The sequence below is a fragment of the Micromonospora sp. NPDC005205 genome (assembly GCF_040608275.1).
Classification (GTDB): domain Bacteria; phylum Actinomycetota; class Actinomycetes; order Mycobacteriales; family Micromonosporaceae; genus Micromonospora.
In genome coordinates, this window is sequence record NZ_JBEXHV010000006.1 from 56452 (window position 1) to 283454 (window position 227003).

Here is a 227003-nt window from a genome sequence, read left to right on the forward strand (position 1 = left end):
GCCGTACGCCCGGTGAAGGGTTGCCCGAGCACGGCCGGATCCACCCGCCACTCCCCCACGACGCCCTCGATCACCGCCGGCTCCCCCGCGTCACCGACCTCGGCGGGCTCTCCGGGAACGATGACCGCCTTCCGCCGGGCGATGCCCAGAGCCCGCAGCCGCCGCTCGTTGCGAAGCCGGCGCGCCTGCTCCAGCTCGATGACGGGCACCCCGGACGGGTAGACCCGCTCCGCGACGTCCCAGAGCCGCTGCCGCCCCTGGCGGCCCGCGATCGCGACCTCGCCGCGCAGGACCAGAAACTCCAGCATCTGGGTGATGTTGCGGTTGTTCGTCCAACCGGAGGACGGCCAGGGCACGACGCAGGTGTCCGGGATGTCACGGGAGAGCAGTGGGCCACGGCGGCCGAGCAGGTCGAGCACGTCGCGCCGGAACGAGTCGTTGGCGCGCAGCCACTCGCGGTGGCGCTCATGACCGGGCGAGGCCGTCATCTCGGCGAGGAAGAGCCCCAGGTCGTCCATCGGTCGCACCATCGCGTGGTGCTCGAAGAGCGTCCGGTCCTGTTCGAGGGCCTCGCGCATGTGCGCTGGCTGGTACGACGAGCCGAGCCGGCTCCAGCAGACGAGGTCGGCGCTGGGCGCGACAGCTGCGGTCGGGTCGATCTGCACCAGCGTCAACTGGCGGACCACGGTCAGCAGGTCGGCCGGACGCGGAGCGGCCAGCAGCTGGGCCCGGATGGCGATCTGCCGCGCCTGGGCCCGATCGAGTCGGTGCACATCCACGCTGGTGAGCCTAACGACGACCACCGACACCGATCGGGCCCGGAGAGTCGAACCCCGCGTCCGTTCGGGCTCAGCCGGCCAACCGTCGGTACCGGGCCACCGAGAGCGGCAGGAAGACCGCGACCAGAACGAGCGGCCAGAGCACCGCCAGCACCGGGTAGTGCTGCGCCGCCCAGGAGTCGCCGCCCCAACCGGGGTTGCCGAACAGCTCACGGGTGGCACCGACGGTCGCCGACAGCGGGTTCCACGCGGCCACCGCACCGAGCCAGGCGGGCATTGTGGACGGTGCGACGAACGCGTTGGAGAGGAAGCCGAGCGGAAACTCCAGGGTCTGTACGGCCACCACGGCCGTCTGCCCGCGGGTGACCAACCCGAGGAAGATGCCGACCCAGATCAGGGCGAAGCGCAGCAGCAGGATCAACCCCACCGCCGCCAGCGTGGCACCGACCCCACCGTGTGCCCGCCACCCGATCGCGAGACCGGTCAGCAGCAGGACCCCGAGGGTGACCAGCGCGAACAGCATGTCGGCCACGGCCCGGGCCGCCAGCGGCGCCAGCGGTGAGACGGGCATCGACCGGAGCCGGTCGGTCACCCCGCGCTCCAGGTCCTCGGCAACGGCGATCGTGGTGAGACTGATGCCGAAGACCATGGTCATCACGAACATGCCCGGCATCAGGAACTCTCGGTAGCTCCCACCGCCGGGCACCTGCAACGCGCCACCGAACAGGTAGGCGAACATCAGCACGATCAGGATGTTGAAGCCGAGCGAGGCGACCAGCGGGCCGGGATCGCGTCGCCACCGGGCCAGGGCGCGCCAGATCAGCGTGCCGCTGTCGGCCAGGAGGGTGGGCCGGCCGGGCGTCAGATCCACCGGCCGGGCCGGCATGCTCACCGCGCTCATGCCGCCACCTCCGCGGTCGCCGCCCGGTGGCCGGTGAGGTGCAGGAACACATCGTCCAGGGTTGGGCGGCGCAGCGCGACGTCCGCCACCGGGACGTTCACGGCGTCGAGTGCCCGCAACACGTCGACGAGCGCACCGGCCTGGTGGCCGACCCGGACGCTCACCATCCGTCGGTCCACGTCGACAGTCGGTTCGTCGTCGGCCGCCCGGCGTATCTGGGCGACGGCGGCGGGAAGGTCGGTCAGCGCCGCGACGACCACCTCGATGCGATCGCCGCCGAGCCGGGTCTTGAGGTCGTCCGGAGTTCCCTCGGCGATCACCCGGCCGGCCTCGACCACCGAGATCCGGTCAGCGAGTTGGTCGGCCTCGTCCAGTTGCTGGGTGGTCAGCAGCACTGTGGTGCCGGCACGCACCAACTCCCGGACCGACTCCCACACCTCGTTGCGGCCACGCGGGTCCAGCCCGGTGGTGGGCTCGTCGAGGAAGAGGACCGCGGGGGCCAGGATCATGCCGGCCGCCAGGTCGAGCCGTCGGCGCATGCCGCCGGAGTACGTGCTGACCGGCTGCTCGGCGGCGTCGGCGAGATCGAAGCGTTCCAGCAGCTCGATCGCCCGTTGGCGGGCGCGGCGGCGGCCCAGGTGGAACAGCCGGCCGAAGAGCACCAGATTCTGCTGGCCGCTCAGCGCCTCGTCGAGCGCGGGATGCTGTCCTACCAGCCCGATGCGGTAGCGCACCTGATCGGCTTGGTTGGTCACGTCGAAGCCGGCCACCTCGGCACGACCCTCGTCGAGTCGGAGCAGGGTGGTGAGGATCCGTACCGAGGTGGTCTTCCCGGCCCCGTTCGGGCCGAGCAGGCCGCACACGGTTCCCCGCGGCACCCGCAGGTCGAACCCGTCCAGCGCGTACCGGTCCCGATACCGCTTGCGCAGCCCGTGCGCCACTATCGCGTCGGCTCCTGTCATCAGAGCGCTCCCCTCCTGAGACTGTGTCCCCGTTACCGTACAACGTACGATAGCGCGTACGGGAACGCCCATGAAGGCCCGAACGAGTGGGGGGCAGAACGGTGCCGGCGGAGAGCGTCGCGGCAGACGTTGGATCACACGCCGGTGGGAAGTCGCGGCTACTCGGGGTCGGCAGTCCCGACCTGGCCCGCGACACCGACGTTCAACGGGTCGGCCAGGAGTTTGTCGAACGCCAACTCGGCGGCGCCGATCAGAACGGCGTCGCGGCCGAGCGCCGCCGCGCGCAACCGCAGGTGCTCGCGGGAGGCGGGCAGTGGCATGGTGTCGAGCCGGTCCCGGACCACGTCCGCACCGGCGGTGAAGATGTCGCGCAGCGAGCCACCGAACACCACGGCGTCCGGGTTGACCACGTTGACCAGGTTCGCCACGCCGAAGCCGAGCCAGTCCGCCACCTGCTCGACCGCCGCGCGGGCGGTCGGGTCGCCGGCAGCCGCGGCGCGCAGGACCTCGGCCACCGCCGCGCGGTCGCTCGGATCACGGCCGGCGTGCCGCAACAGCGCGGCTTCGGAGATCTCGGTCTCCCAGCAGCCGCGTGAACCGCAGCCGCACGGCAGTCCGTTGGGGTTGACGACCATGTGGCCGACCTTGCCGCTGTGGCCCCGGTGGCCGATCACCAGTCGGCCGCCGACGATGATGCCGGCGCTGATGCCCAGGTCTCCGTGCAGGTAGATGACGTCGTCGATGCCGACCGCGACGCCCCTGGCGTGCTCGGCCAGGCCGGCGATGTCCGCCAGGTCCCCGGCGACGAAACCAGGCCCGGTGCTGAACTCCGCCTGCAGCGCGACGCCGAGCGTTTCGTCGATGCTGGCGATCCGGAGCCTGCCGTCCGGGTCGCGGGTGGTGTCGGTGACCGCCGCGGCACCGCCGACCAGGAGGCCATCGCCGGCCACGGAGCGTTCCATGTCACGGACCAGGTCGCCGAGGGGTCCGACGGCGTCGATCGCCGACATGCCGCTGGGGCGAGGGATCTCCCGCAGATCGAGGATCTGCCCGCCCAGGCCGACCCGGGCGGCACGCAGCCGGTCCGCGTCGATGCTCAACGCGTGTGCGTAGACCCGGTCGGAACGAGGGCTGACCACGAGTGAGGGTCGGCCGGCGCGGCGGGTGGTGGCCGGCACCTCCTCGGTGACCAGGCCGCTGGTGACCAGGTCGGCCGCGAGTGCGCCGATGGTGCTTCGGTTGAGGCCGAGCCGGCTGGTCAGCTCGGCGCGGGACGTCGGTCCGTGCAGGTGGACGTAGCGCAGCACAGCGCCGAGGTTCTGCCGCCGGATCTCCTCCTGGCTGGCGCCGGGGAGCGCCGGCAGCGGGGTTTCCGCGTTGCGGCCGACGCCGGCTGGCCTGGCCCGTACTGGTGTCGCCACGGTCAGACCTCCTTCCGGGTCGAGGCCGGTTGGTGCGGGGGTGCAGGGACGACGATGGGTCCCGGTAGAGGAGACCCGGGACCCATCGGCGTTGCTACCTACCGTGCGGTGATTACTTGGTGAGCGGCGCGAGCTTCGGGTCGTTGGCGTACGCCTCAGCCGCGTTCGCCTTGGTGACGGCGACCGGCGGGAGCAGGTACGTGTCGACGACCTTGCTGCCGTTGTTGTAGGACTTGGTGTCGTTCACCTGCGGCTGGTCGCCGGCCTGGAGAGCCTTGACCATGTTGATGGTCTCCTTCACCAGGTTGCGGGTGTCCTTGTTGATCGTCATGTACTGCTCGCCCTTGACGATCGACTTGACCGACTCGACCTCGGAGTCCTGGCCGGTGACGATCGGGGTCGGCTTGCCAGCACCCTTGACCGAGGTCAGGATGGCGCGGGCCAGCGTGTCGTTCGGGGAGAGGACGCCGTCCAGCTCCTTGTTGCCGTAGGTCGAGGTCAGCAGCTGGTCCATGCGGGCCTGCGCACCCTCGGCCTTCCAGCCCTGGATGGCGGTCTGCTTGACGTCCTTCTGACCCGAGGCGACGACGACGTTGCCCTTGTCGATCTCCGGCTTGAGCACGTCCATCGCGCCGTTGAAGAAGACACCGGCGTTGTTGTCGTCCGGCGAGCCGGAGAACAGCTCGATGTTGTACGGGCCGTTCGGCTTCTTGGCCTTCATGCCGTCCAGCAGGGCCTGGCCCTGGAGCTGGCCGACCTTGAAGTTGTCGAAGGCGACGTAGTAGTCGAGGTCCGGGGTGTTCGTGATGAGCCGGTCGTAGGCGATGACCTTCACACCGGCCGTGTGGGCCGCCGCGACCTGGGTCGACAGCTGCGCGGCGTCGGTCGCGCCGATGACGATGACCTTGGCGCCCTTGGTGACCATGGCGGTGATCTGAGCCTGCTGGTCGGCGACAGTGGTCGACGCGCCGGCGTACTGCACGTCACCCTGGAAGCCGGCCTCCTTGAGACCGTTGCTGAACAGGTCACCGGCGAGGACCCAGTTCTCCGAGGTCTTGGCCGGCAGGGCCACGCCGATCAGCGAGTTCGCCGCGAAGCCCTTGGCGGCCTCGCCGCCGGAGCCGCTGTCGCCGTCGCGGCCGGAACCGCAGCCGGCGAGGGCCAGCATGGCGGCGGCGCTGATGGCCACCACCGAAGTGCCGAAGAATTTACGCATGGTGAGGACTTGCCTTTCTAGATGGTGAGGCGGGTAGAGAGGTCGGTGGCCGTCAGCCGGACACCGCTGCCTTGGCGGGCTCGCGCTCCGCGTCCGGCGGTGAGGCGGGTGGGGCGGAGTCCTCGCGGCGGAACGGCCGCGTCAGGCTCCCGATGATGGAGAAGCGCCCCTGGCTCTTGTTGTAGACGTCGATCGCGACGGCCAGCAGCAGGACCAGACCCTTGATGATCTGGACGCGGTCGGTGCCGACACCCATGAGCTGGAGGCCGTTGTTGAGCACGGCCATGACGAGACCACCGACGATGGAGCCGCTGATGGTGCCGATACCGCCGGCGACGGCCGCGCCACCGATGAAGACGGCGGCGATCGCGTCCAGTTCCCAGCCGTTGCCGTCCTGCGGTCCGGAGGCCGCCGAACGGGCCACGAAGATCATGCCGGCCAGGGCAGCCAGGACGGACATGTTCATCATGACGAAGAAGTTGACCCGCTTGAGCTTCACACCGGACAGCTCGGCCGCCCGGGAGTTGCCGCCCACCGCGTAGATGTGCCGGCCACCGGCCGTGTTGCGGGTGTAGAAGGAGTACGCGATGACCAGGACCAGCAGGATGATGCCGGAGATCGGGAAGCTGGTGCCGACGCGACCGCTGGCGAAGCGCAGCGCCGCGAAGGCGATCACGCCGACCATGATGGCCATCCGCAGGATCGAGATCCACATGGGTGCCGGGTCGGCGTCCATCGCCCGTCGGGTCTTGCGGGCCTGGATCTCGCGCCACACCACCGCCAACGCCGCGGCCAGGCCGAGGAGCAGCGTGGCGTTGTTGTAGCCGGTGTTCGGGCCGAACTCGGGCAGGAAGCCGGAGCCGATCTCCCGGAAGCCCTCCGGCACCGGGACGGTGCTGGCGTTACCGATGAACTGGTTGCCGCCCCGGAAGAGCAGCATGCCGGCCAGGGTGACGATGAACGCCGGCACCCCGATGTAGGCCACCCAGAAGCCCTGCCAGGCGCCGATCGCCGCGCCGATGGCGAGGCCGAACACGATGGCAGCAGGCCAGGGAAGGTCCCACTCGGTCATCGACTTGGCGACCAGGATGCCGGCGAAGGCCGCGACGGAGCCGACCGAGAGGTCGATGTGCCCGGCCACGATCACCATGAGCATGCCGATGGCCAGAATCAGAATGTACGAGTTCTGCTGGAACAGCGCGATCAGGTTGTCCGACCGCAGGGTGAGGCCGTCCGTCAGGATCTGGAACAGGACGACGATCGCCACCAGGGTGAAGATCATTCCGAACTGGCGAGCGTTGGAGGTGGTGCCTCCGAACAGGTTCTTCTGAAGGTCCTTCAATCGGCTCATCGTGTGGCCATCTTCTTCGTAGAGGTCATCTGCTTCATGAGGGTTTCCGGGGTGGCGTCGGCCCGGGCGATCTCGCCCGTGATGGCGCCTTCGAACACGGTGTAGATGCGGTCGCACAGCCCGATCAGCTCAGGCAGCTCCGAGGAGATGACGATGACGCCCTTCCCCTGGTCGGCGAGCCGCTGGATGATGCCGTAGATCTCGTACTTGGCGCCCACGTCGATGCCGCGCGTCGGCTCGTCGAGGATCAGCAGGTCCGGGTCGGTGAACATCCACTTGGCCAGGACGACCTTCTGCTGGTTGCCGCCGGAGAGCTTGGAGACGCTCTCGTCGACCGTCGGGGCCTTGGTCCGCAACTCCTTGCGGTACGACTCAGCCGCCTGGTATTCCTCGACCTCGTTCAGGACGCCGTGGTGCGTGATCTTGGACAGCTTGGCGGCCACCGTCGACGTCTTGATGTCGTCGAGCAGGTTGAGGCCGATCGCCTTGCGGTCCTCGCTGACGTAGGCGAGGCCGTTGTCGATGGCATCCGCCACCGACTTCAGCACGATCTCCTTGCCGTCCTTGATGATCGTGCCCGACTCGAACACCCCGTAGGAGCGGCCGAAGACACTCATCGCGAGTTCCGTGCGGCCCGCGCCCATGAGACCGGCGAAGCCGACGATCTCGCCGCGGCGCACCACGAAGCTCTCGTTCTTGCAGACCTGCCGCTCGGCGGAGATCGGGTGCCGGACGTTCCAGTCGCGGACCTCGAAGAAGACGTCGCCGATCTTCGGGGTGTGGTCCGGGAACCGGCTGCTCAGCTCGCGGCCGACCATGCCCCGCACGATCCGGTCCTCGTCGACCCCGTCCGCCTTGACGTCGAGGGTCTCCACGGTCCGGCCGTCGCGCAGGATGGTGATCTGGTCGGCGATCGCCTCGATCTCGTTCAGCTTGTGCGAGATCATGATCGAGGTGATGCCGCGGGAGCGGAACCCGCGCAGCAGGTCCAGCAGGTGCTTGGAGTCGGCCTCGTTGAGCGCCGCAGTGGGCTCGTCGAGGATGAGCAGCTTCACGTCCTTGGCGAACGCCTTGGCGATCTCGACGAGCTGCTGCTTGCCGACCCCGATGTCCTTGATCAGGGTGTCCGGGTTCTCTTCCAGACCGACCCGGGCCATCAGGTCCAGCGCCATCCGGTTCGCGGCCTTCCAGTCGATCGCGCCCCGCTTGCGCGGTTCGTTGCCGAGGAAGATGTTCTCGGCGATCGACATCCCTGGAATGAGCGCGAGCTCCTGGTGGATGATCACGATGCCGGCGTTCTCACTGGCCCGGATGTCGGAGAACTTGCTCTCCGACCCCTGGTAGATGATCTTGCCGTCGTAGGTGCCGTGTGGGTACACCCCGCTGAGGACCTTCATCAGGGTGGACTTGCCCGCACCGTTCTCGCCGCAGATGGCATGGATCTCGCCGGCGCGAACCACCAGGTTGACGTCGGAGAGGGCCTTGACTCCGGGGAACTCCTTGGTGATGGAGCGCATCTCAAGGAGGGTGGGCACGTTGCTCATTGCTCGTACCACCTCGCCAACGTCATCGGTTGCCTCCGGAAGGTTGAACCTTCACTTGGTTTTGTTGTTGACGGCAACGTATTGCGGCCGGAGGGCCATCCGCAAGGCGAGGGACTGTTGAAAAAGTAACAATCCGGCAATATAGACGTAGCAAAGTATTCGCCTGTCACTGCTACCTCAGGAGCCCCTTCGGGCACCTTGGCCTGCCGGTGGCAACGTTGTCAAATGTAGCGCGACGGCGCGATCGGCTCGGATCATCCTCGGCAGGCCCGCCACCAGGCACGATCCACTACCGGCCGATGCGCGGGCGGCGGGCGGGTGGTCTCGTCGTCATCGAGTGATCGTGATTCGACCAGGACGCCGACGTCGCACCCACGACGCGACGACGACCGATGGCCGACGGTGTGACCCACGCCTCGGCCCTGAGGCCCGATCGACGGTGATCGTCTCGTCAGGTGCGCGACCAGGAGTGGGATGTGCGACTTAACGTCCCTTAAGTGCGGATCGCACTCAGTTCCTACTATCTACGTCTCCACGGCGGAGCCGCCCAGCAGGCCACTTGCGATGCCACACCACCATGCTGTCCGACCCCAGGGGTACCGCCACAAAACCGGACATGGGATACGGTCGATGATATGGCGACGACCCTTCATCCGGATCCGCGTCCGTCCGCCTCGCGCCTGTCGGCACGACCGTGGTTACTGGTCGCCGTCGCCGGCTTGACCGGCGCCGCACTCGGGACCGTCGCCTGTTACTCCCTGTTGACGCCCCGCTGGGGGGTACCGCACGCGGTCACGGGCACCGTCGTAGCGGTCAACGCCGACGCCAACGCGTTCGTGGTCCGGCCCGATGGGCGGCAACCGTCGACGAACAAGGCCGACGACGGCGGCCATGACTATCAACTGGGCCCGGTGGAGTGGGTGGACTCCGCCGGTCAGACCCACCACGAAGGAACACCCGTCTGCCTGGCTCCGCTCTCCGAAGGGGCCAAGGTCGAGCTGATGGTGGTGGATGTGCGCGGAGGCACCGGTGAGCCGGACGCGCTGATCACCCGGGTCCGGTGCCTAAGCGCCCGGTGATCGACCGACCGCTGACGCGGAGACCCGGTGCTCGCGGGGCGCCTGGTGTCGCTGGGCGAGATGCCTACCAAACGCCACTCCTCAGGACGGACGCAGCACCGCCTTGATCACCCCGTCCTCCCGGCGGTCGAAGCGACGGTACAACTCGGGGGCGTCGGCCAGAGTGCCGTGGTGGGTGACGATCACGCTGGGCCGTGCCCGACCCGCGACGACCAGGTCCCGCAGCAGGACCGTGTACCGGCGGTCGTGGGTGCGACCGAAGCGGACCGCGACCCCCTTGCTGAACAGCGCACCCCACGGCGCGACCAGGTTCTCGTGACCGTCCGCGCCGGGACCGGGGTGCGGATCCCGGTCCGGATAGACGCCCGCGACCGCGATCGCGCCGGCGGGGTTGACCAGCCGGGCCGCGTCGCCGATCACCTGGTTCGGGCGTTCCCGGTCGGGATGCTCCCGGTCGCGGGCCTGGAACCCGACCGCGTCGATGACCTTGTCGACCCCGCCCAGTTTCTCCTCGCCGAGCGGCAGCCCGGTCCGGGCCCGGTCGGCGCGGATCTGCTCGACCGGGTCGCCCCGGCGGAAGTCGATCGGCACGGCACCGATCTCGCCGGCCTTGTCGAGTCGGGCGTCGATTCCGTCGACGGAGTACACGACCCGGGCGCCTCGAAGCAGCGCCGAGTAGGCGCCGAGCAGACCGATGGTGCCCGCGCCGAACACCGCCACGGTGTCACCGGGCTCGACCTCGGCGAGGGAGGCGGCGGCATGCCACCCGGTGACGAACGCGTCGGCGAGCAGCACGAAGTCGTCCTCGTACGCGTCCCCCGGCTCGCCCGGGAGGGCCACGCAGTTGGCGTCGGCCCACGGCACGCGCAGCAGGTCGGCCTGCGCGCCCCGGTACGGACCCATCCCCGCGTACCCGTACGCCGCGCCCGGCCCCTCGGCCCGGGCCCGTAGACAGGCCGCCGAGAGCCCGCGGGCACACATCACACACGTCCCGCAGAACAGGTGCGTGGGGATCACCACCCGGGCGCCCGGCCGGACGGTCTGCACCGCGGCGCCCACCTCCTGCACCACGCCGAGTGGTTCGTGACCGAGCACCAGGCCGGGCTCGGCGCTGGTCCGTCCGTCGTACATGTGCAGGTCTGTACCGCACAGTGCGGTGGAGGTGATCCGGACGAGCGCGTCGGTCTCCGCCTCCAGCGTCGCGTCGGGCACCTCCCGCACCGCGACCGTCCGGACGTCCGTATAGACGACGGCTCTCATCCCGGCTCTCCTGTTCGGCGGTGGAACGGCCGGTCTTCCCCCGACTGGGCCGTTCATTCCTGCCCGACCCAGCAGCCGACCGCGGTGCTATCTTAGGGGCCCTAAGTTATTTCCTAGCGAAGCAAAGGTCCGGTATGCCACGGCAGGGTCTGACCAACGCGCGCGTCTCAGCCGCCGCTGCCGAGCTGGCGGATTCGGTCGGCCTGTCCCGGTTGACCGTCGCCGCCGTCGCCCGGCACTTCGGGGTCTCGGACGCGGCCCTGTACGTGCACGTCCGCAGCCGGGACGCGTTGATCGAGCACGTCGCGGTCCGGGCGGCGGCCACCTTCGCCGACGCGCTGGCGATCGCGGTGGCGGGGCGGGCCGGCCGCCAGGCCCTGGTCGGATTCGCCGACGCCTGGCGCGCGTTCGCCGTCACCCATCCGGGGCAGTACGCGGCGACCCAGCTCCAACTGCCGCCGGAGGTCGGCACCCGGTCGGCCGGGCACCTACGCCTGATCGAGCTGAGTTACGCGATGCTGCGCGGTTACGGGCTCGACGAGCCGGCCCTGACCGACGCCATCCGATTCGTCCGCAGCACCTTCCACGGCTTCGTGAGCCTCGAAACGGTCGACGGTTTCGGGCATCCCCGCGCTGTCGACGCGTCGTGGCAGTCGATCCTCGACGCGGTGCACACCACGTTGAGCAACTGGCCGACCCAGAAACAGGAGCAGCAGTGAGCAGCCACGATCAGTCGGTCGAGTCGGCCGACGGAACTCGCCTGGTGGTACGACGACTGGGCGTCGGAGACCCCGTCGTCCTGGTGCACGGCTCGGGTGGCGGGCTGCACTCCTGGGCCACCGTCGCGCAGCACCTGACCCAGGACCACGAGGTGTGGCTGCCGGCCCGGCGCGGATACGGTCCCAGCGACGTCCCGGCCGGCACCAAGTCCTTCCGGGACGAGACCGCCGACCTGCTCGCCGTCATCGAGGCCGCCCGGCGATCCTCGGGCCGACCGGTCCATCTCGTCGGCGCCTCCTACGGAGCGACAGCGGCGTTGCACACCACCTTGGTCGATCCGCGAGACGTACGCTCCCTGGCGATCTTCGAGCCGCCGCTCTTCGCGGCCGGAGCGCAGGTCGCGCCGCTGCTCGACCGGTACCGTGCCGCCTTCGAGCGCGACGACGCCGCCGCGATGGCAGCGGCCCTGAACGATGTGACGCGGGTTCCGGCCGAGATCGTCGCCGCGATGGCCGCCGGCGCGGGACATCGGGTGCCCGACCCGGTCGAGGCGCGCCGCTCGGCGGTCGGCTGGCTGCACGATCTGGAGGCGCTCGCGCAGGACAGCACCGACATCACCCGGTGGTCCTCGATCGCCGTGCCGACTCTCCTGCTGGCCGGCGCGGACACCTGGGAGCCGATGCCCACCACGATGAACGCCCTCGCGCGGGCGATTCCAGCGGCCCGTTACGTCGTCTGGCCAGGTCAGTCGCACTTCGTGACCATGACGGCACCCACCCTGGTCGCCGACGCGCTGCGGCAGTTCTTCGCCGCGGTACCCGCCGCCTAGCCGAGCCGGCCGCCGTCGGGCAGGATCCGCACCGGCGGCGCGGATCCTGCCCCACACATTGGTGGGCGGCCTGCTCGGTGTGGCGGGATCAGTGACCGGCGTTCTGCCCGCCGTCGACGTGCAGGATCTCGCCGGTGACGAACGGTGCGGACTCGAGGTAGACCACGGCGTCGACGACGTCGCTCGTCTCGCCCATCCGGCCCACCGGGTGCAGACCCGCGAGCGTCTGGTGCGTCTCGACCGGGTGCATCGGGGTCTTGATGACGCCGGGTGCGACGGCGTTGACCCGGACACCGCGACCCGCGTACTCGATGGCCAGCGACTTGGTCGCCGAGCTGAGGCCGCCCTTGGTCAACGACGCGAGCACCGACGGGACGTTCGAGTTGGGCTGGTCGACGAAGCTCGTCGTGATGCTGACGACGTGACCGGCCCCGCTGGCCAGCAGGTGCGGCATCACGCGCTGGGTGAGGTGGAAGAACCCGGCGAGGTTGATCCCGGTGACCTGGTCGAAGTCCTCGTCGGTGTAGTCGGTGAACGGCTTGGCGACGAAGACGCCGGCGTTGTTCACCAGGGTGTCGATCCGCCCGAACCGGTCCAGAGCGGCACGCACCACCCGCTCGGCGGTGTCGGCCTCGGCGATGTCACCCCGGACCGTGACGATCTCCGGGTCGTCGGACGCGCCGATCGACCGAGAGGTTGCCACGACGCCGTACCCGAGCTTGCGGTAGGCGTCCACGAGGCCGGCGCCGATGCCCTGGGAAGCGCCGGTGATCACGACGACCTTCTGACCCTGACTGCTGTTCATGAGGGAACCACCTTCACTAGACGACTGGTCTACTAAAAGCTAGCCGACCGGTCGTGTATCGTCGAGGCATGGGTCGAACCAGTGACGCGAAGAACAAGATCCTCGACGCGGCCGCCACGCTCATCGAGCAGCGCGGCTACACGGCGCTCGGGGTCGCCGAGATCTGCGCGGCGGCGGGCGTGCCGAAGGGCAGCTTCTATTACTTCTTCGAGTCCAAGCAGGCGCTCGCCCGCACCGTCATCGACGAGCACTGGGTCACCCAGCGCCGCCAGTGGGAGCAGCTGCTCGGCAGCGAGCGCGACCCGCTACAGCGACTCCGGGACCTGTTCGAGGCCACCGAGGAGGTCCAGCGCGTCGGCCAGCAGAAAGCCGGGGTGGTCGCGGGCTGCCTGTTCGGCAACCTCGCCCTCGAACTCAGCAACCAGGCCGAGGAGATCCGCGGTCGACTCCAGGAGATCTTCGAGGAGCAGATCGGCCTCATCGAGCAGGTCGTCGCCGAGGCCAAGGAGCGCGGCCTGGCGGGCCCGTCGGTCGACAGCCGGGAGGCCGCCCGATCGATAGTCGCGCAGATCGAGGGACGGGTCCTGCTCGCGAAGTTGCTCAACGATCCGACCCAGCTGGAGACGTTGTGGCGCAACTGCCTCGACCTCCTCCAGGTGCCGGCACAGGCACGGACCACCACCGGCTGAACGGACGACTGTCGCTGACCGTCCACTCCGGGCGCACTGCGCGGCCGCTCAGTAACATCGGCGAGGCACGATATTCAGGCGGACCACTCCCGACCGGATCGAGCACTCGACATGACGACCGAGCAGACCACGTCTCCCCCACGTGCCGGTGTCGGCATCGCCGCTCAGGGGCTGGGTCAGAGCGTCCGGAGCGGTCGCCAGATCCTGACCGACGTCTCGGTGAGCATCGCGCCGGGCGAGCTGGTCGCGATCATCGGTGCCAGCGGCGCCGGCAAGACCACCCTGCTGGAGATCCTCTCCGGGGTACAGCGCCCGGTGGCGGGCACCGTCACGTACGACGGCAACACCACGGCCGGCACCATCGGTGTCGTTCCCCAGGACGACATCATCCACCGCGAGCTGCCCCTGGCCCGCACCCTGCGGTACGCGGCCCGACTGCGCCTGCCCTCCACCGCCGGGCCGGCCGAGATCAGTGACCGGGTCGCGGAGGTGCTCGCCGAGCTGCGACTCACCGACCGGGCCACCACGCCGGTCGGCCTGCTCAGCGGCGGTGAACGCAAGCGCGCCAGCATCGCCGTCGAGCTGCTCACCCGACCCGGCGTGTTCTTCCTGGACGAGCCCACCTCCGGATTGGACCCGGCGATCGCCGTGGAGCTGCTCCGGGTGCTCCGCGCGCTCGCCGACACGGGCACCACCGTCGTGCTGACCACTCATCAGGTCACCGACGTGGACCACTGCGACAGGGTCGTCGTGCTGACCCGTCAGGGCCGGTTGGCGTTCACCGGCACCCCGACCGCCGCCCGGGAGTTCTTCGGCCTGCGGTCCCTGGCCGAGGTGCACCTCCGGCTCGACGAAGCGACGCAGCCGGCCGAGTGGCCCGATCGCTTCGCCGAGCAGCGCGCGGCCGAACAGCCGCCCCGTACTCCCGACGAGGGTGACGGCGCCGCGACGCCGTCCCGGCGCGTCGGCCGGCTGCGCCAGTGGGCGGTGCTCACCGCGCGCAACACGGAGATCGTCGTCCGCAACCGACTGACGTTGGCGATCCTGCTCGGCTCGCCGCTGATGGTGCTCGGCATGTTCGCGCTGCTGTTCCGCCCGGGGGCGTTCGAGCCGACCAGACCCAGCCCGACGGTCACCGTGATGATCCTGTTCTGGATCGCGTTCGGCGGCTTCTTCTTCGGGCTGACCTACGGGCTCCTCCAGATCTGCACCGAGCTGCCGATCCTGCGCCGGGAGCGGCTGGCCGGGGTCCGGCTGGTCCCGTACCTGTTGGCGAAGGTGGCGGTGCTGCTGCCGCTGCTGGCCGTGGTGGACCTGGCCCTGCTCGGGGTGCTGCGCGGAATGGACCGGCTGCCGCCGGTCGGCGGCGCCGACTTCGCCGCCCTGTACGCGACACTGCTGCTCTCTTCGGCGGCGGCGCTCGCCCTCGGTCTGCTCTGCTCGGCGGCGGTGTCCGACGCGGCCCAGGCGACGCTCATGCTGCCGATGCTCTGCTTCCCACAGGTGCTGTTCGTCGGCGCGATCCTGCCGGTGCCGGCGATGGCGGTCGGAGGTCAGTGGCTCAGCTACGCGATGTCGAACCGGTGGGCGTTCGAGGGCCTGGGGCACACCGCCGGGGTGGAGCGGCTCTGGCGCGACGGCGGCTCCCCGCTCGGCCCGCCGCTGCTGGCCACGTACGGCGACAGCTTCTCCCGGCCGGTGTGGGTCGACTGGCTGGTGCTCGGCGCTTTCGTGCTGCTCTTCCTGGGCGCGGCCTGGGCGGTCCTGCTCCGACGGGATCCTCGTCGTGGGTCCTGACCCGACGCCGCCCGCCTCCCCCACGGCGCTGCCGGGATACGCCGCCACGGGCCGGATCGACGAGCTGCGCGCCACCGAGTACCGACACCTGGACACCGACGGGCAGGTGTACCTCGACTACGCCGGAGCCGGGGTGGCCGCCCAGGCGCAGGTTCGCGCCCACCACGACCGGTTGCTCGCCGGCCTCTACAGCAACCCCCACTCGGAGAACCCCACGAGCGTGGCGGCGGGCTCGCTCGTGGAGTCGGCGCGACGCGCGGTGCTCGACTTCTTCCGCGCCGACCCGGACGAGTACGCGGTCGTCTTCACCCCGAACGCCAGCGGCGCCTGCCGGCTGGTCGGCGAGGCGTACGACTTCGGCCGGGCCGCGCCGCTGGTGCTCACCTGGGACAACCACAACTCGGTCAACGGCATCCGCGAGTACGCCCGGGCGGCTCGCGCGTCCGTACGCTACCTGCCGCTGGACGGGCCGGAACTGCGGATCGCCGAGTCAGACCTGGTCGCGGCGCTCGACGCCGGCCGGGGTGGCCTGACCCGCCGGTGGGGCCGGCGCGGTCGTCGCGGGCTGTTCGCCTACCCGGCGCAGAGCAACTTCTCCGGGGTGCAGCACCCGCTGGGCTGGGTGGAGCTGGCCCAGCAGCGGGGCTACGACGTGCTGCTCGACGCGGCCGCCTTCGCGCCGACGAACCGGCTGGACCTCAGCGACGTCCGACCGGACTTCGTCTGTCTGAGCTGGTACAAGCTCTTCGGCTACCCCACCGGGGTCGGCGCGCTGCTGGCCCGCCGTTCGGCGCTGGCCCGGTTGCGCCGGCCGTGGTTCGCCGGCGGCACGATCCGCGCGGTGAGCGTGCAGGGCGACTGGCACCGGCCGATGGACGACGAGTCGGCGTTCGAGGACGGCACGCTCAACTTCCTGAGCATCCCGGACGTGGAGTTCGGGTTGCGCTGGCTCGACTCGATCGGCGTGGACCTCGTCCACGCCCGGGTCGGTCTGCTCACCGAGTGGCTGCTGGAGCGGTTGGCCACCCTGCGGCACGACACCGGCGGGCCGCTGGTACAGGTGTACGGGCCGATGACGGGTGCGGGGCGCGGTGGCACCGTGACCGTCAACCTCCGTCACCCGGACGGCACGCTGGTCGACGAACGGCTCGTGGCGCGGGAGGCGGCGGCGGCGGGCCTGGCCCTGCGTACCGGCTGTTTCTGCAATCCGGGCGCGGCCGAGGGCGCGTTCGGAATGAGCGGGACGTCGATGCGGCAGCGGCTGTTGGCGGGGGTCGACACGATCGACCAGTACCTCACCGCGCTGGGGCTGCCGACGGGCGGCGCGGTCCGCGTCTCGTTCGGACTGGCCTCGACCGCGACCGACGCGGAGCGCCTCGTCGACTTCGTCCAGTCGACCTACCTCAACCGGAGTGCCGGTACGGAGTCACCACTGCCACCTCGGCTGCGCTGCTGACCTGCCCGGCCCGGCCGGCTAGCTGACCTGGGCCACCGGCGCGGGGCGGTGCTTGATCTCCTCCATGAACGGGAACCGGGCGGTCAGCTCGGCGAACGTCAGGCCGGCCCGCCAGGCCGCGGCCACCTGGGCGACCTGCACCAGGTCCATGACGTCGCCGCGGGCGAGAACCTCTCCCGAGACGCGCAGGTCAATCATGAAGTACCGGGCCTGCGATCCCAGCCCCACGCAGACCACGCCCTCGTCGGAGTGCAGCTCGGCGCAGGTGAACCGGGCCCGCCCCTGCTCCGGCGCGGTCACCCGGCCGACGTCGAGCCCGTGGCGGGCAGCAGTTTCGATCAGCGCGGGGGCCAGGCCACCCCGCTCGACCAGATCCGGGTAGAGGCGCACACCCAGCGCCGTCGACGCCTCGCTCATGACTGACTCCCACTTCCTTGTGACAGAGACCAGCAGCGCGCAGGTTACGGGAAAGTTTCCGGCACGCCTCGTCATCCTGTCCCGCGTGGACGCCCCACGGCAATAGGAAGGGTCGATTCGACCGCTATCGAGTAGCCCTCGGCCGCGCCGAACTCCTTCGATGGGTCGACATCGTCCATCTCGAAGGCATCGAAGGATGTCACTGCGACGACCGCGTCTGCGCTTCGCCGCTCACTGGTCAGCATCGGGCGGTAACGGACGGTCGTGATATTGGAAACAGTCTTGACAGAAGGGCATCATATCGACATGCTTCGCTTAGAGAGCGCTCTCTATCCTGGTAAACCGCCTCCATCACCCCCACGCTGAGGAGCCTCCCGTGTTCACAGCCCGGCCCAGCCTCCGCTTCCGCCCGCTCGTACTCCTGGCGGCCACCCTCGTCGCGACCGCGACGGCGCTCGTCGTCCCGGCGCACCCCGACCGGGCCGAGGCCGCCATCGGTCCCATCAGCTGGCAGGACGAGTTCAACTCCCCCGCCGGCACGCCCGTCGACCAGAACAAGTGGCGGTTCGACACCGGCGGTGGCGGCTGGGGCAACAACGAGCGGCAGTACTACACGAACAGCACCAGCAACGCGGTCCACGACGGCCAGGGCAACCTGGTCATCACCGCCCGCCGGGACAATCCCGCCAACTACCAGTGCCACTACGGGCGCTGCGAGTACACGTCGGCGCGGTTGCTGACGGCGGCCACCTTCACCCAGACGTACGGGCGGTTCGAGGCCCGGATCAAGATCCCGCGTGGTCAGGGCACCTGGCCGGCCTTCTGGATGCTCGGCACCGGCGGCGGGTGGCCCGACGCCGGCGAGATCGACGTCATGGAGAACATCGGCCGGGAGCCCAACACCGTCTACGGCACCGTGCACGGGCCCGGCTACTCCGGAGCCGGCGGCATCACTGGCAGCCGCACCCTCGGCGCACCGCTCGCCGACACTTTCCACACCTACCGGGTGGACTGGGAGCCGAACGTCATCACCTGGTACGTCGACGGGGTGCAGTACCACCGGGTCGATCCCGCTCGGCTCGGCGGCAGCCGCTGGGTGTTCGACCACCCCTTCTTCATGATCCTCAACGTTGCGGTCGGCGGTAACTGGCCCGGCTACCCCGACGGCTCGACCCAGTTCCCGCAGCAGATGCTCGTCGACTACGTCCGGGTGTCCAGCTACACCTCGGGTGGCGGGGGCGACCCCACTCCCGGCACCAACCGGATCAGGGGTGCGCAGAGCGGTCGCTGCATCGACATCCCCGGCGCCGACCCGGTCGAGGGCGCAAAGCTCCAGATCTGGGACTGCAACACCACGGCGGCCCAGAGCTGGACCTTCGCGTCCGACGGGACCGTCCGCGCGATGGGCAAGTGCATGGACCCGGCCTGGGCCGGCACCGCCAACGGCACCGAGGTCAACCTGGTCAGTTGCAACGGCAACACCGCGCAACGCTTCACCCTCAACGGCGCCGGCGACCTGGTCAACCTCAACGCCAACAAGTGCGTTGACGTACGGGAGGCCAACCCCAACAACGGTGGCAAGCTGCACCTGTGGGACTGCCTCGGCGCCGCCAACCAGAAGTGGTCCCGCATCTGATCACCAAAGCACCAAGGCGGGGGCCGTCCGAGGAGTCACTCGGGCGGCCCATCGCCGTAGCGACCTTCGCCCACCTCCTCGAACCGGATTGACTCGATGGGCGGGGAGGCCAGGCTCATGACCACTATGTTCGGATTAGTCCTGAATCCGGCAGTCCCGGGAGTGAGCTCATGTCGCACCATCTCGATACACCCCTGGCCGCTCAGGGCGGCCAGTTGTACATCGACGACCTGTACGTCTTCAACGGTGACCGCGCCACCGTGTTCGTCATGGACGTCAACAGCTCGGTGACCAAGGCCGACATCAAGCGCGGCTTCCACGCCGAGGCGCGTTACGAGATCAAGATTCACATCAACGGCACCGAGGCGGAGGACCTGACCTACCGGTTCGCCTTCGGCGAGCCGGACGGCGACGCCCGGCAGACGCTCCAGTTGTACGAGCTCACCGGCGCGGACGCCCGCGACGACGCCGCGATGGGCACCCCCATCGCCGAGGGGCGAACCGGCGAGGTGACGACCGGCGGCAACGTCCGGATCTGGGCCGGCCGGATCGCCGACCCCTTCTTCGTCGACCTCGACGAACTCGCCACCATCAACGGCGCGGTCAAGAACGGTTCGCGGGTGGACCGCTCGGCGTGGCAAGTCGACCAGGCCAAGAACAGCTTCGCCGGCACCACTGTCGAGTCGATCGTCCTCGAGGTCTCCCACGACGAGCCGCTGCTGCGCGACGGCACCGAGATCGGCGTGTGGTGCCGCACCATGCTGGCCACCGACGCGGGCGGGTGGCGCCAGATCAACCGCGCCGGCCACCCCATGATGTGGCCGATCTTCTGGCCCCACGACACCGACTTCTCCGACCCCGCCAACTTCCGGCACCCCGGCAACGACCTCGCCGAGGGCGGGGAGGAGATCGCGAACGCGGTCGCCGGGGTGGTCAAGGCGAACGGCACCGCACCGGATCCGCAGGCGTACGGCTGGAGCGTCGCCCGGCAGCTCTACCCCGACCTGCTGTCGTACAAGGTCGGCACGGCAGCGAACTTCGGCTTCGCGGTCCGCAACGGACGAACCCTCGCCGACAACGCGCCCGAGGTGATGTTCTCCCTGGTCCTCAACACCGGCACCACTGCCGGCCTCACCTCTGAGGTCACCAAGGCCGCGCGGTCCGCCACGTTCCCGTACGTGGTCGCGGCCTGAATCCGCTCGTAGGGCTCGGCGGCCGGTACGGCGCCGAGCCCTTGCCGTGCGCGCCCGCCGTGAGGGTCCAGCACGCGCAACGGGCCATCCATGCTGGTGCTCGAACCAGGGAGGAGATCTCCTCCGGCACGACCATCGAACGCCCACCGGGTGATGCTCGAGCTATTCCAGCCTGTATGGGCGTTTTGCGTAGATAGTCTTCTAAGTGCTTCCCAGCGCTCTTTAGGACAAAGGAGACTCGATGCGTAGAAAGATTCTCGCGGGCTTGGCCGGCGTCGCCGCCGTCGTCGCGCTCGCCGGACCGGCCGCCGCGGACACCACGGGCGACACGATTGTGACCCTCACGGTCGACGCCGCCGGTGGCCTGTCGATCACCGTGCCGGCGACGGCCAACATCGGTCACGGCATAGAGGGCTCGACCGTCACCGGTCTGCTCGGCCCGGTCACCGTGCTGGACCAGCGCGGATCACTCACCCCCAACTGGACCGCCAGCGTCATCTCCACCGACTTCACCACCGGTGGCGGCTCCTCCGGAGAGACGATCCCGAACATCAACGTTCAGTACTGGTCCGGCCCCGCCACGGCGACCGCCGGCACCGGCACCTTCACGCCGGGGCAACCCACCGCGGCCCAGCAGGTGATCATCAACGTCCCCCGGACGGCGATGACCCACACCGGCGGCACCGGCAACAACTTCGCCACCTGGAACCCCACCCTGGTGGTGAACATCCCCGTCGGCACCGTCCAGGGTGTCTACACCGGGACGGTGACACATTCGGTGTTCTGAGCCGCTCGGCCGGCTGGTGCTGCTGGCCTCGGTCGCCCTCGTGGCGCTCGGGGTTTCGGCGGCACCAGCCGTTGCCGTGCGGGAGCAGCGACAGGACCCGGCCGAGGAAGCCGCGATCAGCATCCGGGTGCTGGACATCCCGGCCAGTCGGGTACAGGACCCGAGGGCCCAGGTCTACATCGTGGATCACCTGAAACCCGGCACGACGATCAACCGCCGGGTCGAGGTGCAGAACACCTCCGCCGAGGTGCAGAAGATCGAGTTCTATTCCGGAGCCGCTTCGGTCGAGAACAACGCCTTCACCGTGCCCGAGGGGCGTACGGGTAACGAACTGAGCGGGTGGATACGGCTGAAGACCGCCACGATGCGGCTGGACCCGGGCGAGCGCCGACCGGTCGAGGTCGAGGTCGCCGTGCCGAAAAAGGCGTCGAAGGGCGAGCGGTACGCCGCGATCTGGGCGCAGGTCACCAGCACGAAGGAGCGCACCGGCAACGTCACCCAGATCCACCGGGTGGGCATCCGGGTCTACCTCGACATCGGTCCCGGTGGTGAGCCGCCAACGGACTTCCGGATCGAAGGGTTGGCCGCCGAGCCGGGCACCGGTGAGTTCCCCGTGGTCACCGCGAAGGTCACCAATACCGGCGAACGTGCGCTGGACATGACCGGCACCCTGTCGCTGACCAAGGCGGCGGTCCAGGCCGGTCCGTTCAAGGTGACCAACGGCGTGACGATCCTGCCCGGCCAGAGCGGTCAGGTCCGGATCGAGGTCAATCAGGCCCTGCCCGCCGGAACCTGGGACGTGCACGCGAAGCTCGCCAGCGGCACCGTGGAACGCACCGCGACCGGGAAGATCGTCCTACCCGTCGCGGCGCCGATGACTGTCGCGACGTCCAGCGGGCCGAGTTGGCTGGTCTACACGGTCGGCGGCATCGCCCTGCTGGTGCTGGTCACCCTTGGTGGCTGGTACCTCGTCCGCCGACGCCAGGCCCAGTGGGCCTGACCACCCACCCACCGTCCCACCCCATCTGCCCGGCCGTTCCCCCGGAACGGCCGGGCAGCATCGTTCCGCGAGTCGATCATGGACTTGTGGTGCCCGACTTGAGAGCGACAAGACCGATTCGCCACCCGCCACAACTCCATGATCGACGGGGCTGGGGCTGGGGCGCGGGGCGCGGGCGGGGGCTAGATGACGGAGTGCGTCACGACCGACACGTAGTTGCCGACCACCACCCCGGACGGGAGGGTCACGAACAGCGTGGGGTTCCAGGTGGCGGAGTTCGGGCCTCCCGCCTGGCCGGACCATCCCGCGGCCACCCGCGGGGTGTTCAGCACCGCCCCGGGCTGCGGGACGAACGATCCGACCCCGGTGCTGGCGAGGGCGGGCCCCGAGGCGTACGTGATGTTGCTGTTGGGGATCGTCTCGCCCCCCGAGCCGGAGCCGGTGGTGAAGCTCGTGCTGGAGACGACGCTGACCCAGTTGCCGGAGAACGGGCCACGGTCGTCGGTGACGGTCACCGGGCCGAGGTGGCCCGAGACGCCGGTGGTACCCGAGGTGACGGTGCCGAGCGCCGTGATCGCCGGGACGCTGATGGAGAGTCCACCGAGCGGGGTGATGACCAGGTCGACCGGTCGGGTCGCGGACTGGTCGTACGAGTCGGTCACCCGGACGGTGAACGGGAACGTCCCGGACACTGTGGGCGTGCCGGAGAGCAGGCCCGTGACCGGGTCGAGGGTCAGCCCGGCGGGCAGGTTCCCGGCGCTGACCGACCAGGTGAACGGGCCGGTGCCGCCGGTCACCGTGAGCTGGTACTGGTACGGCTCGTAGGCCTTGCCGGGTGGGGGCGGTGGGAAGGTCAGCGTCGGTGGCGCGTTGACCGTCACCGGCCCGGAGGGGGCCGACTGCGGGCCGGTCCCGCCAGCGTTCGTCGCGGCCACCCGGAAGGTGTACGTGGCACCGGCGGTCAGCCCCGTGACGATCTGGGTCGTGGCGGTTCCGCTGAAGACCCGGGGTGTCTGCGCCACCCCGTTGAGGTACGGCGTCACCGTGTAACCGGTGATCGGCGACCCCCCGTTGGCCGGGGCCGTCCAGCTCACCCTGGCGGCGTTGGTGCCGGCGGTGGCCGAGGTGTTCGTCGGCGCTCCCGGCAGTGTGTACGGGACCACGGCTGCCGAGGGTGGGCTGGCCGCCCCGGTGCCGAACGCGTTGACCGCCGCCACGCGGAAGGCGTACGACGAGCCTGCGGTGAGCCCGGTCAGGGTGCGGCTGGTGGTGGAGGCGTCGAAGGTCACTGTCGGTTGGGTGACGCCGTCGCGGATCGGGGTGATCAGGTAGCTGGTGATCGGGCTGCCGTTGTTGTCCGGCGCGGTCCAGCTCACTGTGGCGCTGGTGACGCCCGCGACCGCAGTGGGGGTGGTGGGCGTGCCCGGCGTGGAGGCGTAGACGAAGTTCGCCGACCCGGCCGAGCCTCGGGTGACGACGCTGACCGTGACCGTCGTCGGGCCGGACCGGGCGGGCATGGAGGAGATGGCGAGGGTGCCGTTGGGGTTCACTGTGAAGCAGCCGGCGGCCGGGCCGGAGGTGCACGGCACCAGCAGCACCGACGTGCCGGCCTGCTGTTCGGCGGCCGTACCGATGGTGATCGCGGTGGCGCCGGTGAGGTTGCTGCCGCCCACGGTGACCGGGACGCCCCCGGAGACCGAGCTCTGGGCCGGGGTGACGGTGATGCCGCTGGGCGCGGTGGCCGGCGCGACAGGTGTGGTGCCGGTGGCGAGACCGGGGTTGGCGTCGATCGACGACGAGGTGGCGACTGTAGTGGTCTGGATCTGCGCCGGTGTAACACCGGTGCCGGTGACTGTCGCGACGACGGTGATGGGCGGCAGGGAGGTGCCGCCGGCGAACGGGCCGTTGCTGTTGGTGCAGGTGACGGTCTGGCCGGACGGTGCGGCGCAGACCCAGCCGGAGCCGTACGCGGCGCGGGGGACGACACCGGCGGGGACGGTCTGGGTGACCGAGATCGGCGAGGTCTCGGTGGCGCCGGCGTCGACCCCGGCGGTGATCGAGTAGGTGACCGGGTCACCGGGCTGCGGGGAGGCGCCGACGGAGCTGGTCTGTGACACGTTCAGGTCGGGCACCGGGTTGAAGCTGACCGCTTGGGCGTTGTCGACCTCGTGGAAGTCGGTGACCGAGCCGGTCGAGCCCACCCAGCCGAAGGCGAGTTGCCGTGGGTAGCCGCTGGCGTTCAGCCAGGTCGGTGACGGGTACAGGCTGGGCGCCACGACCGGAAGCGCGCCTGACAGGGTCCGGGCGGCCCCGCCGACCGGGGTGAACCTGACCCGGTACTCCCCGGCCGGAACGGTGATGCCGGTGTCGGTGGTGAACGGCGACGAGGTGGTGTTGGCGACTACCTCGACCGGCACCACCGAGGCGGCACGGGTGGCGGCACGCAATGCCAGTGCCGGCGACGAGGTGTTGGTGGCGGTGCTGTTGATCGCGCAGTAGCCGACCGCGTTGCGGCCTGGCCCGCGGATCACGACCTGGCCCGGCACCCGACCGTTGGTGGTCGAGATGTACGGCGGGTTGGTGCAGCCGGTGCCCTGGTAGGTGCTGTTGCTGAAGTTGCCGAAGACGTCCAGCCCAATGCCGAGGTAGCCGTTGGAGAGGCCTGCCGACACTCCGTTGAACGCCGCCGAGTAGCCCAGCGAGCCGCCCGGCTGGCCGAGGGTGGCGGGGGGTCTCGGGTTGGCCGGGTCGACGGCGGCCAGGACGAAGGCGAGGCCGTCCGCCCCTGGGTTGTTGCCGCCGTACTGGTAGGTGTTGAAGGTGAGGTGCAGGCCCTGCGAGGTGGGCACGCTCACCGCGCCGAACACCCCGCCCTGCCGGTTGATGGTGGCGGGGGTGAGGCGAAGTTTGCCGGCGCCCTGCGGGTCGGTGGAGGTGGTGCAACTGAGCAGCGGGCCGATTGTGGAGTTGCCGGCCGCGCTCAGGCAGGCGGCGTTCGTGGCGAGGAGGCCGGGCACCGCGGGTACCGCCACAGCGCCGATGCCGTTCGGTGTGTTGTTGTGGAAGGGTTGGTCGAACAGGACGGAACCGGCCGCCCACGCCGGGAGGGGCGCGACCGCGAGAACTCCCACGGTCACGGCTACCGCCAGCGTTGCGATGCTGCTCGGACGACGCCGGCCCCGAAACGACATGCCCACTCCCAGCTTTCACTCCAGTCCCGAGCTGGACTATATCCCCCCAAAAACACCCATATTTCTCGTACGGGGATAAAGCCGGCCTGGGACTCGGCCCCCAGAAGCGCACCGACCTCCTCGGCATGGCCGAGGAGGTCGGTGCGCCGGGGCTGGGAGCTGTCAGCCCTCGATGTCGCGGGGGTCACGGCTGCGGGGGTAGGTGTTCTTCTCCCCGATCGTGCCGTCCTGCTTCTTGATCACGTGCTCGACGCCGCGGTCGGCCGCCATCTCGCGGCCCTGGGCCTGCGCGTCGGCCTTCACGTCATGCGTGCTGGTGGCCCGCTCGTGGCCCTCCGGCTTGTTCTTCCACTGCCCGTCCTCGTGGTACGTGTCGACGTCACCCTTGGCCATGGCCGGCTCCTCCCTGCGTCGGAACTGTCTGGAGAATCAGTGCCCCGAGCCGTGCGGGGCAAACCGGATTCCTCAGGAGACGGCCGGGCAGTTGTTGCTCACCCGCCGGAGGATCTGTTCGCGTTCGTCTGTGGTGATGCCCGACGGCGCGCCGTCGAAGTGGGTCTCGACCTTGTCCCAGCCCTTGCGCTGCTCGTAGTGCAGGTGCGGCGCGCCGGAGTTGCCGGTGCTGCCGAGCCGTCCGATCTGGTCACCCTGGGCCACCTTCTGGCCGACGGTGACCAGTGGTGGTTCGAGCATGTGCAGGTACTGCGTCTCCCACTTGCCGCCGTGGTCGATCTTCACCCAGTAACCGCCGCCACGCCCGCGCGGGCCCTCGGGGTTCTCCGGGTTGCGGCCGCCCAGCGAGCCGTTGATGCCGGCAACTGTGACAGTGCCGGCGTACGACGCGAGCACCGGCCGCCCCCACGTCTCGCCCTCGACCGGGAAGAAGTCGACGTCGTAGTCGTCGTGACCGGGGTAGGTGCTGAGCTGCCACGTCTCGCCGCAGCTCACCGGCATCTGGAAGAGCGGGCGCGGACCGGCCGGTCGCAGCATCGGCACCGCGACCACCGCGACACCCACGAGGGCCGCCACCGCGACGAGCGCGAGCAGGATGCGGATGACACGGCTTCGAGGGCGGCGGTGGGAGCGGGATCTGGTGGGGCGACCGGTCGTCACCGGGCCGAGCATGGCAGATCCGGGCAACCTCCCGGCTCCGAGGTGGCACCCCCACAGCCTTGACATTGCACTCGAATCGCAAACGAGATACCGTCAGATGCAATGCAGTTGTATTGCAACGAGAGTGGGCTCCCATGCACGTGATCGCATTGTCCGAGGTGACCGCTGCCATGACCGCCCTGGTCGGCGGCAAGGCGGCCGGGCTGGGCGAGCTGATCCGGCACGGCGAGCAGGTCCCCGACGGCTTCTGCGTCACCACCGAGGCACACCGGCTCGGCGTCGTCCCCACCGCCGAGGTCGTCGCCGCGTACCAGCGGCTCGGCGCGGGCCCGGTGGCGGTGCGCTCCAGCGCGACCGCCGAGGACCTCCCGGACGCGAGCTTCGCCGGGCAGCAGGACACCGTCCTCGACGTCACCGGCACCGACGAGCTGATCGCCGCCATCGAGAAATGCTGGGCTTCGCTGCACGGCGACCGGGCGACCGCCTACCGCGACGCCCGCGGCATCGATTCCCAGACAGTGCGGATGGCCGTCGTCGTGCAGCGCATGGTCACACCCACTGTGGCGGGAGTGCTGTTCACCGCGAACCCGCTGACCGGGCGCCGCGACGAGATGGCCGTCGACGCCGCTGCCGGCCTCGGCACCACGGTGGTGGACGGCGCAGCCGCCGTCGACCACTACGTTCTCGACGACGTCACGCGCACCGAGGGCGGATGCCTGACGTCCCCGCAACTGGCCCGCCTCCGCGCCACCGGCGAGCGGTTGCAGGGCCACTTCGGCTGCCCACAGGATGTCGAGTGGGCGATCGACGCGGAGGACGTGCTGTGGCTCCTCCAGTCCCGGCCGATCACCAGCCTGTTCCCCGCCCCACCGTCCAGCGAGAAGCCCCTCCCCCGCGTCTACCTGGAGTTCGGGCACGTCCAGGGCATGTTGCAACCGGTCACCCCGATGGGCATGTCGACACTGCGCAGGCAGATCGCCGCGATGCTCGCCGCGCTCGGGGTACGTGTCGAGATCGTCGACATCGGCGGTCGCCTCTACGGCGACCTGACCGACCTCGCCCGCGACCGGTCGTCCCGCAAGCGCCTGGTGAAGCTCCTGGCTGTCGACTTCGGGCCGCGCGCCCAGGCGGTGATGCAGCACGTGCTGGCGGATCCCCGGTTCGCCCCGACCAGCGGCGGCGACCGGCGCGGTGGGGCATCGGGAGCCGCGTCGCTGCGGACGGCCCGTCGCGCGGTGGCGGGGATCCTGCGGGCGCTGGCCCGTCCCGAGGCCGCGCGGACCCGGATGTTCGAGGCGGTCGAGCAGCTGAGGGTGAGCTCAGCCGCCCCCGCCGACCTGCGCACCACCGGTGACCGGCTGCGCTTCGTGCAGGCGCAGGACGCCGACGCCGATGACACCGCCGACGCGATCATGTGGCCGATCGTCGCCGGGATGCTCGCCGCCGCCCTGCCGACCGCGCTGCTCAAGGGCGTCGCCGGCCCGGACGAGATCCACACCGTGCTGGGCGGCATGCCGCACAACGTCACCATCGAGATGGACCTGGCCCTGTGGCGGCTCGCCCAGGGCGTGGGCGACCACCGCCAGCTTCTCCTCGACACCCCGCCGGCCGAGTTGGCGGCACGCCACCTGCACGGCACGCTGCCCGACATCGGCATGGCGGCCTTCCTGGACGTCTACGGACACCGGGGCGTCGCCGAAGTCGACCTCGGGGTGCCGCGTTGGGCGGAGGACCCCACGCCGGTCTTCGCCGCGGTCGCCAACTACCTGCGGGTGACCGATCCGCAACAGGGCCCCGACCAGCGCTTCCAGCGGGCCGCCTCAGCGGCGGAGACAGCGCTGGAGGAGTTGGCCGCCCGAGCTCGCCGTCGACGGCCGGTGCGGGGCCGGCTCGCCGGTTTCCTGTTGCGCCGCGCGCGGTCGTTGGCCGGCCTGCGCGAGGCCGGCAAGTTCGCCGGGCTGTACCCACTGCGCGAGACCCGTCGTCAACTGCTGCTCATCGGCGCCGACCTGCACGCCCACGGGTTGCTGGACCAGCCCGACGACATCATGTTCCTGAACCTCGACGAGGTGCACACCGCCGTACACCAGGGTGTTGATCTGCGCGGCACCGTCACCGCCCGGCGGGCGGTGCACCGCCGGGAGCTGCGGCGTCGGACCGTGCCGGTGGCACTGCTCTCCGACGGTACGGATGTCGAGACCGTCCTGCCGGCGGCATCGACCGGCGACGGGACGCTCGCCGGAGTGGGCGCGTCGGCGGGCCGGGTGACCGGCCCCGCCCGGGTCGTGCACGATCCGGGCACCGCCCACGTCGAGCCCGGCGAGGTCCTGGTGGCCGCGACCACGGACCCCGGCTGGACCCCGCTGTTCCTCACCGCGGCGGCGCTGGTCACCGAGACCGGCGCGATCATGGCGCACGGCCCGACAGTGGCCCGTGAGTACGGCATTCCCGCCGTCATCTGCGTGCCGGACGCCACCCGGACCATCACCACCGGGCAGCTCGTCACAGTGGACGGCGGCGCCGGAACCGTCACGCCGCACTGACCCGTCGACCCCCGAGCGAGTAGGACGACCATGACCGACACGAGGACACCGACCAGGGCGCGGGTGGGCCCGCTGCTGCGTCGGGCGGCCGAGGCCGAGGCCGCGACGTGGCGCAGCCTGTACGTGTGGGCGCGACGTCGTCCACTGGCGCTGGGGCCCGGCGACGAGCCGTTCGGCTACCTCGGCGTGGTCAAGCCGATCCTGGGCATCTTCATCGGCCTGTCGGTCGTGGAGATCCCGATCTTCGACGTGGTGGTCACCCACGTGGTGCCGTGGCGGCCCGCCCGCTGGATCGTGCTGGGCCTCGGCATCTGGGGTCTGCTCTGGATGATCGGCCTGTTCGCCAGCATGACGATCCACCCCCACGTCGTGGGCGACCGGGGCCTGCGGGTGCGGCTCAGCTCGGGCATCGACATCTGGATCCCGTGGACGGACGTCGAGGCGCTGCGCAAGCGCTACCGAACGCTACCGTCGAGCAAATCCGTGCAGGTCGAGCAGGAGGGCGACCGGCGGGTGGTGTCCATCTCGGTCGGCAGCCAGACCAGCATCGACGTTCTGCTGCGCCGGCCGCTGACCTTCGACCTGCCGAAGGCCGGGTCCACGCCGGTGAACGAGCTGCGACTGTACGCCGACGACCCGGACGGCCTGCTGCGCAGCGCGCGGGGCACTCCGGTGAGCCACACCGTCAGCCGGTGACCACCGCGCTGGCGGAGTCTCCGGGCCACCCACTGTGAAACGATCGAGGCCATGCCCAAGAAGGTCGATCACCAGGAGCGACGCACCCTCATCGCGAACGCGCTGATGCGGGTCGCCGCGGATCAGGGCCTGGAGGCTGTCAGCCTTCGACACGTGGCCGCCGAGGCCGGGGTCTCGGCGGGGATGGTCCAGCACTACTTCCGGACCAAGGACGAGATGATGGCCTTCGCGTTGAGTGTGGTGCGGGAGCGCAGCCAGAGCCGGGTCACCGAGGCGGTGGCACAGCTGGGCGAGACCCCGTCGCCTCGACTGCTGCTGCGGACAATGCTCGCCGCGCTGCTGCCGCTCGACGAAGGCACCCGCGACAACGGGCGGGTGGCGCTCGCGTTCCTCGCCTACACGGCGGTGCGACCGTCGGCCGCGCCCAGCCTGCACGAGGACACCGCGCAGTTCACCGGGTTCATCGCCAGCGTCCTGCCCGACCGGCACGGCGTCGCCGCCGCGGCCGGCCTGCTGGCGCTGATGGAAGGGCTCGGTGTCTACCTGCTGGGCGGGCAGTACACCGCCGAACAGGCGCTGGGGGCACTGGACGCCCACCTCGACCTGCTCTTCGCCTGATCCCGTCGGAGCTGGCCGTTGGCCCACGGACCAGGGGCGGCGCGTACCAGGATGAGCGGATGAGCCGCGTCCACCGGGCCCGGCCGGTGCTGGTCGAGGAGGCGCACCGGGCCACCACCTTCGAGATCTTCTTCGACCTGGTCCTGGTCTTCGCGCTGACCCGGCTCATCGGTTTCATGGCGGGGTCGCTGGGGCCGCTCACCCTCTACCAGGGGCTGCTGCTCCTGCTCTGGTTCTGGTACGCGTGGACCTGCTACACCTGGCTGGGCAATCAGGTCCGCGCGGACAACGGCCCCGTGCTGGCCGGGATGCTCGCGGCGATGGCCGCCATCTTCGTGGCCGCGCTGGTGATCCCCGAGGCGTGGCAGCGCCACGACGGCGCACTGAGCCCGCCGCTCACCCTGGCCGGCGCTTACATCGTGGTCCGCGGGCTGCACCTCGCCCTTGAGGCCTACTCCACGTCCAGCAACCCGCGATACCGCCGGCAGACGCTGCGCTTCGCCGCGTCCACCACACTCGCCTGGGTCCCGCTCCTGGTGGGCGCCATCCTCGGCGGGAACGCGCAGACCGTGCTGTGGACCGTGGCGTTCCTCGTCGACTACGGAGGCGGCCGGATCGCCACCGCCGCCAGCTTCGGGGAGGTCCGCAGCGGCGCCCACTTCGCCGAACGCCACGGCCTGGTGCTGATCATCGTGCTCGGTGAGTCCCTGCTGTCGGCCGGAGCCGGCGCGGGCCTGGCCATGATCGCCTGGCCGGTGCTGCTGGCCGCGATCTTCGGCTTCGCCGCGACAGTGTGCCTCTGGTGGCTCTACTTCGTGAACGCCGCCCCCGCCGCCGCCAAGGTTCTGACCTCGGCCTCGCCGCACACCCGCCGTCGTCAGCAGATGGCGTCGGACGCGTACACGCTGGCGCACCTACCGCTGGTCGCCGGAGTCGTCTACTTCGCCCTGGGCATCCACCTGATCCTCGCGAGCCTGACGGATCAATCTCGGCACCCGGCCGGCGAGCCGATGGGGTGGACGGCGATGGCCGTGCTCTACGGCGGGACCGCGCTCTACCTCGCCGGCCGTCTGCTGTTCCTCCGGCTGACCGTCGGCGGCTCGCCGGGTCAGCTCGTCGCGATCGGCGTCGTCCTCCTGCTACTGCCGGTGGCCCGGATCCTGCCCGCGCTGGCCGCCCTGGGCCTGTTGGCGGCCTACCTCGCCGCCCTGGTGCTCTACGAGCGGCTGACCCGGGCCAACTGAACCCGTATCGAGCGGCGTAATCGACTCGGTTTTGCCGAAGTCGCGGTGTCCCGCTGCCGGGGACACCGCGACTTTGCCGAACCCGAGTGGATCACGCTCGGCTCAGCGGGTCGGGGTGCCCCGCGCCTTCAGACGGCGCAGCTCGTCGGCGGACATCAGCCAGGTGGAGTTCGTCGTACCCAGGCCGAGGAGCACCTGGTCGAAGGTGTTGCCGTCGTTGTCGTCGGTGTAGCAGACGCTCACCTCGCCCCACGGGGACGCGGCGACGGCGAAGTGCTCCTGGCGACCCGTCGTGGTCTGGCTCAACGCCTGGGCCGCCAGCCGGCCGGTGGACGTGCCGTCCGGGTTGAGGCCACGTGCCCAGACGTCCGGGTTGGCGCCGGACACCGTCCAGCCCACCACGACGTTGTCCTGGTCGTCGATGCCGACCCCCGCAGCGATGGCACCGGTTCCGGTGGAGACCGGAACCTCGTCGTGCCGGGCCGTGCCCGCGGCGGTGAACGATCGGGCCCAGACACCCCGGGTGCCGGTGTGGTCGGATTCCCACCCGACCGTGAAGTCACCGGCGAAGTTCGCCGCCACCGAGGCCCGCTGCTGCTGCCCGCCGCTCTGCGCGTTGGCCGTCCGCCGCGACAGCGCCACGGCACCGTTGGACCGGGCCAGCCGGGTCAGCCCGATGTTGTACGAGCCGTTGGCGTCGGCGTCCTCGTCCCAGACCACCAGCGCCTCGCCGGAGGCGGACACCGCAACGTCGGGACGGTGGTGCGTGCCCGTCGTCTGCGAGGCGGTCACCTCGTACGCCTTGGTGGTGGCGGCGGTGAAGCCGGCGGCCTTGACGGTGGCGGGTGCGGTGCCCTGCACGTCCTCCCAGACCACTGTGAAGCCGACGGCGGCGGCGTTGGTGGGCGCGCCGTCCGGGTCGACCGCGACCTTCGGCCAGATCTGCTGCCCGGCGTCGCTGGCGTTGACCTGCCCCGAGCCGAGCACCGCGCCGGCTGGCGACACCACCCGGTACTGGATGTTGTAGACGCCGTTGCCGTCGCCGTCGGCGGCCCAGACCACCACGGCGTTGCCCCGGTCGTCGAGCCCGACGTCGGGGCTGAGGTGCCGCCAGGCGGCCCCGCTGGTTCCCCCGGTCGAGAGCTTCAGCTCGTACGCCGGTGTGCCGTCGCGGAACAGCCGCAGGTAGATCTCGCTGTGGGTGTCGTCCTCCGGTGCGGTGCCGTCCCGGTCGTCCTCCCAGACCACGGCGACGTGGCCGTTGCGGTTCATGGCGATGGACGGCAGGTCCTGGTCGCCGGTGGCGACGCTGTTCGCGGTGGTCCAGGTGACCGCCTCGGCGGTCATGGCGGTCGGGCCCTGAACCACGTTCGGGATCAGCAGGGACGCGGTGAGCAGTGCGGTGATCGCGGTCATGGTGGCTCTCTCCCTTACCCGGCCTGCAGGCCGGGCTGGCCGTCGAGGATGACGAACGAGCGCACCGTGGACGCCGCCGCGCCGTGCTCGGTCACCGTGTTCACCGCGCGGAAGTCCGCGCGGACCTGGCTGCGGGTGATGGTGGTACGGACGTAGCCGCGCCGGTCCGAGTAGAACTTCAGGTGCGGGTTGGCCGCCGCGTTCGGGACCGTGGTGCTGCCGCTTCCGTTGCCGGTCGAGCTGATCGAGGTGCAGACCAGCTCGGTGCCGACCGTCGCCGAGGAGGGGTTGGCGTAGTCGGCCTTGAGATCGTTGGCCCACGAGCGGTGCACGTCGCCGGTGAGCACCAGGGGGTTGCGCACCCCACGCTGCTGCCACCCGCCCTGGATGCGGCTGCGGGAGGCTCGGTAGCCGTCCCACGCGTCCATGCTCGCCGCCCCGTTCGCGTCGAGCTGCTGGGCGAAGAAGACCTGCTGGCCGAGGATGTCCCAGGTGCCGTAGCGCTGGGCCAGCCCGTCGAGCAGCCACGCCTCCTGGGTGGCGCCGGTCAGCGACCGGGAGGCCAGGTCGGCGTCGGCGCAGACCTTCCAGCCGTCGCCGCAGGCCTGATCGTCGCGGAACTGCCGGGTGTCGAGCATGTGGAAGGTGGCGAGTTGCCCCCACCGGACCCGCCGGTACAGCGGGATGCTGTTGCCGTTGGCGGCGGACGCCGGCCGCAGCGGCATGTTCTCGTAGTAGGCGCGGTACGCGGCGGTGCGCCGGGCGGTCCACTGGGCTGCGGTCAGCGTGGGGCTGCTGTCGTTGCGGACCATGTTGGCGTAGTTGTTCTCCACCTCGTGGTCGTCCGGCACCACAAGCCAGGGCGCCGCCGCGTGGGCCGCCTGCAGGTCCGGGTCGGACTTGTACAGCGCGTACCGACGGCGGTGGTCGGCCAGCGACACGATCTCGGTGCCGACGTGCTGCCGCACGGTGGAGCTGCCGACGCCCCCCTCGTAGATGTAGTCGCCGAGGTGCAGGATCAGACCGGGGTTGTCCTCGGCCATCCGCCGGTACGCGGTGTAGTAACCGGCCTCGTAGTGGGCGCAGGAGGCGAAGGCCATCACCAGGTCACGGCCGAAGGAGCTGGGCGCCGGGGCGGTCCGGGTCCGCCCGACCGGCGAGATCTGCCCCTGGGCCCGGAACCGGTAGTAGTAGTCGGAGTCGGCGGCGAGCCCACCCGCGATGGCGTGCACGGAGTGCGCGTCGGCGTACCGGGCGACCACGGAGCCGGAGGCGACCAGCGAGGTGAACCGGTCGGTGGTGGACACCTGCCACTCCACCGTCACGTCGGCGTTGGCCATGCCTCCCTGCCCGTCGGCGTTGAGCGGGGAGGGTGCCAGCCGGGTCCAGAGGACCACGCTGTCCGGTGCCGGGTCACCGGACGCCACACCGAGTTTGAAGGGGTACGGCACCGCTGCGCTGGCACCCTGGAGGGGTGTCACAGCGACTCCGGCGGTCACCAGTCCACCGAGGACGAATATGCGACGGCTCAGCCTTGTCATGGTCAACAGCCTCGGGAACGTCGATGAACGGCGATGGCTGCGCGGAGGAATCCGACATGACGGAATGCTGTCCGCGCCAAGGCGTTCGGGTGTCCGGACCGCCGGGGCCGCGGACGGGACCGTCAGGTGAGCGGGGACGGCGACTCCGCGCCGGGAATGACGAGCGTCGGCGTGCCGGACCCGTCCGCCGGAACGCTCCAGACGTCGGGCTGGCCGTCGTCGCGGCGCAGCGTGTAGGCCAGCTTGCCGTTGTCCAGCCACGCCGCCTGGTCATCGACGCTGCGGACCTCGGCGGTCGCGGTGACCCGCATGCTCGACAGGTCCAGGACCGACAGCCGCCAGCCCTTCGCCGGGTCGGCGTCGACCGCCTCCTTGAACGCGAGCCGGGTGCCGTCCGGTGACAGCGACGGGCATTCGACGTTCTCCTTCAGCGTCTCGACGGTACGAGCCGCGAGGTCACCCCGGACGAGGTATCTCCTGCCTCCGGTCGCCATCGTCGCGTAGAAGCGGTTGTCGTCGGCGGTGAAGGTGACGCCCCAGTAGTTGACGTCCGCGTTGCGGTAGCCCCGGCCGTCCCGGGTGATCGCGAACTCTTCGAGCGAGGCCACAGTGGTGCCGGTGCGGGCGTCGAGGATCCCGGTGCGGGTGGAGAAGCCACTGGAGGTGTACGAGTCGCCACCGACGAACGTCGTCCAGGAGACCATCCGGCCGGACGCCGAGACCCGGGCCCGGTTCGGCAGCCCCGGCACACTGACCGCCCTCGTCTGGCGCAGCGTCGCGTCGAGGACGACGACCTGGTACGACCACGCGGTCTCCGGCTTCAGGCAGACCCCGGTGCCGGCCGCCGCGTACACCCGGAGGCATTCCAGGCCGGCGACGGTGCGCGGCCCGGCGGGGTCGGTCGCGGCGACTGTGGAGACGTGCCGGTCGGTGATCGCCAGCAGGCGCGGCCCGGACGTCAAGGTGACCGCCTGCTCGGCGTCGGCGGGTGGCGGCGTCCGGGGAGCCTGCCCTGCCCTGGCGGCGTAGCCGGCCGCCACCGTGCCCAGCAGCACGGCCGAGGCGACCACCACACCGAGCTTCGCTCGGGTCGACATCGCGGTCATCGGGGCACCTTCCGGGTGGTGAGTCGGGACGGGGAGGCCAGCAGGAGCAGCGTGCCGACCAGGACGCCAGCGACGGCCACGGCCGCCGCGCGGATCGCGATCTCCGGCCCCCATGCCTGCCAGGCCAGACCGAACAGCACGGAGGAGACGAGGTACGCGAGGGCCTGCCCGGTCTGCACCAACGCGATTCCGGTGGTCCGCAGACGCGCCGGCAGCACCGGACCGGCGAGCGCGATGAGGACCCCGTCGGTGGCCGCGTAGAAGGCGCCGTACAGGGTCAGCGCCACGGCGATCAGGGGCCAACCGTCGACCGGGCCGGCCAGCAGCAGGTACGTCGCGCCGAGGGCGGTGTAGCCGCCGATCACCACGGGCAGGCGACCGATCCGGTCGGCGAGTACGCCGAGCGGAGCGGCGAGCAGCAGGTACGCCAGGCTGGTTCCCACCGCGAGCAGCGGAAACCAGCGCAGGCCGAGGTCCATTCGGCGTTGCAGCAGCAGGTACACGAAGCCGTCGCCGATGGTGGCCAACCCGAGCATCGCGGCGGCCAGCACCAGCCGCCGGGCCGGTCCTGTGCGCAGCAGCCCGAACGCCTCGCGGACGGAGACCTTCGCCTCGTTGGTCTCGTCCGCCGCCCCGCCGTCCACCCCCTCGCCGGACGGCTGCTCCCTGACGAAGAGCACGAGCACCACCACGGCGAGGGCTGCGATGCAGAAGCTGGTGACGAACACCGCGTCGTACGACTGCCCGACGACCAGCAGGACCGCGAACGCGGCGAGTGGCCCGAGGAACGCGCCGACGCTGTCCATCGCCCGGTGCACCCCGAACGCCCGACCCAGCGCCTCCGGTGGCGTGGAGAGCGTGATCAACGCGTCACGCGGCGCGCTCCGCACCCCCTTGCCGATCCGGTCGACGGCGATGACGGCGCCGATCGCCGGGATCGACCGACCGGCGAGCAGCAGGCCGAGCTTCGCGACCGCCGAGAGCGCGTACCCGATGCCGGCGATCAGCTTGCGCCGCCGGAACCGGTCGGCGGCGAAACCACCGACGACCCGCAGCAGCGCTGTGGCGCCGGTGTGGACGCCGTCCAGCACGCCGAAGGCCACCGGGCTGAGGTGCAGGCCCAGCACCAGATAGAGCGGCAGGACCGCGGCCACCATCTCGGCCGACACGTCGGTGATCAGACTGACCGTGCCGAGCGCGACGACGTTGCCGCTGACCATCGTGAACCGACGGCGGCGAGGCCCCGACCCGGGTTCATCGGCGACCGGTCGGGAGACGGTCGACAGGTACACGAGCATCTCCTCTGATCGACGGGCAGCCATCGTCCGTACTCAGTGGAGGAGGCACAACGCACCGCGGGTGGCATCCGGGCGAGGGGCTGTTGAACAGGCTCCCAACAGCGAGGTGTTCGCCTGTCGGGACGCACTGTTCATCCGCCCGTCGCCCGCCGGCTCATCGACCTTTCTACATTCCTTGCGCTCTTCCCACGAGGTAAGGAGTCCTGGATGGACATTCGATTCCCCCGTCCGTCGGTGACGCTGGGGGTGGCCACGGTGATCGTCGCCGCGACCGCCGCCGTCGTCGTGACCGGCGCCGGCGCGGCGTCCGCGGCGAGCGTGACCTTCACGCCCGTCGCCGACACCTACGTCCAGAGCGACACGGCGGCCACCAACTACGGCACGTCCACGCAGGTCGTGGTCGACAACTCGCCCGTGCGGCGCTCGTTCCTGCGCTTCACGGTGAGCGGTGTCAGCGGCACGGTGACCGGCGCCAGGCTGCGACTGCGCACGATCAGCGGCAACAGCGGCAGCGACGCCGGTGGCACGTTCCGCCGGATGTCCAACACGACCTGGTCGGAGACCGGCACCACCTGGAACAACCAGCCGACCATCGACGGGGCCACGCTCGGCACGATCGGCGCGGTCAGCGGCAACACCTGGTACGAGGTCGACGTCACTGCCGCTGTCACCGGCAACGGCACGTACAGCTTCGGTGCCACCTCCACCAGCGGTGACGGCGCCTACTACGACACCCGCGAGAGCGGCGCTGACGCTCCGCAACTGGTGGTCACCACCGGCAGCACCACGCCGCCCCCGTCGGGCGACCCGGTCTTCGTCGGCGCCGGCGACATCGCCGATTCGGGCTCCGGCGACAGCGCCACAGCGACGCTGCTCGACAGCATCCCGGGAACGGTCTTCACCACCGGCGACAACGTCTACGACAGCGGGACGGCGTCGCAGTTCAACAGCTACTACGAGCCCACCTGGGGTCGGCACAAGTCCCGCACCCGCCCGTCGCCGGGCAACCACGACTACAACACGTCCGGCGCGAGCGGCTACTACAACTACTTCGGTACGTCGGCCGGCCCGAGCGGTCGCGGGTACTACTCGTTCGACCTGGGCAACTGGCACGTCGTGTCGCTGAACTCGAACATCAGCATGTCGGCCGGCTCGACGCAGGAGCAGTGGCTGCGCGCGGACCTGGCCGCCAGCAGCAAGCCGTGCACCATCGCGTACTGGCACCACCCGCTGTTCACGTCCAGCTCCAACCACGCGCCGTCGACGTCGACGCGCCCGCTGTACCAGGCTCTCTACGACTACAACGCCGACGTCGTGGTCTGGGGGCACAACCACGTGTACGAGCGGTTCGCCCCGATGAACCCGGCCGGTGGCGCCGACTCCAGCCGGGGTCTGCGCAGCTTCGTCGCCGGGATGGGCGGCGCCGGCCACTACGACTTCGGCACCATCCAGCCCAACAGCGAGGCGCGCAACAGCTCGGCGTGGGGGCTACTGAAGTTCACCCTCCACTCCAACAGCTACGACTGGCAGTTCGTACCGGTGGCCGGCCAGACCTACACCGACACCGGCACCACCACCTGCCACTAACTCGCCCCACCCCCACCCCACCGCCCCGTCGATCTTGCACTTTCTGTCCCGACTTCTGCTACATAAGCCGCAGATCGTCGACACCAAGTGCAAGATCGCGGAGTCGGTTGGAACGCAGATGACCCCTGACCGCGTCGCGGTCAGGGGCCATCCCGGCTTCGTGCAGACGTCAGCGGGCGGTGCCGGCGCGACGCTTGTTGTAGACGTCGAAGGCGACCGCGACGAGCAGGACGAGACCCTTGACCACCGACTGAGTCGACTGGTCGATGCCCATCAGCTGCATGCCGTTGCTCATCACCGCCATGATCAGACCACCGACCATCGCGCCCACCACGGTGCCCACGCCGCCGGTGACCGCCGCACCGCCGATGAAGGCAGCGGCGATCGCGTCCAGCTCGAACATGTTGCCGGCGGCGGGCTGGGCGCCGTTGGACCGCGACGAGTAGATGACGCCGGCCACCGCCGCCAGGAAGCCCATGTTGACGAACATCCAGAAGTTGACGGTGCGGACCTTCACCCCGGAGAGCGCCGCCGCCGACAGGTTGCCGCCGATCGCGTAGACCTGCCGACCGAAGACGGTACGCCGGGTGAGCAGGCCGTAGACCAGCACCAGGACCGCCAGGATGATCAGCACGATCGGCAGCCCTCGGGCGTGCGCCAGCTGCCAGGCGAAGTACATGAGGACCGCGCCGACAAGCACGACCCGGGCGACGAAGAGCGGGAACGACTCGACGGGCTGCTGGTAGCGGATACGCGCCACGCGGGTGCGGAAGCCGCTGACCGCGTAGCCGGCCACGGCGATGGCGCCGATCAGCAACGTGAAGGCGTCGAAGCCCTGCCCACCGAGCAGGCCGTTGAGGAAGCCCGCCGCGACCTGCTGGTACTCGGACGGGAACGGCGACAGCGAGATGTTGTCGAGCACCCGCAGGGTCAGACCCCGGAACAGCAGCATGCCGGCCAGGGTCACGATGAAGGCCGGAATGCCGGCGTACGCCACCCAGAAGCCGTGCCACGCGCCGACCGCGACGCCGACGACCAGCGCGGCCACGACGCCGATCCACCAGGGGTGACCCTGCTGGATCACCAGGACGGCGGAGACCGCTCCGGTGAGCGCGACGACCGACCCGACCGACAGGTCGATGTGCCCACCGATGATCAGGATGACCATCCCGATCGCGAGGACCAGGATGTACGAGTACTGGAGGACGATGTTGGTGATGTTGCCGGGGCTCAGCAACACCCCGTCGGTGAGGACCGCGAAGAGCGCGACGATGACGACCAGGGCGACGTAGATCCCGCTCTGCCGCAGGTTGTTCAACACCAGCGCCCGCAGGTCGCTCGTCCCGCTGTGCAGGGCGGCGCCGGGCGCGCTGTCCGGGGGCGTGGGGCGCTCCGTCGAAGGGGTCTTGATGCTGGTCATCCGACGAGCTCCTTGTCCTTGGTCATCAGCTCCATGAGGCTCTCCTGAGTCGCCTCGGCCACCGGCATCTCGCCGGTGATCCGGCCGGCGGCGAGGGTGTAGATGCGGTCGCACATTCCGAGCAGCTCCGGCAGCTCGGAGGAGATGACGATCACTGCCTTACCGGCGGCCACCAGCCGGTTGATGATTGTGTAGATCTCGTACTTGGCGCCGACGTCGATCCCGCGGGTGGGCTCGTCGAGGATCAGCACGTCCGGGTCGGTGAACAGCCACTTCGACAGCACGACCTTCTGCTGGTTGCCGCCGGAGAGCTTGCCGACCACCGCCATGACGCTCGGCGTGCGGATGTTCATCTCCTTGCGGCTCGTCTCGGCAACCTTGATCTCCTCGTTGCCGTTCACCCAGCCCAGGCGGGACAGCCGGTCCAGCGCGGCGGCGGACACGTTGCGCCGCACGTCGTCGATGAGGTTGAGCCCGTAGCGCTTGCGGTCCTCGGTGACGTAGGCGATGCCGTTGTCGATCGCCTCGGCGACGCTGCGCGCCTGCACCTCCCGCCCGTGGACGAAGAGTCGGCCCCGGATGTCGCGCCCGTAGGACCGACCGAACACGCTCATGGCCAGCTCGGTCCGACCGGCGCCCATGAGGCCCGCGATGCCGACGACCTCGCCGGCGCGTACGGACAGCCCGACGCCCTCGACGACCATCCGGTCCTGGACCGGGTGCCGCACAGTCCAGTCCTCGATGCGCAGGACCTCGTCACCGGGTGACGACTCGCGGTCGGGGTAGAAGCTGTCCAGGTCGCGCCCGACCATGCCGCGGATGATCCGCTGCTGGGTCACCTCGTCCGACCTCATGTCGAGGGTCTCCACGGCGCGCCCGTCACGGATGACGGTGGTCGAGTCGGCGATGGCGGTGATCTCGTTGAGCTTGTGCGAGATCATGATGCAGGTGATGCCCTGCTCCTTGAGCGCCCGCAGCAGGTCGAGCAGGTGCGCCGAGTCGATGTCGTTGAGCGCGGCCGTCGGCTCGTCCAGGATGAGCAGGCGCACCTTCTTCGACAGCGCCTTGGCGATCTCCACCAGCTGCTGCTTGCCGACACCGAGCTGAATGACCGGGGTGACGGGGTTCTCGTGCAGCCCGACGGACGCCAGCAGCTTCGCCGCTTCGGCGTTGGCGAAGTTCCAGTCGATGAGCCCGCTGCGGCCGCGCCGCTCGTTGCCGAGGAAGATGTTCTCCGCGATCGACAGGTACGGCACCAGAGCGAGCTCCTGGTGGATGATGACGATGCCGTTGGCCTCGCTGTCGCGAATGCCGCGGAACTGCATCGGCTTGCCGTCGAAGCGGATCTCGCCGTCGTACGAGCCGGTCGGGTAGACGCCGGACAGCACCTTCATCAGGGTGGACTTGCCGGCGCCGTTCTCACCACAGATGGCGTGGATCTCCCCGCGGCGCACTGCGAGGGTGACGTCCTCCAGCGCGGTCACGCCAGGGAAGGTCTTGGTGATGCGACGCATCTCGAGGATGGTGTCGTCCATTGTCACTGTCCTCCGTCAGGTCTGGACGCGGTACACGCCCAGGCGTCGGGCCCGGCGGGTGTGACCGCCGGGCCCGACGAGTGGCTTACTTCTTGGCCTGACCGGCGGCGACCTCTTCCGCCGTCCAGTAGCCGGAGTCGATCAGCGTCGCCTTGATGTCGTCCTTGTAGACGGTCGCGATCGGCAGCAGGTACGCCGGGACGACCTTGACACCGTTGTTGTACGTCTTGGTGTCGTTGGCCTGCGGCTCCTTCTTCTGCAGGAAGGCCTCGGCCGCGTTCACGGCCTGCTCGGCCAGCAGCCGGGTGTCCTTGAAGACCGTGGAGCTCTGCACGCCGTCGTTGATCAGCTTGATCGAGGCGATCTCCGCGTCCTGGCCGGTCACCACGGGGAGCTTCTTCGCGCCCTTGCCGTAGCCGGCGTTCTGCAGGGCGGTGATGATGCCGCGGGAGATGCCGTCGTACGGGGAGAGCACCCCGTCGACCTTCGAGCCGTCGTTGTAGCTGGAGGTCAGCAGGTTCTCCATCCGCTTCTGCGCGGTCTCCTGCTGCCACCGCAGGATGGCTACCTGCTCGGGGGTGGTCTGCTTGGACTTGACGACCAGCGTCCCGTCCTCGATGAACGGCTTCAGCGTGTCCATCGCGCCGCCGAAGAAGTACTGGGTGTTGTTGTCATCCAGCGACCCGGCGAAGAGCTCGACGTTCAGCGGCCCCTTGGCGGTGCCCTTCGAGCCGTCCTTGTTCAGCAGGCCGAGACCGACGAGCAGCGCGGTGCCCTGGGCGACGCCAACCTTGTAGTTGTCGAAGCTGACGTAGAAGTCCACGTCCTTGCTGCCACGAATCAACCGGTCGTAGGAGATGACCGGGATCTTCGCGGCCGCGGCGGCCTGCAGCTGGCTGCTGAGGGCGGTGCCGTCGATCGCCGCGAGGATGAGGACATCCGCACCCTGGGTGATCATCTGGTCGACCTGCTGCGACTGCGTGGGGATGTCGTCGCCGGCGTACTGGAGGTCGACCTTGTAGCCCTTGGCCTCCAGCTTCGACTTCACCGCGTTGCCGTCGGCGATCCACCGCTCCGACGTCTGGGTCGGCATCGACACACCGATGGTCAGGTCGCTCGGCTTCTCGTCGCCGGACTTCTCACCGCTGCCCGCACCCCCGCCGCTGCACGCCGCCAAACTCAGCGCGAGTGCCGCGCCGCCGAGAGCAACCAGGAATTTCCTGCCCACGGGCTTCTCCTCTCTGGACTCCCCCGCCGACTGCCGGGGCCCACTGTCATCTTTCGGGTAGTGTTAGCGCTCACATAGATTGCGTCAACACCAGATCCGAAATACCGGTGTCACGGTCTCGTAACGGAGCATCCAGGCGATCGTAGCCATGTGGCCGATCCGCCGGAGGGGCAGGACGCGGCAACTCAGCGTGGTCGTCCGCAGCACTCTACAGACGGATGCCCGCGGACGACATCTGTCGTCCGCGGGCACCAGCACCACCGTCGGATCAGGTGGGCCGCCTCGACCTCGGCGGTCGGCGACCCCGGTCGGCTATCGCTGCGACCACCGCTGGTTCGCCGCCGCGGTGCAGGTCCAGAGGATCACCGTGGTGCCGTTGGCCGTCGCGTTGTTGTTGACGTCCAGGCAGAGCCCGGTCTGCGCGTTGCTGATCGTGCCGTTGGCGTTGACCGCCCATTGCTGGTTGGTCCCGCCGTTGCAGTCCCAGATCTGCACCTTGGCGCCAGCCGCGGCGTTCGACGGCGCGTCCAGGCACTTGCCCAGGGCCTGCAGGGTCTGGCCGCTCCTGGTCCAGCGCTGGTTGGCGGCGCCGTTGCAGTCCCAGATGACCGGCTGCGTGCCGTTCGTCGTGTTGCTGTTCGGCACGTCGAGGCAGCGGCCGGAGGAGGCGCTGGCATACGCGCTCGACGTGGTCGGCGGCGGCGTCGTCGGAGGAGTCGTTCCGCCACCGCTGACCCGGTACACCACGGTCCCGTGCGCGGGGACGCTGGCGCTGATGGTCCCGCTGCTGGTGCTGGTGCCGCCGGTCCACGCGTCGACCAGGGTGAACGACGAGCCGGACTTGCCGATGGCCGCGGCAGTGGTCGAGATCGTCGTCGTCGAGCCGCCCTGGTTGAGAAGGGCGACGGCGACGTCACCGTTGGCGAGCCGCTTGGCCAACACCCGACGCGTGCCGTCGAACGACACCTGCGCCCCCTGCAACCCGAGCGAGTCCTGGTTGATCGCGATCAGGTTGGCGTTCTTGAGGATGGTCTGCGTGGCGGCGTTCATGTTCCGCACGTCGTTGCCGGCGATCAGCGGAGACGCCATGATCGCCCACATTGCGAAGTGGCTGCGCATCTCCGTGTCGTTCATGCCACCGCGACCGATCTCCATCATGTCGGGGTCGTTGAACCCACCCGGGCGCGCGTAGGACGCCAGCGGAACGGTCACGTTGATGATGTTCTGGATGCCCATCGGGTACCCGTTGCTCTGGCCGGTGTCCCACGCGTTGGTGATGTCCTCGGTGGTTCGCCACATGTTCGCCACGTCGCCCCAGTTGCGCTGCGGGCCGGTCTTGGCGTGGATGCTGTTGGAGTTGATGCTGTAGACGATCGGTCGGCCGGTGGCGGCCAGCGCGTCACGCATCTTGGCGAAGGTGGTCACCTGGTCGTTGATGCTGCCCTCGGGCGAGCACCAGTCGTACTTGAGGAAGTCGACACCCCAGGCGGCGAACTGGCGCGCGTCCTGCACCTCGTGGCCGCGGCTGCCGGTCGCGCCGGGGTAGGCGCCGAAGTACTGGGCGCAGGTCTTGTCGACCGGCACCTGGTAGAGGCCGAACTTCAGGTTCCGGGCGTGCAGGTAGTCGCCGAGCGCCTTCATTCCGCTGGGGAACCGGGTGGGGTCGCCCTGGATGTTGCCGGAGCTGTCCCGGTTGGGGTTGAACCAGCAGTCGTCGACCACGACGTAGTTGTAGCCCAGGTCGCGCATGCCGCTGCTGACGATCGCATCAGCCGTCTGCCGGATCAGCGCCTCGTTGATGTTGCAGCCGAACGAGTTCCATGAATTCCAACCCATGGGGGGCGTACGCGCCACGCCGTTGTCGAGTGCCTGCGCCGCCGGGGCGCGGAGGCCGACGAGGGTTCCGGCGAGCAGTATTCCGGCCGCCAGTACGCTCCCCCAGCGACGACCTCGGGCATTGCGGTTCATCGAGCCTCCTGTTGGTGACGCCCGCCCGTGATTACGATCTCTGGTCGGTACGCCGATAGTTGGGTGCCAATTTTTGTTAGCGTTAACAGAGACGCCCATCATGTTACGGCGACATTTCACGAGGTTCAATACCTCCACCGCTCTGCATCGCTAGACATCGATTGGTCACACTCTGCAACCCATCGAGTCACGTCTTATCAGACGAGGAAGGCGGAAATTCGCGCACGCTGGCGTGGACCCATACGCGCTGCGGTGGGACTGCTCCCCGCACCACGCGGGGCGACCTGCGCCTGCTCCGACGGTCAGTGACGAGGTGGAGCGACGCTCTCGCGGGCGACCAGAGCGGGGGCGATGGTCTGCCGCAGCGCCCCGCTGGTGCCCGACTCGATCTGCGACAGCAGCATCTGCAGGCTCGCTCGCGCCACCGCGTCGAAGTCCGGTCGGACGGTGGTCAGCGGCGGAATGAAGTACGCCGCCTCCGGCACATCGTCGAAGCCGACCACGCTGATCTCGTGCGGCACCTGTCGGCCGAACTCGTGCAGCGCCCGCAGCACGCCCAGCGCGAGATGGTCGTTGGCGGTGAAGACGGCGGTGACCTCCGGCATCCGCGCCAACATCTGCCCGCACCGGTAACCCGAGGCCGCGGACCAGTCCCCCGGCATCGGCGGCGGCGGATCCAGCCCGGCGGCCAGCAACGCCTGCCTCCAACCGTCGATCCGACCCACGCTGTCGAACCAGTCGGTCGGCCCGGAGACGTGCCAGACGGTGCGGTGCCCGGCGTCGAGCAGATGTTGCGTCGCCGCCCGGGCGCCCGCCACCTGGTCGACGGTCACCAACGGCACCGGCCGACTCGGGTCACCGTCGACCGTGACCAGCGGGACATCCTTGGGCAGGCGCTCCAGCGCCTCACCGGCCGACTCGACCGGGGCGATGACCACGATGCCGGCGACCCGGTGCGACAGGTGCCGCTCCACGGCTGCCGAGATGGAGCGGTGGTCCAGGTTCCGCACGCTGCCGACGCTGACCGCGAAGCCCTCTTCGGCGGCGGTCTGCTCCAGCGCGGCCAACAGCGAGGCCGGACCGTAGAGCGTCGTGTTCTGCGCGACCACACCGATGACCTGCGATCGACCGGTCACCAGGGCGCGTGCCGCGCCGTTGGGGCGGTAGCCGAGTTCGGCGATCGCCGCGCGTACCCGAAGCCGGGTCTGCTCACGGACGTTGGGGTGCCCGTTGAGCACCCGCGACACCGTCTGATGGGAGACACCGGCGAGACGAGCAACGTCCGTCATCGCGGGACCGTGGACGGCCATTTCGCTCCCCCCGCTACATCTCCGGCCCGCGGCCCGTCGACGTCGACTGGAGCGGTCCGGCCCGATCCCCCTCGCTCAGTCACCACGCCGGTGCTGAATCCCAGGTGACCAGCGCTGGATCGCCGCCAGTCTACGCCAGCAACGACCCCGGACACGGCATGGCTGTGCGGGGACCGCCCGACGCGCCGAAGCCGTACAACGCGGTGCCGTCGGAATCCCGCACCAACCGGTACGGGACATGGCCCTTGTGTGGTGCGCCGGCCTGTTCCTCGCTCCTGGACAGAGCGCGGAACAGGCCGGCGAGGACCTGACGCGGTGGCGCGGGCAACACATGCCGCCAGGCCTGCGTCGCAGCGCCACCGGTCAGAGCGATCGTCGTGTGATCGGTGTCACGGGGTGGTCAGGTCGAACCGCCGCACGGTGACCGCGCCACCGAGCGCCTGCGTCGCGTGGTTGAACATGGCAAACCGGTAGCCCATGAAGAACTGCCAGTTGTTCGCCAGTGTCAGGGCGCTGCCGAACGAGGTGAAGTTCACCCCGTCGGTGCTGTACGAGAAGCGTGCCTGTCGGCCGGAACCTGGTCTGATGTCGGCGTTGGCGCGCAACCAGATCCGGCCACCGGAGACGGCGGTACTCGCCACCTCGCTGCCGGTACTTGTGGTGTTCCAGCTGCCGTCCATCGTCAGACCGTTCTGCATGACCAGCCGGGTGGAGCCGTTGTCGCGTCGGATTCCGATCCAGGCCGACGAGTTGCGCAGCACCGCCAGGCCGGTGCGGTCACCGTCGCGCATGGTGGAGTAGTCCAACTCGATGGTCGCGGTCGAGGTGGGACCCTGGATGCGGTGGGTCAGCGTGTTGCGCGCCTTGTACAGGTCACCGGTGACGGTGGCGGTCTGCAGGTTCAGGCCGTTGTTGACCGACCACTTGCTGTTGTCCGGGTTGTGGTTCCACTCCCACTGCGGGCCGAGCGTGGTGCCGGCGAACGTGTCGGTGCCGGTGAGCGGCTTGACCGCCCGGGGCGGGGCGGGCAGATTCGGCTTCGGGTACGAACTGCCCCACGCGCCGTTGACCGTCTGCAGCACGGGCCAGCCGTCGCCGGTCCAGGTGATCGGGGCCAGGGCCGGCATCCGACCACCGGGGTACGCGTCGACGAAGGACATGTAGTACCAGTCCCCGTTCTGGGTCTGCACCAGCCCACCCTGGTGCGGCACACCGCCACCGGAGATCGGGCCGGGCAGGTTGAGCAGCACCTGACGCTGCTCGTACGGGCCGAACGGGCCGTTCGTCGACTTCAGCACGTACTGGCCGTTGGCCGGGCGGGTGAGCCAGATGTAGTACGCGCCGTTGCGCTTGTAGAAGCGGGCGCCTTCCAGCGTCCCGATGCTCGACGGCGTCTGGTACACCTGCTGGGCACGAACCTGGGACTTCCCGTCCGCGGAGAGCTGCGCCACGCTGATGGTGCCGTTGCCGTACGCGACGTACGGGGTGTCGTTGTCGTCGAACAGCAGGCCGGCGTCGTAGTAGCAGTTGGGGATTGTGGCGTGCTTGCTCCACGTGCTGTCGACGGCGGACGCGGTGTAGATGTGGGTCTGCGCGAAGTCGATGCACCCGGCCCAGTAGTACTGCCTGTTGCTCGGCCGGTAGTTGAGCGTCGACGCCCAGATCCCGTCGACGTACGCGTTACCGCCGCTCATGTCGTACTTCGAGCCGAAGTCGAGCCGGGGCACGGCGTGACCCGCGAACTCCCAGTTCACCAGGTCGTACGAGCGCAGGACCGGCGCGCCGGGCGAGTAGTGCATGGTGGACGACGTCAGGTAGTAGACGTTGTCGACCCGGATGATGTCGACATCGGCGAAGTCCTGCCAGATGGCCGGGTTCGAGAACGTACCGTTCGACGGGGGCGGCGTGGTGGGGGGCGGCGTCGTGGGGTCGGTCCCGCCGTCGACCCGGACGAACTGCCACTGCTGGTTGGTGCCGTTCCAGTCGTCGTACTGCACGATGTTGCCGCCGTCGGCGGTCGAGGCGCCCTGCACCTCCATCACCTTGTTGCTGTTCCGGTTGATCAACCGGACGTAGCCACCGTCGGAGTCGGCAAGCCGGAACTGCTGGTTGGTGCCGTTGAGGTCACTCCACTGAACGATGCTGCCACCGTTGGCGGTCGAGAAGCCCGAGACGTCCAGCACCTTGCCGGAGAGCCGCGACTTCACCCGGTAGTAGCCACCACCGGAGTCGACGAACTGCCACTGCTGCTGGTTGCCGCTGTTGCGGGTCCACTGGGTGATCCGCGCGCCGTCATTCGTCGCCAGGTTGTAGACGTCCAGGGCCTTGCCGCTGTTGCGGTTCACCAACACGTACCACGCATTGGTGTCGACCGTCGCCGCTGACGCGGGCGACGAGGCGACGGCTGAGGCCGCGCCACCGACCACCAGCGCCATCGCGGCGACAGCAAGTCTCGACAGCCACCCGCGCCGACGGGGCGCACCCCGGGGAACCCGACCGATGGAAAGCATGATCCTCCTCTGCTGACGCGAACCGAGCGATCTGGGTCGGCGTCCGCGGCACCGGGCGGGGCGCCGATCTGACCGAGCCCGACCATGTGATCGCTAACACCGCCAGCCCGACAGTGACGGCGACGAGATGCCGAAACCGGGAGAGGTGGGGAGCGCGCGTGGCCGGACAGGCAAAGACATCGACCATCTTGGCTATAGACTGTGAGCGATAACATGCTGTTAGTCAAGCCGTAACACAGCCGCCTCGCGTCGCTGCCAGGACCACACGCGAACGGGTGGTCCACCCAGCCCGCAGGCAGGGATGGACCACCCGTGTCGAGGGGGGCCGTCAGGCCGCGCTGATCAGAAGCCGCGAGCCAGCCGGTGGTAGGCCTGGTTCCAGCGCAGCTCGTCGGCGAAGCGGCGAGGCTCCGTGGCGGCGTCGATGACGACCAGCTCGGTGCGGCTCATCTCCGCCAGGTCGTGCAGCTCCTCCACGCCCACCGCCTGCGACAGGACGGTGTGGTGCGGGGCGCCCGCGGTGATCCACGACTCGGCCGAGACCGGCAGGTCGGGGCGCGGACGCCAGACGGCACGGGCAACCGGCAGCCGGCGCAGTGGTTGCGGCGGGGCCACCACGTCGATCTCGTTGGCCACGAGCCGGAAGCGCTCCCCCATGTCGGCCAGCCCGAGCACCACGGCCGGACCGGCCGCGGCGTCGAACACCAACCGGACCGGGTCCTCCCGGCCACCGATGCTCAGCGGATGGATCTCCACGTTGGGCACGTCGGAGGCGATGGTCGGGCAGACCTCCAGCATGTGGGCGCCCAGCACCAACTCGTTGCCCGGGGTGAGGTCGTAGGTGTAATCCTCCATGAACGACGTGCCGCCGCTCACGCCCACCGACATCGCCTTGAGGGTGCGGACCAGGACCGAGGTCTTCCAGTCGCCCTCACCGCCGAAGCCGTAGCCGTCCGCCATCAGCCGCTGCACGGCGATGCCCGGAAGCTGACGCAGCCCACCGAGATCCTCGAAGTTCGTCGTGAAGGCCCGGAAACCACCGGCGTCCAGGAAGGCGCGCATGCCCAGCTCCAGGCGCGCGGCGTACCGCAGGGAGTCGTGCTGCTCGCCGCCGGGCAGCAGCGCGCCGACGATGCGGTAGGTGTCCTCGTACTCCTTGACCAGGTCGTCCACCTGCGCGTCGGTGACCTCGCCGACCACCTCGACCAGGTCGTTGACCCCGTAGGTGTTGACCGAGACCCCGAACCGCAGCTCGGCCTCGACCTTGTCGCCCTCGGTCACCGCGACGTCGCGCATGTTGTCACCGAAGCGGGCCAGGCGCAGCGACCGCATCGCCGACCAGCCCAGCGCGGCGCGGGCCCACGCCCCGACCCGGCTGGTCACCCGCGGGTCACTGACGTGCCCGGCCACCGTCTTGCGGGCCACGCCGAGACGCGTCTGGATGTACCCGAACTCGCGGTCGCCGTGGGCGGCCTGGTTCAGGTTCATGAAGTCCATGTCGATGTCGTTCCACGGCAGCAGAACGTTGGCCTGGGTGTGCAGGTGCAGCAGCGGTGTCTGCAACGCGTCCAGACCGGAGATCCACATCTTGGCCGGCGAGAACGTGTGCATCCAGGCGATGACCCCGACGGCACCCTGAGCGGCGGCGTCCCGGCAGACCTGCAGAATCTCACCGCTGTTGGTCAGGACGGGCTTCCAGACCACGCGGGCGGGAATCTGCGGCGAGTCGTCGAGCGCGGCCGCGATCTGGCGAGACTGCTCGGCCACCTGGCGGAGCGTCTCCTCGCCGTACATGCCTTGGCTGCCGGTGAGGAACCAGATCTCGGGTTCGGTGTGTGGTGCCATGGAGTTGCCTTCCGCGAGAGGGGCGGTCACTTGTAACGGATTCCGATGAGGCGCTGAAGCAGGATGAACGCGAAGAGCAGACCGCCAATCACGATCTTGGTCCACCAGGAGTTGAGGCTCCCGTCGAAGGTGATGAGAGTCTGGATCACGCCGAGGACCAGCACGCCGAGCACCGTGCCGAAGACGTAACCCGCGCCGCCGGTGAGCACAGTGCCACCGATGACGACGGCGGCAATGACGTCCAGCTCCATCCCCACGGCGATCAGCGGCGCGCCGGAGAGGGTGTAGAAGGACAGCAGGATCCCGCCGATGGCCGAGCACAGACCACTGATCGTGTAGACGGCGATCCGGGTCCGCCCGACCGGCAGGCCCATCAGCAGCGCCGACTGCGGGTTGCCGCCGATGGCGTACACGTTGCGTCCCAGCCGGGTGTAGGCCAGCACGTACGCGGCGATGACGACCACCACGAAGGCGATCAGCACGCTGATCGACACGAAGTTGCCCCGCGGGTCCCCGATCCGCTCCTGCGACATCGAGGTCCAGAACCCGTCGGTGATCGGGATCGACGCGCCGGAGATGAAGGTGCACATGCCCCGGGCGAAGAACATCCCGGCGAGCGTCACGATGAACGGCTGGATCTCGAAGAAGTGGATGACGCAGCCCATCAACAGGCCGAGCGTCGGACCGATGAGCAGGGCGATGACCAGCACCAGCGCCGCCGGCATGCCGTCCTGCAGCAGCGCGGCCGACACCATCGCCGTCATCGCGACCACCGAACCGACCGACAGGTCGATGCCCCCGGTGAGGATCACGAAGGTCATGCCCACCGCGACGACGAGCAGGAAGCCGTTGTCGATGAAGACGTTGAAGATGACCTGGACGTTGGAGAACGCCGTGTACTGCGAGACGCCGATGCCGTACATCACCAGCAGCAGGGCGAGCGTCGCCAGGACCGGTATCTGCTTCCTCGGCAGCCGGAACCGGGTACGACCGGCGGTAAGCGTTCCAGTGGTCATGCCGGCACCTGCTCCTTCGGCTTGTCGGCGATGGTGGCGGGCGGCGGGACGTTGCGCCTACGTCGGCTGAACCGGGCCCGGAAGGCCGGCGCCTGGATGAGGCAGACGGCGATGACGACGACCGCCTTGAACAGCAGCGAGGTCTGCGGCGAGATGTCCATGGCGTACACCGTGGTGGTCAGGGTCTGGATGATCAGCGCGCCGATGATCGTGCCACTCAGGAAGAACCGGCCGCCCGCGAGGGACGTACCGCCGATGACGACAGCGAGGATCGCGTCCAGCTCGACCCAGAGGCCGGCGGCGTTGCCGTCGGCGCTGGAGACGTTCGCCGTCATCATGAAACCGGCGACCGCGGCACACGCGGCGCTGATCACGTACGCCAGGAAGATGACCCGGCCGGACCGGATGCCGGCGAGCCGGCTGGCCATGGCGTTGCCGCCCACCGACTCGATGATCATGCCGAGTGCGGTGCGACGGGTGAACGCGGCGACGAGCAGGGCCGCGGCGAGCGCGATGAAGATGGCCAGCGGCAGCGTCAACGCGTGGCCCAGGCCGATCGCCCGGTACGGCTCGGAGTTGATGGTGATGATCTGACCCTCGGTGATCAGCTGGGCGAGACCTCGGCCGGCGACCATCAGGATCAGGGTGGCGATGATCGGTTGGATCCCGATCACGGCCACCAGCACCCCGTTCCAGGCGCCGAGCACGAGCGCGACGCCCATCGCCATCGCGAGGGCGGTCACCACCACGCCAAGGCTGTTCTGGTCGGGCTGCTTGCTGATGTACATGCAGGCGATCGCGCCGCTGATCGCGCAGAGCGAGCCCACCGACAGGTCGATGCCGCCGGTGGAGATGACCAGGGTCATGCCCAGCGCGACGAGGATCAGCGGTGCGCTCAGCCGAAGGATGTCGACCGGCGTGCCGTACAGGTGCCCGTCCTTGAGCTCGACGGACAGGAACCCGGGCCGGTAGATCGTGTTCGCGGCGAGCATGACGAACAGCACGGCGGCGGGCCAGAACAGCCGGTGACCCATCATCGTCCGATAGCGGCTCATGGTGTCGTTCATCGGTCTGCCTCCTCCCGGTGGGATCCGCTGGCGATGGTCTGCATGACGCGGTCGGCGTCCAGGCTCTCGTCGTTGGCGAGCTGCGCGACCATCTGCCGGTCCCGCATGACGGCCACCTTGTGGCTGAGGCGCAGCACCTCCTCCAGCTCGGCGGAGATGAACAGCACCGCCATGCCCCCGTCGGACAGCTGCGTCACGAGCTTCTGGATCTCGGTCTTCGCGCCGATGTCGATGCCCCGGGTCGGCTCGTCGAGGATCAGCAGTCGCGGCTCGGTGATCAGCCACCGGGCCAGCAGCACCTTCTGCTGGTTGCCGCCGGAGAGGTTGCGGACCGGCACCTCCGGGTCGGCGGGCCGGATGTTGAGGGCCTTGACGTACTTGTCGACCAGCTCGTCCTGGCGGCGACGCGGAATGGGCCGCAGCCAGCCACGGGCCGCCTGCATCGCGAGGATCATGTTCTCGCGGACCGAGAGGTCCGCGACGATCCCCTCGGCCCGGCGGTTCTCCGAACAGAAGCCCACGCCGTGGTCGATGGCCTGCGCGGGGGTGCGCAGGCTGCTCGCCGTGCCGTCGATCGCCACCTGGCCGCCGTCGCTCCGGTCGGCGCCGAACAACAACCGCGCGACCTCGGTACGCCCCGAGCCCAGCAGGCCGGCCAGGCCCACCACCTCGCCAGCGTGGATGGTGAGGCTGAACGGCTCGACCGCTCCCGCCCGACCGAAGTTCGACACCGCCACCAGGGGGGTGCCCTCCTCCAGCGCGGCCAGGTCCCGCCGGGAGTGTTCCTCGATGCCCTCCAGGACGTCGAGCTCCTTGCCGATCATCTTCTCGACCAGGGAGAGCTGGGGCAGCTCGGTGGTGAGGTACTCGCCGACGAGCCCGCCGTTGCGCAGCACGGTGATCCGGTCGGCGATCTCGTAGACCTGGTCGAGGAAGTGGGTCACGAACAGGATGGCGATGCCCTCGTCGCGCAGTTGCCGCATGATGCGGAACAGCTGCGCCACCTCGCTGGCGTCGAGGCTGGACGTCGGTTCGTCCAGGATCAGCACCCGGGCCTTGATGTCGATGGCGCGGGCGATGGCGACCATCTGCTGGATCGCGAGCGAGTACGAGCCGAGTGGCGCGCTGACGTCGAGGTCGAGGTCGAGGCGGGAGAGCAGGTCTCGGGCCCGGCGGCGAACCTCACCCCAGCGGACGGCACCGAAGACCCGGGGCTCCCGGCCGATGAAGATGTTCTCCGCCACCGAGAGGTTGGTGCAGAGGTTGACTTCCTGGAAAACGGTGCTCACACCGGCCGCGGTCGCCTGCATCGGACCGGTGAACGACACGGCCTCGCCGTCGAGGGTGATCGCGCCCTCGTCGGTGTCGTAGACGCCGGTGAGCACCTTGATGAGGGTGGACTTGCCGGCGCCGTTCTCGCCCATCAGGGCGTGCACCTCGCCGGGGAAGAGCCGGAAGTTGACGTCGTGGAGTGCGCGCACCCCGGGGAAGGATTTGCTGATCCCGGTCATCGTCAGGACCGGACGGCTATCCGTCATCCCATCAGACCTCTTCTGGGTTCTCGACACGGAAGGGCCGCTACGCTCCCGCCACGCCCGCCCGGTCGTCCGTGGGGGACGCTCGGGCGGGCGTGGTACGGGGGTCGTCGCGGGCCAAGCCCGGTCCGTTTCGGGTAGGGAAGCGACGCGGCGGGGCCGCCACGCGAACGCGGCGACCCCGTCGTCGATCAGTACTTGCGGTTGGGCAGAGCTTCCTTGGCCTGCTCGGTCGTGAAGGTGGTCTCCTCGGTCTCGATCCGAGCAGGCACCGTCTCGCCGGCCTTGACCTTCTTGGCCAGGTCCATCAGCTGCGGGCCGAGCAGCGGGCTGCACTCCGCGATGAAGTTGAACTTCCCGTCGGCGAGAGCCTGCATGCCGTCCTTGACAGCGTCGATCGTGATGATGGTGATGTCCTTGCCCGGCACCTTGCCAGCGGCGGTGATCGCCTCGAGCGCGCCCAGGCCCATGTCGTCGTTGTGCGCGAACAACACGTCGATCTGCTTGTTGGCCTTGAGGAACTGCTCCATGACCTGCTTGCCGCCGGCGCGGGTGAAGTCACCCGTCTGAGAGGCGATGACCTTCAGGTTCGGGTTGGCGGCGATCGCCTCACCGAAGCCCTTCTTGCGGTCGTTCGCCGGTGCCGCGCCGGTGCTGCCCTGCAGCTCGACAATGTTCACCGGACCCGAGGCGGTCTTCTTCTGCTCGACCAGCCACTCGCCCGCGAGCCGGCCCTCCTTCACGAAGTCCGAGCCGAGGAAGGTCTTGTACAGCGACTTGTCGGCCGAGTCCACCGAGCGGTCGGTCAGGATGACCGGGATGCCGGCGTCCTTGGCCTCCTTGAGCACGGTGTCCCACCCGGACTCCACCACCGGCGAGAAGGCGATCACGTCGACCTTCTGCTGGATGTAGTTGCGGATCGCCTTGATCTGGTTTTCCTGCTTCTGCTGCGCGTCGTCGAACTTCAGCTCGATGCCGGCCGCCGTGGCGGCCTCCTTGATCGAGATGGTGTTGGCGGTACGCCATCCGCTCTCCGCACCGACCTGGGAGAAGCCCATCGTGATCTTGCCGTCGTCCTTGGTGCCACCGCCACCGCCGGTGTCACTGTTGCCACAGGCCGCCACGCCGCCGACCAGCAGCACGCTGGCGAGGACCGCGGCAGCGCGCCACCGAACGGACTGCGTTCGCATCTTTCCCATCGAATCTCCTTGGCTGGATGTGGTGGGTAACCGCGCCGACCGCAGAGGTGCGAGAAGCGGCGTACGCGGGTGGTGCGTGCTGGTGCGTCGTGGTGCAGACCGACGGGTCCCGGGTCTTCGGTGCAGGGTCAGGAACCCGTCGGTGCGACTGGTTGTTGGCCGTAGACGTTCTGGTAGCGGTCGTAGAGCGAGTCGATGTCGGCCTGCGCCATCGGGACCGGCTGCCCGAGGGTGTGGGCCAGGTGCGCGGTACGCGCCACGTCCTCGCACATGACCGCTGCCTTGACCGCCGCGCGGGCGTCACGGCCGATGGTGAACACGCCGTGGTTGCGCATCAGCACCGCCGGCGAGCGGTGCCCGGCGAGCGTGGCGACGATGCCCTTGCCGATGTCGTCACCGCCGATCAGCGCGAACGGGCCGATCGGGATCTCCCCACCGAACTCGTCGGCCTGGGCGGTGAGGTGGCAGGGGATCGACTCCCCACACGCGGCCCAGGCGGTCGCGTACGAGCTGTGCGTGTGCACGACCCCACCGACCTCGGGCATGGCCCGGTAGACGTAGGCGTGGGCGGCGGTGTCGCTGGACGGGGCGAAGTCGCCCTCGACGAGAACGCCGTCGAGGTCGCACACCACCATCGTGGCCGCGGTGAGGTCGTCGTAGCTCACTCCACTCGGCTTGATCACCATCAGGTCCTGGCCGGGGACCCGCGCGGAGACGTTGCCGGACGTCCAGGCGACCAGGTTGTACCGGGTCAGCTCGGCGTGCAGGCGGGCCACGGTCTCGCGCAGCTCGGTGATCTGTCGGGTCACCTCGGCGTTCACGCCACCACCTCCAACGGGGCATCGTGGGTGGTCGCGGCGGTCTCGACCGCCGCGTTGCGGATCGCCCGCAGGCGGAGCATGACGTCGTTGCCGCCACGACCGAAGTGGTCGTGCAGCGTCCGGTACTCGGCGTAGAGGGCGTCGTAGGCGCGGGCCCGCTCGGGGTCCGGACGGTAGACGGCCTCGTGCACCCGACCCATGGCCTGCGACGCCTCGTGGATCGAGGGGAACTCGCCGGCGGCGACGGCGGCGTGGATCGCCGAGCCCAGCGCCGGCCCCTGCGCCGAGGCGATGATGTTCAGCGGTCGCCTGGTCACGTCGGCGTAGATCTGCATCAGCAGCGCGTTGTTGGTCAGACCACCGGCGATCACCAGGTCGTTCACCGGGACTCCGGCGTCGACGAACGCCTCGATGATCATCCGGGTGCCGTACGCGGTGGACTCCAGCAGGGCCCGGTAGATGTCCGCCGGCCGGGTGGCCAGGGTCATGCCGACGATCATTCCGCTGAGGTCGTGGTTGACCAGCAGGGAACGGTTGCCGTTCCACCAGTCCAACGCGATCAGGCCGTGCGCGCCGACGGGCTGACTCGCGGCCAGCTCGGTGAGGCGTTCGTGCGAATCGACGCCAGCCGGGGCGGCGTGCTCGACGAACCAGCCGAAGATGTCACCGACACCGCTCTGCCCGGCCTCGTAACCCCACGCGCCGGGGCTGATGCCCCCATCAACCACACCGCACATGCCGGCCACCTCGGCGACCTCGGCGCCGTTGACGACGTGACAGGTCGAGGTGCCCATGATGGCGACCAGCCGACCGGGTTGCACCGCCTGCGCGGACGCCGCGGTGACGTGCGCGTCGACGTTGCCGACGGCCACCGCGATCCCCTCCGGCAGGCCGGTCCAGGCGGCGGCCTGGGCGGTGAGCGCGCCGGCCCGGGCCCCGAGGGGCAGCAACGGGCCGTCCAGCTTGGCCACGAAGTCGCCGAAGTTGGGGTTGAGAGCGGTCAGGAAGCCCTCGGAGGGGTAGTGACCGTCCTGCAGGATGCCCTTGTAGCCGGCCGTGCAGACGTTGCGGGTCTCGGTGCCGCAGAGCTGCCAGACGATCCAGTCGGCGGCCTCGATGAAGCGCTCGGCCCGGTCGTAGACCTCCGGGTCCTCCTCCAGGAGCTGCAGGCCCTTGGCGTACTGCCACTCGGCGGAGATCTTGCCGCCGTACCGGCCGATCCACGGCTCGGCCCGCTCGTGGGCGAGCGCGTTGATCCGGTCGGCGTGCGGCTGCGCGGCGTGGTGCTTCCACAGCTTCACCCAGGCGTGCGGTCGCTCGCGCAGCTCGGGCGTCTCGCACAGCGGGGTGCCGTCGGCGAGCGTCGGCAGCACGGTGCAGGCGGTGAAGTCGATGCCGATGCCGACCACCGCCGCCGGGTCCACCCCCGCGGCGGACAGTGCCGCCGGGACGGCGTACCTCAGCACGTCGCGGTAGTCCTGCGGGTTCTGCAGGGCCCAGTCCGGGGGCAGCGTTCGGCCTCCCGGGAGAGCCGTACTGATCACGCCATCGCCGTACTCGTGCACCGCGGTCCCCAACTCGGCACCATCGCCGACACGGACCACCAGAGCTCGCCCGGACAGGGTGCCATAGTCGACACCGACGACGTAGCGGTCGTCAGCTCCGTCCACACGGTTCATGTTCACCTCCACCGTTAACGGGGATAGTGTTAACGCTCACATCCAGCCTCGTCAAGACATCTACCCGCAACAGCTCCGTAACGGAACGCCAAAGGCGGACCGACTCGGGAGGGTAGATAACGAACCGGCGCATAACCACCATTTCGCCCTCAACTGCGGCAGCCATCTGACGATTGAGGCCCGCGCCGGGTACGAACGCCGCCCGGAGAGCCGCCAACAGGGCGACGTGACAGGTCTGGTCCGCCGCACATTGCGACATCGCCGTCCGATAGCGGCCACTTCTCCCCCGGAGATGATGGCAGCGATAACATTCCCGAGGCGTCACGGTCGCGTGCTCGGGTCCGCCCGACAGCCATCGACGACCATGCTGGCTCTTGGCTGAGCGCCCCCGGAGGGCGACCCACCCGACGCGAAGCCGGGCCACCGTCCGGTGTTATCGATAACATTCAACGTATTGGTGTGCCCGCGCCGCCCGGTCGCCCCGCGCGCCCGACGGCGCGTCGGGCGACCCGGAGGCAAAGCTCCACTCGGGCTCTCTTTCACGTCGCGGGGTCGCGGCAGAGTGATCGGCCGCGTTCGAACCGGCCACCGCGGCCTGGTCGACCTCGGCCAACTCGGCCCACGCGGCCCACGCGGCCAACGCGGCCCACGCGGCCAACGCGGCCCACGCGGCCCACGCGGCCCACGCGGCCCACGCGGCCAACTGACGTTGGCTCAGGTCGCGCAGCTGGCGTTGATGCCGCGCGGCAGCACCAAGCAGGGTGACAAGGCGAGTCGATGACATCCCGGCATCGTGGACCACGGGCGAGATGCCCGCGATCCCGCTGCGGCAGGTCGGCGACTTGCGGCGCGATCCGCGCGCCCCAGAATCGCCGAGCGCGTGACCTGGGGGGCCTCACTCCGATGAGCGTGATGTCTGTGAGTCATCACGATGACTTACAGACATCAGGCTCATTAGCGGATGTGGTTCCAGCGCTCGTCCCTGGCTAGCCGTTGGGCCTGACGGCCAACGGCGGCGGGGCAGTCCGCGGGCGGGGCAGTCCGCGGCGGGGTGGCAGGGGCGGCGCGGGGTGGCAGGGGCGGCGCGGGGTGGCAGGGGCGGCGCGGGGTGGCAGGGGCGGCGCGGGGTGGCAGGGGCGAGGCGAGGCGGGGTGGGGCGCGAGGCGGCGTGCTTCCGAACGCCGGGTCGAGCACGCACTCGCGCCGCTGACCCGACGACCCGCCGACCCGCCGGCCCGCCGCCCAACCTCACACTCGCGCCGCCGGTCGCGCGACGCCACGAGCCGGCGGCCCGACCCCTGTGGGCCGAGCCGCCGGCTCTCCGCTGCGGTGGTACCGGGACGCGCCGGTCGGATCAGGCCGTCCGGTTGCGGTTGTACAGGGCCTTGGCCCACAGGAAGCCACCCACTGTGATGACGGCGCACCAGACGACCGCGATGATCCCGTTGGCGCCGATCCCGGTGCCCAGGAGCAGGCCGCGAAGGGTCTCCATGACGGGCGTGAAGGGCTGGTAGTCCGCGAACAGCCGCACGGCGGTCGGCATGGAGTCGGTGGGGACGAACCCGCTGCCGAGGAACGGCAGGAGGATCAGCGGCATGGGCAGGTTGCTCGCCGTCTCGACACTGTCACTGACCAGGCCGAGGGCGACGGACAGCCAGGTCAGCGCAAAGGTGATCATGGCGAGTACGCCGACCGCCGCGAGCCACTCGACCGCGTTCGCGTTGGGCCGGAACCCGACCAGCAGCGCCACGACGGTGACGGCCGCGAGGCTGAGCATGGTCTGCACCAGGCTGCCCAGTACGTGACCCGTCAGGACTGACGGTCGGAAGATCGACATCGTGCGGAACCGGGCGATGATCCCCTCGGTCATGTCCATCGCGACCGAGATGGCGGTGCCCTGCGCTGCGCTGACCACTGTGATGAGCAGGATGCCGGGGGTGACGTAGTTGGCGTACTGGGAGCGGCCGCCGGACGGGCCGAGACCGGCGCCGAGCGTGCCGCCGAAGACGTAGACGAAGAGCAGCAGGATGACGATCGGGATGCCCATGAGCAGGAACGTCATCGACGGGTACCGCCGCATGTGCAGCAGGTTTCGCCGCAGCATGGTGCTCGAGTCGCGGACGGCGAGGGAGAGGGTGCTCATCGCGCGGGAGCCCTTTCGTTGTCGGGTCGGCTGGCCCGGGTGTCGGGCTGCCCGGTGAGGGTGAGGAAGACGTCGTCGAGGTCGGGGGTGTGCACGGAGAGCCCCGCCACGCTGATCGAGGCGTCGTCGAGCTGGTCGAGCAGGGATCGCAGCGACCCGACCCCTCCGTCACTCGGCACCTGGAGGGTGAGCGCCGCGTCGTCGCGGGTGGCGGCCTCGAACGTCCGGGCCGCCGAGTCGAGCCCCTCCTGGTCGGCGAACTGCAACACGACGTGGCCGCCCGGGATGAGCCGCTTGAGCTCGCGGGGCGTGCCCTCAGCGATCAGCCGGCCGTGGTCGAGGAACGCCACCCGGTCGGCGAGCTGGTCGGCCTCCTCCAGGTACTGCGTGGTGAGCAGGATGGTCACGCCCTCGGCGGCGAGTGCGCGGATGATGTGCCACATGGCCCGGCGGCTGCGCGGGTCGAGGCCGGTGGTCGGCTCGTCGAGGAAGATGACGCGGGGCTCGCCGACCAGGGTCATCGCGAGGTCGAGCCGGCGGCGCATGCCGCCGGAGTACGTGGACGCAGGCTTGCCCGCCGCCTCGGTCAGGTCGAACTGGTCGAGCAGGTCGGCGATCCGCCGCCGACCGGCGGCCCTGTCCAGGTGGCACAGGTCGGCCATCAGGGTCAGGTTCTCCCGACCGGTGAGCAGGTTGTCGACGGCGGAGAACTGGCCGGTGACGCCGATCAGCGCGCGTACCGCGTCGGGTTCCCGGGTCAGGTCGTGGCCGAAGACACGGGCGTTACCGCCGTCGGCGTCGATCAGGGTGGAGAGGATCTGCACGGTGGTGGTCTTGCCGGCGCCGTTCGGACCGAGCAACGCGAAGATGGTGCCCTCGGTGATCATCAGGTCGATGCCGTTCAGCACGACCTTGTCGCCGTAGGACTTACGCAGGTCGGTGGCGACGATCGCGGGGTTCATGGAACTGGTCATGGTCTCCTCATCTGTGGTCGGCGGGTCGGTGGGTCAGGCGCGGCGGATCATGATGTCGCCGAAGGAGGTGTTCGCCCGGACCTCGACCGTCTCGTCGGTCTGCGCCGGGCTGTCGGTCGACTCCAGCGCGTTGTGCACACGGCCGTGCTTGGAACTGACGTCCAGCCACGCGGCCGTCCCGCGACGGATGCCGACCTCGATGGCGCCGTAGGAGGTCTGCAACTCGACAACCCCCCGGACGACCTCGCCCAGCCGGAGGTTGCCGTAGGCGGTACGGGCCGTCACCGAGGCCAGTGCGCTGTCCACCGTGACGTCGCCGTAGGCCGTGTTGATCCGGACGGCGCCGCCACCGCTACCGATCCAGCAGTCACCGGAGGAGTTCTTGATCTCGGCGCTGCCGTCGACGACCCCGAGACGCACCTTGCCGGACGACACCTTCACCCGGGCTGAGCCGAGGACGCGCTCGGCCGCGACCTCGCCGTGACTGGAGTCGATGTCCAGCTGCCCGGTCTCGTCGAGCCGGATGTTGCCACCGGTCTTGATGCGGCACTCGCCGAGCCGACCCTCGCAGCGGAACGCCGCCCACGACGACTCGGCCTGTACGCCCGATCCGGTCGGCAGCTCGATCAGGACGTCGACCGACGGTCCGGCACCGAACCCGTAGCGACGCCAGCTCTTCGGCACCCTGACCACCAGCTGTCCGGCGGCGTACTCGACAGTGGTCTGCTCCGCGGCACTCAGGTCGGCCTTGCTCGACGGGTCGCGGGGCCGCACGGTCACCACCGTGTCGGTGCGGTCGCTGGCCGCGATCCACACGTCCCCGACCGGGATCTCGATCCGGGCGAGAATCGCTTCTGGCGTGTCGAAAACAGGCATGGTGGTCTCCCGAAAGGTGGTCGGCGAAGGTCGCCGCTGGTCAGCGGCGTGATGAGGTGGGGTAAGTGGGGGGTTAGCGGGCCCAGCCGGTGAAGTGCTGGCCGGAGCGTGGCTCCGGACGGCGGGGCGGACGACGCTCCGCCTCGCCCCCACCGATGGCACCGGCGACGGCGCGCACCAACCAGGCGTTGACGGAGAGCCCGGCGCGCCCGGCGGCCTCCTCGACGCTGGCCTTCAGGTGGTCGGGCAGCCGCAGGTTGATCCGTGAGGTGCCGCCCTCGTCACCCTCGGGCGCGGACACCGGCACCGACAGCGGCGGCGGGCCGCTCGCCTCGCTCGCCGCCTCGACCGGCAGGTTGGCGGGTGCCACCACGAAGTCGGGCTCGCGCCCGCGCAGCCGAACGTGCACCGAGCCCGGTGCGAGGTCGCGGGTGATCTCGTCGGCCGCGTCGGACAGCGCTTCGAGCAGCGTGAGACGGGTGGCCGCCTCCAACTGCGCGAAGAGTCGTTCGGCCAACGCCCGGGCCTCCGGGTCCACGCCCTCCGCGGCCACGGCGAACTCGTTACGCAGGTTCTCGACGTATGACCTCAGCTCCATGGCACCATCATGGCACCATTTTGGCTCAGAGCGCAACAGTCATGGCTCAGCAAGATGCCACCAACTGGCCCCGCCGGGGGTCAGCTAAGTCTCAGAGGTCGCCGAAAAGCCTCCGGACCAGGTGATTCGCGTCCTCCTGGCGCAACCCGGAGGCGACCAGGAGGTCACTGACGGTCGTCCGGACCTGTGCCACCACCACCGCGCCGGAGAAGCCGACACCGTCCCGGTAGGCGTGCCCGGCCGTCCGGACCGCCCGCAGCGCCTGCTCGCGGGCCCGGTTCGGCTCGGTGCCGGCGGCGAACTGCCGCTTCAGCAGGCGGACCGCCTCGGCGAGGTCCGCCACCGCCGTCGGCAACGACTCCGGTACCGGTTCGCCGTCCTCGATGAGCGTCACCGACCGTCGGATCAGGGTGCCGCTGTTGCGCATCGCCCGGTCGATCGGCTCCGCGGCCTGCGCGTAGCGGCCCACCGGTCCGCGCCGTTGATGCCAGTACACCGGCGACAGGGTGCTCGCCTCCCGGGCCCCCTGGGTCGCCTCGACGAACGCCTTCAACCGGCCCGCGCTCTGCCGCAGCTCACCCCGGGCGGTACGGGCCCGAGCGGCATCCCGCTCGGTCAGCGCCTCGGCGGTGGCGTCGAGCTGGGTCGCGAGGAGGTCCAACGCCGGCCGCGCGGCCCGGTTGAGCACCCGCAGCGGGTTCAACGGCAGCAACACGGCGGTGACCAGCAGCGCCACCCCTCCCCCGACGAGCGCGTCCACGAACCGGGGGATCTCCAGATCCCGGACGGCCGGGCTGAGCGTGGCGATGAGCACCGCCGTCGCCCCCGCCTGGATCACCACCGCCGCGCTACCCGCGAGGAAGAGCGCGACGACGATCGCGAGCACGACGATCAGGGCGAGCTGCCACCAACCGGTGCCGATCACCACAAGGAGCAGGTCGCCGATCAGCACGCCGACGGTGACCCCGATGATCAGCTCGACGGTGCGACGCAGCCGCTGGCCGACCGATGCGGCGAGCGTCGAGACGGCGGAGATCGGCGCGAAGACCGGCTGCGACACCTGCAGCAGCGAGTGCGCCACGAACCAGGACAGCCCAGCGGCCAGGCCGGCCTGCAGGGCGAGGCCGCCGATGGTCCGTACCCGGCGGACCCGCTCGCGTAAGGCGGCCCCCACGCGGTCCAGGAGCCGGACGACGATCGAGGGGCCCGCGTCCGCTCCGCGCCGACCGGCAGCGACCATGGCGGCACCTACCCCGCCACGACCGGCTCAATCCTCGGCCGGCACGGCCCGGCCGTCCTCAGCGCGAGGTGAGCGTCGTCTCGGCGTACGCCCAGAGCCGGTCGGCCGCGGCCGGGTCCAACGCGTGGGCGGCGACTCCGCCGGTGGCGTCGGGCCCACCGGGAACGACCTCGGCCTCCTGGTTGTCGTCGAAGTACCGACCGCCGACCCCGTCGAGCAGGGGTGAGCCGGCGAGCAGCACTGTGGTCGACGCGCCCTGGTCGGGCTTCTTGTAGTACTCCGCCTCGATGAGGTTGCCCGCCTCGTCCATCGCGCCCATCGCCCGCATCGTGTCGTCGTCGATGTGGCGCTGGAGGTTGGTGAAGATGTACCCGGGGTTGAGGGCGTTCGCGGTGATCCCTTCCCTCGCCCACTGGCGGGTGATTCCCACCGCGAGCAGGACCTCCGCGGTCTTCGACTGACCGTAGGCCGACCACGGGTCGTACGGGCGCTGCTCGAACTGCGGGTCGTCGAAGTCGAACGGCGCGGCAAGGTGCGCACCGGAGCTGACCATCACGACCCGGGCCGCCTCGGCGGCCCGCAGATTGTCGTGCAGGCCCCGGGCCAGCGCGAAGTGGCCGAGGTGGTTCGTCGCGAGCTGGAGTTCCCAGCCCACGGCGGTCAGCTGGCGGGTCGGGAGCGCCATGATTCCGGCATTGGCCACCAGCACGTCGAGCGGGCCCTGCCAGGCCGCGACGAAGGCGTCGACCGAGGCCAGGTCGGAGAGGTCGAGGGCGGACGACCGGACCGTGCCCACCGTGGCATCGGTGGCGAACTCCTCGGCGAGCCGGTCGGCCGCCCGAGGATTCCGGGTCGCGATGGTGACCTCGGCGCCGGCCCCGGCCAACGCGCGCACCGTCTCCACACCGATGCCGGACGCGCCCCCGGTGACGATCATCCGGCGTCCGGCGAGGTCGACACCGTGGAGGACCTCGGCGGCCGTGGTGCGGGCGTTGAACGGGGTGGTGAGGCGTGGGTTCGCTGTCATGAAACCCAGGCTACGAACGCCCGGGTCGGACTGCCTATAGCCTGGAGTCCGTCATACTTTCGTGAGCGTCCAGAAGAGGTGGGGATGGATCCGCTGGAGGACGTCCTGGCCCTGCTCGGCGCGACGAGCCACGTCTCCGCCGGTCTGGTCGGAGGCGGACGCTGGGCCGTCGGTTTCGACCCCCCGGCCGGGGTCAAGTTCAACGCCGTCCGGCGGGGCCGATGTTCGCTGCGGGTCGACGGCCACGCCGAGCCGATCGACCTCGGTACGGGCGATTGTTTTCTGCTGACCCGACCGGCGGCCTACACCCTCTTCAGCGACCCTGAGGTGCCGGTCCAGCCCGCGCATCCCATTTTCGCCGCCGCCACCGACGGTGTGGCGCACGCCGGCGACGGTGACGACGTGTTCCTCATCGGCGGCGCTTTCACCCTTGGCGGGCGGGCACGCAGCCTTCTGCTGGACAACCTTCCACCGGTCATCCACGTGCCCGCCGACACCCCGGAGGCCGGGACCGTCCAGTGGGCCCTCGGCGAGATCGACGGGGAACTGCGATCCACGCGACTCGGCTCCCACCTCGTCGCCGAGCATCTGGCGCTCGTCCTGCTGATCCGGATCCTTCGGCTGCACCTGGCCCGTGACGAGCGGCCCGGCTCCGGGTGGCTGGCCGGTCTCACCGACCCGGTGGTCGCTCCCGCGCTACGCGCGATGCACGAGCGACCGGCGCACCCGTGGACGGTGGACGAGGTCGCCCGGGCGGCGACCGTCTCCCGGTCGACGCTGGCGGCCCGCTTCAAGAAGATCGTCGGGGTGGGCCCGCTGGAGTACCTGACCGGGTGGCGGATAGAGCTCGCGGCCGACCGCATCCGGCGCAGCTCCGACACCGTCGCCACCATCGCCCAGGCCGTCGGGTACGGCTCGGAGAGCGCGCTGAGCGTGGCCTTCAAGCGCACCACCGGCCTATCGCCGCGCGCCTACCGCACCGAGTTGGCGAACACCGGCCGGACCGACGTACCCGAACCGACGGTGACCGCCGGTCGGGCCCTGCCGGGGCGGTAGCACCCCACCGGCGGAGATTGGGGGCGTCCGGATCGGGTAGACGCGGCTCTGCCGTCACCGGCGACCCGGCGCGTGGCGTCGACGCCGGATCACGGACAAGGGCTGCGAGACGCCTCGGGGGGACGCCGGATGGATCAACGCGGTTGAGTGGGATGGACGACTCCGGTGACGTCGTGGAGCTGCGGGTCCACGGAGTCTCCGGCGCGAGCGCCGCGCAGGTGCTGGACCTGCAACAGACCGCGCAGGTCGCCGGTGACCGCAGTGGCGGGTTCTACCGGCCTCGTCCCCGGTACTCGGAGAGCACCGGCGCGCACGGGGTGATGCTCGAGGCGTACCGCTGGGGTGACCTGCCCTCCGGGACCGTGGCCCGCACCCTGGCGGTGGTCTTCCTCCTCCCCTTCATGCTGGTCAACGTCGCGATCTGGATGCGCCCGGCGAACCCCGGTTCCGAGGCGGTGGTCAAGTCCCTCTGCCGGGTGCTGGCGCTCACGCTCACCGTGCTGTACGTGCTCGCCATCGCCGGCGTCGCCCTGGACCTCGTCGGCTGGAAGTGCCTGGCCTCGCCGGACTGCCGGGCCGGACGGAGCTGGTTGTCCTGGTTGGGTGGACGCCCGGTCGGACTGCAACTGGCGGTGCTCGCGCTGGTCCCGGTTGCCGCGATCGGCCTGATCTGGCGGGTGAGCTGCCGTCCGGGGCGGACCTTCGAGGCGTTTCGAGCACCGGATCAGGGCAGCTCCGCGTCTCGGCTCGGCACCGTCGGCCAGTGGGACGCCGAGCCGTTGGTGGGCCGGCTGCGGGCCATCCACGTCGCCGCGGCCTTCGCGACGCTGGACCTCGTCCTGCTGCTGGCCCGAGGCGCCGGTGACACCTCGCCGGCCACTATCGCGCTGACGGCGGTCACGGGCGTGCTCCTGACGGCCTGCGTGGGGCTGCTCTGCACACCCCCGCTGATGGACAGGGCCCCCGGCGACCAGCGGCTGGACCGGGTCACCCGGACCCTCCGGACCGCTGCCATCGTCCTGACCGTGGTCGTGGTGGCACACGTGCCGACCAGCTCGCAGCCGTGGCCGCAGGAGCGCGGGCTCCCCGGCTACGACCCGACCATGGCCGGTCTGTTCGTGGCGCAGACGACGCTGTTGGTCGCCCTGGGCGTGGTGCTGCTCTGGCACCGGCGCGGGGAGCACGGCGCCACCCCGCTGTTCGGGCTGGGCGCTCTCGTGGTCGCCGCCACCGGGATCAGCATGGCGGTCGCGTACTCCGCCGAACTGGTCGGCCGGGTGGCGGACTTCCTGGACCGCGACGTACCGACCGGGGAGGGCATCGCCTCCGGCCCACCCCGCGCCTACACCTGGGCGATCTACGGCTTCTTCCGGTCGGTGCTGGTCACCGCGATCGTCGCCGTCCTCGTCATCCTGATCTCCCGCCGGAGTCGTCGCCGGGCCGCGGCGGCGATAGTCGCGCGCGATTTCCCGGACCCGCCGGCCGAGGCAGGACCCCGGCTGCGGCAGGTCCGGGACGCGATAGCCCGGGCTCGCTTCACCGAGAAGCTGGTGCCACTGGCAGTGCTCTACGGGTGCCTCGCCGGACTCGGTACGGCCACCACCACCATCGGCCTGCTCGGGCAGGTCCCGAGCGACGTCATCGAGCGGAACATCGGGTTGCCGGCGGGGGCGATCACGTTCGCCATCGCATTCGGTGGCTGGGTGATCGCGGCGATCATTCTCGGGCTGATCATCGGCGGCATCTTCGCGTACCGGACCGAGCCGTACCGCCGGCACATCGGCGTCCTCTGGGACCTCGGTACCTTCTGGCCGCGGGCCGCCCACCCGTTCGCACCGCCCTGCTACTCCGAACGGGCGGTGCCGGAGCTGGCCCGCCGGATCACCTTCCTCGTCGAGCGCGGCGACGCGGTGCTGCTCACCGGGCACAGCCACGGCTCGGTCCTGCTGGCCGCCACGGTGCTCCAACTGCCGCCGCAGATCGGCGACCGGGTCGCCCTGCTCACCCACGGATCCCCGCTGCGCCGCCTCTACGCGCGGCTGTTCCCCGCGTACGTCGACGACGCGGCACTGCACGAGATCGGCCGCCGGGTGGGGTGGCGCTGGGTGAACCTGTGGCGCGACACCGACCCGATCGGCGGCTGGATCTTCTCCCCGAATACCTCACCCGCGCCGGCCACCACCGACGACCCGGCTACCAGGGTGGATCGCCGACAGCGTGATCCCCTCGACGTGGTGGCGCCCCCCGGAGACAGCGTCGCCCCACCCATCCACGGGCACTGGCCGGACGAGTCCGACGAGCCGTTCACCCAGGCGGTCCAGGAGTTGGTGCGGCGCCTCGATCGGCGGGGCGACCCGCCCGGGCCGTCGAGGTAGCGGGCCGGCTCAGTTTCCCCGGCCCGCCCGGGTACGCCAGTCGTCCAGAGCGGTGCCGGCGAGGCGGGTGCCGTCGGCCGGGACGAGCGAGCGCTCGCCCAGCTTGGCGCCGAAGTACCGGGCGTCGGGGTCGGCCACCACCGAACGACGGTCCTGCTGGTCGGCGAGGAGGGTTCGGCCCAGCTCGTCGAGGCGGAACTGCTCCGGGCCGGCGACCTCGACCACGGAGTTCGTCGGCGCACCGAGCGCGACCTCGGCGACTGCGGCAGCGACGTCGTCCGCGGCCATCGGCTGAATGAGCACCGGCGCGAGGTGCACGGTGTCGCCGTCCGTGGCGGTGTCGATGATGCCCTTGAGGAACTCGAAGAACTGGGTGGCGTGCACCACCGAGTACGGGAGGCCGGACGCGACGATGAGCTTCTCCTGGGCAACCTTCGCGCGCATGTACCCGCTGTCCGGGATCCGGTCGCACCCCACGATGGAGAGCGCCACGTAGTGGTTCACCCCGGCGTCGGACGCGGCGGCGAGGAGCGTCCGGGTCGAGGTCTCGAAGAATTCCAGTACGGCGGCGTTCTCGAACGACGGCGAGTTCGACACGTCGACGACGGCCTCGGCGCCTGTGAGCGCGTCGGCCACCCCTTCGCCGGTCAGGGTGTTGACGCCCGTCTTCGGCGATGCTGGCACCGCCTCGTGGCCCTGGGCGCCGAGGCGCTCCACGAGCTTGGAACCGATGAGGCCGCTGCCCCCGATGACGACGATCTTCATGGTCGTACCACGTCCTGTCTGCACTGGGTTGGATCGTGCTGCCAACCAGTAAGACGGAAAGCGTGCGCGGATGCAGGACAATCGCCGGAGAACAGTTCGACGGAGATCAGGAGGTCGACGTGGCCACGGTGTCCCACCCGGTGTTCGCCCGGGTGTACGAGCGACTCAGCGTCGCCATGGACCGCGCCGGCACTGCGGCGTTCCGGCGGGAGCTGGTCGCCGGCCTGTCCGGTCGGGTGATCGAGATCGGTGCGGGCAACGGGCTGATGTTCGCCCACTACCCGCCGGGGGTGACCCAGGTCTACGCGGTCGAACCGGAGCGGCGTCTGCGTGCCGCCGCCGAGCGCGCCGCGTCGGCCGCGCCGGTTCCGGTCACTGTCGTCGACGGTCTGGCCGAGGCGCTGCCCGCCGGGGACGGCGAGTTCGACGCGGCGGTGGTCGCGTTGGTGTTGTGCACCGTGCCCGATCAGGCGAGCGCGTTGGCCGAGATCAGCCGGGTGCTGCGCCCCGGAGGCGAGGTGCGGTTCTTCGAGCACGTCGCCGCCGAAGGGGCCAGTGGTCTGCACCGGGCCCAACGACTCCTCGATGCCACGCTGTGGCCGAAGCTGTTCGCCGGCTGCCACACCAACCGCGACACCGTCGCCGCCATCGGCGCGGCCGGCTTCGAGGTGCAGCAGCTGCGCAGGTTCCGCTTCCCGGCCACCAGCAACAGCCCCTCCTCCCCCTGCGTCCTCGGCCGCGCGCTCAGGCCGGCCTGACACCGCCGCCGACCGCGCCGCTCAACGGCGGGGCAGCCCGGCCAGCCAGACCTCCAGCTCCGCCGGGGAGCGCAGCAACACCACGGGTGGCGCGGACGGGTCGGCCTGCCAGGCCCGCATCCGCCGTCGGGCCCGGCCGAACGCGGTGACGTGCCACACCAGGATCGAGTCCGGGGACAGCACACTGCTCAGCGACTCGCGGTTGCCGTTGCAGATCACCTCGCCGGTGACCACCCGGCGGACGGTGCGGCGGAGCAACCGCCCGAACGACAGCCACCGTGGATAGTCGAGGCCGACGACCAGATCGGCGCGGGCCATCGGGACGTCCCGCCAACCGTGGTACGCCCCGTCGATGATCCAGCGGTCCCGTCGGCAGATCTCCTCGATCCGGCTGCGTTGCTGGGCGACCGGCACCTCGACCCAGCCCGGTTGCCAGAGCAGGTCGTCCACCGGATACCAGTGCAGTCCGAGGTGTTCGGCCAATCGCGCCGCGAGGGTGGACTTGCCGGAGCCGTACACCCCGTAGACCAGGATGCGACGCGGTGCGCTCATCGCGGCAGCGTACGTCGTGAAGAAAAATCAGTTGTCGTGCCTGGCGCGCCTCGACCAGAGTGACGTCCATGACGTACTGACGGACTCCACCCCCCTGCTCCGCGCCACCGGTGATGCCTCCCGGGGGCCGTGACGCCGTCCGCCTTTCACGGCTCCCGGGGGCCGTGACGCCGTCCGCCTTTCACGTTGGCAGCCAGAGATGAGCCTCCTTGTCCCAGCACCACCTCCCTCGGGAGCCCCTGCCCCCGTCCGCCCCGGCCACCGTCACGGTGTTCGCCTCTCCCGCGAGCTGGATCGAGTCCGATGCGCTCGCACAGTGCCAGCAGGTCGCCGCCCTGGACGGCATGCGGCACGTCGCCGCGATGCCGGACCTGCACCCCGGCAAGGGTGCCCCCATCGGCGCGGCCATGGCGTCGACAGTGCTCTACCCGTTCCTGGTCGGCTCCGACATCGGCTGCGGCATCGCCGTGTTTCCGATCAAGCTCAAGCGGGCCGTACCGGAACGGCTCGCCGCCCGGTTCCCCGACCTCGACCAGGCGCTCGACCCGGTACGCGACGCCGACGACCCCGCCTGGGCCGCCGTCGACTGTGACGTTCCAGCCGGCCATTTCGACGGCCTCGGGACGGTGGGCCGGGGCAACCACTTTGTGGAGTTGGCCCGCGTCGACACCGTCCTCGACGTGCGGCACGCGGGCCGGCTCGGGCTCGACGCCGGCGATCTCGTGCTGATCGTGCACAGCGGGTCCCGTGGTCTGGGCGAGCGGATCCTGCGGGCGCACACCGAGGTCCACGGCGCCGGGGCGGCCCCCGACCCCGCCGCCTACCTGGGCAGGCACGACGACGCCGTGCGCTGGGGTTCGCTCAACCGCCGGGTGCTGGCCGCCCGGGTGGCGCACGCGTTGGGGGCCGAGCCCACCGCGCCGATCGTCGATGAGTGCCACAACCTGGTCGAGGTCCGGGACGGGGTCTACCTGCACCGCAAGGGCGCGGCACCGGGTGACGGTCGCGACGTCCTGATCGCCGGTACCCGGGGAACGGCGTCCTATCTGGTGGCCGCGCACGCCGGGCCGGAGGCCAACCATTCGGTGGCCCACGGCGCCGGCCGCAAGATGTCGCGCGCCGACGCCCTGCGGCGGGGCCGGGCCAAGCACACGGTCGAGGAGCTACGCCGTACCCCGGTAGGTTCGCTGGTGGTGTGCGGTGACCGGCAACTGCTCTTCGAGGAGGCGCCCACGGCGTACAAGCGCATCGAGCAGGTGATCGCCGACCTGGTCGAACACCGGCTGGCCACCCCGGTGGTCAGCACGACGCCAGTGGTCACCTACAAGACGCCCGACCTCGGGTCCGCCGCACGCCCGCAGCGGCGGGGCCACCGCGGCCGGCGAGGCCGCTCATGACCGCGTTCCTGCTGTTGTCGGCCGGACGTGGGCCGCAGGAGTGCGCCTGGGCACTGAGTCAACTGCTGCACCGGCTGCGCGACGAGGGCGTCCGCCGAGGTCTGACGATCCAGCAGGTCGAGGCGGTGCCCGGTGACCGCGCCGGCACCCACCGGTCGGTGCTGATCCGGATCTCCGGCGTGGACGCCGAGGCGTTCGCGGCCTCGTGGACCGGGACACTGTGCTGGCAGGCCCCCAGCCCGTACCGCTCGGGCGTCGGCCGGAAGAACTGGTACGTCACCGCCCAGCCGCCCGAACGCGACGCTCGGCCGACGACGTTTCGCGAGGCGGACGTCGACATCGTCGCCTGCCGCACCGGCGGGCCGGGGGGTCAGCACCGGAACAAGGCCAGCACGGCGGTACGCGCGACGCACCGCCCCTCGGGCCTGGTGGTCGTCGTGGACGAGGAGCGGCAGTTCAGCCTCAACCGTCGGATCGCCCTGGACCTGCTGCGCCAACGCATCGAGCAGGGCGACGAGGCGGCACGGCGTGCCGTCACCACCGCCCGGTGGCGCGTCCACGACAGGCTGGTTCGCGGCGACCCGGTCCGGGTGGAACGTCCGACGCGCTAGGGCGTGTGTCAGAGCCTCGGTCGAGCCGAGGCCGAGTCCAGTCGGCGGTCCGGCAAGGCGGAGATTGGGCCCGCCGCAGGCCGGCCAGGGGCTTTGACACACGCCCTAGCGGCTCAGACCTCCAGCACGGCGTCAGCGAATGCCTGCGGCGCCTCCTGCGGCAGGTTGTGCCCGACACCGCCGCCGACGGTCCGGTGCTCGTACTGACCGGTGAACTGCTTGGCGTAGACGGTGGGCTCGACGTGGGGCGCGCCGTTGGCGTCGCCTTCCATGGAAATACTGGGCACGGTGATCTTTGGTTGCGTGGCCAGGCGCTTCTCGATGTCGTCGTACTGTGCCTCGCCGTCGGCGAGGGCCATCCGCCACCGATAGTTGTGAATCACGATGTCGACGTGGTCGGGGTTGTCGAACGACGCCGCGCTGCGGTCGTACGTCGCGTCGTCGAACGTCCACTGGGGGGACGCGGTGTGCCAGATCAGCTTGTTGAAGGCGCGCCGGTTCTTGTCGTAACCCTCCCGCCCTCGCTCGGTGGCGAAGTAGTACTGGTACCACCACGCCAACTCCGCCTTCGGCGGCAGCGGCGCCTTACCGGACTCCTGGCTGGCGATCAGGTAGCCACTGACCGAGACCAGCCCCCGGCAGCGTTCGGGCCACAGCGCGGCGACGACATCGGCGGTCCGCGCGCCCCAGTCGAACCCGGCGAGCTTCGCGGTGTCGATGTTCAGGGCGTCCATCAGGGCGATGAGGTCCTGCCCCATGGCCGCCGGTTCGCCGTTTCGCATCGTGTCGTCGGAGAGGAACCGGGTCGTGCCGTAGCCCCGCAGGTAGGGGACGACGACCCGCTTGCCGGCCGCGGTGAGCAGCGGCACGACGTCGGCGAAGCTGTGGATGTCGTAGGGCCAGCCGTGCAGGAGGATCACCGCGTCCCCGTCGGGCGGACCGGCGTCCACGTATCCGACGTTCAGGACTCCGGCCTCGATCTGTCGCAGGTCGGTAAACCCGCCAGCGGCCTTTGCCATCGACTTCTCCCCGCGTCCGGACCTGCTCGGATGTGCCGATCACGCCCGAATCTAGCGACCTGCCCGGAGCCTGAACGCCGTTCACACAAGGACCGCTCGACGGCTGCCGGACTGGGTACGATGCCCGCTCCGGTGAGCCGAGTGGCGGCGGAAGGTGGTCGGATGGCACAGACCGAGGAGCGCCCCGCGGTCGCGCTGGCCCCGTTCTCGCGCTACGGCATGGTCAACTTTGCCCGATCCAACAGCCAGGCGGGGCAACAGCTCTACCTCGCCGCGAGCATCGGAAACGATCCGACCGGTTGGGCCGCCGTCAACGACGGGCAGGCGGCGCTCCGGTCCCGCAGGGGCATGCACGCCGTCCGCGACCCGTCCATCGTCCGCTCCCCGGAGGGGGACAGGTTCTACCTCGTCGCCACCGATCTGAACGTCGACGGTCGGGCGTACGGGTGGCAGGGCTGGGACTGGGCGCAGAGCGGCGCCAGCCGGCACATCGAGGTGTGGGAGTCCACCGACCTGCGGACCTGGTCCGAGCAGCGACACGTGCTGGTGGCCCCGGAGGAGGCAGGCATGGCGTTCGCCCCGGAGGCCATCTGGGACGAGTCGATCGGCGCCTACGTCGTCTACTGGACCTCGTCGATGTACGCCCCCGGCACGTACTACACACCGGATCGCACCGACCCGCGTGGCCGCTTCCCGCTCACCCGGAACCAGATCCTCTACAGCACCACGCGGGATTTCGTGACGTTCACCCCGGCGCAGGTGATGTGCGGCCGGCCCCACCACGGCGCGCTGGACGCGGTGGTCATCCGGGACGACACGGACGGGTCCTACCACCGCTTCGTCTGCGACCGGACGGCCACCGGCGTCGGGGTCACACCGTACGTCCCGTCGTGCGGCTCGCAGGACATCTACCAGGAGCGGTCGACCGCCATTCTCGCTGCGCCGGACGACTGGGAACTGGTGGCGAGCTGCATCACCCACCGGACGATGAACACCACCTACGCCGAAGCGCCGATGGTGGTCAGGGCGAACCCGGGTGACGTACGCGGGCCGGGCTACTACCTCTGGGCCGACCAGATCTGGTCCGGATCGCCCTCCGGTGAGCCCCTGGAGGAGCAGTTGCACCCGTACTGGAGCGCGGACCTCGCGTCGGGCGACTGGACGCCGGTCGACTGGAGTCGGAAGCCCGCATACGACCTGGCGGACGGCGTGCTGCGCCACGGGAGCGTCTTCGCCCTCACCCAGGCGGAACATGCCGCGCTGCGGGGCGCCGACCCGACGAGCGTCGCGGTACGGACGCCACCGACCAGGATCACGTACGCCGTCGGCGAGCCCCTCGACCACACGGGTCTCGTGGTCACGGCCGATTACACCGACGGGGTGCGGGACGAGGTGCTGGCGCACGGGCGCGGCGGGTACACGGTCTCGGGGTACGACCACAGCACCGCGGGTGCGCAGACCGTCATCGTGTCGTACTCGGTGGTCGGTGTGACGAGGACCGCCTCGTTCCGAGTGGAGGTCGTGGGGCCGTAGCCGGATGACCGTAGGGTGATGGCATGGCTGAGCGACCTCTGACCCTGATGGCGGTGCACGCCCACCCCGACGACGAGGCGACGAGCACCGGCGGCGTCCTTGCCCGCTATGCCGCCGAAGGGGTCACGACGGTGCTCGTGACCTGCACCGACGGGCGATGTGGAGACGGCCCGGGTGGAGTCAAGCCGGGCGAGGAGGGGCACGACCCGGCCGCCGTGGTGGCGATGCGCCAGGCCGAGCTGGAGGCCAGCTGCGCGACGTTGAACGTCACCCATCTGGAAACCCTCGGCTACGCCGACTCGGGGATGATGGGTTGGCCGACGAACGACCAGCCCGGCGCGTTCTGGATCACGCCGGTGGCGGAGGCGGCGGCCCGGCTCGCGGAGCTGATTCGGCAGTATCGACCGGACGTGATCGTCACGTACGACGAGAACGGTTTCTACGGCCACCCGGACCACATCCAGGCGCATCGGATCACCATGGCCGCTGTCGAGCAGACGGACGTTCCGGCGAAGGTCTACTGGACAACTGTGCCGCGGACGGCGTTCGCGGAGTTCGGTCGGATCATGAAGGAGCTCGGCGTCGAGTGGGCCGAGCCGGACGCGGAGTCGGAGCCGGGGCCGCAGCTCGGTCTGCCCGACGACGAGATCACCACCTGGGTCGACACCAGCAAGTACGGCGCGCAGAAGTTCGCCGCGCTGGCCACGCACGCCAGTCAGACCGAGAACATCTTCTTCCTGCAACTGGGCCAGGAGCGGTTCACCGAGCTGATGGGCGTGGAGACCTTCCTGCGGGTGCGGGACCGGACGGACGCGCCGATTCCCGAGGACGACCTCTTCGCCGGTCTGCGCTGATCACTCTTCGGTAGCGCCACCGGACATCGTCGGCCACCGGGTCGACGGTGTCCGGTGGCGTGCGCCGCGATTGACCTCGCCACCCGAACCGGTCGCCGACCTCCGGCCTCCGGTCGCCGAAAGTTTCGCCGGCCGGCCACTCACCGCCGGGCAGGTCATGTGATGAATTTCCGGAAGTTTTCAGCGTTGACGCCCAGACATAGATCGGCTTAACGTTTCGAGCAAGTTTCCGGTTCCCGGCCGGAACTACCGGACTCACCCAGCCATCTCGCGTCTCCACCCGAGCAGGACCGGACCCTCACCTCCTAGATCGACATCTATCTATTGATCGTCTGGAAGGGCAGGCACATGAAGTTGAGACAGTGGTCGACCGTCGGCCTGGTCGCCGTCGCGACCATCGCCACGCTGAACACGGTGCCGGCGACCGCGAGTCGACCGTACGACCCCACGACGCAGAGCCTCGGCACCCTCGGCCTGCGCCACGGTCTGCACGTCGGCACCGCGGTGAGCATGGATGCACTCAACGACGCCGGCGACCCGCAGTACCGCAGACTGGCCTCCTCCGAGTTCACCTCGGTCACCGCCGAGAACGTGATGAAGTGGGAGAGCCTGGAGCCGACCCGAGGCACCTACAACTGGGGGCCGGCCGACCAGTTCGTCGACTTCGCCAAGCGCAACAGGCAGAGCGTGCGCGGTCACGTGCTGGTCTGGCACAACCAGCTGCCCGCCTGGTTGACCAGCGGCGTCGCCGACGGCTCCATCAGCAAGCAGGAGTTGCGCGATCTGCTGCGCAAGCACATCACCACAGTCGTAAACCGCTACAAGGGCAAGATCTGGCAGTGGGACGTGGTCAACGAGGCCGTCAGCGACCCGTGGGACACCCCGTCGACCCTGCACTACAAGGGCTTCTGGGCGCAGAACCTCGGGCCCGGCTACATCGCCGACGCGTTCCGCTGGGCGCGGGCCGCCGACCCCAAGGCCCTGCTGTTCTACAACGACTACAACATCGAGGCGTTCGGCTCGGGCAACCCGGCCGACGACAAGACCCAGTTCGTCTACGACCTGACCAAGAGCCTGCGCGCCCAGGGCGTCCCGATCGACGGTGTCGGCGCCCAGGGCCACCTGGGCACCCAGTACGGCAACTTCGACACCCTCCAGGTGACCGCCGCGCTGAAGAAGTTCAGCGGGCTCGGCGTCGCGACCGCGTTCACCGAGGTCGACGTCCGCAGCCAGCTGACCGAGGGCGTCCAGGCCGGCAACTCCGAGGAGATCAACCCCCGGCTACAGGCGTCGGCGGCCAACTTCAGCGTGCTGATGAAGGCGTGCCTCGCCGTCCGGAGCTGCCTGTCGTACACGGTCTGGGGTTTCAGTGACAACCATTCGTGGGTGCCGGGCACGTTCAACGACCCGCCGGAGGGCCTGGCCACCATCTATGACGAGAACTACCAGCCCAAGCGGGCGTACCAGGAGTTGAAGTCCGACTTGATCTTCGCAGGGCCGCCGTACGTCCTGCCCCGCATCGCACCCAAACCCCGCCGCTGACGCCCAGGGCCGTGTGGAGCTTCCCGAAGCTCCACACGGCCCGCGTGCCGCCACGGACGTCGCCGTTCGACTCACGTTCGGTGGTTCCGTCGCGCCATCCGGACGCCATCCGAGGGCTGGTGCCGGATCTGCCGGTTTATTGATGGTGTTGGTGTCACTATTGCAGGCGTGGGAACTGCGAAAACTGCCATGCCTGCGATCTCGCCGCTCACCGGCGATCCCATCAAGCGGGCCGATGCCGAGCGGCTAGCGGGGGTGCTGAAGGCCTTCGCCGATCCGGCGCGACTCCGGTTGCTCAGCCTGATCCAGTCCGCGCCCGAAGGTGAGGCGTCAGTGAGTGACCTCACCGCGGCGCTGAATCTCTCCCAGCCGACGGTGAGTCATCACCTTCGGATCCTCACCGAGGCCGGCCTCCTCGAACGCGACAAGCGCGGGGTCTGGGCGTACTACCGCCTGGTGCCCTCCGCGATCGCGCAGATCGCCGACCTGTTGACGCCGCCCCGGAAACGGGCGACGAAGCGGGCCCGCTGACCGGGCCCGCGGGCCGGCGCGTCACATCCGCTCCACAGTGCGGATGCCCAGCAGGTGCAGCCCCTGCCGCAGGATCCGGGCGGTCAACTCGGCCAGCAGCAGCCGGCTCTCCCGCAGCTCATCCGTGGCCCGCAACACCGGGCAGCGCTCATAGAACGCGTTGAACGCTGTCGCGAGTCGGTGCAGGTAACCGGCGAGTTGATGAAACTCGAGACTCCGCTCCAGCTCGCCGACCACAGCGGCGAAGCCGAGCAGCTCGACCGCGAGCGCCCGCTCCGCCGGCTGAGCCACCACGATGGGCGCGTCCGGCCGCACGGCGGTCCCGGCCCGCCGCAGCACGGACCGGATCCGGGCGTACGCGTACTGAAGGTAGGGAGCGGTGTTGCCGTCCATCGCCAACATCCGTTCCCAGTCCAGGACGTAGTCCTTGGTCCGGTCGACGGACAGGTCGGCGTACTTGATGGCGCCGATGCCCACCGCGCGGCCGATCTCGGCGGCGGTCCCGGCGTCCAGATCCGGGTTCCTGCTCCGGGCCAGCTCGGTGGCGCGAGCGACCGCCTCCTCCAACAGCCCGACCAGCTTCACCGACTCACCGGCCCGGCTGCGCAGCATCCGCCCGTCGGCGCCGAGGATGGACCCGAAGCCGAGGTGCTCGGCCCAGGCCGGCGGGCAGAGCCAGCCGGCCGCCTCGGCGACGGCGAACACCATCGCGAAGTGCTGCCGCTGCGGTAGGCCGACGACGTACAGCAGCCGGGTGGCGCCCAGTTCGCCGACGCGCTGCCGCAGCGCGGCCAGGTCGGTGGCCGGATAGCCGTACCCACCGTCGCTTTTACGCACGATCAGCGGCAGCGGCTCGCCGTCCCGGCCGGTGAACCCCGGCGGAAAGACGCACTCGGCCCCACCGCTGGGCAGCAGCAGCCCCAACCGGTCCAGGTCGTCGACGACGCCCGCGAGCAGATCGTTGTAGGCGCTCTCGCCCCGGAAGTCGGCAGCGGACAACGTCACGTCGAGCAGGTCGTACACGGTCAGGAAGTACCGCTCCGACTGCGTTACCAGCAGCCGCCACAACCGGCGGGTCCGCTCGTCACCGCGCTGCAACGCGACCACCCGCAGCCGCGACCGTTCCTGGAACGCCTCGTCGGCGTCGAACTTCACCCGGGCCGCCCGGTAGAAGGTGTCCAGGTCTCCCATCGACAGGTTCTGCGCGGCTTCGGCCTCGCCGAGGTCGATCAGGTGCTCGATCAGCATGCCGAACGGTGTCCCCCAGTCACCCAGGTGGTTGACCCGCACCACCCGGTGCCCGAGCCAGTCGAGCAACCGCACCGCCGCGTCGCCGATGACCGTGGAGCGGAGATGCCCGACGTGCATCTCCTTCGCCACGTTGGGGGCCGAGTAGTCGACCACCACTGTCTGCGGCGTCGCCGTCGACGGCACGCCGAGCCGGGCGTCACCGGCCAGACCGGCGACCAGGTCGGCCAGGGCCCGGTCGGCAACCGTCAGGTTGAGAAAGCCCGGGCCGGAGACCTCCGCCGACACCCCGACGTCGTCGAGCACCGCGTGCGCCAGCACCGCCGCGGCGATGTCGCGCGGCGGGCGACCGAGCCGCCGGGCCAGCGCCAGCGCCGCGTCGGACTGGAAGTCCGCACGCGGAGACCGCCGCACGAGCGGATCGACCGGGCCGCCGGCCACCGCCGCGAACGCCGGTGCCAGCCGGTCGGACAACAACTTTTCAAGATCCATGAGTACGCCGATCTCGCTCGGACCCGCGCTGCCACGCGAGCCGTTGACGGGGAGATACGGGCGGACCGAGGACGACCAGCGAACGACCGGCGGCTCGATCCGCCGGTCGCAGGTAACAGGTCAGCGCGGGCGGGCGACGGATCGCCGGCGTCGCCCCGCACCGGCCTGGACGTCACACGACAGTCCGGTGCACTGAGCGATCACGCTGGTCATGCGGGGCAGCCTAGCGGCCCGGCCGACGCGACGACACCTCGATTCCAGTGGTCCGGTCGGTGCCCGGGGCGTGGTCGTTTCGTTGTACACCGGGCAGGGAACTGCCCAGGGACAGACGAGGGGTGACGATGAGCCAGTACACACCACTGCCGGTGACCCGTACGCGACGCGCGCTCGCGCTGCTCGGCGCTGTCACGCTCGCCGCTGCCTGCACCGCCACCGAGGATCCGCCCGGCTCTGCCCCGGCGACCACGGCACCGGCCACCACGTCGACGTCAGTGCCCCGGACAGATCCGCCATCGCCGAGCGCGAGCACCCAGGTGACGATCCCGACCTCGGCCTTCGTCGAGTTGCCCGCCGAACTGCGGAAGTCCCCGCGACGGACGACGCCCGTCGCGGAGGCGTTGCCGAAGCTGTGCGGCAACGAGTTCGGCACCGGCGGCCGGCAGGTCACCGCGAGCGCCGCGATGACGGTCACCTACCAGAAGGCCGGCGAGCCCTCCAGCAACGTGCCGCAGGGGATGATCCACCAGACCATCTTCACCTTCGACGGCGACGGCGCCCCGGGTTACCTGAGCCGGCTCCGCACCGCCGTGCAGGCGTGCCCCTCGTACGACCAGTCCGGAAACCGCGTCACCGTCAAGAGTAAGGCGCTGCCCGGGGTCGGCGACGAGGCGTTGCTGCTGACCCGGACGTGGCCGGAGACGAGCATGAACGGCGAACGTACCGGCGACACCGCGTCCAGCCAGATCGCGGTGGCCCGCGTCGACAGCGCGGTGACGGTCTTCGACGACCAGGGGTGGGAGGGCACCAGCGGTAACCCCGCCATCCTGGACCGCGTCGTCCGCGACGGCGTACGCGCCATCGACGCCTGGCAGCGGTAACCCGCCCGCCCCGACGCGGGGCTTCCACCGATCGGTTCGATCCTCGGTCGAATCATGGACACCCCGACGCGAGTCGCGCTCGCGCCGGAAGACTTGAGGATCCCGGTCCACAGTGGCGGTCGCGACAGTGTGAAGCAGCCACCCGGGCCATCAGCGTTGGTCGGTGGAGGAGGTCGTCATGTCGGACGGTCAGGAGACGAAGAAGCCGTGGCTTCCGCCGCGGTGGTTCATCCGGCTGGCCTGGTCGGTGCACCGGGGCCTGTACCGGGTCAGCGGCAGCCGGGTCGGGCTGTGGCGACCGCGCGAGCACCGGTGGGGCACGTTGCGCCTGACCACGACCGGTCGCCGCACCGGCCAGCAGCGCAGCGTCATTCTCGCGTACTTCGAGGACGGCCCGAACCTGGTCGGCGTGGCGATGAACGGGTGGGGCGAGGGTGCCCCCGCCTGGTGGCTCAACCTCCAGGCCCATCCGGACGCGTCAGTCGACCTGGCCGACGGGCGCCGGCTGGTGCGCGGTCGCGTCGCCACCGACGACGAACGGTCGCGCCTGTGGCCACTGTGGCGCGCGGCCGACAAGAACTTCGACGCCCACGCGGCACGGCGATCGTCGGAGACGACAGTGGTGGTGCTGGAGCCCAGAGCGGAGGGCGACTCCCCAACGTCGTGATGCGCTGCCAGGCCGGGAGACAACTGCGGCGGTACGAGGTGCCGGACGCGTACATCCCGGGTGGTAGGCCCATCGGCAACTCCGGCATGACGACTCAGCAGCTGGTTGCTTCCTAGGCTGCCACCTGTATTCGCCATGCGACCGAGGGGATCCACCATGTCCGTCCGTCACCTGTTCGCCGCCGCCGTAACCGCCCCGCTCGCCGCGATCGAGCTGGCCGTGCCGGCAGCCGCGCACGTGTCCGCCCAGACAACCGCAGCCGCTGCTCTTTCCATGAGTTCCGGGCGTTTCGGGGCCAGTGTGGCCGCCCTGCTGGGGCTGGCCGGCACGATCATCGGAGGACTGGCAGTGGCCCGCCCCGCCAGTCGGCTCGGCACCGGCTCGGGGAGCCTCGGAGCCGTCCTGGCCCTGGCGACGGGGCTGATCGGTATGGCGCTCGGCGGGCTGGTGGCGGCCACCGCCGACAGTGGCATCGGCACGGGCAACGGGCTGGGCGGGGCCTATGTGGCGCTCGCGGTCGGACTGGCCGCGGTGGTGCTCGGCGGGCTGGCCCTGGTTCGCGCGCGCCGCACCGGCCGCCTGGCGGGCTGACTCAGGAGCGAGCGAGCCAACCCGGCACGGTCAGACCGGACTCGTAGGCGAGGATCACCAACTGGGCTCGGTCCCGGGCATGGGCCTTGGTCATGATTCGGCTGACATGTGTCTTGGCGGTCGCCGGGCTCAGCACCAACCGTGCCGCGATCTCGTCGTTGGAGAGGCCGGCGGCGACCAGCGTCAGCACTTCACGCTCCCGCTCGGTGAGCACGCTCAGTCGCGGCCCGGGGTCGGGATGTCTGGCCCGGGCCGCGAACTCGGCGATCAACCGCCGGGTGATCGACGGAGCGATCAACGCGTCACCCCGGGCCACCACCCGCACTCCGTGGATCAACTCCGCTGGCTCGGTGTCCTTGACCAGGAAACCGCTGGCACCGGCACGCAGCGCGCCGTAGACGTAATCGTCCAGGTCGAACGTGGTCAGGATGATGACGCGGGCATCGGAGTGCGCGACGATCTCACCGGTGGCGGCCAGGCCGTCGAGCCCGGGCATCCGGATGTCCATGAGGACGACATCGGGCCGCAGGTGCTTGGCCAGCCGCACCGCCTCGAATCCATCGGCGGCCTCGCCGACCACCTGGAGACCGTCCTCACCGTCGAGGATGGACCGGAAGCCGGCGCGTACGAGGGTCTGGTCGTCGACCAGGAGCAGCCGGATCACATCTGCTCCCCCACCGGCGCCGGGTCCTGTCGCATCGGCAGCCGCGCGCGGACCCGGAAGCCCCCGTCCGGCTGGGCGCCAGTGGTCAACGAACCGCCGAGTGCCAGGGCCCGCTCCCGCATTCCGAGGATCCCGCTGCCCGGTGAACCCGGCGGACCGGTGCCGTCGTCCTCGACCTCCACGAGCACGTCGTCGTGATCGGGCCGGACCCGGACCACGGCGGTGGTGGCGCGTGCGTGACGCGCCACGTTGGTGAGCGCCTCCTGAACGATCCGATACACCGCCAGATCGACCTCCGGCGGTAGCGACCGCGTCTCGGCCAGCTCGGTGCGGATCTCCAACTCCGGCCGAGCGGCCGTCCTGATCAGATCACCGAGGCGGTTCAGACCGGGTGCGGGCATGACCGCCGGGGCCTGCCGCAGTGCGCCCAGCGTCGCGCGCAACTCACTCAACGTCTCCTTGCTGGTTTGCTTGATCGCGGTGAGGGCCTGCTCGGACCGCACCGGATCGGGTCGGTGCAACGCGGCGCTGGCCTGCACGTTGATCAACGACAGGTGGTGGCCGAGCACGTCGTGCAGCTCCCGGGCGATGCGCAGCCGCTCCTCGGTGGCCCGTCGCCGGGCCTCCTCCTCCATCCGCTGCTCGGCGACGACCGCCCGGGCCTGCGCCTCGGCGAGGTAGGCGCGGCGGTTACGGGTCACGCCGGCGATGACCGCGACGAGCCAACCGGCGTGCAGCAGCGTCGCCCCGTTCATGGTGTTCGGGGCGCGGTTGTAGCTGTCCGCCACGGCGAAGGCGATCACCGAGGCGAGACCGAGCCCGATGGCGACCGCGAGATGTCCCTCGTCGACGACGGTGTAGAGCGCGACGACGAACACCAGCATGATCGGACCGGGCCGGTGCAGCAACGCCCCGTACGCGCCGATGGCGGCCAGCGCCACGACGCCCACCGGCACCGGGTGACGTCGACGGACGTACAGCGCGCCGGTGGAGAGCAGCACCGCCAGCAGCGCCGCCCACTCGGCGACGGTGGCGATGCCGCGCGACTGCACCATCAGGCCCACGACGGCGACCAGACCCACGGCGGGCACCAGGAGCACGTCCGCCGTCCGGCCCCGCCACCCTGACATGGGCCGAAGCCTAGCCTCCCGCGAATGAGCGGGAGAAGGTCCGACTGGACGGTTCACGTGTGCTGGTTGCCCTCGGCCAGGTTCGCGTCGTAACCGGCGGCCTGGAGGGCGAACAGTTCGGCGTACCGGCCGCCGGTGGCGACGAGGTCGGCGTGTGTGCCGTCCTCGACGAGCCGGCCGTGGTGCAGGACGAAGATCCGGTCGGCGTGCCGGACGTTGGCGAGCCGGTGCGTGATGAGGATCGTGGTGGCCCGACCTCTGCGGTCCCGGATGGTCTGGAACAGGGCGTCCTCGGCGCGGGGGTCGAGCGCGGAGGACGGCTCATCCATGATCAGCAGTTCGGCGTCGCGCAGGAACCCGCGAGCCGCGGTGATGCGCTGCCACTGCCCGCCGGAGAGGTCCTGGCCTCGCGCGAAGGTCCGGTCGAGCAGTGTCTCGTACCCGTGCGGAAGTTCGTTGATCATGTCGTGGGCGACTGCGCGGCTGGCGGCGGCCTCGATGCGATCCTGCCGGGCGTCGCTGTCGACGTCACCGAGGGCGATGTTCGTGGCCGCGGTGAACGGCCACTTGTGGTATTCCTGCGTCACCACCGCGATCTGGGCGCGCAGCCCGGCGACGTCCCAGTCCGACAGTGGGCGGCCGTTCCACTCGATACTGCCCTCGGTGGGGGCGCGGAGGCCGGCGATCATCGCGGCGAGGGTCGTCTTGCCCGAGCCGTTCTCCCCGACGAACGCGACAGTCTGGCCCGCGGTGATCGTCAACGTGACGCCGTCGACGGCGGGGTCGTCCCGATCGGGGTAGCGCAGGCTCACGTCGTTGACTGTCAACTCCCGCAGCCGATCAGGCTTGGCTGCGGCAACGGGTCCGGTGCTGGTCGGTAGGTAGACGTCGGCGCGGGTCATGAACCCTGTGTAGTCGCCGAAGTGCTGCCCCTGGGTGTAGACGTGGTCGACCTGGAAGGTGGCGATGGCCAGGGACCGCTGCGCGGACTGCACCGCGATGACGCAGGTCGCCGCGGCGGCGAGTGGGATCTGCCCGTCGAGGAGCAGCAACCCGAGCAGGGCGTAGACGGTCGCGGTAGCGAGGCCGCCGACGACGGCTCCGACAGTGGTGGTCGTGGTGACCCGCCGGGCGAGGGCGAGTTGGATGTCGGTCTCCACCTGCATCACCCGGTCGTACTGGTCCAGCAGGAACCGGCGTAGCCCGTAGGAGCGCAGCTCCGGGGCCGAGGCCCGTTCGGCCATCAACTTGTGCAGCAGCCACAGTCGACGCCGGCGTACCGATCCGGCGTTGTACGTCTGGTAGCGCAGATGCCCGGCCCGCAACGACGCCCAGGCGTTGGGCACCGTGGCGACCAGCAGCGCCAGCACCAGCAGCGGGTGGATGACGATCACGGCGGCCGTCACGGCGAGCAGCCCGGCCAGCCCGGCGAGCAGGTTCATCGACGCCTGCACCAGCCCGATCGTCGACTCGGTGCCTCGTGAGGCGCGTTCCATGTCATCGGCGAAGGCGTCGGCGTCGAACGCCTCCAACCGGACCGCCGTGGACACCTCGAACAGGCCCCGCTCCACCTCACGGCTCACCCGAGGCGTCAAGCCGTTCTGCGCGTACCCGGTGGCGATGCCCATCGCGGCGCGGAGCGCGACCGTCGCCGCCAGCACGGCCAGCGCGGGCAGCGCGGCCCGCACCTTGTCCGCGGTCGGTCCGCCGGCGAACAGTTCCACCAGGACCCGCTGCGTCGCCAGCAGGCCGAACGCGGCCATCACCCCCGCTCCGACCGTGGCCGCGGCCACCACACCGGTACGGAGCCGGTCCGCGCGCCAACTGATACAGATGGCTGTCCAGACGAGCCTGGGCAGCTCCGCGAACACGGCGAGGACGCCGGCCTCCGCGCGCGCCCGGACCCCCGTCTCCCACCACATCTCCCGCAGCTCCGGCAGCACCGACTCCGTACGCCCGGGGCCGGGTTGGCCCGGTCGAACGCGGCGGGCCTCTGCGGTGGCGGCCTCGCTCATGGACATACCTCCCAGGCGGCGGAGCAGGCTTTCTGGAGGATTGGACCACCCGGGCGTAGCTCTCGGCAATCGTTTGGGCACTCGCGGTTATCGATGTGCGGTGATCAGCCCCTGCCCAGGGCGTCGAGCCGCGCTCGCAGCGCCGTGGCGATCTCACCGGCCGCGACGATCTGCTCCGGCGTGAGGGCGTCGACGAAGAACTCCCGGATGGCGCGCAGGTGGGGAAAGGTGGCTCCCCTGAACGCCTCGCCGCCGGCCTTCGTGAGCAGCACCTCCGCCCCACGGGGAACCGTGGCGCACTCCTGGCGGCGGATGAGGCCGCGCCGCTCCATCCGCCCGAGGTGGTGGGAGAGTCGGCTCCGCTCCCACCCGATGTGCGAGGCGAGTTCGGACGACCGCATCGCCTCACCCTCAGCCTCACTGAGAGCGAGCAGCACTGCGTAGTCCCCGGTCGAGAGCGAGGAGTCGCCCTGTAGGCGGGACTCGAGCCGGGAGCCGAGCGCTGCCGTCGTCTCGATGAAGTCCCGCCAGATTCGTAGCTCGTCGGCGGTCGGAAGTTGGCGTCCGCCCCGCCCGCCGGGTGTGGCCTCCGTCATCTCACTCTCCCGGGAATTGACGTGTCAATCGCCAAGTTAGCATCATTGACACGTCAACCGGTAGGCCCGCTCCCGCAGGTCGCCGGCGGAATGCACCGAGGAGGAGACGATGGCAGCTGCAGACTTCGAGCTGGGGCTCAACTCGTTCGGGGAGGTGGCCACCGACGGCGACCGGGTCCTGAGCGACGCCGAGACCGTACGGCTACTCGTGGACGAGGCACGGCTCGCCGAGTCAGCCGGACTCGACGTGTTCAGCGTCGGTGAGCACTACCGCGCGGGCCACAACGACTCGGCGACACCGGTGCTGCTGGCCGCGGTCGCGACGGCGACCGAGCGAATTCGCCTCGGCACCTCGGTCACCGTGCTCAGCACCAACGACCCGGTACGGCTCTACCACGAGTTCTCCACGCTGGACGCCGTCTCCGACGGCCGCGCCCAGATCGTCCTTGGGCGGGCATCCGCAACCGAGTCGTTTCCGCTGTTCGGGTACGACCTGGCTGACTACGAGCGGTTGTTCGAGGAGAAGCTGGACCTCTTCCTGCGGCTTCAACAGGACGAACCGGTCACCTGGTCCGGCACGGTACGAAGCCCACTGGCCGCACAGCGGCTGCACCCACGGATGCAGCCGGGCGGCATCCCGACCTGGATCGGTGTCGGGGGAAGCCCGAACTCGGTGATCCGCGCCGCCCGGCACGGACTACCGCTCATGCTCGCAATCATCGGCGGGCGGCCCCAACGCTTCGCCGGTCACGTCGACCTCTACACCAGAGCGCTCGAACAATTCGGGCATACCCTGCAGCCAATCGGGCAGCACTCACTCGGCCTTGTCGCAGACACCGACGAGGAGGCGGTGGAGACGTGGTGGCGGTACTGGCAGCCGGTGGTGGCGGCCCTGGCCGCCGAACGCGGCTTCTACAAACCGGACCGCGCGCGCTACGAGGCGGAAATCGACCACGGGGCGCTCTTCGTCGGTTCGCCAGAGACGGTGGCGCAGAAGATCGCCACTGTCGCTCGCGACCTGCGACTGAGCCGCTTCGACCTGAAGTACGACATCATGCACCTGCCCCGCGAGGCACGGGCGCGCACCATCCAACTGCTGGGCAGTGAGGTCGCGCCGCGGGTCCGGGAGCTGCTGGCTAAGGAGCCCAACCATGTCTGATCTGCTGTTCGGCCTGGACACGTTCGGCGACGTACCGGAGGACGACAACGGCAAACTCGTCTCCCACGCGGCGGCGATCCGGCAGGTCGTCGACGAGGCCGTGCTCGCCGACCAGCTCGGGGTCGACGTCATCGCCCTGGGCGAGCACCACCGGCCCGAGTACTCGGTCTCCACACCGGAGACGGTGCTGGCCGGAATCGCCACCCGCACCTCGCGGATCCGGTTGGCCTCCGGCGTGACAGTGCTGAGTTCCGACGACCCGGTACGGGTGTTCCAGCGCTTCGCCACAGTGGACGCGCTGTCGAACGGCCGAGCCGAGGTCATCCTCGGTCGCGGCTCGTTCACCGAGTCGTTCCCGCTCTTCGGCTACGACCTCCGCGACTACGACACGCTGTTCGAGGAGAAGATCGAACTGTTCGTCAAGTTGCTCGACGAGAAGCCGGTCACCTGGAGCGGCACCCTGCGTGCCCCGCTTGAGAACGCCGACGTGTTCCCGAAGACCGAGTCGGGTCACCTGGACACCTGGGTCGGTGTGGGTGGCTCGCCGCAGTCGGTCGTCCGCACCGCCCAGTACGGGCTGCCGCTCATGCTCGCCATCATCGGCGGCGCCCCCGAGCGCTTCGCGCCCTACATCGACCTGTACCGCCGGGCCGCCGATCAGCTCGGCACCACAGCGCACCCGGTCGGCATGCACTCGCCGGGCTTCATCGCCGACACCGACGAGCAGGCCAAGGAGATCTACTGGCCGCACTACCGGATCATGCGGGACCGGATCGGCAAACTGCGGGGCTGGCCCCCGATCCGCCGTCAGGAGTTCGACTCCGAGGTGGAGAACGGCTCCCTCTACATCGGCTCACCGGAGACGGTGGCCCGCCGGATGGCCCGTGCCATCCGCAGCCTCGGCGTCGGGCGGTTCGACCTCATCTACTCGGCCGGCGCGCAACCGGCCAGCGCCCGGATGCGCGCGGTGGAACTCTACGGCTCGAAGGTGATCCCCATGGTCCGCGAACTGCTGGCCTGATCAGCACTTCCCAAGCGAGAGGACGACCATGTTCGACAACGACCGGAGCCGGCCCACGACCCTCGGCATCCTCGGGGCCGGCAAGGTGGGCACTGTGCTCGCCCGGCTCGCCGTCGCCGCCGGCTACCGGGTACGGGTGGCCGGCTCCGGCGACCCGGCGAAGATCGCCCTCACCGTCGAGGTCCTCGCCCCGGGGGCCGAGGCCACCACGGCGGTCGACGCGGCGGCCGACGCCGACGTCGTCATCCTCGCCCTGCCCCTGGGCAAGTACCGCAGCGTCCCCGCCGAGGCGTTACGCGGCAAGCTCGTCGTCGATGCCATGAACTACTGGTGGGAGATCGACGGCATCCGAGACGACCTCACCAACCCGCAGACCTCGTCGAGCGAGACCGTCCAGGCGTTCCTGTCCGGCTCACGCGTCGTCAAGGCGTTCAACCACATGGGCTATCACGACCTGGAGGACGAGGCCCGGCCGGCGGGGGCGACCGGCCGCAAGGCCATCGCGATCGCTGGCGACGAGGACGCCGACCTCACCGACGTCGCGGCCCTGGTGGACGCGCTCGGCTTCGACCCGGTCGTCGCCGGCCCGCTGGCCGAGGGGGTACGACTCGAACCGGGCAGCGAGCTGTTCGGCGCCAACGTGAGCGCCGACGAGGTACGCGCCATGCTCGACCGCTTCGGCGAGTCGGAGCGGGGACGGATCATCACCGCTGCCCGAGCCTCGACCGCACCCGAGGCCGCCTAGGCGCCGAAGGCCGCCCTCGGCTCCTGGTGGCGGCCCACGGCGTACTCCCGGTCGAAGTTGGCCGTGCCCAGCGCCTCGGTGGCGGCGGCGCGCATCCTGGCGAGGTCCGCGGCGTCGTCCGGGTCCGGCACCTGGCCGAGTGCCGCGAACGCGGCATCGGCGACACCGATCATCCTGGCCGTGCGGGAGTGGTCCCCCTCGGCGGTCGCGAGCGCGGCGCCCGCAACGCAGACGTACGGCACGAAGTCGGCCCAGCCGTTGTGGAACACCCGCTCGCGGTTCTCGGCGAACAGCGTCCGGGCCACGTCCAGGTTGCCCAACCCCAGCTCGCAGAACGCGAGGTTGTGGAATTCGGAGTTGACAGTCCTGGGTCGGCCGAGCGCCTCGTTGAGCGCGATGCTCTCCCGGTACAGGTCCCGAGCGCGGAGCAGGTCGCCGGACATCCTCGCGACGGCGGCCAGCACGTGCCTCGGTCGTTCCTCCAGCGCCCGGTCGCCGGAGCGCAGCGCCACCGTGAGGGCCTCCCGGGCCCGTGCCTCGCCACCGGGCAGGTCACCGCCGCGAATGGCGACCCGGGCGAGGCTGTAGCGGGCCTCCACCTCGCCCGCCAGGTCGCCGGCCGCCTGGGCCCGCTCGATCTCGGCCTCGCTCATCCGCACCACGGCGTCGGTCTCGCCGCGCCGGAAAGCCGAGCGGACGTTCTCGCTGAAGGTCACCGGTCTTCCTCCTTCTGGCTTCTGGCTTCTGGCCGATCGCGTCGGTCAGGCTGCCTGGAACACGGTCCAGGTCTCGACGAGCGCGAAGCCCATCGCCTCGTAGAGCGGTCGACCCATCGGGCTGGTGTGCAGGTACGCGGCGTCCGCGCCGGCGGCGACACCGTCGCGCAGCGCCGCCTCGGTGAGCGCCCGGCCCAGGCCGCGGCCCCGGGCGGACGGCACGACGGCGACGTTGAACACCCCGATCACGCCGGATGTGCGCATGCCGAGCCCGGTGCCGACAGGGCTGCCAGACTCCTCGGCCAGATACCCGGTGATGGCGTCGCTATCGAGCACCGCGCCGCCCATCAGCGGGCCGAAGACACCGTCGGGCGCCTCGAAGCTCCGGGTGAGGGCGTCGGTGTACCTGTCGCTCTCGGCGGATCCGACCCGGCGGACCAGCGCCTGCTGGGTCGAGCCGGCCCGGAACACGATGTCGTCGGTGGCGCAGGCCATCAGGGGGAGGTCGCTGCGTCCGCGCAGCCCGTGCCGGGCCGCCAGTTCGGCGACCTCGTCGCTCGCCGCACCGCGAATGATGATCGACCAGTGCGGAGTCTGCCGGCTGACCTCGGTCGCCAACCCGTCGATGGCCGCGAGATCCGGCTCAGTGGCCGTCTCGAGGACCCCGTTGAGCGCCGGAACGCTGGCGTGGGTGAGCCCCGCGCGAGCGGTGCCCCGCTCGGCGTACCAGCCCTTCGGCGTCACCCGGCAGAGGAGTTCGATCGCGTCGAAGTACGCCGTCGCCATCTGGTCGGCGGTGGTGCTCATGTCTGGTTCCCCCCGGAACGCTCGCTCGCCCTCGCCCAGCAACCTAGCCACCGGTCGGGTTGGTGAGCACCTTCGAGAGGCCCAGGTCACCCCGCAGCGGCACCGCACCGGCAGGAGGGCGTCGTCGAACGATCAGGAATCGAGAAGCTCGCGAGCGCCACCCGGCCTAGCCTTTCCCCAGGCAGTCGGCAGCGCGCCGGGCCAGACGACGAGAGGAAGCCCGAGAATGTCCGCGAAGACCACCACGACCGGGTCCGACGGCTTCAGCGCCGAGGAGCGCGCCGCGATGAAGGATCGCGCCGACGAGCTGCGCGCCGAGGGCAGGAAGGGTGCCAAGAAGGCGGACGGGCTGCAGGCGGTCCTCGACCGGATCGCGCAGATGGAGCCGGAGGACCGCGCGCTCGCCGAGCGGGTGCACGTGACGGTGACCGCCGCCGCCCCGGGTCTGACGCCGAAGACCTGGTACGGGATGCCCGCCTACGCGAACGAGGACGGCAAGATCGTCGTCTTCTTCCAGGACTCCGGCAAGTTCAACTACCGGTACTCGACAGTGGGCTTCCAGGACCCGGCCAACCTCGACGACGGGGATTTCTGGCCGGTGGCGTACGCGTTGCAGCAGTGGAGCCCGACCGTGGAGAAGAAGCTCACCGAGCTGGTGCGGACAGCGGTCTCTTGACCGACGCCTGCCCTCTCGTCGGCTCGCTCACGGTGCGATGATCGAGGGCCGGAGCCGACGGAGACAGGTGGTGCGGACGATGCGGTGTGGGCCGGCGGCGGTACGACGAGTCCCCCGATGACCGGCCGGGCCGGCGAGGTGTTCGACACGGGTCGGACGGTGTCCGACATCGACTCGCTGCTCGCCGCGGACCTGCCCACGGGCGGCGTGCCGGTCAGCGAGGGGGAGCCGGTCACCGGCGAGTGGACCGGCACCCGGGGCGAGGGTTTTCGGATCGCCCCGCTCTGGGAGAGCGACGCCCTGACGGGTGTGTACGGCGCCGAATGGAACCAGGCAGAGGAGGCCGCCGAGGCGAACCTGGCCCTCGTCGTAGCGGAGTTGACCCAGAGGTGGGGCGCGCACCGCACTGTCTCCATGCGGGTGCCGCTGTTTCGGGACCAGGCCGGTGAACCCATGCCGGTGCTGTTCCAGTCGCTCTGTGACCTGGACTGCTACGGCGACCTGACCGTGTGGGGGCCGACGGTGACCGAGGGGCGGTGGGTCGCGGTCTCGGTCAACCAGTGTGACGGCGACGCTCCCATGATCATGACAGCGGTCGTCAGTCAACTACCAATCATCGAACTGTCGGACTGACCTGCCCGGTGACCCACGGCCCGAGCGCGGGGCTGTCATGTGACATTGCACTCGGCTCCTATGGTTCGGGCATGTCGATCACAGACCAGGCGCTGGCCATCGAGGCGGCCGAAGCTGGAGCCGCAGTCGTGGGCTCCCGGTACGGCTCAGAACTGACGCGCGTCATGAAGACCGCCGGCGACTTCGCCACCGCCGCCGACGTCGAGGCCGAGCACGCCATCATCGACGTCCTGCGCGCGGCGCGTCCGGACGACGCCGTGGTGGCCGAGGAGAGCGGGCGCACGGGTGCCGGCGACAACGGGCGCACCTGGCTGGTCGACCCGCTGTGCGGGACGTTGAACTTCGCCGCGCGGACCATGCTGGCCTCGGTCAACATCGCCCTGCGGGTCGGGCCGGACGTCACAGTGGCGGCGTCGGTGGACCCGTTCGCTGATGAGGTGTTCTGGACCGACGGCACCGCCGCGTACGTCCGGGGCGCGGGGACGGACGAGCGACTCGTCCCGTCGGCCGAGTCGACGCTTGTCGACCTGAACCTCGACCCGCCCTTTCCCAGTCGGGGCGTCTTCCTGGCCGCCCGCCTGCTCGCCGACGAGGGCTTCGTCGAACAGTTCCGGCCCCGGGTGGTCTCCACCAGCCTGGCCGTGGCCTGGGTCGCCGCCGGCCGCCGCGCCGCGTATGTGACGGACCGCCACGACCTGCGCAACAGCGTCCACTTCGCGGCCGGGATCGCGCTCTGCGAGGCGGCTGGCTGCGTGGTCACCGGGCTCGACGGCCAGCCCCTGCACGCCGGTGGGAACGGTCTCGTGGTGGCCGCGGACGAGCGGACGCACGCCGCCCTGCTGACGCTCATCCGGAAACAGGGCCCGCCATCGACCCGGTCTTGACATGAAGTGCGGTTGAGGTTCTAGCGTCCCTGGATGATCACGTCCGGGCCGCCGCGCCCGCACGTGCGTCGGCCGAACGCCACCGTCGAAGGGAAACCGATGTTCCTGTCCCGCCTTCTCCGCCCACGCACCGTCGCGAGCGCGCACTGCGACCTCCCCTGCGGCGTCTACGACCCGGCGCAGGCCCGCATCGAGGCCGAGTCCATCAAGGCGATCTCCGAGAAGTACCAGGCCAGCGACGACCCGGAGTTTCGCACCCGCGCGCTGCTCATCAAGGAGCAGCGCGCCGAGCTGGTGAAGCACCACCTCTGGGTGTTGTGGACCGACTACTTCAAGCAGCCGCACTTCGAGAGGTACCCCCAGCTGCATGGCCTCTTCAACGAGGCGACGAAGCTGGCAGGTGCCGGCGGCGCGAAGGGCGCCGCGGACCCGGCGGTCGCCGAGCAGCTCCTCGGCAGGATCGAGGAGATCGCAAAGATCTTCTGGGAGACCAAGCAGAGCTGATCAGCCGGCACCGGGTGGCACCGGCCACCCGGTGCGGCGTACCGCGTTCGGGAGGAACCGCATGACGTCGCGCACCGACCTCGTCGAAGATCTGATGAGCCGTTTTCCACACGTGCCGCGGGAGGCGGTCCTCAAGGAGGACCTGCTGCGGGGCGGGCTCGCCTTCGACGACGCGGCACTGACCGACAACGAGCACGGCGACGTGAAGCCGAAGTCGTACTTCATCTTCTCCTTCGATCACCGGACGTTGCCCGAGTTGGGGACGGCGGCGCTGCGCCGGCCACCGGAGGAGATCGTGCTCACCGGGGGTCCGTACGAGCTGCGTCGCACCGTCGTCTCGGTCCGCACCAACCCCAGCTCGCCGTACCGCGTCGGCACCGACAGCGACGGTCGACTGCGCCTGTTCCTGGACGGGCGGCCGATCGCCGATGTCGGGCTGCCCCCCATGCCGGCGTACTACCGTCACACGCTCGCCAACGGCAAGTCGGTGATGGAGGTCGCCCCGACGATCCAGTGGGGCTATCTCATCTACCTGACCGCGTTCCGGGTCTGCCAGTACTTCGGCGCCAAGGAGGAGTGCCAGTACTGCGACATCAACCACAACTGGCGGCAGCACAAGCAGGCCGGCCGGCCCTACACCGGGGTCAAGCCCGTCGACGAGGTCCTTGAAGCCCTGGAGATCATCAACCGACACGACGTCGATCGCGCGTCGCAGGCGTACACGCTGACCGGTGGCAGCATCACCTCGCAGGTCAACGGGCTGGCCGAGGCCGACTTCTACGGCCAGTACGCGCAGGCGATCGAGGAGCGGTTTCCGGGACGGTGGATCGGCAAGGTGGTGGCCCAGGCGCTCCCCCGAGCCGATGTGCAGCGGTTCCACGACTACGGGATCCGCATCTACCACCCCAACTACGAGGTGTGGGACAAGCGGCTGTTCGAGTTGTACTGCCCGGGCAAGGAGCGGTACGTCGGTCGGGAGGAGTGGCACCGGCGCATTCTCGACTCGGCCGAGGTGTTCGGCCCGCGCAACGTGATCCCGAACTTCGTGGCGGGCGTCGAGATGGCCGCCCCGCACGGCTTCACCAGCGTCGACGAGGCGATCGCCTCCACCACCGAGGGGCTCGACTACTTCATGTCCCGGGGGATCACGCCCCGTTTCACCACCTGGTGCCCGGAGCCCACCACACCGCTGGGCCGGACGAACCCGCAGGGCGCCCCGCTCGAATACCACGTCCGCCTGCTGGAGGCCTACCGGGCGACGATGGACGCCCACGGCCTGTCCAGTCCGCCCGGGTACGGCCCCGCCGGGCCCGGGCGAGCGGTCTTCTCGGTCAGCTCCTTCATGGACACTCTGCCGTCCACGGATTCGTGACGGCGCGCTCGGCCGCCTCGCCCACGGCGATCCGCCGAGGAGCGGTATACCTCAGAGGCAGATTCACACCCCTGAGGTATACCGCTCAGCACCGCATCCGCCCCCGGCGAAGGTGACCGACGGCGACCGCCGTGTTGAAACAGGTTCTAGCTGGCGTACGTCTCGAACTCACCGACCCGTGGCGTACCGCTGGAACTGTTGATCTTGAAGTTGACCTTGCTCATCGCGGTGGCCGGGAAGGTGATCGACCCCGCCCCACTGCCGGAGGCCAGGACGGCTCCGTTGTCGTTGTTGATCAGCTGCCAGGACCCGATGGAGCCCTGGGTACCGGACGGCTCGCGGATCACCACCCGGGACACCTGGGTCGCGGAGCCCCACTTGATCGAGATCGTGCCGGTCGAGCCGGCCGGCGACCACCAGGTGCTCAGGTTGCCGTCACGCACATTGCCGTAGCTGGTTCCGCTGGCCTTGCTGGAGCCGTCGGCGCCGGCGCCCAGGCTGAGGTTGGTCCCGCCGGTGGGCGGTGGCGTGGTGGGTGGGGGCGTGGTGGGCGGCGGCGTCGTGGGCGGGGGCGTGGTCGGCGGCGGGGTGGTCGGCGGCGGGGTCTGCGGCGTGCAACTGCCGTCGGACACCTTCAGGCCCGTGTTGGCACCGACCGTCTGACGAACGACGTCCGGCACACAGCTCGCCCCGTCGAGACGGTACGAATACGGGATGCTGACAGTGGTGTTGGAGGTCGGGTTCGGTCCGGCGGGGTAGTTCTCGCTGCCCGGGCTGGACCAGGTCACGTTGTTGAAGACGTTGCCGGCGACCTGCCAGTAGCCGCGCTCGTTGGTGTAGAAGGTGCCCAGGACGTCCTTGGAGTCGCGGAAGTAGTTGTTCTCCACCTTGGCCCTGGCCCCCGCCCGGGAGTTGATCCCCGACTCGTGCAGGCTCACGTAGTGGTTGTTGTAGATGTGGGCGACCCCGCCACGCAGCAGCGGCGTGCGGGAGTCGATGTTCTCGTAGAGGTTGTGGTGGTACGTGATGAAGCCGTTCGAGAGGTCGCTCTCGCTGGACCCTACGAGGCCGCCCCGACCGGAGTTGCGCAGGACGCTGTACGACAGCGTCACGTACTGGGTGTTGTCCTTCATGTCGAAGAGGCCGTCGTACCCCTCGGACTCCCCGCCCGAGGCCTCCAGGGTGACGTGATCGACCCAGACGTTGCGGACCGTGCTCTCCATGCCGATGGCGTCCCCACCGTTGGAGGTGGGCGAGCCCGACTTCTTGACGTTCCGCACCGTCACGTTCTGGATGATGATGTTGCTGGAGTCGCGGATGTGGATGCCGAGCTGGTCGAAGACGGCGCTGCCGACCCCGATGATGGTGACGTTGCTGATCTGCTTGAGCTCGATCACGCCCGCCGCGGTGTTGCAGCTCGACCCCGACACCTTGCTGGTGTTGCCGTGATTGATGGTCCCGCTCACCTCGATGGTGATCGGGGTGCTGCTGCTGGGCCGACCGCACAGAGCAGCGTGGATCGCCGTGCCCGTGGTGGCCCGCACCGTCTGCCCGCCCGCGCCGCCGGTGGTCCCGCCGTTCTGGGTGGCGTAGCCGGTGGCGCTGCCGACCGCCGCCGAAGCCTGCGGGGTCGGTAGGGCCACCCCGACCGCGATCACCACGGCCACCGCGGCCAGCACCGCCTGACGTCGCAACACGACTGGTCGTCTCATGTCGCCTCACCTTCGCATTCGTCTCGTTCCAGGTTTCGACTCGACGGACATCGCGACCACACCTGCCGACGGACAACATTCCAGATTGATGGCACTCAATCGCACAGATTTCATCGAGATCGCTCGCGCCCTGGTAGAAGCAGGGTTGTGCCGTGCGAGCGGAGTGCGCCCGGTGCCATCGCTCACACGACCGAAATGGAACATCGATGTAACGCAATCGTAGGAAAGCGGTTTCCGGAAAGGCAATAGCTGACGCTTGCAGGTTTGTTGCAGTGCTCGCGGGAGGGGTCGACCGCGCGGTCAGAGCGGTCCGGGCCGCCGGCGGGCGCGGGTTCCCGGCTCGTTGCGCGTTCGGTATTGACACCGCCGGGTCCGCAATCGATGCTCTGCTAAATCAGTTTAGCGACCGACTCGCTCCGACCCGTCCCACTCCCGGTCCCCCGGCGGGATCGCTGACTGAGCGCACCACCCCCGAGAAAGGACCCCCATGAGACTGCGAAAAGGACTGATCCCGCTCGCCGCCACCCTCGTCCTGGCCGGCGCCTCCGGCACGGCATACGGCAGCGCGGGCGGCGGCCCGGGCAGCACTGACGGAATCCGCAGCATCACCCCGATCACCACCGTCTACACCTACGGCCAGAAGGTCTCGGCGGTGGCGATCGAGTACGCCGCCACTGTCAACCCGCGCACCCTCGACACCGGCACGTTCTCGGTCACCGACACCATCTACAACTTCCGCTTCAACCCGATCGAGGACCTGCCGAAGCTCGCCGACCGGACCGTCACCCACACCTACACCAACGGAACACCCGGCACCCGCGCCGACCACCGATCGGCGCCGGGCCGGTACGTGATCGTCGAACTGAACCCCGTCGACACCGGCGGCTCGACGGTCATCGTCTCCAAGTGCCCGACCTTCCTCTGCACCGTGAAGGTCAATCCCGAGCTGCCGACCCGGGTCGTGCAACGCAAGGACGTGCACGGCCAGCCCGGCCGCGGGGCCGGCAAGGGGCCGGTGCTCGCCCGGGCCACCCCGCGCGCATCCCGTCCCGTCACCGAGAAGCCGGTCAACCAACTGGTCGACGAGTTCACCTACGGCTCGTTCCTGAGCGGCGGAATGGTGTTGCCGTACCACTACCACCTGCCGAAGAACTACCAGCCGGGCCGCAAGTACCCACTGATGGTCGTCCTGCCCGGCCACGGCATGGGCTGGGACGGCGACAACCTCGGCGTCCAACTCGCCGCCGACATCCCGGCGACCGCGTGGCTCCAACCGCAGTGGACCGGCACCGCCGAGGACGTCATCGTCCTGGCGCCCCAGCACCAGCGGGTCGGTGGAGTCGCCGAGGCGGACCTGCTGGTCAAGCTGCTCGACCAGTTCGTCGGCCAGTTCGCGGTGGACACCCGTCGGGTGTACGCGACCACTGTGTCGTACGGCTCGCAGTTGCTCTGGGAGGCGTTCGCCAAGCGTCCCGACCTGTTCGCCGGCGGGTTGGTGACCGGCGGTTTCCCGGTCAACGCCACCCAGGCGACCGCCATCGCGGCGGCCGAGGTGCCGGTGTGGGTCACGCACGGCGAGCACGACCACCTACTCAACGTCTCGGGCGCGCGCAACTCCACGGCCCTGCTGCGGCAGGCGTACGCCGCCCGGGGCAAGACGCCCGAGCAGACCGCCGATCTGGTGCGCTACACCGAGTACGCCGACGCCGCGTTCTCGGTACCGGACTACCACGCGGCGTTCGGGCCGACCTACGAGGACGCCAGCATCCTGCGCTGGCTGCTAGGCCAGTCCAAGCCCTGAGGCCGGGGCCGGGGCCGGGCGATGCCCTCGCCGCGATCCGGCTGCCCCACCCCGGTGATCATGAAGTTGTTGCCACCGTCCACGGCGTGGACGGTGGCAACAACTTCATGATCGACCGAGGCGACGCCCAGGGGGCGGAACCCGGGGAGGGTCAGTCCTGGAGACAGGTTCGGAGGGCGGCGGTGAGCAGATTGGCGCGCTCGTCGCCCATCCCGCGCATCTGGTTGACCACGTAGCCGAAGCCCACCTGATGCTCGGCGTCGGCGAAGGCCAGGTTGCCGCCCGCGCCGTCGTGGCCGAAGCTGAGCTCACCCAGCAGGGGCCGGGCCGGTGGCGAGTGCAGCAGGAAGCCGGTGCCCCAGCGCTGCCCGGTGTCCGGCGGGCCGTGCCGCTGCTGACCACGCGAGCGAACCACCACCGCGTCGTCCACCGACGCCGCCGTGAGCAGCGGCCCACCCTGGAGTTCCGACACACAGGCGGCGTAGAGGCGCGCGAGGCCCTCGGCGGTGCTCACCGCGCCCGCGCCGGGAACACCGGCGGCCCGGATGGCGTCGTCGTTGAAGCTGACCAGGCCGTCCGCGTCGGCGGGAAAGGCGAAAGCGCCACCCATGGTGATGCCCCGTTCGGCGACCGGGTCCACGAACGGGTCCGGGTCCGGAGGCGGTGCCACGCCCCAGGCGACGGTGTCACTCTCGGCGGCCGGGAGCCCCAGCCAGGTACGCAGGCCGAGCGGGCCCGCGACGGTGTCGGCGAAGAACGCGCCGGGTAGTTGGCCGGTGATGCGGTGGATCACCTCTCCGACCAGCCAGCCGTAGGTCATCGAGTGGTACCCGTGCGCCGTGCCCGGCTCCCACAGCGGGGCCTGCGCCTCGATCGCCTTGATGACCGGATCCCACGCCAGCACCTCGTCGAGGGTCAGCGGTCGGTCCACCGCGGGCAGACCTGCCTGGTGCGTGAGCAGCCAGCGCACCGGGATGTCCGCCTTGCCGTGCTGTCCGAACTCCGGCCAGTAGCGCGTCACGGGAGCGTCGAGGTCGAGCCGGCCCTGCTGGGCCAGCAGGTAGGCGCAGATCGCCAGGATCCCCTTGGTGCAGGAGAAGACGACGACCGGCGTGTGCGCGTCCCAGGGCCGCCCGGTACGGGTGTCGGCCACCCCGCCGTACAGGTCGACGACCTTGCGGCCCCGCACGTAGACGGTGACCGCGGCGCCGACCTCTCCCCGGGAGGTGAAGTTGTCGCGGAAGACGTCGGCGACGCGTCCGAAGCGATCGTCGACGTCGCCGTGGATCTGCGGCTCTGTGACCACTGCCTACCCCTTCACTGACCCTTGGATCAGGGCCTTGATGAACTGTCGCTGGAAGATCAGGAACACGATGAGGGTCGGGGTGAGGATCAGCAGCGACCCGGCGCACAGCAGCACCAGATCGGTGCCCCACTGGCCCTGGAACGCTCCGAGCGCCCCGGCCATGGTGCGTTTGGTCGCGTCGTCCACGAGGACGATGGCGAGCAGGAACTGGTTCCACGTCCAGAGGAACATCAGGATGGTCAGCGAGGCGATCGCCGGCCGGGCGAGCGGCACCTGGACCCGCCAGAACAACTGCCACGTGCTGCTGCCGTCCACCCGGGCCGCCTCGGACAACTCGACCGGCACGTTGGTGAAGTGTGCCCGCATCCAGAACACCGCGAACGGCATGTAGAGCCCGATCAGCGGCAGGATGATGGCCCAGCGGGTGTTGAGCAGGCCGAGGTCCTGCATCTGGTAGTAGAGCGGCGTGACCACGGCCTCGAACGGCAGGGTCAGACCCAGCAGGAAGAGACCGAAGACGAGCCGACCACCGGGGACGCGCAGCTGACCGAGCCCGAAGCCGGCCATGGTCGCGATGAGCACCGACACCGGTACGACACCGGCCACGATGAGCAGGCTGGAGCGGAGCAGGGCGCCCATGTTCGCGGCGGTGAAGGCGTCGGCGAAGTTGCCCCACTGCGGGTCGGACGGCCACTCGAGCCCGCTGGGCACTGTGCCCCGGGGCTGCAACGCCGCCGAGAGCATGCTCACGAACGGCAGCAGGGTGACGACGATCAGGGCGATCAGGAAGACCCGGCCGGTCAACTGTTCGCGACGGCTCAAGTTCACTGCTTGTCCCCTCGGCTCAGGCGCTGGATCGGCAGCACACACACCAGCACGAGCAGCATGAGTACGACGGCGAGCGCCGAGGCGAGCCCCACCTGCCGCTGCGAGAAGGCCAGCCGGTAGATCTCCAGGCCCGGCACCGTGGTCTGGAGACCGGGGCCGCCGCTGGTGGAGATGTAGACGATGTCGAAGCTCGCCAGCGCCGCGATGATCGTCACGGTGAGGCAGACGCCGATCTCCTGACGCAGGCTGGGCAGGGTCACGGCGAGGAACTCACGGACCGGACCGGCACCGTCGAGGCGGGCCGCCTCGTACAGCGCCGGGTCGATCTTGCTCATGCCGGTGACCAGCAGGATCGTGCAGAGGCCGAGCAGGACCCAGGCCCCGATGACGCCGACGGCTGGCAGCGCCGTGTCGAAGTCGCCGAGCCAGGCGCGGGCGACGCCACCCAGTCCGACCGCACGCAGCGCCTGGTTGACCAGACCGTTCGACGAGAGCAGCCAGCTCCACGCGATGCCCGCCGCCACCAGGGGGATGACCTGCGGCAGGAACAGGATGGTCCGGACGACGGTGCCGAACACGCCGGTGGTGATCCGGCGGACCATGCTCGCCACCAACAGCCCCAGCGCGACGGGGATGAAGCTGAAGAAGACGATCAGGACGATCGCGTTGCCGATGATTTTGAGCAGGTCGCTGTCGGTGAACACGGTGAGGTAGTTGTCCAGGCCCACCCAGCGGGCCACCCCGATGCCGTTCCAGTCGTAGAGCGAGTACTGGAGCGTCAGGACGAGCGGGCGCAGGACGAACACCGCGTACATCACCAGGGCGGGCAGGACGTACAACCAGCCGGTCCCGGCCGCGCGGGCCCACCGGAATCGGTGGGCCCGCGCGGGGGTGGGGCGGGCGCGACGATCGTCGCGCCCGGTTGGTGCGCTGCCGAGGGCAGACGTCATCGGGACAGTTCCTTCTGGTACTCGGCCTGGACCGCCTTCACGTACCCCTCGGGCGTCTGCTGACCGGCGATCAGCTTCTGCATCTCCGGCGTGATCGCGGCGGCGAAGATGCCGCCGGTCGCGTTCGCGGTGAAGTCCACAGCGCCGTTCTCCGCGCCGAGCTGCTGTGACGCCTTCAGGGTCTCGGCCAGCACGGTGTTCGGGGCGGCGCTCGGCACCGGCAGGTCACTCGGGCCGCCGGGGCTGGAACCGCCGACGGTCACCGAGATCTCGCGGGCCTTGGCGTTGGTGTGCACCCAGTTCAGGAAGTACGCGGCGGCGTCCGGGTTCTTGGCCTTGGCGGAGACACCGAAGGTGTTGGGGGCGGACATCGCCACGTGCTTTCCACCGGCGGACTCGGTGGGGAAGAGGAAGAAGCCCACGTTGCCGGGCATCGACTTGTCGAGGTTGGCCGACTCCCAGTCGCCGTTGAACATGAACAGGCCGTTGCCCTTCTGGAACTCCCCCACCATGCCGGCATAGTCCAGGGCGTTGGCGTCCTTGGTGAAGTAGCCGGCCTGGGCCCACTTCTGAATGGTCTGGGTGGCCTTCAGGGCGGCCGGGGTGTCGAACGTGGCCCCCGGCTTCTGGAAGATCCAGTCGGCGACCTGGGTCGGGTCGCCGAACTGGTTCTGCAGCGCCTGGTGCGGGAAGTTGATGCCCGCGGTGTTCTTGTTGAACTGCATGATCGGCTGGACCCCGCCGGTCTTCGCCTTGGCCAGCAGTTCCTCGAACTCCGCGACGGTGGCCGGCGGCTGGGTCATGCCGATCTGAGTGGCCAGCTTCTTGTTGTAGAAGACGCCGGTGACGCTGTAGCCGAGTCCCATCCCGTACAGCGAGCCGGTGCCCCGGGTGTTCTCGCCGACGCGCAGCTGCATGAGCTGCGAGGCGGGGAACTTGTCCCAGCCGTACGCGGTGAAGTACGGGTCGAGGTTCTTGAGCAGGTCGTCCTTGACCAGGTCGACCATGGTCGGGAGCCGGATGATGTCGGGCGAGTTGTCCGACGCCATCACCCGCGGCGCGTTCTCCACGATCACAGTGAACTGGTCCTCGCGGACGTTGAACTTGACGTTCGAGTGCTGCTTGGAGAACTCGTCGGCCAACGCCTTGGCCAGCGGGAAGCCGGTCTCCGCGTACATCTCCAGGGTGATCGGGTCGGCGCCCAGCTCCGTCTTGACGGCGGCGTCGGACTTCTGGGTCGACGACCGGTCCTCGCCCGGCGCGCTGCAGGCCGTCGCGGTCATCCCGACGGCCAGCAGCGAGGCGAGGAGCACAGTTCTCCGTCGCGAAAACTTTGTCAGCAATTCTGCCATTTCATGACTCCTCGACATCTCCACGCGTCGCGCGACCCATGGCCACGCGACGGCTCCACCGGGACCACCGCGACCCGGCGGAGGCCACGACACGTACGTCGTGACCTGTCGCGCGGGCGCGGCACCCGTACCGTCAGCACAAAAGGAACCGGCACGGCCACCGAAGGCGCCTCTGGATGCACCAGAAGTGGTCGCTAAACTGATTTAGCAGAGCATGCGCGCGGCACGGGAAGCTGTCAAGGACAACTTGGCAACGGTGCGGAAACGTCGGGTTCACACCACACCCGACGTGACCGGCGCTCGATTCCGGACGGCGACGCAGCATGATGGGCAGGAGCGGCGCCCGTGGCACCGCGCCTGATTCGGAGGACTGATGGGCCGCAACAGAGCAACACTCGCCGACGTCGCGCGGATGGCCGGGCTGTCCAAGACCGCCGCGTCGATGGTGCTCAACGGCAGGGAGGGCACCCGACTCTCGGCCGAGGCGCACCAGCGGGTGTTCGCCGCCGCCGAGGAACTCGGCTACCGACCCAACCTGGCCGCGCGCAGCCTGCGCACCCGCAAGACGGCCACCATCGCGTTCGTCTCCGACATCGTGGCGACCACCCGGTTCGCCGGCGACCTCATCCGCGGCGCCCTCGACGCGGCCCGCGAACGGGACCACGTCCTGCTCATCACCGAGACGCAGGGCGACGCCACCTTCGAGCAGTACGCCATCGAGGCCGTCCTGGACCGGCAGGTCGACGGGGTTATCTACGCGGCGATGGCGACCAGACGGCTGACGGTGCCCGCCGCCATCCTCGGCGGTCCGGTGGTGCTGCTCAACGCCACCAGCCCCGACGGCCTGCCCAGCGTTGTCCCCGACGACGAGGGGGCCGGGCGCTCCGTCGCCACCGCCCTGCTGGAGCTCGGCCACCGCGACGCGATCGCGCTGATCGGCCGCAACCGGCTCAAGGAGGACGACCCCGAGGTCTCGCTCGCCGCCCGCGCCCGCCTGCACGGCATCCGGCAGACGCTGGACGAGGCGAAGGTCGGCCTCCTGGCCGAGTGTTTCTGCACCGAGTGGTTGCCCGAGCACGGGTACGCGGCCACGCGTAGCCTGCTCAGCAAGCCGGAGCGACCCAGCGCGATCATCTGCATGAACGACCGGCTGGCCTTCGGCGCGTACCAGGCACTCGGCGAGGCGGGGCTGACCGTCCCGGAGGACATCTCGGTCATCTCGTTCGACGACGACCCGATCGCCGCCTGGTTGCGTCCGAGCCTGGCCACCACTGCGCTGCCGCACGAACAGATGGGACGTCGAGCGGTCGAACTGCTCCTGGACGGGGGTGCCGTCGAGCCCTCACTGGTGCCGATGCCCCTGCGTCGACGCCGGTCCCTCGCGCCTCCGGCCGGCTGAGCAACGGCCCTCCGATCCGTACCAACGAGCTGGCCCTGGCCGACGCTAAAACGGTTTAGTGCTAGGTTTCCGACCATGCTTCGTCTACCCGACCACTGGGTGTGGGACAGCTGGTACGCGCGGGACGACAACGGCCTCTGGCACGTGTTCTTCCTGCGCGCGTCCCGCGCCCTGCACGACCCGCACCGCCGCCACCGCCGGGCCACCATCGGCCACGCCGTCTCGGCGGACCTGCGCTCGTGGCGCCTGGTCGCCGACGCCGTGGTCCCCTCCGACGCACCCGGCTGGGACGACCTGGCGACCTGGACGGGCTGCACGGTCCGCGGGCCGGACGGACGGTGGTACCTGTTCTACACCGGCGTCGGTCGCGCCGAGGACGGGCTCGTCCAACGCATCGGACTGGCCGTCTCCGAGGACCTCATGACGTGGCACCGGCACGGCACCGAGCCGATCGTCCAGGCCGACCCCACCTGGTACGAGCTGCTGGACAAGGAGCTGTGGTACGAGCAGGCGTGGCGTGACCCCTGGGTCTTCCCCGACCCCGACGGCGAGGGTTGGCACATGCTGATCACCGCCCGCGCCAACACCGGTCCGGCGAACACCCGTGGCGTCGTCGGCCACGCCACCTCCACCGACCTCGTCACCTGGACCGTCGCGCCGCCGCTGTCGACTCCGGCCGGCTTCGGTCACCTGGAGGTGCCCCAGGTCGCGGTGCTCGACGGGCAGCCGCTGCTGCTCTTCTCCACCGACGCCACCGGCAGCGCCCGGCGCGACGACCACCGGATCTGGGTGGCACCCGGCGAGACCACCCTCGGGCCGTGGGACATCGCGTCCGCCCAGCCGTTCACCCACCCGCACCTGTACGCACCACGGCTGGTCCCCGGACCCGCCGACGACTGGTCCCTCATCGGTTTCCTCGACCACGTCGACGGAACATTCGTCGGGGAACTCACCGATCCCATCCCGGTCCGCTACGGCTCCTCCACCGGGCTGACCGTTGTAGAAGAGCGGTAACCGGACAGATCCGGGCCGAGGCGTCTCGCCCCGGCCCGGACCTGTCGGTGTCGTGCTACTGGATCAGCTGCGCAGCTGCCACTGCTGGTTGGTGCCGCCGGAGCAGGCCCAGAGGATCAGCTTCGTGCCGTTCGCCGTCGCGGCTGCGTTGGCGTCCAGGCAGAGACCCGACTGGACTCCCGTGATCGTGCCGTTGGCGTTGACGTTCCACTGCTGGTTGACACCACCGTTGCAGTCCCAGATCACCACCTTCGTGCCGTTGACGGTGCCCTGGCCGGAGGCGTCCAGGCACTTGGTGCCGTAGACCATGAGCTGCCGGCTGGCGGTATGCGTCCACCGCTGGTTGGCGACGTTACTGATGCAGTCCCAGATCTGAGCCTGCGTGCCGTTGGTCGTGCTGGAGTTGCCGATCTCGGCACAGCGGCCCGACTGGGCGCCCACGATCTGCACGTTCGTCGGGTTGGTGCTGCCACCGCTCTGCACGCCGGCCGTGTTGATCACGGTCTGCGCGCCCGACGGCCAGTTGCCGTTGCTGACCGTGACGTTGCCGTTGACGACGTTGCCGCGGTCACCGTTCGTCACGTTCGTGCCGCTGCTGGTCGACCAGTTGTTGGTGACCGTGAAGTTGCCCATGTTCTCGGCGTAGTAGTAGTTGGCGGTCGCCCAGGTGCCGGTGGAGGAGAACACGTTGTTACGGGCGGTGTAGTAGCGCGAGCCCTCGTCGAAGTAGAGCCCGAACCAGCCGTTGGTCCGCAGGCAGTAGTTCTCGGCGATCAATCCGCCCGGGTTCGCCGACAGCGAGTAGATGCACCCGCCGTCGGTCATCTGCTGCATGACGTCGTGCACGTAGTTGCCGATGACCTGGTTGTTGGCAGCGGTGGTCGCCGTGGAGTACCGCGGCTGGTAGTTGTACAGGCCCCGGTTCGCGTAGTGCTGGCTGCCGCCGGCGTCGTTGGCGCCCCAGCCGTAGCCGACCGACAGGCCGGTGTACGGCATGTTGTACACCTCGTTGTGCGAGACCAGCGAGGTGTTCACGTAGGTCGTCAGGATCGAGACGACGCCCCGGTACTCCAGACCGAGATCGTGCACCTTGTTGTTGCTGATGGTGACGTTGCGGTTGACCATCCGCTGGTCACTGGGGTGGTGGGCGTCGGCGCGTACGCCGCCGACCACGACGCCACCGGCGGAGTTGCGGGCGATCTCGGAGCGGGTGACGGTGATGTTGTTGGCCCCCAGGCCGACGCCGCTGGCGTGGGCGTTGGCGTCGTTGCCGATGCCGATGGCCGTCTGCCCGAGGTTGACGAACTGGGAGTCACTGAAGCTGATGGTGTTGGCGGCGGAGACCTGCACCGCGGCCGGCATCTGCGCCCAGCTCGGGCGGGTGGCCTCGAACAGCTGGCAACCCTCCTGGCAGGAGGTCAGCGCGTCCGACGGGCGGGCCCAGGAACCGACGATGTGCGCGCCGGTCTGCTGGTCGGCGAAGCCGTTGCTGCTGCTCGGGCCGAGCCAGCTGGTGCCGGTGAAGGTGATCCCGCTGAACGAGATGTGGTGCGCGGGCGCGTCGTAGGTGCCGCCGACGTTCACCAGGGACTGCAACTGCGGCAGCTCCACGCTGACCGAGCTCATGTTCTGTCCGCTGAGCGGGATGTAGTTGAGCTGGCCGTTACTCGGGTTGAGATACCACTCCCCCGCCGAGTCCAGGAACTCGTACGCGTTGGCCAGGTAGAACGGGCCTGCCCGGTGGGGACGGGACAGCGTGTCGAACCCGAAGGTGTTGTTGTTCCACGCCGGCTGCTGCATCGTCAGGAAGTTTCCGCTGATGCTCTGCACCGGCGAGTACCGGTCGGTGAACGAGCCGACGCTCTCCACCTCGACCCGGTTCTGGTTGCCGAGGTTGTTCAGGTAGTTCAGCGCACTGTTGGTGAACCGCATGCCGGACGTGGTGAAGGTGAAGTCGGAGCGGTTCACGGCGGTGCGTGCCCGGGTGGCGACGGCCCCGTTGACGTAGAGCTGACGGGAGTCGAGCCCGGCGCCGACGTTGGCCCGCCAGATGTTCTTTCCCGAGTCGACGAGCGACCAGCCGGTGACCGCCCGGGCACCGGTGATCGTCGGACGCGCGCCGGAGGCCGCCCGCCAGATCACCTGATAGCCGTTGTTGCCCGAGTCGGCCGCGGTGAACCGCAGCGGCGACGAGAGCCGGTACGCGCCGTTGGCCAACTCCACGACGATGTCACCGGACATCGCGCTGTTGATCGCCCGTACCGCGGTCTGGGCGGCGGTCAGCGAACACGGTTGGCTGGCGGAACACGCGGTGCCGGTGCCGGAGGGCGACGCGTAGAGGGTGGTGGTGGCCGCGGAGGCCGGGGACGCCGAGGCGGTTACCGCGACCAGCGCGGTCACCGCTGTCGCGGCGGCGCCGGCCAGCAGTCGGCGCAGCGACGAAGGGGACGAGGACATGAGACGGTGCTCCTGACATGAGAACGGGGTGGGGTGGCGGAGCGGCCTCGACCAGCGCGGGGGTGACGGGTCGGGCAGTTATCCGAGGATCTCCCGGAGATAGCGCAGGCCGTCCGTGGCGAGACGGTCCTGCGAGGGGGCCAACGGACGCCAGATCGCCGCGGCGGTGGCGATGGTTTCGTTCTCCGCGGTGAACGACTCGATGCAGATCGAGCCCTGGTAACCGGTGTCCCGCAGGACGGTGAAGAACCGGGGCCAGTCGAAGTGGTCGGCACCCGGAGCGCCCCGGTTGGTGCCGCTGACCTGGACGTGCTTGATGTGCCGGCCGGCGACGGCGAGGGCCGCGTAGGGGTCGGCCTCCTCGATGTTCATGTGGTAGGTATCGATCATGATGCCGACGTTCGGCGGTAGCCCGTCGATCAATTCGATCGTCTGCTCGATCGTGTTGACGACGCTCGTCTCGTAGCGGTTCAACGCCTCGACACCGATGCTCACGCCCCACTCACCGGCCTGCTCGGCCACCGGTGCCAGGGCCCGCCGGAAATCCGCGTAGCAGGCCGCGCGGGCCGTTGGCGACATCCGCCAGGTGCGGCCGACCGAGGCGTACACGGGGCCGCCGACGCATCCAGCGCCGACGGCCGCCGCGTTCTCCACACAATTCATCAGGTACGCCACCGTCGACTCGACGACCGCTGGCGCGGCGTCCACCAGGTCCCGTCCGGGCGGGGTGACCGCGCAGACGCCGGCGGCGACGAGACCGTGCTCGGCCAGCAGGTCCCGGGTGCGGACCGGATCCCAGTCACCGGGCTGCTCGATCGGCAACTCGACCGCGTCGAAGCCGAACGACGCGATCCGCGGGATCAGCTCGGCCAGGGCCTTGTCGTCGACCGGCGAGGCCCACACCCAGGGGTTGACGCCGATGGCGTACATCGGTTCCTACTTCCAGCGCTGCGGGTAGCCGGGCAGGTCGGTGCAGCCGCACATCGCGTAGTGCAGCGGCGGCATGCTCGGGTCGAGGTACTTGTCGAGGTTGTCCTGCGTGACGGTCGGCTGTGGCAGCTTCCACGGGCTGGACACCTGCTTGCCGTCGAGGATCTGCAGCACCGCCAGGATCGGCGTCCGCCACTGGTAGGTCGGGTAGGTCGGTGCGATCGCGGCGAGGTTCTTGTCCTTCCAGATCTTCAGGAAGTCGAGCTGGTCCTCGCCGTTCATCGGCGGAACGGGCTTGCCCGCGTCCTGGAACGCCTCGACCGCCGCGACGGCCGTCGCTCCGGCGTCCATCCAGACACCGTCGATCGTGCCGTACCGCTGGATGTAGTCGTCGACGATCTTCTTGGTCTTGGCCGGGTCACCGTCGGTGAACTCGACGCCCACGACGTCGACCTTCGCCTTGTCGAACGCCACCTTCGCCGCCGACCAGCGGGTCTCCAGGACGTCCACGCCCGGCAGGATCCGCAGGGCGAGGACCTTGCCACCGGGCTTCATCTTCTGGCTGACGAACTCGGCGCCGACGTGGCCGAACCCGTAGCCGCCGATGGGGTTGATGAACGTCACCGGGCACTTCGTGTTGACACCGCGGTCGAAGACGACGACCGGCAGCCCCGCCTTGCAGGCGGCCTCGACGGCCGGGGTGAGCGTGGCGGTGGTGTTCGGCGAGACGATGAGCGCGTCGCAGCCCTTGCCGAGCAGATCGTTGATGTCAGCGATCTGCTTCTGGTCCTTGCCCTCGGCGTCGACGTGCACGAACTCCTTGATGCGACTCTTCTGCGCCTCGACCTCGGCCTGCATGGTCTTGAACCCGACCTGCCGCCAGGGGTTGTTCAGCGCCGCGTTCGAGAAGCAGATCTTGTGCGGGCCGTTCTTCTTGAACTTGGCGGTGTCGACCATCGTGGGGTTGAGCACCTGCTCCCACGGCTTGTCGGCCGGGCCCGTCGGCGCCGCGTCGAGCAGCGCCAACTCGGCGTCGTAGTCGGCCTGCACGAAGAACTTCGACTGGTCTCCGGTGCCGGAACCAGTGGCGGCGGACGCGCTTCCCGACGGGCTCGCGGCCGGCTCGTCGGTGGCACAGGCGGCAAGGGACAGCAGGGTGACAGCGGCAATGGCCGCCATGGAACGTCGCACTATGGTTTCCCCTTTATCTCGACGAAGAACGGGTTGCCGAGACCGCCACGGCGAGCAGAATGATCGCGCCCTGGACGGTCGACCTGAGGGCGCCGGAGACGCCGTAGAAATTCATGAGGGCGAACAGCAGTTCGAGGGTCAGCGCGCCGAGCATCGCCCCGACGACCGCGCCGCGACCTCCGCCGAGCGCCACTCCACCAAGGACGACAGCGGTGATCGCACCGAACTCCAGGCCCGCGCCGGCCTGGAACGACACGCCGCTGTAGCCGCCTAGGAGGATGGCCGCCACCGCCGCCGCGAGCCCGCTGAGGATGAAGGCGAAGGTCCGGGTACGCCAGACGCGTACGCCGCTGAGCTCGGCGGTGCGCGGGTTGTCGCCGACGGCGACCAGCGTCCGGCCGAAGTCCGAGCGCATCAGCAGCACGGCCGCCACCGCCAGGACCACCAGGACCAACAGCGCGTACGGCACGCGGCCCAGCACCGGCACGTCCTCGAAGGCCCGCCGGCCGAACCGTCGGAACTCCTCGGAGAGCCCACCCTTCGGTGCGCCGTCGGACCACAGGTAGACAGCGCCGACGAGGATCAGGAACATGCCGAGTGTGGTGATGAACGACGGCACCCGCAGCCGTGTCGTGATCAGGCCGTTGACCAGCCCGACCAGTGCGCCGAAGGCGAGCAGGAGCAGCACCACCGGCCAGGTACGCGCCGGGTCGCTGTCGATCAGCCGGGCGGCCACCACCACCTGGGCGGTGACCAGGGAACCGACCGACAGGTCGAATTCGCCGGACACGATCACGAAGTACTGGCCGGCGGCGAGCAGGATGATCGGGGCCGAACGGCCGAGGAAGGACATCAGCGACTGCGGGGCCAGGAAGTCGGGCTGACGAATGCCGACGAGCACCAACAGCACCGCGAGGATCGCGAGGATCGGCAGGACGCCACCGGGACGCATCCGCGGCAGACGCAGTGGCAGGGAACGGGGCTGGACGGTCTGCATGGCTAGGCCGCCTTTCGCATGGCCCGGCGGGCGTAGACGGCGACCGCGGCGATGATGATGACGCCCCGGATCACCTGCTTGAAGAAGGCGTCGACCTCGAGCTGGTTGAAGATGGCGTCGATGCTGGCCAGCAGCAGCACCCCGCCGACCGTGCCGATGACGCCGCCGCGCCCACCGGCGAGGGCGGTTCCGCCGATCACCACCGCGGCGATCGACTCCAGGTCGTAGAGGCCCTCGGTGCCGACCCGGGGGGCGCCCGAGCCGAGCCGACTGGCGAGGTAGATGCCGGCCAGCCCCGCGCACATCGAACACAGGACGTGGGCGGTGACGAGAACCCGGTCGTTGCGGACGCCGGAGAGTCGTGCCACCTCCGGGTCCCCGCCGACGGCGACCAGGTGGTGACCGAAGCGGGTCCGCGACAGCGCGAACCAGGCCGCCGCGGTGACCGCTATCAACAGCAGGAACGACACCGGCACCGGCCCGACCCGCTGATAGCCGAGCGCCTGCACGAGCGAGGGTGCGGTGGTGCCGGCCGGGCCGTCGTAGCCGTTGTCGAGATAACCCTTGAGCAGCAACCCGACGCCCAGGGTCGCGATGAACGCGTTGACCCGGAACCTGGTGACGAGGAGCCCGTTGAGCAACCCGACACCGGCGCTGACGACGAGCACCAGGCCGATCGCCGGCAGCACCGCGCCGTCGCTGCCGTTCATCGTCTCGGCCGCGACGAGGGTGCTGAGACTGATCACGTACGCCACCGAGAGGTCGAGCGAGCCCCCCAGGATGACAAGGGTCTGGCCCACCGCGACCAGCCCGAGGCCGGCCGCGACATGCAGCAGACTCACTGTCGTGGACTGGTTGAAGAGCTGACCACCGTCGAGCAGGACGACCAGCCAGCCGATCGTCAGGGTCAGGGTCAGGGCCACGAACACGCCCGGTACGGAACGCCGGGCCGGCAGCAGCGACAGAGCGCTCATGCGGCAACCTCACGTGTCGTGCCGACCGCCAGCGCGACGACCTCCTCCTCGGTCGCGCCGGCGGGCAGTTCACCCGCGACGTGGCCGTCCCGCATGACGACGATCCGGTCACTCATTCCCAGCAGCTCCGGTAGATCGGACGAGATCATCAGCACGGCCGCGCCATCCCGGGCGAGGCGGCGGACGAGATCGTGGATGGCTGATTTCGCGCCCACGTCGATGCCCCGGGTCGGCTCGTCGAAGAGCAGGATCCGCGGGTTGAGCGCGAGCCACCGGGCCAGCACGACCTTCTGCTGGTTGCCCCCGGACAGGAAACGGATCTCCTGGTCGTCGCCGGCGCCACGGATCTCCACGGCGGCCAGCAACTCGCGTACCCGGGCGGTCCTCGCCGCCCGGCCGGACCGGGCGGCGAAGACGGCCCGGCTGGCGAGCAGCGCGTTGTCCAGCACCGACTGCCGGGGGACGATCCCCTCGCCCTTGCGGTCCTCGGTGACGTAGGCGATGCCGGCCCGCATGGCGGTCCGGGGTGAGCGCAGTCGGACCGGCCGGTCGTCGAGTGTGATGTCGCCGGTCGTGAACGGCGACACCCCGAAGAGCGCGCGGGCCAGCGCCGAGCGCCCGGAACCCTGGAGGCCGCCGATGCCGAGCACCTCGCCGGCGCGCAACTGGAGGTTGATGTCCCGCAGCTTCCGGTTGCCCGCGTCGCGAAGGTTGAGCCGCACCGGGCCCCGGTCCTCGGGGGCGGCCCGGTCCGGGTAGTAGCTGGACAGTTCCCGGCCGACCATGTGCCGTACCAACTCGTCGGCGGTGGTGGCAGCGGTGTCCACTGTGGTTACCCGACGGCCGTCCTTGAGCACTGTGATCCGCCCGGACAGGTCGAAGACCTCGGCGAGCCGGTGCGAGACGTACAGCAGCCCGATGCCCCGCTCCTGGAGTCGGCGCACCAGCCCGTAGAGCAGCTCGACCTCGTGGTCGGCCAGCGCGGCGGTCGGTTCGTCCATGATGAGCAGCCGCGCGTCCAGGGCGAGCGCCTTGGCGATCTCGACGACCTGCTGCTGCGCGACGCCCAGCTGCCCCACCCGGGCGTCGGCCGGCAATGTGGTCTCACCGATCGAGGCGAGCAGCCGCGTGGTGCGGTCGATCATCCCCCGACGGTCGACGAGCCCGCGTCGGACCGGCTCGTGCCCCAGGTAGACGTTCTCCGCGACGGTGCGCTCCGGGAGCAGGTTGAATTCCTGGTGGATGATGCCGATGCCGGCCCGCTGCGCGTCGCGCGGGCCACGGAACGTACGCGTCGCACCGGCGAACTCGACAGTGCCCCCGTCCGGGGCGTGCCCGCCCGAGACGATCTTCATGAGGGTCGACTTCCCGGCACCGTTCTCACCGACCACGGCGTGCACCTCGCCCGGCGCGACATCGAGGTCGACACCGTCGAGAACGCGGACTCCGAGGAAGGACTTGCCGATGCCCCGGAGGGTGAGAAGCGGCGCCGGCGGCGGATCTGACATCCCGAAAGCCCTCACAGACAGTAGTCATAGACACGTTTAGATGCCACACTACGGCGGCTTTGAGGCACTGAACAACAAGCTTTCGTGGCCACAACCACGACTTACGTTCTTGCGGTGCAAACATTCCCTTGACATCGACGAAACATCACACGTATGAAGATAGATGTTTGGATGCGGGTCCGCAATCCTCGATCAAGACTGACTGCCAGGTCGGGCCAGGATCGACAGGCGGCACCGCAGCGAGGAAGCCGGGCACGGACGCCGTCCACCGGGCAGGACGTCGGACGTTACCTTGTGGATTGACAGTCATCGATCTCTAGCTCATCCTGACCTCGTGGACCCCGGGACGAGAACCACAGCCACGATCACGCTGTGTGACGTCTCGCAGGTCTGACTGCCGTTGCGGCGAACGGCATGAGGCAGACAAGCGCGCCCGCGTCCCCTCCCGTGTCCAGGGTCAACCTGACGCGTCGGAGGGCCCGTGGTCGCAATCCCTACGCCCGCCCAACCTAGGAGACGGCATGCGTCGTAACACATTGCTCATCTCGGTGATCGCCGGCTTGTTACTGGCGCTCGGACTCGCTCCACCCGCGTCGGCGGCCCCGGCCTTCCGCGCCCTGGTGTTCAGCAAGACCACCGGCTACCGCCACGACTCGATTCCCGCTGGGATCAGCATGATCCAGCAGCAGGCGGCGGCGAACAACTTCGAGGTGGTGGCCACTGAGGACTCAAGCGTCTTCACCGCCAGCAACCTGGCCACCTTCGACGTGATCGTCATGCTCCAGACCTCCGGCATGGTCTGGACCTCGGCGGCGCAGCGCCAGGCGGTGGAGGGCTACCTCGCCAGCGGCAAGGGCATCGTGGGCATCCACAACGCCCTCGACATGGGCATCGAGAGCGAATACCCGTGGTGGGACCAGACCATCAACGGTGGCGCCCACATGCCCGAGCACTCCCCCGGCGTGCTCCAGGGCACCGCCATCGTCGCCGACAAGAAGCACCCGTCGACGGCCAGCCTGCCGGATCGGTGGACCCGCAGCGAAGAGTGGTACAACTTCGACGCCAACCCGCGCGGCAACGTGCACGTGCTGGTGACCGCCGACGAGCGCACGTACAACCCGGGATCCCGGGCAATGGGCCCGGACCATCCGATCTCCTGGTGCCGCAACACCAATGGCGGGCGAGTGTGGGCCACCGCGATGGGCCACGCGATCGGCTCCTACAGCGAGGCGAACTTCCAGAATCACGTGCTCGGTGGCATCAAGTGGGCGGCCGGTAACGCCGCCGGTGACTGCGGCGGCACCGTCTGGGGCAACTTCGAGAAGCGCACCCTCGACGACAACACCGTCGACCCGATGGCGCTGGGTGTGGCACCGGACGGCCGGGTCTTCTACGTCCAGCGCGGCGGCCAGGTGAAGATCTTCAAGCCCTCCACCAACAGCACCGTCACCGCTGGCACCCTCAGCGTCTACACCGGCGGTGAGGACGGCCTGACCGGCATGGCGCTGGACCCCAACTTCGCCACCAACGGCTACATCTACCTCTACCACTCGCCGGCCAGCAGCAGCACCGACGTCAACCGGGTCTCCCGCTACACGGTCAGCGGTGACACACTGAACACGTCGAGCGGTGTGACGATCATCGACATCCCGGCGTACCGGGACCGCACGTTCCCCGAGCCCGGCCACACCGGCGGGTACATCAAGTTCGGACCGGACGGCAACCTCTTCATCGGCACCGGCGACGACACACCGCCGAATCTGGACCCGAACTGGCAGGGCTACGCCCCGCTGGACTGGCGGTCGGGCAAGTCCAACCTGGACGCCGCCCGCAGCGCCGGCAACACCAACGACCTGCGCGGCAAGCTGCTGCGCATCCGGCCCTCGGCCAGCGGTGGCTACACCATCCCGTCGGGCAACCTCTACCCCCAGGGCACCGCGCAGACCAAGCCCGAGGTCTACGCGATGGGCTTCCGCAACCCGTTCCGCTTCTCCATCGACCCGGCCAACGGCTGGGTCTACCTGGCCGACTACGGCCCGGACCGGAACCCGCCCACCACCAACCGCGGGCCCGAGGGCCTGGTCGAGCTGAACGTCATCAAGCAGGCCGGCAACTACGGCTGGCCGTTCTGCCACGGCGACAACCAGCCCTACGCGCCGTTCAACCCGGACACCGGCGTCGTCGGCTCCAAGTTCAACTGCAGCTCGCCGGTCAACAACTCGCCTAACAACACCGGTCTGACCAGCCTGAAGCCGGTCGTCGCACCCAATATCTGGTACGGCTACGGCACCTCGCCGACCTTCACAGAGTTGGGCTCCGGCGGCTCGGCGCCGATGGGTGGACCGATCTACCGGTACGACGCGTCGAACCCCTCCGCGACGAAGTTCCCGCCCTACTACGACGGTGTGCACTTCTTCTACGAGTGGGCGCGCAACTACGTCAAGGAGGTGCACTTCGACTCCTCCTCGGCGGTCACCCGCACCAACCCGTTCCTGCCCAACGTGCGGTTCAACAAGCCGATGGACATGGAGTTCGGCAAGGACGGCTCGCTCTACATGCTGGAGTGGGGCACCAACTTCGGCGGCGGCAACAGCGACTCCGGGCTCTACCGGATCGACTACAACCAGGGCGGCCGGTCACCGATCGTCAAGGCCACCGGCACGCCCACCAGCGGCAGCGCGCCGCTGACCGTCCAGTTCAGCAGCGCCGGCACGTCCGACCCGGACGGCAACGCGCTGAGCTACCTGTGGACGTTCGGCGACGGCACCACCTCGACGGCGGCCAACCCGTCGAAGGTGTACACCTCCAACGGCAACTACACCGCCCAGTTGAAGGTCACCAACAGCGCCGGCAAGACCGGCTTCGCCAACGTTCCGATTACCGTCGGCAACAGCGCCCCGGTGGTCACCATCACCACACCGGGCAACGGCGGCATGCTGACCTTCGGTGACAAGGTGTCGTACCAGATCACAGTGACCGATCCGGACGGGGGAACCGTCGACTGCTCGAAGGTGTTCCTCAACCCGGCGCTGGGTCACGACGACCACGCCCACGAGACCACCGAGTACCCGGGCTGCTCGGGCACCATCTCCACCGACCTGCTCGGTGGGCACCCCGACGGCGCCAACCTGTTCTACGTGCTGAACGCGCGGTACACCGACAACGGCGGCTCGGGCGGCGGGTCCCCGCTCACCGGCACCGCACAGGCGATCCTGCAACCGAAGCACAAGCAGTCCGAGTACTTCAGCAGCCAGTCCGGCATCCGGGTGGTCGACCAGGCGGCCGCGGAGAGCACCAAGCGCGTCGGTGACATCTCCAGCAACGACTGGATCGCGTTCAACCCGATGAACCTGTCGGGGATCTCGACGGTCAGCTACCGGCTGTCGTCGCCGTCCGGCGGCGGCTCGATCGAGCTGCGGGCCGACTCGCCGACCGGCACGCTGCTGGCCACCACCACGGTGCCCAGCACGGGTGGCTGGGACAACTACCAGTCCACGACACCGGTGAGCGTCGCCGCCCTCGGCGGCACGCACACGCTCTACATGGTGTTCAAGAACAGCAACAACTCGTTCGATCTGGACGCGCACACCTTCGGCGGCAACGGCGTCGGGACACCCGGCACCGGCACCGGCACCGGCCTGGCCGGCAAGACCTACACGGTCACGGCGCAGCACAGCAACAAGCTGTTGGACGTCAGCGGTGTCTCCACCGCCGACGGCGCCCAGATCACCCAGTGGGCGTCCACCGGTGGCAACAACCAGAAGTGGCAGGCCGTCGACGCCGGTAACGGCGCGCTCTACCTCAAGGCGGTGCACAGCGGCAAGTGCGTCGAGGTCGTCGGCAGCTCGACCACGGCGGGTGCCTTCCTCCAGCAGGCCACCTGCAACAACGGCAACCAGCAGAAGTTCACCGCCACCGCGACGGGCACCTCCGGCGTGTACACGGTGAAGAGTGTGCTGAGCGGGCTCTGCCTGGACGTCAACGGCGCTTCCACGGCCGACGGCGCCCGGGTGTTGCAGTGGACCTGCAGCAACGCGGCGAACCAGCAGTGGCGGTTCACCGCGCTCTGACCCTGCGGCTGTCGCGGTAACAGATGACGTCCCGGTCGGGACCGGTATCCGAGTAACGGAGCCGGTCCCGGCCGGGACGTCGTCGTCGATCAGGCAGGCAGACCGGGCGTCACGGCGAGCAGCCCGGCCGCCGCCAGGGCGCCCCACAGCTCCTCGGGTACGACGACATCGGAGCGTCGTACCGTCTCGGTCACCTGCGCCTCGGTGCGGACGCCGACCACCGTCGACACCACGGCCGGGTGCTGGCGGACGAAGGCGAGCGCCGCCTGCGGCAGTGTCACCCCGTACGTCTCGCAGACGGTGGCGATCCGCCGCGCCCGCTCGATCAACTCCGCCGGGGCCTGCTCGTAGTTGTAGACGGCGTCGGCCGGCGGCCGGTCGCGCGACAGCAGCCCCGAGTTGTAGACGCCGGCGATGACGACGCCCACCCCCCGGCTCTCGGCGGCCGGCAGCAGGTCGGCGGCGGCGCCCTGTTCGAGCAGGGTGTACCGCCCGGCGCACATCATCACGTCGACGTCGGTCTCCCGGACGAACCGGGCCAGCATCGCCGACTGGTTCATTCCGGCGCCGATCGCGCCCACGACGCCCTGGTCGCGCAGGTCGATCAGGGCGGGTACGGCCTCGTGCGCTGCCTGCTCCCAGTGGTCGTCCGGGTCGTGCAGGTAGACGACGTCGATCCGGTCCAGCCCGGTCCGCTCCAGGCTGGCCTCGATGGAGCGCAGCACGCCGTCGCGGCTGAAGTCCCACACCCGCCGGTGGGTGGCGGGCACGTCGAACCCGTCGGAGTCCCGCAGGTGCGCGTCCTCAGGCGACGGCACCAGAAGTCGCCCGACCTTCGTCGACACCACGTACTCGTCGCGCGGCCGTTGGCGCAACGCGACGCCGAGGCGGCGTTCGGACAGCCCGAGACCGTAGTGCGGCGCGGTGTCGAAGTACCGGACGCCCGCCTCCCAAGCGGCGTCGACCGCCGAGGCGAACTCCTCGTCTGTTGTCGTCCGGTACAGGTTGCCCCCCTGGGCCGCGCCGAAGCCCAGCTCGGTGAGCCGTAGCTGCGGGCGGCGCGGCAGTGAACGCGCGATCATGAGGGCTCCAACCCGTAGACGCGGCGTGCCGTCCCACCCCAGACCGACGCCTGGTCGGCCCCGTTCCGGCCCTCCAGCAACTCGGCCAGGGTGTCGACCCACCGCTGGTACGAACTGGCGAGCAGGCAGACCGGCCAGTCCGAGCCGAACATCAGTCGCTCCGGCCCGAACGCGTCGAGGGCGTCCTCGACGGCGGGTCGAAGGTCAGCCGGCGTCCAGTGCGAGTGTGGCACCTCGGTCACCAGCCCGGAGAGCTTCGCCGTCGTGTTGGGCGAGGCCGCCAACGACCGCAGGTCCCGGCTCCACTCGACCATCTCTGGACTGCCGAGCGCGGGCTTGCCGAGGTGGTCGAGGACGAAGCTGACCTCGGGCAGGTCGCGCGTGAGACGCGCGGCCATGGGGAGTTGGTGTTGGCGTACCAGCAGGTCGAAGACGAGGCCGGCGGCGCCCACCGCCGCGATCCCCCGACGGACGTCGGGACGGTCCAGGTAGGCCGGGTCGGTCTCGGACTGCACGAGGTGGCGGATGCCGACGAGGCGTTCCCCGCCTCGGGCTGCCCGCAGACCGTCGAGGTGCTCCGCGACGTCGGCCGCGGTCAGGTCCACCCAGCCGACGACCCCACGGACCAGGGTGTCCTCGGCGGCCACTCCCAGCAGGTCGACCGTCTCCGTGTCGGAGGCGATGGACTGCACCACCACTGTCGCTGTGACCCCGGCCGCCCGGGCCGGCGGCGCGAGATCGGCGGGTTCGAAGTCGGCGTCGATGGCCGCCATGGTCACCGGGTCGATCCACGGCTGCGGGTGCCGCGCCCGGACCCAGAGGTGGTGGTGTGCGTCGACGATCCCGGCCTGCCCGGGCTCCTGCGCGCCCGTCATCGGCCCAACCAGCCGCCGTCGACGGGCAGCACCACGCCGTTGACGTAGTCCGACGCTGTCGACGCCAGGAACACGGTGGCACCGCCGAGATCGTCGGCCCGGCCCCACCGCCCGGCCGGAATCCGGCCGAGGATCGCCTGGTTGCGGTCGGCGTCGTCGCGCAGCGCCTGGGTGTTGTCGGTGGCGATGTAGCCGGGCGCGATGGCGTTGACGTTCACCCCGTGGGCCGCCCACTCGTTCGCCAGCGCCTTGGTGAGGCCGGCCACGCCCGACTTCGAGGCGGCGTAACCGGGGACGGTGATGCCGCCCTGGAAACTCAACAGCGACGCGGTGAAGATGATCTTTCCTCGGCCGCGCTCGACCATCGTCCGGCCGATCTCCCGGCTGAGGATGAACTGGCTGCTGAGGTTGACCTCGATCACGTGGTCCCACATCTCGTCCGGGTGCTCGGCGGCCGGGGTCCGGGCGATCGTGCCACCGTTGTTCACCAGGATGTCGACCGGCCCGAGAGCGGTGATGTCGCTCGCCAAGCGGTGCACCGCCGCCCGGTCGCCGAGGTCCGCCCGCAGCCCCGTGAACCGGCGGCCGGTCGCGCGCACCCGGCGTTCGACCTCGCTGCCCTCCGCTTCGAGCTGGGCGGAGACCCCCACGATGTCGGCGCCGGCCAGGGCCAGGGCCTCGGCCATGGCGAGGCCGATACCGCGCCGCGCCCCGGTCACGACGGCGGTCTGGCCGGACAGGTCGAACAACGCCGTCACTGGTTTCCCTCCCGCACATCGAGCAGCACCTTCATGACGCCGCCACCCTCCAGCGCCTCGAAGGCCGCGCTGGCCGCCTCGACCGGCTCGACCCGGGAGATCAGCCGCTGCGCCGGGATGGCACCCGAGGCGACCAATCGGATCGCCTCCACCATGTCGTCGCGCTGATACAGCCGGGCACCCAGGAGTTCCAGCTCACGCCAGAAGAACCGGTGCAGGTTGACCTCGCGGGGCTGAGGATGGATCGCCACCATGACCAGCCGCCCACGGGTGGTCAGGACGTCGACAGCAGTGGTGACGCCGGCCGGTGCGCCGGACACCTCGAAGGCGATGTCGGCGCCCGCGCCATCGGTACGGTCGTTGACCAGCGCCACGACGTCGGTCGCTCGCGGGTCGACGGCCTCGGTTCCGACCCCCTCCGCCACCTCGCGTCGGAACGGGTCCGGCTCGACGAGGAGCACCCGCGCGCCACGGCCCCGGGCGACGGTGGCGATGAGGACGCCGACCGGCCCACCACCGACCACGACGACCTGGTCGTCGGCGGTCACGTTCCCCCGGCGTACGTCGTGCACGGCGACCGCCACCGGCTCGACGAGCGCCGCGTGGTCGAGGGGCAACTCGTCGGGAAGCGGCAGGACCAGTTCCACCGGCACCGTCCAGGAGGACTGCATGGCACCCGGTGAGTCGATGCCGAGGAAGTTCATCGCGTGGCAGACGTGTGAGTTGCCCCGCTGGCAGGCGGCGCAGCGCCCGCAGGGCCGGGTCGGCATCACGGTGACGGCCTGACCGATGTTCCAGCCGTTCACGCCGTCACCGACGGCCGCGATCCGCCCGGACATCTCGTGCCCGATGATCGCGGAGTCACCAACCCGGGCGTCCATGTCCCCGTGGTAGATGTGCAGATCCGTACCGCAGATGCCGGTGTAGGCCACCTCGATCCGTACCTGGCCGGGGCCCGGTGGCTCCGGGTCGCGGTTCTCGATTCCGAGGTGTCGCGCTCCCCGGTAGACGACTGCCTTCATCGTTCCTCCGTCTCGACGGTCGGTACGTCGGTCGTGCCGACCGGGCATGGGCGTGGGTGCATCGCCGTCGCGATGCACCCACGCCCTTCCTTCTCTGGTGCTCAGCTCAGTGCCGTACGGTCGGCGACACCTCGTTGCGGGAGTTCAGCGACACGACAGGCACCTGGCGGGTGGGGATCACCCCGTCGACTCCGGCCAGCAGCCGTCGTCCGGCCCGCTCCGGCCGGACGTTGGGGCTGTCGGCCGTCTGCGCCTGCGGGCGGCGGTTGACCGCCCGGATCCGCTCCTCGTCCACCCGGACACCGAGACCGGGTGCGTCGCCGAGGATGAAGGCGCCATCCTCGACGTGCAGGTCGATGGAGACACCAACGGGTGTGTGCAGGTCCTGCAACTCGCTGGTCAGGTGGTTCGGCACCGAGGTCGCGGCGTGCAGCAGCCCGACGGGGCTGTTGCCGATCGGGCTGACCGGCAGGTCGTGGGCATGGGCCAGGGCGGACGCCCGCAGGAAGTGGGTGACCCCCCAGACGGCCGCCATCTGGACGATGTCGACAGCACCTGCGGCGATCAGCGGACGGTACTGTTCGAGCCCGGTCAGGTTCTCACCGGTGGCGACCGACGCGGACACGCCTCGGCTGACCGCGGCGAGACCCTCGGCGTCCCAGCGCCGGACCGGCTCCTCGATCCAGATGAGGTCCAGGGTGCGTTCCAGCTCGCAGACGTGTCGGACGGCCTGCTTGCGGGTCCACGCCTCGTTGACGTCGAGCATCAGGCCGGGCCGCCGGCCGTGCCCAGCCTCGGTCAGAACCTCTCTGACCAGGCTGAGGCGGTGTCGATCGCGCTCGATGTCGAGGCCGCCCTTGAGCTTTGCCGCCCGAAGGCCGTGGCTCGCGTAGACCTCGTACTCGGCCACGAGCTCGTCGTCGGTGAGCCCGATGTCCAGGCCGGAGGCGTAGGCGGTGACCCGCCGGTCCCGTCCGCCCAGCAGTCGCCACAGCGGCTCGCCGGCGGCCTGCGCCTTGATGTCCCACAGCGCGGTGTCCAGAGCGCCGATGGTGCCGAACACCGGGCCGGCGTGGCCGGCCTTGAAGGTGTGCCGCAACATGCGGTCGTACAGGGACGTCACGGCACGGGGGTCTTCGCCCTCGATGGCTGGGAAGATCCGCTCGATCTCGACGTGCGGCCCGAGGCCGACGCCCGTGATGCCCTCGTCGGTGTCGACGAGGACGATCGAGACCGGGACCACCCCGTCGGAAAACACGCCGTTGGCGTCGCCGACGGGGCGCCCCCATTCCTGGACCGTGGTGAGCGTCCGATATCCCGTGATCCGCATGTCAACCCTTCGTGGAACCGGCGGCGACGCCGTCGGCAATTTGGCGCTGGAGGAACAGGTAGACCAATAGGACGGGTATGGCGGCGATCAGCACCCCGGACGCGAAGGTGGGGATGTTGTCGCTGTACTGCCCTCGCAACGAGGTCACCCCGATCATGAGCGTCCGGTTCTCGGCCGAAGGCATCATCACCAACGCCATGAGGACGTCGTTCCAGCAGAACAGGGCGTTGAGGATGCCGACCGACAGCAGCGCCGGGGTGCCCAGTGGCAGCATGATCCGGCGATAAACGCCGTACACGGTGTTGCCGTCGATCCGGGCGGCGTCGACGATCTCCGGTGGGATGCCCTTGTAGTAGCTCGTCATCAGGAAGACGGTGAAGGGCAGGAACTGGGCCACGTAGACGAGGATCAGACCCGGGTACGTGTCGATCAGCGCGGTGTCGGCCATGATCCGGGCAAGCGGCACCATGATCACCTGGAACGGGATGAAGAGCCCCGCGAGGCAGCCCAGGAACAACGCCGACGAGCCACGGAACCGCAACTGGCTCAGCGCGAAGCCGGCCATCGACCCGAGCAGGAGCAGCAGCAGCACCGACGACGTCACCACGACCAGCGAGTTGACGAAGTAGCGGCCCATTCCGACGCTGGTCCACGCCGTGCTGATGTTCTCCCATTGCAGGGTGCTGGTCAGGCCGAACCGGTCCAGGATGTAGTCCCGGCGGGTCTTCAACGCGACGTTCGCGGTGAAGAGCAGGGGGTAGATCGTCGCCACCGCGAGCAGTGACATCGGGATGGCGATCATCCACCGTCCCAGTCGGACGCGGGACATCAGTCCACCTTTCCCGATCGTTCGAGCAGTTTGATCTGCAACATTCCCACCACGAGCATGATCGCGAAGAGGATCGTGGACGCGGCGGACGCGAGAGCCGGGCGGTTCATCTGGCCCTGCTGGATCCAGATGTAGTACTCCGGCAGGTATGTCGAGCCCTCCGGGCCGCCGCTGGTCATCACGAAGAGCAGCCCGAACATCGAGGTCAGCATCCCGATCATCGTGGTCACGAAGACGAACTGGATGGTCCGGGCGAGGCTCGGGATGATCACGTGCCAGACGACCTGGCGCAGCGAGGCGCCGTCCACCCGGGCGGCGTCGAGCAGCGCGGCGTCCAGCGTGGCGAAGCCGGCGAGGAACACCACCAGCGCCATCCCGAAGGTGGCCCAGATGTGCACGCCCACCACCATGAACATCGCGACGTCCGGGTTGCCGAGCCAGTCCACCGGACCGACACCGATCGACCCGAGCACGGCGTTCAGGGGGCCGTCGAAGGCGAGCAGCAGGTTGAAGATCGCCCCGACGATGACCGGCGAGAGCACCGCCGGAAAGAAGTAGACGCTGCGGTAGAAGCGGTGGCCCGGCACTCGGAGGAAGATGAACGTGGCGAGGAGACCGGGGATCGCCACCGCCACCGGAAGCAGCAACACCAGCAGGCCGACGTTGCCCAGCGCGGTGCGGAACAACGGATCAGCGAACAGTTCCTGGTAGTTGCCGAACCCGACCGCTTCTCCGTTGCGGTCACCGTCGCCGGTGAAGGAGAAGTTGACCCCGAGGATCAGCGGGTAGAGCCGCATCGCCACGATGATCAGGACGGCCGGAGCGACCAGGATGTAGGGGGCGTAGCGCTCGGCCCCCAGGCCGCCACGGGTGCGACGGGGACGGGTGCCACCGCGGTGCGCGGGGGAGATGGCCGCCGGGCCGCCGGCCCGCCCGGCCGAAGCCAGGCGGACCGACGGTTGCGTGTTTCCGATCGGCACGAGGTCAGCCCGCCTGGTCGGAAGCGGCCAACTGCTTCACCACCTCGTCGACGGTGATCGAACCGCTGAGCAGCTGCTGGGAGAGGCGCCCCATCAGGTCGATCGTCTTCGAGTCGAGCGCGACGTGCAGAGCCGGCTTGCCGGTCTTCAGCTCGGCGACGATCGTGGAGGCAGCCGGGCCGGCCTGCGAGACGTCGATCGTGATGTCGGCGGCGATCGCGCCGGCGTCAGCGTAGAACGCCTTCAACGCGTCGGCCGAGGTCAGGGAGCGCACCAGGTCGGCGGCCACCTTCGGGTCCTTCGTCCACTTGGCCACGGCGTAGCCGATGCCACCGTCGTACGGCAGGCTCGGGGTGGTGCCGGCGGTGACGACCGGGGCCTTCATGACGCCGAGCTTCTCCGCGGTGAGGAACTCGTTGAAGGACTTCCAGTGCCCGACGTCGGACATGAGGCCCATGACGTGGGCGGCCTTGCCGGACTGGAAGGCTGCGAAGGAGTCGTTGAACATCGCGGTCGAGTTGGCCCCGTCCGTGTTCATCTTCTTGACTCCGGTCTCCTTCCAGAGCTCGAAGATCCGCTTCACGTTGGGCGAGGTCCAGTCGCGCTTGCCGGTGATCCAGGCGTCGTACTCCGCGGCGGTGAGGGTCACCGACCCCATGCTGGAGAGCCAGAACTGGATGCCGACGCCTTCCTTGTTGCCGAGGGCGAAGCACTTGGAGCCGGCCTTGGCGATGGCGGCGCAGTCCGCGACGAACTTGTCCCAGGTGGCGGCCGGGCTGGCCGGGTCGAGGCCGGCCTTCCGGTAGATCTCCTTGTTGTAGTAGATCGGGTAGCCCTGCAGCGTCACCGGGCTGCCGTAGACCTTGCCGTCCTTGGTGAACGCGTCCCATCCGGCCAGCCGCTGCTTGTCCTCGGCGACGTAGTCGGTGATCGGCACCAACGCGTCCACCCGGTCGCGGATCTGGCCACCGCCGTTGAACATCATGACGTCGGGGCCCTTGCCGGACTGGATCGCCGCGCCGAGCAGGGTGTAGTACTGGTCGAACGGCTGCGCGACGAACTCGACCTCGACGTCGGCGTGCTTCTTCTTGAAGTCGGCCTTCGCCTTGTCCAGATAGGATTTGGCGAACGGTTCGCCGGATTTCCAGTCCCACACGACCAACTTGCCATCGGAGCTGGTCGATTTGCCCGAATCGCTAGCACTTCCACAACCGGCCAGGGCCAGGCCCACAACGAGGACGGCCGACCATATTGCGCGCTGTCTCATCAGTTGTCACCTCTATATGGGGGGTGGCCGGCGGGTGCCCCGCTAGCCAAATGTTGACCGGAAGGTAACTCGTATGACGTGTTACGTCAACGGTCGGCCGTACACTGATCCGGACGTCGTGCCACGGCGAGCCATCGGAGGGGGACATGACGCCACCGCAGGAAACGGCCCTGAACAGCCCGGGGACCCCGGCATGGGTGCGTCGGCCGACCAACCTCGCCAGGGCGGTCACCGCCGAACTGGTGGAGCGCATTGTCCTCGGCGTACACCCGTCCGGGTCGTCCCTACCCCCCGAGCCGATCCTCTGCGAGACCTTCGGCGTGAGCCGGACCGTCGTCCGGGAAGCAGTGAAGATCCTTCAGGAGAAGGGGCTGGTGCAGGTTCGCCAGGGCGCCGGCACCATGGTGACCCCACCGGCACACTGGGACATGCTCGACGAGCTGGTCCTCGCGGCGACCATCGCGGTGGACGACAGCCTCGCCATCCTTGATGACCTGGTCGTCACCCGGCGGGTGCTGGAGTCCGACATGGCGAACGTCGCCGCCCGCCACGCCGACGCCGAGACCGTCGATCGACTGCGGGCCCTGGTGGACCGGATGGACGAACTCGTCGACGACCACGTCACCTACCACGACCACGACCGGGCCTTCCACGACACGATCATGCAGGCATCCGGCAACCGCATCGCTCGGGGCGTCGTACGCGCGCTGGAGAGCCAGGTCATCAACACCGCCCGCTACATGGGCCGGACCGAGCGGGCGCTGTGCGTGGCGTCCAACCAGGGTCACCGACGCATCTACGAGCGCATCGCCGCCCACGACTCCAACGGCGCCGCCGAGGCGATGTTCACCCACATCACCGAGGCCTGGCTGGTCCGCCGCAGTGGCTCGGGGAGCCCCGACCGCCTCGAACGCTGATCGTCACGGGCAACGGACGGCGCCCGCCCCCGAGGAACGGGAGCAGGCGCCGCCAGCTGAGGCCGACAAGAGTCACGAGAACTGGGCGAAGAACCTCCAGATCTCACCCTTGGTCCAGGTCGTGATGCCACTCTCGGCGTAGGTGCCGTCCACCGGGCCGGGCATGTGGCCGTTGTCGTACGCGGCCCACTGCACCGGGTACCCGGACCTGCAGCCGGAGTAGACGGTGGTGATGTGGGTGCGGCTGCCGCCGGCCGGCTCGCGCGGGCTCTGCGCGGTGCAACCGTTGTTACGAACGAAGGTGTCGCGCAGCGCCCTGCCCTGGGAGATGTTCAGGACGTTGTCAGTGATGCCGTGCAGCCCGAAGTACGCGATCGGCTGCGTACCGCCGCTGCACCCGCTGATCTGCGCGCCGGAGATGACCGCGACTGCCCGGAAGACGTTGGCTCGGGCGCAGGCGACGGCGTAGCTCATGCCGCCACCCCAACTGAAGCCGAGCGCGAACCGCTGCCTCGGGTTGACGCAGAGGCTGCTCTCGATCCGGCTGATCATGTCGTCGACGAAGGTGATGTCCTCACCGCCGGAGTTGCCCCAGCCGTTGCCGAACCCCTGGGGCGCCACCAGGATGGCGCTGTTGTTCGACTGCTCCTGCTGCCCGTAGTAGGACCAGGCGGTCCCGCTGGTGCCGCCGGAGGAGATCTCCTGCATGGTGCCGCCCCGCCAGTGGAAGGCGAAGATCAGCCGATAGGGGTTGCTGTTGTTGTAGTTGGCGGGCACCCGGAGGATGAAGGTCCGGCTCTTGCCGTTGCTCTGGATCGTGTGCGTGCCGCTGGCCAGCGTCGGTGCCTTGCCGCACCCGCTACCACCCGTGGGTGGAGGGGTGGTGCCACCGCCGACGGCGACGAGTTGCCACTGCTGGTTGGTGCCGCCCCAGTCGGCGTACTGGACGATGTTTCCGCCGTCGGCGGTGGAAGAGCCCTGCACCTCGACCGCCTTGTTGCTGTTGCGGTTGATCAGCCGAACGTAGCCGCCGTCCGAGTCGGCCAGCCGGAACTGCTGGTTCGTCCCGTTGAGGTCGGACCACTGCACGATCGCGCCGCCGTCAGCGGTGGAGAAACCACTGACGTCGAGCACCTTGCCCGAGAGCCGCGACTTGATCCGGTAGTAGCCACCCCCGGAGTCCACGAACTGCCACTGCTGGTTGAGGCCGTTGTTGCGCGTCCACTGGCTGATCCGCGCCCCGTCGTTGGTGGCCGAGGCGTAAAGGTCCAGCGCCTTGCCGCTGTTGCGGTTCACCAGCACGTAGGAGGCGTTGGTGTCCACTGTGGCTGCCGCCGCGGGCGCCGCGTTGACCGCGACGAGTGCGCTGGCTGCCATGGCCGCGGCCGCCGCCGCGGCCAACCCTGAACGCCAGCGAGATCTGTGCCGAGAGGCGGGACGAGCCTCTACGAGGGCTTTCATGGTCCACTCCTTCGATCGGGGTCACCCACGAGCGGGAGCGCCCGCGCGTGCCGTGGCGTGCGTACCGGCGTCCTGGTGGTGGCGTCAGCACGTCTGGGGTGTTGTGTGCGGGGAACCCGCGGGCAACGGCGCACGTCGATGGCGATGCCACGATCCGGGCTTCGTGGCAGGCCGCGCCGAACTGCGCGGTACGACGTCCTGGCTCCCGGTGGCCGGGTGACCCGCGGGGTGAAAATTAGCGGGTGATACGTCATACGTCAAACGATTGCCATCGATCTGCGCGATCATGCCAAGCGGCGACCTGACGGTTACGGCGGCCCGCCCCCGGATGGGGCGGGCCGCCACTCGTCACACCTCGCCGGGGGCGGGCGCCGGCCGGATCCCGAGCAGCCGGCAGCTCCCGCTCCCCCGGTCGATGGCGCCGGTCGTCAGCCGATCCGGACCAGTTGCCACTGCTGGTTGTTGCCGCCCCAGTCGGCGTACTGGACGATGTTTCCGCCGTCGGCGGTGGAAGAACCCTGCACCTCGACCGCCTTGTTGCTGTTGCGGTTGATCAGACGTACGTAGCCGTCGGCCGAGTTCGCGAGTCGGAACTGCTGGTTCGTCCCGTTGAGGTCGGACCACTGCACGATCGCGCCGCCGTCAGCGGTGGAGAAGCCGCTGACGTCGAGCACCTTGCTGGAGTTGCGGGACTTCACCCGGTAGTAGCCACTGCCCGAGTCGACGAACTGCCACTGCTGGTTGACGCCGTTGTTGCGCGTCCACTGGCTGATCCGCGCCCCGTCGTTGGTGGCCGAGGCGTACACGTCCAGCGCCTTGCCGCTGTTGCGGTTCAACAACACGTACCAGGCGCTGGTGTCCACGCCGGAGCCCGGCGGGGGCGTGGTGGGCGGGGTCGAGCCGCCGTTGAGGGCGTCCAGGACGGCGGTGTACGCGGCCTTCTTGTTGCCGTTGCAGTCGAACAGCAGCGCGTTGTCCGAGCCACGCCACGAGTCACAGTCCCGTACACCCCAGGTGGTGATGCCGGTGCAGCGCGAGACGGCCAGGCAGGCGCGCGTGACAGCGCCGTAGATGTTGGCCTGGTTGCCGCCGGTCATCACGTCCAGCTCGGTGATCTGGACGTCCACGCCGAGGTCGGCGAACCGCTGGAGGTTGGCCTGGTAGTCACCGGCCAGCGAGGTGCCCAGGTGCGACTGGAAACCCACGCAGTCGATCGGCACGCCACGGGACTTGAAGTCCCGCACCATGTTGTAGATGCCGGTCGACTTCGCGTTGACCCCGTCGGTGTTGTAGTCGTTGTAACACAACTTCGCACCCGGATCCGCCGCCCGCGCCGCCCGGAAGGCCGCCTCGATCCAGTCGTTGCCGGTGCGCTGCATGTTGGAGTCACGCCGCCCACCCGAACCACCGTCGGCGAACGCCTCGTTCACCACGTCCCAGGCGTAGATCTTCCCCCGGTAGTGCGTGGCGACCTGGGTGACGTGGTTGATCATCGCGTTGCGCAACGCGCTGCCCGACATGCCCTGCGCCCAGCCCGGCTGCTGCGCGTGCCACAACAGGGTGTGACCCCGCACGCTCATGCCGTTGGCCTGCGCGTGACTGACCAGGCGGTCACCACTGGAGTAGGTGAAGGTGCCCTGCTGCGGCTCGGTGGAGCTCCACTTCATCTCGTTCTCGGCCACGACACTGTTGAACTCACGGTTCAAAATCGTCGTGTATGCGCTGGTCGACAGCTTGCCGACGGCGACAGCCGCGCCGAAGTAGCGGCCCTTCTCGGCGGCGGCCGCCTTCAGGGTCGTGCCGGCACCGGATGCGGGGGTCAGCGCCACCGTCATACCGGTGGTGAGGGCGACGGCCATGGTCGCCGCCGCCAGCATCGTTCTCATGGGTTTCATGGCGTTCCTTTTCAGTGGTTGCATCGGTGGTGGTGATGTGCCACTTCGCTCGGAACAGCTGATCGGGGCGGTCCTCCTGGCCGCCCGGCATCAGCACGCACAGTCCGAGAGGGCTGTCGCCGGCGCCTGCCGGGTCCCGAGGTGACGTCCGCATGCCCTTGCGGACGTCGTGATCGGTGGGCCGATCGGTACGGCTCGCCCGGTGAGCCGAGACAGCGATCGTCCTCTATATCGAGAGTGAGCGATAACATGCCGTTCGTCAAGACGTAACGGGCCGTTCACGCCGATCTCCCGGAACGCCGCGTTTCGCCCGGTACCAAACGCCCTGGGTGACAGTGCTCAACCGCCGCGCGACCAGCGGACGAGTCTCACCACCGAGCCAAGGAGACCGCTTCAGAGGGCAATCCTGTTATCGCTCACAGTCGTCACCCGACAGCAACTGCCCAACGGCTCACGAACACCCGGTGGCCGTGGCACTCGCAGACGGCTGCGCCGGGTCGGCATCGGCGCGTATGCCGGCGACGAGGTCGGCGGTGGTGTGCGCCTCGATGCCGGGCTGCGCGGCGTCGGCGAACCGCTCGACGACCGCCCGGACGTGTCGTTCGGCGGGTGCGGCGAGGCCGTCGTAGACGGCCTCGAACAGCTCCCGCGCCGGCTGCCTGAGCCACTCCCGTGGAAGGAGTTCCACCGGCAGCTGCGGGTCGAGGACGGGGAAACGTCGGAAGGTGTCCATGACCTCGGTCCGGGCCCGCACCGCCGCGGCACCGTCGACCTGCCCGGACGCCACGGCGGGCAACAGTGGCGTCCAACGACGCAGGAACGCGTCGTAGCTCCGGCTGATCGCCTCGATGTCCCAGGCCTCGATCGGCGCACGGTGAATGGTCGAGGCGAGCGCGGTCTGCCGCCCACGAAACACCGTTACCGCGCCGAGGGTGAGCTGGTCGAGCTGGGCCCGAGCCGCGGGGGTCAGCTTCTGCGGCGAGATCCACAGCCCGTCGTACAGCGGCGCGTAACCGAGCCACCGAAGTTGCGCCCGCAGCGCCCGGCGCTGCGTACTGCGGTCCTGCGGCAGCGAGAAGGCGACGATCGTCCAGCTACCGTCCCACCGGCCCGTCGAGGTGGTGGAGGCGAGAATCCAGTGCCCTCCGGCGGAGAGATTGGCGGCGGCTGCGCGGCTGAGCCGGTAGGAGCTGCGTCGCCCCAGTCGACTGCCCTCCAACACGCCACGGCGGGCCAACCGGCTGATCGCGGTCCGCGCTCCGGCCGTCGTCACGCCGGTCTCGGCGAGCAACGCGACGATGGCGGCGGACGGCAGGGCGACCCGGGTCCGCAGCGTGTAGTCGGCCAACAGGGTCACCGCGACGCCCTGCGGTGAGTTGCCGACCTGCCGGCGGGGCAGCCGGAGTGGGCGGTCGCCGTCGTCCGGATAGATCTCGTCGATGTCGAAGAGGCTTGCCACAGGCGCTCCGTGCTCCTCGGGGACGGTATGACGACTGTAGACGGACGGGCGTGACCCACCACAAATCGAGATTTCTCGATTGACACTTGTTGGTCCGGGGGGAACACTAATTGCCACGCGACGCCATCCGAAGCCGGGCTGGGCGAACCACAGGTAGCGGGCAACGTGCGATCACCGCGGGAGTCGGGCAGACCCGCAACCGGATCGCACGACCAATCCAGCCTGCACAGGCAATCGAAGGAGTCGTGCGGTGAAAATCAGAAGGAAACTGCTACTCACGCTGGCCGCGTCACTGGTCGCGGCCGGCCTGGTGGCCCCCACGGTCGGGCCCGCGTACGCGGCGTCACTGACCGAGGTGACCAGCTTCGGCGACAACCCGGGCCGGATGCGCATGCACGTCTACGTGCCGGACAACCGCCCCGCCCGGCCGGCGGTCGTGGTGGCGATGCACGGCTGCGGCGGGTCCGGCCCCGGGTTCTACTCCGGAAGCGAGTTCGCCAGCCAGGCCGACCGGTACGGATACATCGTGATCTACCCGTCCGCGACCCAGCAGGCCGGCTTCGGCAACTGCTTCGACACCTGGTCGGACGCCGCCAAGCGGCGTGGTGGGGGCAGCGACCCGGTGTCGATCATCAGCATGATCCGGTACGTGCAACAGCAGTACTCGGCCGACCCGGAGCGGGTCTACGCCACCGGCAGCTCATCCGGCGGCATGATGACGAACCACATGCTGGCCCTCTATCCCGACGTGTTCAAGGCCGGCGCCGCGTTCATGGGCGTGCCGTACAACTGCTTCGCCAACGCGGCGGACTACCCGCCCGGCAGCAGCCAGTGCACCGGCGGGAACATGAACCGGACTCCCCAGCAGTGGGGTGACGCGGTGCGCCAGGCATACCCCGGCTACTCGGGGCCACGGCCGCGGGTGCAGCTGTGGCACGGCACCAGCGACACGCTCGTGCCGTACTCGCTGTTGCAGGAGACGATCGAGCAGTGGACCAACGTGTTCGGGCTGAGCCAGACACCCACCTCCACCGACACGCCCCAGGCCAACTGGAACCGGCGCCGGTACGCCGACAGCAGCGGCACCGTCCAGGTCGAGGCGTACAGCATCCAGGGTGCCGGGCACAGCCTGCCCTCCGGAGGGATGGCCGCGTCCGCCATCGCGTTCTTCGGACTGACAAACACCACGACCCCGCCCCCGACCACCCCGCCCCCGACCACCCCGCCGCCCACCACCCCGCCCCCGACCACGCCGCCGCCGGCCTCCGGCGCCTGCCGGGTGACGGTCGCCATCAACGCCTGGAACACCGGTCTGACCGAGAACATCACCGTCACGAACACCAGCACCAGCGCCGTCAACGGCTGGTCCGTGGTCTTCACCCTGCCCAGCGGTCAGACCATCACCTCAGGCTGGAACGCCACCTACTCGCCCAACTCGGGGCAGGTGACAGCCCGCAACGTCGCCTACAACGGCGGCATCCCCGCCAACGGCTCGGTGAGCTTCGGCTTCCAGGCCAACCACAGCGGTAACAACGCCCGACCGTCCTCGTTCACCCTCAACGGCGCGGCCTGCACCGTCGCCTGAGACCAGGTCGACGTCCACGCGACCGTGCGCCGGTCACCACGAGGTGGTGACCGGCGCACGACTCGTACCGCGTGGTCAGGATCAGCGGTAACCGGCGGTCACCACGCTGGCCTGCACGGCGTTCTCGACCGCGTCGGACGGATAGCCGGCGACCATCGCCCCCTCGTAGAAGGTGCCGGCGCTCAGGTTGGCACCGCCGTCGGGCTTGCAGCAGTCACCACCGCTGCCCAGGATGATCGCGCCCTGCTTCTTCATCGGGCTGTATCCGGGCGGGAGCGAGCCGTCGTACAGCGTGTAGAGGCTGCCGGCCTGCGCGTCGCTGCCCTTGATGGCGAAGCGGGTGGTGCCGTTGTTCTTCAGCGTCGCGGTGACGAACTTGCTGGCGAACGAGCGTTGGTTCGGGTTCCAGGAGCTGCTGCCGCCCGGGAAGAGACCCCACTCCAGGTCCGCCTGCACCCACGGGCCACTGCCCGAGCAGCCGCCGAACCAGCACTGCTTGCTGAAGTTGATGGCGTCCATCGCCCCGGCGGCGTCGGCCTTGCGGGTGGTCTCACTGTTGCCGTAGTCGAAGCAGCATCCGCTGTTGACGTGGGTGCCGCTGGTGACCATGTACATGCCCTCGGGCGCCGCGCCGGTCGGCACTCCGGTGAGGTGCCCGTCGCGCCAGTAGCTGTTGCCCGGGTTGATGTAGAGCGAGTACGCCTTCGCGCCACCCACGGTCAGCGACTCCGAGGTGGCGATCGCCGGCTTGCTCTGCGGGGAGCCCGGAACGACGCTCGACCCCTGGTACCAGAGGTCGTTGCCGCGCCCGGACTGGTCGAAGACCACTGTGATCACGCAGGTCGTGCCGGTGCAGAACGAGTCCTGCGTCGCCGCGTTGGCGGTGCCGCCGGTGCCCGTGAGCCCGATGTTGCGGGTCGTGTTGTCCGACGAGCGTCGGACCTGGTAGAGGTTGCCGGCGTACGCCTCGTAGAGCGCCCGCGTGGTGCTGTGCGCCGCGATGCACGGGGTGCCGCCGGAGGCGTAGATGTCGCACGGGCGCGCGCCGGTCGGTGGGTTGGTCGGCGGCGGGGTCGTGGTGGTCGGCGAGGCCCACTGCTGGTTGGCGCCGCCGTTGCAGGCCCAGAGGATGATCTTGGTGCCGTTGGCGGTGCCGGCGGCGTTGGCGTCGAGGCACAGCCCGGACTGCACGCCGGTGATGGTGCCGTTGCTGTTGACGTTCCACTGCTGGTTGTTCTGACCGTTGCAGTCCCAGATGATCGCCTGGGTGCCGTTGGTGGTGCCTCGGCCGGAGGCGTCCAGGCACTTGTTGCCGTACACCTGGATCTGCTTGCTCGACGTCCACGTCCAGGTCTGGCCGGCGGCGCCGTTGCAGTCCCAGAGTTGTGTCTGGGTGCCGTTCGTGGTGCTGGAGTTGGGCACTTCGAGGCAGCGGCCGGACGGCGTGCCGACGATGGGGGTGCTCTGCCCGGGCGGGATGGTGGCCGCCGCGGCGGCCCTGGCGGCGAAGGGCGAACTGGCGGGGGTGGCGCCGACGCCGATGCCGACGACGACGAGCACCCCGGCCAGCGCACCGGCCAGGAGGGTCAGACGTCGGACGCGTTGGCGTTTCGGGATGAGGTCGCGGGCTGTTCCTGACCCACTGCGGGACGGGGTTCGCACGAGGTGGCTCCTCGGAGTCGTGGAAGCGCGGGAGATCGTCGACGCGCCACGGGTGGGTGGTGGCGATGGCGAATCGCTGCGAATGGTAGGACCTTTGTTTAATTCATGTCAATGAATGTGATGTCCGGTGACGCGCTGACTGCCAGGGCCGACAGCCAGCGCGTCACCTGCCCCCGGGACGACTACCGCCCCAGGAGCCGCCAGGTCTGGTTCAACGGGCTGCCCTGGTTCACCGCCCTGCAGGTCCACTGGTGGACCAGCGCGCCGGCCGCCGTGGAGACCGCGTTGACATCGACGCACTTGCCACTGTGCCGGGCGACGAGTTGGTAGTCGTGCGAGTCGTTACCCGAGTAGGTCACCTTGCGCAGAGCAAACTGCTGGTTGGAACTGTTGAGGCAGGTCCACTGGTGCACCGCCGCGCCGTCGGCGGTGGACACACCGCTGACGTCGAGGCACTTGCCACTCTGCTGGTTGACCACGGTGTAGGTGTTGGCCACGCCAGCGACCGGGACGAAGTTCCAGAGCTGCTGGTCACCGCCGTCGCAGTAGTTCTGCTGTTGGACGTTGCCGTCGGCGGTGCTCAGCCCGGCGTTGTTCAAACACTGCTGCGAGTGCTGGGCCACCGCCACTGACTGGAAGCCACCGTCCGAGGGGGGCAGCAGCGTGACGGTGTACGTGTCGGTCTGGTTGGTGTACGGCACGGTCACCGTGGCGTTGTTGTTGGACACCCCGACCACGCTGTTCGAGACAGTGACCGGACCCGCCACGGCACCGCCACCGTTGTGCGGGATGCGTTGGGTGACGACCCGGACCTGGTTGTTCTGCACGATGCCGCTGGTGGTGTCCAGGCGTTGCAGGTTGACGGTCAGGTTCCCGGTGGTACGACCAGCGCCGACCAGCACCTTCGCCACTCCGGCCGTCTTCGTGGCGTACGCGTCGTACGACTGGCTGGGGGTCACCGCGACGATCTCCCCGACCTGGGAGGCGTAGTAGCGGTAGTTCCACCACTCCCCCTTGGGCTGGTGCTGCCCGGCCGAGTTACGGATCAGCAGGTTGCCGAGGTCGTTGTGCAGGCTGCCGCCGCTGGCCCAGTTCGCCCGCAGGCCGTCGGCCCGGGCCCGTTCCAGGCGCGCGATGTACCAGGCGCCGTCGGCCGGGTTCTGCTCGTCGGGCGCGCCGTACTCGTTGATCTGGTACGGGCGGGGGTGGGCGATGCCGCGCGGGTCGAGGGTGGCGTTGGCGGCGGCGACGTTGGCGACCGGGTCACCGGGCAGCGAGTGCCAGCTGATGATGTCCGGCACCGTGTTCGTCGAGCGGACGAAGTCGAGGTACTGGTTCCAGAAGGTGTGGTTGGTCGACGGTACGCAGGCGCAGCTCGGCCCGACGATGAGCTGGCTGGGGAACTCCGCCCGGATGCGCTGGTAGGTGCGCCGCCACAGCTCCAGGTACTGGGAGATTGGCCGGTTCCAGAAGATGGTGATGTTCGGTTCGTTCCAGATGTCCCACTGCACCGACAGCCCGGACGCCCGGACGTCGCTGATCAGGCGGGTCAGGAAGTTGTCGTAGTCGGTCCAGTTGCCGTTGTCACCGGGGAAGCGGGAGATCCCGGCGCCGTCGGCACCCCAGAGGTCGTGCGGCAGGATGATGAACTTCCCGCCGAGGGCTGTGGTGCGACGTGCCTGGGCGAGCGTGGAGTTCCAGCGACGGTCGTAGGTGCCGCCGACCCAACCACTGCCCGGCAACTGCGCGCCACCGGCGCGCATGTACTGGAACTTGACGTCCCGGTAGAAGTGGTCGGCCGGACCGCTGGCGTTCTCGGTCATGCCGTAGATCCAGCCGGAGGCGCGGTAGGTCGGCGCACCGTTCGTGGTGGCGAAGTTGACGCTGATCGACTCGTCGGCGGCCTGGGCGGGGGACGGGACGACGGTGACGGCGGCAGCGGCGGCGAGCAGGCCGACGACGAGTCGGGCCACGGACACGCGGGCTCGTCGTGACCGGCCGGGGGACGGGGTTTTCACGGGCGGCTCCTTGGTGGGGCGCGGGGGACGCTCTCCGGAGGGCAGCGCTTGCGAATCGATTCGCACGGATCGTAGGACCGGGGACTGAACGATGTCAATGAAGTGACGCCCCGGTGAAGACCATGTTTCTCAGCGATCTCTCTGACGCGCCCAACTGACCCTTGACCCCCGGGCATGGCCAGACCTATCTTCGGGCGAACCGATTCGTCGAATCGGTTCGCCTCATGGTTGGGCTGCTCCAACCCGCGACGATCAACCGACAAACCCCACCTGACGATCGATTGAAGTGAGGCACCACATGACCGGATTCAGTCGTCGGCGGCGCCTGGCCGCCGTCGCCGTGATAGCTCTCGCCGCAGTGACGGGCAGCGCCTGCTCGTCGTCCGCCGACGGCCCCGCGGACAGCGGCGGCGCCTACCTCGTCTGGGACCCGTATCCACAGTTCACCGACGACTCCGAGTGGGTGGCGCTGCTCAAGAAGTGCGGCACCGACGCGGGGGTGACGGTCGAGCGGACCGGATACGACACCACCGACCTGACCAACAAGGCGCTGCTCGCCGCCCAGCAGGGAAACTCACCGGACGCCCTGATCGTCGACAACCCGGTCATCTCCACCCTGGCCGAAGCCGGTGCGCTCACCACCACCGACGACAACAAGCTCGACGTCTCGGCCATGGAGAAGAATCTGCTCGGCGCCGGCCAGAGCGACGGCAAGACCTACGGGGTGCCGATCGGGGCGAACACCCTCGCCCTCTACTACAACAAGGATCTGCTCACCGCCGCCGGCGTCGATCCGGCCGCCATCAAGGACTGGGCCTCACTGACCGCGGCACTGACCAAGGTGAAGGCCAAGGGGAAGAAGGGCATCACCTTCTCCGCGATCGGCACCGAGGAGGGCAGCTTCCAGTTCCTGCCCTGGTTCTGGGGCTCGGGCGCCCAACTGACGAGTCTGGATTCACCGCAGGCGGTTTCCGCGCTGACGCTCTGGACCGACTGGCTCAAGCAGGGCCACGCCCCGAACTCCATCATCAACAACACCCAGACCACGAGTTGGCAGGAGTTCGCCACCGGCGACTACGCGTTCGCCGAGAACGGCACCTGGCAGCTGGCCAACGCGGAGAAGCTCGGCTTCTCGTACGGCACGATCCCGATCCCGGCCAGCGCGGGCGGCCCGGCCCCGGCGCCCACCGGCGGTGAGTTCGTCTCCATTCCGGTGCAGAAGAAGACCGGCCGGTACGCGACGTCGCAGAAGCTCGTGACCTGCCTGACCAACGCCGACAACCTCCTCACCACGGACACCACGCTCTCCTACGTCGCACCCGTCGCCGCTGTGCAGGAACGACAGGCCACAGCGGACCCCAAGCTCAAGGTCTGGGTGGAGGCGGTCCGGGCAGCCAAGGGCCGCACGGGTGACAACCTCGGCACCAAGTACCCGAAGATCTCCGAGGCGCTGTGGACCGCTGTGCAGTCGGCCCTCAGCGGCGGGAAGTCGCCACAGGAGGCCCTGGCCGCCGCACAGACCGCCGCCACCTCCAGGTAAGTGATCCGAACCGACACCATGCCCTCCACGACCGAGACCACTGCCGTACGAGACCAGGATGGGGCGGCGACCGCCGCCCCATCCGGGCCTCCCCCGTCCCGTGCCCGTCGGCCCAACCGATGGATGGCGTGGGGCTTCCTGGCACCCGTGACGATCTACCTGGCGGCCTTCTACGCCTACCCGCTCTACCGCAATGTCGAGTTGAGCCTGCGCGAGTACACAGTCCGCTCGTTCGTGCAGGGCGGGGCGCCCTTCGCCGGCCTCGACAACTACCGGACGGTCCTGACCGACCCGGCCTTCGGGCCGACGCTGACCCACACGGTGGTCTTCACGGCGGCCTCGCTCGCCTTCCAGTTCACCATCGGCATGGCCCTGGCCCTCTTCTTCCACCAGCACTTCCCGCTGTCGCGCACGCTGCGGGCGCTGATCCTCGTACCGTGGCTGCTGCCACTGATCGTCTCGGCGTCGACCTGGTCGTGGCTGCTCAACAGCGACTCGGGGCTGGTCAACGCGGCGCTCGGCGTCGTCGGGATCGACCCGGTCAACTGGCTCACCTCGCCGGGCTGGTCACTCACCTCGGTGATCATCGCAAACGTCTGGATCGGCATCCCGTTCAACCTGGTGGTGCTCTACAGCGGCCTGCAGGCGATCCCGACCGAGATGTACGAGGCGTCCGCGCTCGACGGCGCGACGGGGTGGCAGCGTTTCTGGGGGATCACCTTCCCGCTGCTGCGTCCCGTCTCCCTGATCACGCTGCTGCTGGGGCTGATCTACACGCTGAAGGTCTTCGACATCATCTGGATCATGACGAAGGGCGGTCCGACCGGCTCCTCGGCAACGCTGGCCACCTGGTCGTACCGGCTCGGCTTCGGCAACCTGCTGCCCGATTTCGGCCCGGGCGCGGCCATCGGGAACCTGCTCATCGTGCTGGCTCTGATCGCCGGCCTGGTCTACATCCGGATCGAGCGGAGGCAGCAGCTGCGATGACCACCTCGACGCCTCGGGCCTGGTGGAAGACCGGCGTCGGCCTGGTGCTGACCGGGCTGATGCTCTTCCCCGTCTACTGGATGATCAATGTGTCCTTCACCCGGGACCAGGACATGCGGGCCAGTCCCCCGCACCTGTTCCCCGTCAACGGCACCCTGGACGGCTACCGGGCGGTGCTCGACCAGCAACTGCCGTACCTCGGCATCAGCTTTCTGGTCGGTCTCGGCACTGTGGTGCTGACCGTGGCGCTGGCGGCCCCCGCCGGCTACGCGCTGGCGAAGCTTCGGCCACCCGGCGGCCCGGCGCTGAGTTTCCTGCTGCTGATCGCGCAGATGATCCCGGGGATCATCATGGCGATGGGTTTCTACGCCATCTACCTCACCCTCGGCGTCCTCAACACGCTGCCCGGCCTGATCCTGGCCGACACGACGCTCGCGGTGCCGTTCGCTGTCCTGATCTTCACGGCCTTCATGTCCGGCATCCCCGACGAGCTGCTCCAGGCCGCCGTGGTCGACGGCGCCGGACGGCTACGGACCTTCTGGTCGGTCGTGCTGCCGGTCAGCCGCAACTCGATCGTCACTGTGTCGCTCTTCGCGTTCCTGTGGTCCTGGTCGGACTTCATCTTCGCCTCGACCCTGGCCGGAGGCGGCGACTACCAGCCGATCACCCTCGGCATCTACCACTACATCGGCAACAACAACCAGCAGTGGAACGCCATCATGGCCACCGCCGTCGTCGCCTCGATCCCCGCCGCCGTCCTGCTGATCCTGGCCCAGCGGTACGTCTCGATGGGCGTGACCGCCGGCGCCGTCAAGGACTGACCAACCGCCGCGGTCCAGGACAGACCACCCGCACCACAGAAAGGCACCCGCCACCCATGACCGTCGCCCCGTCCGGTCCGGAGTTCGGAATCCAGGACATCCCGTTCAGCTACCGCGGATCCTGGTTCAACATCTCCCCGGTGGTAGCCGAGAAGACGTACGCCGACGACCTGCACCTGGTCTCCCACCAGACCGGGATGCACCCCGTGCTGCGACTCACCCCCACTGTCGCCGGCGCCACTGTCGTCGCCACGCCCGCACTGCTGACCTGGCGCAACGGGGCCGACCGGATCGAGGCCGTCTACGACGGGCCGGACACCCTGCGGATCCGGGGCCACCGGCTCGGCCTGCGGGTGGCCGCCGCCGCGCACACCCTCACCCCCTTCAGCGGCACCTACCTGTACGCCGACCCGGTCGACGGATCACATGTGTTCACCTCGTACGAGACCGGTCGCCGCTACCGGGTCACGGTGCTCTCCGGCGCTCCGCTGCGGACCCGGGGTGCGCAGGCGCTCGGCACGGCCGACCGCTCCCTTGACCTTTCCGGCGACCAGCCGTGGGAGATCGCGATCGAGGAGTACGCCACCGCCCGCCGCCCGTACGCCGGATCCGTCGCCTTCGAGCAGTTGCGCCGCGACCGGTTCGCGGAGTTCACCGCGTTCGTCGACGCGATCGCGCCCTGGCGCGGCCCGGAGACCCCGGCCGCCGAGCTGGCCGCGTACGTCCTGTGGTCGGCCACTGTCGCCCCGGCCGGCTTCGTCACCCGGCCGGCCGTCCTGATGTCCAAGCACTGGATGGACAAGGTGTGGAGCTGGGACCACTGCTTCAACGCGATCGCCCTGGCGGCCGGCGAGCCGGAGCTGGCCTGGCACCAGTTCCAGTTGCCCTTCGACCACCAGGACGAGACCGGCGCGCTCCCCGACTCGGTCACCCATTCCGAGGTCCTGCACAACTACGTGAAGCCCCCCATCCACGGCTGGGCCCTCCGTCACCTGCGCCGACGCCTTCCCCAGCCGCCGAGTCGGCTGGCGCTGGCGCAGACGTACGACCGGCTCGCCCGCTGGACCGAGTTCTGGCTGGACGCGCGGCGGGCTCCCGGCCACGACCTGCCGCACTATCAGCACGGCAACGACAGCGGTTGGGACAACGCCACCACCTTCGACGAGAACCGGGTCCTGGAGACGGCCGACCTCGCCGCGTTCCTGGTCTCGCAGCTTCGCTGCCTCGCCGACCTCGCCACCGAGCTGGGTGAGCCCGCCGACCGCTGGTGGCAGGAGGCCGACCGGATCCACGGGGCCATGCTGCGCGACCTGTGGGACGGCGAACGCTTCCACGCCCGGGACCCTCACACCGGGCACCGGCGAGCCAGCCGGAGCCTGCTCGACCTGATGCCCGTCGCGCTCGGGGCCGACCTCCCGGCCCCGGTCGCCGCCGCACTGGCGCGCGGCGTCGAGACCCACCTGACCACGCACGGTCTGGCCACCGAGCCGACGGACTCGGCCCACTACCTCGCCGACGGCTACTGGCGGGGCCCGATCTGGGCGCCCTCCACCGTCCTCGTCGAGGACGGCCTGCGCCGGGCCGGGCAGACCAGGATCGCCGACGACATCAGTCGGCGGTTCCTCGCGCTGTGTGAGAAGTCCGGCTTCGCGGAGAACTTCGACGCCGAGACCGGCACCGGGCTGCGGGACCGCGCCTACACCTGGACCGCCAGCAGCTATCTCATCCTCGCCGCCGCCCAGGAGGAGCGGCGGGTCAGGGGCGGGTAACCGGTCGGATCAGCGGCCCCGGACCGGGCCGGTGCTGGAACGCAACGAGATGGGCGGGCTGTACAGGCGGTGTCGTGGCACGGCACCGGGAGCCGCGATGATCTCCAGAAGCAGCGACACCGCCTCGGCGCCCATCTCGACCATCGGCACGTCGGCGGCGGTCAGCGGCGGGCGGAAATCCTCCGCCCAGTGCTGCGCGGCGACTCCGGTGACGGAGAAGTCGCGTGGCACGGACAGCCCGGCGCCGGTCAACGCCCGCTGCATTCCGGGCAGTGCGGCCTCGTTGATGGTGGCCACCGCCGTGACCTCCGGGTGCGTCGCGAGCAGTTGCTCCATACACGCCTCGCCGGAGGCGGTGTCGTCGCCGCTGCAGACCTCCACGCCGGTCAACCCCCGCTCGGCCGCCGCAGTACGGAAGCCGGTCAGCGCGCGATGACTGGGGCCGTACCCGGCGGCCACCAACTCGGCGGACCGGTTCACTAGTGCCACGTGCCGGTGCCCCAGGTCGGCCAGGTGCTGCACGCACCGGGCGATCAGCCCGGCGTAGTCGATGTCGATCCAGCTCATCCCGTGCGGCTCGGCGGTCCGCCCGATGGTGACGAACGGCAGCCCGGCCTTGGTCAGCCGGGTCACCCGGTCATCCGCCAACCGGATCTCCATGAGGACCACGCCGTCCACCCGGCGCCCGGTGACGATCCGCTCGAACGACCGGTCATGGTCGCCACCGGAGGGGGACAGCAGCACGTCGAGGTCGTGGCGGGCGGCGGCTTCGACGACGCTGGCGACGAAGCCGAGCTGCATGTCGGTCAACCGCTGGCTCGCCGGCGGGATGACCAGCCCGAGGGTGCGGGTGCGCCCCTCCTTGAGAGCGCGGGCGCTGGCGTTCGGCCGGTAGTCCAACTCGTCGATGACCGACTGGATCCGTTGCCGGGTCGCCGCCGACACGCTGCGTTTTCCGCTGAGCACGTAGGAAACGGTGCTGCGGGACACCCCCGCCCGGCGAGCGATCTCCCCGATGTTCATCAATCGCCCTCGAATCGACTTTTGCCCCGACACGGGGACGCACCTTGCTCCGCTGACCAGCATATCCGTCCTCAGGCTCATCGATCGATGACCAACGTGTGCCAACTAGCGTCAATAGATGGACGACCATTAATGTCACAGGTATGACGTGTGACGTCAATTCCATCGCCGCACCCCACCCCACCACGCACCCCGAAAGGATCCGATGAACGTGCAGAGAAAGCTGGGTCGCCTGATGGCCGCCGCCGGGACCCTGTTCGTCCTCGTCCTCGTCGTCGGCGCCGGCGCCTACGTGGTCTCGGACGCCCCTGGCGTCGCCCACGCCGCCGGCACCGGTCCATGTGACATCTACGCCTCCGGCGGCACGCCGTGCGTGGCCGCGCACAGCACCACCCGCGCGCTGTACGGCGCGTACAACGGCCCGCTCTACCAGGTCCGACGATCGTCGGACAACACCACCCGCGACGTCGGCGTGCTCAGCGAGGGCGGCTACGCCAACGCCGCCACCCAGGACACGTTCTGCGCCAACACCAACTGCGTCATCACGATCATCTACGACCAGTCCGGCCGCAACAACCGCCTCACCCAGGCGCCCCCCGGCGGCTTCGCCGGCCCCGCCCCCGGCGGTTGGGACAACCTCGCCGACGCGAAGGCGGCCCCGGTCACCGTCGGCGGGCAGAAGGCGTACGGCGTCTACATCGCCCCCGGCACCGGCTACCGCAACAACAACACCAACGGTGTCGCGACCGGCGACCAGCCCGAGGGCATCTACGCGGTCGTCGACGGCACGCACTACAACCAGTGGTGCTGCTTCGACTACGGCAACGCGCAGACCAACAGCCTCGCCGACGAACGCGCCATCATGGAGACCGTCTACTTCGGCGCCAACAAGCAGTGGGGCTACGGGGCCGGGGCCGGCCCCTGGATCATGGCCGACCTGGAGTGGGGGCTGTTCTCCGGCATCAACGCGGGCTACAACAACATCGCGTCGATCAACCACCGTTTCGTCACCGCCATGGTCAAGGGCGAGCCGAACCACTGGGCGATCCGGGGCGGCAACGCCCAGTCGGGCAGCCTGACGACCTACTTCGACGGGCCACGCCCCAACGGCTACCACCCGATGAAGAAGGAGGGCGCCATCCTGCTCGGCATCGGTGGTGACAACAGCATCACCGGTCGCGGCACCTTCTTCGAGGGCGTACTGACCTCCGGCTACCCGACGGCGGCCACCGAGAACGCCGTCCAGGCCAACATCAACGCCGCCGCCTACGCGCCGACCGGCGGCGGCAACCCGCAACAGAACGTCCAGGTCGTGGGCGGGCAGTCCAGCCGCTGCATCGACGTGCCGAACGCCAGCACCACGAACGGCACCCAGGTCCAGCTCTGGGACTGCATCAGCAACAGCACCGCGCAGCGCTGGACCTACACCGCTGGCAAACAACTCCAGGTGTACGGCAACAAGTGCCTGGACGCCTCCGGCCGAGGCACCACCAACGGCACCCAGGCGATCATCTGGGACTGCAACGGCCAGAACAACCAGCAGTGGAACGTCAACAGCAACGGCACCATCACCAGTGTGCTGTCCGGGCTGTGCCTCGACGCCAACGCCGCCGGCACCGCCAACGGCACCAAGATCATCCTCTGGGCCTGCAACGGCGGCACCAACCAGCAGTGGTCCACCCGTAGCTGACCCACCGCACGATTGATCGGCAGTGCCGCCTCCGCACCACCGCCGGGGGCGGCACTACCGACGACCTAGTCGCGCCGGATCACCCCCGTCACCTCGTCCAGGGCCGCGATCTCCCGCCGGACGCCCGCGCCCCAGGTGGCGTAACTCGGGTCGGTCTCGTCGGGCACCCGCGGGTAGCGGACCTCGTACGCGTCCCCGAGGTCCCGGCTCAGGCTGTCGACCAGCTTGTCGTCCCACTCGTCATCCGTGTGCTGGTGGCGCGACACCTGCACCAGCCCTGCGGGTTCGTGCGCGGCGAACCACCAACAGAGCTGACAGCCGATCAGGTGGACGGCTCTGCCAGCCGCTCCAGCCGCGCCAGACCATCCCAGCCACGCTCGCGCATCAGATCCAGCAGTCGCTGCACCCGCGGGTCCGCCTCGACGGCCAGCGCGTCCAGAAGGTCGAACGGTAGATCGTCCTGCGCCACCTCACCGAGGTCGATCTCGCCGGAGCGGTAGGCCTGCTCGGCGAGGCTCGCCAGGATGTCGGCGGCCTCCACCAGAGACGCGTCGTCGCTGGTGTCGCTGTCGAAGATCTCCGACAGGATCCGATAGAGCCGAATGAGTTGCGGGTCGTCGAGCTGCGCGATCTTGCTGGGCATCCATTCGCGGACCCGATCGGGCCAGCGGGCCGACATCAGGATCCAGCTGTCCCGCTCACCCGACACCACCCGCTCGGAGACGCCGATGTCCCGGAGCCGGTCGAGGTAGGCGGTCACCTCCGGCGCGAGCGCCAGACGATCCCCGGCGGCGAGTTGCGCGATCTGCCTCCGGCTGGTCTCCAGTCGTGCGATCTCGTCGCCCAGTTGCCTGTCGATCTCCTCGACCGCGGCCGCGAAGGTCGACGCGTCGGCCTCCAGCATCTGACCGATCTGGGACAGCGGCACGCCGGCGTTGGCGAGAATCCGGATCCTGATGAGGGACACCACCGCCCCTGCGCTGTACCGCCGGTAGCCCGAGGCGTCCCGCTCGGGCTCCGGCAGCAGGCCGATCTGGTGGTAGTGCCGTACCGCCCGCACCGTGACGCCGGCGTACGCCGCGAGTTGACTGATCGTCAGCATGTCCTGATCCTGCCCCTCGAGTCGCTCGGCCCCCCTCGAATCGCGCTCAGGAGATCTTGCGACGGTAGGTCAGGTTGGCGAAGAGGTAGGCCACCACGAGGATGCCGACGCACCAGGCGAGGGCGGTCCAGATGCCCGATCCGACCGGCTTCTGCGCGAAGAGGTCGCGGATCGCGTTGACAATGGCGGTCACCGGCTGGTGCTCCGCGAAGGCGCGCACCGGGCCGGGCATCGACGCGGTGGGCACGAAGGCCGAGCTGACGAACGGCAGGAAGACCAGGGGGTACGAGAAGGCGCTCGCGCCGTCCACCGACTGGGCGGTCAGGCCGGGAATGATGGCGATCCAGGTCAGCGCCAGGGTGAACAGCACCAGGATGCCGGCCACGGCGAGCCACCCCAGCACGCTCGTCCCGGTGCGGAAGCCCATGAGCAGGGCGACGAGGACGACGACGACCAACGAGATCAGGTTGGCGACCAGTGAGGTCAGCACGTGCGCCCAGAGCACCGAGGATCGTGCGATCGGCATGGACTGGAACCGTTCGAAGATGCCGCCCTGCATGTCCAGGAAGAGCCGGAAGGCGGTGTACGAGATGCCCGAGGCGATCGTGATGAGCAGGATGCCGGGGAGCAGATAGTTCACGTACGAGTCGGAGCCGGTCTCGATCGCGCCGCCGAAGACGTAGACGAACAGCAGCATGAAGGCGATCGGCATGACGGCGGTCGTGATGATGGTGTCCGGGCTGCGGGCGATGTGGCGCAGTGAGCGTCCCAGCAGGACTGTGGTGTCGCCGAGGAAGTGCCTGTTCATCGTTGTTCCTTCTCAGTCTTGGCGCCAACGAGGGTGAGGAAGACGTCCTCGAGGGTCGGTTGCTTCTCGACGTACTCGATCTCGGCGGGTGGCAGGAGCTGCTTGAGCTCGTCGAGGGTGCCGTTCACGATGATTCGTCCCTCGTGGAGGATCGCGATCCGGTCGGCGAGTTGTTCGGCCTCGTCCAGGTACTGGGTGGTGAGCAGCACCGTCGTGCCGCCACGGGCGAGTTCCTTGATCGCCTGCCACACCTCGATACGCGCCTCCGGGTCCAGCCCCGTCGTCGGCTCGTCGAGGAAGATGACCGGCGGGTTCCCGATCAGGCTCATCGCGATGTCGAGACGGCGACGCATGCCGCCGGAGTACGTCCGCACCCTCCGGGCGCCCGCTTCGGTCAGCGAGAAGCGCCTCAGCAGGTCGTCCGCTATCGCACCGGGCTCCTTGAGGTGCCGCAGCCGGGCGACCAGGATCAGGTTCTCCCGCCCGGTGAGGATCTCGTCGACCGCCGCGAACTGCCCGGTGAGACTGATCGACTGCCGTACCTCGGCGGCCTGGGTCGTCACGTCGAAGCCGGCGACCCGGGCTGTCCCGCCGTCGGCCCGCAGGAGCGTGGCCAGGATCCTCACGACTGTGGTCTTGCCGGCACCGTTCGAGCCGAGCAGGGCGAAGATGCTGCCCCGCGCGACGTCGATGTCGACGCCACGCAGCACATTGAGCTGCTTGAACGACTTCTCCAGACCAAGCACGTGGATCGCGGCCTGCTCGGTCTGAGCTGTTGTGTGCGAATTGCTCATGGCGGCAGCATGGAGGGTTGACGCAGCGTCAAGGTCAAGCCCGATGGCCCGGCGACGCGCGGGCGACCCTGACTCTTAACTCCGATGTCACCACCCGATCCCACTGGTGACGTGTCGCTGTCCACCCGAAGGAGTTGGCTGCCAGTCGTCGCACTTGCCTGGACCAGGAGTTGATCCACGTGCCTTCGTCTCGTCGTACCTTCCTCGCCAGCGGCGCCGCCGCCGGTGTCGGCCTTGCGGTCGCGGGCGGCCTGCCGTCCCTGGCCCAGGCCAGCCCGGCCCGGCCGCACCCGCCGGTGAAGCCCGGTAACGTGCCCTTCCCGCCGCTCGTGGACGACCCCAAGGGAATCCTGGCCCTGCCCAAGGGCTTCAGCTACACCATCGTCACCCGGACCGGTGTGACCCGGCTCGACCGCGGCCAGGGCCCCACCCCGTCGGACCACGACGGCATGGCCGTCTACGACGCCGGCCACGGTCGGTACACCCTGATCCAGAACCACGAGATCGACCCGGGCGCCGAGTTCGGCGTACCGCATGTCAAGGGAACGGTCTACGACGCGGGTGCCGTCGACGCCGGCGGTTGCACCGTGATCAGGACCGACCTAGCGGGCCGCAACCTGGGTGAGTTTGTGGCGCTCTCCGGCACCATCTCCAACTGCGCCGGCGGGCCGACCCCCTGGGGCACCTGGCTCACCTGTGAGGAGACCGAGGACCGGGCCGGTGACAAGTGGGAAGAGGGCGGCCGGTCCGGCGTCTACCAGAAGGACCACGGCTACGTCTTCGAGGTGTGGGCCGACGGCAGCGCGGACCCGCGGCCGATCAAGTGTCTGGGCCGCTACTCCCACGAGGCGCTGGCCGTCGACAAGGACCGCACTCGGATCTACCTCTCCGAGGACGCCGACGAGCCCAACGGCCTCTTCTACCGCTGGACGGCGCCACACGGCGTCAAGGTCGGTCCGGGCGTGCTCACCCGCCTCGCACCGAACGCGGGTGTCCTCGCCGCGATGCAGATCATCATGGATGACGGTTCGGTGCTGCCGGACGTCGCGTACCTGACCTCCGCGCAGTTGGGCCGCCCCTTCCCGGTCCGGTGGATCGAGGTGCCGGACCGCGACGCGCGCACCAGGTCGGTACGCGAGCAGTTCGCCGACGGCCAGGTCACCCGCGGACGCAAGTTCGAGGGCGTGTGGGCCACCGACGAGGGCGTGTACGTGGTCAACTCCTACGCCTGGGACGAGGGTGACCTGCCGGCCGACGCGGCACCGCACGACGGAATGGTCTGGTTCTACAACTACCAGAACCAGACCATCCAGCTGGTGACGTACTTCCCGCACCAGACCGCCTCCGAGGAGGGTGCGCCGGTCAAGTACACCGACCTCACCTTCGACGGCCCGGACAACGTGACCGTCACCCCGTGGGGAAGCCTCGTGCTCGCCGAGGACGGCACGGGCGCCTCACACGTGCTCAGCACGATCCCGGGTGGGCCCACCTACCCGATCGCCCGTAACCAGCTCAACGACTCGGAGTTCTGCGGGCCGACCTTCAGCGCGGACGGCAAGGTGCTCTTCGTCAACATGCAGGACCCGGGCCTCACCCTGGCCATCACCGGTCCGTGGGAGAAGTACCTGGGCTGACCGAGCTCGAACGCGGGGGCCGGGCGACCCGCCCGGCCCCCAGCAGGCTCGGCCGCGCTCAGGAGACGCGCGGCGGGCGGCACTAGTCGAGGCAGAACTCGTTGCCCTCGACGTCCTGCATGTTGAGGCACGACTCGTTCTCGCCGTCGGCGAGCAACAACTGCCCGCGTACCGCGCCGAGCGGGATCAGCCGCGCGCATTCGGCCTCGATGGCGGCCAGGCGCTCCTCGCCCACCAGCCCGGTGCCGACCCGCACGTCGAGGTGCACCCGGTTCTTGACGACCTTGCCCTCGGGCACCCGCTGGAAGTACAGGCGCGGGCCCACACCCGACGGGTCACTGCACGCGAACCAGGAACCCTGCTCGGAATTGACATCCTCCCAGGTGGCGAACCCTTCCGGGGCCGGCGGCGGGACGTACCCCAGCACCTCACACCAGAAGAGGCCGACGCGCACCGGCTCGGCGCAGTCGAATGTCACTTGTACCTGCTTGACCGACATCCGTTCACCTTATGAGTCGCGCTGCCGCCGCTGTCCGCTCACCCCAGTCGCCAGGGGGCGCATCACACCCGGGGCGCCGACGACGTCATACGCGCGACGACCACGGCGCCACGAACCCCGCAGACGTCAGTGCGTGGTGTGCGTTCTCGGTGTCGCCGCCGCGCCCGAGCGCTTGACCAGGACCGCTCCGCCAGCGACGAAGATGACGCCGAGGATCACCCCGACGAGGTTGCTCTGGGCCAGGCTGGAGACGACCGCCAGCACGCCCACGACGATCGCCAGTACGCCGAGGATCCGCATGGGGTACCGACCGACAGACTTCACTTGTTCACTCGTCATGGTTGCGTTGTGCCCAGCGCGCCGATCGCGCAAACGGCGGTGATCGATGACCGGCCGTAGGTGCTCACTCCACCTTGGTGAGAAGTGGTTTCCCCTTCTCGACGACGTACGTGGCCAGTTCGACAGCGATACCGTCGCCAACGTTACGGGCCTGGTGGTGCACACCGTACGGGACCGTGAGCGCGTCGCCCGGATTGCACACCATGGGCGGCTGCCCGTCCAGCCGGTACTCGAGCGTTCCCTGTAGAACGCAGATGATTTCCTCGCCGGGGTGGAAATGCTTGAACGGAGGCGAATCCGGAGTGAACTCGACCCGAGTCTGAATGACCTCCCGCCCCGGGATGCTGAGGTCGTGCCGTTGCAGATCGATCCGCCACAGCCCTGGTGCTGACTCCACCGCTGTGGGGCTGATCCCCGCAGGTCGATCCTTGGTGCTCATGACGGCCTCCTGTGAGCCGTCGGGCCGACGGCCATTACTCGGACTGGTGCATCCCAGTCGAGAATAGGTAGCCGCGGGCGATCAGGGGCGGGGATGCCGACACGGGGCGGCAGCCGAGTTCACCGACGGGGCAGCAGCCCTCGTTCGGACATGTGCGCGCGCAACGTCTCGGCATCCTCGGGGGACATCAGCCAGCGGGGGATCACGGTCGCCGGCATTCGGCCGACGTACACGACCCAGAAATCTCCGGCCTCGCGCACCTGGGCAACCCCGTCCCAGGCGATGCCGCCGGACTCCGAGCCGCTGCGCATCATGATGTTGTCTTCGGTGATGTCGTAGGCGCCCTCGACGGCGTAGTTACCGGAACGGCGTCGGGCGCGGGCCAGCACCCACGGCCGGTACAGCATCGACAGCACGCCGCCCACTACCAGCGCGGTCCACAGCGGGGAACTCCGCTCGCCCCACCCGAGCCCTCGCGAGACGACGAGACCGATGACCCCGACCGCCGTCAGGACCGCCCCGATGTAGCCGAATCTGCGTAGCCGGACGTTGCCGAGCGCCGCGGCCACCCGGCTCGGGTAGGCGGGATCGGCGGGGACGTCGAAACGGATGTGCACGCCAGAACGATAGTGCCTCCGCCCGCCCGGGAAAGCGCCTTGCCCCGCCTCACCTGACAAGCCTCGGCGATCCGGGTGCGGCAGTCTGATCAGAGTCAACCAGAAATTGACACCTTTCACTGCGACAGTGATAGTGACTGCATACAGCTCCCATCGGAGCGCCTGTAGGGACCGCGGCCGGGCGGTCGCCGGCGCTGAATGAGCGGGCAGTGGCGACCGGGGGCACGGCCGCCACGCGGGCCGCGACGCGCACACGTCGACCAGACCCGTGGCCAGCGCTGACCACCTCTCGTCGGGGCGCGAGTGACACACCCGCCGCCGCAGGGAGCGCCACCGTGACTGTTCCTGGAGGATTCAATGAGAAGGCGAGCAAAGATCTACGCGGGACTGGCGGCCGCCGTCGTCCCGGTCACCTCGGTGATCATGGCGCTCAGTGGGGCACCGGCGTCCGCCGCCATCGGCGGTTCCGGCCCCTACCCGGCCGACTACGAAACCTCGGCGACCCTGGCCAACCACACCATCTTCCGGCCGCAGACCCTCCCCTCCGAACGCCTGCCCATCGTCGTGTGGGGCAACGGCGGCTGCTCGGCCAACGGGCTCTCCCAGGGCAACTTCCTCCGCGAGATCGCCTCCCACGGCTTCCTCGCCATCGCCAACGGCGCCCCGAACGGATCCGGCTCCACCAACTCCCAGATGCTCACCCAGTCCATCGACTGGGCGGTCGCGGAGAACTCCCGGCAGGGCAGCAAGTACTACAACAAGATCGACACGAGCAAGGTCGCTGTCGCGGGCTTCTCCTGCGGAGGCCTGGAGGCGTACGCCGTCTCGAACGACCCGCGCGTCACCACGACCGGCATCTTCAGCAGTGGTCTGCTCAACGACGCCGACGACTACCAGCTCAGGAGGCTGACCAAGCCGATCGCCTACTTCGTCGGCGGGCCCAGCGACATCGCCTACCCGAACGCCATGGACGACTGGGGCAAGCTGCCCGCCGGCCTGCCCGCCTTCATGGGCAACCTGAACGTCGGGCACGGCGGCACCTACGACCAGGCCAACGGCGGCGAGTTCGGCCGGGTGGCGACCCTCTACTTCAAGTGGCGCCTGAAGGGCGACACCACCGCCGGCCGCACCTTCGTCGGCACCGACTGCGGTCTGTGCCGCACTCAGTGGACCGTCCAGCAGAAGAACCTGACGCTCGACGACGGCACGCCACCCACCACGCCCCCGCCCACCACGCCACCCACCACGCCCCCGCCCACCACGCCGCCGCCCACGACGCCGCCGCCGACCGGCACGCCTGGCTGCACCGCTGTCTTCGCTGTCCAGGACCAGTGGAACGGCGGCTTCGTCGCCAACGTCAGCGTCACCGCGGGGAACGCCCCACTGACCGGCTGGCGGGTCACCCTCACCCTGCCGAGCGGCGCGTCGGTCAGCTCGCTCTGGAACGGGGTCAGCAGCGGCACCAGCGGGACCATCACGGTCGCCAACCAGAGCTACAACGGGCGACTGGCCGCAGGTCAGGCCGCCAGTTTCGGCTTCCAGGGCACCGGCAGCGGCAGCGGAACCACAGCGAGTTGCGCCGGAAGCTGACGCCCCGGCCACGTCGAGTCGTTCGGCGGGCCGGTGCCCCGGCACCGGCCCGCCGAGCCCCGGCGGATAGGGAAGACTGGCGCGCATGGCTGATCTGAGCGATGCGAAGGCCGCGCTGCACCACTACCTCCGGGGCAACCGCGAAGACCTCATCTGGAAGCTCGACGGGCTCAGCGAACGGGAGGTCAGGCTGCCCCGCACGGCGACCGGAAACAACCTGCTGGGCGTGGCCAAGCACTGCCTCAACGTCGAGGCCGGCTACTTCGGGCCCACCTTCGGCCGCGAGTTCCCGACGCCCGACGAGCTGGTCCCGCTGGCGGCGTTCGACGAGGACCCGCAGGCCGACTGGTACGCCCGTGAGGACGAGACGAAGGACGGGCTGATCGACCTGTACCGCCGGGTCGGGGCGTTCGCCGACCAGACGATCGAGCAGCTGCCGCTCGACGCGCCGGGGCAGGTGCCGTGGTGGCAGCCAGGTCGGCAGGACGTGACGCTACAGCGGATCATCATCCACGTGACCTGCGACCTCGCCCGCCACGCCGGGCACGCCGACATCATGCGCGAACAGCACGACACGGTGGTCGGCCTCGGGCGGAACAACAGCAACATCCCCGACGACTACGACTGGCCGGCGTATGTCAGCAAGCTGACGAAGCTTGCCGACCAGTTCGGGTGATCGGCAAAGCTGTCGGCGTGCGAGACGACCTCGACCAGATCGAAGCGGCCTTCCGGGGCACACCCCTGGCCGGCCTGCCGATCGGGCACGGCCCGTCGGGCGCCATCCTCGTCGCCGACGTCGACCCCGACCGTCTGCACGAGGTCTGGCAGGCTGCTGAGGCGCTGGTCCCGGTCATCGGACGCCGGCCCGTCATGGTCACCGACGACTTCGACGACGCGCTGACGATCCGGTCCGAGCCCGAGCAGGGTCCGTCGGAGTCGCAGCTGCGCACGTTCGTCGAGGCGGCGGCGTCTTCCGAACCCTGGCTGACCTACCGCCACTACAGCGAGGACCAACACGTCGACGAGGACGAGATCGGGTTCTACGCGCGTGGCACGACCGGCGTCGACCTGACCGACCTGGTGCCGGACGTGGTGCTGCCGACACCAGTCTCGGTGCTGGAGCGGGCGCTGTACGACCGGCTGCTCGCCGACGTCGACCTGCACGCCGAGGTGCTTGACAACGTGCGGCTCGTGACGCAGACCGAGTACTGGTACACGCCGGACAGCGTCCTGCTCATGTTGCTGCCCACCAGCGACGTCCGCGGCTCGGCGTACTGGGTGGACTTCTACGGTGCGCTCACCCAGGAGGATCAGCAGCAACTCGCCGAGGTGCTGGCGCAGTGGCGGCACCGGTGGAACGCCCGCCTGGTCGCATCGTGGGGCACCATGCTCCAGTTTCACGTGGGTCGTCGCCCGACGCCGGGCGACGAGGCGTGGGCTGCCGCCGGTCAACTCAAGGCGCTCGCTCCGAACCTCGAACTGAGCCGATGGGAGGTCGCCGTCGCCCTGCCGGCCGGTGACGCCTGGTTCGTCCACAACCGACCCTGACCGACACGGTCCCCACGCAGTTCAGCCCTCGGCGACCTGCGCAACCGTGACGGTACGAGAGACTTCCCGGATCAGATCGAGCGGTTCCTCGGTCCAGTGGGAGGCGAGGACGAGCTCCCGGGCCGGGTCGACCCACAGCAGGTGTCGTCCGCCATTGCCCCGGGCACTGCGGCCGGTCGACGGGGCTCCCGGCCAGGGCACCTGCTCATCGTTGAGCCACCACAGATAGCCGTACTCCCGTTTCACCGGGCACGGGTCCCAGGACTGGTCGACCCATTCGGCGCTGAGCAGCCGGGTCCCCGCATGGGTCCCGCGGTCCAGGAAGAGCTGCCCGATCAGGGCCAGGTCCCGGGCCGGGACGATCAGTCCCCCGCCCCAGTGCGCGCCGCCGGAGACCACCTCGACCCGGCGACCGTCGAGATCGACGACACTCGTCCGGTACCCGTGCCACGACCACCGGTCCGAGGCGCCCACCGGGTCCATGACCCGCTCCCGCAGCACCTCCGGCAGCGCCCTGCGCAACAGCAGCGTCAGCGCGTACGCGAGCAGGTTCATCCGTACGTCGTTGTACGCCCACCCCTGGCCCGGGGGTGTGCCGTGCACCTCGGTCCGCTCGCGGAAGCTCTGCGCGTCGACGCTCGTCGGCTTACCCCACAGCTCGCCCTCCCACTGGCTCGACTGCTGCAGCAGATGACGCCAGGTGATCTGCTCGTTGTGCGGCCCCCGGAACTCGGGAACGTCGACGACCTGGTGCACCGGTTGGTCCGGCACCAGCAGCCCGTCGTCGAAGGCCAGGCCGGCCACCACCGACACGACCGACTTGGTGACGCTGAACGCCATCTCCGGGACGTCCGGGTCGCCCCAGGCCGCGACCTCCCGACCGCCGACCCGGACGACACCACTGGCCCCACTGGCGGCACGCAGCGGGCCGACGACCTCACGGTGGCTCGCGTCGGCGACCTGTGCGGCCAGGTAGGTCTCGATGTCGGCGGCGTCTCTGGTCCACCGGGCACCGAACTCCTGGAGGGTCCGCTCCAGCCGTTGCTGATCCACCGCCACATCACCCATGCCCAGCAGTGTCCAACACCCCCGCCGCCGGCCGGGCGAGCCGTGACCAGCCACATAGGATCGGGCGACCTCGTACGCCGGAGATGAGGAGCGTCCCCGTGACCCTGCTGGAACGTCTGCACCTGGCCGGTATGCGCGAGGTCGTCGCTGTACGGCCGGTGACCGGCGGGCTCGCGGCTCTCGCGGGCATCGCCACCCGCCGGGATGCCCCGCCGGTGTTCGTCAAGGCGTTCGCCGACCCGCCGGCCGACGACGTCTTCATCGCCGAGGCCGAAGGGCTGGCCGCACTGCGCGACCTGGGCGGCGTGGCGACACCCGAGGTGATCCTGGCGGATCGGGACGTACTGGTGTTGTCGGTGTTGAGCGAGAGGCCACGCAGCGAGGCCTTCTGGGAGCAGTTCGCACACCTGCTCGCCCGCCTGCACCTGAGCACGACCCATCCCCGTTTCGGCTGGCACCGCGACAACTGGCTGGGCCGTCGCCGTCAGGTCAACACGTGGAACGACGACGGCTTCGCCTTCTTCGCCGAGCACCGGCTGCTGCGTTGGCTCGACGAGCCCCGCGTCGAGGCCGCGCTCGACGCGGAGGACCGGTCGGCGCTGGAACGGCTCTGCGACCGGCTGCCGGACCTGCTGCCGGAGCGTCCGGCGTGCCTGACGCACGGCGACCTGTGGACACAGAACGTGCTGGCCCTTACGGACGGAGAGCCTGCGCTGATCGACCCGGCCGTGTCGTACCTGTGGGCCGAGGTCGACCTCGCGCACGTGTGGTCCACCTCACCTCCGCCCGAGGCACGACGGATGTTCGACGTCTACGCGGAGCTGACCTCGCTCGACGCCGACTGGGAGGCCCGGATGCCGGTCATCCAGCTGCGACAACACCTCGCCGTGCTGGCCCAGTTCGACGACGACTGGGGCGCGGCCGACCAGATCCGCGCCGTCCTGGCCCCGTTCCGGACGCGATCCTGACCCGGAGGGCCGGCCGCCGAGCGCGGCGGATGGCCCGGCCAGGTGATCCGTTCCACGGCCGCCGAGACCCGCGAGCGGAGCGGGGCCGGGCCCTCGATTACGGTGACCCCCTGGAACGGGAGGTGGATCATGGCACCGGAGGTGTCGCCGCGAAGGGCCAGGGCTGTGCTGGTCACGCTCTCCCTCGCCGCGTTCGCGTTCATCACGACCGAGCTGCTGCCCGTCGGTCTGATGACCCGCATGGCACCCGATCTGGACCGGTCCCGCTCACAGGTGGGTCTGCTGGTCAGTGGGTACGCCGTGGTGGTGGTGCTGGCGTCCGTGCCGCTGACCCGACTGACTCAGCGCGTCCCCCGGCGGCACCTGCTCGGCGTCACGATGCTCCTGTTCGCCGTCGCGAACGCCGCCGCCGCGCTCGCGCCGACGTACGCCGTGCTGGCCGGCTCCCGCCTGGTCACCGCCCTCGCCCAGGCGCTGTTCTGGTCCGTCGCCACGGCGACCGTGATCGGGCCGTTCCCGGTCGCGGTGCGCGGTCGGGCGGTGGCGCTGTTCGCGACCGGAGCGACGCTCGCCCCGGTGCTCGGCGTACCCTTCGGCACCTGGATCGGGCAGCAAGCCGGCTGGCGCGCGGCGTTCGCGGTGCTGGCCGGGATCGGTGTGGCGATCGCCGCCGCGGTGCTGCTCCTTCTCCCCTCCTATCCCCCGGCCGCCGGCGGCGCCGCCCGGGGCAGCGCACCGGACGGGCGGCGCTTCGCCGTCCTGCTGATCGCCACCGCCCTCGGCATCGGCGGCTTCATGACCCTGCAGACCTACGTGACACCGTTCCTGCTCGACGTCAGCGGCTTCGCCGACGCGGTGCTGGCACCGTTGCTGTTCGTCTCCGGCGCGGCCGGCGTCGTCGGCACCCTGGTCGCGGCCCGGACCCTGGACACCCGACCGGTCGCTTCGCTGCTGACGCCGCTGGCCATCGGCACGGCCTCGCTGCTCGGGCTCTACGGGCTCGGCGAGCTCAAGCCGGGCGTGGTCGCGCTGCTCGCCGGGATCGGTCTCGCGTACGCGGCCTTCGGCTCCGCCGTGCAGAACCGGATGCTGCAACTGGCCCCGGGCAGCACCGACATCGCGTCGGCCGGGGTCAGCACCGCCTTCAACGCCGGCATCGCTGGCGGATCACTGCTCGGCGGTGCCCTCCTGCCCACCTCGGGGGCACTACCGCTGGCGCTCGCCGGCGGGCTGCTGACGCTGGCCGCCCTCACGTTGCTCGCCGCGGACGCGCGTCGCCACCACACCGCACCCGCCAGCCGCGGCTCCGACCTCAATGGACAGAATACCTAGAGCGCTGGCCGACCTGCGGTGGTCCCCGGCATCGCCCGGCGACGTTGTCGCGCGGGTGATCGGCGGGAGAGCAGGTATCCGGTCCCCGCTGCGGCGAGGCCGGCAAGCCCGGCCACCACGAAACCGCCCGCCGGCACGGTGAGGTCGATCGCCACGCCGACGAGCGGGGATCCGAGCGCGAAACCGGCGCTCTGCGCCGAGGACTGCAGACCCGTCACCTCGCCGCGCACACCGGGCGGCGCCAGGCGGCTCACCGCGTCGGCCACCGAGCCGAGGGTCGGCGCGGTGAGGAGGCCGCTTCCCACGACGGCCACGCACAGCCAGGGCCAGTCGTGGGCCAGTCCGGCGGGAATCGTCACGAGCCCGAGCAGGGCGAGCAGCAGCCAGGTGGGCAGCGGCCGGGTCAGCGCGCCGTAGACCAGCCCGCCGATGACCGACGACACGCCGAACACCACGACGACCACGGCGGCCCAGGACACCTGACCCGCCTCCCGCAGCGTGGCGACGATGGCGAGATCGATGCCGCTGAGCAGCGTCGTCGTCCCGAACGCCATCGTCAGCGCGGCGATCATCCTCGCGCTCAGCCACTGCCGCCGTGGGGGTCGTTCCGCGGCGGCGGCCTCCGCCTCGTCCCGGGCGTGCATCGGTGGGTTGAGCACGGCGATGCCGACGCCGCCGGCCAGGATCGCGGCGCCGACCCCCCAGGCCACCACGTCGGGGGACACCGTCGCCGCTCCCAGGATCACCACCGCCGGCCCCACGATGTACGACAGTTCGCCCTGCACGGCTTCCAGCGCGAACGCGGCCCGGCGCTGCTCCGACGTCGTCATCGCGGCGATCGCCTGCCTGCTCACGGCCTGGGCCGGCACCATCAGCAGGCCCGCCACGAAGCTGGCGACCAGCAGGAACCCGTACGGCAGGACCGGCACGCCCAGCCAGAACACGACCTGCGCGCCGGCGGTCACCAGTAGGACGGGACGCAGGCCCCGCGAATCGATCATGCGGCCGAGCAGCGGCCCACCCAGTGCCACTCCGCCGGTCAGCGCCGCCGCGACCCCACCCGCTGCCGCGTAGCTCAGCTCCAGGCCGAGGACGACGAAAAGGGTCAGCGCCATCACGTCGGCGGTTATCGCGGTACGGGCGAGCAGTGAGACGCCCAGCAGCGGTGCCATCCCTGGCACGGCGAGCACCTGCCGGTAACCGGTCACCCGTCTGACGCTAGCCCCGCCCACACGCCATAAGAAGACGTCATCTTGTTGAGGCTGGCATAATGAATCCTTATGGCAAGGGACCTGGAGACCGCGTTGCTGCGGTCGTTCGTCGCCGCCGTACGGGAAGGCAGCATCAGCCGTGCCGCGACCGCGCTCGGGCAGACCCAGCCCGGCCTCAGCCAACAGCTGCGCAAGCTGGAAACCGTCGTCGGTCGACCGCTGCTGCACCGGTCGTCGTCCGGTGTCTCACCGACCCGTGCGGGCGAAGAGATCCTGCCGTACGCCGAACGCATCCTCGCGCTCTCCGCACAGGCACTCGCCGAGACCGGCCGGGCGCTCACCGGCCACTGTGGCGTCGGGTTGCTCGAAGACCTCGCCGCGTCCCACCTTCCGCAGGCCCTCGCCGACCTCGCCCGGCTGCATCCCGGCGCGACGCTGGAGGTGCTCAGCTGCTCCAACGCCGCCATGCGGGAGGCGTACGACGCGGGACGCGTCCAACTCGTGCTCGACGCGGTACCGGACATTCCCGGACCGCCCCGCTGGACGGTGCGCGCCCCGCTGGTCTGGGCGACCGGGCAGGGTGTGGACGTGGCCGCCGACCCGCTGCCGGTGGTGCTCTTCTCCAACCCGTGCTCCTGGCGTACGTCAGTGCTGGACGCCCTGGAGCGTGCCGATCGGCGTTGGCGGGTGGCCTTCGAGAGCAACAGCCTGGTCGGGGTGCTCGCCGCGGTACGGGCCGGGCTGGGCGTGGCGGCGCTCATGCCCGCGAACCTCGAACCGGCCATGATCTGCCGGGACACCGATGCCCTGCCCGTCCTGCCGGACGTCGAGTTCGGTCTCGCCCGGCACCCCCGCACCGATGGTGATCCGCTGATCGACGCCGTGGAGACCGTGCTCCGTCGCCTCGTCTGAGCACGCGTCTGGGGGGTCACCCACTCGCCCCGCTGACGACCGCCATCATGATCAGGGTGCGTCGCCGACGCTGACTCGTCAGCGCGAAACAGGCGGTGAGCACCACCAGCTCCAGCTCGGCCCACTCACCGGTGACGTCGACGCGGATCGGCCCGCCGCGTCGACCGGGGAGGCGTACCGCGAGGCGGTGCCCGTCGCGTACCAGTTCACCGCCGCAGCGACCGGGCACCCAGTGGGCCACCCCGCCGGGCCCTGGCACGTGCGACCGGCGCGGGTCGAGCCGCACCGGCACGCCGTGCTCGCCCTGGGCGGTGAACCCGATGCGTCGGCGGTCGGTCGGTGCGACAGTCCAGCGGCCCGTGCCGGTGCGGATCTCGCCGCACCGCCAGGTCCAGCCGGTACGCAGCGAAGCGCGCGCCCCGGAGTCGAGGACGAAGGCCCCGCCCTGTTTGCGTACGGTCAGCGTGGTCATCGGCTCGCCCTGTCCGGGCGCGACCGGGGCAGGCCGAGGATGAGGATGACGCCGACGCTCACGTGCAGCAGCGCGAGGGTCGCCTTCGCTCCCCCGCCGACGCCACTCGGCGGCCCGAGCACGAGTGACAGCAGCAGGACGGCGACCGCGATCGAGGTCCACCAGACGCGGGAGCGGTTGGTGCGGCGTTCCAGCACCGCGAGCAGCGCCCAGCCGACCAGTGCCGCGACGGCGGTGGCCACGATGACCGCTGCCACCGTGATCTGTCGGGTCGAGTTCGCCGACCTGACCGCCAGGTCGACGCCGGCCGTCGAGCGCAGGAGCGCGAACTCGACCACCGCCACCACGATCGCGCCGGCCGTCACCGCGGCCCGTCCCAGGAGAAGGTTGTTCGTCATGGCCTGAGTCTGTGGACCGGGCCGGGCCGGACGCGTCGGTCCAGACGCCGCGGCGGGTACGTCCACTGGCGGCCCGGCGTACTACCAAAGGAGGTGGTCCTGCCTGCCGCGAGCCCAGTAGCGTGCGCCATGTGGATGCGGCGACGTGCGAGGTCAGGCCGCCGCGGACGTGGCGTTCCGTCCCGGTGGTCGTGACGACCGTGGCGATCGGCGTCCTCGTCGCGACCATGCTGTGGTCCGCCACCCGCTCCAGCTCCGCCGGCCTGGTCGGCCTCGACGTCGCGCTGGCGGTGGCCTCCCTGGCCCTCGTCCCCGTGGTCGTCCGCCGCCCGCAGGTCGGTGGCGTGCTGGCCGGCCTGCTCGTCGCGCTGTCTCCGGTGGCCACGCCGGTGGCCAGCTTCGCGGTGCTGTTCATCGCGCGCAACCGGCCGTTTCGGCAAGCGGCGGCGGTGGCGGCGGTCGGCGTGGCGGGCGAGGCGGTGCAGGCGCTCTGGCGGCCGGTGCCCAGCCTTCCGTACGGGTGGCGGCTGGTGCTGATGACGATCGCCTACGCGGCCCTGCTCGGCTGGGGCACCTGGGCGCAGGCCCGCAACGCCCTGCTGGCAGCGCTGCGCGACCGGGCCCGACGGGCCGAGCGGGAGCAGGAACGACGGGTCGACGAGGCGCGGGCGGCGGAGCGCAACCGGATCGCGCGGGAGATGCACGACGTGCTGGCCCACCGGCTGTCCCTGCTGGCGGCGGCCGCCGGCGCGATGGAGTACCGGCCGGACGCGCCGCCGGAGCGGCTCAGCGCCGCCGCCGGGGTGATCAGGGCCAGCGCACACCACGCCCTCGACGAGCTGCGCGAGGTCATCACCCTGCTGCGCAGCGACGACACCGAGTCGCCGACCGACGCGCCACCCGGGCAGACCCTCGCCGACCTGCCGCGCCTGGTCGACGAGGCGCGGGCGGCCGGGCAACAGATCGAGGTCGACGACCCGTTCGGCCCGCCGGTCGAGATCCCCCCGACTGTTGGCCGCACCGCGTACCGCATCGCGCAGGAGGCACTGACGAACGCCCGCAAACACGCCGCCGGTCAGCCGGTCCGGCTGGTGCTCGGCGGCGCGCCCGGCTCCGGGCTGAGCATCGCGGTGAGCAACCCGACCACGCCCGACAACGGTGCCGCCGGTAGCGCCGGTACCGGCCTGATCGGCCTCGCCGAGCGGGCTGCGCTCGCCGGCGGTCGGGTCGCCCACCACGTCGACGCCGGAGGTCGGTTCCACCTCACCGCGTGGCTGCCGTGGCCGAGGTGACGGCTCCGATCCGGGTCGTCATCGTCGACGACGATCCTCTCGTACGGGGAATGCTCACGCTGATGCTCGACGGCGCCGACGGGATCGTCGTGGTGGGCGAGGCCGCCGACGGCGCGACGGCGATCACGGCGGTGGATCGGCACCTGCCCGACGTGGTGCTGATGGACATCAGGATGCCCGGCGTCAACGGCATCACCGCCACCGAGCGCCTGCGCCGCCGCCACCGGCCACCCGAGATCATCGTGCTCACCACGTTCGACACCGACGAGCACGTGCTGCGGGCGCTCCGAGCCGGAGCGAGCGGCTTCCTGCTCAAGGACACCCCGCCCGAGCAGATCAGCCAGGCGGTTCGCTCGGTGGCGGCCGGCAACCCGATGCTGTCGCCGGGCGTGACGCGCCGCCTCATGCAGCGGGTCGCGTCGGGGGCCGAGTCCTACGAGCAGGCGCACGAGCGGTTGGCCCTGCTCACGCCCCGGGAACGCGACGTCGTGCTGGCCATCGCGCAGGGGCGCTCCAACGCCGAGATCGCCAGCGAGCTGCTGATGAGTGTGACGACCGTGAAGGCGCACGTCTCGCACATCCTGACCAAGCTGGACCTCGACAACCGCACCCAGATCGCCCTGCTCGCCCACGACGGTCGGCTCCTCTGACGGGGAGCCGGGGTCAGGCCAGCACCGCTGGCAGCACGAGCAATGCGAAACGGATCACCCGCCCGGAGAGGCAGGCGACGGCGAACTCCCAGCGTCGAAGGCCCGCGGTGCCGGCGGCGAGGCTGACGACGGCCAGCGGTGGAACTCCGACCGCGGCGGAGGCCAGCACGGTCGGCAGGGCCGTGCGGCGGCGGGAGAGCCAGCGTCGGATCGGCTCGGTCCACCGCGCGGCCCGAGTCGCCGCGCGACCTGACTTCGCCCGCTTCGCGATCTTCAGGGCCAGCCGCCCCGACCCACGACGCGCCGACTCGAACAGCAGCAGCTTGCCGGCGGTCTGCCCGAGTGCCAGGGCGAGCACGGCGACGAGAGCGTGGCCGCCCCGCTGCCCGGCGACCACGGCGTAGGCCTCGGCGTTGACGATCGGGACGAGCGCCGACGCGACACCGTAGCCGAGCGCCACCACGGCCTCGACGAGGCTGCTCATGCCCGGCCGTCCCGTTCGAGCAGCCGGACCACCGCGGCGACCGACCACAGCTTGACCGCCACGACGGCGACGGCCACGCCCAGCGCGAGCAGGTACTGCCCGAACGCGATGGCGCCGATGACGCCGGCGGTATTGGCGACCTTGGCCAGCGGCGACCAGTTCAACGCCCACACCCGCCGGTCGACCAGGTGGAAGTAGTTGGGACTGCGCACCGGCCAGCACAGGAACGCCAGCGACAGCATGGTGTCCAGCACCAGGAACGAGAGCAGGAAGACCACTGCCACGACCGCGATGTCCGGCACGAGGGACACCAGGCCGACGCAGAGTACGGCGGTGCACGCCCGGTCGCTCACGATGTCGAAGACGGCCCCCGCCCGGGTCTCCTGGCCGAGTCGGCGGGCAGCCCAGCCGTCGAGGACGTCACCGAGCCAGTAGATACCGTACGATACCGCCATCAATGCCACCGACCCGGAGACGAGGGCCACGATCCCGACGGTGACAGCGGCGACCGTGCGAACGGCGGTGATGTAGTTGGGAACCGTGCGAAGCGGGCCGACGGTCATGGCAGCGCGGGAGTCGACGAGAGTCACCTCCGCAGAGTCGTCCGGCGAGCGTTCTCGCGGAACGTTCCGCAGTGCCGTTCTGGTTCCGAGGGCGGTACCGAAGTGCCGGCCGATCCGGTACCCGGGTACTGGCCGGTCCTCCGGCCCGTCACGGAGACTGTGCTGGTGCTGACTGGAATCCGCGAACGGCTGCGCGACCCCGGGCGGGTGCGCCGGCTCGCGTACGCTGCGGCGGCTTTGATCATCGCGGCCGTGGTCACCACCGTCGAGGACGGCGTGTCCGTGCCGGCGGGCTGGGCGTGGCTGGTGCTGCCGGTCGGCCTCGGGGCCACCGCGCTGCGCCCCCGCTACCGCACCCTGGTCTTCGCGGTCTGCGCGGGTTTCGTGGCGATCGTGAGCACCGGAGAGTCGGTGCAGCTGGGCCTCGCGGCAGCCGGCCTGGTGTTCGTCTCGGTCTGCGAGGACCCGGCCCGACACCCATGGCTGGGGTGGGTGGTTGGCCTGATCGGCGCGGCCGGCGCCCTCACCATCGCGCTGCTCAACGAGCGAGGGGTGTACGAGCAGCCGCTCTTCTTCGTGACGGCCGGCTACCTCCTGGCCGTCCTGTTCCGATCGTGGTCACGTGGCTTCGTCCTGACTCAGGAGACAGGCGAGCTACGCGAGGAGGCGGCCTGGCGCGAGCAGCGTGCCAACCTGGCCCGCGAGCTGCATGACGTGGTCGGCCACCACGTCACCGCGATGGTGGTGCAGGCCGAGGCGGGCCAGCTCAGTGACGATCCGGGGGCGGCGTTGCGGGCGATCGCGGGTAGTGGCCGCACCGCACTGAGCGAGCTCGACACGCTCGTCGTGCACCTGCGCGATCCCACCGCATCGATAGCGGTGAGCGCGCCGCCGCGCCTGTCCGACATCGACGAGCTCCTCGCCCAGCCGCTGCGCCAACAGGGCGTGACGGTGCGGGTCGAGCTGGACCCCGACCCGGGCCTCGACGAGATCGGTGTGTTGACGGCCTACCGCATCGCCCAGGAGGCCCTCACCAACATCTCCCGGCACGCGAGAGCCACGGCGGCCTGGGTCGAGCTGATCCGGGTCGGCGACCATGTTCGCCTGCGGGTCAGCGACGACGGCATCGGCCCACCCCGCGCAGCCACGAAAGGCTCGGGTCTGCTCGGCATCTCCGAACGCGTCTCCGCGCGCGGCGGGAGCTGGGAGCTGAGCCAGCGCCCCGGCGGAGGCACAGTGGTGCAGGCCAATCTGCCGGTGGTGAACCCGTGATCCGCGTCGCGGTCGCCGACGACCAGGAACTGGTCCGGGACGGCTTCAGCCTGATCCTGCGATCTCAAGCCGACATCCAGGTCGCGGCCGAGGCGGCCGACGGCCGGCAGCTCCTCGACGCGGTGCGGCGCGACTCCCGCATCGACGTCGCCCTCGTCGACATCCGCATGCCGGTACTCGACGGCCTGCAAGCCACCCGCGAGCTGGCCAGAATCCCACACTCGCCGGCCGTCATCGTCGTCACCACCTTCGACGACGACGCCTACGTCCTGGACGCCATCGCCGCCGGCGCACGCGGATTCCTGCTCAAGCGGTCCAGCGCGCGCGACCTCATCGCCGCGGTGCGCACCGTCGCGGCCGGCGAGGCGGTCCTCTCCGCCGAGGTCACCGGCGCCGTACTCGACCGGGTCCGCGCCACCGGGCCGGCCACCCAGGTGGAGTTGGCGGCCTACCAGCTGACCGCTCGGGAGACCGACGTGCTCGCCCTGATCGGCGCCGGGCTCAACAACAACGAGATCGCCGAACGCCTCTACCTGTCCATGAGTACCGTGAAGACCCACGTGACAAACGTGCTGGCCAAGACCGGCAGCCGCGATCGTGTAGGAGCCGCCATCCTGGCGATCCAGGCCGGCCTCACACCGTGACTCAGGAGCCGGCGGGTGCCAGCCGGCTTCCCGGGCTGGCCTGCCAACCTCCGAAGAGCGTTCGCGCCACGAATGCGATGAAGAGGGCCGACGCGATGGTCAACACCACGGCCACCGGAGCGACGTGCTCCGCCTGCCACTCGACATCACCAGCGGTGATGGTCGCCTGATCGATGCCGACGATGTCGATCCCCGGCAGCAGCGACGCCGGGTACCACAACGGCGCGTAGGAATACGGCAGGCCGGCACCAGCGTCGAGCGTCCAGTAACCGGCCCCGTCGTAGATCAACGCACTGTCGACGACGACCGCCACGTCGCAGGCGACCAGGGCCGCGACGCACAGCAGCACGGTGGCGCTCCTGACGCGCCCTGACCTCGCCAGCCTGCTCGACAGGAATGCGCCCGTGCCGAGCAGCGCCGCCCACACGATGCCGGTGAGCGCCTCGATCGGCAGGTACTCGACACGCAGGCCGTGCGCGAACAGCACAAGGAGGAGCACCGTCAGGATCCACAGCGAACCGATCCGCACGGTCACCGACCAGATCGAACCCATGTCGCGAACCTACCGTGAACCGGCTCGGCTCATGGCCCCACAAACCCTGCCCGGCCACACCGCGGCCAGCCGTCGGGATCAGCCTTGGCGGCGTTACCCGAAGCGGTCACCGGCTGAGGGTCGTAGGGTTCCGGTATGGCACAACGACTCGTGAGCGTATGGCAACCGTTCTTCCTTGCTAGCGAGAGTCAGGGCGCGGCCATCGACGCCGCGACGGAGTTGGAGAGCCTCGGCTACTCCCGAATCTGGTTCTCCGGTGGGTTCGGCGAGAACGTCGCCCCCCGCTTCCGGGAGATCCTGGACGGGACCACGCGCATCGGGGTCGCGACCGGGATCCTCAGCATCTGGCACTCGTCGCCAGCCGAGGCGGCGGCGTTCGCCAAGGACGCGGAGCAGGCGCACCCCGGCCGGTTCCTGCTCGGTCTCGGCGCCAGCCACGCGGTGGTGGTGGAAAGTGGCGGCACCGACTATCGCAAGCCGTACTCACGAATGGTCGATTACCTCGACGGCCTCGACGCGGCCGGGCTTACGCCCGAGCGGCGCATCCTGGCGGCACTGGGCCCGCGGATGCTCGAACTCTCCCGCGACCGCTCGATCGGGGCGCACCCGTACTTCGTCCCTGTCGAGCACACCGCCGAAGCCCGGGCGGCGATCGGGCCCGACCGGCTGCTCGCTCCCGAGGTCGCCGTGGTCCTCGACGCGGACGCCACCACCGCGCGTGCCACCGCCCGCCAGTACACGAGCGGATACCTCGCGCTGCCGAACTACACCAACAACCTGCGGCGGTTCGGCTGGACCGACGAGGACTTCGCCGACGGCGGCAGTGACCGCCTCGTCGACGCCCTGATCCCGTGGGGCACCGTCGAAGAGGTGGTGGCCGGGTTGGAGAAGCACTACCAGGCCGGCGCGGACGAGGTGGCGATCCAGGTGCTCAACGGAGGCGACGACAAGGCGTTCCCCGCCGACGCGTTCCGCGCCCTCGGCGCGGCCCTGATCTGACCTCCGCAACCCCGGCGGCACGATCGGGGCATGCCTGTGGTGGAGGCGCCGCGACACCACTCAGGCTCACCCGACGAGGTCGAGGCCGGTCAGGTCGGCCGACAGCGCCCAGAGCCGGGCCGCTTCGCCGCTGTCGGTAGGGCTGCCATCGGTGGTGCGACAGTCCACGCAGTAGTCGCCGCCCTTCGCGTCGAGATGGGGTGACGTGGCGGCCCACACCTGGGTCGCCGCGCCCTGCTCGACCGTCTTGAACAGGCCGGGCGCGGGAGTACCCTCCGCGTCCATCCAGCCGGCGGCGACCATTTCCTCGACCGCGAGGTGTCGTTGCAGAGGGGTGAGGATCCAGCCGGGGTTCACAGAGAAGGCGCGGACGCCGTGCGTCGCGCCGAGCATGTCGAGGTGGCGGGCGAACAGGATGTTCGCGAGCTTGGACTGGGTGTACGCCTCCCACTTGTCGTAGCCGCGTGCGAACTGCACGTCGTCCCACCGGATCCGCCACGCCGGGTCGCGCCCGGAGGCCACCGAGACGACACGAGCCGCCCTGGCGGTGGTGAGTGCGGGCCACAGCAGGTTCACCAGCGCGTAGTGGCCTAGGTGGTTGATCGCGAAATGCGCCTCCCAGCCGGGCCCCACCCGCGTCTCGGGACAGGCCATGACTCCGGCATCCGCGATCAGGATGTCCAGAGCGGGGTGATCACGCAGGAACCGTTCGGCGAACGCGTGGACGGAAGCGAGGTCGGCCAGATCGAGCTGGTCGACCTCGACCCCGGCAACATCGGCGAGTGCCCGCCGCGCCGCGTCGGGCCGGCGAGCGGGGACGACGACCCGAGCCCCGGCCTGGGTGAGCGCGCGGGTCGTGGCGAGACCGAGGCCGGAGTAACCACCCGTGACGAGGGCGGTCCTGCCGGTGAGGTGGATTCCGGTGAGGACGTCAGCAGTAGTGCTGTGGGCACCGAACATGGTGGAGGTCATGCCGCGGACGCTAGGTGCTAGACCGAGGTCTAGGTCAATGGCTACGGTCGAGGCCATGGCGGACGGCGGCCTCAGCATCGGGCAGGTGGCCCAGCGCACCGGGTTGACTGTGCACACTCTGCGGCTCTACGAGCGTGCGGGCCTGTTGGCCAGCGACGTGCGCCGTGACGGGTCAGGCAGGCGCGTCTACAGCGCCTGGGACGTCGAGTGGCTGACGAACTGTGTGAAGTTCCGGGCCTCCGGGATGCCGCTCACGACGATCGGCCGCCTGGCCCAACTCGTCCGCGAGGGCAGCGGCAACGAGACCGAACGGCTCGAGCTGCTCCGCGAACACCAGCGCCACGTCACCGAGCAGCTCACCCAACTGCAGGACTGCCTCGACCTCATCGACGCCAAGGTGGCCGGCTACGAACGGCACCTCACCGCCGGCGCCTCAGGTGATCCGTGGCACGAGCAGCCCCATCCCGCGACGGGAGGATGAATGCGTGATCGGTGACCGGTGGGGCGTGACCCGGAACGAGACGACGCGGTCCTATCCCTGCGACGACTTCGTCGTCTCACCCGCTCTCCAGGCATGGCGGGGAGTGTCGGTATCGGCGCCCCCCGCAGCGGTGTGGCCGTGGGTGGCCCAAGTGAGGCTTGCCCCGTACTCGTATGACTGGCTCGACAACCTGGGCCGCCGCTCACCTCGCGAGTTGCAGGGCCTACCCGAGCCTCACGTCGGAGAGGCGTTCACCACTGCGGGTGGACGGAAGCTGGGGAGGATCGTCTCGGTCGACCCCGGCAGGCAGCTCACGAGCACCATCATGGGCGCCTTCATGTCCTACGTCCTGGTGCCCTGGGAGCGGAACACCACGCGTCTGCTCCTCAAAGTCGTCATGCAGACGCCCCGCTGGGCCGCACCCGGGCTGTCCGTCGGCGACCTGATCATGGCGCGGCGGCAGTTACTGAACCTGAAGCAACTCGCCGAGCGCAGCCGGCACCGGTGAACGCCGGACCAGATCAGGCCGTCGGTCGGGCGTCAGGTTGCGGTGTCTGGTCGGTGGGTAACACCTGAATGTCGGGCACATGGGTACGCTGCACCAGCGGTGGCCTCAGCCAACCCCTTCCGGGCAGTGGTGGCCACCCGCACCGACCGGTGACACGTCCCCGTATTCGCAGACGAGAGGCGAACCCCCCACCATGACCGCGGTACCAGGCCAACGGTCTACTGCCGCTGCGCGTCCGGCCGCTGCCGAGCAAGCAGCGGAGGAGGACCTGCGGACGCTGTTCGGGCAGTCCATCGCCGTCTTCGCCTCGCTGGCCGGGCCAGAGCACCTGCTGGAGACGGCGAACCCGGCGTTCCTCGCCACCATCGGCGAAGAGCGGGCCCGGATCGGGGTCGCGCTCGCCGAACTGATGCCTGAACTGGCCGGTCAGGGATTCATCGCGCTCCTGGACCAGGTCCTCCGCACGGGCGAGCCGTACACCGGCCGTGACGTCCGGGTGGTGCTGGGCAGCGGCCCGCAGGCGCGGGAGGCGTTCTTCGACTTCACCTACGAGCCGCGCCGGGGCGCCGACGGCACCGTGACCGGCATCCGTGTGCTGGGCGTGGAAACCACGCAGGTCAAGCATGCCCAACGGCTGATGGCCGAACACCGCGCCCTGTTGGAGCAGATCGCCCGCCAGGCGCCCCTGACCGAGGTGCTCGACGGGATGGCCCGCTGCATCGAGAACCTCGCACCGCAGGAGGTGCTCGTCTCCGTGCTGCTCGCCGATCCCGACGCCCGACACCTGCGCCACGGCGCCGCGCCGAGCCTGCCGGACTTCTACAACCAGGCCATCGACGGCATCGCGACCGGCGAAGGTGTCGGTTCGTGCGGCACCGCCGCCCACCGGCGGGAACCGGTGATCGTCACCGACATCGCCACCGACCCGTTCTGGGACGACTTCCGGGGGCTGGCCGACCAGGCCGGGTTGGCGGCCTGCTGGTCCACGCCGATCCTGGCCCGCGACGGCGGCCTGCTGGGCACCTTCGCGATGTATCACCGCACCCCACGCGTCCCGCAGGACACCGACATCGCCCTCACCCGGCTCTTCGCCGGCACGGCAGCCCTGGCCATCGAACGCCACCACATCGAGCAGGCGAAACTCGCCGCCGAGGCACGCGCCAAGTCCGCCAGTGACGAGCTGGCCAAGGTGCTGCGCGTGGAGCGGGAACTGCGCGCCGAGGCTGAGCAGCGCGCCGCCGTAGCGGCTGAACTCGCCACCCAGATGCGCGCCGCCGCGGCCGCGCAGGCTGCCGCGCCGCACCCCGAGCACTGCCAGCTCGGCGGCGCCGCCGGGTGCACGGCGCCAGCCGAGGTCAAGGTCGCCGATTCGTGGGGTGACGCGGCGTGGGGCTGCCCCGCCCACGTCGAGGAGGCCATCCTCAACGTGCGGTCGGTGTTCATCGCCAGCGAGGAACTCGGCGGCCTGACCGCCTACCTCAACCGCTGATGGTTCCCGACGCCGCGATCGGGTTCGGCTACAAGCTTGAGTGGCTCGCCGTCCGTGACCGGGACGCCGATACCGTCGCTGCCGCGCTGAACCTCAGCCGTCCCACTCCCGCCACCTGGCGTGGTGCGGTCACCGCTGCGTATGACGACCACGGCCAGTGGCTGCTCACGCCGCCGCTTGACCGGTGGACGCTCGCCGTTTCGAGAGACGTTTGTGCCCCCGAAGACGACCGATTCGCCGTTTGGCTGGCGGCGCTGAGCCGGCTGCTCGGTGAGGTGCAGTACTTCGGCACTCATCGCGTCGTTGAATATCACGGGTGGGGGCGCGCCCGGGGTGGCGTGGTGGAGCGAGCATTCGCCTACCTCGGCGAGCGCGGCGAGGCACTGTTCGACGTCGGCGAACGCACGCTGGAGGAGCAGGCGCTCGGAGTCGGGTTAGCCCCTGACGAGGACGAACCGTGGGACGACGACGATGACGAGACTTCGCCGTGGCCGGATGAGGAAACAGTGCTCACACTCGCTGGTCAGTGGAGCATCGACCCACGGACACTGGACAGCGCTGTTGTTCCCGGGCATCCGTGGATCGCGTCAGCTCGATCGAGATAGCCGGAGAGCGACGAACCAACCCGAGGCAGACCCTCCGTTCCGACCGGCTTTCGCGCGTACCCCTTGTCACCCAGCAGGAGACGCAGCTCGCGCGTCTCGACCTGCCTCACCAGGGGTGGCCCGCCGAACAGCTAGGGCCGCCACTCCTTGCGGTAGTCGGGATGCTCGTTGTACGACTGGCCAGGCTGTCGACCAGGTCGAGCATCGGCAGGTGGCTGTCGAGGAGCGCTTCGCGATCGTGGCGGTGGCCAGGAGCCGTGGCCGCACGTCCGACGGGGTCAGGGCGTCCACCGTACGCCCGGGTTCACCCGCCCCGACCAGTCGAAGACCGCCATGTTGTCCCACTGATTTCCGGTGCCGTTGATGTTGGCCGGGTCCCAGCCGTTGCCGCGGACGGCGTACCAGGTCGGCTCCCAGTAGAAGACGCCGATGGCCCCCGCGTTGCGGGCGGTGTTCTGCACCCAGTCGAACTCCTGGGCCTGCCCGGACCAGGTCGCGCTGATGCCGTCACAGGTCGCGTCGCCGATGGCGTTCGGCTCGCTGTCCGCGTTGTTCCGGGTGAAGGGGTACGCGGTCTCCACGATCACCACCGGCTTGCCGTAGCGCCCACGCAGGTCGACGATGTTGTTGTAGAGGTTCGCCAGGCTGCCGTGCCACATGCAGTAGTACGACTGCGCGGTGATGTCCCACTGCACACCCTGCGCTCGGATGCCGTCGTAGAACCATCGGGCGTTGGCGTTGCTGTCGGCGTTGGCGGTATGGATCATCACCGGGATGCCGCTGCCGCACGCCTTCGTCGCGTTGTAGCCCTGCTTCAGCAGGCCGGCCAGCGGGGCGAAGTCGTTGTTGACGACCTTGCCCTCGTTCCACAGCATCCCGACGTTGATCTCGTTGCCGATCTGCACACTGTCCGGCAGGGTGCCCTGCCCCCGCAGGCTGGAACAGACGTCGTAGGTGAAGGCGTAGACGTCGGTACGCAGTTGGCTGAGGCTGTGGCCGACCCAGGCGGCCGGCTTGTACTGCTTTCCCGGGTCGGCCCAGGTGTCGGAGTAGTGGAAGTCGATGAGCACCTTGAGGCCCTTCGCCCTGGCCGCCCTCGCCTGACCCAGCACCGCGCTCTTGTTGTTGTAGCCGCTGACCGGGTTGTTCCAGACGCGCAGCCGGACGTAGTTGACGCCGACGGACTTCAAGATGTCCAGTGGGTCGCGGGCGACGCCACCGGCGTCGTAGTACCTGGCGCCCAGATCCAGGCTGCGCTGCAACGAGGAGACGTCGGCACCCCGCATGGTGAGCGTGCTCGCGGCGGAGGCGGGCGCGGGCGCGCCGCCGAGCGTGCTGGCGACGCCGAGGACGCCGACTGCGACGGCCGCGAGCAGCGCCCTGGCACGGCGGTGGTGGGGTGTGGCCGAATGTGTGTTCACGAGACTCCTTCAGCCCACCGTGCAGGGAGCGCCGTTCAGCGCGAAGCCGGTCGGCGGCGCGTCACTGACGCCCCACCGCCCCTGCACGCCGAAGGTCGCAGAGCCGTTTGGCGCGAGGACGCGGTTCCAGTCGACGTTGCGAGCGGTCACGACGGCCCCGGTCTGGCCGATCGTGGCGTTCCACCCCGAGGTGACCTGCTGGTCCCCCGGGAAGCTGAAAGTGACGATCCAGCCGTCGATCGGGGCCGTCCCGGCGTTGTGGACTGTCGCAGTGGCCACGAAACCGCCCTGCCACTCGGACTGGTTCCGGTAGGTCACCCGGCAGGTCGAGGGCGGCGGAGTGGTCGTCGTCGTGGGCAGGGTGACAGTGTTGGACGCGATCGACACGTTGCCTACCGCGTCCCGGGCCCGCACGTAGTACAGGTTGCGCAGCGGCACCGACGCAGGTAGCGGCGCCGTGTACGTGGTACCCGGCACGGTGGCGACCAGTTGCGACGTGAACCAGCCGTCGAACCGGTAGACGTTGTAGCCGAGCACGCCGACGTTGTCCGTCGACGGCGACCAGGACAACGTGCCGGTCGAGGCGGTCACCTCGCCGACTGTCAGGTTCTGCGGCGCGCTCGGCGGGGTGGTGTCCGGGCCGGTGTCCGTCACCGGGGTGACCACTGTCAGCGCATTCGACCAGTTCGAGCGTTGCCCGAGGCTGTCCCGGGCGATCAATCGGAACGTGTACTGCTGGCCCGCCCCAAGGTAGCTGGTGATCGTGGTGCTGGTGACGGCCCCGACGCTGGCGCTGAAGACGATGTCGCCGAACTCCTGGTAGTACGTGATGTCGTACCCGGCGATGGCGCAGCAGCCTGACGTGGCGGCCGTCCAGGTGAGCGTGACCGACGCGCTGCGGACCTCGCTGGCGGTCAGGTTCGTGGGGGCACTCGGCGGAACGGGCGAGGTGCTCGGCGTACTGGACGGCGCAGTCGGCGGTGGCGGGGCGGTCCCGGCCGGCGCTGCGACCGACACCGCGGCCCCACCGGGCGCCGGGGCGATCGCCGGGTACGCGGCGGGCGTCATGGTGCCGGCGTCGGCTGCCGGCGCGGCGCTCAGAGCGCTGGCGAGCACCGCCGTCGACAGCACGACGGCGGCCAGCAGACCCGGCCGCGGACGGCCGATCAGCGAGGACGAGGGAGCACCTGTCACACGTCGACGATGCAGCAACAGATCGATGATCGCCAACGTGTCTCACGCCTCGGCCGCTGATCAACCCGGCGCATTGCGGGCCATAGCCACTCCTCTCCCCCATCGCCGGGAGCGTGTCGCTCCGGCGCGGTGTGGCCGTACGTCGGCGACGATCCACTGTGTCCCTACCGACGCCATTGATTGCGGTCGAGCGATTCGCTGGGAGCGATACCAGTGGGGCAAAATCCAATGCTTCCGATCGCTACACTCGCCGCAACGCCGGCACCGCCCGCAGAGCCGAGCCCGCGCCAATCCCGATCGAATGGAGACGCCTGTGACCCGCGACAAGGCGGCACCCCCCGGCATCGACCCCAACATTCCCAGCGTTGCCCGGGTCTATGACTTCTTCCTGGGCGGCAAGGACAACTTCGAGGTCGACCGGAAGGTCGCCGAGCACGCCCTGCGGATCACACCGGACGGACCGGCAGCCGGCCAGGCGAACCGGGCCTTCCTGCGTCGAGTGATTCGGTTCCTGGTCACCGAGGCGGGCATCGATCAGTTCCTCGACATCGGATCGGGGCTGCCCACCCAGGGCAACGTGCACGAGGTCGCCACCGAGCAGAACCCGAAGGCTCAGGTCGTCTATGTGGACAACGACCCGATAGTCCTGACGCACGGGCGGGCCCTGCTCGCCGCGGAGGGCACCGCGACGGTGATCCAGGCGGACATCCGGGAGCCGCAGGAGATCCTCAACCACCCTGACGTACGCCGGTTCCTCGACTTCGACCGGCCGATCGGCCTGCTGCTCTTCGCCATCCTGCATCACCTCGGCGACGACGAGGACCCGAAGGCGGTGGCGGCCGCGTTGATCGACGCCCTGCCCTCCGGCAGCTACGTGGCGATCTCGCACTTCCGCGACCCGGGTGAGCGAGACCCGGAGGGCTCCCGCAAGGCCCGCGAGGTCGAGCGGGTCTTCAACGAATCGCTCGGCACCGGCCGCTGGCGCACCGACGAGGAGATCCTCTCGTTCGCCGATGGGCTGACGGTGCTGGAGCCGGGTCTGGTGCCGCTGGCCGAGTGGCGCCCAGAGCCGGACGCACCGACTACGGTGCAGACCGACACCTATCACACGTTCGTCGGGCTCCTCGCCCACAAACCGTAGGCGCCGTCTTCTGGTGAGCACGTCGGCGGGGGCGCCCCCGCCGACGTGCTCACGTGTCAGATCTGAACGTGGTTGTACCGACCCTGCCTACGGCGCGGGTTCCAGGACGACGACTGGGATCTGGCGGGTCGTCTTCCGCTCATAGTCGGCGAAGCCCGGATACGCGACCTTCTGCGCGCTCCAGATCCGTTCCCGTTCGTCTCCGGCGGCAACTCTGGCGACCAACTCGATCTTGTCCGTGCCGATCTCCGCTTGGACCTTCGGGTTGGCCAGCAGGTTGTAGTACCAGTCCGGATTGCTGGGCGCGCCGCCCTTGGAGGCGAACACGGCATAGCCGCCGTCCACCGTCTGGTACATCATCGGGCTCAGGCGAGGCTGGCCGCTCTTGGCACCGACCGTGTGCAACAGCAGCAGCGGAGCGCCGGCGAACTGACCGCCGACCTGCCCGCCGTTGGCGCGAAACTCCGCGATGATCTTGTCGTTCCAGTCACTCATGAATTCTCCCCGCGTCCGCGCACCGGCTCCGTCGACACATTGTGGCAGCCGCAATCGGTGCACGACATTGCGACGGTGTGCCAACAAGGCCGGCGGCGACGATGCGTACGGCCCGGCCGCGGCGCCGCCCGACGAATGGATGGATGGACGGCCGTCCAGGGCCCGTCGGCGATCAACGGAGCTTGTCCGGGTCGAGGATCATGTCGATGGCGACGATGCGTTCGTCGTGGATGGTGAAGCCGACGACGGCGACGGGCCGGCCGCGCCGGTCACGGGCGACGACCCCGGCGACTCCACCTATCAACGCGGGGGCGCAGAGACGCGCGAACCGTGGCCCGGCGTCGGCCGCGCGGGTGGCCACGGCACGGGCACCGGTGAGCACGGCCGGTGCGAGCCGTGCACGGCGTCCGTGCTCGGCGCGGAACACCACGTCGGGGTCCAGCAGGCTGAGCAGGGCGTCGAAGTCGCCGGCGCGGGCGGCGGCCAGAAACGCGTCGACGACGCGTCGCTGGGCAGGCAGGCCAGCCCGGGGTTGCGGAGCGCCATCGCGTAGTCGCCGCCGGGCTCGGCTGGCAAGCTGCCTGGTGGCGGCCGGTGTACGTCCCACAACGGCGGCCACCTCCTCGAACGGCATGCCGAACATGTCGTGCAGAACAACCGCGAGCCGTTCGGCGGGCTCGAGGCTGTCGAGCACCACGAGCAGCGCGATGCCGACCGCGTCGGTGTGCAGGCTGGCTTGCTCCGGATCCCCGTACTCACTGACCAGCGGCTCCCAGGTCGCGCTCAACTGCTCGCGGCGCGCATGCCGGGCCCGCAGCATGTCGATGCACACCCGCCCGACGAGCGTGGTCAGCCACGCCGCGGGGTTGGTGATCGCGGTCGGATCGGCGCGCGTCGTTCGCAGCCACGCCTCCTGCAGCGCGTCGTCGACCTCAGCCTGCGAGCCCAGCAGTCGATAGGCGACGGCCCGCAGATGCGGGCGGTGCTGCGCCAACTGCTCGGCGAACCACTGCTGGTCGTCCATGTGTCCCTATTTCCCGAACGCTTCCCGCCGCAGCATCGCCAACAGCGTCGGAGTGTCCTTGTCGGTGGTGACGGCCACGGTCCGCCTGACCCAGGCGGTGTCGGTGGCCTGGGCCAGGAGACAGGCCGCCAGGTCGGCGCGGCTGGTGAAGATACCGTCAGAGCGACTCTCGGTCAGCCGGTAGCGGGTGACGCTGTCGCTGTCGAACAGCCCTGACGGGCGCACGATCGTCCAGTCGAGGTTGCTGTCCCGCACCAACTTCTCCATGCGCCGCATGTCGTCGTAGGTGGACTTGCCGATCGTGGCGGTGACCAGCGGCTGGATGACGCGGTTGAGCAGGAACCCGCCATCGGCATGGTGATGCGGCTCGGTGGCGCTGGAACTGACAACGACGAGCCGCCGCACACCCTCGCGGCGCATCGCCTCCAGGACAGCCGCGGTGCTTTGGCTGTAGAGCCTCACCGGTCGCCGAGTGAACGGCGTTCCGAGCGTCGACAGCACCACGGCGGCACCACTCAGCGGGACCTCCAGGGTGGCATCGGAGGCCACCACCTCCAGGCCAGGGCCTCTGACCGGGAACGACTGCGGCTGCCGGGTCACCGCCCGTACATCATGGCCGGCGTCGAGCGCCTGCCGTACCAGGCGACGGCCTGTGCCTCCGTTCGCACCGAGAACAACGATAAGCATCCGGTTTGCTCCCTTCCGAGGTGGCTTCGAAAGGATCGTCGATCGTCGCGGTTGGTTTGTGACAAACCACAGGCCAGGTCGGCGGGGACACCCAACCACTCGGTCGATCAGCCACGGAGCCGACGACCAGGTGGCGTTGCCTCACGGCCGCCGACAGCCCTGATCGGCGTCAGCTGTGTCCGGCTACTCGCGCCGTCAGCGTCGCCCTCGCCGCCCCGGACAGCACGGCAAGCACTTAAGGCCTCTGACCAGGCATTCTTGGTGTATGGACCGTCCGATGAACAACCCCCTGGAGGTACCACGATGTTCACCACAAAGTTCTGGAAGGCCACCGCCGAGCGGGCGGTGAAGAGCGCCGCGCAGGGTTTGCTGCTCTACTGGGGCGCTGACGTCGTGTTCAACGCGTGGCAGGCGGACTGGGCAGCGGCCGGTGGGATCGCGTCCGGTGCGGCGGTGCTGTCGGTGCTCACCTCATTGGTGAGTGCGAAGGTGTCGGGAGAGGGCGACTCGCCCAGCCTCGTCGGCGCCGAGCAGTAGCCCCAATCGGCTGCCAACGGTGCGTCCCCGCTGGCTTCGGTCGGCGGGGGCGTCTCACTCGCTGAGGTGGTCAGCCGGGCCGACCGTCAGTCGTCGAAGCGGAAGACAGCACGGTCGGCTCGTGCAGCAGGGTCGACAGGTCGCCAAGGCTGGCGAACGCACGTCCGCCCCAACTCGGGTCGGTGTCGTTGTGCTCAGTCGTACGAAGCACGGTCATGCCGACCGCTGCCGCGCCGGCCAGTTCGCCGTCTGCGCCGTCACCGACGAAGACGCACTCAGCCGGCGCGACGCCCAGGCGCTCAGCGGCGATGCGGTAGATCGCCGGGTCGGGCTTGGCAAGCCCGACTTCGCACGAGAAGACCGCGACGTCGAAGCGGCGGGCGAGCGGGCTCTGCGGCCATGCCTCGGCGGTCTCGGAGGTGGCGTTGCTGATGAGGGCCAGTGGATGCCCGCCGTCGCGCAGCACGTCGAGCACGTCCAGGGTGGCGGTCGAGACAGCGCCCAACACCCGGCGCGCGAGGGCACGGCGATGTTCACCGGCCCGTGCTACCTGTTCGTCGGTTGGCGTGCCGCCAAGGCGTCCGGCAAGGATGCGGACGGTTTCCTCCACCTCCCACCGGACCAGCCGGTCACGCCAGCTGGCGTGATAGGCGGCGACCAGCGCGGCCGGAGCCACCCCGACCACGAGCGCCATCTCGCCCACGACCCGGTCACGCTCGTCATCGGCACCGTGAACCAGGGTATGGAAGAGGTCGAAGATCACCGGCCGAGACATTTCAGCATCCTACTGAGGGTGGTTGGTGCTGGTGTCGGACCAGCAACCTCCCGATGTACGAGACATCGGCCACCGGGTGCGGACGGCTACCGACCGGCGCGCAGCTCAGCAAGGACCTGCGCGGCCTCGGCGCGGACCTGTGCCGGGCAGCCCCAGTAGTCGTAGATGCCACCGCGCTCGCTGTTGTGACCACAGATGACGAACACGCCGGTGCCCAGCCGGCGTTGAACTCGGTGGCCAGCCATCCGACGAACCCGCTGTTGTCCACGTCGGGCGGGAAGTGCACCGAGAACACCGCGAAGCGCTCACCATCGGTCCCGGCACCCGGTGCCAGCCAGGACCAGCGGTCCTCGTCGCGCACCACGGCCAGCAGGTCAGCCGTCAAGGCCGGTGGCTGGGTGAGCGGCGCCTCGAAGAACGACCACTCACCATCGAACATGACCAGCTCGGCGGCCGCGATGACCCGCCGCAACCGCTGCGCGGTCTCGTCACTGGACTCCTGGCTGACACTGACCATGCGCCGATCTTGCCCGATGACGCCAGCCAACGCAGTCGCCCTCCACACACCGCCGCCGACCAGCCCATCGGCTCATCTGATCCGCGACCCGGTAGTGCTGCGGCGCTCAGGTTCTAGAGGCTCGGCGGTCGGGCTACGACCAGTTCGGTGTCCGGGTCGTGATCCACCGGCGAAGGGCCTGCGACGATCAGGGTGGCTCGGAGCCACGGCTGTTCTCGCAGCATGAAGGGCAGTTCCTCCCGCAGCCAACTCGCCACGTGTTCTCGCTGTTCGGAAGAGTTCCCGTCGCGATCGACCAACAGGCGCTCCTGTTCGTCAAGATCGCCCTGTAGGTATATCGAGGCGTCCAGCCACGGGGCGACTTCCTCCCGGATAATGCCGGTGCCCTCGACCCACACGAAGTCGAGGTCGGCGGGGACGATGATCGATCCGGCACGATCGTGACTGGTCCAGGCGTCGGGACGGAAGTCCACCGGTTCCCCCCGGTGCAGGGGTCGCAGGACGTTCTCGGTGAGTATGCCGCCCCAGTCGAAATAGGCGTGGTTCCAGGCCACGTCGTCGGTGTGCACGATGGCCGAGCTGGGTTCCACCTGACGCAGCCTCCCAGCCAGGGTCGTCTTGCCTGCGCCACCCCGGCCGTCGATGGCGATCACCCGCGGACGCCCGCGGACGTGTGGTGATGCGTCGCGTAACTGCTGAACGGCGTCGAACACGGTCACGACCTGCCAGCCACCGGCTTCGACCTCACCAGGATGTAGGCGCATCGACAGCACGTACCCCCAACGCCTGCCGGTGATGCGACTCGCCCCCGGCCATCCCGACGCTCCTGTACGGGTCAAGGGGTGCGGGCGGCGACACCGGCCGATACGGCGGCATTGGAATGAGGACAGCAACCGTCGGCGGCCTGTACCGCGATGCGCCCGCCGCTATCCTCGCAGCAGGCAGAGCATGTTCAGCGGTCTCCCTCGTCGTCCCCGTAGACGTCCAGCCACAGGCCACCCGGCAACTTGAGCAACCGATGGAGAAGGTCGCGGTCAAGTTCCACGGCATGTTCCGTGGCGTGGGAGCCCACGTAGCAGAACCAGTTCGCCTGGTAGCCCGCTTCGACGAGCTGCCATAGCCGGTCCGCCACAGGCCCCAGAATGTCGAGCAGGCCCTCCAACGGCTCGGCAAGTTCGACGTCGCTCTCAGGACTTTCCGCACTACTGAGCAGCCAGCCGCACTCCTTGTGCGTCGCCGCACTTTTGGCGCCGACCGGTGTGCCCGCCTCGAACGAGACGCTCGGTTGGATGCCCAGAAGCTGCGTCACATGCGCGGCGGTACGGTCCCCGGCACCAAGAAGGCGATAGGTCGCCATGGTCCTCATGGATCCCACTGTCCGCGATCGCCGTTGGGGATTGGCCTGGTGGTTCCGTCCAGAAGCTCGATCAGTTTGCGGCGGGTGTCGGTGGTGTCGGGATGGTCGGTGCCCAGCACCCGTTCGCAAACCGGCAGCAGCGCGGCGAATTGGGCCCGGGAGCCTTCGGGGTCGCCCGCTTTCCCCGTCCAAGAGGCAAGTTCGTGCTGGCTGCCCAGCGTGTCCGGGTGTTCCGGACCTTGGACGCGTGCGCGGACGGGGACGAGTGCGGCGAACAGATCTCGTGCCGCGGCGGCGTCGCCCGCGTATCCGATCCAGAGGGCAAGGCAATGGCGGGTGGCCAGGGTGTTGGGATGTTCCGGGCCCAGGACGTGCTCGCGGGTGGGCAGCAGCGCGGCAAATCGATCGCGAGCAGCGGCGGCATCGCCCGCGTATCCGATCCAGCGCGCCAGGTGATGTTGGGCGTGCAGGCAATCCGGGTGCTCCCCACCGAGTGTCCGGCGGAAACTGTCGGCCACGCCGATGAGCAGGTCGCGGGCCGCCTTGGCGTCGCCCGACCAGCCGGTCCACTGGGCCAGCCGATGCCGGGTGGCCAGCGTGTCCGGGTGTTCGTCGCCCAGTACCCGTTCCCGGACCGGTAGCAGCGCGGCGAACTGATCGCGGGCAGCGGCTGCGTCGCCGGCCCAGCCAGTCCATTGAGCGAGGCCCTGCCACGACGCGAGGGTGGCCGGATGTTCTGGGCCGAGGATGCGCCTCTGGACGGGCAGCAGTGCCGCGTACTGATCACGGGCCGCCACGATGTCGCCGGTCTCTCCGGTCCAGCGGGCCAGCTGGTTGCGGGTGTCAAGGGTGTCCGGGTGGTCGGCGCCCAGCGCCCGTTCCTGAGCGGACAACAGCGCGGCGAACTGATCGCGGGCGGCCACCGGATCGCCGGCGAATCCGGTTGTGTATGCCAGGCGGTACCGGATGGTGAGGGTGTCGGGATGGTGTGCGCCCTGCTCCCGTTCCCGGATGGACCGCAGGGCGCTCAGGTGGTCGAGGGCTACGGCGTACAGCCCGGTGGCATTGAGGTGACGGGCGGCGTCTTCGGCAATGCGAGCGGCACGGATGATCAGGTCGGTGTCGGTGGTGCGGGCTGCCTGGTTCAGCAGGTGGAAGGCATGCGGGGCAGCGGCCTGCCACTGTGGCCAGTGCCCGGAGTCGTCCGGGTCGCCGTCGGCGAATCCGGCCAGCAGTGTGACCGCCAGGCTCAACTGAGCCACCGGATCAGCGGCGGCGCGGATGAGCGGATGGATGCGCAGGCTCGCCGTGTCCTGCTCGCCATCCTCGACTGTGATCAGGCCAAGTGTGGTCAGGGCGCGCAGCAACTCCTGCGTATCGCGGGGATTCAACGGTGATCCCAGCAGCCCGGTCGGAATCGGCGCGTCGGCGAAGGTTGCGAGGAGCCACAACAGCGACCGGGCGTCAGGCAGGCCACGACTGTCGAGCAGGTCGAGCGACATTTCCCAGGTACGGCTTACGGCCTCGCCGATGGTGAGCCCGCCGAGCTGATCGATCGCGGCCTGATAGGCCGCGAAGGTGGTCGCGATGCCGGGTAGCCGCAATTGCTGTGCGTCGGCCAGGGCGCGGCCGGCCAGACCGAGAGCCAGCGGCAGGCCGCCGAGACGCTGGGACAGTGCGACGGCCTCCCGTACGCCACCCGCGCGGTTCCCGGCATGTTCGAGCAGTACGGCCGCACCGTCGGAGGAGGACAGCATCGGGATCGGGTGCATTCGGCACCAGGTGGAGTTCCACACCTCGGGGTCGCCGTCGCGAGTTGTAATCAGTACAAAGCCCCGACGGTTCGGCACCGGCCGGACCCACCCCCGAGCGGACGTGACCGGCTCACCGTCCAGTCCCAGCAACCGGGTGTCGTCGGCGTTGTCGATGACCAGCAGCCAGCGTCCGGGAACGGCGGACAGGAGCCTCCAGAGCAGATCCGGAGCGCCGGTGAGCCCGGACCAGGCTCGCTGAATGTCGTGATCGGAGGCGCCGAGATCGGCGACGAGCTGCCGCATGCCGGTCTGCAGGGCGGTGGCGTTCGCCGCCGAGACCCACCAGACTTTTCCCTTACGATCGGCGAATCGCCTGGCCACCAGCTGAGCCACGGTGCTCTTGCCCGCACCGCCCATGCCGTGCAGCACCCGTACCCGCGCCGCCGGCTGGTACCACCCGCGATTGAGCCCGGTGAGCTCGCCGACCAGTTCGTCACGGCCCCGCGTGAACGCGGCTGGCTCCGGCACGGCAAGCGAGATCATCCCTGGTGTTCCCGGGGGTGCCACGGTCGGCGCTACGCCTCGGGCCGGCTGCTGTCGGCGCAGCGCCAAGGCGCCGAGAACAACCTGGGCCATCCCGAACGCCAACCCAGCTACCGCGATGAACCCACCGGTCCAACCCGCCTGCCCGTTGGCCTGCGCCCGGGTTGTGGTGAAGAGCCAGTAGCCACCCGTCGCCAGAAAGACCGCACCACTGACGAGAAAGATCCACCGCATCCATCGACGGGCTCGTGTCACGCGTGGATGGTAGCGGGCAGGCTGCCTGCGGCTCGGCACAGCGCGAGGACCCTTCTGTCGCTGGGCCAACGACTTCCAGAACCAGCGACAGCCGAACTGACGTAGCCGCCCGGGCCTGCCCCGAGGACCACCAGATCGATCTGTTCGGTCACCTCGTTCATGGTCGAGGCCCGTTCAGCCAGTCCGCGAGGAGGGGGATCGTGTCCCCGAGGGTGTCGACACGGTGGTGGGCGCCGGTCAGTTCGCCGGCAGGGTGTGTGGTGCGGACGGCGACGACCGTCATGCCAGCGAGCCGGGCTGCTTCGATTCCGGCGGGAGCGTCCTCGATCACAAGGCAGTTCGCTGCGGGGGTGCCGAGAAGGTACGCCGCGCGCAGATAGCCCTCGGGGCTCGGCTTGCCGCGCCGGACCTGGCTGCTGTCAACCAGGACGGGAGGATCCGGCAGGCCGCCAGCACGCAGCCGCTGCTTCACGGTCGGCGTTCGACCCGACGTGACCACACCCCACGGGTAACCATCGAGCAGCCTCAACACGGCGGCGGCGTCGGGGTAGACGGGGAAGGCGTCGCCTTCGGCGGCCATGATTTCTCGAACGAGCCGGTACTCGGCGTCAACGTCGAGGTGCGGGGCCACCACCGCGATGGTGTCGACGGGCCGGCGGCCGTGGGTATGGGACCAGACCAGGTCCGGGTCGAGGTGGCGCAGCGTCGCCCATCGACTCCAGATCCGCCGGTATGCCGGATAGGAGTCGACCAGCACGCCGTCGACATCGAACAACACCGCAGATGGAATGGACATCACGTCGCCTGGCTCTGCAGCAGGTCGACGGTGGCGGCGGCCTGACCGGCGATGTCGTGGAGCAGTCGGGCAGCGGGCAGGACGTCGTGGACGAGGCTCACGGACTGACCCGCGTACAGGGCCATGGCTGCCAGGTCACCGGTCATCCCGGGCATCGGAATCAGGTCCTCGTATCGAGGTCGGCTCTCGCCGGACGCGTCGATGGCGACGACATCACCCTCGCCGGGTCGCAGTGGGGCGGGCGGCGAGCCGGCCGCCTGCCAACGCTGAAGGGTCGTGTTGCGTAGCGCGCGATGCGTGGCGTTCGGCCATCCGCCGTCGAAGCAGACGGTGTGTACGGTGTCCGCTCCGGTGGCCGCGATCAGGTGCTGCCGGTACACCTCGTGGGTGGCGGCTTCGGCAGCGGCCAGGAAGCGGGTGCCCAGCATGGCGCCCTGGGCGCCGAGAGCGAGCACCGCCGCGACGCCACGCCCGTCCGCGATGCCTCCCGCAGCCACCACCGGCACCGGCCCGACCGCGTCGACGATCGCCGGCACCAGGGACATCGTGGTCGTGCCGCCGCGGACGTGACCACCTGCCTCCCAGCCTTGGGCCACGACGACGTCCACCCCGGCCGTGACAGCCTGCACGGCCTCGGCGATGTCACCGATCGTGTGCAGGTGCAGCGCGCCGGCCCGGTGAATCCGGCCGTGCACCGGCGACGGGTCGCCCCAGAAGGTGGAAATGATCCGCAGCTTCTCCTGCAGGCACACGGTGAGCAGATCGTCCACCGGGAAGTCGAGAACCAGGTTTGCCCCGAACGGCCGGGTGGTGAGCTCCCGGGTACGCAGGATGCTCCGCCGTGCCTGATCGGGGGTCTGCCACGTCAACGCCAGCATGCCAAGACCACCGGCCTCGGACACCGCCGCCGCCAGTTCCGGTACCGCCGCGGAACCAACGGGCGCCTGAATGATTGGCAGATCGATGCCCAACCGGTCACACAACGCAGTGCGCAATCGCTTCACGAAGCAGCCCCGATCGCTTCGGAAATCGAACCAGTACGTCGGACGGTACTGTATCGAATATCGAAGCATCAAGAGGAGCGGCGCAGGCGATGACGGCACCCAGGCCGGGCAAGCCGGTACGCGGATCGAGTACCGGACGACCCCTCATGGCCGCCCTCGACCTGTTCGGGCGTCGCTGGAACCTGCGCATCATCTGGGAGTTGCAGCATGGGCCGGTCGGCTTCCGCGCGCTCCAGCAGCGCTGCGACAACATGTCATCCAGCGTTCTGCGGCAGCGGCTGACCGAACTGCTCGACGCCCACCTCGTCGCTCAGCAGGCGGACACGGCCTATGCGCTCACCGACCTCGGCCGTGGCGCCTACCAGGCCTTGCGCCCGCTCGTTCGCTGGTCCGACGCATGGTCCTCGACGTTGAGCGTGGACGACAAGGCCTGAACCTGCGAAACGTCTGCCCTGGCGCTCCGGAAGCGAAATCGCTACCGTGCTTCTGAATCCGAAGCATTGGAGTCTGGTCATGGCTCGCATCCCACCAGTGGCGGTGGTGAACGCCTGTACCCGCTACGGGGAAGGCGGTAGCCCCACCACAGTCGTGATCGACGATGCCATGCTCATCGACGCCGAACGGCACGCGATCGCCCTGAGGGCCGGCACCTCCCACACCGCGTTCATCGACACCACCACGGCGGACGCACCCAGGGTGCGGTTCTTCACCAGCACCGGAGAGCTCCCGAACTGCGGGCACGGCACCATCGCCGCGCAGGCCGTCCTGCTGGACCGCAGCGGCGCAACGGAGCACCACGGCCGCCAGCGCAGCGGAGGCCGCACCTTCGCCACAACCGCCATCCGGCGCCATGACGGCATTGAGGTCTGGTTCGACCAGGGCGTCATCGCCTTGTCGGACCATGCCGACGCGACTGGCGGTGACATCATCGCGGCCCTCGGCCTGGAACGAGCAGACATCGCCGCCGACCTACGGGTCGCGTCGCCCGGCATGCCACGACTCCTCGTTCCCGTCCGGGATCGCCGCACACTGCTGTCCATGCAGCCCGACTTCGATCGGCTGGCAACCGAGTGTCGGCTACTGGGGTATCTCGGCTGCTTCACCTACGCGTTGCCCCCGACCGCAGGAACGGGCGCAGCCCGGATGTTCGCCCCAGCGATCGGCGTCGACGAGGACATCGCAAACGCCAACAGTGTCGGCTGCCTCGCCGCTCACCTGCTCGACACATCAGGCAACAGCGCGATCGAAATCCACCAGGGCGACACGCACCAAAGCCCATCATCGGTCTTCGCCAGCGCGACACACACCGCAGACGGCATCGTCGCGAGAATCGGCGGAATCGTTGACCTCGGCCCGCCGTAGCACCACCGTCCATCTACGCGCCGGCCGCCGACCACGGTCGGCGAACTGCTGTTCAACTTCCGGGACTGAACACCAATAGCCTGAGACAAGGAACGTTCAGCTTGCCCGGCGTGACCGGTCCCGAGTCAAGCGCAAGAAGATGCGCAGCCCGATGGCCACAAGCACGACCACGGCTGGAATCGCCAGAAGAGTCCAGGGCCTTCCGAGCATGTTGACGGTCCCGAGAAGGGCCACGGCAAGACCCTCCCACAGCAACTCTCGCCCGCTGAGGACTTCTCTGGGAGGCGGCTGCGGGCCATAGCGTCGTTCCGACCGCAGGCGCCGTGCTGCTTGTAGCGTGAACAGCACGCCAAAACCGAGGCAGACCGGACCCGCTAGTAAGTCCAGCACGCTCGGCACGACGCCTCCAAGGGTTTCTCGGTCGCCAGGGCGCAGCATCAGGACGGAAGATCGATCTTCTCATCACCCTCGACTCTCCGCTGCCCGCAAGGCGATCATCAGCACCCACGTCGCCGCGATCCACATTGACCGGATCACGCCGCAATCGCTCGGCAATCCTGGTGTGGCGGGCCGCGGCTACACTGACGCCTCCAAAACCCCTGCTCGGCAACGGAGAGGGAGGCCCGATGGTCAATCCGCTGTTGGACGCCGAGGATGCGCGGGAACGCCTGGAGGCATGGCAGGCCAATGCCTTGCGTCGGGCCGCCGACGCGCAGGCCGCCGCTGCCGGCTTGCGCGCGCTGCGGGTCACAGCCAGCGACGCCCACGGGATCGTCGAGGTCACTGTCGACTCCACGGGGGCGATGGCCGACGTCCGACTCTCCGCGCGGGTGCAGCGCGTGAGCCTGGAGCAGACGCAGCAGGCGATCATGGGCGCCTATCGCAACGCGCGGGTCAAGCTCGCCGAGGCCGCCGCCGAGGTCGTGCGGGAGACGGTCGGCGCCGACTCGGCGACCGGCCGGGCCCTGCTGGCCGGATTCCGGACCGCCGACACCGAGGACGAAGAGGGGCGATACTGATGCACGGGGGGTTCGAGGTCGACGTCGAGGCGCTGCGCGCGCACGCGACGGCCATGTCGGCCATTCACGACCGCTTCGCCGCCGTCATGGCCGCGAGCGCCACCATTTTCCAGGCCGATGATGCCTACGGGCAGCTCTGCCAGTTCTTGCCACCCATCCTGGAGGGACGCCACCGGGACCAGGACAAGGGCGTGGGGATGCTTGCCGAGAACATCGAGCTGCTCGCCGCGGGAATCAAGAAGAACGCCGACGCCTACCAGCGGGCCGAGGAGTCGACCACCGACGGCTTCAACTCCTTCCACTCCGCGACCTGAGCCGGCCCGGCGCCCTCTCATGACCAACCCACTGGTCGCCACGACCGCCGACATCGCTTCGACAAGCGCCGCGCACCGCGACGGCTGGACCGGCCTGCCGCTCGCCGACGACTACATGGGCATCAAGGACGCCATCGACTCCGGCAGCTGGATCGACGGCTCAGTCGCGGGCTTGGGTGCCGCTCTCGACGGGGCGTCCATCGCCATCGACCCGTTCAGCACGCTCCTGTCGATGGGCATCGAGTGGGCCATCGAGCAGGTCGAGCCACTGAAGCAGGCCCTCGACTGGCTCGCCGGTGATCCCGAGACCATCGAGACGCACGCCTTGACCTGGGACAACATGGCCAGTGAGCTGTTCTCCATCGCCGAGGACCTCAAGGCGCGGCTGGTCGGCGACCTCGACGGATGGCAGGGCGCCGCCGCCGACGCCTACCGCGACATCCTGACCATCAACATCGACGTCGCCGGGATCTTCGCGGGTACGGCCGCCGGCATGGGTGCCGCAACCCGCGGCGCGGGAATCCTGGTGCAGACGGTGCGGGAGGTCGTGCGCGCCTTCATCTCCGACTGCATCGCCAAGGTCGTGGTGTGGCTGGCCGAGGTGGTCTTCTCTCTCGGCTTCGCCACACCGCTGGTCGCCTCCCAGCTCGCAATCGCCGTCGTCCGCTGGACCGGCCGCATCTTCGGCTGGCTGATGGGCCTGATCACCAGCCTCTCCAGCCTTCGCGCACTCCTCGACGTCTAGGCGGCCCTCGATGCGACAACTCATGGCGGCTCTGCGGACCACCGCCGTCCTGGTGGTCCTGTTCGCTGTGGCGGGTCTCCACAAGCACCCCTCAGGCCCCACCCCACCCCATGGCGGTGGCGGCGACGGCCCCAACCGTCCCAAGTTCAACCCGGGATTGATGCCCAAGCGCGTGGGACCAGCCCAGCAGCACGGCATCAAGCGCGCCGGGGAGGGCCGCCCGAAGGACGCCGACACATCCGAGCCCGAGGCGCCCAAGAGGACCAACCCTTGGGACGACCCCGACTTCGCCGACGCCAGGTACGACATGCGCCGCTTCGGCGAGATGGGCGACGGGGCGTTGGACAAGATCTGGGACGGCGACGGGAAGGGTAATGGCGACCACAAGCCCTCGTCCACCGAGCCCGGCAAGACGCTCTTCCCGCCCGGCACCACCAAGGAGCAGGTCGAGGGCTGGTTCAAGAGCATCGCCACCGACCCCGACAGCCGCCCTCAGCCACGTCCTGGCGGCGACGGCTGGGTCGTCACCGGCACCCGCGACGGCATCACCTGCGTCGTTACCCTGGACAAGGACGGCAGCATCTCCGGCGGCCACCCCCTCAGCGGCGAGGGCGTCACCACCAACCTGCCGGCCAAGCGGCCGACCTAGCCACCGAACTTACGGGAGACCCATGGAAGTCAACGAATACTACTGGTACAGCGGCCAAATCAGCGCCCAGCTCGCGCCCAGGATCAGCCCGACGTACCGGCCGATCGTCCTGAACGCCGCCGGCGCCGGGGCTTGGGACCTGGCGATCACGACGCTCGTCGGCGCCCTGTGGGAGGAGGACGTTGTGATCACCACGGCGGAGAAGGACGCGCTGCGGAAGCTCATGGAGTACCTCCAGGAACCTCTGACGCGCGTGGAGCAGATCCGGACCTCGGACTGACGGCCGAAGCGTAGATCTCACCCCTCGAACCCTGCACCGTGTCGACCAGCTGGCGTCCCAGACCTGGCCCGATCTCGGCGCGGGCATGTCGATGGCGACTTTCACCGAACGGTAAATCTCGGGATCTCCCGTCGGCGGTCGCTGCGATCGTCCGAAAGGCACTGGCCGGCCAGCGCCGATTCCACATGGTCCCAGCCGGCACCGCCGTCGGGCCCGCCCGCTGGCGTGGCGATACGTCATTGCCGTACGACAGCGGAAAGGCCACCTCCCAAAACTGGGAAGCGGCCTTTGACCTTCTAAGACTGAGAGTGGGCGATGCTGGTATCGAACCAGCGACCTCTTCGGTGTGAACGAAGCGCTCTCCCACTGAGCTAATCGCCCTCAGCGCCACTGACTCTACCCGATCGTGGAACCCGACCGGAAATCCGGGGTCAGTGCGTCGCCAGGTACTGCATCGCCTCGGCGACCACGTCGATGCCGAGGCTGTACTTGAGGGACAGCCAGACAACAGTGGCCACGAAGACCAGGCCGACGGAGCCGAGCACGATTCGCACCAGCAGCGACTGTCTCGTAACCCAGCGTGTCCAGCCGTGGACGTGGCGACGGGTGAAGCCGAGCAGCCGTCGAGCCCAGTGGTATTCGACGGCCCAGATGCCCAGGCCGGCGATCACCAGCAGCCAGCCCGGCCCGGGGAGCGGGATGAGGGCGATGCCGATGGTCACCACGAGCGCCCCGGCGATCGCGATGAAGATCTTGAGTGCGATCCGCCCGGTGGGGTTGGCGCGGATGAGGTCGAGGGTCAGCGAGATCCGTTCACGCCAGCGAGGCCGACGCGGAGGATCCTGCACGGCGATTCCGCCACCACCAACGGCGGCGTCGTCACCGGCTGCAGCGTCGTCACCGCGACCAGCACCGGCGCCGCCACGCGACCGTCCGGCGTCGGACGCCGGCCGACCGGCCCGTTCGGGCTGCTCCATCGGCACTCCGTACCCCCGCTTTTCGGCTGCTCGGACCGCGACTTTCGGCGGGCCGGGTGCCGCCGCGGGATCCACTGAGGATTGCTTCGTCACCATTTCACCCCCCAGTGTCGCTCGGGCCCGTCACTGCAACGGCCGACTGGACGTTACCGGAGTAAGTCGACGACTGAGCCACCCGATACCGGGCGGGATCACACACTGGGCAGAACCGGAAATCCTACATGAATGCTCACATTCACGCGGCGTTTCCGTCCCCCTTCCCACCACTGGGTGAAGTCAGCGTATGGCGGAGCGTAGCCAGAGGTAGCACCTGAGTATGGGAAAAGCGGGACACGCGCGTTCCGCAGCGGTGCCGGGGGGAGAACGTCCATGAGTGTCATCCGACCGACGACCGTAGAGGTCGAGACGTCGCTAAGGCTCGTCGCACCTGACGCCACCGCCTTGCCGGTGCGTGCCAGTCTGCGTTACGACCCTGCTGACCCGTATGCGGTCCATGTCCTGTTCCATGCCGAATCGGCAGGGGGCGAGGCGGTGAGTTGGTCGTTCGCTCGCGAACTTCTGGTCACCGGCCTGGACGAGCCGGCCGGCATCGGGGACGTTCGGGTCTGGCCCTGGGCCACACCGCGCGGCGACTTCGTCGCGCTGGCCCTCTCGTCACCGGACGGCAACGCCCTCTTCGAGGTGCCGCGCAGCGTCCTGGTGCGTTTCCTTCGACGGACCTACGTCGTCGTCCCGCGCGGCCGTGAGGCCGAGCACCTGGACGTCGACACGGCGGTGAACCGGCTGCTCGCCGGTCGCTGACCGCCCGAACGGGCAACACCGGCCACACCGGGGCCGCGCGGATCTGCCGAGTCCGCGCGGCCCCGGCACACACACCCAGGGGGTACGCGGGCCCGCCCCGGGTCGGCCGGTGCTCAGCCGTGCGTGGTGATGCCGCCGTCGACGGGGATGACCGCTCCGGTCAGGTACGCGCCGGCGCGCGACGAGAGGTAGATGGCCGTGCCGGCCATGTCCTCGGGGCGCCCGATGCGGCCGAGCGGCACCTGCTGCTCGATGGCGGCCCGGCTCGCCGGGTCGTCGAGCGCGAACGCCATCATCTTGCTCTCGAACGGGCCGGGCGCTATCGCGTTGACGGTGATCTGCTCCCCGGCGAGTTGGTGGGCGAGGCTGCGGGTGAGCATGTGCACGGCGGCCTTGGTGGCCGAGTACGCGTACACCTCCATCATCGGCACCCGGATGCCGTCGATCGACCCGATGTTGATCACTCGGGCCGGGTCGTCGGCGCTGGCGGCGGCGCGCAGCGCCGGCAGCAGCGCGGTGGTGAGCCGGAAGACGGCCTTGACGTTGACCGCCCAGAGCTTGTCGAACGCGGCCTCGGGGTAGTCCTCCAGCGGTGCGCCCCAGGTCGCTCCGGCGTTGTTGACCAGCACGTCGAGGCGGCCGAAGCGCTCCCGCACGGCGGCGGCCAACGTTTCGGCACCGGCGTCGTCGCTGAGGTCGGCGGGGATGGCCTCGCAACGACCTTCGGCGGACAGGGTGGTGGCGACCGCCTCGCAGACGTCAGCCTTGCGGGACGAGATGATCACGTGGGCGCCGGCCCGGACGAAGCCCTGGGCGATCATCAGCCCGATCCCCCGCGAACCGCCCGTGACCAGGACCGTCTTACCTTCGACCGAGAACAGCTGCGTCATGCCCATCCCATCGCGAGTCGGCGGTTGCCGCCGGTCGGTCAGGTGACCGGCGGATACCGGGTGGACCGCGGACCGACGGCGCTACCGCCGGGTAACGTAGCCCGGCCGCCGGGACCGGGACAAGCCCGCGGCTTGCCGCGGATTCCGCGGCGAACGTCGATCGGGATGCGGTGACCTGCGGTTCGGGCTACCGTCGCAGGCGATGGTCTCCACCGATCCCTCCCCCGCGCCATCGATCGGAACGGCGTCTCCCGTCACCGACGAGATAGCCACGTTCGCGCTGGCCGATCTTGCCGGTGCCCCGGGCTGGCGTCGGCCGGTGATCGTCGAGCGGGAGCTTCTGATTCTCACCACGCGTGGGCACGGCGACGCGGAACTCGACTTTCACCTGCTGCCGTGCCGGCCCGGCACGCTGCTGCGGGTCCGCCCCGGCCAGGTGCTGCGCTGCGCCGGCCCCCAGTTCGACGCCACAGTGGTCGCCTGGGACGCCGAGGCGCTGCGCGGCTTCGACGTCGACCTGACCACGACCGCGACGTGGCGGCAGTTGGCAGGTGAGGACGAGGACGCGGTCATCAGCGAGGTGAGCCAGTTGGCGGTGGACTGCCGGCGGCACCCCGACAGTCCTACCGCCCGCGCGCTGCTCCGGCACCAACTGGCCGTACTGCTGCTGCGGCTGGCCGTGGCCCGCGACGACCGGTCGCCCGCCCGACCCGAGGACGAGACGTTCCGCAGGTTCCGCCGCGAGGTGGAGCACGGCTACCCGCAGACCCGGCGGGTGGAGGATTATGCGGCCGAGCTCGGCTGCTCGGTGCGGACCCTGACCCGAGCCTGCCTGGCCGTCACCGGTCGCAGCGCCAAGCAGGTCATCGACGAGCGGGTCGCGTTGCAGGCCAGCCGGTTACTGGCCGCGACGGATCAGCCGATCGCCCAGATCGGCCGGCGGCTCGGCTTCTCCGAACCTACGAACTTCGGCCGCTTCTTCACCCGCGAGGTCGGGGTCAGCCCCGGCGCGTTCCGGGCCTCCCGGGATCAGCCGGTGGCCGGCCGGGTGGTCCGGCCTCGACCACCGGCCGAGTCGACGGGCGTCAACAGCGGCTGGTTCCGCCCCGGCACCCTCGGCGAACCCGCCAACGGCGGGTACGCCACGAGACCCGGGCCGCCCGCCGGAGGGCTGGGCGGCACCGGCCGGGCATGATGGCACTGTGCAGATCTCCGCGCGCGGCGACTACGCGGTACGGGCGGCGTTGAGCCTCGCCACCGCGTACCCCTCGCTGCTGTCCACCCAGGCCATCGCCGCGGAGCAGGACATGCCCCGCAAGTTCCTGGAGGCGGTCCTGGCGGATCTGCGCCGGGCCGGCATCGTCCGCGCCCAACGCGGCGCCGAGGGCGGTTACACCCTCGCCCGCCCACCCCGCGAGGTGACCGTCGGCGCGGTGCTGCGCGCCGTCGAGGGCCCACTGGCCGGGGTACGCGGGCTGCGCCCCGAGGAGACCCGGTACGAGGGCTCGGCGGAGAACCTGCCCGGTCTGTGGGTGGCGGTCCGCGCCGCCGTGCGGCGGGTCGTCGACGAGGTGAGCCTCGCCGAGATCGTCAGCGGTCGACTGCCCGCGCACGTCCGCAAGCTCACCGCGCTGCCCGATGCGTGGGAGCCCCGCTGACGCCAGCAGCGGGTGCTGTCCTCAGCGGCCGAAGAGCTTGCGCAGCCAGGCGAGTTGTTCGAGCTGCTGGTGCGCCTCGCCACCTTCGTGGTCGTTGAACTCGTACACGCGCACCTCCTTGTCGCCCCCGTAGCGGTGGTAGGCGGCGAAGCAGGTCGAGGGCGGGCAGATCCGGTCCATCATGGCGATGGAGAACAGCGCGGGCGCGGTGGCCCTGGCCCCCAGCACCGCGCCATCCACGTACGACAACGTCCGGAACACCTGATCGCTGCGGTCGCGGTACAGCGCGAGATACTCGGCGACCTCGGTGTACGGCCCCTCGGTGGCGACCCGGACGCCGCGCGGGAGGTCGCAGAGGAAGGGAACGTCGGGCATGACCGCCGCCACGCCCGGGAAGAGTGCGGCCACCGCCAGCGAGAGGCCGCCACCCTGACTGATGCCGGTGACGGCGACCCGGGCAGCGTCGACGGCGGGATGCTCAGCGGCGGCCTGGGCGAACCGGACCGCGTCGGTGATCAACCTGCGGTAGTAGAAGTCGTCCGGGCTGGTGACGCCGCGGGTGAGGAAGCCCGGAACGGTTCCCGCCGGATACCGGTCCGAGTCGGCGGTGGCGCCGGGCGCAGCGCTCCAGCCCTGACCCCGGGTGTCCATGATGAGATGCGCGAAGCCCGCCGAGGCCCAGAACAGCTTCTCGTGGGGTAGGCCACGACCACGGCCGTACCCGAGGTACTCAACGACGCAGGGCAACGGCCCGGTGGCGTCCGCCGGCAGGTGCAGCCAGCCGTGCACGGGCTCACCGCCGAAGCCGGCGACGGTGACGGCGTAGCTGCGGATCTGGGTCAAACCCGTGTCCACCGGCTCGTACGTCGCCGCCGCGGTGTCGTCGGAGCGCAGCGTCCGCTCCCAGAAGGCGTCCAGGTCCTCCGGAACAGTCGGGTCGGGTTGGTACGCCCAGCACTCGGCGAGGGTGATATCGGTCAACGCCACAGGATGGCCTCCGCGACAGCAGGATTGTCAGTTGGTGCGGGGTGTCGCCCGGCTGTCCGTGCCGGACCGACGGGCAGTGGAGTGCGCTACCGGGCGCCAGCCATTGCTGACGTGAACCAGCCGGTGATGGTGGTGGGGTGGGTGATCGCCGTACCCACGACCACCGACCACGCCCCGGCCCGCAGCGCCTGGGCCGCGTGGGCCGGTGTGTGGATCCGACCCTCCGCGACCACCGGTACGTCGATCGCGGTGGAGAGCCGGGCCACCAGGTCCAGGTCGGGTCCGGGCTGCTTGCTGGTGTACGCGGTGTAGCCGGAGAGGGTGGTGCCGACCAGGTCGGCACCCGCCGCGGCGGCGGCGATCCCCTCGGCGAGGGTGGAGCAGTCCGCCATCACCAGAGCCCCGGTCAGCTGGTGGACGGCGGCGATGGTCTCGCCGAGGCTGCGACCGTCCGGGCGGGGCCGCGCGGTGCCGTCGAGCGCGACGACGTGCGCGCCGGCGCGGGCCACCGACAGCGCGTGCTCCAGCGTGGGGGTGATGAAGACGTCGTCGTCCCCGTCCTTCCACAGCCCGATCAGCGGCAGGTCGACCGCCTGCCGGATGGCCGCGATGTCCGCCAGACCCTGGGCGCGGATGCCGGCGGCGCCGCCCTGGGCGGCTGCGAGGGCCACCCGGCGCATCGTGTCCGGGCTGCGCATCGGCTCACCGGGGTACGCCTGGCAGGAAACCACCAGGCGGTGGCGGATCCCTTCGATCAACGCGTTCATGACATGTCCTTCCAGGCGAGTGCTGCGGCGCCGAGAAGCGGGGCGTCCGCGCCGAGGGTCGAGGCCAGCACCGGCACGTCGTCCAGGCTGGGCAGTGTCTCCCGCCGCGCGGCGTCGCGAAGTGCCTGCCACCAGGTGTCGCCGAGGCCGGCGACACCGCCGCCGATGACGACGACAGCGGGGTCAAGCATGTTGACCAGCCCGCCGACCGCCGAGCCGACGGCGGCCCCGCCCAGCAGGACCACCTCCCGGGCTGTGGCGTCACCGTCCGCCGCGCGGGCGGCCACTGTGCGCAGATCGCCGACCGGCTGACCGGTACGCCGCACGTACTCCTCGGTGAGGGCGGGCCCGGAGGCGATCGCCTCCAGGTGCCCCCGTCCGCCGCAGGTGCAGGGCAACTGCCCGGCGTACGGCGAGGGCTGGTGGCCGGCATGGCCGGCCACGGAGTGGGCGCCGGTGAGCACGGTGCCGTCGACGACGAACGAGGCACCGATACCGGTGCCGACCGCGATGAAGAGAACCGTCTGGTGGCCGACCGCCACGCCGTGTCGGGCCTCACCGAGGGCGTGCGCGTGCACGTCGTTGATGGCTGAGACGGGCAGGTCCAGCAGTGCCCGCAGTCGGCCGCTCAGGTCCGTGCCGGCCCAACCGGCCAGGGCGTCGGTGGCCGAAAGCACCCGACCCGTCCGGTGGTCGATCACCCCGGCGCTACCGACGCCGAGGGCACGGATGCGGGTTCCCGTCGCCCTCGCCCGCAGCCGACCGACAAGGTCGGCTGCGGTGTCGATGATGGCGGTCGCCCCGGCCCGGCCGGGGGTGGGGACGGTGATCTGGTCGACGACCTCGCCGTCGCGGGTCACGATGCCAGCGGCCGTCTTGGTGCCCCCGATGTCGAGCGCGGCTACCGCCACGTCGACAACCGAGGGCTTGGGTGCCTCGGACATGGCTAGAGCAGTCCCGCCAACTCCAGCTGGGCACGCACCCGGCTCGCCTCATCGGCGTCGAGCGGTCGCAGCGGAAGCGACACGGCGTTGCTGTCGATGACGCCGAGCAGGGCCAGTGCGGTCTTGAACGCGCCCACGCCCCGGGTCGCCCCTGCCGCCGTCGCCGGGTCGGCCGCGTCGACGATCCGGAACAACCGGGTCAGTCGGTCCTGCTCCGCGCGGGCGGTGTCCCAGTCGCCGGTCACGCAGGCCCGGTGGAGTCGCACGTAGCCCTCCGGGTCCACGTTGCCCAGGCCGGGGACGGAACCGGAGGCACCGGCGAGCATCATCGCGTCGACCACCACCTCGTGGCCGGTCAACAGGCTGAAGCCGGCGTTCGGCGCGCGTTCCGCGATGGACAGCACCAGTTGGCGGAAGGAGACGTCGTCACCGCTGGAGTCCTTGACGCCGGCGAGGACGCCCTCCGCGGCGAGTCGGCTCAGCAGGCCCGGCGACAGCTTGGTGTGCACGCAGACCGGAATGTCGTACGCCAGCAGCGGAAGCTCGACCGAAGCGGCGAGGGCCCGGAAGTGCCGCTCGACCTCGTGGGGGCCGACGATGGCGTAGAAGGGGGCGGTGGCCACCAGGCCGTCGACGCCCAGGCGCGTCGACGCGTCGGCCCGGTCGAGAACCCGGCGGGTGGTCGGCTCGATGCAGCCCGCGATGACGGGTACGGCCCCGCCGACGGTCTTCACGACGGTTTCGAGAGCCTGGTCCCGCTGACTGTCGGTGAGGAACACCGTCTCGCCGGAGCTGCCGAGGGCGAAGATGCCGTCGACGCCGGCGGTGAGCATCCGTTCGACGAGTCGCTCAAGGGAGGCGACGTCGACAGCGCCCTCCTCGGTCAGGGGGGTGACGACCGGCGGCACGACTCCGGCGAACCGCGGGGTTGGGGTGGTCACGCTGACTCCTCGACGTGTAGGGGGGTGGTGCGGCCGGTCGCGGCTCGGGCGAGTTCGACCAGCTCTGTGTTGCTGGATCCAGCAGGAACGGGGTGGTAGCACCGGAACTCGTGGGAGCCGGCACCGCCGTCGCCCGACCGGACCGGCGGCATCTCGATAGCGCAGCCGTCGGTCGCCTTCCAGCAGCGGGTGCGGAACGGGCATCCGGTCGGCGGTTTCGTGGCGAGTGGAACGGGGCCGACGAGCGGGATCGGGTCGAGTGGCGAGAGCAGCCCCGGCGTGGCGGAGAAGAGCGCACGGGTGTACGGGTGCTGTGCGACCTCGGGGAGCCCGGCGGCGGGTGTCTGCTCAACGATCCGGCCGAGGTACATGGTGACCACGCGGTCACTGATCCTCTTGACCGTCTGGATGTCGTGCGAGACGAAGACCATGGCCAGGTTCAGACGCTCCTTGAGGTCCAGGAGCAGGTTGAGGATCTGCGCCCGGACCGACACGTCGAGTGCGCTGGTGGGCTCGTCGGCGATGACCAGGCCCGGTTCCAGGGCCAGGGCACGCGCGATGGACACCCGCTGGCGTTGGCCGCCGGAGAGCTGGCTCGGCAGCACGTCGGCGACCGACCGGGGCAGCCCGACCAGCGCCATCAGCTCTCTGACACGCTCCTCGCGCTCCTTGCGGGTGCCGCGACGGTGCACGTCGAGCGGGTCGCGCAGGATGTCGCGGACCGGCATGCGCCGGTTCAGCGAGGTGGCCGGATCCTGGAAGATCATGCCGACGCCGGCGCCGATGTGCAGTCGACGTTCCGCCGCGTTCATCGACCAGACGTCCTTGCCGGCGAAGGCGACAGTGCCGCTGGTCGGCCGTTGCAGGCCCACCAGCACCTTGGCCATGGTGGACTTGCCGCAGCCGGACTCACCGACGACCCCGATGGTCTCGCCGGCACGCACGGTCAGGTCCGCGCCGGTGAGGGCGTACACCCGCTCGCGGTTGAACATGCCGCCGCCGCGGGTGCGGTGAACCACGTGCACGTCGCGCAGTTCGACGATCGAGTCGCGTGGGACTGACGCACTCATCGGGCCAGCTCCTCTTCCCTGACATTGATGGCCGGGTGGTGACAGGCGTACCGGTGAGCGGCATCGCCCTCCAACCGGGGCGTCTCCTCCCGGCAGACCTCGGTCGCCATGGGGCAGCGGTCGGCGAACCGGCAACCCGGCGGGAAGTCGGCCGGCGACGGCACCACGCCGCGGATCTGGGTGAGCCGATCCGCGCCGGTCTCCAGGGAGAGCACGGAGCCGAGGAGGCCTCGGGCGTAGTGGTGCGCGGGCGCCCCGACCACGTCGGCGGTGACACCGCTCTCGACGATCTGACCGCCGTACATCACCACGACGCGGTCCGCGACGTCGCTGACCAGCGCCAGGTCGTGGCTGACCAGGATCAACGCGAAGCCCAACTGGCCGCGCAGCCGCAGCAGCAGCTCCATGACCTGCGCCTGGACCGTGACGTCGAGCGCCGTGGTCGGCTCGTCGGCGATGATCAGGCGCGGGTCCCGGGACAGCGCCATCGCGATGACCACGCGCTGCCGCTGACCGCCGGAGAGCTCATGCGGGTACGCGGACAGGGTGCGCTTCGCGTCCAGGCCCACCAGTTCCATCAGCTCCTCGGCGGACCGGGTGCCGCCACGGCTGATCATCTGGGCGAGCTGGGGGCCGATGCGCAGTGAGGGGTTCAGAGCCGAGAGGGCATCCTGGTAGACCATCGCGATCTCGCGCCCCATGAGGGCACGGCGTCGTTTGGTGCTCACCGTCAGCAGGTCGGTACCCGCGAAGCGGACCTCGCCGCGGACCCGGGCGCCCTGCGGCAGCAGGCCCATCACGGCGAGGGCGGTCAGCGACTTACCGGAGCCGGACTCCCCCACCAGGCCGAGGACCTCGCCGGGGCGGATGTCGAAGGTCAGGTCGTCGACGATGTCGACGCCGCTGTGGCGTCCCTCGAACCCGATCGACAGGTTCCGGACCTCCAGGACGGGCTCCCCGTCCGGAAGGGGGCGGGCGCGCCCGCGCAGCCGCTGCGCGGCCTCGGCCAGGCCGGGCAGTTGCACCACCTCACCGGAGCCGGGCTGCGCCTCCTCCTGCGCGTCCCCGATCTTCGTGGTGGTGGCACGCCGCGCCGCCGGGGCGGCCCAGGCGTCGGACATCCCCTCGGAGAGCACGTTCAGGGCGAGCACGGTCAGCAGGATCAGCAGGCCGGGGAAGAACGTGGCCCACCAGCCACCGATCTGGACCATCTCCTTGCCGAAGGCGATGACCGAGCCCCACGAGGACGCCGCCTCCTGGGGTGCCAACCCGCCACCGATGAAGGAGAGGGACGCCTCGAAGACGATCGCGTCGGCCACCATGACGGTGACGAAGACGAGGATCGGTGCGGCGCAGTTGCGCAGGACGTGCCGCCAGAGAATGTGCGGTCGTCGGGCGCCGATGATCCGTTCGGCCGCGACGTAGTCCTCCCGGTACTGCGAGAGCACGTTCGCGCGCACGATACGGGCGATCGAGGGGACGAAGACGAAGCCGATCGCGACCACGAGGACCAGGAGGCTGTTCTTGCCGAAGGAGATGATCAGCAGCGCGGAGAGCACGATGGTGGGGAAGGCCATGACGACGTCGAGGCACCGCATCACGATCTCGTCGACGGCGGGCCGGCTGGTTCCCGCCAGCGCGCCTAGAATCGCGCCGACCACCAGGGCGATACCGGCGCTGCCGAAGCCCACGATCAACGAGCGTCGGGTGCCGGCGACCAGCCGCGAGAACACGTCGCGTCCGAGCTTGTCCAGGCCGAACCAGTAGTCGCCGTTCGGGCCGGTCAGCGCGGGACCGAGCCCGGCCTGCGCGGGGTCGTGCCGCAGGATCAGCGGCGCGAAGATGCCCACCACGACGATGAGCAGGACGAAGCTCAGTGCGATCCGGGCGGTGACATTGAGCCGTTTGAAGGCGATGCCGGGAGCCGACAGCCGGGCGGTGAGTGTTCGACGCATCAGTGGGCTCCCCGCAGTCGAGGGTTGGCGAAGAGGTAGAGGATGTCGACCACCAGGTTCACGAAGACGAAGCAGATGGCGATCGTCAGCACGGTCCCCTGCGCGAGGGCGGTGTCGTTCTGCTGCACCGCGCTCATGATCTGGGTGCCCATACCGGGCAGCGAGAAGATGGCCTCGATGACGACAGTGCCGCCCAGCATGTAGCCGATCCGCAGGCCCAGCACGGTGAGCGGGTTGACGAGCGCGTTGCGCAGCACGTTGCGTCCGACCACCACGCGAGGCGGCAGCCCGGCGCCGATCGCCGTCCGCACGTAGTCCTTGTCGAGTTCCTCGACCATCGACGTCCGCACGATTCGGGCCAGCGAGCAGCCGACCGGCACGGCGAGAGCCAGCGCTGGCATGGCGAGGGACTGCAACCAGAGGGAGAACGAGTCACCGGGGTTGACGTACCCGCCGGTCGGGAAGACGGGGCGGCGGACCGAGAACTCCTGGATGAGCAGGAGGGCCAGCCAGAACGACGGCATGGCGATACCGGCCATCGAGACGAAGCGGATGACCTGGTCGGGCCAGCGGTCCCGGTACAACGCCGCGGTGATTCCGAGGACCAACGCGATGACCAGCGCGCCGACGACCCCGAGGGCCGTCAGCTGGATCGTCAGCGGCAGCGCGGTGGCGATCTTGTCGGCGACCGGGACGGACGGCGGGAAGGTCACGCCGAGATCGCCCCGGACCAGGTCACCCAGGAAGTGCAGGTACCGCAGGGGCAGCGGGTCGTCGAGGCCGTTGGCGGCCTTGAACGCCGCCACCTGCGCGGGGTTCGCCTGGTCACCGAGGACGGACAGAGCGGGGTCGATCGGGGAGAACTGCATGATCACGAAGACGAAGATCGTGATGCCCAGCACCAGGGGTATCAGGGTCAGGAGTCGTCGCGCGACCAGGCTCAGAACGCTCAGCATGGTGTCTTTCTCTCGTCGAGGGCCGCCGGGACGTCCCGCCCAGCCCCAGGAACTGAGGGCCGGGCGGGACGCGGAGGGGCCAGGGTGGGGCCCCCGAGGTGGAGCTCAGCCCTTTCGGCTGGCGTCCAGGAAGTACAGGCCGGTGGTCGACGCACCCGAGAAGTCGGAGAGCTTCGCGGGGTCGTACGCGGTGACGACCTTGGTGTGCAGGATCGGGTACAGGGGGGCCTCGTCGGCCACCTTGTCCAGGGCCTGCTTCCACAGCGCCTTGCGGGCCGCCTCGTCGGAGGTCTGCGCCGCCTTGTCGAGCAGATCGGCCATGGCCTTGCGGTCCGCGGCGCTCCACCGGTAGCGCTGCCCCGGCCAGGTCTCGCCGTAGTAGAACCAGCGCATCAGCAGGTCGGTGTCGACGCCGAAGACGCTGGGGTCACCGGTGGCCATCAGCACCCGGAAGGTGTCCTTCGGAACGATGTCGCCGTAGATGGCCGAGGACGGCACCGTGTTGAGGCTGGCGGTGACGCCGATCTTCTTCCACTGCTCGATGACCAGCGGCGCGACATCCTTGACGACCGAGTTGTCAGTGGTGTCGAGCTGGAACGACAGGTTCGCGACACCGGCCTCCTGAAGCAGGCTCTTGGCCTTTTCCAGGTTGTAGTCGTAGACGGTGGCGGCCTTCTGGTAGTCCTTGTTGCCCTCGTCCAGGTAGCTCGTCGCCGGGCTGCCGTAGCCGTTGAGGGCGGTCTTGATGACCTCGTCCTTGTTGATCGCGTAGTGCAGCGCCTGGCGCACCCGCTTGTCGTTGAACGGCGCCGCCGAGGAGTTGAACATGAGGAAGACCTGGTTGAAGGCCTGCTTCACATCGACGGTGTACTTGTCCTTGAGCGAGTCGACGTTCAGGTACGGCACCGACTCGATGGCCTGGACCCGGCCGCCCTGCAGGTCCGACACCCGGGCGGAAGCCTCCGAGGTGGTGTTCCAGGTCATCGTCTCGACCTTGGCCGGACGCGGGCCGTTGTAGTTCGGATTCTTGCTGAGCTTGACACCCGACTCCTTGGACGCGCTGTCCAACTTGAACGGGCCGGAGCCGATGGGCGCCGTGTCAAAAGCCTTCGACGCGGCCGCGTCCGCGGTCTTCGCCTTCGGCAGGATCTTGATGACGGCGATCCGCTCCGCGAACAGGGCGAACGGGTACTTGAGCTTGAACTCGGCCGTCGTCGCGTCCTTGGCCGTCACCGAGTCGATGAACGACACGAACCCCTGCATCAGCGGCGGGGCCTTGGGGTCGGCCGGCTTCAGTACGCGGGTGAAGGACCAGGCGACGTCCTCGGCGGTGACGGGGGTGCCGTCGGAGAACTTGGCTCCGTCACGCACCGCCACGGTGTAGGTGAGCCCGTCTGCGCTGGCCACCGGGTCTTCCTTGGCAAGGGCGCGGTATGGTTCCCGGGTAACCGGGTCAAGATCGATCAGACCCTCGAAGGTGTGCTGGTTGACCGCCGTCGCCACCGCCGACGAGGCGTTTGCCGGGTCGAACCCGCTGGAGAGGGTGAACGCGAGGGTGGTCTCGATCGACGTCTTCCCCCCGCTTCCCTCGACGGCGTTGGTCGAGGCCGGGCCGCCGCTGCAGGCGACCAGTCCGAGAGCGAGGGTTGCCGCGGTGGACGCGACGGCCAACGAACGGAACCGGCGCGGGGGGCGGCGCCGACTCTCCCTTGGCTCAACGGTGGTGCTCACGTAGCTGCCTCCATAGGCTCTTCATGCGCTCGCGTTACCGCTCGCGCTGAGGGATTCGAAGATAATGGGGTCTGACGTCAGACATCTGATGCCGATAGGGTGAGAGTGTCAGATCCGTGAACGAAGGGCAAGTGGCAGATGACGACCATTGACGCATCCCCGCTACGCGGTGCGGAGCGCCCAGGTCCCCGCCGGCAGGAGGTGGGGGCCAAGATCAAGGAGTACATCCTCCGCAACCGCCTCAAGCCGGGAGACATTCTGCCCACCGAGGCGGAGCTGTGTGAGGCGGTGGGCGCGAGCCGATCAAGCGTCCGCGAGGCCGTCAAGATCCTCTCCGCCCTCGACATCGTCGAGGTGCGGCACGGCCACGGCACCTTCGTCGGCCGCATGTCCCTCGCCGCCCTCGTGGAGGGTCTGACCTTCCGCGGCCTCCTCAGCGGCGAGGAGGACCATCACGTGCTGGGACAGGTCGTCGACGTCCGGCAGACCCTCGAACAGGGGCTAGCGGCCCAGGTCATCGCCGTTCTCGGCAGCGAACACCAGGCCGCTCTCTCCGCGCTCGCCGACGAGATGGAGAGTCTGGCCGCCCAGGGCAAGGACTTCCTCGACGTCGACCGGACCTTCCACGTGAAGCTGCTGGAACCCCTCGGCAACGACCTGATTCTCCAACTGACCGAGGCGTTCTGGCAGGTACAGGCCATCGTCGCTCCGACGCTGCGCACCGAGCCGGAGGACCGGGTGATCACCGCCCACCGTCATCGGGCAATCGTGGACGCGATCGCGGCCGGCAACGTGGCCGGCCTGCAAGCCGCCATCGCCGACCACTACGCGCCCATCCGGGCGAGCATCGCCCGCGTCGTGCAGGCCTGAATCGCCACCGACATCGCCGTACTTCCGCGCATCGCGTTGTGGGCCGCCACCCACCCTGCCGATACCCGGGCTTCCGTGGACGAGGACCGTCCACTGTGTCAATTGATAAGGGCAATCCACTACCGGGCGAGAACATGGGCGAGGACCGCCACGCCCCCATCACGACCAGCGCGCTGCCGGCGGCCAGCAATACGGCACCGTCCGACTGACCCAGGTGGGTGGGCAGTCGGACGGTCCGGTACCGACGCCGACCGGACTCATCGTCGACGGCCGGGTCGGTAGGTGATCAGGGTGTCGATGTTGCCCAGCGGACAAATCCGGTTGAAGCTCCGGCGGCCCAGCTTAGAGGCGTCCGCCACCACGATCGTTCGCGCGGCGCTGGTCACCATCACGTGGTTGACAGCCGCCTCGCCGTCGTTGTGCGCGCTGGCGCCGTGCTGGTGGTCGATCGCGTCCACCCCGAGCACGACGACGTCCAGCGCCACGGACGCGAGCATCGTCTCCGCGATACGGCCGACCAACTCGTACGACCGCGGGCGGGCCGTCCCACCGGTGAGCACCACCCGGATGTGCGGCCGCACGATGAGTTCGTGGGCAATGTTCAGCGCGTTGGTCACCACAGTGTTCGCCGTCGTCTGCCCGTTCGGTTCGGTGCGCAGCGCGAGAGCCCGGCCCACTTCGGTCGTCGTGGTGCCCCCGTTGAGTCCCACCGTGCTTCCCGGCGGAATCAGCGCGACGGCGGCCGCAGCGATTCGCTGCTTCTCCGGTGCCTGCCGGACCGCCTTGTAGCGCAGCGGCAGGTCGTAGGACACGTTCGTGACGACCACGCCGCCCCGGGTGCGCGTCACCAACTGCTGGGTGGCGAGCTCGTCGAAGTCACGTCGGAGGGTCGCCGTGCTCACGCCCAGCTCGCCGGCGGTGGACTCGATGTCGAGCTGACCCTCGACCGCAACCAGTTCCAGGAGCCGGTGCCACCGCTCGCGCTGGTTCACGTATCACCCCGGTCGCTCGGCCCGCCCATGCGCCCATCCTTGATGCAACGTCCCTTACTGCCCCACGGCACCGCGTGCCCGGGCCCGGGGGGTGGACATCTCGCGTTGGCGAGCCGTGCTGGCGCTGGCGCTGACGCTGACGCTGGAGCCTCATACAAAAGCCGAGCGTCGATCTATTGACGACCCACCCGGAGCCCCCTTAGCGTCTTGGACGTCAGATATCCGACGTCTTATGCCCGGGTTCTCGTTCCTCACTCCCGTCCCCGGAAGGACATCCCCCGTGACTCCTGTCCGTGCACTACCGCGCCGAGTGACAGCAGTCCTGGCCGCCGTCCTCGGCGTGCTGGCGATCCTGCCCGCCACACCAGCCCACGCCGCCGCCCCCGCCGGTGTGAGCGCGACCGCCAGCTCCGACTGCACGACCGGCCGCCTCAACCTGCGGCTCACCAACGGCAGCACCACCGCGCAGACCTTCACCGTCACCTGGCCGGGCCGCACCAACTCCCCCTGGACCCGGACCGTCGCCGCCGGCAGCAGCAGCAGCGAGCTGTACTGGACCCTCCCGGCCGGCACGGCGTACACCCTGCGCACGACCACCCCGACCGGCCTGGACGACACCTCGGCCGGCATCTTCCACTGTGGCACCGGCATGTCAGCGGTCGCCAGCTACGACTGCACGGCCGGCCGGCTCCAGCTCGCGCTGGAGAACCGCACCACGACCGCCCGGGACTTCACAGCCACCTGGCCCGGCCGCACCGGGTCCCCCTGGACCCGCACCATCGCCGCCGGAGGCAACTACCTGCACTACTGGACCGTGGGCGCTGGCACCGCGTACACTCTGCGGGTCACCGCTCCCGGTTTCGACAGCACCCTGCGGGGCACCGCCGGATGCGGCCTGGCCGCCGGCACTCCACAGATGAACGCCACGACGGTCATCAGCACACAGTCCGTCATTCGTAACCTCAACGGGCCCAACGGCCGCTACGACGGCACCTCCGCCTCGGTCCGCATCCCGGGCATGGCCGTCACCAACAACGGCACGGTCATCGCCGTCGCCGACGCCCGGATCAACGGCTCGTACGACCTGGGTGGCGGCACCAACAACATCCAGATCGCGATGACCCGCAGCACCGACGGCGGCCGCACCTTCGACCAGCCGCGGATCATCCACGCCCCCGCCACCACCAGTGAGGGAGCGGGTGACCCCAGCCTGCTGGTGGACCGCAGGACCGGCACCGTCTACTGCTTCTACACCTACTCCCCCAAGCCGGGCATCAGCTTCTGGTCCGGCTCGTCCGGCCTCAACACGGCCAACGACCCGAACAGCCTGCACCTGCAATACATCACCAGCCGGGACAACGGCGCCACCTGGAGCGCCCCGGTGGAGCTGAACCCGACGATCAAGGTCGCGACCTGGCAGCAAACGTTCTTCTCCTCCGGGCACGGCATCCAGACCAGCACCGGACGCCTGATTCAGCCCTTCGTCTACCGGGACGGGGCGGGTCTCACCCAGACCGCCAACATCTACAGCGACGACAGCGGCGCGACGTGGAAGCGCGGCGGCCCCGCCGGCGGGAACATCAACGAGAGCAAGGCAATCGAACGCGGCACCGGGGCGATCGTGCAGAACATGCGGCACAACAGCACCCGTAGCCGGTTCTACTCCACGTCCACCGACGGCGCTGTCACGTTCGGCGCGGCCACGGCCAGCCCTCTGCTGACCGATCCGCTGTGCAACGCCGACGAGATCTCCTACCTGCGACCGTCGGAGGTGGGCACGAACGGCGCCCCGGTGCGCACCCGCACCGCCCTGTTCAGCAACAACGCGGCACCGTCCGCGCGTAACGACCTCACCGTCCGACTCTCCACCGACGACGGCGCCAGCTGGCCGGCGCGGGCACTGGTCAAGCCGGGCGCGGCGGGCTACTCCACGATGGCCGTCCTGAACGACGGCACGATCGGCAACCTGTACGAGGTCGGCAACACCGGAGGCATCTTCTTCTCCCGCTTCACCCTCGACTGGGTCAAGGGCGCCTGACCGGCAACCCCTCCGCCCCCGGTGCTGGCGCCACGCCGGCACCGGGGGCGGTCCCGTTCGGCACTCAGGCGTCGAGGGTGCGGATCACCTCCCCGGTGGCCAGCCGGGGCAGACGGGTCGGCCCGGTGTGCGGTCCCGGGTGCCCGAGGTTGAGCAGGAGCAGCACCTCGTGCCGACCGTCGGGGAAGAACGTCCGCTGGACGCCCGCGACGTCGAAGCCCGCCATCGGGCCGGCGGCGAGACCTGCCGCGCGGACACCGACGATCAGATAGCCGATCTGCAGGGTGGCGCTGAAACGGGCCTGCTCGACCCGCGCCCCCCGGTCCGTCAGCCAGTCCCGGGCCTGCGGGCGGTGGGGGTACAGCTCGGGCAGCCGCTCGTGGAAGTCCACGTCGGCGGTGAGGATCGCGGTCAGCGGGGCGCTGGCCGTCTTCGCCCGGTTGCTCGACGAGACGTACGGCAGCAGTCGCGCCCGGGACTCCGGCGAGCGCAGCAGCAGCACCCGCAGCGGCTGACCGTTGTACGCCGTCGGCCCGTACCGGATCAGGTCGTGGATAGCCGCGACCTGGGCGTCGGTGACCGGCTCGTCGGTGAACGTGTTGGCCGTGCGGGCTGCCCGGAACAGCAGGTCCTGGGCGGCCCGATCCAACGCGAGCAGGTCGGCCGTGGTGGCTGCGCTCACGCTGGCGCAGCCGTGGTGTAGCCGCCCCGGTGGTGGACCAGTGGCGGGCCGTCACCGCCGTCGCCGAGCGCCAGCGGCTCGGCGATCACCAGCGTGTGGTCGCCGGCCGGGACCCGGTGCACCACCCGGCAGAGCAGCCGGGCCAGCACCCCGTCGAGCAGCGGCACCCCGAACGGCCCGGACGTCCAGTCCGGGTACGCGGCGAACCGGTCGATGCCGCTGGTCGCGAAGACAGTGGCCGCCTCCCGCTGCCCGGCGCCCAGCAGGTGCACGGCGACGTGCTCGGCGCGGGCGAGCACCGGCCAACTCGACGACGCCACCCCGAGGCAGAACGAGACCAGCGGTGGGTCCAACGACACCGACGTGAACGAGGTCGCTGTGAAGCCCGCTCGGATGGGCGCGCCGATCCCACCCAGGCAGGCGGGGTCGGTGCCGCGGGCGACAGCGGTGACCACCGTGACGCTGCTGGCCTGCCGCCGCAGCAGAGCGCGGAACAGGTCCGGGTTCACCGGTCGCAGCTCGGCGATGTCCGCCGAGGGGCGCTCCACGGTGGTCATGCCGGCACCAGGGTCGACGCGGCGTACGCGCTGGCCGGTCGGGGCAGGCCGTAGTGCTCGCGCAGCGTCCGACCGGTGTACTCGGTGCGGAACAGCCCACGGGAGCGCAACACCGGCACCACGTGGTCGACGAAGTCGGCGAGCCCGCCGGGCAGGTGCGGCGGCATGATGTTGAACCCGTCGGCGGCGCCCTGGGTGAACCACAGCTCGATCTGGTCGGCGATCTGCTCCGGCGTGCCGGCGACGACCCGGTGACCCCGACCGCCGCCGAGTCGGCCGATCAGCTGGCGGATGGTGAGCTGTTCCCGGCGGGCCAGCTCGGTGACGAGTTGGTAGCGGCTCTGGTGGGCCTGCACGGTGCCGGCGGCCGGCAGCTCCGGCAGCGGCCCGTCCAGCGGCAGGCCGGTCAGGTCGATGCCGAGCATCCCGGAGAGCTGGGCGAGGGCGTAGTCGGGGACGATCAGCTCCTCCAGCTCGGCGGCGAGCGCCAGCGCCTCGGCCTCGGTGCCGCCGAGCACCGGCGCGATGCCGGGCAGGACCTTGACCAGGTCCGGGTCCCGACCGGCGGCGGTGACCTGTCGGCGCAGCTCGGCGTAGAAGCTCTGCCCGTCGGCGAGGGTCTGCTGCGCGGTGAAGACCGCCTCGGCGTAGCGGGCGGCGAAGGCGATGCCGTCCGGCGACGAGCCGGCCTGCACCAGCAGCGGTCGGCCCTGCGGCCCCCGGGGGATGTTCAGCGGGCCGCGGACCTGGAACTCCGGCCCGCGGTGCGCCACCTCGTGCACCCGGTCGGTGTCGGCGAACACCCCGGCGTCGGTGTCGAAGACCAGCGCGTCGTCCTCCCAGCTGTCCCAGAGCTTGATCGCCACGTCGACGAACTCGGCGGCCCGCCGGTAACGGTCGGCGTGTTCGGGGTGGCTCTCCCGGTTGAAGTTGACCGCCTCCCGCTCCTGTGCGGAGGTGACGATGTTCCAGCCGGCGCGACCGCCGCTGAGGTGGTCCAGCGAGGCGAACTTGCGGGCCACGTGGAACGGCTCGTTGTAGGTGGTGGAGACCGTCGCGATGAGACCGATGTGTTCGGTCACCGCGGCGAGCGACGCGAGGAGGGTCAGCGGTTCGAAGACGGCCTGGATGTTGTGTCGGGGGTTCGGCCCGACCGAGAGACCGTCGGCGAGGAAGAGCGAGTCGAGGGTGCCGCGTTCGGCGATCCGGGCCAGCTCCTGGAAGTGGCGTACGTCGGTGACCCGACGCGGGTCGGTGCGGGGGTGCCGCCAGGCGGCCTCGTGGTGGCCGACGCCCATCAGGAACGCGTTGAGGTGCAGGGTGCGGGTCATTGGTGTCCGTCCTATCCGGCAGAGACGTCGACGCGCCAGGTGGAGAAGCGACGTTCGAGGGCGACGAGGAGCTGGTTGACGACCAGGCCGATGGCGGAGATCGTGATGATCCCGGAGTACATGTCGGCGATCGCGAAGTTGTACTGCGCGTAGTTGATGAGGTAGCCGAGCCCGGCCTTCGCGCCGACCATCTCGGCCGCGACAAGCACCAGGATCGAGTACGCCCCGGCCAGTCGGACGCCGGTGAAGATGGTCGGCACCGCGGCCGGCAGGATCACCTTCTGGAACAGCCGCAGGTGGTTGAGCCCCATCGAGCGCGCCGACCGGATCAGCAGCGGATCGACGCCCTTCACCCCGGCGATGGTGTTCAGCAGGATCGGCCAGGAGCACGCGTACAGCACCAGGGCGATCTTGGAGGTCTCCCCCAGGCCGAGGATGAGCACGAACACCGGCAGCAGGGCCAGCGCGGCGGTGTTGCGGAACACCTCCAGCAGCGGACTGAGCAGCTCGGCGAGCGGCCGGTACCAGCCGATCAGCAGCCCGAGCGGGATGGCGGTGAGCACCGCCAGGCCGAGCCCGGCCAACGACCGGGTGAGGCTCGCACCCACGTGCTCGGCGAGCTGCCCGCTGCGCAGCAACTCCCACCAGGCCACCAGCACCTCCGACAGCGGCGGCAGGAAGACCCGGTCCACCAGCCCGAGCCGCGGTGCGCCCTCCCAGATCGCGGCCAGCGCGAGAATCGCGACGCTGCGGTGCAGCGCCTTTCCACCCACGCCGAGCAGCCGACCGGCAAGGCCACCCGCACCGGGTCCGGCGGCGGCCACCGCGTCCGGCTCGGCCGTCGGGGCCGCCAGCCGGGTGGGACGTTCGGCGATGTCAACCAACACGGGCCTCCTCGGTGTGGGCCGCCGCCGGCGCCGCGCGCCGCGCGTCCGCTCCGGCGACGACGGGAGTACGAGCACCAACTGTTCCGGTGTGGGCGGTGCGGCTGCCGGTGGCGCTCTCGGCTGCCTGGGCGGCCCGCACCTCGTCACGCAGCAGGGTCCAGATCTGGTGGCGGTGGTGGCGGAACGCGTCGGTGGAGCGCACGTCCTCGACCGCGTCCCGGTCGCCGAGGTCGATGTCGATGACCTGTTTGAGCCGCCCGGGCCGGGACGTCAGCACCGCCACCCGCTGACCCAGGTAGACGGCCTCGTCGATGCCGTGGGTGATGAACACGATGGTCTTGCCGGTGCGGGCCCAGATGCGCACCAGTTCGTCCTGCAACGAGTCGCGGGTCTGCGCGTCCAGGGCGGCGAACGGCTCGTCCATCAGCAGCACGTCCGGGTCGTACGCGAGGCTGCGGGCGATGGCCACCCGCTGCTTCATCCCGCCGGACAGCTCGTGCGGGTAGCGGTCGGCGAAGCCGCGCAGGCCCACCAGGTCGAGGTGGTGCTCGATCAGGGCGGCGCGATCGGCGCGGGGCACCCCCTTGGCCTCCAGGCCGAACGCGACGTTGCCGGCGGCGGTGCGCCAGGGCAGCAGCGCGTACTGCTGGAAGACGATGCCCCGGTCCAGGCCGGGACCGGTGACGGGCCGACCGTCGACGAGCACCCGTCCCGCGGTCGGCTCGGTGAGCCCGCCGAGCAGGTCGAGCAACGTGGACTTGCCGCAGCCGCTGGGGCCGACGACTACCAGGAACTCGCCGGGGCGTACCCCGAGGGTGACCTCGTCCAGCGCGGTGACCGCGCCGGCGCCACCACGCCGGCTGGCGCGGACCGGGAAGGTCTTGCTCACGCGATTAAAGAGGATCTTGTCGGTGCTCACGCGTTCCCCCCGTCCACGAAGGGGTTGAACCGGTTGGTGTAGATGTCGCCGGGCTTCGGACGGTCGCCCTTGAGCTCGCCCTCGGCGGCGAGCCAGTCGATCCAGGTGCCGAACTCCTGCTCGCCGATCACGCCGCCACGGCCGGCGACGCCACTGCTCTTCCAGTACGCGACCAGCGACGGGTCCTCGTTGCGGCCACGCTTGCCGATGATGTCCCGCATCCGGGCGACCACTGTCTCCCGGGGTTGGGTGCGGGCCCACTCGATGGCCTTGCCTACCCCGGTGACGAACGCCTTGACGGTCTCCGGGTTGCGCTTGATGAAGTCGTCGCGGAAGACGTAGGTGCCGCCGCTGAAGGCGCCGAGCAGCTCGTAGTCGGTGAAGATGGTGCGGATGCCGCCACCGGCGACCGCCTTGTCCCGGATCACCCCGCCGAGCACCGCGACGTCGATCTGCCGCTGCCGCAGCGACTGCTCGGTGTTGACAGGTGGCAGGGCGACCAGCTCGACCTGCTTGATCTCGGCGGGGGTGAGCCCGCCACGGGCGAGCCAGGTCTTGAGCACGGCCTCGGCGTGCGCGCCGAGGGTGTTCATGCCGACCTTCTTGCCGATCAGGTCACGGGGGCCGCGGACCGGGCTGTCGTCGAGCACGTAGTAGCCCTGGAAGGTTTGCGCGTCCGAGCCGTAGTAGCTGATTACGGCGGTGATCGGGGCGTTGGCGGCGGCGAGCTTGACGATGGCGCCGTTGAACGCGCCGCCGAAGTCGCTCTGCCCGGTGGCCGTGGCCTGGATGTCCTGCGGACCGCCTGTGACGTTGCCGATCCAGTTGAGCTTGACGTCGCCGAGGTAGCCGAGGTCGGCGGCGAGTTCGGGGAGGGTGACCTGGCCGACCGAGCCCTGGTAGCGCAGCTCGCTGGCCTGGGCGCCGTCGGCTGCCGCGTCACCGCCGCAGCCGGCGGTGGCGGTGAGCACGACCAGCGCGGCAACGGCGGCGAGGGTACGCAGAATGGCACGACGGGGTGGGGACATGAGGAGTCTCCTGATCTGTCCACGATGGGAGCGGGGACGCCCGGATGAGGGCGTGCGGGCACGCTGCTCCGCGTTGAGCGGGCGGGCGGTGGGAGTGCGGCGCTGGAGCCGAGCCGGATGGACCGGTCAGCTCAACAGAGCGCGCTCGCGTGCCGGACCAGGTCGACGTGCACACGAGCGGTGAGGAGAAGCTCATCCCGCTGCGACATGACCCCATGCTGCCCGGGATCGGAACGAGCGGTCAACGGCCTTCCAGAAGATGAGACTTCTATCGCTGCCGATGTTACGAAGCGCCCCGGCCAGCGTTTACCGTGCTGCAACACCTATCTGTTGGATAGAGATTGCGATGCCCGCTGGGCGACTGTCCAGGACGGACGGCGAGAGGGTTTCAAAAGTCGCCGGTTCGGGAATGTTCGATCTCGACACGGCAGGGAACGGTGACGAGGGGAGACCTCCGATGGGCCTCATGTTTCGCAAGCGCAAGAAGTACGGTCCGATCATCCTGAACTTCACCGAGAATGGCTTCTCCTCGTGGAGCATCAAGATCGGTCGCTGGTCCTGGAACTCCAAGGCCCGTGCGCACCGGGTCGACCTGCCGGGTCCGCTCTCCTGGAAGCAGGACAAGTCCCGGTCGTAATCATCCCGGGAGTCGAGCGGGGTGCCGGTGATTCACCGGCACCCCGCTCGGCGTCTGCGCACCCCACCCCAGTCCCGGGGTTAGGGGGTTGCTCTGAGGGTTTCGTCGCCGGCCAGGCGGCCCGTTTCGCGGTCGCGGCTCAGGACGCCGGCGTCGAGCAGGGTGGTGAGGGCGCGGTTGGCGTCGGCGGCACGGTAGACGGTCGCGGTGAGGGTGTGCCGGCGTAGCTCGGTGACCTGCTGTGGCCCGCCCGCCCGCAGCTCGGCCAGCAACTCGTGGGCCAGCGGTTCGAGGTCGGGGTCGTCAACCACGTCGACAGTCGTGCCGGTCGGGTCGAGTGGGTCGCGGAAGCGCAGGTCGAACTGCACGCCGACCGCCCAGAGCGCGTCGCGCACCGCCTCCAGACTCCGGTCGGAGCGGCTGCCGAACGCGACGACATCGGCAGCCTCGCCGTCGGGCAGCACCGGCGCCACCTCGGCGACCAGGGGAAATCCGGCGGAGGCGAGCACGTCTCGGGCGCTGTCGCCGGTGTGCAGCAGCAGCTCACCGGTCCGGCCGTTGGCCGCGGCGGTGAGCACCTTCGGCGTCACCGCACCGGGCAGGTCCACGAAGGAGAACAGCGGCGCGCCGGCCGCCCCGGCGGCCTTCACCGCGACCGGCAGCCGGTAGGCGTCGCCGGGCAGCAGGTGCACGGTTACCTCGGCGGGCAACTCCGCCTCGATCGGGCCAAGCCGGGTCGGCAGCTCCGGCGCGCCGTCGGCCAGCACCAGCACCGTCACCTGCCGGCCGCGCACCTGGTCGCCGTGCCCGCCGACCAACCGGAGCGCGGCCTCGGCGGCTGCCGCGTCGACCCCGGCGAGCGCGACGGTGGCCCGCCGGGAGCGGTGCAGGGCTGCGGGCAGCCAGGTCGTCAACTGGCGAACCAGCAGCTCGCGGAGGAAATCAGTGGTCCGGTCGGTCGGCATCGGTCCGTTCTACCCTACGAGCGGTCAGACCGGGACGGAGATCCCCACCCCGCCCCGGGTCTGCCCGCCGTAACGCTGCCGCTCGGCGTTCAGGTCGAGCCGACCGATCTGCTTGCGGGCGGCCAGAGCGGTGTCGTCGAGCAGGTCGGCCGGGATCAGCCAGACCACCTCGAACTCCAGGCCGTCCGGGTCCTTGCCGTAGAGGCTCTTCGTCGTGCCGTGGTCGGAGGTGCCGGCCAGCGCGCCGGCCGCGGCGAGCCGCTCGGCGGTGGCGGCCAGCTCGTCGAGCGTGTCCACCTCCCAGGCGAGGTGGTAGAGGCCGACGGTGGACCGACCGGCGGTCGACCGACCGGCGCCCGCGCCGATCTCGAAGAGCCCGAGGTCGTGGTCGTTGGTGGAGTCGGAGGCCTGGAGGAAGGTGGCGCCCCGGAAGCCGTCCGGGGTCATCGCCACCGGGCGGAAGCCCAGCACGTCGCTGTAGAACGCGACGCTGCGGGCGAGGTCACTGACGTAGAGGACCGCGTGGTTGAGCCGGTGGATACCCATGACCCAAGACTAGCGCGGTTTAGTTGAACTTTCAACTATCGGGGGTATGATGGCGGTCATGACCCGCTGGTTGGACCCCGACGAGCAGAGCACCTGGCGCGCGTACCTCACCGCCTCCCGAGTGCTGATGGACACCCTCGACCGTGAGCTGCAACGCGACGCGGGCATGCCGCACGCGTACTACGAGATCCTGGTCCAGCTCTCCGAGGCCCCCGGTCGTCAACTGCGCATGAGCCAGTTGGCGCAGGCAGCGGGGTCGTCCCGCAGTCGGCTCTCGCACGCCGTGGCCCGACTCGAGGCCGCCGGCTGGGTGCGCCGCGAGGACTGCCCCACCGACCGGCGCGGGCAGATCGCGCTACTCACCGACGAGGGTTTCGCCACCCTCGCGGCCGCCGCACCCGGCCATGTCGAGGGGGTACGCCGACACCTGTTCGACGCGTTGAGCCCCGCCCAGGTCGATCAGCTCCGCCGGATCAGCGAGACCCTGGCCGAGCATATGACCGGATCCTGACCAATCGACACCGGCGCGGGTCTTGTACTTACCGTCGTCGAATGAGCACGATGGGGCGTGTCTTCCGGCTTCGGTGAACTGACTGATCAGGCGCACCACCTCGTGTCCTCCGGCGATCTTGCCGGCGCACAGCAACTGCTGTCCGACGCGCTCACCGACGCCGACCCCCGCCCGGCCAACGCCACGCCCGAGCTGGCCGAGGCGGCCAGCCTTCAGGCGCGGGTGCTGATCGCCCTCGGCGAGCCGCACTCGGCCCGGGGGTGGGCCGCCTTCGCGTACGCGGCCACCACCCGCCTGCACGGCCGCGCCGACCCGCGCACGGTGGCCGCGGCGGCGACTCTGGCCGCTGTGCTGCACCGGGTCGGCAGCCACTCCCGGGCGGCGCGGCTCTACCAGGAAGTCATCATCGAGCTGACCGCACAGGACGGCCCGGAGTCACTGCGGGTGCTCGCCGCGCACGCCGACCTGGCCACCGTCGAATACGCGCGGGGCCAGTGCGCTGTGGCCCGCGACCGCCTCCAGGACGCCTGGGAGCTGCACCGCGAGGTGTACGGCGACGGCCACCCCAGCGGCATCAAGATGCTGGCGCGGCTCGGGGCCATGCAGCGCGACTGCGGGCAGTTCGCCGAGGCACACGACAACCTGGCGCTCGCCCGCGAGCTGTGCCGGCAGCACCTGCCCGCCGACGACCCGCTGGCCACCCAGGTGGCGGCACTGGCCCGGGCGGCGGCCAATCCCGACCACGCCTGCGCCGACAACCCGCCCACAGCTCGGGACGCTCCGGTCGTGCCGGCCGCCCGCGTCCCACCGCACGACGACGGGCCAGCCGAATCCGGCTACCACCCGCAGGCAGCCGCGACCCACCACGCCGGGGCGGTGCCGAACCCCCGGCTGCCCTCCGACGAGGCGGTCGGATCGACGGGCAGCAGATGGTCGCCCGAACCGGCGGACGACCCCTCACCCCACCCCACCGACCCTCCGGTGCCCCCGTCGGTGGTTGGGTTGGCCGGCGGCACCGAGGAGCAGCCCGGGGTGTACCGGCTGCACCGCACCGCCGACCCGTACGGGTCACACGACCCGAACCCGCCGTCCGACCAGCACCAACCGTCCGACCCGTACGCCCGGCCCGACCCGTACGCCCGGCCCGACCCGTACTCGCAGGTCGAGCCGTACACGCCGTCGCGGCTTCTGCCGGTGCCCGTGCACCGCGCGCCGCCGGAGCGGCGCAACCGGCTGGTACCGGTGCTGGTGGCCGGTGTGGTCGTGGTGCTCCTCGGCGCGGCAGCGGTGATCGCCGGGGTGGCCCGCGTCGACGGCGACGACGAACCGACCCCGCCGCCGGCCAGCGCCTCCCCCACCGCCAGCGCGCCGGCCAGCACCGCGCCCGCCCCGGGCGGCACGGCACCCACGTCGGCTGCCGCCGCGGCCCCGCCCGGCACCCCACCCAGCGCGGTGACCCTGCGCGACACCCGGGACAGCATCGCGCTGAACTGGACCTACCCGGCTGGCGGCGAGGGCCCGGTGGTCATCGCGGGCGGTCGCACCGGCCAGGCCCACAACATCTTCGCGACGCTGCCCGCCGGCACCACCAGCTTCGTCATCTACGCGCTCAACCGCACGAACGACTTCTGCTTCACCGTCGCGGTCGCCTGGTCCACCGACACCGTGGCCCGTTCCAAGCAGGTCTGCACCCGCCGCCGCTGACCCGCCAGCCTCAGCCCCGCAAGCCACGCCCCGCAAACCACGCCCCGCCCGCCACGCCCCGCTCGCCACGCCCCGCCCGCCACGCCACGCCCGCCACACCCGCCACTGCCCTGCCCGCCACTGCCCCGCCGGCTATGCCCCGCAGACCTCACTCAGCGTGTTGGCTACCCGTTGGCGAACCCGCCGTGACACGCCGTCACACCCGACGCCCCGCCCACAACTCCGGCCCAGGCTTTGCTCTGCTTACCTATATGCACCACTTCGGATGAGCAGCTGAAACGTCGCGACTGCCGCTACAACACGCGTCGGCGATGATCACGTTGCGTAGCTGTCGCATCCGCGGGTGCAGAGCAAAGGGGCATCGGTGGGCGGTTGGGGGGAGGACGCCGTCACGGACCGTCTACCTGTGGCCGTCCTCGGCCGGCAACGCTGGCAGCAGCAGGCACACCCGTAGTCCTCGCTGCTCCGGCGCGTCGGTCAGGGTGATGCTGCCGCCCGCGCGTCGGACCAGCTCCCGGACGATGGCCAGCCCCAGGCCAGCGCCCCCGTCGTCGCGGGCCCGTCCGTCGTCCAGCCGGGTGAACCGGTCGAAGACCCGCTCCCGGTCCGCCACCGCGATCCCCGGGCCGTCGTCGGTCACCGTCACCAGGTGGTACGCCCCGACGCCGGGCCCGAGCCCCGCCCCCGCCGTCGACATCGCGCCGGTCAGCGACATCGCCTCCCCCAGCGACATCGCCTCGCCCAGCGACATCGCCTCGGCCGCGAGCACGACGCTGCCGTGCGCGTGCCGTACCGCGTTGTCGACCAGGTTGGCCAGCACGCGACGCAACTCCTCGACGGTGCCGATCGTCCAGAGCGGGCCCGTCGGCGGCGTCACCCGCACCGGCGGCGACGGGTAGCGGGCGGCAACCTCGGTCAGCAACGCGCCCAGCTCCACCGGGCCGGTCCCCCGGGTCGGCGGAGTCTCGTCCAGGCGGGCCAGCAGCAGGAGATCGTCGACCAGGCGGCTCAACCGCTCGGTGTCGGCGAGCAGGTTGGCCGTCACCGCCGTCCAGTCCGTCCGGTCGGCGAGGTGCTGGGCCACCTCCAGCTCCGTCCGAATGTTGGTCAACGGGCTGCGCAGCTCGTGCGCGGCGTCGGAGACGAAGGCCCGCTGCCGGACGCGGGCGGACTCCAGCCGGCCCAGCATGCCGTTGAGGGTGACCGCCAGACGGTGGATCTCGTCGGCCGACGCCGGCACCGGCAGCCGGCCGGCGCCGGCCCTCCCGGTGATCTCCTCGGCACCTCGACGTAACGCCTCGACCGGCCGCAGGGTCGCCCCCACCACCCGCCACGCCACCCCGGCCAGCACGGCCACCAGCAGCGGGAACGCCACCAGCAGGATGGTCCGGACCACGTGGGTGCTGTGCCGCACATCGGCCATCGAGCGGGCGACCAGCACGGTGAGCGGGTCGGCCGCGGTGCCGGCGGGTACGGCGACCACCCGGACCGGGCCGACGAGCCCGACCCGCTCGGCCGGCACCTCAAGCCGCTGCCGACCGTCGCGGTCCAGCCGCTCCGGGCGGACCATCGGCACCAGACGGTCGGCGTCGATCGAGGCCGCTCGAATTCGTCCCTGCCCGTCGACGACCTGCACGCGGACCTGCCCGCCGGCCACCGGCAGCGGGTCGGGCAGCGCGTCCTCGGCGGCGAGCAGGGCGACCGCGTCGGCGGTGCGGAACGCCTCGGTGTCGACAGTGCGCTGGAGCACGAAGCCGAGCGCGCCGAGCAACACCACCCCGCCCACAGCCAGCCCGATGGTGAGACCGACCACACCGATCGCCATGAGTCGCCCGCGCAGCCCGAGGACCGGCATCCAGCCGGGCCTGGCCCGACGGGTGGTGGCCGGGCCGTCGGCGGTCACGTCGCCAGCCGGTACCCGGCACCCCGGACCGTCTCCAGCCGATCCCGGCCGAGCTTGCGGCGCAGGTAGCCGACGTACACCTCGACGGCGTTCGGCGCGGTCTCCAGGCTGGCGTCCCAGACGTGGTCCAACAACTCGACCTTGGAGACGACCTGACCCGGCCGGCGCATCAGGTAGTCCAGCAACGCGAACTCCCGCGCGGTCAGCGCCACCTCGGTGTCCGCCCGGGTCACCCGTCGGCGGGCCGGATCCAACCGCAGGTCACCGACGGCGAGGACGGTCGGGCGCTCCGGCGCGCCCCGACGCAGCAGGGCCCGAAGCCGGGCCAGCAGCACCACGTACGAGAAGGGTTTGGTCAGGTAGTCGTCGGCGCCGCAGTCGAGGCCGTCGGCCTGGTCGTACTCGCCGTCCTTGGCGGAGAGCATCAGCACCGGCAGCCAGTGCTGTTCCGCGCGCAGCCGCCGGACCAGCTCGTACCCGGACAGGCCGGGCAGCATCACGTCGAGGATCATGGCGTCGTACCCGCCGTGCCGGGCCGCGTCCAGGCCTGCCGGGCCGGTCGTCGCCACGTCCACCGCGAACCCCTCCGCCTGGAGACCCCGTTGCAGGGCAGCCGCCAACCGGGCCTCGTCCTCCACCACCAGCACCCGCACAGCTCAAGGGTGCCACCCGGGTCAATCGGCGCGGTTCGGTGTCCTCAGCGCGTTCACAGCACGGACGAGGCAAGATGGCCGCAGGAGGTGCCACCATGTCCGTCCTGAGAAGCCGTCCCGTCCTTCGCTGGCTGGTTCCGGCCACCGCGGCCGTCGCCGTCATCGGCGGTGGCGCGGCGATCGGCACGTTCGCCGCCGAGGCCGAGCCGAGCCTGCCGCCCCGAACCGCCGCTCAGCTCCTGGTCGACCTGCAGACATCCCGGCTGGAGGGGTTGTCCGGGACCGTCGTGCAACGCGCCGACCTCGGCCTGCCGTCCCTCGTCGGGCTGGTTCCCGGCAACGAGCTGACCACCCTGCTGACCGGCACCCACACCCTGCGGGTGTGGTATTCCGGGCCGGACAAGCAGCGGGTCGCGCTGATGGACACGCTGGGCGAGCAGGACATCATCCGCAACGGCCAGGACCTGTGGACGTGGCAGAGCCGCAGCAACACCGCCACCCACCGCGCGCTGGGCGGCGACGCCGGAGCCTGGAAGCCCGCCCCGGAACCGGCAGCGAGCCTGCCGTCCACCCCGCAGCAGGCCGCCGACCTGGCGTTGAACGCGATCGACCCGAGCACCGAGGTCAGCGTGGGCCGGTCGGCGACCGTCGCCGGACAGGACGCGTACGAGTTGGTGCTCCAGCCGCGCGACCAGGCCTCCCTGGTGCACCAGCTGCGGATCGCCATCGACGCCAAGCAGCACGTGCCGCTGCGCTTCGAGGTGCTCGCGAAGGGCAGCGACCGGCCGGCGTTCGAGGTGGCCTTCACCCAGGTCGACTACCGCCGCCCGGACGCCGACCAGTTCCGCTTCAACCCGCCGCCCGGCGTGACTGTCGACGAGGAGAAGGCCGAGCGCCCGACGGGCAAGCCCGGTCAGGTCGAGCCGGCGGGTGACCCGCAGGTCCGCACTGTGGGTGACGGCTGGACGACAGTGCTGGTCGGCCGCCTCGACGGGGCCGATGCCGACCGGAAGCCCGCCCCGAAGCAGGCAACTCCCCCGGCCGGAGCCGGGCCGGACCTGGACGTGTCGAAGCTGCTCGGCGGGCTGCCGGCGGTCAGTGGTGACTGGGGCAGCGGTCGGCTCCTCACCAGCAAGCTGTTCAGCGTGCTGCTCACCGACGACGGCCGGGTGCTCGCCGGAGCGGTGACTCCGGAGCGGCTCTACGAGGCCGCGCGCGGCTGATCTCCGCGGTGTTCGCGCCGGGTCGACCTCACGGTCGGCCCGGCGCTTCGCTGTGGGTCAGCCCGGGTCAGGCGACGCCGAGGGCGCTGAGATACGCGTCGGCGAGGACCGCGTGGCCGGGCAGGTACGGGTGGACCCGGTCGTCGGCCCAACGCGTCGCCGGACTCACCGCCAGCACCCGGTCGAACGCCGCCTGGTTGGGCACGTGCACCGCGTCGAACTCGGTCGCCAGCCCCGCCATGACCGCCGCGTACCGGTCGGTGTCGGCGCGTTGCGGGACGCTCCGGTCGGGCTCGATGAAGAACGGGTCACCGAGGATCAGTCGGCAGCCGGTGGCGTCGACCGCCCGACGCAGCAGGTCGCGCAGCGTGCGCTCGTACTCCTCGATGCCGACGGCCTCATCGGGCCGGTCACCGTAGTGCCGCCAGATGTCGTTGATGCCGATCAGCACCGCGAGCCAGTCGGGGCGCTCGGCGATGGCGTCGTCGTCCCAGCGGGCGGCCAGGTCCCGCACCGTGTCGCCGCCCACACCCCGGTTGACCCATTCCAGCTCCAACTCCGGGTGCCGCGCGTCGACCAGGGCCCGCACGAGACTCACATATCCGCTGCCGTAGGGCGCGGCGACGTCACGTCGACCACAATCGGTGATGCTGTCCCCGATGAAGACCACCCGTTGGCCGGTCCGCAGGATCATCTGCCGTCACCTCGCGATCACCGGCGCGCCGGACCGTCCGGCTTGGTGAGAACCGGCGGAACGCGCTATCTTCAACAGTTCGAAGGCACAAAAAAGAACGGCTAAAAGCCGTTCCTGCAAAGGATTCTAATCTTTAGGGAGACGGCTTGTCAAGGCACTCCGGCGGTTCCGGCGAATTGCCGCTCGACGACGAGATCGGTCGCGAGCAGGAGTACGTCTCGATGCTCTACAACCGGCTGGACCAACTGCGTCAGCAGGCCGCCCACCGGCTCACCGCCGAGCTGCACAACACCGGCGGCCCCCTCCAGGACCGCTCGCAGCGCGACAGCTCGGTAGCGATGTACGCCGATCAGGTCGAGCAGTTCTCCGCCGTGGAGAACGGGCTCTGCTTCGGCCGTCTCGACGGCGACGACGACTCCCGCCGCTACATCGGCCGGATCGGCATCTTCGACACCAGTGGTGACTACGATCCGCTGCTGATGGACTGGCGGGCACCCGCCGCCCGGCCGTTCTACCTCGCCACCGCAGCGAACCCGCAGGGCGTACGCCGTCGCCGGCACCTGCGTACCCGGCAGCGCAAGGTGACCGGGTTCAACGACGAGGTGCTCGACATCGACACCGCCTCCCCCGGCGCCCACGAGGAGCTGACCGGTGAGGCATCGCTGCTCGCCGCGCTCAACGCGGGCCGTACCGGCCGGATGCGCGACATCGTCGAGACCATCCAGGCCGAGCAGGACGAGGTCATCCGCGCGGAACTGCCGGGCGTGATGGTGGTCCAGGGCGGCCCCGGCACCGGCAAGACCGCTGTCGCGCTGCACCGGGCGGCGTACCTGCTCTACACGCACCGGCGGGAACTCTCCAGCCGTGGCGTGCTGCTGGTCGGCCCGAACGCGACCTTCCTGCGCTACATCTCCCAGGTGCTGCCGACCCTGGCCGAGACCGGCGTGCTGCTGCGTACCCAGGGTGATCTCTTTCCCGGGGTGAGCGCCCAACGGACCGAGCCGGCCGAGACCGCGGCGCTCAAGGGCCGGGCGGTGCTGGCCGAGGTGTTGGCGCTGGCCGTACGGGATCGGCAGTGGGTGCCGGACGAGCCGTTGGAGATCGAGGTCGAGCGGGAGACGCTGACCCTCGACCCGGAGATCGTGCGCGCGGCCCGGGATCGGGTCCGCCGCGCCGACCGACCGCACAACCTGGCCCGCGCGCTGTTCGATGTGGAGATCGTGCACGCGCTCGCCGATGAGGTGGCCGAGCGGATCGGCGCCGACCCGCTCGGCGGGGACAACCTCCTCGACGAGGCGGACCGCGCCGAGATCCGTCGCGAGCTGCGCGAGGAGACGGAGATCCAGGCCGCCCTGGACCGGCTGTGGCCGGTGCTCACCCCGCAGCAACTGCTCGCCGATCTGTACGCCGACCCGGACCGGATCGCCGCCGCCGCGCCGATGCTCAGCGAGGACGAGCGGGCGCTGCTGCGCCGCGAGCGCGGTGGCTGGACGCCGGCCGACGTCCCGCTGCTGGACGAGGCCGCCGAACTGCTCGGCGAAGACGAACGCGCCGCCGCCGCCCGGCGGGACCGCATCCGGATGATGGAACGGGAGTACGCCGAGGGCGTGCTCGAAATCGCCAAGGGCTCCCGCTCGATCGACGTCGAGGACGAGGCCGAGGGCGGTGAGATCCTCGGCGTGACCGACCTGATCGACGCGGATCGACTGTTGGAGCGGCAGGAGGAGGCCGACCGGCTGACCACCGCGCAGCGGGCCGCCGCCGACCGCACCTGGGCGTTCGGCCACGTGATCGTGGACGAGGCGCAGGAGCTCTCGCCGATGGCCTGGCGGCTGCTGATGCGCCGCTGCCCGAGCCGGTCGATGACGATCGTCGGCGATGTGGCACAGACCGGCGCGCTGAGCGGCACGCCGTCGTGGGCGGACGCCCTCGCCCCGTACGTCGAGCAGCGGTGGCGGCTCACCGAGCTGACGGTCAGCTACCGCACGCCCGCCGAGATCATGGCGGTCGCCGCCGACGTACTGGCCGAGATCGACCCGGCACTGCGGCCGCCGCGCTCGGTGCGGGAGAGCGGCGTACCGCCGTGGGACCGGGCGGTCCCCGACGGTCGGTTGGCGGCGGAGCTGGTCGCCGAGGCCACCCGGGAGGCGGCCGGGCTGAGCGAGGGGCGGCTCGGGGTGCTCGTGCCGGCCGGCCTGGTGGCTGAGTTGGGGGCGGCGGTGACCGCTGCCCTGCCGGAGGCAGCCGTCGGCGAGCATCCGGAGCTGGAGAGCCGGGTGGTGGTGTTGACAGTCGCCCAGGCCAAGGGGTTGGAGTTCGACTCGGTGCTGGTGGTCGACCCGGACCGGATGGTGGCCGAGTCCCCCCGCGGACGCAGCGACCTCTACGTGGCCCTGACCCGCGCCACCCAACGCCTAGGCGTCCTCCGCCCCACCCCAACCCCCACCCCCGCCCGCTGAGTCGATCATGAGGTTGACGTGGACTGTGATCATCCACAGCCACGTCAACCTCATGATCACGCCGCCAAGGGGGGCGGTGGGTGGGTTAGTCGGTTGATTTGTCTCTGATGGACTTTGCTGGGGCGGTCGCCGACGTGGACTGGTCGCTGGTGCCGCCGCCCATCGGGGTGCTCAGGCCGCCGGTGGTGGCATCGCCGGTGGTCGTCGGTGCGACAGTGCCCGGATGTCGCTCCGGCTGCCGGGCCACCCGCCGTACGCTCGCCGGCCCGGCAGTGCCACCGGTGGTGGTCACCGCGCCCTGCCCGCCGACGGGGCCACCGTCGCGCAGTACCTGTGGGTCGATCCGTTCCTTCGCCGGGTCGAACGGGTCATCGCGCTGGATCTGACTGTCCACATCGGTGCGGGGCACCGTCACCTCGTCGAGGGCGCCCTTGCCGTACACACCGCCGGCGATCCGATCCTCGGCCTCGCGGGCGGCGTCCTGCCGCATGTCGTCCTCACGCACGTCCATCACCTCGCAGAAGCTGTGGAACTGACTGCGTGCCCGACCATCGGCCGACCAAACCCGGCGTGACCGGGAGGTCGTCCACGGCGGTTCACCGTCACGCCGTCCGCTGGCCGCCTGCCCGCAGCCCGAGATGTCCATGCTGTCCCGCGACCGGTGGGAGATGCCCGCCGGCAGGAGGGGATGACAGCGTGCGCACAGTACGCCGTACCGCCGTCGCGGCGCTGGTGGCCGCGACGGTGACGACCGGGCTCGCGGTGCCCGCTCAGGCGAAGCCACGACCGGACCGGACATTCGACGTGCAGGCCCACCGGGGCGGCCTCGGGCTACGGGTGGAGAACACCCTCGCCTCCTTCGGCAACGCCCTCCAGCTCGGGGTGAGCACCCTCGAACTGGACGTGCAGATCACCGAGGACGGTCAGGCCGTCGTCACCCACGACCGGAAGGTCACCGGCACCAAGTGCGTCGACACCGCTCCGGTGACGCCCGGCGACCCGGAGTTCCCGTACGTCGGGAAGTACATCAACACGCTCAGCCTGGCCCAGGTGCGTTCGCTCGACTGCGGGTCGAAGACGCTGTCGGACAAGCCCGGCCAGGTCGCCGTCCCCGGTGCCCGGATGCCGCTGCTGCGTGAGGTCTTCGCGTTGGTCAACCGCTACCGGGCCAAGGACGTGACGCTCAACGTCGAGACCAAGGTCGAGGCCGGCGCGCCGACCGAGACCGCCCCCCGCGAACAGTTCGTCCGGGTCACCGCGGGCGAGATCCGCGCCGCCGGGCTGCTCAAGCAGGTCATTATCCAGAGCTTCGACTGGGGCGCGCTCATGCGCATGCGTCAGGTCGAGCCGAAGCTGCCGCTGGTCGCGCTGACCAACTACGACTTCCTCCAGACCGGTCAGCCGGGCGCGTCGCCGTGGCTGGGCGGGCTGGACATCGACGACTTCGGCGGCGACCCGATCACAGCGATCCGCAGCTTCGGCGCCAGCGCCTTCTCGCCGGTGCACGGCATGCCGCAGAACGGCACTGTCACCGACCCGGGCTACACGCCGTACGTCACGAAGGAGATGGTCGCCCAGGCGCACCGCTACGGGATCAAGGTGATCCCGTGGACGGTCGACGACGTGCCGACCATGACCAAGCTGATCGACGACGGTGTGGACGGCCTCATCACCGACTACCCGGACCGGTTGCGGGGCGTGCTGGCCCAGCGCGGCTACCGGCTGCCGAAGGCGTACGCCGCGCCGTTCGACATCCAGGCGCACCGGGGCGGTCGGGCCACCCGGCCGGAGAACACCCTGCCGGCGTTCGCGAACGCGCTGTCCAACCGGGCGATCTCCACGCTGGAGCTGGACACCAACGTGACGGCCGACGGCAAGCTCGTGGTGCTGCACGACCGCACCGTCAACGGGTCGCACTGCGTCGACACCAAGCCGGTGCGCCGCGGTGACCCGACGTTCCCGTACGTGGGCAAGCCGGTGCACGAGTTGACCCTGGCGCAGCTCAAGACAGTGGACTGTGGCACGAAGACGCTGCCCGAGCTGCCCGCCCAGGTGCCGGCTCCCGGTGCCCGGATCCCCACCCTCGACGAGGTTTTCGCCCTGGTGAAGGCGAGTGGCCGTACCGACATCGGCATGAACATCGAGACGAAGATCAGCCCGGTGGTGAACGACACCGAGCCGTACCGCAGCTTCACCCGCAAGCTCGTCGACGCGATCCAGCGGGCCGGCTTCACCAGCCGGGCCACCATCCAGTCGTTCGACTGGCGCACCATCACGTACGCCCGGCAGCTCGACCGGCGGATCGGCACCGTCGGCCTGGTCTGGCAGTACGGCCCGGCCGAGTGCGCGACGCTCGCCGACGAGTGCTCGCTGGAGGCGGTCTACGGCAACCCGTCGGTGAAGAGCCCCTGGACCGGTGGGCTGGACTGGTGGAAGTACCAGGACCTCGGCAAGCTGACCCGGGCCGCGGGCGCTGGCACGGTCTCCGCCAACTGGCAGGTGCACGACCCGAAGCAGGGCACTGTCGCCTCGGCCGACTGGTACCTGCGGGAGAACCCGGCATACTTCCACGGACCGGACGTCCGGACCCTTCAGACGCGCGACAAACTGAAGGTGATCCCGTACACCGTCGATGACGCCACCGTGATGCAGCGGGTCATCGACCTGGGCGTGGACGGCATCATCACCGACGACCCGGGCCTTCTGGTGAGCGTGGCGATGCGCAACGGCCTGCGCTGACCTGCCGACCATCCGATCGCCGGCCGGATTTTTCCGGCCGGCGATCGGTGTTACCTGCTCCGGGGCCTCGGGTAGTCGGGGGTTGTCCCCGCCACGAAAGCGAACCGTGCCGTGGCCGAAACGCGGTAGCGGGGCGAGGGAATGCAGGTACGACTCATCGCATCCTGAGGAGGACCAGATGAGCACGCAGGCTGCTTCCACCCGGCCGATGAACCGGCCCATGAACGACCCGCAGAACCCCGCTCAGATGCGGGACATGCAGACCCAGCAGATGCCGGTCATGCATGACGGGCGCCGCAACGACATGCAGGCACCCGGTACGGAGACCAAGCAGGCGTTCAAGACCACCGAGTTCTGGATCTACCTGATCGCGGTGGCCGCCGTACTGGGCGCGTCGCAGGTCGTCGGGCAGAACTCCGCTGGGGTGGACATCTTCCGGGCCGACAACGCCTGGTTCCTGATCACCCTGCTGACGCTTGGCTACCTCGGTAGCCGGGGCCTGGCCAAGGCCGGCAGCAACCACCGCAGTAGCGAGGAGCGCAAGGCCCGGCACTGACCGGCCTTAGCTCACAGTGGCCTCCGGGAGACTCTCCCGGAGGCCACTGTCGTCGTGTGTGGACCCGTTACTCGTCGCCGCCGAAGTCGCCGAAGTCGCCCTCGAACGCGTCCTCCATCATCTCGCCGGCGATCATGCCGCCGGCGACACCGAGCGCCGCGCCGGCCACCACGCCACCCACGCCCATCCCGCCGCGGCCGTGACCGCGCCCGTGGCCGTGGCCGGGGCCGTATCCGTGGCTCGGGCCGTACTGGGAGCGCAGGCTGCCGTAGCGGGACGTGGTCTCGCGCAGCCAACCGTCGACGACCTGCGCCCAGTCCACCCGGTCAGCGTCGGTGTGCGCCACCTGGTAGCGGCCGAACGCGTCGTGCCCGGCGCTGAGGAACCCACCGCGCTTGTCGCACTCCAGGATGACCTCCACACCGCGCTGGCTGGTCACGAAGGTCAGCTCGACCTCGTTGATGGTGCTCGCGTACTGCGGGGAGGCGAAGAACTCGATCTCCTGGTAGAACGGCAGCGTCTGCTGCACGCCCCGGATGTGCCCACGCTCCAGGTCGGCGTGCTTGAACCGGAAGCCGAGCCGCTGGAACGCCTCCAGGATCCGCTCGTGCACCGGCAGCGGATGCACCGCCACCTGGTCCAGGTCGCTCTTGTCCACGGCGCGAGCGATCGCCAACTCGGTGCGCAGACCCATCGTCATGCCGTGCAGGCGCTGGCCGTACACGTCGGTGATCGGGGTCTCCCACGGCACCGGCAACTGGAACGGGATCGAGAGCTGCTGCTTCGGGGCGAGCTGGAGCGCACCGCTGACCGCCATGCGGTGGAACTCCATGGTGCCCGCGTACTCGGTGTCGTGTCCCTCGACCTCGACGCGGGTGACCAGGCCGATCACCACCTGCTCGATGGCTGCCTCAGCGTCGCCGCCGACGAGGTTGACCTGCCCGTCGAGGGTCAGGCCGGGCCGGGTGTTGGGGTTGGTCAGCACGGTGTCCACGCTGGGACCGCCCACACCGAACGCGCTCAACATCTTCTTGAAGACCATCGGAACTCCTGTGCGACGCCGACCGCTCCAGGTTGGAGTCGGACGTTGACTCGAACGGCACCCTATCCGGCACCCCTGTGAGGTGGCTGTGAAGCGCCACGCGATGGGTCGCCCCGCTGGCGGCGCTTGATCGATGTCCGCCTTTGTTCGGCGTCGGCGGGGAGCGGACGTCAGTTGGTGAGCCTTTGGAGCTGATGTCGCAGACGAATCAGGCGCTCGGCCACCCGCCTTACCCCGCCAGCCACCCGCCGACCCCTGTCGATCAAGAGGTTTCCGTCAACAATCACGCGCAGAATGACGCAAACCTCTTGATCACCAAATAGATCGACTCGGCTTCCTGGGAAGCGGGGTGGCCTGGCGACCGGGTTACCCCGGTTTGCAGGAAGCCGAGTCGATCAGGGCTGGGTGCGTGCGAACGCGCCGTCCTTCACCTCGGCGACGAACGCGGTCCATCGGTCGGCGCTGTAGACGAGGGTTGCCGCCGCGCGATCCTTGCTGTCGCGCACCGCCACCCGACCAGACCCGTCCAGCACCGGCCCCGCCTCGACACAGCTCCCACCGTTGCTGTCACTCTTGCTGCTGATGTGCCAGGCGACATCGGGAATGCTCTCGTTCATGACAAT

207 protein-coding genes, 1 tRNA gene and 2 pseudogenes (2 of these 210 only partly in view) are annotated in these 227003 nt (G+C 69.9%); 83 read left to right on the forward strand and 127 right to left on the reverse strand.

The features are described 5' to 3' along the window. From ABZU43_RS13630 to mmsA (ABZU43_RS13660), 7 genes are all read right to left on the reverse strand, one after another. A protein-coding gene (locus tag ABZU43_RS13630; protein ID WP_355006841.1) for a crosslink repair DNA glycosylase YcaQ family protein crosses the window boundary here: on the reverse strand, positions 1 to 779 show its 5' portion. It extends 310 nt beyond the left edge of the window; the window shows 779 of its 1089 coding nt (coding positions 1–779); its start codon is at positions 777 to 779; its stop codon lies beyond the left edge, outside the window. Positions 780 to 849: 70 nt separating this feature from the next. Further along, a complete protein-coding gene (locus ABZU43_RS13635; RefSeq protein WP_355006842.1) occupies positions 850 to 1680 on the reverse strand; it encodes an ABC transporter permease in 831 nt (276 codons plus the stop codon). Beyond that, a complete protein-coding gene (locus ABZU43_RS13640; RefSeq protein ID WP_355006843.1) occupies positions 1677 to 2642 on the reverse strand; it encodes an ATP-binding cassette domain-containing protein in 966 nt (321 codons plus the stop codon). The genes ABZU43_RS13635 and ABZU43_RS13640 overlap by 4 nt, the downstream gene beginning before the upstream one ends. Before the next feature lie 158 nt (positions 2643 to 2800). Then, positions 2801 to 4006: an ROK family transcriptional regulator gene (locus tag ABZU43_RS13645; protein WP_355007078.1), complete on the reverse strand. Its 1206-nt coding sequence runs from the start codon at positions 4004 to 4006 to the stop codon at positions 2801 to 2803. A 169-nt stretch (positions 4007 to 4175) separates the two neighbouring features. Then, positions 4176 to 5279 carry a sugar-binding protein gene (locus ABZU43_RS13650; RefSeq protein ID WP_355006844.1) on the reverse strand — a complete coding sequence of 368 codons (1104 nt, stop codon included), beginning with the start codon at positions 5277 to 5279 and terminating at the stop codon, positions 4176 to 4178. A gap of 52 nt (positions 5280 to 5331) precedes the next feature. Then, positions 5332 to 6630: a multiple monosaccharide ABC transporter permease gene (gene mmsB, locus ABZU43_RS13655; protein WP_355006845.1), complete on the reverse strand. Its 1299-nt coding sequence runs from the start codon at positions 6628 to 6630 to the stop codon at positions 5332 to 5334. Beyond that, positions 6627 to 8174 carry a multiple monosaccharide ABC transporter ATP-binding protein gene (gene mmsA, locus ABZU43_RS13660; protein ID WP_355006846.1) on the reverse strand — a complete coding sequence of 516 codons (1548 nt, stop codon included), beginning with the start codon at positions 8172 to 8174 and terminating at the stop codon, positions 6627 to 6629. The genes mmsB (ABZU43_RS13655) and mmsA (ABZU43_RS13660) overlap by 4 nt, the downstream gene beginning before the upstream one ends. A 635-nt stretch (positions 8175 to 8809) precedes the next feature. On the opposite strand from mmsA (ABZU43_RS13660), the gene ABZU43_RS13665 reads away from it, so the two are divergent. Further along, entirely contained in the window at positions 8810 to 9253 is a 444-nt protein-coding gene (locus ABZU43_RS13665; protein WP_355006847.1) for a hypothetical protein, read from the forward strand. A gap of 81 nt (positions 9254 to 9334) precedes the next feature. On the opposite strand, the gene ABZU43_RS13670 is transcribed toward ABZU43_RS13665, so the two are convergent. Continuing rightward, positions 9335 to 10513, reverse strand: coding sequence for a glutathione-independent formaldehyde dehydrogenase (locus ABZU43_RS13670; protein WP_355006848.1), 1179 nt, complete (start codon positions 10511 to 10513; stop codon positions 9335 to 9337). Between the two features lie 134 nt (positions 10514 to 10647). Between ABZU43_RS13670 and ABZU43_RS13675 the strand changes: the two genes are divergently transcribed. Next, positions 10648 to 11232, forward strand: a complete 585-nt coding sequence (locus tag ABZU43_RS13675) for a TetR/AcrR family transcriptional regulator (RefSeq protein ID WP_355006849.1) — start codon at positions 10648 to 10650, stop codon at positions 11230 to 11232. Then, a complete protein-coding gene (locus ABZU43_RS13680) occupies positions 11229 to 12062 on the forward strand; it encodes an alpha/beta hydrolase (RefSeq protein ID WP_355006850.1) in 834 nt (277 codons plus the stop codon). Before ABZU43_RS13675 ends, ABZU43_RS13680 begins: the two co-directional genes overlap by 4 nt. A gap of 88 nt (positions 12063 to 12150) precedes the next feature. On the opposite strand, the gene ABZU43_RS13685 is transcribed toward ABZU43_RS13680, so the two are convergent. Further along, positions 12151 to 12867, reverse strand: coding sequence for an SDR family oxidoreductase (locus ABZU43_RS13685; RefSeq protein WP_355006851.1), 717 nt, complete (start codon positions 12865 to 12867; stop codon positions 12151 to 12153). A gap of 68 nt (positions 12868 to 12935) precedes the next feature. Between ABZU43_RS13685 and ABZU43_RS13690 the strand changes: the two genes are divergently transcribed. From ABZU43_RS13690 to ABZU43_RS13700, 3 genes are all read left to right on the forward strand, one after another. Further along, positions 12936 to 13556: a TetR/AcrR family transcriptional regulator gene (locus ABZU43_RS13690; RefSeq protein ID WP_355006852.1), complete on the forward strand. Its 621-nt coding sequence runs from the start codon at positions 12936 to 12938 to the stop codon at positions 13554 to 13556. A gap of 111 nt (positions 13557 to 13667) precedes the next feature. Next, positions 13668 to 15353 carry an ATP-binding cassette domain-containing protein gene (locus ABZU43_RS13695; protein ID WP_355006853.1) on the forward strand — a complete coding sequence of 562 codons (1686 nt, stop codon included), beginning with the start codon at positions 13668 to 13670 and terminating at the stop codon, positions 15351 to 15353. Continuing rightward, a complete protein-coding gene (locus tag ABZU43_RS13700; protein WP_355006854.1) occupies positions 15343 to 16809 on the forward strand; it encodes an aminotransferase class V-fold PLP-dependent enzyme in 1467 nt (488 codons plus the stop codon). Before ABZU43_RS13695 ends, ABZU43_RS13700 begins: the two co-directional genes overlap by 11 nt. An 18-nt stretch (positions 16810 to 16827) precedes the next feature. On the opposite strand, the gene ABZU43_RS13705 is transcribed toward ABZU43_RS13700, so the two are convergent. Beyond that, positions 16828 to 17226 (reverse strand): hypothetical protein, encoded by a 399-nt coding sequence (locus tag ABZU43_RS13705; protein WP_112585399.1) that lies wholly within the window; start codon positions 17224 to 17226, stop codon positions 16828 to 16830. A 376-nt stretch (positions 17227 to 17602) separates the two neighbouring features. Between ABZU43_RS13705 and ABZU43_RS13710 the strand changes: the two genes are divergently transcribed. The 4 genes from ABZU43_RS13710 (at position 17603) to ABZU43_RS13725 (ending at position 21842) form a co-directional block, all read left to right on the forward strand. After that, entirely contained in the window at positions 17603 to 18862 is a 1260-nt protein-coding gene (locus ABZU43_RS13710; protein WP_355006855.1) for a family 16 glycosylhydrolase, read from the forward strand. Positions 18863 to 19032: 170 nt separating this feature from the next. Next, positions 19033 to 20055 (forward strand): DUF4331 family protein, encoded by a 1023-nt coding sequence (locus tag ABZU43_RS13715; RefSeq protein WP_355006856.1) that lies wholly within the window; start codon positions 19033 to 19035, stop codon positions 20053 to 20055. A gap of 241 nt (positions 20056 to 20296) precedes the next feature. Continuing rightward, positions 20297 to 20842, forward strand: coding sequence for a hypothetical protein (locus ABZU43_RS13720; RefSeq protein ID WP_355006857.1), 546 nt, complete (start codon positions 20297 to 20299; stop codon positions 20840 to 20842). 76 nt (positions 20843 to 20918) lie between these two features. After that, positions 20919 to 21842: a hypothetical protein gene (locus tag ABZU43_RS13725; protein ID WP_355006858.1), complete on the forward strand. Its 924-nt coding sequence runs from the start codon at positions 20919 to 20921 to the stop codon at positions 21840 to 21842. Positions 21843 to 22024: 182 nt separating this feature from the next. Here the strand turns inward: ABZU43_RS13725 and ABZU43_RS13730 are convergent, their stop codons facing one another. The 3 genes from ABZU43_RS13730 to ABZU43_RS13740 form a co-directional block, all read right to left on the reverse strand. Further along, positions 22025 to 25033 carry a fibronectin type III domain-containing protein gene (locus ABZU43_RS13730; protein ID WP_355006859.1) on the reverse strand — a complete coding sequence of 1003 codons (3009 nt, stop codon included), beginning with the start codon at positions 25031 to 25033 and terminating at the stop codon, positions 22025 to 22027. A 162-nt stretch (positions 25034 to 25195) separates the two neighbouring features. Then, the gene (locus ABZU43_RS13735; protein ID WP_354942245.1) at positions 25196 to 25426 is read right to left on the reverse strand and encodes a DUF2188 domain-containing protein; all 231 of its coding nucleotides are present in this window, start codon (positions 25424 to 25426) and stop codon (positions 25196 to 25198) included. 72 nt (positions 25427 to 25498) lie between these two features. Next, entirely contained in the window at positions 25499 to 26158 is a 660-nt protein-coding gene (locus ABZU43_RS13740) for a M23 family metallopeptidase (protein WP_355006860.1), read from the reverse strand. A 122-nt stretch (positions 26159 to 26280) separates the two neighbouring features. Here ABZU43_RS13740 and ABZU43_RS13745 point away from each other — a divergent pair, with 122 nt between their 5' ends. From ABZU43_RS13745 to ABZU43_RS13760, 4 genes are read left to right on the forward strand one after another with little or no spacing between them, the layout of a single operon-like run. Next, on the forward strand, positions 26281 to 28689 hold the full coding sequence (locus ABZU43_RS13745) for a PEP/pyruvate-binding domain-containing protein (protein ID WP_355006861.1): 2409 nt from the start codon (positions 26281 to 26283) through the stop codon (positions 28687 to 28689). Between the two features lie 30 nt (positions 28690 to 28719). After that, positions 28720 to 29385 carry a hypothetical protein gene (locus ABZU43_RS13750; RefSeq protein WP_355006862.1) on the forward strand — a complete coding sequence of 222 codons (666 nt, stop codon included), beginning with the start codon at positions 28720 to 28722 and terminating at the stop codon, positions 29383 to 29385. Between the two features lie 51 nt (positions 29386 to 29436). Beyond that, complete coding sequence (locus tag ABZU43_RS13755; protein ID WP_355006863.1) at positions 29437 to 30003, forward strand: TetR family transcriptional regulator C-terminal domain-containing protein; 567 nt, start codon at positions 29437 to 29439, stop codon at positions 30001 to 30003. A gap of 59 nt (positions 30004 to 30062) precedes the next feature. After that, positions 30063 to 31247, forward strand: coding sequence for a low temperature requirement protein A (locus tag ABZU43_RS13760; protein ID WP_355006864.1), 1185 nt, complete (start codon positions 30063 to 30065; stop codon positions 31245 to 31247). A 102-nt stretch (positions 31248 to 31349) separates the two neighbouring features. Here the strand turns inward: ABZU43_RS13760 and ABZU43_RS13765 are convergent, their stop codons facing one another. The 4 genes from ABZU43_RS13765 to ABZU43_RS13780 all read right to left on the reverse strand — a co-directional run bounded on the left by ABZU43_RS13765 (position 31350) and on the right by ABZU43_RS13780 (position 36602). Beyond that, a complete protein-coding gene (locus ABZU43_RS13765; RefSeq protein ID WP_355006865.1) occupies positions 31350 to 32663 on the reverse strand; it encodes a hypothetical protein in 1314 nt (437 codons plus the stop codon). A 14-nt stretch (positions 32664 to 32677) separates the two neighbouring features. After that, on the reverse strand, positions 32678 to 34204 hold the full coding sequence (locus tag ABZU43_RS13770; protein WP_355006866.1) for an alkaline phosphatase D family protein: 1527 nt from the start codon (positions 34202 to 34204) through the stop codon (positions 32678 to 32680). Between the two features lie 122 nt (positions 34205 to 34326). Continuing rightward, a complete protein-coding gene (locus ABZU43_RS13775) occupies positions 34327 to 35310 on the reverse strand; it encodes a hypothetical protein (protein ID WP_355006867.1) in 984 nt (327 codons plus the stop codon). Beyond that, the gene (locus tag ABZU43_RS13780) at positions 35307 to 36602 is read right to left on the reverse strand and encodes an MFS transporter (protein WP_355006868.1); all 1296 of its coding nucleotides are present in this window, start codon (positions 36600 to 36602) and stop codon (positions 35307 to 35309) included. Before ABZU43_RS13780 ends, ABZU43_RS13775 begins: the two co-directional genes overlap by 4 nt. A gap of 213 nt (positions 36603 to 36815) precedes the next feature. On the opposite strand from ABZU43_RS13780, the gene ABZU43_RS13785 reads away from it, so the two are divergent. After that, a complete protein-coding gene (locus ABZU43_RS13785) occupies positions 36816 to 38195 on the forward strand; it encodes a DNRLRE domain-containing protein (RefSeq protein WP_355006869.1) in 1380 nt (459 codons plus the stop codon). 169 nt (positions 38196 to 38364) lie between these two features. Here ABZU43_RS13785 and mmsB (ABZU43_RS13790) read toward each other — a convergent pair whose 3' ends face one another. The 19 genes from mmsB (ABZU43_RS13790) to ABZU43_RS13880 form a co-directional block, all read right to left on the reverse strand. Further along, positions 38365 to 39615: a multiple monosaccharide ABC transporter permease gene (gene mmsB / locus ABZU43_RS13790; protein ID WP_355006870.1), complete on the reverse strand. Its 1251-nt coding sequence runs from the start codon at positions 39613 to 39615 to the stop codon at positions 38365 to 38367. Beyond that, positions 39612 to 41150, reverse strand: coding sequence for a multiple monosaccharide ABC transporter ATP-binding protein (gene mmsA / locus ABZU43_RS13795; protein ID WP_355006871.1), 1539 nt, complete (start codon positions 41148 to 41150; stop codon positions 39612 to 39614). The genes mmsB (ABZU43_RS13790) and mmsA (ABZU43_RS13795) overlap by 4 nt, the downstream gene beginning before the upstream one ends. 85 nt (positions 41151 to 41235) lie before the next feature. Next, on the reverse strand, positions 41236 to 42378 hold the full coding sequence (chvE, locus tag ABZU43_RS13800) for a multiple monosaccharide ABC transporter substrate-binding protein (protein ID WP_355006872.1): 1143 nt from the start codon (positions 42376 to 42378) through the stop codon (positions 41236 to 41238). A 312-nt stretch (positions 42379 to 42690) separates the two neighbouring features. Beyond that, entirely contained in the window at positions 42691 to 44346 is a 1656-nt protein-coding gene (locus tag ABZU43_RS13805; RefSeq protein ID WP_355006873.1) for a ricin-type beta-trefoil lectin domain protein, read from the reverse strand. Positions 44347 to 44648: 302 nt separating this feature from the next. Continuing rightward, positions 44649 to 45635 carry a LacI family DNA-binding transcriptional regulator gene (locus ABZU43_RS13810; RefSeq protein WP_355006874.1) on the reverse strand — a complete coding sequence of 329 codons (987 nt, stop codon included), beginning with the start codon at positions 45633 to 45635 and terminating at the stop codon, positions 44649 to 44651. Positions 45636 to 46045: 410 nt separating this feature from the next. Beyond that, positions 46046 to 48166 (reverse strand): RICIN domain-containing protein, encoded by a 2121-nt coding sequence (locus tag ABZU43_RS13815; protein ID WP_355006875.1) that lies wholly within the window; start codon positions 48164 to 48166, stop codon positions 46046 to 46048. Between the two features lie 342 nt (positions 48167 to 48508). Beyond that, a complete protein-coding gene (gene araA / locus ABZU43_RS13820) occupies positions 48509 to 50011 on the reverse strand; it encodes an L-arabinose isomerase (RefSeq protein WP_355006876.1) in 1503 nt (500 codons plus the stop codon). A gap of 26 nt (positions 50012 to 50037) precedes the next feature. Then, positions 50038 to 51027 carry a galactofuranose ABC transporter, permease protein YjfF gene (yjfF, locus tag ABZU43_RS13825; RefSeq protein ID WP_355006877.1) on the reverse strand — a complete coding sequence of 330 codons (990 nt, stop codon included), beginning with the start codon at positions 51025 to 51027 and terminating at the stop codon, positions 50038 to 50040. Further along, positions 51024 to 52094 (reverse strand): ABC transporter permease, encoded by a 1071-nt coding sequence (locus ABZU43_RS13830; protein ID WP_355006878.1) that lies wholly within the window; start codon positions 52092 to 52094, stop codon positions 51024 to 51026. The genes yjfF and ABZU43_RS13830 overlap by 4 nt, the downstream gene beginning before the upstream one ends. Next, complete coding sequence (locus ABZU43_RS13835; protein WP_355006879.1) at positions 52091 to 53632, reverse strand: sugar ABC transporter ATP-binding protein; 1542 nt, start codon at positions 53630 to 53632, stop codon at positions 52091 to 52093. The genes ABZU43_RS13830 and ABZU43_RS13835 overlap by 4 nt, the downstream gene beginning before the upstream one ends. 188 nt (positions 53633 to 53820) lie before the next feature. Then, a complete protein-coding gene (locus ABZU43_RS13840; RefSeq protein ID WP_355007079.1) occupies positions 53821 to 54819 on the reverse strand; it encodes an ABC transporter substrate-binding protein in 999 nt (332 codons plus the stop codon). Positions 54820 to 54956: 137 nt separating this feature from the next. Beyond that, complete coding sequence (locus tag ABZU43_RS13845) at positions 54957 to 55649, reverse strand: L-ribulose-5-phosphate 4-epimerase (protein WP_355006880.1); 693 nt, start codon at positions 55647 to 55649, stop codon at positions 54957 to 54959. Beyond that, positions 55646 to 57328 carry a ribulokinase gene (gene araB / locus ABZU43_RS13850; RefSeq protein WP_355006881.1) on the reverse strand — a complete coding sequence of 561 codons (1683 nt, stop codon included), beginning with the start codon at positions 57326 to 57328 and terminating at the stop codon, positions 55646 to 55648. The genes ABZU43_RS13845 and araB overlap by 4 nt, the downstream gene beginning before the upstream one ends. 1354 nt (positions 57329 to 58682) lie before the next feature. Further along, complete coding sequence (locus tag ABZU43_RS13855; protein ID WP_355006882.1) at positions 58683 to 59471, reverse strand: ABC transporter permease; 789 nt, start codon at positions 59469 to 59471, stop codon at positions 58683 to 58685. Beyond that, positions 59468 to 60445, reverse strand: a complete 978-nt coding sequence (locus ABZU43_RS13860; protein WP_355006883.1) for an ATP-binding cassette domain-containing protein — start codon at positions 60443 to 60445, stop codon at positions 59468 to 59470. The genes ABZU43_RS13855 and ABZU43_RS13860 overlap by 4 nt, the downstream gene beginning before the upstream one ends. A gap of 33 nt (positions 60446 to 60478) precedes the next feature. Continuing rightward, the gene (locus ABZU43_RS13865; protein WP_355006884.1) at positions 60479 to 61321 is read right to left on the reverse strand and encodes a DUF4097 family beta strand repeat-containing protein; all 843 of its coding nucleotides are present in this window, start codon (positions 61319 to 61321) and stop codon (positions 60479 to 60481) included. 73 nt (positions 61322 to 61394) lie between these two features. Then, positions 61395 to 61919 carry a hypothetical protein gene (locus ABZU43_RS13870; RefSeq protein ID WP_355006885.1) on the reverse strand — a complete coding sequence of 175 codons (525 nt, stop codon included), beginning with the start codon at positions 61917 to 61919 and terminating at the stop codon, positions 61395 to 61397. A gap of 91 nt (positions 61920 to 62010) precedes the next feature. Further along, entirely contained in the window at positions 62011 to 63159 is a 1149-nt protein-coding gene (locus ABZU43_RS13875) for an FUSC family protein (RefSeq protein ID WP_355006886.1), read from the reverse strand. 58 nt (positions 63160 to 63217) lie between these two features. Then, entirely contained in the window at positions 63218 to 64186 is a 969-nt protein-coding gene (locus ABZU43_RS13880; RefSeq protein ID WP_355006887.1) for an SDR family NAD(P)-dependent oxidoreductase, read from the reverse strand. A gap of 84 nt (positions 64187 to 64270) precedes the next feature. On the opposite strand from ABZU43_RS13880, the gene ABZU43_RS13885 reads away from it, so the two are divergent. After that, positions 64271 to 65242, forward strand: coding sequence for an AraC family transcriptional regulator (locus ABZU43_RS13885; RefSeq protein ID WP_355006888.1), 972 nt, complete (start codon positions 64271 to 64273; stop codon positions 65240 to 65242). A 152-nt stretch (positions 65243 to 65394) separates the two neighbouring features. Then, positions 65395 to 67617 carry a hypothetical protein gene (locus tag ABZU43_RS13890; RefSeq protein ID WP_355006889.1) on the forward strand — a complete coding sequence of 741 codons (2223 nt, stop codon included), beginning with the start codon at positions 65395 to 65397 and terminating at the stop codon, positions 67615 to 67617. Positions 67618 to 67626: 9 nt separating this feature from the next. Here ABZU43_RS13890 and ABZU43_RS13895 read toward each other — a convergent pair whose 3' ends face one another. Next, on the reverse strand, positions 67627 to 68406 hold the full coding sequence (locus ABZU43_RS13895) for an SDR family oxidoreductase (RefSeq protein WP_355006890.1): 780 nt from the start codon (positions 68404 to 68406) through the stop codon (positions 67627 to 67629). A 95-nt stretch (positions 68407 to 68501) separates the two neighbouring features. On the opposite strand from ABZU43_RS13895, the gene ABZU43_RS13900 reads away from it, so the two are divergent. Then, the gene (locus ABZU43_RS13900) at positions 68502 to 69140 is read left to right on the forward strand and encodes a methyltransferase domain-containing protein (RefSeq protein ID WP_355006891.1); all 639 of its coding nucleotides are present in this window, start codon (positions 68502 to 68504) and stop codon (positions 69138 to 69140) included. A 21-nt stretch (positions 69141 to 69161) separates the two neighbouring features. On the opposite strand, the gene ABZU43_RS13905 is transcribed toward ABZU43_RS13900, so the two are convergent. Continuing rightward, a complete protein-coding gene (locus tag ABZU43_RS13905; protein ID WP_355006892.1) occupies positions 69162 to 69692 on the reverse strand; it encodes an adenylate kinase in 531 nt (176 codons plus the stop codon). A gap of 209 nt (positions 69693 to 69901) precedes the next feature. Here ABZU43_RS13905 and ABZU43_RS13910 point away from each other — a divergent pair, with 209 nt between their 5' ends. Both ABZU43_RS13910 and prfH read left to right on the forward strand, forming a co-directional pair. After that, positions 69902 to 71089, forward strand: a complete 1188-nt coding sequence (locus ABZU43_RS13910) for an RNA ligase RtcB family protein (protein ID WP_355006893.1) — start codon at positions 69902 to 69904, stop codon at positions 71087 to 71089. Beyond that, a complete protein-coding gene (prfH, locus tag ABZU43_RS13915) occupies positions 71086 to 71700 on the forward strand; it encodes a peptide chain release factor H (protein ID WP_355006894.1) in 615 nt (204 codons plus the stop codon). The genes ABZU43_RS13910 and prfH overlap by 4 nt, the downstream gene beginning before the upstream one ends. Positions 71701 to 71813: 113 nt before the next feature. Here the strand turns inward: prfH and ABZU43_RS13920 are convergent, their stop codons facing one another. Next, entirely contained in the window at positions 71814 to 72719 is a 906-nt protein-coding gene (locus ABZU43_RS13920) for an alpha/beta hydrolase (protein WP_355006895.1), read from the reverse strand. Between the two features lie 162 nt (positions 72720 to 72881). On the opposite strand from ABZU43_RS13920, the gene ABZU43_RS13925 reads away from it, so the two are divergent. The 4 genes from ABZU43_RS13925 to ABZU43_RS13940 all read left to right on the forward strand — a co-directional run bounded on the left by ABZU43_RS13925 (position 72882) and on the right by ABZU43_RS13940 (position 77179). Further along, positions 72882 to 74252, forward strand: a complete 1371-nt coding sequence (locus tag ABZU43_RS13925) for a bacterial Ig-like domain-containing protein (RefSeq protein WP_355006896.1) — start codon at positions 72882 to 72884, stop codon at positions 74250 to 74252. A gap of 23 nt (positions 74253 to 74275) precedes the next feature. Then, complete coding sequence (locus ABZU43_RS13930; protein ID WP_355006897.1) at positions 74276 to 75106, forward strand: PIG-L family deacetylase; 831 nt, start codon at positions 74276 to 74278, stop codon at positions 75104 to 75106. Between the two features lie 348 nt (positions 75107 to 75454). Further along, positions 75455 to 76648, forward strand: coding sequence for an endo-1,4-beta-xylanase (locus tag ABZU43_RS13935; RefSeq protein ID WP_355006898.1), 1194 nt, complete (start codon positions 75455 to 75457; stop codon positions 76646 to 76648). Positions 76649 to 76837: 189 nt separating this feature from the next. Next, complete coding sequence (locus tag ABZU43_RS13940) at positions 76838 to 77179, forward strand: metalloregulator ArsR/SmtB family transcription factor (RefSeq protein WP_238686609.1); 342 nt, start codon at positions 76838 to 76840, stop codon at positions 77177 to 77179. Positions 77180 to 77200: 21 nt separating this feature from the next. On the opposite strand, the gene argS is transcribed toward ABZU43_RS13940, so the two are convergent. Further along, entirely contained in the window at positions 77201 to 78919 is a 1719-nt protein-coding gene (gene argS, locus ABZU43_RS13945) for an arginine--tRNA ligase (RefSeq protein ID WP_355006899.1), read from the reverse strand. A 341-nt stretch (positions 78920 to 79260) separates the two neighbouring features. Between argS and ABZU43_RS13950 the strand changes: the two genes are divergently transcribed. From ABZU43_RS13950 to ABZU43_RS13960, 3 genes are all read left to right on the forward strand, one after another. Beyond that, positions 79261 to 80016 carry a hypothetical protein gene (locus ABZU43_RS13950; protein WP_355006900.1) on the forward strand — a complete coding sequence of 252 codons (756 nt, stop codon included), beginning with the start codon at positions 79261 to 79263 and terminating at the stop codon, positions 80014 to 80016. A 178-nt stretch (positions 80017 to 80194) separates the two neighbouring features. Continuing rightward, on the forward strand, positions 80195 to 80683 hold the full coding sequence (locus tag ABZU43_RS13955; RefSeq protein WP_355006901.1) for a nitroreductase/quinone reductase family protein: 489 nt from the start codon (positions 80195 to 80197) through the stop codon (positions 80681 to 80683). Positions 80684 to 80839: 156 nt separating this feature from the next. Beyond that, entirely contained in the window at positions 80840 to 81274 is a 435-nt protein-coding gene (locus ABZU43_RS13960) for a DUF6223 family protein (protein ID WP_355006902.1), read from the forward strand. Between the two features lies 1 nt (position 81275). Here ABZU43_RS13960 and ABZU43_RS13965 read toward each other — a convergent pair whose 3' ends face one another. The 4 genes from ABZU43_RS13965 to ABZU43_RS13980 form a co-directional block, all read right to left on the reverse strand. Further along, positions 81276 to 81938 carry a response regulator transcription factor gene (locus ABZU43_RS13965; RefSeq protein WP_355006903.1) on the reverse strand — a complete coding sequence of 221 codons (663 nt, stop codon included), beginning with the start codon at positions 81936 to 81938 and terminating at the stop codon, positions 81276 to 81278. Then, on the reverse strand, positions 81935 to 83068 hold the full coding sequence (locus ABZU43_RS13970; protein WP_355006904.1) for a sensor histidine kinase: 1134 nt from the start codon (positions 83066 to 83068) through the stop codon (positions 81935 to 81937). The genes ABZU43_RS13965 and ABZU43_RS13970 overlap by 4 nt, the downstream gene beginning before the upstream one ends. Positions 83069 to 83121: 53 nt before the next feature. Next, positions 83122 to 84990: an ATP-binding cassette domain-containing protein gene (locus ABZU43_RS13975; protein ID WP_355007080.1), complete on the reverse strand. Its 1869-nt coding sequence runs from the start codon at positions 84988 to 84990 to the stop codon at positions 83122 to 83124. Between the two features lie 197 nt (positions 84991 to 85187). Further along, positions 85188 to 85679 (reverse strand): MarR family transcriptional regulator, encoded by a 492-nt coding sequence (locus tag ABZU43_RS13980; protein WP_355006905.1) that lies wholly within the window; start codon positions 85677 to 85679, stop codon positions 85188 to 85190. Between the two features lie 109 nt (positions 85680 to 85788). On the opposite strand from ABZU43_RS13980, the gene ABZU43_RS13985 reads away from it, so the two are divergent. The 3 genes from ABZU43_RS13985 to ABZU43_RS13995 are packed head-to-tail and all read left to right on the forward strand — an operon-like array spanning position 85789 to position 88604. Then, positions 85789 to 86838, forward strand: coding sequence for an LLM class flavin-dependent oxidoreductase (locus ABZU43_RS13985; protein ID WP_355006906.1), 1050 nt, complete (start codon positions 85789 to 85791; stop codon positions 86836 to 86838). Beyond that, positions 86831 to 87859 carry an LLM class flavin-dependent oxidoreductase gene (locus tag ABZU43_RS13990; RefSeq protein ID WP_238686411.1) on the forward strand — a complete coding sequence of 343 codons (1029 nt, stop codon included), beginning with the start codon at positions 86831 to 86833 and terminating at the stop codon, positions 87857 to 87859. Before ABZU43_RS13985 ends, ABZU43_RS13990 begins: the two co-directional genes overlap by 8 nt. 28 nt (positions 87860 to 87887) lie before the next feature. Further along, positions 87888 to 88604 (forward strand): NAD(P)-binding domain-containing protein, encoded by a 717-nt coding sequence (locus ABZU43_RS13995; RefSeq protein WP_355006907.1) that lies wholly within the window; start codon positions 87888 to 87890, stop codon positions 88602 to 88604. Here the strand turns inward: ABZU43_RS13995 and ABZU43_RS14000 are convergent. After that, a complete protein-coding gene (locus ABZU43_RS14000; RefSeq protein WP_355006908.1) occupies positions 88601 to 89320 on the reverse strand; it encodes a tetratricopeptide repeat protein in 720 nt (239 codons plus the stop codon). The two genes, ABZU43_RS13995 and ABZU43_RS14000, sit on opposite strands and share 4 nt — an antisense overlap. Positions 89321 to 89365: 45 nt before the next feature. Then, positions 89366 to 90127 (reverse strand): GNAT family N-acetyltransferase, encoded by a 762-nt coding sequence (locus tag ABZU43_RS14005; protein WP_355006909.1) that lies wholly within the window; start codon positions 90125 to 90127, stop codon positions 89366 to 89368. Between the two features lie 226 nt (positions 90128 to 90353). Between ABZU43_RS14005 and ABZU43_RS14010 the strand changes: the two genes are divergently transcribed. The 5 genes from ABZU43_RS14010 to ABZU43_RS14030 all read left to right on the forward strand — a co-directional run bounded on the left by ABZU43_RS14010 (position 90354) and on the right by ABZU43_RS14030 (position 94196). Then, on the forward strand, positions 90354 to 90803 hold the full coding sequence (locus ABZU43_RS14010; protein ID WP_355006910.1) for a hypothetical protein: 450 nt from the start codon (positions 90354 to 90356) through the stop codon (positions 90801 to 90803). Between the two features lie 117 nt (positions 90804 to 90920). Next, positions 90921 to 91436, forward strand: coding sequence for a hypothetical protein (locus ABZU43_RS14015; protein WP_355006911.1), 516 nt, complete (start codon positions 90921 to 90923; stop codon positions 91434 to 91436). Between the two features lie 71 nt (positions 91437 to 91507). Then, the gene (locus ABZU43_RS14020; protein WP_355006912.1) at positions 91508 to 92320 is read left to right on the forward strand and encodes an inositol monophosphatase family protein; all 813 of its coding nucleotides are present in this window, start codon (positions 91508 to 91510) and stop codon (positions 92318 to 92320) included. A 99-nt stretch (positions 92321 to 92419) separates the two neighbouring features. Then, positions 92420 to 92824: a superoxide dismutase, Ni gene (gene sodN / locus ABZU43_RS14025; RefSeq protein ID WP_355007081.1), complete on the forward strand. Its 405-nt coding sequence runs from the start codon at positions 92420 to 92422 to the stop codon at positions 92822 to 92824. Between the two features lie 61 nt (positions 92825 to 92885). Beyond that, positions 92886 to 94196: a radical SAM protein gene (locus tag ABZU43_RS14030; RefSeq protein WP_355006913.1), complete on the forward strand. Its 1311-nt coding sequence runs from the start codon at positions 92886 to 92888 to the stop codon at positions 94194 to 94196. Between the two features lie 146 nt (positions 94197 to 94342). On the opposite strand, the gene ABZU43_RS14035 is transcribed toward ABZU43_RS14030, so the two are convergent. Next, positions 94343 to 95908: a polysaccharide lyase family 1 protein gene (locus ABZU43_RS14035; protein WP_355006914.1), complete on the reverse strand. Its 1566-nt coding sequence runs from the start codon at positions 95906 to 95908 to the stop codon at positions 94343 to 94345. Positions 95909 to 96395: 487 nt separating this feature from the next. On the opposite strand from ABZU43_RS14035, the gene ABZU43_RS14040 reads away from it, so the two are divergent. Beyond that, entirely contained in the window at positions 96396 to 97709 is a 1314-nt protein-coding gene (locus tag ABZU43_RS14040; RefSeq protein WP_355006915.1) for a hypothetical protein, read from the forward strand. 151 nt (positions 97710 to 97860) lie between these two features. Here the strand turns inward: ABZU43_RS14040 and ABZU43_RS14045 are convergent, their stop codons facing one another. Genes ABZU43_RS14045 through ABZU43_RS14060 form a run of 4 tightly spaced genes read right to left on the reverse strand, consistent with a single transcriptional unit; the run spans position 97861 to position 102145 of the window. Next, complete coding sequence (locus ABZU43_RS14045) at positions 97861 to 99015, reverse strand: serine hydrolase domain-containing protein (RefSeq protein WP_355006916.1); 1155 nt, start codon at positions 99013 to 99015, stop codon at positions 97861 to 97863. 3 nt (positions 99016 to 99018) lie between these two features. Continuing rightward, positions 99019 to 99843 carry a carbohydrate ABC transporter permease gene (locus ABZU43_RS14050; protein ID WP_124860646.1) on the reverse strand — a complete coding sequence of 275 codons (825 nt, stop codon included), beginning with the start codon at positions 99841 to 99843 and terminating at the stop codon, positions 99019 to 99021. Then, positions 99840 to 100793 (reverse strand): sugar ABC transporter permease, encoded by a 954-nt coding sequence (locus ABZU43_RS14055; protein WP_355006917.1) that lies wholly within the window; start codon positions 100791 to 100793, stop codon positions 99840 to 99842. The genes ABZU43_RS14050 and ABZU43_RS14055 overlap by 4 nt, the downstream gene beginning before the upstream one ends. Beyond that, complete coding sequence (locus tag ABZU43_RS14060) at positions 100790 to 102145, reverse strand: extracellular solute-binding protein (protein WP_355006918.1); 1356 nt, start codon at positions 102143 to 102145, stop codon at positions 100790 to 100792. Before ABZU43_RS14060 ends, ABZU43_RS14055 begins: the two co-directional genes overlap by 4 nt. A 373-nt stretch (positions 102146 to 102518) precedes the next feature. Here ABZU43_RS14060 and ABZU43_RS14065 point away from each other — a divergent pair, with 373 nt between their 5' ends. Then, the gene (locus ABZU43_RS14065; RefSeq protein WP_355006919.1) at positions 102519 to 103544 is read left to right on the forward strand and encodes a LacI family DNA-binding transcriptional regulator; all 1026 of its coding nucleotides are present in this window, start codon (positions 102519 to 102521) and stop codon (positions 103542 to 103544) included. Between the two features lie 54 nt (positions 103545 to 103598). Then, positions 103599 to 104558: pseudogene (locus ABZU43_RS14070) on the forward strand (family 43 glycosylhydrolase); the annotation flags it as partial. 63 nt (positions 104559 to 104621) lie between these two features. Here the strand turns inward: ABZU43_RS14070 and ABZU43_RS14075 are convergent. The 6 genes from ABZU43_RS14075 to ABZU43_RS14100 all read right to left on the reverse strand — a co-directional run bounded on the left by ABZU43_RS14075 (position 104622) and on the right by ABZU43_RS14100 (position 112615). Then, on the reverse strand, positions 104622 to 107015 hold the full coding sequence (locus tag ABZU43_RS14075; RefSeq protein ID WP_355006920.1) for an RICIN domain-containing protein: 2394 nt from the start codon (positions 107013 to 107015) through the stop codon (positions 104622 to 104624). 78 nt (positions 107016 to 107093) lie between these two features. Continuing rightward, a complete protein-coding gene (locus ABZU43_RS14080; protein ID WP_355006921.1) occupies positions 107094 to 107945 on the reverse strand; it encodes a sugar phosphate isomerase/epimerase family protein in 852 nt (283 codons plus the stop codon). Between the two features lie 6 nt (positions 107946 to 107951). Continuing rightward, on the reverse strand, positions 107952 to 109136 hold the full coding sequence (locus ABZU43_RS14085) for an ABC transporter substrate-binding protein (RefSeq protein ID WP_355006922.1): 1185 nt from the start codon (positions 109134 to 109136) through the stop codon (positions 107952 to 107954). Between the two features lie 13 nt (positions 109137 to 109149). Next, positions 109150 to 110133 carry an ABC transporter permease gene (locus ABZU43_RS14090; protein ID WP_355006923.1) on the reverse strand — a complete coding sequence of 328 codons (984 nt, stop codon included), beginning with the start codon at positions 110131 to 110133 and terminating at the stop codon, positions 109150 to 109152. Between the two features lie 2 nt (positions 110134 to 110135). After that, positions 110136 to 111107, reverse strand: a complete 972-nt coding sequence (locus tag ABZU43_RS14095; protein ID WP_112585260.1) for an ABC transporter permease — start codon at positions 111105 to 111107, stop codon at positions 110136 to 110138. Continuing rightward, entirely contained in the window at positions 111104 to 112615 is a 1512-nt protein-coding gene (locus ABZU43_RS14100; RefSeq protein WP_355006924.1) for a sugar ABC transporter ATP-binding protein, read from the reverse strand. Before ABZU43_RS14100 ends, ABZU43_RS14095 begins: the two co-directional genes overlap by 4 nt. A 521-nt stretch (positions 112616 to 113136) precedes the next feature. Here ABZU43_RS14100 and ABZU43_RS14105 point away from each other — a divergent pair. Then, on the forward strand, positions 113137 to 116685 hold the full coding sequence (locus ABZU43_RS14105) for a ThuA domain-containing protein (protein ID WP_355006925.1): 3549 nt from the start codon (positions 113137 to 113139) through the stop codon (positions 116683 to 116685). An 89-nt stretch (positions 116686 to 116774) separates the two neighbouring features. Here ABZU43_RS14105 and ABZU43_RS14110 read toward each other — a convergent pair whose 3' ends face one another. The 8 genes from ABZU43_RS14110 to ABZU43_RS14145 form a co-directional block, all read right to left on the reverse strand. Then, a complete protein-coding gene (locus ABZU43_RS14110; protein WP_355006926.1) occupies positions 116775 to 117767 on the reverse strand; it encodes an aldo/keto reductase in 993 nt (330 codons plus the stop codon). After that, complete coding sequence (locus ABZU43_RS14115; RefSeq protein ID WP_355006927.1) at positions 117764 to 118642, reverse strand: amidohydrolase family protein; 879 nt, start codon at positions 118640 to 118642, stop codon at positions 117764 to 117766. Before ABZU43_RS14115 ends, ABZU43_RS14110 begins: the two co-directional genes overlap by 4 nt. After that, the gene (locus tag ABZU43_RS14120; RefSeq protein WP_355006928.1) at positions 118639 to 119400 is read right to left on the reverse strand and encodes an SDR family NAD(P)-dependent oxidoreductase; all 762 of its coding nucleotides are present in this window, start codon (positions 119398 to 119400) and stop codon (positions 118639 to 118641) included. The genes ABZU43_RS14115 and ABZU43_RS14120 overlap by 4 nt, the downstream gene beginning before the upstream one ends. Beyond that, positions 119397 to 120422, reverse strand: a complete 1026-nt coding sequence (locus ABZU43_RS14125; RefSeq protein WP_355006929.1) for an alcohol dehydrogenase catalytic domain-containing protein — start codon at positions 120420 to 120422, stop codon at positions 119397 to 119399. The genes ABZU43_RS14120 and ABZU43_RS14125 overlap by 4 nt, the downstream gene beginning before the upstream one ends. Positions 120423 to 120528: 106 nt before the next feature. After that, positions 120529 to 121752 (reverse strand): mandelate racemase/muconate lactonizing enzyme family protein, encoded by a 1224-nt coding sequence (locus ABZU43_RS14130; protein ID WP_355006930.1) that lies wholly within the window; start codon positions 121750 to 121752, stop codon positions 120529 to 120531. A 1-nt stretch (position 121753) separates the two neighbouring features. Further along, complete coding sequence (locus ABZU43_RS14135) at positions 121754 to 122581, reverse strand: carbohydrate ABC transporter permease (protein WP_355006931.1); 828 nt, start codon at positions 122579 to 122581, stop codon at positions 121754 to 121756. Next, positions 122581 to 123561 (reverse strand): sugar ABC transporter permease, encoded by a 981-nt coding sequence (locus tag ABZU43_RS14140; RefSeq protein WP_355006932.1) that lies wholly within the window; start codon positions 123559 to 123561, stop codon positions 122581 to 122583. The genes ABZU43_RS14135 and ABZU43_RS14140 overlap by 1 nt, the downstream gene beginning before the upstream one ends. 4 nt (positions 123562 to 123565) lie before the next feature. Further along, positions 123566 to 124717, reverse strand: a complete 1152-nt coding sequence (locus tag ABZU43_RS14145; protein WP_355007082.1) for an extracellular solute-binding protein — start codon at positions 124715 to 124717, stop codon at positions 123566 to 123568. A 257-nt stretch (positions 124718 to 124974) separates the two neighbouring features. Here ABZU43_RS14145 and ABZU43_RS14150 point away from each other — a divergent pair, with 257 nt between their 5' ends. Beyond that, positions 124975 to 125745 carry a FadR/GntR family transcriptional regulator gene (locus ABZU43_RS14150; protein ID WP_355006933.1) on the forward strand — a complete coding sequence of 257 codons (771 nt, stop codon included), beginning with the start codon at positions 124975 to 124977 and terminating at the stop codon, positions 125743 to 125745. Between the two features lie 72 nt (positions 125746 to 125817). Here ABZU43_RS14150 and ABZU43_RS14155 read toward each other — a convergent pair whose 3' ends face one another. From ABZU43_RS14155 to ABZU43_RS14165, 3 genes are all read right to left on the reverse strand, one after another. Continuing rightward, positions 125818 to 127206: an RICIN domain-containing protein gene (locus ABZU43_RS14155; RefSeq protein ID WP_355006934.1), complete on the reverse strand. Its 1389-nt coding sequence runs from the start codon at positions 127204 to 127206 to the stop codon at positions 125818 to 125820. Positions 127207 to 127634: 428 nt separating this feature from the next. After that, positions 127635 to 129101 (reverse strand): endo-1,4-beta-xylanase, encoded by a 1467-nt coding sequence (locus ABZU43_RS14160; RefSeq protein WP_355006935.1) that lies wholly within the window; start codon positions 129099 to 129101, stop codon positions 127635 to 127637. A 451-nt stretch (positions 129102 to 129552) separates the two neighbouring features. Next, the gene (locus ABZU43_RS14165; protein WP_355006936.1) at positions 129553 to 130560 is read right to left on the reverse strand and encodes a PaaX family transcriptional regulator C-terminal domain-containing protein; all 1008 of its coding nucleotides are present in this window, start codon (positions 130558 to 130560) and stop codon (positions 129553 to 129555) included. Positions 130561 to 130810: 250 nt separating this feature from the next. Here ABZU43_RS14165 and ABZU43_RS14170 point away from each other — a divergent pair, with 250 nt between their 5' ends. After that, entirely contained in the window at positions 130811 to 132145 is a 1335-nt protein-coding gene (locus ABZU43_RS14170; protein WP_355006937.1) for a PHB depolymerase family esterase, read from the forward strand. A gap of 81 nt (positions 132146 to 132226) precedes the next feature. On the opposite strand, the gene ABZU43_RS14175 is transcribed toward ABZU43_RS14170, so the two are convergent. After that, on the reverse strand, positions 132227 to 133807 hold the full coding sequence (locus ABZU43_RS14175; protein ID WP_355006938.1) for an arabinofuranosidase catalytic domain-containing protein: 1581 nt from the start codon (positions 133805 to 133807) through the stop codon (positions 132227 to 132229). A 182-nt stretch (positions 133808 to 133989) separates the two neighbouring features. Next, the gene (locus tag ABZU43_RS14180) at positions 133990 to 135786 is read right to left on the reverse strand and encodes an RICIN domain-containing protein (RefSeq protein ID WP_355006939.1); all 1797 of its coding nucleotides are present in this window, start codon (positions 135784 to 135786) and stop codon (positions 133990 to 133992) included. Positions 135787 to 136123: 337 nt separating this feature from the next. On the opposite strand from ABZU43_RS14180, the gene ABZU43_RS14185 reads away from it, so the two are divergent. The 4 genes from ABZU43_RS14185 (at position 136124) to ABZU43_RS14200 (ending at position 140942) form a co-directional block, all read left to right on the forward strand. Beyond that, entirely contained in the window at positions 136124 to 137365 is a 1242-nt protein-coding gene (locus ABZU43_RS14185; protein WP_355006940.1) for an extracellular solute-binding protein, read from the forward strand. 147 nt (positions 137366 to 137512) lie between these two features. Continuing rightward, positions 137513 to 138352, forward strand: a complete 840-nt coding sequence (locus ABZU43_RS14190; RefSeq protein WP_355006941.1) for a sugar ABC transporter permease — start codon at positions 137513 to 137515, stop codon at positions 138350 to 138352. Then, on the forward strand, positions 138349 to 139173 hold the full coding sequence (locus tag ABZU43_RS14195; protein ID WP_355006942.1) for a carbohydrate ABC transporter permease: 825 nt from the start codon (positions 138349 to 138351) through the stop codon (positions 139171 to 139173). The genes ABZU43_RS14190 and ABZU43_RS14195 overlap by 4 nt, the downstream gene beginning before the upstream one ends. A gap of 56 nt (positions 139174 to 139229) precedes the next feature. Beyond that, entirely contained in the window at positions 139230 to 140942 is a 1713-nt protein-coding gene (locus ABZU43_RS14200; protein WP_355006943.1) for a trehalase family glycosidase, read from the forward strand. Between the two features lie 9 nt (positions 140943 to 140951). Here the strand turns inward: ABZU43_RS14200 and ABZU43_RS14205 are convergent, their stop codons facing one another. After that, a complete protein-coding gene (locus ABZU43_RS14205) occupies positions 140952 to 141965 on the reverse strand; it encodes a LacI family DNA-binding transcriptional regulator (RefSeq protein ID WP_355006944.1) in 1014 nt (337 codons plus the stop codon). Positions 141966 to 142170: 205 nt separating this feature from the next. Here ABZU43_RS14205 and ABZU43_RS14210 point away from each other — a divergent pair, with 205 nt between their 5' ends. Then, a complete protein-coding gene (locus tag ABZU43_RS14210; RefSeq protein ID WP_355006945.1) occupies positions 142171 to 143655 on the forward strand; it encodes an arabinofuranosidase catalytic domain-containing protein in 1485 nt (494 codons plus the stop codon). Between the two features lie 65 nt (positions 143656 to 143720). Here the strand turns inward: ABZU43_RS14210 and ABZU43_RS14215 are convergent, their stop codons facing one another. Genes ABZU43_RS14215 through ABZU43_RS14230 form a run of 4 tightly spaced genes read right to left on the reverse strand, consistent with a single transcriptional unit; the run spans position 143721 to position 146359 of the window. Further along, positions 143721 to 143921: a hypothetical protein gene (locus ABZU43_RS14215; RefSeq protein WP_355006946.1), complete on the reverse strand. Its 201-nt coding sequence runs from the start codon at positions 143919 to 143921 to the stop codon at positions 143721 to 143723. A gap of 56 nt (positions 143922 to 143977) precedes the next feature. Further along, positions 143978 to 144757 carry a MerR family transcriptional regulator gene (locus ABZU43_RS14220; protein WP_355006947.1) on the reverse strand — a complete coding sequence of 260 codons (780 nt, stop codon included), beginning with the start codon at positions 144755 to 144757 and terminating at the stop codon, positions 143978 to 143980. Positions 144758 to 144803: 46 nt separating this feature from the next. Then, on the reverse strand, positions 144804 to 145565 hold the full coding sequence (locus tag ABZU43_RS14225; protein ID WP_355006948.1) for an ABC transporter permease: 762 nt from the start codon (positions 145563 to 145565) through the stop codon (positions 144804 to 144806). Continuing rightward, on the reverse strand, positions 145562 to 146359 hold the full coding sequence (locus tag ABZU43_RS14230; protein WP_355006949.1) for an ATP-binding cassette domain-containing protein: 798 nt from the start codon (positions 146357 to 146359) through the stop codon (positions 145562 to 145564). The genes ABZU43_RS14225 and ABZU43_RS14230 overlap by 4 nt, the downstream gene beginning before the upstream one ends. A gap of 179 nt (positions 146360 to 146538) precedes the next feature. On the opposite strand from ABZU43_RS14230, the gene ABZU43_RS14235 reads away from it, so the two are divergent. Next, positions 146539 to 147993, forward strand: coding sequence for an alkaline phosphatase PhoX (locus ABZU43_RS14235; protein ID WP_355006950.1), 1455 nt, complete (start codon positions 146539 to 146541; stop codon positions 147991 to 147993). Positions 147994 to 148075: 82 nt separating this feature from the next. On the opposite strand, the gene ABZU43_RS14240 is transcribed toward ABZU43_RS14235, so the two are convergent. From ABZU43_RS14240 to ABZU43_RS14255, 4 genes are all read right to left on the reverse strand, one after another. Continuing rightward, entirely contained in the window at positions 148076 to 148492 is a 417-nt protein-coding gene (locus tag ABZU43_RS14240; protein ID WP_355006951.1) for a VOC family protein, read from the reverse strand. A 126-nt stretch (positions 148493 to 148618) separates the two neighbouring features. Beyond that, positions 148619 to 148831: a hypothetical protein gene (locus ABZU43_RS14245; protein WP_355006952.1), complete on the reverse strand. Its 213-nt coding sequence runs from the start codon at positions 148829 to 148831 to the stop codon at positions 148619 to 148621. 64 nt (positions 148832 to 148895) lie between these two features. Further along, on the reverse strand, positions 148896 to 149270 hold the full coding sequence (locus ABZU43_RS14250; protein WP_355006953.1) for a cupin domain-containing protein: 375 nt from the start codon (positions 149268 to 149270) through the stop codon (positions 148896 to 148898). A gap of 119 nt (positions 149271 to 149389) precedes the next feature. Next, positions 149390 to 149887, reverse strand: a complete 498-nt coding sequence (locus tag ABZU43_RS14255) for a YcxB family protein (RefSeq protein WP_355006954.1) — start codon at positions 149885 to 149887, stop codon at positions 149390 to 149392. A 357-nt stretch (positions 149888 to 150244) separates the two neighbouring features. Here ABZU43_RS14255 and ABZU43_RS14260 point away from each other — a divergent pair, with 357 nt between their 5' ends. The 3 genes from ABZU43_RS14260 to ABZU43_RS14270 all read left to right on the forward strand — a co-directional run bounded on the left by ABZU43_RS14260 (position 150245) and on the right by ABZU43_RS14270 (position 153025). Further along, positions 150245 to 151477 (forward strand): cellulose binding domain-containing protein, encoded by a 1233-nt coding sequence (locus ABZU43_RS14260; protein WP_355006955.1) that lies wholly within the window; start codon positions 150245 to 150247, stop codon positions 151475 to 151477. Positions 151478 to 151562: 85 nt separating this feature from the next. Then, on the forward strand, positions 151563 to 152153 hold the full coding sequence (locus ABZU43_RS14265; RefSeq protein ID WP_355006956.1) for a DinB family protein: 591 nt from the start codon (positions 151563 to 151565) through the stop codon (positions 152151 to 152153). A gap of 17 nt (positions 152154 to 152170) precedes the next feature. Then, a complete protein-coding gene (locus tag ABZU43_RS14270; protein ID WP_355006957.1) occupies positions 152171 to 153025 on the forward strand; it encodes a DUF4253 domain-containing protein in 855 nt (284 codons plus the stop codon). Between the two features lie 21 nt (positions 153026 to 153046). Here ABZU43_RS14270 and ABZU43_RS14275 read toward each other — a convergent pair whose 3' ends face one another. Beyond that, the gene (locus ABZU43_RS14275) at positions 153047 to 154093 is read right to left on the reverse strand and encodes a serine hydrolase (RefSeq protein WP_355006958.1); all 1047 of its coding nucleotides are present in this window, start codon (positions 154091 to 154093) and stop codon (positions 153047 to 153049) included. 98 nt (positions 154094 to 154191) lie between these two features. On the opposite strand from ABZU43_RS14275, the gene ABZU43_RS14280 reads away from it, so the two are divergent. Both ABZU43_RS14280 and ABZU43_RS14285 read left to right on the forward strand, forming a co-directional pair. Beyond that, positions 154192 to 155061 (forward strand): fructosamine kinase family protein, encoded by an 870-nt coding sequence (locus ABZU43_RS14280; protein WP_355006959.1) that lies wholly within the window; start codon positions 154192 to 154194, stop codon positions 155059 to 155061. Between the two features lie 129 nt (positions 155062 to 155190). Then, the gene (locus ABZU43_RS14285; protein ID WP_355006960.1) at positions 155191 to 156393 is read left to right on the forward strand and encodes an MFS transporter; all 1203 of its coding nucleotides are present in this window, start codon (positions 155191 to 155193) and stop codon (positions 156391 to 156393) included. On the opposite strand, the gene ABZU43_RS14290 is transcribed toward ABZU43_RS14285, so the two are convergent. Further along, positions 156390 to 157601: an MFS transporter gene (locus tag ABZU43_RS14290; protein WP_355006961.1), complete on the reverse strand. Its 1212-nt coding sequence runs from the start codon at positions 157599 to 157601 to the stop codon at positions 156390 to 156392. The genes ABZU43_RS14285 and ABZU43_RS14290 overlap by 4 nt on opposite strands. Positions 157602 to 157673: 72 nt before the next feature. On the opposite strand from ABZU43_RS14290, the gene ABZU43_RS14295 reads away from it, so the two are divergent. After that, a complete protein-coding gene (locus ABZU43_RS14295; RefSeq protein ID WP_355006962.1) occupies positions 157674 to 158516 on the forward strand; it encodes a LysR family transcriptional regulator in 843 nt (280 codons plus the stop codon). A gap of 16 nt (positions 158517 to 158532) precedes the next feature. On the opposite strand, the gene ABZU43_RS14300 is transcribed toward ABZU43_RS14295, so the two are convergent. Further along, positions 158533 to 158988, reverse strand: a complete 456-nt coding sequence (locus ABZU43_RS14300; RefSeq protein WP_355006963.1) for a hypothetical protein — start codon at positions 158986 to 158988, stop codon at positions 158533 to 158535. After that, positions 158985 to 159386, reverse strand: a complete 402-nt coding sequence (locus ABZU43_RS14305) for a DUF6069 family protein (RefSeq protein WP_355006964.1) — start codon at positions 159384 to 159386, stop codon at positions 158985 to 158987. The genes ABZU43_RS14300 and ABZU43_RS14305 overlap by 4 nt, the downstream gene beginning before the upstream one ends. A gap of 191 nt (positions 159387 to 159577) precedes the next feature. Between ABZU43_RS14305 and ABZU43_RS14310 the strand changes: the two genes are divergently transcribed. After that, positions 159578 to 160678: a histidine kinase gene (locus ABZU43_RS14310; RefSeq protein ID WP_355006965.1), complete on the forward strand. Its 1101-nt coding sequence runs from the start codon at positions 159578 to 159580 to the stop codon at positions 160676 to 160678. Further along, positions 160675 to 161328 carry a response regulator transcription factor gene (locus tag ABZU43_RS14315; protein ID WP_355006966.1) on the forward strand — a complete coding sequence of 218 codons (654 nt, stop codon included), beginning with the start codon at positions 160675 to 160677 and terminating at the stop codon, positions 161326 to 161328. Before ABZU43_RS14310 ends, ABZU43_RS14315 begins: the two co-directional genes overlap by 4 nt. A gap of 13 nt (positions 161329 to 161341) precedes the next feature. Here the strand turns inward: ABZU43_RS14315 and ABZU43_RS14320 are convergent, their stop codons facing one another. Both ABZU43_RS14320 and ABZU43_RS14325 read right to left on the reverse strand, forming a co-directional pair. Next, the gene (locus tag ABZU43_RS14320) at positions 161342 to 161812 is read right to left on the reverse strand and encodes a hypothetical protein (RefSeq protein ID WP_355006967.1); all 471 of its coding nucleotides are present in this window, start codon (positions 161810 to 161812) and stop codon (positions 161342 to 161344) included. Beyond that, entirely contained in the window at positions 161809 to 162402 is a 594-nt protein-coding gene (locus tag ABZU43_RS14325) for a CDP-alcohol phosphatidyltransferase family protein (protein ID WP_355006968.1), read from the reverse strand. Before ABZU43_RS14325 ends, ABZU43_RS14320 begins: the two co-directional genes overlap by 4 nt. Positions 162403 to 162540: 138 nt before the next feature. Here ABZU43_RS14325 and ABZU43_RS14330 point away from each other — a divergent pair, with 138 nt between their 5' ends. Further along, positions 162541 to 163647: a sensor histidine kinase gene (locus ABZU43_RS14330; RefSeq protein ID WP_355006969.1), complete on the forward strand. Its 1107-nt coding sequence runs from the start codon at positions 162541 to 162543 to the stop codon at positions 163645 to 163647. Beyond that, positions 163644 to 164291 (forward strand): response regulator transcription factor, encoded by a 648-nt coding sequence (locus tag ABZU43_RS14335; RefSeq protein ID WP_355006970.1) that lies wholly within the window; start codon positions 163644 to 163646, stop codon positions 164289 to 164291. The genes ABZU43_RS14330 and ABZU43_RS14335 overlap by 4 nt, the downstream gene beginning before the upstream one ends. A 1-nt stretch (position 164292) precedes the next feature. Here the strand turns inward: ABZU43_RS14335 and ABZU43_RS14340 are convergent, their stop codons facing one another. After that, the gene (locus ABZU43_RS14340) at positions 164293 to 164826 is read right to left on the reverse strand and encodes a hypothetical protein (RefSeq protein WP_355006971.1); all 534 of its coding nucleotides are present in this window, start codon (positions 164824 to 164826) and stop codon (positions 164293 to 164295) included. A 153-nt stretch (positions 164827 to 164979) separates the two neighbouring features. On the opposite strand from ABZU43_RS14340, the gene ABZU43_RS14345 reads away from it, so the two are divergent. Continuing rightward, positions 164980 to 165843 (forward strand): TIGR03620 family F420-dependent LLM class oxidoreductase, encoded by an 864-nt coding sequence (locus ABZU43_RS14345; protein ID WP_355006972.1) that lies wholly within the window; start codon positions 164980 to 164982, stop codon positions 165841 to 165843. A 66-nt stretch (positions 165844 to 165909) separates the two neighbouring features. Here the strand turns inward: ABZU43_RS14345 and ABZU43_RS14350 are convergent, their stop codons facing one another. Then, positions 165910 to 166815 (reverse strand): oxidoreductase, encoded by a 906-nt coding sequence (locus tag ABZU43_RS14350; protein WP_355006973.1) that lies wholly within the window; start codon positions 166813 to 166815, stop codon positions 165910 to 165912. Positions 166816 to 166852: 37 nt separating this feature from the next. Here ABZU43_RS14350 and ABZU43_RS14355 point away from each other — a divergent pair, with 37 nt between their 5' ends. The 4 genes from ABZU43_RS14355 to ABZU43_RS14370 all read left to right on the forward strand — a co-directional run bounded on the left by ABZU43_RS14355 (position 166853) and on the right by ABZU43_RS14370 (position 169898). After that, complete coding sequence (locus ABZU43_RS14355; RefSeq protein WP_355006974.1) at positions 166853 to 167296, forward strand: MerR family transcriptional regulator; 444 nt, start codon at positions 166853 to 166855, stop codon at positions 167294 to 167296. Between the two features lie 151 nt (positions 167297 to 167447). After that, the gene (locus ABZU43_RS14360) at positions 167448 to 167804 is read left to right on the forward strand and encodes a hypothetical protein (protein WP_355006975.1); all 357 of its coding nucleotides are present in this window, start codon (positions 167448 to 167450) and stop codon (positions 167802 to 167804) included. Positions 167805 to 167997: 193 nt separating this feature from the next. After that, the gene (locus ABZU43_RS14365) at positions 167998 to 169293 is read left to right on the forward strand and encodes a GAF domain-containing protein (protein ID WP_355006976.1); all 1296 of its coding nucleotides are present in this window, start codon (positions 167998 to 168000) and stop codon (positions 169291 to 169293) included. Continuing rightward, on the forward strand, positions 169293 to 169898 hold the full coding sequence (locus ABZU43_RS14370; RefSeq protein WP_355006977.1) for a hypothetical protein: 606 nt from the start codon (positions 169293 to 169295) through the stop codon (positions 169896 to 169898). The genes ABZU43_RS14365 and ABZU43_RS14370 overlap by 1 nt, the downstream gene beginning before the upstream one ends. A gap of 278 nt (positions 169899 to 170176) precedes the next feature. On the opposite strand, the gene ABZU43_RS14375 is transcribed toward ABZU43_RS14370, so the two are convergent. Beyond that, positions 170177 to 171319, reverse strand: a complete 1143-nt coding sequence (locus ABZU43_RS14375) for a glycosyl hydrolase 53 family protein (RefSeq protein WP_355006978.1) — start codon at positions 171317 to 171319, stop codon at positions 170177 to 170179. Positions 171320 to 171328: 9 nt separating this feature from the next. Further along, entirely contained in the window at positions 171329 to 172513 is a 1185-nt protein-coding gene (locus ABZU43_RS14380; RefSeq protein WP_355006979.1) for a cellulose binding domain-containing protein, read from the reverse strand. A gap of 313 nt (positions 172514 to 172826) precedes the next feature. Here ABZU43_RS14380 and ABZU43_RS14385 point away from each other — a divergent pair, with 313 nt between their 5' ends. Further along, positions 172827 to 173654 (forward strand): SAM-dependent methyltransferase, encoded by an 828-nt coding sequence (locus ABZU43_RS14385; protein WP_355006980.1) that lies wholly within the window; start codon positions 172827 to 172829, stop codon positions 173652 to 173654. 87 nt (positions 173655 to 173741) lie between these two features. Here the strand turns inward: ABZU43_RS14385 and ABZU43_RS14390 are convergent, their stop codons facing one another. The 3 genes from ABZU43_RS14390 to ABZU43_RS14400 all read right to left on the reverse strand — a co-directional run bounded on the left by ABZU43_RS14390 (position 173742) and on the right by ABZU43_RS14400 (position 175860). Further along, a complete protein-coding gene (locus tag ABZU43_RS14390; protein WP_355006981.1) occupies positions 173742 to 174149 on the reverse strand; it encodes a nitroreductase family deazaflavin-dependent oxidoreductase in 408 nt (135 codons plus the stop codon). Between the two features lie 172 nt (positions 174150 to 174321). Next, positions 174322 to 175173 (reverse strand): sigma-70 family RNA polymerase sigma factor, encoded by an 852-nt coding sequence (locus ABZU43_RS14395; RefSeq protein ID WP_355006982.1) that lies wholly within the window; start codon positions 175171 to 175173, stop codon positions 174322 to 174324. A 6-nt stretch (positions 175174 to 175179) separates the two neighbouring features. Continuing rightward, a complete protein-coding gene (locus tag ABZU43_RS14400; protein ID WP_355006983.1) occupies positions 175180 to 175860 on the reverse strand; it encodes an NAD(P)H-binding protein in 681 nt (226 codons plus the stop codon). 303 nt (positions 175861 to 176163) lie between these two features. On the opposite strand from ABZU43_RS14400, the gene ABZU43_RS14405 reads away from it, so the two are divergent. Continuing rightward, positions 176164 to 176397: a holin gene (locus ABZU43_RS14405; RefSeq protein WP_088990712.1), complete on the forward strand. Its 234-nt coding sequence runs from the start codon at positions 176164 to 176166 to the stop codon at positions 176395 to 176397. Between the two features lie 70 nt (positions 176398 to 176467). Here ABZU43_RS14405 and ABZU43_RS14410 read toward each other — a convergent pair whose 3' ends face one another. The 7 genes and pseudogenes from ABZU43_RS14410 to ABZU43_RS14440 all read right to left on the reverse strand — a co-directional run bounded on the left by ABZU43_RS14410 (position 176468) and on the right by ABZU43_RS14440 (position 183398). Further along, positions 176468 to 177160 carry an HAD-IA family hydrolase gene (locus tag ABZU43_RS14410; RefSeq protein WP_355006984.1) on the reverse strand — a complete coding sequence of 231 codons (693 nt, stop codon included), beginning with the start codon at positions 177158 to 177160 and terminating at the stop codon, positions 176468 to 176470. 98 nt (positions 177161 to 177258) lie between these two features. Then, positions 177259 to 177689, reverse strand: a pseudogene (locus ABZU43_RS14415) (DUF6196 family protein). Between the two features lie 113 nt (positions 177690 to 177802). Beyond that, on the reverse strand, positions 177803 to 178453 hold the full coding sequence (locus tag ABZU43_RS14420; RefSeq protein WP_355006985.1) for a hypothetical protein: 651 nt from the start codon (positions 178451 to 178453) through the stop codon (positions 177803 to 177805). Between the two features lie 188 nt (positions 178454 to 178641). Continuing rightward, entirely contained in the window at positions 178642 to 179055 is a 414-nt protein-coding gene (locus ABZU43_RS14425; protein WP_355006986.1) for a DUF4279 domain-containing protein, read from the reverse strand. Beyond that, a complete protein-coding gene (locus ABZU43_RS14430; protein ID WP_355006987.1) occupies positions 179052 to 181343 on the reverse strand; it encodes a tetratricopeptide repeat protein in 2292 nt (763 codons plus the stop codon). The genes ABZU43_RS14425 and ABZU43_RS14430 overlap by 4 nt, the downstream gene beginning before the upstream one ends. A 412-nt stretch (positions 181344 to 181755) precedes the next feature. After that, positions 181756 to 182394: an HAD-IA family hydrolase gene (locus ABZU43_RS14435; RefSeq protein WP_355006988.1), complete on the reverse strand. Its 639-nt coding sequence runs from the start codon at positions 182392 to 182394 to the stop codon at positions 181756 to 181758. Next, the gene (locus ABZU43_RS14440) at positions 182394 to 183398 is read right to left on the reverse strand and encodes a nitronate monooxygenase (protein ID WP_355006989.1); all 1005 of its coding nucleotides are present in this window, start codon (positions 183396 to 183398) and stop codon (positions 182394 to 182396) included. Before ABZU43_RS14440 ends, ABZU43_RS14435 begins: the two co-directional genes overlap by 1 nt. Positions 183399 to 183544: 146 nt before the next feature. Between ABZU43_RS14440 and ABZU43_RS14445 the strand changes: the two genes are divergently transcribed. From ABZU43_RS14445 to ABZU43_RS14475, 7 genes are all read left to right on the forward strand, one after another. Next, positions 183545 to 183832 (forward strand): helix-turn-helix domain-containing protein, encoded by a 288-nt coding sequence (locus ABZU43_RS14445; protein ID WP_355006990.1) that lies wholly within the window; start codon positions 183545 to 183547, stop codon positions 183830 to 183832. Between the two features lie 97 nt (positions 183833 to 183929). Next, positions 183930 to 184760: a PhzF family phenazine biosynthesis isomerase gene (locus tag ABZU43_RS14450; RefSeq protein WP_355006991.1), complete on the forward strand. Its 831-nt coding sequence runs from the start codon at positions 183930 to 183932 to the stop codon at positions 184758 to 184760. Positions 184761 to 185386: 626 nt separating this feature from the next. Then, positions 185387 to 185779 carry a YbaB/EbfC family nucleoid-associated protein gene (locus ABZU43_RS14455; protein WP_355006992.1) on the forward strand — a complete coding sequence of 131 codons (393 nt, stop codon included), beginning with the start codon at positions 185387 to 185389 and terminating at the stop codon, positions 185777 to 185779. Further along, entirely contained in the window at positions 185779 to 186093 is a 315-nt protein-coding gene (locus tag ABZU43_RS14460; protein ID WP_355006993.1) for a hypothetical protein, read from the forward strand. Before ABZU43_RS14455 ends, ABZU43_RS14460 begins: the two co-directional genes overlap by 1 nt. A 19-nt stretch (positions 186094 to 186112) precedes the next feature. Continuing rightward, on the forward strand, positions 186113 to 186838 hold the full coding sequence (locus tag ABZU43_RS14465) for a hypothetical protein (RefSeq protein ID WP_355006994.1): 726 nt from the start codon (positions 186113 to 186115) through the stop codon (positions 186836 to 186838). 10 nt (positions 186839 to 186848) lie between these two features. Further along, complete coding sequence (locus ABZU43_RS14470; protein WP_355006995.1) at positions 186849 to 187487, forward strand: hypothetical protein; 639 nt, start codon at positions 186849 to 186851, stop codon at positions 187485 to 187487. Positions 187488 to 187509: 22 nt separating this feature from the next. Further along, positions 187510 to 187767 carry a hypothetical protein gene (locus tag ABZU43_RS14475; RefSeq protein WP_355006996.1) on the forward strand — a complete coding sequence of 86 codons (258 nt, stop codon included), beginning with the start codon at positions 187510 to 187512 and terminating at the stop codon, positions 187765 to 187767. Positions 187768 to 188076: 309 nt separating this feature from the next. On the opposite strand, the gene ABZU43_RS14480 is transcribed toward ABZU43_RS14475, so the two are convergent. Continuing rightward, a tRNA-Val gene (locus tag ABZU43_RS14480) sits at positions 188077 to 188148 on the reverse strand. Positions 188149 to 188198: 50 nt separating this feature from the next. Next, positions 188199 to 188840: a PGPGW domain-containing protein gene (locus ABZU43_RS14485; protein ID WP_355006997.1), complete on the reverse strand. Its 642-nt coding sequence runs from the start codon at positions 188838 to 188840 to the stop codon at positions 188199 to 188201. Positions 188841 to 189113: 273 nt separating this feature from the next. On the opposite strand from ABZU43_RS14485, the gene ABZU43_RS14490 reads away from it, so the two are divergent. Continuing rightward, entirely contained in the window at positions 189114 to 189545 is a 432-nt protein-coding gene (locus ABZU43_RS14490; RefSeq protein WP_007457244.1) for an SsgA family sporulation/cell division regulator, read from the forward strand. A 113-nt stretch (positions 189546 to 189658) separates the two neighbouring features. Here ABZU43_RS14490 and ABZU43_RS14495 read toward each other — a convergent pair whose 3' ends face one another. Next, positions 189659 to 190435, reverse strand: a complete 777-nt coding sequence (locus tag ABZU43_RS14495; RefSeq protein ID WP_030333678.1) for a glucose 1-dehydrogenase — start codon at positions 190433 to 190435, stop codon at positions 189659 to 189661. Positions 190436 to 190637: 202 nt separating this feature from the next. Between ABZU43_RS14495 and ABZU43_RS14500 the strand changes: the two genes are divergently transcribed. Both ABZU43_RS14500 and ABZU43_RS14505 read left to right on the forward strand, forming a co-directional pair. Further along, the gene (locus tag ABZU43_RS14500; protein ID WP_355006998.1) at positions 190638 to 191630 is read left to right on the forward strand and encodes an AraC family transcriptional regulator; all 993 of its coding nucleotides are present in this window, start codon (positions 190638 to 190640) and stop codon (positions 191628 to 191630) included. A gap of 7 nt (positions 191631 to 191637) precedes the next feature. Continuing rightward, complete coding sequence (locus tag ABZU43_RS14505; protein WP_030333674.1) at positions 191638 to 192093, forward strand: Rrf2 family transcriptional regulator; 456 nt, start codon at positions 191638 to 191640, stop codon at positions 192091 to 192093. A gap of 21 nt (positions 192094 to 192114) precedes the next feature. Here ABZU43_RS14505 and ABZU43_RS14510 read toward each other — a convergent pair whose 3' ends face one another. From ABZU43_RS14510 to ABZU43_RS14545, 8 genes are all read right to left on the reverse strand, one after another. Beyond that, the gene (locus ABZU43_RS14510) at positions 192115 to 193080 is read right to left on the reverse strand and encodes an acetylxylan esterase (protein ID WP_355006999.1); all 966 of its coding nucleotides are present in this window, start codon (positions 193078 to 193080) and stop codon (positions 192115 to 192117) included. A gap of 86 nt (positions 193081 to 193166) precedes the next feature. Next, positions 193167 to 193847: an N-acetylmannosamine-6-phosphate 2-epimerase gene (locus tag ABZU43_RS14515; protein ID WP_355007000.1), complete on the reverse strand. Its 681-nt coding sequence runs from the start codon at positions 193845 to 193847 to the stop codon at positions 193167 to 193169. Continuing rightward, positions 193844 to 194791 (reverse strand): ROK family protein, encoded by a 948-nt coding sequence (locus ABZU43_RS14520; protein ID WP_355007001.1) that lies wholly within the window; start codon positions 194789 to 194791, stop codon positions 193844 to 193846. The genes ABZU43_RS14515 and ABZU43_RS14520 overlap by 4 nt, the downstream gene beginning before the upstream one ends. 2 nt (positions 194792 to 194793) lie before the next feature. Continuing rightward, positions 194794 to 195732 (reverse strand): dihydrodipicolinate synthase family protein, encoded by a 939-nt coding sequence (locus ABZU43_RS14525; protein WP_355007002.1) that lies wholly within the window; start codon positions 195730 to 195732, stop codon positions 194794 to 194796. Continuing rightward, positions 195729 to 196802: an ABC transporter ATP-binding protein gene (locus ABZU43_RS14530; RefSeq protein WP_355007003.1), complete on the reverse strand. Its 1074-nt coding sequence runs from the start codon at positions 196800 to 196802 to the stop codon at positions 195729 to 195731. The genes ABZU43_RS14525 and ABZU43_RS14530 overlap by 4 nt, the downstream gene beginning before the upstream one ends. Then, entirely contained in the window at positions 196799 to 198757 is a 1959-nt protein-coding gene (locus ABZU43_RS14535) for a dipeptide/oligopeptide/nickel ABC transporter permease/ATP-binding protein (RefSeq protein ID WP_355007004.1), read from the reverse strand. Before ABZU43_RS14535 ends, ABZU43_RS14530 begins: the two co-directional genes overlap by 4 nt. Next, positions 198757 to 199713 carry an ABC transporter permease gene (locus ABZU43_RS14540; RefSeq protein WP_355007005.1) on the reverse strand — a complete coding sequence of 319 codons (957 nt, stop codon included), beginning with the start codon at positions 199711 to 199713 and terminating at the stop codon, positions 198757 to 198759. The genes ABZU43_RS14535 and ABZU43_RS14540 overlap by 1 nt, the downstream gene beginning before the upstream one ends. 105 nt (positions 199714 to 199818) lie before the next feature. Further along, positions 199819 to 201444, reverse strand: a complete 1626-nt coding sequence (locus tag ABZU43_RS14545; protein WP_355007006.1) for an ABC transporter substrate-binding protein — start codon at positions 201442 to 201444, stop codon at positions 199819 to 199821. Between the two features lie 138 nt (positions 201445 to 201582). Between ABZU43_RS14545 and ABZU43_RS14550 the strand changes: the two genes are divergently transcribed. Continuing rightward, the gene (locus ABZU43_RS14550; RefSeq protein WP_355007007.1) at positions 201583 to 202314 is read left to right on the forward strand and encodes a FadR/GntR family transcriptional regulator; all 732 of its coding nucleotides are present in this window, start codon (positions 201583 to 201585) and stop codon (positions 202312 to 202314) included. 257 nt (positions 202315 to 202571) lie between these two features. On the opposite strand, the gene ABZU43_RS14555 is transcribed toward ABZU43_RS14550, so the two are convergent. After that, positions 202572 to 203306 carry a DeoR/GlpR family DNA-binding transcription regulator gene (locus ABZU43_RS14555; RefSeq protein ID WP_355007008.1) on the reverse strand — a complete coding sequence of 245 codons (735 nt, stop codon included), beginning with the start codon at positions 203304 to 203306 and terminating at the stop codon, positions 202572 to 202574. 310 nt (positions 203307 to 203616) lie between these two features. On the opposite strand from ABZU43_RS14555, the gene ABZU43_RS14560 reads away from it, so the two are divergent. Next, on the forward strand, positions 203617 to 205344 hold the full coding sequence (locus ABZU43_RS14560) for an exo-alpha-sialidase (RefSeq protein ID WP_355007009.1): 1728 nt from the start codon (positions 203617 to 203619) through the stop codon (positions 205342 to 205344). Positions 205345 to 205408: 64 nt separating this feature from the next. Here ABZU43_RS14560 and ABZU43_RS14565 read toward each other — a convergent pair whose 3' ends face one another. The 7 genes from ABZU43_RS14565 to ABZU43_RS14595 form a co-directional block, all read right to left on the reverse strand. Further along, entirely contained in the window at positions 205409 to 206026 is a 618-nt protein-coding gene (locus ABZU43_RS14565; protein WP_355007010.1) for a malonic semialdehyde reductase, read from the reverse strand. Continuing rightward, a complete protein-coding gene (locus ABZU43_RS14570) occupies positions 206023 to 206583 on the reverse strand; it encodes a flavin reductase family protein (RefSeq protein ID WP_355007011.1) in 561 nt (186 codons plus the stop codon). The genes ABZU43_RS14565 and ABZU43_RS14570 overlap by 4 nt, the downstream gene beginning before the upstream one ends. Continuing rightward, a complete protein-coding gene (locus ABZU43_RS14575; protein ID WP_355007012.1) occupies positions 206580 to 207914 on the reverse strand; it encodes an LLM class flavin-dependent oxidoreductase in 1335 nt (444 codons plus the stop codon). The genes ABZU43_RS14570 and ABZU43_RS14575 overlap by 4 nt, the downstream gene beginning before the upstream one ends. A gap of 11 nt (positions 207915 to 207925) precedes the next feature. Continuing rightward, entirely contained in the window at positions 207926 to 208801 is an 876-nt protein-coding gene (locus ABZU43_RS14580) for an ABC transporter permease (RefSeq protein ID WP_355007013.1), read from the reverse strand. Continuing rightward, complete coding sequence (locus ABZU43_RS14585; RefSeq protein WP_355007014.1) at positions 208791 to 209720, reverse strand: ABC transporter ATP-binding protein; 930 nt, start codon at positions 209718 to 209720, stop codon at positions 208791 to 208793. Before ABZU43_RS14585 ends, ABZU43_RS14580 begins: the two co-directional genes overlap by 11 nt. Continuing rightward, positions 209717 to 210748: an ABC transporter substrate-binding protein gene (locus tag ABZU43_RS14590; protein WP_355007015.1), complete on the reverse strand. Its 1032-nt coding sequence runs from the start codon at positions 210746 to 210748 to the stop codon at positions 209717 to 209719. Before ABZU43_RS14590 ends, ABZU43_RS14585 begins: the two co-directional genes overlap by 4 nt. A 131-nt stretch (positions 210749 to 210879) precedes the next feature. Further along, positions 210880 to 210957 carry a putative leader peptide gene (locus ABZU43_RS14595; RefSeq protein ID WP_349881247.1) on the reverse strand — a complete coding sequence of 26 codons (78 nt, stop codon included), beginning with the start codon at positions 210955 to 210957 and terminating at the stop codon, positions 210880 to 210882. A 248-nt stretch (positions 210958 to 211205) separates the two neighbouring features. On the opposite strand from ABZU43_RS14595, the gene ABZU43_RS14600 reads away from it, so the two are divergent. After that, the gene (locus tag ABZU43_RS14600; protein WP_030333600.1) at positions 211206 to 211385 is read left to right on the forward strand and encodes a DUF4236 domain-containing protein; all 180 of its coding nucleotides are present in this window, start codon (positions 211206 to 211208) and stop codon (positions 211383 to 211385) included. A gap of 80 nt (positions 211386 to 211465) precedes the next feature. Here ABZU43_RS14600 and ABZU43_RS14605 read toward each other — a convergent pair whose 3' ends face one another. Both ABZU43_RS14605 and ABZU43_RS14610 read right to left on the reverse strand, forming a co-directional pair. Then, positions 211466 to 212350: a hypothetical protein gene (locus ABZU43_RS14605; RefSeq protein WP_355007016.1), complete on the reverse strand. Its 885-nt coding sequence runs from the start codon at positions 212348 to 212350 to the stop codon at positions 211466 to 211468. A gap of 24 nt (positions 212351 to 212374) precedes the next feature. Then, entirely contained in the window at positions 212375 to 212896 is a 522-nt protein-coding gene (locus tag ABZU43_RS14610) for a VOC family protein (protein WP_355007017.1), read from the reverse strand. Positions 212897 to 212945: 49 nt separating this feature from the next. On the opposite strand from ABZU43_RS14610, the gene ABZU43_RS14615 reads away from it, so the two are divergent. Beyond that, positions 212946 to 213407, forward strand: a complete 462-nt coding sequence (locus ABZU43_RS14615; RefSeq protein ID WP_355007018.1) for a MarR family transcriptional regulator — start codon at positions 212946 to 212948, stop codon at positions 213405 to 213407. A gap of 57 nt (positions 213408 to 213464) precedes the next feature. Then, positions 213465 to 215111 carry a tetratricopeptide repeat protein gene (locus tag ABZU43_RS14620; protein ID WP_355007019.1) on the forward strand — a complete coding sequence of 549 codons (1647 nt, stop codon included), beginning with the start codon at positions 213465 to 213467 and terminating at the stop codon, positions 215109 to 215111. A gap of 400 nt (positions 215112 to 215511) precedes the next feature. On the opposite strand, the gene ABZU43_RS14625 is transcribed toward ABZU43_RS14620, so the two are convergent. Both ABZU43_RS14625 and ABZU43_RS14630 read right to left on the reverse strand, forming a co-directional pair. Continuing rightward, complete coding sequence (locus ABZU43_RS14625; RefSeq protein WP_355007083.1) at positions 215512 to 216936, reverse strand: ATP-binding protein; 1425 nt, start codon at positions 216934 to 216936, stop codon at positions 215512 to 215514. Positions 216937 to 217010: 74 nt separating this feature from the next. After that, positions 217011 to 217667 (reverse strand): response regulator transcription factor, encoded by a 657-nt coding sequence (locus tag ABZU43_RS14630; RefSeq protein ID WP_355007020.1) that lies wholly within the window; start codon positions 217665 to 217667, stop codon positions 217011 to 217013. Positions 217668 to 217762: 95 nt separating this feature from the next. Here ABZU43_RS14630 and ABZU43_RS14635 point away from each other — a divergent pair, with 95 nt between their 5' ends. Beyond that, on the forward strand, positions 217763 to 218890 hold the full coding sequence (locus ABZU43_RS14635; protein WP_355007021.1) for a hypothetical protein: 1128 nt from the start codon (positions 217763 to 217765) through the stop codon (positions 218888 to 218890). A 67-nt stretch (positions 218891 to 218957) separates the two neighbouring features. Here the strand turns inward: ABZU43_RS14635 and ABZU43_RS14640 are convergent, their stop codons facing one another. Then, positions 218958 to 219584 carry an SGNH/GDSL hydrolase family protein gene (locus tag ABZU43_RS14640; protein WP_355007022.1) on the reverse strand — a complete coding sequence of 209 codons (627 nt, stop codon included), beginning with the start codon at positions 219582 to 219584 and terminating at the stop codon, positions 218958 to 218960. Between the two features lie 146 nt (positions 219585 to 219730). Between ABZU43_RS14640 and ABZU43_RS14645 the strand changes: the two genes are divergently transcribed. Further along, complete coding sequence (locus tag ABZU43_RS14645) at positions 219731 to 222043, forward strand: ATP-binding domain-containing protein (RefSeq protein ID WP_355007023.1); 2313 nt, start codon at positions 219731 to 219733, stop codon at positions 222041 to 222043. Between the two features lie 85 nt (positions 222044 to 222128). Here ABZU43_RS14645 and ABZU43_RS14650 read toward each other — a convergent pair whose 3' ends face one another. Beyond that, on the reverse strand, positions 222129 to 222548 hold the full coding sequence (locus ABZU43_RS14650; protein ID WP_355007024.1) for a hypothetical protein: 420 nt from the start codon (positions 222546 to 222548) through the stop codon (positions 222129 to 222131). A 191-nt stretch (positions 222549 to 222739) separates the two neighbouring features. Here ABZU43_RS14650 and ABZU43_RS14655 point away from each other — a divergent pair, with 191 nt between their 5' ends. Together ABZU43_RS14655 and ABZU43_RS14660 are read left to right on the forward strand one after the other, a co-directional pair. After that, a complete protein-coding gene (locus ABZU43_RS14655) occupies positions 222740 to 224782 on the forward strand; it encodes a glycerophosphodiester phosphodiesterase family protein (RefSeq protein WP_355007025.1) in 2043 nt (680 codons plus the stop codon). 178 nt (positions 224783 to 224960) lie between these two features. Then, positions 224961 to 225338, forward strand: a complete 378-nt coding sequence (locus ABZU43_RS14660; RefSeq protein WP_145784774.1) for a hypothetical protein — start codon at positions 224961 to 224963, stop codon at positions 225336 to 225338. Positions 225339 to 225405: 67 nt separating this feature from the next. On the opposite strand, the gene ABZU43_RS14665 is transcribed toward ABZU43_RS14660, so the two are convergent. From ABZU43_RS14665 to ABZU43_RS14675, 3 genes are all read right to left on the reverse strand, one after another. Beyond that, positions 225406 to 226380: a sporulation protein gene (locus ABZU43_RS14665; RefSeq protein ID WP_355007026.1), complete on the reverse strand. Its 975-nt coding sequence runs from the start codon at positions 226378 to 226380 to the stop codon at positions 225406 to 225408. 395 nt (positions 226381 to 226775) lie between these two features. Beyond that, positions 226776 to 226997, reverse strand: coding sequence for a DUF397 domain-containing protein (locus ABZU43_RS14670; RefSeq protein WP_355007027.1), 222 nt, complete (start codon positions 226995 to 226997; stop codon positions 226776 to 226778). Beyond that, positions 226994 to 227003: the final stretch of a helix-turn-helix transcriptional regulator gene (locus ABZU43_RS14675; RefSeq protein ID WP_355007028.1), read on the reverse strand. 854 nt of this gene lie beyond the right edge of the window; only the last 10 of its 864 coding nucleotides appear in the window; the start codon falls outside the window, past its right edge; the stop codon is at positions 226994 to 226996. Before ABZU43_RS14675 ends, ABZU43_RS14670 begins: the two co-directional genes overlap by 4 nt.

Excerpts from the sequence above, each read along its gene's own strand:
- ABZU43_RS13755 (WP_355006863.1), top strand. The coding sequence starts at position 29,437 with ATGCCCAAGAAGGTCGATCACCAGGAGCGACGCACCCTCATCGCGAAC.
- ABZU43_RS13860 (WP_355006883.1), bottom strand. The coding sequence starts at position 60,445 with ATGACCAGTTCCATGAACCCCGCGATCGTCGCCACCGACCTGCGTAAG.
- ABZU43_RS14425 (WP_355006986.1), bottom strand. The coding sequence starts at position 179,055 with ATGAGGACCATGGCGACCTATCGCCTTCTTGGTGCCGGGGACCGTACC.
- ABZU43_RS14590 (WP_355007015.1), bottom strand. The coding sequence starts at position 210,748 with ATGTCCCCACCCCGTCGTGCCATTCTGCGTACCCTCGCCGCCGTTGCC.
- ABZU43_RS14245 (WP_355006952.1), bottom strand. The coding sequence starts at position 148,831 with ATGACGAGTGAACAAGTGAAGTCTGTCGGTCGGTACCCCATGCGGATC.
- ABZU43_RS13805 (WP_355006873.1), bottom strand. The coding sequence starts at position 44,346 with ATGAACCGCAATGCCCGAGGTCGTCGCTGGGGGAGCGTACTGGCGGCC.
- ABZU43_RS13980 (WP_355006905.1), bottom strand. The coding sequence starts at position 85,679 with ATGACGGAGGCCACACCCGGCGGGCGGGGCGGACGCCAACTTCCGACC.
- ABZU43_RS14200 (WP_355006943.1), top strand. The coding sequence starts at position 139,230 with ATGACCGTCGCCCCGTCCGGTCCGGAGTTCGGAATCCAGGACATCCCG.
- yjfF (WP_355006877.1), bottom strand. The coding sequence starts at position 51,027 with ATGACCACTGGAACGCTTACCGCCGGTCGTACCCGGTTCCGGCTGCCG.
- ABZU43_RS13995 (WP_355006907.1), top strand. The coding sequence starts at position 87,888 with ATGTTCGACAACGACCGGAGCCGGCCCACGACCCTCGGCATCCTCGGG.
- ABZU43_RS14260 (WP_355006955.1), top strand. The coding sequence starts at position 150,245 with ATGAGAAGGCGAGCAAAGATCTACGCGGGACTGGCGGCCGCCGTCGTC.
- ABZU43_RS13875 (WP_355006886.1), bottom strand. The coding sequence starts at position 63,159 with ATGGTCGCTGCCGGTCGGCGCGGAGCGGACGCGGGCCCCTCGATCGTC.
- ABZU43_RS14060 (WP_355006918.1), bottom strand. The coding sequence starts at position 102,145 with ATGGCAGAATTGCTGACAAAGTTTTCGCGACGGAGAACTGTGCTCCTC.
- ABZU43_RS13735 (WP_354942245.1), bottom strand. The coding sequence starts at position 25,426 with ATGGCCAAGGGTGACGTCGACACGTACCACGAGGACGGGCAGTGGAAG.
- ABZU43_RS14370 (WP_355006977.1), top strand. The coding sequence starts at position 169,293 with ATGGTTCCCGACGCCGCGATCGGGTTCGGCTACAAGCTTGAGTGGCTC.
- ABZU43_RS13665 (WP_355006847.1), top strand. The coding sequence starts at position 8,810 with ATGGCGACGACCCTTCATCCGGATCCGCGTCCGTCCGCCTCGCGCCTG.
- ABZU43_RS14010 (WP_355006910.1), top strand. The coding sequence starts at position 90,354 with ATGTCCGCGAAGACCACCACGACCGGGTCCGACGGCTTCAGCGCCGAG.
- ABZU43_RS14090 (WP_355006923.1), bottom strand. The coding sequence starts at position 110,133 with ATGCAGACCGTCCAGCCCCGTTCCCTGCCACTGCGTCTGCCGCGGATG.
- ABZU43_RS14225 (WP_355006948.1), bottom strand. The coding sequence starts at position 145,565 with ATGAACAGGCACTTCCTCGGCGACACCACAGTCCTGCTGGGACGCTCA.
- ABZU43_RS14295 (WP_355006962.1), top strand. The coding sequence starts at position 157,674 with ATGGCAAGGGACCTGGAGACCGCGTTGCTGCGGTCGTTCGTCGCCGCC.
- ABZU43_RS14005 (WP_355006909.1), bottom strand. The coding sequence starts at position 90,127 with ATGAGCACCACCGCCGACCAGATGGCGACGGCGTACTTCGACGCGATC.
- ABZU43_RS13715 (WP_355006856.1), top strand. The coding sequence starts at position 19,033 with ATGTCGCACCATCTCGATACACCCCTGGCCGCTCAGGGCGGCCAGTTG.
- ABZU43_RS14150 (WP_355006933.1), top strand. The coding sequence starts at position 124,975 with ATGACGCCACCGCAGGAAACGGCCCTGAACAGCCCGGGGACCCCGGCA.
- ABZU43_RS14465 (WP_355006994.1), top strand. The coding sequence starts at position 186,113 with ATGACCAACCCACTGGTCGCCACGACCGCCGACATCGCTTCGACAAGC.
- ABZU43_RS14155 (WP_355006934.1), bottom strand. The coding sequence starts at position 127,206 with ATGAAAGCCCTCGTAGAGGCTCGTCCCGCCTCTCGGCACAGATCTCGC.
- ABZU43_RS13870 (WP_355006885.1), bottom strand. The coding sequence starts at position 61,919 with ATGGAGCTGAGGTCATACGTCGAGAACCTGCGTAACGAGTTCGCCGTG.
- ABZU43_RS14265 (WP_355006956.1), top strand. The coding sequence starts at position 151,563 with ATGGCTGATCTGAGCGATGCGAAGGCCGCGCTGCACCACTACCTCCGG.
- ABZU43_RS13880 (WP_355006887.1), bottom strand. The coding sequence starts at position 64,186 with ATGACAGCGAACCCACGCCTCACCACCCCGTTCAACGCCCGCACCACG.
- ABZU43_RS14405 (WP_088990712.1), top strand. The coding sequence starts at position 176,164 with ATGTTCACCACAAAGTTCTGGAAGGCCACCGCCGAGCGGGCGGTGAAG.
- araA (WP_355006876.1), bottom strand. The coding sequence starts at position 50,011 with ATGGCACCACACACCGAACCCGAGATCTGGTTCCTCACCGGCAGCCAA.
- ABZU43_RS14285 (WP_355006960.1), top strand. The coding sequence starts at position 155,191 with ATGGCACCGGAGGTGTCGCCGCGAAGGGCCAGGGCTGTGCTGGTCACG.
- ABZU43_RS14540 (WP_355007005.1), bottom strand. The coding sequence starts at position 199,713 with ATGCTGAGCGTTCTGAGCCTGGTCGCGCGACGACTCCTGACCCTGATA.
- ABZU43_RS14130 (WP_355006930.1), bottom strand. The coding sequence starts at position 121,752 with ATGCGGATCACGGGATATCGGACGCTCACCACGGTCCAGGAATGGGGG.
- ABZU43_RS13940 (WP_238686609.1), top strand. The coding sequence starts at position 76,838 with ATGCCTGCGATCTCGCCGCTCACCGGCGATCCCATCAAGCGGGCCGAT.
- ABZU43_RS14455 (WP_355006992.1), top strand. The coding sequence starts at position 185,387 with ATGGTCAATCCGCTGTTGGACGCCGAGGATGCGCGGGAACGCCTGGAG.
- ABZU43_RS14615 (WP_355007018.1), top strand. The coding sequence starts at position 212,946 with ATGGCGGTCATGACCCGCTGGTTGGACCCCGACGAGCAGAGCACCTGG.
- ABZU43_RS13635 (WP_355006842.1), bottom strand. The coding sequence starts at position 1,680 with ATGAGCGCGGTGAGCATGCCGGCCCGGCCGGTGGATCTGACGCCCGGC.
- ABZU43_RS14055 (WP_355006917.1), bottom strand. The coding sequence starts at position 100,793 with ATGACGTCTGCCCTCGGCAGCGCACCAACCGGGCGCGACGATCGTCGC.
- ABZU43_RS14160 (WP_355006935.1), bottom strand. The coding sequence starts at position 129,101 with ATGAAACCCATGAGAACGATGCTGGCGGCGGCGACCATGGCCGTCGCC.
- ABZU43_RS14345 (WP_355006972.1), top strand. The coding sequence starts at position 164,980 with ATGGCACAACGACTCGTGAGCGTATGGCAACCGTTCTTCCTTGCTAGC.
- ABZU43_RS14570 (WP_355007011.1), bottom strand. The coding sequence starts at position 206,583 with ATGACCACCGTGGAGCGCCCCTCGGCGGACATCGCCGAGCTGCGACCG.
- ABZU43_RS14115 (WP_355006927.1), bottom strand. The coding sequence starts at position 118,642 with ATGACGGGCGCGCAGGAGCCCGGGCAGGCCGGGATCGTCGACGCACAC.
- ABZU43_RS14220 (WP_355006947.1), bottom strand. The coding sequence starts at position 144,757 with ATGCTGACGATCAGTCAACTCGCGGCGTACGCCGGCGTCACGGTGCGG.
- ABZU43_RS13855 (WP_355006882.1), bottom strand. The coding sequence starts at position 59,471 with ATGAGCACCCTCTCCCTCGCCGTCCGCGACTCGAGCACCATGCTGCGG.
- ABZU43_RS14030 (WP_355006913.1), top strand. The coding sequence starts at position 92,886 with ATGACGTCGCGCACCGACCTCGTCGAAGATCTGATGAGCCGTTTTCCA.
- ABZU43_RS14305 (WP_355006964.1), bottom strand. The coding sequence starts at position 159,386 with ATGACGAACAACCTTCTCCTGGGACGGGCCGCGGTGACGGCCGGCGCG.
- ABZU43_RS14550 (WP_355007007.1), top strand. The coding sequence starts at position 201,583 with ATGACGACCATTGACGCATCCCCGCTACGCGGTGCGGAGCGCCCAGGT.
- ABZU43_RS13765 (WP_355006865.1), bottom strand. The coding sequence starts at position 32,663 with ATGACCGCGATCACCGCACTGCTCACCGCGTCCCTGCTGATCCCGAAC.
- ABZU43_RS13785 (WP_355006869.1), top strand. The coding sequence starts at position 36,816 with ATGGACATTCGATTCCCCCGTCCGTCGGTGACGCTGGGGGTGGCCACG.
- ABZU43_RS13760 (WP_355006864.1), top strand. The coding sequence starts at position 30,063 with ATGAGCCGCGTCCACCGGGCCCGGCCGGTGCTGGTCGAGGAGGCGCAC.
- ABZU43_RS13740 (WP_355006860.1), bottom strand. The coding sequence starts at position 26,158 with ATGCTCGGCCCGGTGACGACCGGTCGCCCCACCAGATCCCGCTCCCAC.
- ABZU43_RS14275 (WP_355006958.1), bottom strand. The coding sequence starts at position 154,093 with ATGGGTGATGTGGCGGTGGATCAGCAACGGCTGGAGCGGACCCTCCAG.
- ABZU43_RS13775 (WP_355006867.1), bottom strand. The coding sequence starts at position 35,310 with ATGACCGCGATGTCGACCCGAGCGAAGCTCGGTGTGGTGGTCGCCTCG.
- ABZU43_RS14080 (WP_355006921.1), bottom strand. The coding sequence starts at position 107,945 with ATGTACGCCATCGGCGTCAACCCCTGGGTGTGGGCCTCGCCGGTCGAC.
- ABZU43_RS14625 (WP_355007083.1), bottom strand. The coding sequence starts at position 216,936 with ATGGCGATCGGTGTGGTCGGTCTCACCATCGGGCTGGCTGTGGGCGGG.
- ABZU43_RS13950 (WP_355006900.1), top strand. The coding sequence starts at position 79,261 with ATGAGCCAGTACACACCACTGCCGGTGACCCGTACGCGACGCGCGCTC.
- ABZU43_RS13930 (WP_355006897.1), top strand. The coding sequence starts at position 74,276 with ATGGCTGAGCGACCTCTGACCCTGATGGCGGTGCACGCCCACCCCGAC.
- mmsA (WP_355006846.1), bottom strand. The coding sequence starts at position 8,174 with ATGAGCAACGTGCCCACCCTCCTTGAGATGCGCTCCATCACCAAGGAG.
- mmsB (WP_355006845.1), bottom strand. The coding sequence starts at position 6,630 with ATGAGCCGATTGAAGGACCTTCAGAAGAACCTGTTCGGAGGCACCACC.
- ABZU43_RS14520 (WP_355007001.1), bottom strand. The coding sequence starts at position 194,791 with ATGTCCGAGGCACCCAAGCCCTCGGTTGTCGACGTGGCGGTAGCCGCG.
- ABZU43_RS14490 (WP_007457244.1), top strand. The coding sequence starts at position 189,114 with ATGAGTGTCATCCGACCGACGACCGTAGAGGTCGAGACGTCGCTAAGG.
- ABZU43_RS14640 (WP_355007022.1), bottom strand. The coding sequence starts at position 219,584 with ATGATCCTGCGGACCGGCCAACGGGTGGTCTTCATCGGGGACAGCATC.
- ABZU43_RS13640 (WP_355006843.1), bottom strand. The coding sequence starts at position 2,642 with ATGACAGGAGCCGACGCGATAGTGGCGCACGGGCTGCGCAAGCGGTAT.
- ABZU43_RS13690 (WP_355006852.1), top strand. The coding sequence starts at position 12,936 with ATGGGTCGAACCAGTGACGCGAAGAACAAGATCCTCGACGCGGCCGCC.
- ABZU43_RS14205 (WP_355006944.1), bottom strand. The coding sequence starts at position 141,965 with ATGAACATCGGGGAGATCGCTCGCCGGGCGGGGGTGTCCCGCAGCACC.
- ABZU43_RS13840 (WP_355007079.1), bottom strand. The coding sequence starts at position 54,819 with ATGCGAACGCAGTCCGTTCGGTGGCGCGCTGCCGCGGTCCTCGCCAGC.
- mmsA (WP_355006871.1), bottom strand. The coding sequence starts at position 41,150 with ATGGACGACACCATCCTCGAGATGCGTCGCATCACCAAGACCTTCCCT.
- ABZU43_RS14445 (WP_355006990.1), top strand. The coding sequence starts at position 183,545 with ATGGCCGCCCTCGACCTGTTCGGGCGTCGCTGGAACCTGCGCATCATC.
- ABZU43_RS13675 (WP_355006849.1), top strand. The coding sequence starts at position 10,648 with ATGCCACGGCAGGGTCTGACCAACGCGCGCGTCTCAGCCGCCGCTGCC.
- ABZU43_RS13865 (WP_355006884.1), bottom strand. The coding sequence starts at position 61,321 with ATGCCTGTTTTCGACACGCCAGAAGCGATTCTCGCCCGGATCGAGATC.
- ABZU43_RS14355 (WP_355006974.1), top strand. The coding sequence starts at position 166,853 with ATGGCTACGGTCGAGGCCATGGCGGACGGCGGCCTCAGCATCGGGCAG.
- ABZU43_RS13670 (WP_355006848.1), bottom strand. The coding sequence starts at position 10,513 with ATGAGAGCCGTCGTCTATACGGACGTCCGGACGGTCGCGGTGCGGGAG.
- ABZU43_RS14610 (WP_355007017.1), bottom strand. The coding sequence starts at position 212,896 with ATGGGTATCCACCGGCTCAACCACGCGGTCCTCTACGTCAGTGACCTC.
- ABZU43_RS14040 (WP_355006915.1), top strand. The coding sequence starts at position 96,396 with ATGAGACTGCGAAAAGGACTGATCCCGCTCGCCGCCACCCTCGTCCTG.
- ABZU43_RS14435 (WP_355006988.1), bottom strand. The coding sequence starts at position 182,394 with ATGTCCATTCCATCTGCGGTGTTGTTCGATGTCGACGGCGTGCTGGTC.
- ABZU43_RS14195 (WP_355006942.1), top strand. The coding sequence starts at position 138,349 with ATGACCACCTCGACGCCTCGGGCCTGGTGGAAGACCGGCGTCGGCCTG.
- ABZU43_RS13695 (WP_355006853.1), top strand. The coding sequence starts at position 13,668 with ATGACGACCGAGCAGACCACGTCTCCCCCACGTGCCGGTGTCGGCATC.
- ABZU43_RS14635 (WP_355007021.1), top strand. The coding sequence starts at position 217,763 with ATGTCCGTCCTGAGAAGCCGTCCCGTCCTTCGCTGGCTGGTTCCGGCC.
- ABZU43_RS14515 (WP_355007000.1), bottom strand. The coding sequence starts at position 193,847 with ATGAACGCGTTGATCGAAGGGATCCGCCACCGCCTGGTGGTTTCCTGC.
- ABZU43_RS13745 (WP_355006861.1), top strand. The coding sequence starts at position 26,281 with ATGCACGTGATCGCATTGTCCGAGGTGACCGCTGCCATGACCGCCCTG.
- ABZU43_RS14015 (WP_355006911.1), top strand. The coding sequence starts at position 90,921 with ATGACCGGCCGGGCCGGCGAGGTGTTCGACACGGGTCGGACGGTGTCC.
- ABZU43_RS14390 (WP_355006981.1), bottom strand. The coding sequence starts at position 174,149 with ATGAGTGACTGGAACGACAAGATCATCGCGGAGTTTCGCGCCAACGGC.
- ABZU43_RS14430 (WP_355006987.1), bottom strand. The coding sequence starts at position 181,343 with ATGATCTCGCTTGCCGTGCCGGAGCCAGCCGCGTTCACGCGGGGCCGT.
- ABZU43_RS13830 (WP_355006878.1), bottom strand. The coding sequence starts at position 52,094 with ATGAACGACACCATGAGCCGCTATCGGACGATGATGGGTCACCGGCTG.
- ABZU43_RS14495 (WP_030333678.1), bottom strand. The coding sequence starts at position 190,435 with ATGACGCAGCTGTTCTCGGTCGAAGGTAAGACGGTCCTGGTCACGGGC.
- ABZU43_RS14230 (WP_355006949.1), bottom strand. The coding sequence starts at position 146,359 with ATGAGCAATTCGCACACAACAGCTCAGACCGAGCAGGCCGCGATCCAC.
- ABZU43_RS14660 (WP_145784774.1), top strand. The coding sequence starts at position 224,961 with ATGAGCACGCAGGCTGCTTCCACCCGGCCGATGAACCGGCCCATGAAC.
- ABZU43_RS14395 (WP_355006982.1), bottom strand. The coding sequence starts at position 175,173 with ATGGACGACCAGCAGTGGTTCGCCGAGCAGTTGGCGCAGCACCGCCCG.
- ABZU43_RS13750 (WP_355006862.1), top strand. The coding sequence starts at position 28,720 with ATGACCGACACGAGGACACCGACCAGGGCGCGGGTGGGCCCGCTGCTG.
- ABZU43_RS14460 (WP_355006993.1), top strand. The coding sequence starts at position 185,779 with ATGCACGGGGGGTTCGAGGTCGACGTCGAGGCGCTGCGCGCGCACGCG.
- ABZU43_RS13770 (WP_355006866.1), bottom strand. The coding sequence starts at position 34,204 with ATGACAAGGCTGAGCCGTCGCATATTCGTCCTCGGTGGACTGGTGACC.
- ABZU43_RS14110 (WP_355006926.1), bottom strand. The coding sequence starts at position 117,767 with ATGATCGCGCGTTCACTGCCGCGCCGCCCGCAGCTACGGCTCACCGAG.
- ABZU43_RS14400 (WP_355006983.1), bottom strand. The coding sequence starts at position 175,860 with ATGCTTATCGTTGTTCTCGGTGCGAACGGAGGCACAGGCCGTCGCCTG.
- argS (WP_355006899.1), bottom strand. The coding sequence starts at position 78,919 with ATGGATCTTGAAAAGTTGTTGTCCGACCGGCTGGCACCGGCGTTCGCG.
- ABZU43_RS13815 (WP_355006875.1), bottom strand. The coding sequence starts at position 48,166 with ATGCTTTCCATCGGTCGGGTTCCCCGGGGTGCGCCCCGTCGGCGCGGG.
- ABZU43_RS13705 (WP_112585399.1), bottom strand. The coding sequence starts at position 17,226 with ATGAGCGAGGCGTCGACGGCGCTGGGTGTGCGCCTCTACCCGGATCTG.
- ABZU43_RS14105 (WP_355006925.1), top strand. The coding sequence starts at position 113,137 with ATGCGTCGTAACACATTGCTCATCTCGGTGATCGCCGGCTTGTTACTG.
- ABZU43_RS14035 (WP_355006914.1), bottom strand. The coding sequence starts at position 95,908 with ATGAGACGACCAGTCGTGTTGCGACGTCAGGCGGTGCTGGCCGCGGTG.
- ABZU43_RS14665 (WP_355007026.1), bottom strand. The coding sequence starts at position 226,380 with ATGGTCTTCAAGAAGATGTTGAGCGCGTTCGGTGTGGGCGGTCCCAGC.
- ABZU43_RS14065 (WP_355006919.1), top strand. The coding sequence starts at position 102,519 with ATGGGCCGCAACAGAGCAACACTCGCCGACGTCGCGCGGATGGCCGGG.
- ABZU43_RS14420 (WP_355006985.1), bottom strand. The coding sequence starts at position 178,453 with ATGCGCCTACATCCTGGTGAGGTCGAAGCCGGTGGCTGGCAGGTCGTG.
- ABZU43_RS13960 (WP_355006902.1), top strand. The coding sequence starts at position 80,840 with ATGTCCGTCCGTCACCTGTTCGCCGCCGCCGTAACCGCCCCGCTCGCC.
- ABZU43_RS14100 (WP_355006924.1), bottom strand. The coding sequence starts at position 112,615 with ATGTCAGATCCGCCGCCGGCGCCGCTTCTCACCCTCCGGGGCATCGGC.
- ABZU43_RS14575 (WP_355007012.1), bottom strand. The coding sequence starts at position 207,914 with ATGACCCGCACCCTGCACCTCAACGCGTTCCTGATGGGCGTCGGCCAC.
- ABZU43_RS14600 (WP_030333600.1), top strand. The coding sequence starts at position 211,206 with ATGGGCCTCATGTTTCGCAAGCGCAAGAAGTACGGTCCGATCATCCTG.
- ABZU43_RS13905 (WP_355006892.1), bottom strand. The coding sequence starts at position 69,692 with ATGAGCGCACCGCGTCGCATCCTGGTCTACGGGGTGTACGGCTCCGGC.
- ABZU43_RS14185 (WP_355006940.1), top strand. The coding sequence starts at position 136,124 with ATGACCGGATTCAGTCGTCGGCGGCGCCTGGCCGCCGTCGCCGTGATA.
- araB (WP_355006881.1), bottom strand. The coding sequence starts at position 57,328 with ATGAACCGTGTGGACGGAGCTGACGACCGCTACGTCGTCGGTGTCGAC.
- mmsB (WP_355006870.1), bottom strand. The coding sequence starts at position 39,615 with ATGACCAGCATCAAGACCCCTTCGACGGAGCGCCCCACGCCCCCGGAC.
- ABZU43_RS13650 (WP_355006844.1), bottom strand. The coding sequence starts at position 5,279 with ATGCGTAAATTCTTCGGCACTTCGGTGGTGGCCATCAGCGCCGCCGCC.
- ABZU43_RS14475 (WP_355006996.1), top strand. The coding sequence starts at position 187,510 with ATGGAAGTCAACGAATACTACTGGTACAGCGGCCAAATCAGCGCCCAG.
- sodN (WP_355007081.1), top strand. The coding sequence starts at position 92,420 with ATGTTCCTGTCCCGCCTTCTCCGCCCACGCACCGTCGCGAGCGCGCAC.
- ABZU43_RS14125 (WP_355006929.1), bottom strand. The coding sequence starts at position 120,422 with ATGAAGGCAGTCGTCTACCGGGGAGCGCGACACCTCGGAATCGAGAAC.
- ABZU43_RS14350 (WP_355006973.1), bottom strand. The coding sequence starts at position 166,815 with ATGACCTCCACCATGTTCGGTGCCCACAGCACTACTGCTGACGTCCTC.
- ABZU43_RS14365 (WP_355006976.1), top strand. The coding sequence starts at position 167,998 with ATGACCGCGGTACCAGGCCAACGGTCTACTGCCGCTGCGCGTCCGGCC.
- ABZU43_RS13720 (WP_355006857.1), top strand. The coding sequence starts at position 20,297 with ATGCGTAGAAAGATTCTCGCGGGCTTGGCCGGCGTCGCCGCCGTCGTC.
- ABZU43_RS14075 (WP_355006920.1), bottom strand. The coding sequence starts at position 107,015 with ATGTCCTCGTCCCCTTCGTCGCTGCGCCGACTGCTGGCCGGCGCCGCC.
- ABZU43_RS14095 (WP_112585260.1), bottom strand. The coding sequence starts at position 111,107 with ATGAGCGCTCTGTCGCTGCTGCCGGCCCGGCGTTCCGTACCGGGCGTG.
- ABZU43_RS14670 (WP_355007027.1), bottom strand. The coding sequence starts at position 226,997 with ATGAACGAGAGCATTCCCGATGTCGCCTGGCACATCAGCAGCAAGAGT.
- prfH (WP_355006894.1), top strand. The coding sequence starts at position 71,086 with ATGACCGCGTTCCTGCTGTTGTCGGCCGGACGTGGGCCGCAGGAGTGC.
- ABZU43_RS14535 (WP_355007004.1), bottom strand. The coding sequence starts at position 198,757 with ATGCGTCGAACACTCACCGCCCGGCTGTCGGCTCCCGGCATCGCCTTC.
- ABZU43_RS13810 (WP_355006874.1), bottom strand. The coding sequence starts at position 45,635 with ATGACGGACGTTGCTCGTCTCGCCGGTGTCTCCCATCAGACGGTGTCG.
- ABZU43_RS14300 (WP_355006963.1), bottom strand. The coding sequence starts at position 158,988 with ATGACCACGCTGACCGTACGCAAACAGGGCGGGGCCTTCGTCCTCGAC.
- ABZU43_RS13935 (WP_355006898.1), top strand. The coding sequence starts at position 75,455 with ATGAAGTTGAGACAGTGGTCGACCGTCGGCCTGGTCGCCGTCGCGACC.
- ABZU43_RS14240 (WP_355006951.1), bottom strand. The coding sequence starts at position 148,492 with ATGTCGGTCAAGCAGGTACAAGTGACATTCGACTGCGCCGAGCCGGTG.
- ABZU43_RS13885 (WP_355006888.1), top strand. The coding sequence starts at position 64,271 with ATGGATCCGCTGGAGGACGTCCTGGCCCTGCTCGGCGCGACGAGCCAC.
- ABZU43_RS13955 (WP_355006901.1), top strand. The coding sequence starts at position 80,195 with ATGTCGGACGGTCAGGAGACGAAGAAGCCGTGGCTTCCGCCGCGGTGG.
- ABZU43_RS14605 (WP_355007016.1), bottom strand. The coding sequence starts at position 212,350 with ATGCCGACCGACCGGACCACTGATTTCCTCCGCGAGCTGCTGGTTCGC.
- ABZU43_RS13925 (WP_355006896.1), top strand. The coding sequence starts at position 72,882 with ATGGCACAGACCGAGGAGCGCCCCGCGGTCGCGCTGGCCCCGTTCTCG.
- ABZU43_RS13975 (WP_355007080.1), bottom strand. The coding sequence starts at position 84,990 with ATGTGGTGGGAGACGGGGGTCCGGGCGCGCGCGGAGGCCGGCGTCCTC.
- ABZU43_RS13970 (WP_355006904.1), bottom strand. The coding sequence starts at position 83,068 with ATGTCAGGGTGGCGGGGCCGGACGGCGGACGTGCTCCTGGTGCCCGCC.
- ABZU43_RS13835 (WP_355006879.1), bottom strand. The coding sequence starts at position 53,632 with ATGACGGATAGCCGTCCGGTCCTGACGATGACCGGGATCAGCAAATCC.
- ABZU43_RS13985 (WP_355006906.1), top strand. The coding sequence starts at position 85,789 with ATGGCAGCTGCAGACTTCGAGCTGGGGCTCAACTCGTTCGGGGAGGTG.
- ABZU43_RS14530 (WP_355007003.1), bottom strand. The coding sequence starts at position 196,802 with ATGAGTGCGTCAGTCCCACGCGACTCGATCGTCGAACTGCGCGACGTG.
- ABZU43_RS14210 (WP_355006945.1), top strand. The coding sequence starts at position 142,171 with ATGAACGTGCAGAGAAAGCTGGGTCGCCTGATGGCCGCCGCCGGGACC.
- ABZU43_RS14250 (WP_355006953.1), bottom strand. The coding sequence starts at position 149,270 with ATGAGCACCAAGGATCGACCTGCGGGGATCAGCCCCACAGCGGTGGAG.
- ABZU43_RS13990 (WP_238686411.1), top strand. The coding sequence starts at position 86,831 with ATGTCTGATCTGCTGTTCGGCCTGGACACGTTCGGCGACGTACCGGAG.
- ABZU43_RS14500 (WP_355006998.1), top strand. The coding sequence starts at position 190,638 with ATGGTCTCCACCGATCCCTCCCCCGCGCCATCGATCGGAACGGCGTCT.
- ABZU43_RS14135 (WP_355006931.1), bottom strand. The coding sequence starts at position 122,581 with ATGTCCCGCGTCCGACTGGGACGGTGGATGATCGCCATCCCGATGTCA.
- ABZU43_RS13920 (WP_355006895.1), bottom strand. The coding sequence starts at position 72,719 with ATGGCAAAGGCCGCTGGCGGGTTTACCGACCTGCGACAGATCGAGGCC.
- ABZU43_RS13685 (WP_355006851.1), bottom strand. The coding sequence starts at position 12,867 with ATGAACAGCAGTCAGGGTCAGAAGGTCGTCGTGATCACCGGCGCTTCC.
- ABZU43_RS14595 (WP_349881247.1), bottom strand. The coding sequence starts at position 210,957 with ATGTCGCAGCGGGATGAGCTTCTCCTCACCGCTCGTGTGCACGTCGAC.
- ABZU43_RS13730 (WP_355006859.1), bottom strand. The coding sequence starts at position 25,033 with ATGTCGTTTCGGGGCCGGCGTCGTCCGAGCAGCATCGCAACGCTGGCG.
- ABZU43_RS14020 (WP_355006912.1), top strand. The coding sequence starts at position 91,508 with ATGTCGATCACAGACCAGGCGCTGGCCATCGAGGCGGCCGAAGCTGGA.
- ABZU43_RS14320 (WP_355006967.1), bottom strand. The coding sequence starts at position 161,812 with ATGAGCAGCCTCGTCGAGGCCGTGGTGGCGCTCGGCTACGGTGTCGCG.
- ABZU43_RS14470 (WP_355006995.1), top strand. The coding sequence starts at position 186,849 with ATGCGACAACTCATGGCGGCTCTGCGGACCACCGCCGTCCTGGTGGTC.
- ABZU43_RS14485 (WP_355006997.1), bottom strand. The coding sequence starts at position 188,840 with ATGGTGACGAAGCAATCCTCAGTGGATCCCGCGGCGGCACCCGGCCCG.
- ABZU43_RS13890 (WP_355006889.1), top strand. The coding sequence starts at position 65,395 with ATGGACGACTCCGGTGACGTCGTGGAGCTGCGGGTCCACGGAGTCTCC.